The following is a 172,206-nucleotide window of genomic DNA, read 5'->3' as shown; positions in this document are numbered from 1 at the left end:
CGGCGGCCCCGAGGGCGCCTTCGAGACGGTGAAGCCGCTGTTCGAGAAGATGGGCAAGAACATCACGCTCGTCGGCGGCAATGGCGACGGCCAGACCACCAAGGTGGCCAACCAGATCATCGTCGCGCTGAACATCCTCGCCGTCTCCGAAGCCCTCCTGTTCGCCTCCAAGGCCGGTGCCGACCCGGCCAAGGTCCGCCAGGCGCTGATGGGCGGCTTCGCCAATTCGCGCATTCTGGAAGTCCATGGCGAGCGCATGGTGAAGCGCACCTTCAACCCGGGCTTCCGCATCGAGCTGCATCAGAAGGACCTGAACCTCGCGCTGACCGGCGCGCGCCAGCTCCAGATGGCTCTGCCGGCGACCGCGGTCGCGCAGCAGCTGTTCAGCGCCTGCGCGGCCAATGGCGGCGCGGCGTGGGATCACTCGGCGCTCTGCAAGGCGCTGGAGATGCTGGCGAACCACCAGATCGTCGCCGACGCCTGAGCTTTTCAGCAGGTCGAGACCAGATCGGGGGCGCAGTGCGCCCCCGATTTTTTTGGCGAACAGTAAGCATTGCTGTCCAGAAAGACGTATCGCCCGCCGCTGTAGTCTTTTGCGCCGACGGCGAGACAATTGTTCCGGCCTATACAAGGTGGACAAGCCGGCATTTGTCGACGTAACTTAGCGGGTGCGTCGCAAACACGCCCCGCGAGGCCCGCGAAGCGGCACAACATGCGCGACGTATTATCACGCCCTATACATCGCTCTTGACTAGGGCCTAAACGTCCCTAATCATGGCATACAAAATACCAATAAGACATCGTGCGCCGCGGGGGCAGCACGATCGCAGGAGGGAATCCAATGAAGGTCTGCATCTATGGTGCCGGCGCCATCGGTGGCTATGTCGGCGTTCAGCTCAAGCGCGCGGGTGTCGACGTTAGCCTCGTGGCACGCGGCGCGCATCTCGAAGCCATGAAGAAGAACGGCCTGAAGCTGCTCATCGACGGCGAGGAGCGGGTCGAGCACATCCCCTGCTCCGACAATCCGGCTGAACTCGGCCCGCAGGATTATGTCATCGTCGCGCTCAAGGCCCATTCGGTGCCGGGCGTGGTGGACGCCATGCAGCCGCTGCTCGGCAACGACACCGCCGTCGTCACCGCCGTGAACGGCGTCCCCTACTGGTACTATTACAAGCATGGCGACCACCTCGAGAATAAGACGCTCGAAAGTGTCGATCCGGGCAGCAAGCAGTGGACTGGCCTGCGCCCCGAGCGCGCCATTGGCTGCATCGTCTATCCGGCGACCGAAGTGGTCGAGCCGGGCGTCATCAAGCACGTCTATGGCGACAAGTTTCCGCTCGGCGAGCCGTCGGGCGAGATCACCGAACGCGTCACCAAGCTCTCGGAAGCCTTCGCCGCCGGCGGGATGCGCGCCCCGGTGCTGCCGAACATCCGCGACGAACTCTGGCTGAAGCTCTGGGGCAACCTCTGCTTCAACCCGATCAGCGCACTGACCCACGCCACGCTTGACGTGATCGCCTCCGATCCCGGCACCCGCGCCGTCGCCAAGGCGATGATGCTGGAAGCGCAGGAGATTGCGGTGCAGTCCGGGGTGAATTTCCGCGTCGGCGTCGAGCGCCGCATTGATGGCGCGGGTGCCGTAGGGGCACACAAGACCTCGATGCTGCAGGATCTCGAGCGTTCGCGCGCCATGGAGATCGATGCGCTGGTGACCGTGGTGCAGGAAATGGGCCGCCTTGCGGGCATCCCGACCCCGACTATCGACATCGTGCTCGCCCTGGTTCGCCAGCGCGCGCAGATCGCCGGCTGCTACAACTGAGTCTCTTGCACAATGGCACATTGGGTTCGTTACAGCCGCGCGGGCGTGACCGGTTTCGGCACGCTTGACGGCAACAGCATCACCGTCCACTCCGGCAACATGTTCAACGGTGCCCAGCCGACCGGGGAGCGCCTCGCGCTCTCCGGTGTCGCGCTGCTCGCCCCGACCGAGCCGACAAAGATCCTCGCTCTGTGGAACAATTTCCACGCGCTCGCGGCCAAGCTCAATTCGCCGGTGCCGGCCGATCCGCTCTATCTGCTGAAGGCCGGATCGAGCCTCACCTCGCCCGGCGCCACCGTGCACCGGCCGGCCTCCTATGACGGCAAGATCGTCTATGAGGGCGAGCTCGGCATCATCATCGGCAAGACGGCCACTGCCGTCTCCGAGGAAGAGGCCGGGCATTATATCTTTGGCTACACCTGCGTGAACGACATCACCGCGGCGGACATCATCAACAAGGATGCCACCTTCGCGCAGTGGGTTCGCGCCAAGAGCTTCGATGGTTTCGGCCCCTTCGGACCGGTCGTGGCCACGGATGTCGACCCGTCCAGCCTCGTTGTCCGCACCGTTCTGAACGGCCAGGAGCGGCAGAATTACCCGATCAGCGACATGATCTTCTCGGCCCATCAGCTGGTGAGCCGGATTTCCCACGACATGACGCTGAACCCCGGCGACCTCATCTGCTGCGGCACCTCGGTCGGGGTCGGGACGATGAAGGATCCCTCCAACGCGGTCGACATCGCGATCGAGGGCATCGGGACGCTCAGCAACACTTTCGTGCAGTAGCGTCTTGGCGCGTCAGCGCCTATAGGGAAATAGGATACGCCAATCGACGGGGGCGCCCGGCGCGCTCCCGGCCGCGGGGTTGTGGAGGAACGGGACTAATGAACATCCATGAGTATCAGGCCAAGGGAGTGCTCCGTGAATTCGGGGTCCCGGTGCCGAATGGCGTCGCCATTCTCAATGCCGCCGAGGCCGATGCCGCGGCGACGCAGATCCCCGGCCCCGTCTGGGTCGTGAAGAGCCAGATCCACGCCGGTGGACGCGGCAAGGGCAAGTTCGTCGAGGCCGATGCCGGCGAGAAGGGCGGCGTGCGCGTCGTCAAATCCGCCGCCGATGCCGCCGCCAACGCCAAGCAGATCCTCGGCAAGACCCTCGTGACCATTCAGACCGGCCCGGCCGGCAAGCAGGTCAACCGCGTCTATATCGAGGAAGGCTCCGAGATCGAGAAGGAGTTCTACCTCTCCGCTCTCGTCGACCGCGCCACCTCGCGCGTCGCCTTTGTCGTCTCGACCGAAGGCGGCATGGACATCGAGGAAGTCGCGCACTCCACGCCCGAGAAGATCCACACCTTCTCCGTCGACCCGGCGACCGGCGTGATGCCGCATCACGGCCGCACCGTGGCCCAGGCGCTCGGCCTCACCGGCGACCTCGCCAAGCAGGCCGGCGATCTCGTCGCCAAGCTCTATGCCGCCTTCGTCGGCAAGGACATGGCGATGCTCGAGGTCAACCCGCTGGTCGTCACCAAGGACGGCAAGCTGAAGTGCCTCGACGCGAAGATCTCCTTCGATTCGAACTCGCTCTACCGCCACCCGGACGTGATGGCGCTGCGCGACGAGTCGGAAGAGGACGCCAAGGAAATCGAGGCCTCCAAATACGACCTCGCCTATATCGCGCTCGACGGCACGATCGGCTGCATGGTCAACGGCGCGGGCCTTGCCATGGCCACGCTCGACATCATCCAGCTCTATGGCGAGAGCCCGGCGAACTTCCTCGACGTCGGCGGCGGCGCCACGGAAGAGAAGGTGACGGCGGCGTTCAAGATCATCACCGCCGACCCGAAGGTGAAGGGCATCCTCGTCAACATCTTCGGCGGCATCATGAAGTGCGACGTCATCGCGCGCGGCGTGATCGCCGCGGTGAAGACCGTCGGCCTGTCCGTCCCGCTGGTGGTGCGCCTTGAGGGCACCAATGTCGAGGAAGGCAAGGCCATCATCCGCGACAGCGGCCTGAACGTCATCCCGGCGGACGATCTCGACGACGCCGCCCAGAAGATCGTCAAGGCTGTGCAGGGAGCCGCCTGATGTCCATTCTCATCAACAAAGATACCAAGCTGATCACCCAGGGCTTCACCGGCAAGAATGGCACCTTCCATTCCGAGCAGGCGATGGCTTACGGCACCAAGGTTGTCGGCGGCACCTCGCCCGGCAAGGGCGGTTCGACGCATCTCGGTCTGCCGGTGTTCGACACCGTCGCCGAAGCCCGCGAGAAGACCGGTTGCGACGCCTCCGTGATCTATGTCCCGCCGCCGGGTGCGGCCGACGCGATCTGCGAGGCCATCGCGGCCGAGATCCCGCTCATCGTCTGCATTACCGAGGGCATTCCGGTGCTCGACATGGTGAAGGTGCGCCGGGCGCTCGACGGCTCCAAGTCCCGCCTCGTCGGCCCGAACTGCCCCGGCATCGTCACCGCCGGTGAATCGAAGATCGGCATCATGCCGGCCAACATCTTCAAGAAGGGCAATGTCGGCGTCGTCTCGCGCTCGGGCACGCTGACCTATGAGGCGGTGTTCCAGACCTCGCAGGAAGGCCTGGGCCAGACCACGGCCGTCGGCATTGGCGGCGATCCGGTCAAGGGCACCGAGTTCATCGACATTCTGGAGCTGTTCCTCGCCGACGACGCCACCGAGTCGATCATCATGATCGGCGAGATCGGCGGCTCGGCCGAGGAAGAAGCGGCCCAGTTCCTCAAGGACGAAGCCAAGCGCGGCCGCAAGAAGCCGATGGTTGGCTTCATTGCCGGCCGCACCGCTCCTCCCGGCCGTCGCATGGGCCATGCCGGCGCCATCATCTCCGGTGGCAAGGGCGGCGCCGAGGACAAGATCGCGGCAATGGAAGAGGCCGGTGTTGTGGTCTCCCCCTCCCCGGCGCGCCTCGGCAAGACGCTGGTGGATGTGCTCAACAAGCGCGTTGCCGCCTGACGCAGCGTCGTGGCTGACCTGAAATGAACCCCGCGCCGGGCTCCGGCGCGGGGTTTTTCATATCGGGCGGACCATCACGTTCATGCCGAAGCGTGCACGTCCCGCTCTCGCAGGCGCAAGCCGTCGAGGTGCTCAGACCGGGAAACACTCGGGCGGGAGCACCGCCATGTCATCGCTGTCAAGAGTCTGGAGCACCATGAAGGTCATCCAGGCATGGCACGCGATGAGCAGTGGCAGAACGGGAAACACTGACTCGAACATGGCGGCCTCCGACCCTCGATCCTGTTGCAGTGCAACCTAATCGATACCGGGAGGATCTGGTATACGTAATACCAGAAGGCGGATATGCATCCGTCGCATAGCACAAAGCGCCGCATCCGAGCGGGATGCGGCCGGCCATATCAGATGTTCAGACAGTTCCCCCGGACACGACAGTGATCCGGGAGCAGCCGCGGCAGCGGTTGGAGAACTCAGTTCGCGGTCGCGCTCGGAACCGGCAGACCCCATTTGGAGTACACCTCGCGGAACGCCTGGTCGCCCGGCACGCCCTTCTCCAGCACCAGAATAGCCCGCCGCCCATTCTCGAACACCACGGGAAGGTCGAGGAAATTGCGGGTGATGAGCAGGCTGAGATTGCGCTGGCGATCCGCATCAAGCGAGGACAGGCCGATCAGGAAGTACCCCGGCGCGACGCGGACAGGCAGGCCGATCAGCGGCACACCCTGCGCCCCCTCGGACGCCTTCGCACGCATGCCCGGCACGGTACCGGCATTGCCGAGATCGAAGTTCGGCGGAAGCTCGAACTGCACTTCGATGATGTGGGACGCCGGAATCCCCGGATCCTGATTGCGCCGCAGGCGCAGAACGACCTTCACATTGCGGTCGGGAATGGTGACGACCGCCCGGATGCCAATGTCCGGCCCGGTGCCGCCCTCGCCCTGGAACGTCTCGGCACTCCAGACGACACTGCCGACATATTGCTGCAGGCTCTGCTCGCCGCCGCCGGCACTTTCCTCGAACATCACGGCGCGCTGGGCAACACCCACGCCGGCGCCTTGGGGCGCGGCAGGCGCCGCGCGTGACGCCTCGGGCGCGGCCTGGGCGATGCGGTCGTTGGATTTGGTCACTTCCGGCGCGGAGGGCGCCGCAACGTCAGGCTCGGCAACCGGTGCAGGCCCCGACGCACTTCCCCCGTTCATCATCGCCACGATGGTCGCGCGCTGGCTGAAGCCGACGACAGCTCCGGCCACGACAAGAAGCAGAACAAGAGCAATGGCGATCAAACGCCCGCGCTTGCCCTTCCCGGTTTCCTCATCCTCGCTCGCCGGGTGCCGTTCACCCGTCATGCGGGGATCGAAGGCATCGGGACCCGCGCCATCGGAGCGAACCGAACTGAAATCATCGGTGGCGGAAAGCGCCGGGTCATCCGCGTCAGTCCCACGGCCGGGACGCCGGGCGGCGAGGGCCGTCAATTCGTCATCGTCGCTTTCCGCCGTAGCTACGGATGAGCGGCGGGGGGCAGAGAAAGCCTCGCGCGCCGCCTGGGGAACCCGCGGCGGCGTAGCATTGAGCATGGGCGCCGGCTCGGGCGTCGCGACGACGGGCTCCCCCTCGTCAGGAGCCGGGCCGGTGGATGCCGGCACCGGATCATCCGCCGCGGCGTAATCCTGCTCCAGCCGGCGGATCGCCTCTTCGAGAGAACGCTGCTCGCGGTCGATGTCCTCCTCGCGCAGCGGCGGATCCGCGTTCCGCAGCTGCGTCAGCAGCGCCCTGCGCGCACGATCGTAAACGGTCCGACGCCCCGCCTCGGAACGATCCGGGAGGCCGCCAAGGGCACGCGCGAGGAGCGGATAGTAATCGGCCATTACGCTACGGTGTCACTTCGCGTTCACGACTCGAAAGGGTTCTGCACCAGGATCGTATCATCCCGCTGAGGGCTGGTGGACAGCAACGCGACGGGGCACCCGATCAGTTCCTCGATACGGCGAACATATTTCACCGCCTCGGCCGGAAGGTCGGCCCAGGAACGCCCGCCAGCGGTGGATTCGCTCCAGCCCTCGATGCTCTCATAGATCGGCTCGACCCGAGCCTGCGCATCCTGGCCAGCGGGGAAATAGTCGATCTCCCGCCCATCAAGCCGGTAGCGCGTGCACACTTTCAGCTCGTCGAAGCCGTCCAGCACGTCGAGCTTGGTCAGCGCGATGCCGTTGATGCCGGAGGTCCGCACGGTCTGGCGCACCAGCACGGCATCGAACCAACCGCAGCGGCGCGGACGGCCGGTGACGGTGCCGAATTCATGGCCCCGCTCGCCGATCCTGCGGCCAATGTCGTCATGCAGTTCCGACGGGAACGGCCCCTCGCCGACGCGGGTCGTGTAGGCCTTGGTGATGCCCAGCACATAGCCGATCGCGTTCGGACCGAGACCCGAACCCGTCGCCGCCTGCGCCGCCACCGTGTTGGAGGAGGTCACGAAGGGATAGGTGCCGTGGTCGACATCGAGCAGCGCGCCCTGCGCGCCCTCGAACAGGATCTTTGAACCATGGCGGCGCTCGTCGTCGAGCAGCGACCAGACGCGGTCCATATAGGGCAACACCTTGGGCGCGATCTCGATCAGTTCGGCGCGCAGCTTGTCGGCGTCGACTTCCTCGATGCCCAAACCACGCCGCAGCGGATTGTGATGCGCCAGCAGCCGCTCGATCTTGGCGTCGAGGGTCGCCTCATGGGCAAGGTCCACCAGACGGATGGCGCGGCGGCCCACCTTGTCTTCATAGGCCGGGCCGATGCCGCGCTTGGTGGTGCCGATCTTGGTACCCGAGGCGGCCGCGTTCTCGCGAATCGCGTCGAGTTCGCGGTGCAGCGGGAGGATCAGGGCGACATTCTCGGCGACGCGCAGACGCTCCGGCGTCACCACGATGCCCTGACCACCGATGCGGGTGATCTCGTCGACCAGCGCCCAGGGATCGAGCACCACGCCATTGCCGATCACCGACAGGCGCGCGCCGCGCACCAGGCCGGACGGCAGCAGCGAAAGCTTATAGGTGTTCTCGCCCACGACCAGCGTATGGCCGGCGTTGTGCCCGCCCTGGAAACGGACCACCACGTCGGCCTGCTCGCTGAGCCAGTCGACAATCTTACCCTTACCCTCGTCGCCCCATTGGGATCCGACGACGACCACATTCGCCACGAGCCGAGCTCCTGCTTGCGAGGTGCGAGCGGGCGGAACGCCACGGCCCACACAGACAAAACCCCGGCGAAGCGGTCCGTCCGGGGCTGCCCCGTCTTAAGGGATGAGACCGGGCGAGGCAAGGAGATGTCAGCCGCCTTTGAAACGTCGTCCCGTCATCCCCAGCTTCGGCACCGCCGACAGGTCGGGATTGCATTCGCGCAATCGCAACCCCTTGCATCGCGCGCCCACATGGCGGCCCAATGCAGCCAGCCGCCTGACGTTTCAGAGGAACATCATGTCTCACCCGGCCCCGTCCGTTTCCTCGTTTCACCCGCTTTCACCCGCGCTCGCGATGGGAGCGGTAAGGCTGCGCGTTCGTGAAGCGGCTCGCTCCATCGCCTTTTATACCCGCACGGTCGGCCTCGCCCTGCTCGGCCATGATGGGGGACTTATCCGTCTCGGTGCCGGCGATCGGACACTGATCGAGCTGGAAGTGGCACCCGATGCCTCTCCACGTCCGCGTGGCAGCACGGGGCTGTTTCATGTGGCCATTCTCGTCCCGGACCGGCCCTCGCTCGCGGTCGTGCTGCGGCGATTGATCGCCCAGCAGATTCACATCGGCGCTTCCGATCATCTCGTCAGCGAGGCGCTCTATCTCGACGATCCTGATGGGAACGGCATCGAGATCTACCGCGACCGCGCCGCTGCCGAGTGGCGCTGGCAGGGGAATACGATCGAGATGGCGACCCATCCGCTCGACATGCGCGGCGTGCTGGCCGAACTACCCGCCGACGCCACCATCGACACAGCGACGCCGGCGGGAACCCGGATCGGCCATGTTCACCTGCAGGTGGGAGCATTGGAACCGGCCCGTCGCTTTTATGTCGAGCATTTCGGCTTCGACGTCGTGACCGATCGCTATCCCGGGGCGCTGTTCGTCAGCGCAGGGAGGTATCACCATCACCTCGGACTCAACATCTGGCAGAGCCGCGGTGGCAACGCGCCCCCGGCGGGCAGCACAGGCCTTATTCATTACGAAACGCTTCTGCCGGACCAAGCGGCGGTCGACGCTCTAGCGGACCGGCTGCGCACGCTTGGCGAGACGGTCGAAGAGCAGGAGTTTGGCTTCGCCGTAGCAGACCCGTGGGGCACTCGTGCCATCGTGAAAACGCCCTGAAGTGCACCGAGCAGACCGCACGCTGATTGGCTTCGGGGCCCGCATATCAGTTAATTTCATCGATGACGGCGCTTCATCGTGAGCGGAAATGCTCTAGAGAGACAGCCCGTATCTTCGGTGCAGCCAGCCATGTTCCGTCGCCTGCTCGACGCCCCCTATCTGCTGCTCTCCCTCGTCTCGCTGTTCTGGGCTGGCAATATTGTGCTCGGGAGGCATGTGGCCGGCCATGTTCCGCCGGTGACGCTGGCATGGCTGCGTTGGGTATTGGCCTTTCTCATTCTTCTGCCTTTTGCATGGCGCGCGATGAAGGCGGACGGACCCATCGCGCTTCGGCACTGGAAGTTGCTCGGCGTCCTCGCCTTCACCGGCATCACGCTGTTCAACACCATGGCCTATCACGCGGTGCAGTTCACGCCGGCGCTCAACGCCCTGCTGATTCAGTCCACCGGGCCGCTTCTCATCGCCTTCTGGTCCCTTGTGCTGAACGGGGATCGCCTTTCCGGCGGCCAAGCTGGCGGCATCGCCCTGTCGCTGCTCGGCGTATTGACGATCATCTGCCGCGGCGATCCGGATGTGTTGATGCGGATCGAGTTCAACCGCGGCGACCTTTGGATGATCGAGGCCATGGTGATCTACGGAATCTATTCCTCGCTGCTGGCACGGCGCCCGGCCATGTCGCAACTGGGCTTTCTGGGTTTCACCCTCGGGCCCGGCGCCCTGCTGTTGACCCCACTGTTCATTGCCGAGCGAAGCGTCGGAGCGCCCATGGTGTTCGACCTGACCTCCTTCGCCGTCATTGGTTATGTGGCGATCTTTCCCTCGGTGCTGGCCTATCTGTTCTTCAACCGTGGGGTGCAATTGGTGGGACCGAACCGCGCGGCCCCCTTCTTCCACCTGATGCCGGTGTTCGGCTCGGTGCTGGCGATCATGTTTCTTGGCGAGCGGCCGCATCTCTACCACGCCGCGGGCTATGCGCTCGTGCTCGCCGGCGTCGTCACAGCAACCGTGTTCGCACCGCGCAGGGTTGCGCCGCCGGAGCTTTAGCCCAGCTCGAAGCTGGTGACGCCGTAGAGCTGATCCAGAGCCACCGGTCGTGGGACGCCGGTATACATGCGCGCGGTCTCGAATACGGGTGAGAGCCCATGCCGGCGCGCCAGCGCCAGTGCCGCTGCGTTGGGCTCAGGCACGTCCAGCACGATCTCTCCCTCACCGACCGCCGCAGCGAGCGCATCAAAAAGCACGTCAGCAGTACCGGCCTCCTCAGCGACCAGCGGACCGATCTTGAAGCCATGGCGCGCCGGGCGGACGACGCCCCAGCCGGCAAGCCGCCCTTCCCGCATCACCGCCCTGCCGACATGACCCGGCGCGGCAAGCCAAGCGCGCAGGAAGGCCGGGCGCGGTGCTGGAAAAATCCGCGCATCGCTGGCTTCCAGCAAAGGAAAGGGGACATCGGCCAGATCGAGAACCCCGGCCGCGTGCGCCTTCATCTCCGCCATCTGCACCGCCCCGGCGAAACGGATATTGCGATAGGCGAAGCGAAAGCCCTGCGACGCATAATTGGCCTGCTGCGCCAGCACGCCGTCGAGCCCGATCACACGCGATCCCGCATGGGCAAGGCCGGCCTGCCAGATCGCCTTGCCTATGCCGCGCCCACGCAGATCCGGCCGAACGATGTAGAAGCCGAGAAAGGCGAAGCCGGCGTCATAGTTCACCACCGAAAGGGTGGCTGCCGGCTTACCGTCGAGTTCGGCTGTCAGGAAGCCCAGCGGATCAACCGCACCAAAGCAAGCGGCATCCGACAGGCCGGGATTCCAGCCTTCCGCGGCAGCCCAATCAATGGCCAACTGGATTTCGTCGGCGCGCAGGGGACGAGTATGCACAGTGCCGGCCATGGCGCTCACCGCTGATTCGGACCTTGAGAGGCATCATGCTCAGCGAACTGATCCTTGGCATAGCCATGAACATCGCAGTGATGCTGGTGCATCTCGGCGCCACCTTCCTGCTGATCGCACTGGTGCGCCCCTTTGAGAGCCGACTTTGGGGCAGCCCCTATCTGCGACTCATGCTGGCCCTGCTCACCACCAATGCGCTGCTGCTGTGCGCGCACCTCTTCGAAGTCGGCCTCTGGAGCCTGCTATATGGCGCTCTCGGTCTGGTGGCCGACCCTGCCGACGCCTATTACTCCGCCTTCGTGAACTATACGACGCTCGGCTATGGCGACGTGCTTCAGGCCACACGCACGCGTCTGCTCGGCCCGATGGCGGCCGGAAGCGGCATACTGATGTTCGGCTGGTCGACCGCGCTGCTGATCTATGTGCTGCAGGGACACCTGCCCCACCTCACAGACCACCGCTCAGCCCCGCGATGATGCCGACCAGCGCGGAAATCAGTCCTGCGTGCAGCTGGCGATCGGGGGCGCGTTCTCGCCCTTGGTCAGGTCATACAGACTGCCGGTGTTCCCCTTGGTCCACCATACGAAGCGGTCGCCCGCATAGCGCGCGCCGGAGCCCGCGAGCACATTGACCATGACCAGATATTCGTCCTTGAACGAAACGGTCGCGAGGGCAATGGGCGGAGCGTTGATATAGGTCGCCTCAAGATCCTTCATCGTGTCGCAGGTATATTTCACCTTGGTCGTGATGACCGAACTGCCTTTGGGAACCGGGATGACGATGTGGTCAGCCGCCTTGGCGGCGCCCGCTCCGATGACGAACAGGGCGGCAGTCAGGACGGGCAGGTTTTGGCGCATGGGGCTCATTCCGGTTTGTGGTGCTCGTGCCAATGGCGGGCGATGTCGATCCGGCGCGGCACCCATACGCGGTCATGGCGGGCGATATGGTCGAGAAATCGCTGAAGCGCGAGAATTCGTCCGGGCCGCCCGACGAGGCGGCAATGCAGCCCGACACTGAGCATCTTGGGCGCCTCCGCCCCTTCCGCATAGAGCGCATCGAAGCTGTCGCGCAGATAGGTGAAGAACGGATCGCCATTGCTGAACCCGGCGGGGATGGCGAAGCGCATATCATTGGTGTCGAGCGTGTAAGGGATGCTCAGATGAGGCCCGCTCGGCCCCTCGACCCAGAACGGAAGATCGTCCGAATAGATGTCGGAATCATAGAGGAAGCCGCCCTCCTCCATAACGATGCGGCGCGAATTCACGGAGGTGCGTCCCGTGTACCAGCCGAGCGGCCTCTCACCGACAAGACGCGTGTGAAGCTCCATGGCGGCGTCGAAGTCGGCCTTCTCCGCCTCATAACTATGGTTGCGGTAATCGATCCATTTGAGCCCATGGCTGGCGATTTCCCAGCCCGCCTCCTTCATCGCCGCCACCGCCTCCGGGTTGCGGGCAAGCGCCGTGGTGACGCCGTAAACCGTCACCGGCAGGTTGCGTGAGGTGAACAGGCGCCACAGCCGCCAGAAGCCGGCGCGCGAGCCATATTCGTAGATCGACTCCATGTTCATATGGCGCATGCCCGGCCAGGGCTGGGCCCCGACGATTTCCGACAGGAAGGCCTCCGAGGCCGCGTCACCATGGAGGATGCAGTTCTCACCGCCCTCCTCATAGTTGATGACGAATTGCACGGCGATCCGCGCATCACCGGGCCATTTCGGGTCGGGCGGAGTACGCCCATAGCCGATGAGATCACGGGGATAGGCAGAATCGATATGGAACATGGAGCGCTACTCGCGAACCGGGTGACCGCAACCGTCGTCCGGCTGTCAGCCTAATGGCTTATCCTCGGCGAGCAAACTGCGCCATGCCATAAGACTGCATGGCCATTTCGCAACTGCCGCATAAATCTTGCCGGCGGGCCTCGACAAGGCGATACCGCCTGGTCTTGATTGGGCCAAACAGATCAAAGGTGTCCGATGTCCCTCCCCGATCCCAGCTTCCTTCTCGCCCGCGCCCCGGTCGTCCCCGTCGTCACTGTGCCGAGCGTCGCGGCCGGGGTGAAGCTCGCGCGGGCTCTGGTGGAAGGTGGCCTGCCGCTCATCGAGGTGACGCTGCGCACGCCCGCGGCGCTGGAGGCCATCGCCGCCATCGCTGCCGAGGTACCGGACGCCATCGTTGGCGCCGGCACCGTGACACGGCCCGACCTGATCCAGAAGTGCATTGATGCTGGCGCCCGTTTCCTTGTCAGCCCCGGTTGCCCGCCGGCGCTCGCCGAAGCGTTGGCCGAAGCACCGGTGCCGGTGATGCCCGGCTGCGCCACGGCGACCGAGGCTATGGCATTGCATGCGCTGGGCTTTCCGGTGTTGAAGCTGTTCCCGGCAGAAGCGGTGGGCGGCGCCAACCTGATAAAGTCGCTGTCCGGCCCTCTTCCCGATCTGCGCTTCTGTCCGACCGGCGGTATCGGCCCGGACAATGTCGGCAAGTACCTCTCGATGTCGAATGTTCTGGCCGTGGGCGGCTCGTGGGTCTGCCCGAACGAGGCCATCAATCTCGGTGACTGGGAGCAAATCGTGGCGCTCTCCAAGGCCGCCGCGAAGCTACACCGCGCCGCGTTTCCCGGCTGAACGTGGCTCACATAACAAAGCCCGCCGGGAGGTGATCCCGGCGGGCTTTTTCATGCCTTGCGTGACGACTCAGAAGCGCAGCGAGCGAGCCTGCTTCACCGAGGGAAGCTGCTGCACTTTGTCGAGCAGTTCGGCGGGAACCTGCCCGTCGACCTCGACGAGAGCAATGGCGTCGCCGCCCTGATGGTCGCGGCCGAGCGCGAAGGTGGCGATGTTGATGCCCGCATCGCCGAGGAGACCGGCGAACCGGCCGACGAATCCCGGCTTGTCCTCATTGGTCACGTAGATCATCGAGGGCGCGAATTCGGCATCGACCTTGATGCCCTTGATGTCGATGATGCGCGGACGGCCATCCGCGAACACCGTGCCGGCGACCGAGCGTTCCATATCCTCGGTCACGACGGTGAGCGTCACCAGGCTCTCATAGTCACCGGCGACGTCGCGGGTGGTCTCTTCAACCACAATGCCACGTTCCTTGGCGACGCTTGGGGCCGACACGACATTGATGTCGGCCAGCGCAGGGCGAAGCAGGCCGGCAACAGCGGCGGAGGTCAGCGCCTTGATCTTGAGGCCGGCGACCGCGCCGTCATAGGTGATGCGCACGGTCTTGATATCGGTCTCGGTGAGCTGCCCCGCGAAGGAGCCGAGCTTCTCCGCGAGCTCGATGAAGGGCTTGAGCTTCGGCGCTTCCTCGGCCGTGATGGACGGGAAGTTCACCGCATTCGAGATGGCTCCGCGCAGCAGATAGTCGCTCATCTGCTCGGCCACCTGCAGCGCGACATTCTCCTGCGCTTCCGTGGTGGAGGCGCCGAGATGCGGGGTGCAGATCACATTAGGCAGGCCGAACAGCGGATTCTCGTTCGCCGGCTCGGTGATGAACACGTCGAAGGCCGCGCCCGCGACATGACCGGACTTCAGCGCCTCGGCCAGCGCCGCCTCATCGACAAGGCCGCCGCGCGCGCAATTGACGATGCGCACGCCCTTCTTGGTCTTGGCGATCGCCTCGGCGGAGAGGACGTTCTTGGTCTTGTCGGTCAGTGGCGTGTGCAGGGTGATGACATCGGCACGGGCGAGCAGATCGTCGAGTTCGACCTTCTCCACACCGATGTCGAGCGCCCGCTCGGGCGAGAGGAAAGGATCGAAGGCGATGACCTTCATCTTCAGGCCAAGCGCGCGGTCGGCGACAATGGAACCGATATTGCCGCAACCGATGATGCCGAGCGTCTTGGCAGTCAGCTCGACGCCCATGAAGCGGTTCTTCTCCCACTTGCCGGCCTGGGTGGAGGCGTCGGCGGCGGGGATTTCGCGGGCCAGCGCGAACATCATGGCGATGGCATGCTCGGCGGTGGTGATGGAGTTGCCGAACGGCGTGTTCATCACGATCACGCCCTTGGCCGTGGCCGCCGGGATATCGACATTGTCGACACCGATGCCAGCGCGGCCGACCACCTTGAGACGCTTGGCGTTCTCGAGGATCTTCGGCGTGACCTTGGACGCCGAGCGGATCGCGAGGCCGTCATAATTGCCGATGATCTCGGCGAGCTTGTCCTTGTCCTTGCCGAGGTTCGGCTGGAAATCGACCTCGATGCCGCGATCCTTGAAGATCTGCACGGCGGCCGGGGAGAGGGCGTCGGAAATGAGAACGCGGGGAGCCATGATTCAGGTCCATCCGATGGATTGAGGTCGCCCGCACAGCGCGGGCAGGCAAATCGTCCCGCCGCTGGCGGGAGAGGACGGCGAAGCGTTCGTCGGGCAGGGCTCGGATCATCGGCGGCGACGGGCCGGGAGAGAAAAGCCGATCGTCGCCGGGATGCGGTCCCGTCCCGTTCGCCGCCCCCTCGCGTCAGCGGCGGGAACGCGCGAGACGGATCAGGCTGCCTTTTTCAGGCCGGCCTTGGCTTCGCCATAGGCCCAGTCGAGCCAGGGAAGCAGCGCCGCAAGGTCCGACGCCTCGATGGTCGCGCCGGCCCAAATACGCAGGCCTGCCGGAGCATCGCGATAGGCACCGATGTCATAGGCGACACCCGCCTTCTCGAGCGCTGCGGCAAGCGCCTTGGCGAAAGCTTCCTGCGCGTCGGCGGGCAGAGCCTTCACCTCGGGATCGGCAACGACAAGGCAGACGGACGTGTTCGAGCGCGTCGCCGGCTCCTTGGCGAGGAAGTCGACCCAGTCGGTCCTGGCGACCCAGTCGGCGAGAACCTTGAAATTCGTGTCCGAACGCCCGACGAGACCCTTGAGCCCGCCGACCGACTTCGCCCACTCCAGCGCATCGATATAGTCCTCGACGCAGAGCATGGACGGCGTGTTGATCGTCTCGCCCTGGAAGATCCCCTCGATCAGTTTGCCGCCGGAGGTGAGACGGAAGATCTTTGGCAGCGGCCAGGCCGGGACATAGGTCTGAAGGCGTTCCACGGCGCGCGGCGAGAGGATCAGCATGCCGTGCGCGGCTTCGCCGCCCAGCACCTTCTGCCAGGAATAGGTGACGACATCGAGCTTGGCCCAGTCGAGTTCCTGGGCGAAAGCCGCTGAAGTCGCGTCGCAAATGGTCAGGCCGGTGCGGTCGGCGGCAATCCAGTCGCCATTGGCGACGCGCACGCCGGAGGTGGTGCCGTTCCAGGTGAAGACCACGTCATGGTCGAAATTCACCTCGGCAAGGTTGGGAAGCTCGCCATAGCCCGCCTTGAGGACACGGGCGTCCTTGAGCTTGAGCTGCTTGACGACGTCCGTCACCCAGCCTTCACCGAAGCTTTCCCAGGCGAGCAGATCGACCGGGCGAGCGCCGAGCAGCGACCACAGCGCCATTTCGACCGCGCCCGTGTCGGACGCCGGAACGATGCCGATGCGGTAGTCAGCGGGAATCTGCAGGACCTCGCGAGTGAGGTCGATGGCAAGCTTGAGCTTGTTCTTGCCAACCTTGGCGCGGTGGGAGCGGCCGAGCGGAGCATCGCTCAAAGCCTCCAGCGTCCAACCGGGACGCTTGGCGCAAGGACCAGACGAAAAATTGGGATTGGCCGGCTTCGCCGCCGGCAGAGCATTCATAGTCATTTTAGCCATCCTCTCAGATGGACGTCCCACGGTGGGGTGGGATAGCCCGAGCGGGGATTTACTCCCGGCCCCGGCCCTGCGCAAGCGGATTTTTGGGATACCTTCCAGGTGAGCGCCACGAACACACGCTCCGGCGCGAAGGTCGATCCGAGAAACGCGCCTCAATCGATAAGGTAGCGGGCACCGAGGCGGATCTCGTGCGCGCTTTGCTGGAAATCGGGCACGCCACCGCCCAGATCGACGCTATCGAGGCTCAGATAGCGATAGCCGACATCGACCTGCCAGTTCGGTGCCACAGCCACCACAACGCCCGCCATGAGCGCCCAGGCCACTCCCCAGCCATCGGTATCGCCGATGTCCGCGCCCAGCAACTCGACATCGGTGAGCGACACGTAGCCGGCGCCGACACCCGCACCGACATAGGGCGTGAGCCCCTTCCAACTACCGAGATCGACATAGAGATTGGCGAGCGCGGTTGCGGTGCTGAAATCGGCAGAGAAGCCCTGCGCCGACACGTCGGCCTTGCCACGGTAATCGACCGTCAGGTCCGCCCGCAGCCAGTCGGCGAGACGGACGCCGACGCCAAGCCCGATCAGCCAGGCGTCATCGATCGCTGGATCAACCGATGGCGTGAAGTCGAGTTGCGACCAGTCCGGCGTTTCGTTGACGACATAGCCAATGTCGCCACGCAGATACCAGCCGCTCTCATCCTCGATGACCGGGGCCTTGGCCAGGAGATCGTCCGCCGATGAGCCGATATCCGCCGCAGAGGCGCTGCAGACGGCAAGCATCAAGGCTCCGCCGGCTCCACAGACACCACGGGCGAGTCGCGACGACCACCATGAACAACGCATCCAACCACCCCCGAGGCGCCGGAAAATCCTCCGGCAACATTCGACGGCGGCAAGGATTGCAGCGAAACTTTAAGGACGGCTTAACCTTAACGCTTCGCCAACAGGCGTCAGCTCAACTTGGCTGAACGTGCCGCAGCCTCAAGGTGCGGCGTCAGCGCAGGATCCAGCTTCAGCGCCAGGGCCAGCCGGGCAAGGAAGGCCCGCTCGGAACTCGTATCCGCGTCAATCGCCAGAAGCGCGGTCATGTAGACTTCCGCGGCCTCTTCAGGTGTCGCCACCTCGCGGGCCAAGCTCTCCACCGTCGCCGGATTGGCGAATTCCGCCGTGAGAAAGCGTTCGGCTTCATCAAGCTGCGCGCCCTGCTCGTTCAGCTTGCCGCTGATGGCGACGCGCTCCCGCTCGTCGATGTGGCCGTCCGCCAGCGAAGCCGCGATCATGGTGCGCAAAAGAACCAGAGGCAGTTGCGTGCGGTCCGCCTGTGCCGGGTTGAAGGGCGAATCCGGCGGCGGCAATTGCGCCCCGTGGGTCGGCGAAGGGGTTGCCGCCTGCTGCGGCTGGCCGCCCTGCTGGTAATTCTGATAGGCCTTGTAGGCGAGCGTACCGACGAGGGCGAGGCCGCCCAGCGCCACGGCGCTCTTGGCGACCTTGCGTCCCGATTTGTTGCCGAGCACCAGCGAGACAAGAGCACCTGCCGCCGCGCCCGAGGCGAGCGAACCGCCATTGTTCGACAGATAGCCCTTGGCCTGGCTCAGAAGGTCGCCGCTGCCGGAGGGCTGCGCCGCGCCACTGGTCGTCCCGCCGGAGAGACCGCCAAGCAACCCGCCGAGAGAATTGGCAAGGCTGGCTCCACCGGTTGACGTCGGCAGGTTACCGGTGCTGCCGGACTGGGGCGAGAGGAACTGGTCGAGAAGGCGCTTGGCGTCGAAGTTGCCGCTATTGAACATCGCGTGAATCCCGTTCTCAAAGAGTCGAACCGGACGTAGGCACGCATCATGGCTTCCGCAGGGAAATGTGAGCGCAACCGATAACCTCCGCGTGATCGCGCATTCGTCCAGGCGAGGGGCTGTCGCATCTCATGTCGCATTTGTTCAACGGCCGCGCCGAAACAATGCTCGCCCTCGCGGCGCCGCCGCGCGAGCATGGTTCATCATCGATCAGGCACATCACTGTCGGAGGCAAAATTGCAGAAATTCTCCGGCCTTGAACTTCTCCGCCGCGCCCTTGGCGGTCACAAGAGTTGGCAGCCCCAGTGGCGCAATCCTGATCCCAAACCCGAATATGACGCTGTCATCATCGGCGCCGGCGGCCATGGACTCGCGGCGGCCTACTACCTCGCCAAGGAGCACGGCATCACCCGCGTCGCGGTGCTGGAGCGCGGCTGGCTCGGCGGCGGCAATACCGGCCGCAACACGACCATCGTGCGCTCCAACTACCTGTTCGACGAGAGCGCCGCGCTTTACGAGCATTCGGTGAAGCTGTGGGAAGGCCTGTCGCAGGACATCAATTACAACGTCATGTATTCGGCGCGCGGCGTGCTCATGCTCGCCCACAACATTCATGACGTGCAGAGCTTCAAGCGTCACGTCCACGCCAACCGGCTGAACGGCGTCGACAATGAATGGCTGACCGCCGAGCAGTGCAAGGAATTCTGCCCGCCGCTCAACATCTCCTCGATGCGCTATCCGATCCTCGGCGGTGCCTTGCAGCGGCGCGGCGGCACGGCCCGTCACGACGCGGTGGCCTGGGGCTTTGCCCGTGCCGCCGATGCGCGTGGCGTGGACATCATCCAGAACTGCGAAGTCACCGGTATCCGCCGCGGGGCGGACGGCGCGGTCGAGGGTGTCGAGACCTCGCGTGGTTTCATCCGCACGAAGAAAATTGGCGTCTCCGCCGCCGGCCACACCAGCGTGGTGATGGCGATGGCGGGCGTCCGCATGCCGCTGGAAAGCTACCCGCTTCAGGCGCTGGTGTCGGAGCCGGTGAAGCCGGCCTTCCCGACGGTCGTCATGTCCAACACCATCCACGCCTATATCTCGCAGTCCGACAAGGGCGAGATGGTCATCGGCGCCGGCACGGACGCCTATACTTCCTATTCCCAGCGCGGCGCGCTGCACATCACCACCCACACGCTCGACGCCATCTGCGAGCTCGTTCCGCAGTTCCGTCGCCTGCGCATGCTGCGCAACTGGGGCGGCATCGTCGATGTGACGCCGGACCGCTCGCCCATCATCGCCAAGACGCCGGTGCCGGGCCTTTATGTGAATTGCGGCTGGGGCACGGGCGGCTTCAAGGCGACGCCGGGGTCCGGCAATGTCTTCGCCCACACCATCGCGAAAGACGCGCCGCACCCGATCAACGCCCCCTTCACGCTGGAGCGGTTCCGCGACGGCTTCCTGATCGACGAGGCGGCCGCGGCCGCCGTTGCGCACTGAGCGAGGACGCGATGCTCATCATCACCTGTCCCTGGTGCGGCGCCCGGCCCGAGCTGGAATTCCGCTATGGCGGCGAGGCTCACATCGCCCGCCCGGCCGACCCGTCCACCCTCACGGACGAGGAATGGGCCGATTTCCTCTACAACCGCACCAACCCCAAGGGCCTGCACGCTGAACGCTGGCGGCACGTCCATGGCTGCGGCCGCTTCTTCAACGCCGTGCGCGACACGGTGAGCGACTTCTTCGTCGTTACCTACAAGGCCGGTGAAACGCGCCCGGACATCGCGGGAGATCAGGCGAAATGACCAACCGCTTCCGCACCCCGTCCGGCGGGCGCATCGATCGCTCGGCGCCTGTTTCCTTCCGCTTCGACGGCAAGACCTATAGCGGCTACAAGGGCGATACGCTGGCCTCGGCGTTGATTGCCAATGGCGTCCATCTGCTCGGCCGTTCGTTCAAATATCACCGTCCGCGCGGCATCCTGTCGGCGGGCTCCGATGAGCCGAACGCCCTCGTTGCCGTCGCCCGCGATGCCGCACGCGTGGCACCCAATCTGCGCGCCACGCAGGTCGAGCTTTATGAGGGGCTGAGCGCGGAGAGCCAGAATCGCTGGCCCTCGCTCGCCTTTGATGCCGGCGCGATCAACGACCTCGCCGCCCCCTTCCTGCCGGCGGGCTTCTACTACAAGACCTTCATGTGGCCGGCGGGAGCGTGGAAGCGATTCTACGAGCCGAAGATCCGCGCCATGGCCGGCCTCGGCAAGGCACCCACCCTGCCCGACCCGGATCGCTACACCCAGAACTATGCCTTCTGCGACGTGCTCGTCGTCGGCGCCGGCCCGGCCGGCCTCGCGGCGGCGCTGGCGGCGGCGGAGAGCGGCGCGCGGGTGATCCTGTGCGACGAGCAGGCGGAGCTTGGCGGCTCGCTGCTGGCGGAAGTCGGCGCGACCATCGAGGGCAAGCCGGCGCAAGCCTGGCTGGCCGACACGCTGGCGAGCCTGTCGAAGCATGAGAACGTTACGCTTCTGCCGCGCACCACCGCCTTCGGCTACTTCCCGCACAACATGATCGCGCTGGCCGAGCGCGTGAGCGAACACCTCGCGGCTCCCGACCACGACCTGCCGCGCGAACGGCTCTGGCAGGTGCGGGCGACCGAGGTGGTGATCGCCTCCGGTGCGCATGAGCGCCCGCTGGTGTTCCCCGACAATGACCGGCCCGGCGTGATGCTGGCCGATTCCGGACGCACCTATGTGAGCCGCTATGGCGCCAAGCCTGGCGACCGGGCGGTGATCTTCACCGCCTGCGATTCCGGCTATCGCACCGCGCTGGAACTCAAGGCCGCCGGCGTCACCATCGCCGCGATCGCGGATCTGCGCCCGCAGCTTCACGGTGAACTCCCCAGCCGCGCCCTCGCCGCTGGCATTGACGTGCGGCCGGGAACCGTCGTCACCGGCACGTCCGGTCGGCTGCGCGTCTCCTCCGCCGATCTCGCCAAAGTATCCGGCGGCGCAGTCGGCCGGTCCGAGACCATCGCGTGCGACACGGTGCTGATGTCGGGCGGCTACACGCCGAGCCTCCATCTGTTCTCCCAGTCGCGCGGCAAGCTGGTCTGGGACGCGGCCTCCGGGTCATATTTGCCGGGCACCTCGGTCGAGCGCGAGCGCTCTGCCGGCGCCTGCCGGGGCGTCTATGGGCTCAACGCCGTGCTGGAAGACGGCTATGCCGCTGGCGAGGCCGCCGCCAAGGCGGCGCGTGACACCGCCTCGCCGCAGCGCGGTGCGACGCCGGTGAACGGCGCCTCGTCCCGTTCCTTCAAGGCCGAAGCGCCGGACCTCGGCAATGACGGCTTCATCGGCGCCACCCCGCACAACCGAAACCCGGCTTTCGCCAAGGCTTTCGTGGACTGGCAGAACGATGTCACCTCCAAGGACATCAAGCTCGCCACCCGCGAGGGCATGCGCTCCATCGAGCATATGAAGCGCTACACCACGACCGGTATGGCGACCGATCAGGGTAAGACGTCCAACATGAACGCCCTCGGCATCGTGTCCGAGGCGCTCGGCACGCCGGTGCCGCAGATCGGGCTGACCACCTTCCGCCCGCCCTTCACCCCCACCACCTTCGGCATCTTCGCCGGCGAGGCGCGGGGCGATCTGTTCGATCCGGTGCGCAAGACCCCGATCCATGACTGGGCGGCCGAGCATGGCGCCGCCTTCGAGGATGTCGGCCTGTGGAAGCGCGCCTGGTACTTCCCCAAGGCCGGCGAGGATCTCCACGCCGCTGTCGCCCGTGAATGCAAGGCGGTCCGCGCTTCCGTCGGCATGTTCGACGCCTCGACGCTCGGCAAGATCGAGATCGTCGGCCCGGACGCCGCCGAGTTCATGAACCGCATGTACACCAATGCCTGGGCGAAGCTCGAGCCCGGCCGGCTGCGCTATGGCGTGATGCTGCGCGAGGATGGCTTCGTGATGGATGACGGCGTGGTCGGTCGCATGGCGCCGGACCGCTTCCATGTCACCACCACGACCGGCGGCGCGCCGCGCGTGCTCGCCCATATGGAGGATTATCTCCAGACCGAGTGGCCCGACCTCGACGTGTGGCTGACCTCCACCACCGAGCAATGGGCGGTGATCGCCGTGCAGGGCCCGAATGCCCGCGCCGTGCTGGAGCCGCTGGTCGAGGGGATCGACCTCGGCAAGGAAGCCTTCCCGCATATGAGCGTGCGCGAGGGACGCATCTGCGGTGTGCCCACGCGGCTGTTCAGCGTCTCCTTCACCGGCGAGCTGGGCTTCGAGGTGAACGTGCCGGCTGAATATGGCCGCTTCATCTGGGAGGCGATCCACGCCTCGGGTGAACGCTTCGGCATCACGCCCTACGGCACCGAAACCATGCATGTGCTGCGCGCCGAGAAGGGCTACATCATCGTCGGGCAAGAGACGGACGGCACCGCGACCCCCGATGACGTCAATCTCGGCTGGGCGGTCGGCAAGGCCAAGAAGGATTTCGTCGGCAAACGCTCACTGGCCCGCGCCTCCATGTCCGCCCCCGATCGCAAACAGTTGGTCGGCTTGCTCACCACCAACCCGGCCACCGTGCTGGAAGAAGGCGCGCAGATCGTTGCCGATCCCACGGCGCCGGTACCCGTGCCGATGCTCGGCCATGTCACCTCCGCCTATCACAGCGCGGTGCTCGGCCGCTCCATCGCTCTGGCCGTCATCAAGGGCGGGCGGGCACGCATCGGCCAGAAGCTGTCCGTGCCGATGCCCGGCAGCGTGATCGAGGTCGAGGTCGTCGAGCCGATGTTCTACGACCCCAAGGGAGAGCGCCTGAATGCTTGATACCCCCTCTTCCGCCGGGCACTCGACCATGCCGGTCTCCGCTGATCCGCTGGCAAGCCTCGCCTCGGGCTCACCCCGCCGCGCCACCGCGCGTCTGACCACGTTGGACCGGACCGCCCGCCTCGTATTTCGCGGCCGCGAGTCGGCCATCGGTCCCGCTGGCGAGGCCTTCGGCGTCGCGCTGCCGCGCGAGGCCTGCCGATTCGCCAGCAATGAAGGCCGCTCCGCCCTGTGGCTCGGGCCGGATGAGTGGATTTTGCTCGCGCCCGGCGCGCAGGCCGGTCCGATCGCGGCCGCCATCGAGGCTGCAACGGCGGGCCTTCCGCATTCGCTGGTCGATGTCTCCTCCCGCAGCGTCGGCATCGAACTGTCCGGCCCCAAAGCCGCCTTCGTGCTCAACCAGGGATGCCCGCTCGACCTCGGTCTCGGCCGCTTTCCGGTGGGCATGTGCACCCGCACGCTGTTTCACAAGGCGGAAATCGTGCTCTCGCGCACGGCGGGCGAGACCTTCCGCATTGATGTCTGGCGCTCATTCGCGCCCTATGTCTGGAGCCTGCTCGAAGAAGGGCGGCGGGAACTGGACTGACGCCCGCCGGCAACGATCCGGTCCTGAGGGCGTGATACCAAGAACAGACCGCGACAGCGGCAGGCGGGGGCGGCAGCGTCGATGATCAGTGCGTTCGAGCTCTTCAAGGTCGGCATCGGGCCTTCCTCGTCCCACACGGTGGGGCCGATGGTGGCCGCCGCGAGCTTCGCCGACGCCCTGTCGGCCTCGGATCTGCTCGCCCGCACCGTGCGCGTCGAGACCGTGCTGTTCGGTTCGCTGGCCTGGACCGGCAAGGGCCACGGCACCGACAAGGCGATCATCCTTGGCCTCGCCGGCGAACGCCCCCAGACAATCAATCCTGACCGCGCCGAGGCGCTGGTCGCCGACGTGACGGACGCCAGGCGCCTGATCGTGGCGGGCACGCAGGCAATCGCGTTCGATGCCACCGCCGACATCCTGTTCGATGGCCATACCCCCGCGCCAAAGCACCCCAACACACTCGCCTTCAGGTCTTTTGACGCCGCCGGAAGCCTGCTCGTCGAGGAACGCTGGTGCTCCATCGGCGGGGGCTTTGTGGTGCCCGAGGCAGAGGTTGGCGAGCCAACGACCGTCGCAGGCGAGCCCGACCTTCCCTACCCTTTCCGCAATGCGCGCGATCTTCTGGCGCTGGGCGCTCGCTCCGGCCTCTCCATTGCCGAGATGGTTACCGCCAATGAGCAGGCCCGCCGCCCGGCCGAGGAGGTGGACCGCCACCTCGATCTCGTGACAGACACCATGATGACCTGCATCGACCGGGGTATCTCCACCGCCGGCGAACTACCCGGCGGGCTGAAGGTGAAACGCCGCGCCAAGGCGATCCGCGACACGCTGATCGCCCGCAACTCCCGCACCCCGCATGAGGTGATGGACTGGGTCAGCCTCTACGCCATCGCGGTGAACGAGGAAAACGCCGCCGGCGGGCGGGTGGTGACGGCCCCGACCAATGGCGCCGCCGGCGTGGTGCCGGCGACCCTGCGTTACTACCGTGACCATTGTCCGGGTGCGAGCCGGGCGGGCATGCACCTGTTCCTGCTCACCGCCACCGCCATCGGGGCGCTGTTCAAGATGAACGCCTCGATCTCCGGTGCCGAGGTCGGTTGCCAGGGCGAAGTAGGGGTCGCCTGCTCCATGGCAGCCGCGGGCCTTGCCGCCGCGCTGGGCGGCAATAATGCGCAGATCGAGAACGCCGCCGAAATCGGCATGGAGCACCACCTCGGCATGACCTGCGATCCGATTGGCGGGCTGGTGCAGGTGCCCTGCATCGAACGCAATGCCTTCGGTGCCATCAGCGCGGTCAATGCGGCCTCCCTCGCCCTGCATGGCGACGGCACCCACATCGTCTCGCTCGACAAGGTAATTGTGACCATGCGCGAGACGGGGCGCGACATGGCCTCGAAATACAAGGAAACCTCGCTCGGCGGCCTTGCGGTGAATCTGCCCGAATGTTGAAGAAGCCTCCGCGCGAAGCTGAAACGGCACCGGTCTTGCTACGCCATGCGGCGAATTTGCTATGCTGTGATCCGGAGCGAGCCATGACCCAGCAACGGCCCACATCATTCGGCAGCCCGGGGGCGCAAAGTGCGGCGGCGCCGGCGCTGAATGTCGGCTTCATCCTGACCGACAATTTCACGCTTTCCGCCTTTTCGCTGATCGTCGATCAGTTGCGTCTGGCGGCCGATGAAGGTGATCGGTCGCGTCCGATCCTCGCCCGCTGGCAGGTGATGTCCTCCCGGTCCGAGCCGATCCGCGCGAGTTGCGGTGTCAGCGTCGCGCCGTCGGGACCGCTCGCCGACCCGGCTGCCTTTCACTACATCATCGTGGTCGGCGGACTGCTGCATGGCGGGAACCAGCTCGACGAGGAGAGCGTCGCCTATCTCAAGCGCGCCGCCCGCGCCGGCATCCCGCTGGTAGGGGTGTGCACCGGCAGCTTCGTTCTGGCCCGCGCCGGACTGATGACCGGACGCCGCTGCTGTGTATCCTGGTATCATTATCAGGATTTCCTCGACGAATTCCCTCACCACACCCCGGTGGCCGACCGTCTTTTCGTCATCGACGGCGATCGCATCACCTGCGCCGGCGGCGGCGGGGCGGCGGACCTTGCCACCGCCCTGGTGGAGAAGTTTCTCGGCCGCTCCGTCGCGCAGAAGAGCCGCCATGTGCTGCTGCTCGACCGCCAGCGGCCGGGCACCGAATCCCAGCCGCATCCGCCCATCGCCGATCTGGTGGCGGATGATCGCGTGCGACGGGCTCTGCTGCTGATGGAACAGCACCTCGCCGACCCCCTGCCGATCGCCGATATCGCCCGCCGGCTGCATTTGTCCACGCGGCAGTTGGAGCGGCTGTTCCAGACCATCATGGGCCAGCGCCCGGCGGAGTTCTACCGCCGGCTGCGGCTGCGCTATGCGCGCTTCCTGCTCGATACGACCGGCCGCTCGGTCACGGATATCGCGCTGGAGGCAGGCTTCTCGGACTGCGCGCATTTCTCGCGTCAGTTCAAGGCGCAGCACGGCTTCACGCCTTCCGATGCGCGAGCCCGCGTACCAGGTCCGGCCACCCAGAGCATGGCGGCGAGCCGTCTGTTCGACTGACGCGATGGGTCAAATGCCGGTCCCCGTCGGGCTGGCGTTGCCCTTCATCAGGATCGGCCCGGTGGGGCGACCGGTGGGCGAGCCGCCCGCCGGTTCCAGCGTAATCTCATAAAGCTGCTCGGCCGCCGGAAGCGGCAAGCCTTCCACCTTCAACTCGACAGTCCGCAGCGTATCCAGCAAGCCGACGGAGACCGGCCCCCGAACGCGGTCCCACAGCGTCCAGACCTGCAGCGACTTGCCCTCCGGCGCCGACAGAGCGCTCAGCGCCAGGAGTTCGGTGCGGCCATCGCGGAAGGCATTGACGACCGCGGCGGGCTGATTCTGATCGGAGAGAAGAACCGCCACCAGGACAGGGGCCTGCGCCGCCTGGCGCGAGACATGTGACAGGCCGACCGCCAGCAGCAGGCTCGCAGCGCAAGCCGTGAGACCCAAGCCGCGCCACAGCGCGAGATTTTCCCACCAGACTTTTGCCCACCCGCGACCAGCCGTCCGGCGCGGCGAAGCGATGCCCCCCAGAGGCTCCAGGGTGCCCGATCGCGCGCCCTCCGGGCTCGCCTGCCCCTCCAGAGAGACTTCGATACGCCGCCACAGGCCGGGATCGGGGGCGACCAGAGGTGCGGTCGCATCGAGTTCCGCAACCCGCTCGCGCCACTCCTCCACCAGCGCGGCAAGCCGCGCATCGACGGGGAGCAGTTCCTCGCACAGCCGTTCCTCATCCGCATCGAGCAACCCCAGCACATACTCGCTGGCAAGACGCTCACGCTCGTCGGGGCTCATGCCAGGCAGTCCTTGAGCGTGCGCAGGCTGCGCCGGATCCACGCTTTCGCCGTGCCGAGCGGCACGCCAAGCCGGCCGGCCAATTCGCCGTGGGTGAGGCCGCGCAGATAGGCCAGCAGGATAGCCCTCCTCCGCATCGGCTCCAGCCGGTCGAGGCACCGCCTGAGGGCGCTGGTCTCCGACAGGGCCACCAGCAGGCTCTCGGCATCGGTCTCCTCCGAGATCGGCTCAATGGCGTCGTAGTCTTCGACCAGTTCGATCCGCCTCTCACCCCGCAAAACATTGAGAGCGGTACGCCGCAGGATAGTGAAGACCCAGGCCGACGCCTTGCCGCGCGCAGCATCGAAACTGCCGGCCTTCTCCCAGATGCGCAGGAAGGTATCGTGGACGACCTCTTCGGCCAGATCGCGGCGACGCAACATGCGCAGCGCGACGCCTGTCATCTTCGGCGCCAGATGCTCATAGAGGCGATGCAGGCTCGCCCGTTCTCCGCGCGCGCAGCCATAGATCGCTTCGTTGAGTTCGTCATCGAGAGGCCCATGGGCGATGCGCGTCAGGCTCGGCATGGGATTTTCCGCAGGTTGCTCTCAACACGGTACGCCCGGCTGGCATCGCTGGATGCAGCGCCAAAACTTTTTTAACAGCGCCTGCGTCCATCGGGGGGCGCCGTGTGTAGCCGCTCCGTCCAGCCGACATGCTGTCGGCGTGAAACGGAGTACGCCATATGAAACGTTCGATGATCGCCCTCGTCATCGCCGGATCGGCGATGGCCGCCACCGGCGCCAGCGCCCAGTCCGTCGCAGCCCTGCTCGACGGCAACACCATCGCCATCGTCGATGTGACGACGGCGAAGGCCGGGGCACCGGTGAAAGTTTCCGGCACAGGCACGCTTGTCGGCATAGATGTGCGCCCCGCCGACGGCTTGCTGTACGGCCTGTTCAATGACGGCACGCTTGTCACCATCGATCCGAAGAGTGGGGCCACCATGGCTAAATCGAAGCTCGACATGATGCTGCCTGCCGGCTCCATGGCGACCGTGGATTTCAACCCGGTGGCTGACCGGTTGCGCATCATCGGCAGCGAGGGCACCAATCTGCGGGCCAATGTGGACGACGGGAAGGTAACCAAGGACGGCGCGCTTAAATATGCCGAGGGCGACATGCACAAGACCAAGGCACCGAAAGTCGTCGCCGGCGCCTACACCAACTCGGTAAAGGGCGCGAAAGAGACCGCGCTGTTCGACATCGACGGCGCGGCCGGTACGCTCATCAAGCAGGCCCCCCCCAATGACGGCGTGCTCAATACGATCGGCACGCTGGGCGTGAGCGCGGGCAGCTACGCCTTCGACATTCCCGCCGGCGGCAGCAACGAGGGTTGGTTGATGGCCGACGGCACGCTCTACCGCGTCGATCTCGCCAGCGGCAAGGCGGCGCCCGTTGGTATGATCGGCGGTGTGTCCGGCAAGGTGCATGACATCGCCATACTGCCGGGCATGTGAGGTCAATTTCGACAGGGGCCGCTCGACGCGGCCCCTCACGGCCCAAATGTCGCGTACAGCAAAGCGCCTGTCGCTTGCGTGAAAGTTTCTCCCGCACTTGTGTCGAACAATTCCAGACGACAAGCGGGGCGCGAACCCGCGAGGGAGAACAGACCGATGCTCGACAGCACGCAGACCCCGCTCAAATCCCTGATCCACCGCCGCAAGCCGGGCTACAGCCTGGAGGCGCCGTTCTACACCAGCCCCGAGATCTTCGAGGCGGACATGGACGTGATCTTCGGAAGCCACTGGATCTTCGTCGGTGTCGAGCCGGATGTCCCCGAGCCGGGCGACGCCATGACCCTCGACATCGGCAAGACCGCCATCGTGATCGTACGCGACGACGACAACGAGGTTCGCGCCTTCCACAATGTCTGCCGCCACCGCGGCGCCCGGCTGGTGCTGGACTACAAGACGACGGTCGGCAACCTCGTCTGCCGCTATCATTCCTGGACCTATGGCCTCGATGGCAAGCTGCTGTTTGCCGAGCATATGGGTCAGGGGTTCGACATGGGCTGCCACAGCCTGAAGCCCATCCACTGCCGCTCGCTCGAAGGACTGATCTTCGTCTGCCTGTCGGATGACCCGCCGGCCGATTTCGACGTGATGGCGGCGAAGATGGCGCCCTATCTCGCCCCGCACGACCTGAAGAACGCCAAGGTCGCCTTCGAGAAGGACATCATCGAGCCGGGCAACTGGAAGCTCACCATGGAGAACAACCGCGAGTGCTATCACTGCGCGGGCAATCACCCGGAGCTGACGGTCCCCCTCTTCGCCTATGGCTTCGGCTTCGCGCCCGAGGAACTGGACGAGCATGAGCGGCTGGAAGCCGAGAATTACGCCAACCTGCTGACGACGAGCCATCGCGAATGGGAAAGCTGCGGCTTCCCCTCCACCATGATGGAGCACCTCGACGACATGGTGACCGGCTTCCGCACCGAGCGCCTGCCGCTGGCCGGCGATGGCGAGAGCCACACCTCCGACACCAAGGCCGCCTGCAAGAAGCTGCTGGGCAAGATCAACGATCCCAAGCACGGCGCGCTGCATTTCTGGACCCAGCCGAACTCCTGGCACCATTTCATGTCGGACCATGCGGTGGTGTTCTCGGTGCTCCCGCTCGATGCCGAGCGGTCTCTGCTGCGCACCAAATGGCTGGTGCACAAGGATGCGGTCGAGGGCGTCGACTACGACATCGAGAACCTCACCGGTGTGTGGGACGCCACCAACGATCAGGATTCGACGCTGGTTGGCTACTGCCAGGAAGGGGCCCGCAGCCCGGCCTATGAGCCCGGCCCCTACTCGCCGCACACCGAGATGCTCGTAGACAAGTTCTGCAACTGGTATATCGGCCGCATGGTCGAGCATGTCGGCCGCTGAGCGATGGATGCATTGACCGCCAGCCCCTCGCCCGATCCCGCTGCCCTGCGTCTTGCCGGCAACCTGCCCGAGTGGAACCCGGAAGCGGACGATATCCTCATCGTCCGCGAGATCCGTGACGAGACGGCGGATGTGAAGACCTTCGTGCTCGCGCCGAAGGAGCCCTGCATCTTCCGCTACGCGCCGGGTCAGTTCCTCACGCTCGACCTGACCATCAACGGTGAGGCGATCAACCGCTGCTACACGATTTCCTCCGCCCCCACCCGTCCGCACACGCTCGCCATTACCGTGAAGCGCGTGCCCGGCGGGCCGGTCTCGAACTTCCTGCATGACCATGTGAAAGTCGGGGGCGAGTTGCGCGCCGTCGGGCCGATGGGAGATTTCTCCTGCTTCCAGAAGGGTACGCCCTCGCCGACGCCGCGCTATCTGTTCCTGTCCGGCGGCAGCGGCATCACCCCGCTGATGTCGATGGCGCGCACCTTCCATGACCTCGGCGAGCCGCGCGACATCGTGTTCGTGCACGCCGCGCGCTCCCCCGCCGACATCATCTTCCGGCATGAACTGGAATTGATGGCGCGCAACCAGAAGGGCAGCTTCCGTTTCGCCCCGATCTGCGAGGGGGACAGCCCCTTCGAGCCCTGGCACGGGCTGCGCGGCCGGCTCAATCTCGGCCTCGTCAACCACATCGCGCCGGACTTCAAGGAGCGCGAGATCTTCGTCTGCGGCCCGGCCCCCTTCATGGCAGCGGTGCGGGAGATGCTGAAGGGCGCGGGCTTCGACATGTCCCGCCATCACGAGGAGAGCTTCGATTTCGCCGCGCTCGCCATCGATGAGCCGGAGATCGCGGCCGACGTCATCGCGGCGGAGGGGCTACAGGCGGTCGAGCAGGCCCCTGAACCGCAGGTGGCGACCTACACCATCGAATTCGCCAAGCAGAAACGCACCATCGAGTGCCGCTCGGACATGTTCGTTCTGGATGCCGCGCGCCGGGCTGGCGTGCGCCTGCCCTCGTCCTGCTCCAAGGGGCTGTGCGGCACCTGCAAGTCGAAGCTGGTCTCGGGCACGGTCGAGATGAAGCATGGTGGCGGCATCCGCCAGCGCGAGATCGATGCCGGCATGGCGCTGCTGTGCTGCTCCAAGCCGACCAGCGACCTTGTGGTCGATCGCTGACGCGGCAAGGGTTTTGAGCTGACGCGCTGAGACCTCAGCGCGTCAGGCCCATCGCATTGCCGAGGGCGTCCTTGACCGTATCATAGGTGGCGATGGTGCCATTCTTGAGCGCGTCATAGGTGGCAGCGGTGCCCTTGACGGTGCGGTCGACGATCTCGCCCGGCCCCGGCAGGGGCGGCAGTCCCAGGAAACCCTCTTCCTGCACCACAACGGCGGGCCCGGGCGCGGGCGCCGGAGGCATGGCGGTGGTGGTCGAGGGCGACATCGACCCGACCGGGTAGGAAGTGCGCACGATCATCGGATCGCGGGTGTCGCAGTTCTCCCCGCAGGTGTCGAACCGCTCGACGCCGACGGGCAGGCTGGCGACAGCAACAGCCGGTTTGCCTGCCGGCTTCGCCGGCTCGGCCGCAACCCGCGATGGCTTGTAGACCGACTCGGGCTCGATCGCCCGCACCAGCGCCGGAATGTCGAGCCGGTCGCCCTTCTCGGTCGGTTCGGTCGTCAACTCGGCCATCGCCTCGGGCGTGACCAGTTGGGCGGCGTCCTTGGAAGCCGTCTGCTCGGCCACGCCGCGCTCATAGCCGCGATCGTTGCCGACGAGATAAAGGCTGGTCGCAACCAGGGCGGCGAACCCGACCGGCAGCAGGATGCGGCCGGGCAGCCAGGCCTGGAAAGCGGCAAGCGAAGACCAGTTGCGGCGCATGGGATATTCCCCCTGTTGTGTCGCCTTCATTTCGGCGCGAGGGCCGGACAATTTTGCGGCGGCTTTCGTTCCGGCCGATGACCATGGCAGGGTATTTCTGCGTGGTGCCTTGCTACAGTCGCGTTCGGCAACACACGGCAAACGGACATGATCGGGTGATTGACCTCTCCAGCCTCACGCGCATCGGCTTCCTTACCTTGCCGAACCACTCGATGATTGCCTGCGCCAACGCGGTGGAGGCGTTGCGCATGGCGAACTACGTTTCGGAAGGCGAGGCCTATTCCTGGCGCATCGTGACACTGGACGGCGCACCGGCGGCGGCGAGCAACGGGCTGACCCTGTCCCCCACCATGGCGCTGCACGAGGCTGGCCCCGTCGATCTGCTTCTGGTCTGTGGCGGCGTGGATGTGCGGCATGCGGCGAGCCCGGCGGTCACCGATACGCTGCGCCGACTGGCCCGCCGTGGTGTCGCGCTCGGGGCGCTCTGCACGGGCAGCTTCGTGCTGGCCGAGGCGGGATTGCTCGATTTCTACCGCTGCGCCGTTCACTGGGAAAATCTGGCCGCCATCCGCGAGGAATTCCCGGAGGTCGATTTCGTGGACGATGCCTTCGTCATCGACCGCGACCGCCTGACCTGCACCGGCGGCGTGGCGCCGCTGGAGATGATGTTGGCGCTGGTGGAGGCGCGCGGCGGGCGCGCCCTTGCCGAAAAGGTGTCGGAACAGTTCATCATCCAGCGCGGGCCACGGCGCCACGGCAAGGCGGAAGCCCGGCCGCGCCCCGCGCTGCCCGATCCGACGCTGGCGCGCGCCGTCCGCCTGATGCAGACCGCCATCGAGCAACCGCTCGGCCTCCAGTTCATCGCGCAGCGGCTCGATGTCTCGCCCCGTCACCTTGAGCGGCTTTTCCGCCGGCACCTCGGCGCAAGCCCCGCGGCCTATTATCTGGGCCTGAGGCTGACCCGGGCCCGCGAACTTCTGCGGCTTTCACCGCTGTCAGTCACCGATGTCGGCCTCGCCTGCGGTTTCCAGTCGGCCGCGCATTTCTCCACCGCCTATGGGCGGCGGTTCGGCCGCCCGCCAAGCGCCGAGCGATCCGGTACAGGAAAGGTGACCACGTCCGTCGCCGGATAAGCGTTGCTTGCTATGGCGCGGTGCAGCATCTGGCCTTAAATACATGAGCGAAGCCGAGTATTCGCTCGCATACCTTTTGTCCCGCCTGCCCATGGACGCGGAACCGAGCCGCGCTGCCGCGATGAATGCGCCTGTGAAACCAACCGGCTATCGCCATCTGGCGGCCCGCTATTCCAATCTCACGGCCGGCATGCTGGCGCCGGAACGCACGCCACTGGCCGATGCGTGGCTGGGCCTGCCCATGACCTTCATCGCCGGGGCGACCAATGCGGGCGGGCTGCTGGCGGTCGGTCAGTACACCTCGCACATGTCCGGCATCATCTCGGCAGCCGCCGACCACGCCGTTTTGGGCTCGCTGGATTTCGTGCTGGCCGGCGCGGGGGCGCTGCTTGCCTTCCTCGGCGGTGCGGCAACGTCGGCCATTCTGGTCAATTGGGGGCGTCTGCATCACACCGGCCGCGAATATTCCCTGCCGCTGACGCTTGAAGCCTTGCTGCTGCTCGCCTTCGGCCTGCTCGGCGTCTACACGCGCCATTCCGAAATCGTGCTCGGCATCGAAGTGGCGGTCCTGTGCTTCATCATGGGGCTGCAGAACGCGACGGTGACCAAGCTCTCCGGCGCTAAGATCCGCACCACCCACATGACCGGCATCGTCACCGATATCGGCATCGAGCTCGGCAAGCTGCTCTACTCCAACCACCGCCGGCGCGGCACGGAGCGCCCGCTGGTGCTGGCGGACCGCGAAAAGCTGAAGCTTCTCAGCTACTTCCTCGGCTGTTTCTTCTTTGGCGGCATCGTCGGCGCGCTTGGCTTCAACTATGTCGGCTTCGTCTTCTCGGTGCCTCTGGCGCTGCTGGTCTTCGCGCTCGCCGGCCCGTCGGCGCTGCGCATCCTCTTCCGCTGAAAATCGGTCGCAACGCTACCGATGCGATGGCGCAAATCTTCTGTTCGGCCTAGGCGGATGCGACGTATCGTGGCGTGATCGGGCCGGGACCCGTGGTCGAAGGAGCGCGCGACCCAACATGATCGCCAATGCCGAGGCATTGCTGAAACCCTTGACCATCAAGGGCCTCACCATCCGCAACCGGGTGATGTCGACCTCGCACGCCCCTGGCTATGGCAAGGATGGCAAACCGCAGGAGCGATACCAGCTCTATCACATGGAAAAAGCCAAGGGTGGCATAGGCTTGACCATGTTCGGCGGCTCCTCCTCGGTGGCCATCGACAGCCCGGCGGCGCCCTGGGCGCAGATCTCCGTCGCCGATGACAGCGTCATCCCCTATTTCCAGCAATTCGCCGACCGGGTGCATGGCCACGGCGCCAAGCTGATGATCCAGCTCACCCATATGGGCCGGCGCACCAAATGGGACACCGAGAACTGGTTCCCCACCATCTCCGCCTCCGCCCGCCGCGAGCCCGCCTCGCGGACCGTGCCGCGGGCGATGGACAAGAACGATATTCGGCGTGTTATCAATAGCTTCGCCGATGCGGCGCGGCGCTGCAAGCAGGGCGGGCTGGACGGCTGCGAGATCTCGGCGGCGCATGGCCATCTGGTCGATCAGTTCTGGTCGCCCTCGATCAATGAGCGCACCGACGAATATGGCGGCGGCCTCGAAAACCGCATGCGCTTCGGCATCGAGGTGCTCTCAGCCATGCGCGAGGCGGTGGGCGACGATTACGTCATCGGCATGCGCATGTCGGGCGACGAGCTGATCGCCGACGGGCTGAGCCATGAGGAGTGCGTCGCCATCGCCTCCGAATATGCAAAGCGCGGTCTCGTCGACTTCCTGAACATTGTCGGCGGGCAGGCGCGCGACCACATCGCCCACGCTATCTCCTTGCCGAATATGTCGTTTCCGGTCGCGCCCTTCCTCTATCTGCCGAGCGCGATCAAGCGCGAGGTCGAGGTGCCGATCTTCCACGCCCAGCGCGTGACGGACCTTGCGACCGGCGCGCGGGCGGTGGCGGAGGGCCATGTCGATATGATCGCCATGACGCGGGCGCATATCGCCGACCCGCATCTGGTGAAGAAGCTGATGGAAGGGCGGGATGATGACATCCGCCAATGCGTCGGCGCGGGCTATTGCATCGACCGGATTTATGTCGGCGGCGACGCGCTGTGCCTGCAGAATGCCGCGACCGGGCGTGAGGCAACCATGCCTCATGTCATTGAAAAGGCAAACGAATTCCGCAAGGTCGTGGTGGTCGGCGCCGGGCCCGGCGGGCTTGAGGCGGCGCGGGTCTGTGCCGAGCGGGGGCACTCCGTGGTGCTCTTTGAGAAGGATTCGGTGCCGGGCGGGCAGGTGAACATCGCCGCCAAGGCCGGCTGGCGCGAGGCGCTGTCGGGGATTCCGCGCTGGCTCTTTGCACAGGTGCAAAAGAAGGGCGTCGACATTCGCCTGGGCACCGAGGCCACCGAGGCGGCGATCCTGGCGGAAAACCCCGATGTCGTTATCATGGCCACGGGCGGTCTGCCCAATGCCGGCCATGCCAAGGGCCATGAGCATGTGGTCTCCACCTGGGACGTGCTGACCGGCAAGGTGGAGCCCACCGGGACGGTGTTACTCTACGACGAGATCGGCGGCCATAACGCTGCCTCCACCGCCGAGGCGCTGGCCAAGAAGGGCTGCCTCGTCGAGCTGGCGACGCATGATCTGCAGATCGCCCAGGAGGTCGGCACCACCAACCAACCCATTCATCTGCGTGAGCTTTACAAGCTCGGCGTGGTGATGACACCGAATATGGAGCTGATCGAAATCTACCCGGAAGGCAACCGGCTGATCGCCGCGCTGCGCAACACCATGACCGACGCGGAAGAAGAACGGGTGGTCGACCGGGTGGTGGTGGATTACGGCACGCTGCCGGTCGAGGGGCTGTTCCAGAGCCTGCGCACCCGCTCGGTGAATGATGGCGAGACCGATCTCGACGCGCTCATCGCCGGCCAGCCGCAGCGTTGGAGCGGGCAGCCGGGCTTTGCGCTCTACCGCGTGGGCGATGCCTGGACCGGGCGCAACATCCACGCCGCGCTGTATGATTCCTTGCGTCTGTGCAAAGATCTCTGACGAAAGAAGCGCGGCATGATCCCCGCCGGGACCGCCTTTTCGCTGCTGATTCTGGCCCTTGCCGCCCTGGCGGCAGGGCTTGTGGCGCGGCGCGTGCGGCTCTGGAAAAGCGGGTCTGAGGCGCGGCTTGTCAGTGCAGTCGGGCGGACGATCAGTGCAGTCAGTGCAGACAAACTGATCGCCGGGCTGAAGGCGCTGCCCCGCCGCTACCTCGTCGATGTGCACCATGTGGTCGGGCGCGACCCCTATGCGGCACGCATGCATGCGCTGGCCGCCGGCGGGCTGCTCGGCGGCTCGCTCCTCGCCCTTGCCGGCCTCATTCCGGTGCTCGGCATGTCCCGCCTGTTCTGGGCCGTCGTCGCCCTCGCCTTCGCCGCCGCGCTGGCGGGCGGCTTCATGGTCGGGCGCCGCCGCCTGCCGGAAAAGCCGGCCCGGCTCTCCGGTGGCCGGTTCCAGCGCCTGCCGCTCTATCTCGCGGCCTATACGGGCGGCGGCCTGCTGGTGGCGCTCGCCGGCGTGCTCCCACCGCTCGCCCCGCAAGCCCTACTCGCTTCTTTTGGCTGGCTCGGCCTCGCGCTGGCAGCGGGAGGCGGCATCGGTCTCGTCCTTCAGATCGACCGGGGGCCGATGCGCCATGCCTTCGCCGGCGCCGCCCATCTGGTACTGCACCCCCGTCCCGGCCGCTTCGAGGGGGAGCGGGCCACGGCGCTGGCCGCGCTCGATCTCGATGCCCCCCGGCTCGGTGCCGCCACCCCCGCCGATTTTCCGGTGAACCGGCTGATCGGCTTTGATGCCTGCATCCAGTGCGGGCGCTGCGAGACGGCGTGCCCGGCCTTTGCCGCCGGGCAGCCGCTGAACCCCAAGCGGCTCATTCAGGATCTCGCCGCCGCCATTGAGCCGAACGCGACCAATGCCGCCTATGCCGGCAGCCCTTATCCCAATGCGCGGCCGGTCGCCGGCGTCGGCGGGCCGGCGCTGCCGCTGGTCGGCGCCGGGGCGATGATCCACCCGGACACGCTGTGGTCCTGCACCACCTGCCGGGCCTGCGTCGAGGAATGCCCGATGATGATCGAGCACGTCGACGCCATCGTGGATCTGCGCCGCTACCAGACGCTGGAACTGGGCGCCCTCCCCCTCAAGGCCGCGCCGCCGCTGATGGAGCTGCGCTATGCCGATGAGACGGCGGGCCGCCCGCTCGCCGCACGCACCGATTTCGCGGCAGGGCTGACGCTGCCGCTGATCTCCGCCCGCCCGGCGGAGAAGGGCCCGGCCGAGGTGCTGCTCTGGCTCGGCGAGGGCGCTTATGAGCTGCGCTATGGCCGCACGCTGCGCGCGCTGGTGACGCTGCTGCTCAAGGCGGGCGTCGATTTCGCGGTGCTCGGCCCGGAGGAGCGCGATTGCGGCGACCTCGCGCGAAGGCTCGGGGATGAAGCCACCTTCCAGCGCCTCGCCCGCGCCAATATCGCGACGCTCGCGCGCTATTCCTTCACCCGCATCCTCACCGCCGACCCGCACGCGCTGCACGCGCTGCGCAACGAATACCGGGCCTTCGGCGGGGAGTATGAGGTGGTGCACCACACCGCCTTCCTCGACGAGCTGGCCGCCTCGGGGCGGCTGACGCTCGGCGCGCTCGGGCAGGCGCGGGTGACCTATCACGACCCCTGCTATCTCGGCCGCTATAATGGCGAGATCGACGCGCCGCGCCGGCTGCTCGACCGTCTCGGGCTGGAGCGGCTGGAAATGGAACGCTCCGGCAAACGCTCCATGTGCTGCGGCGGGGGCGGCGGGGCGCCGGTGTCGGACATCGAAGGCGAGCGGCGCATCCCGGATATCCGCATGGGCCAGGCGACGGCGACGGGCGCTGCCATTGTCGCGGTGGCCTGCCCGCAATGCTCGGCCATGCTGGAGGGTGTCACCGGCGAACGGCCGGAAGTCGCCGACATTGCCGAGCTGGTGCTGATGGCGGTGGAGGCGGCGAAGCTGCCCGCCGCGCAGGTGCTCGCATGACCCGCCAGCGCCGCGATCCGCGCGCGGAGGAACGCCAGCAACTGGTGGCCGGCACGCTGCGCCGCCGGCTCGACCGCACGCAGCGCGCGGCGGTGGCCGCGCCCGTGATTGCAGCCGCGCCCGTGACGGTCACGGAGGCGGCGCCGCGCCTGCGTGTCATCGCCGAGCCAGCCTATCTCGTGGCCGTGGTGCCGGATGCGCCGGGCGGGCGGCTCACGCCGCATGACCGGCAGGTGATCGGCGCCGCGCGTCTGCTGGCGGACGCCGGCGGCGGGGCGGTGCTGGCGCTGGTCGAGACCCCCTCGGACGAGTTCGGCGCCGCCGGCATCGACCGCGTGCTGGCTTTGCCGGTCGCCGGTTATGACCCCGAAGGCAAGGCCGAGGCGGTCGCCGCCGTGCTGGACGGCCTTTCCCTGCGCCATGCGCTGTTTCCCGACAGCGCGGATGGCGGCGATCTCGCCCGCCGTGTCGCCGCGCTCTCCGGCGAGGCGCTGTTCGCCGGGGCGGAGAACCTGAGCCCCAAGGCCGTCACCCGCGCCGCCCGCGCCCGCAAGGCCGAGCAGCGCCGCGCCCCGCCGCGGCTCATTGCGCTTGCGGCGGACGCGGTCGCGCCCCATGCCGGCACGCGGCATGAAGCCGCCATGCTCGCTTTCACCTTCCCGCCGCGTGCGCCGGGCGCCGTGCTGGCCGCCGAGTTCATCCCGGCCGATCCCGCCCGCGTCTCGCTGGCGGAAGCGGAATTCGTCGTCTCCGCGGGCAATGGCATCTCCGATTTCGACGCCTTCCGCGCCCTCGCCACCGCGCTCAATGCCACGCCCGGCGCGAGCCGTATGGTGTGCGATGCCGGGCTGATGCCGCGCGCCGCGCAGGTCGGCGCCTCCGGCACGGTGCTGACGGCGAATTGCTACTTCGCCCTCGGCATTGCCGGCGCACCGCAGCACCTGCAGGGCATCACCGGCTGCGAGCATGTGGTGGCGGTGAACACCGATCTGCACGCCGCGATGATCGAGCGGGCCGGCCTCGCCATCGTCGCCGATGCGCAGCAGGTGATGCCGGCGCTGCTGCGGCTTCTCGCGGGAGAGGACGCATGAAAATCGTCGTGCTGCTCTCCGCCGGGCGCCACCGTGTCTCCGGCCAGCCGGCGCCGGTGCCGGTCGAATTGCAGGCGCTCCGCCTCGCGGTGGAACTCGGCGGCGAGGTGACAGTGCTGCATGCCGGGCCGGAACTCGGGGCACTGGCCGATGCGCTTGGCCATGGCGTCGGGCGGCTCATCCATCGGGTGATCGCTGATGGCGACGACCCGCTGCCGAGCCTCATGGCCGCGCTCACAGACAACCCGCCGGACCTCATCCTCGCCGGGCGCAGCGGCCAGGGCGGGGAGGATGCCGGGCTGCTGCCCTATAGCCTCGCCCGCGCGCTCGGCCGGCCCATCCTCGCCGATGCGGCCGGGCTGAGTGCCGGGCCTGAGGCGGGCACGCTCGCCGTCGAGCAGGCCTTGCCGCGCGGCGCCCGCCGGCGCGTGGTGCTGCGCCTGCCGGCTATTGTCACCGTCCATCCCGCCGCGCCCGCGCCGCTGCCCTTCGCCTTCGCGGCAATGCGGCGCGGGGTGATCGAGAGCGCGCCGGGGATTTCCGCCCCGCAGGCGGTGGAGGTGGAGGAGCGCCCCTATCGCCCCCGCCCGAAGCTGATCGCCAAGGCGGCGGCGGGCGCCTCGGCCGCCGAGCGGCTGAAGGCGGCGACGCAGGCGGCGGGCGGCGGCGGCACGCTGCTGGTCGATCCCTCCCCGGAGGAGGCCGCGCGGGCGATCCTCGCGCATCTGGCCGCGCTGGGTCTGCGGCGCGACGGCTGAGGAGAAAGCCGAGGGCCGGCCCGCCCTGTCACGCCGCCGACATGTGACACCGTCATGCGTGAGGCGGATCATGCAAACGGAGCGGGCGGCATGGTGGAGCGGGCGGTTGAGACACGCGGCGGCGGGCTGGCCATTCCCGCGCGCTGGCGCCTGCCGCTGCTGGTGCTGTTCCTGCTCGCCTGCTTCCTGCCCGGCTTGTTCACCATTCCCGTGGTCGACCGCGACGAGGCGCGCTTCGCCCAGGCCTCCCGGCAGATGCTGGCGAGCGGCGATTATGTCGTCCCGCGGCTCGGCGAGGAAACGCGCTTCAAGAAGCCGATCGGCATCTACTGGCTACAGAGCGCGACCGCGCGGGCGCTCGGCTATGGCGGCGAGGCGCCGGTCTGGGTGCTGCGCCTGCCCTCGCTGGCCGGCGCTATCCTCGCCGTGCTCGGCACGCTCGCCATTGGCCGGCATCTGTTCGGCGAGGAGGCCGGCTATATCGCGGCGGCGCTGCTCGGCGCCTCGCTGATCCTCACCGTCGAGGCGCGGCTCGCCAAGACCGACGCAATGCAGCTCGCCTGCGCCGTCGGCGTCCAGCTGGTGCTGGCGCGAGCCTATCTGGCGCGCAAGGGCGAGCCTCTGGGCCTTGCCCCGGTGCTGCTGTTCTGGGGCGCGCTGGGGCTCGCCATCCTCATCAAGGGGCCGATCGTGCCGCTGCTGGCGGGGCTGACCATCGCCGCGCTGGTGATCGCCGACCGCCGCGCCGGCTGGCTGACCACGCTGCGCCCGGCGATCGGCGTGCCGGTGACGGCGCTCATCGTGCTGCCCTGGCTGATCGCCATCTATCTCCAGGCCGGCACCGACTTCTTCCACGAGGCGGTCGGCAACGACCTGCTTGGCAAGGTGGCGACCGGGCAGGAATCGCACGGCGCCCCGCCCGGCGCGCATCTCGCCGCCTTCTTCATCGCCTTCTGGCCGGGGGCGGCGCTGGCGGCGGGGGCGGCGCCCTGGGTCTGGACGCAGCGCCGGCGGCCCTCGGTGCGCTTCTGCCTCGCCTGGGCGATCCCGTTCTGGATCGTGTTCGAGCTGGTCGCCACCAAGCTGCCGCACTACACGCTGCCGGCCTATCCCGCGCTCGCCCTGCTCGCCGGGGCGGGATTGTGGGGGCTGCGTCACAGCCCCTCCCCGCTCTGGGCGCGCCTGCTGGCCGGCGGGGCGGCGCTGGGCGGGGCGATCGGCGCCTTTGCCGGGCCCGGCCTGCTCTACATGACCGAGCAGCGGCTCGACCCGGTCGCGCTGGCGCTGGCCGTGCTGATCGCCGGGCTCGGCGCGTTCGGCTTCATTCGGGCGCTGCGCGGCGGGCCGCTCAAAGCCCTTCCCGCCCTGCTGATGCAGGCGGCGGCGGTGGCGCTGATGGCCTTCGGCGTGGTCGTGCCGCAGATCGACAGCGCCTTTCTCGGGCCGCGCCTTGCCGCCGCGCTCACCCGCGCGCCCTGCCCGGCGCCGCGCGTGATGGTGGCGGGCTTTGACGAGGCGAGCGTGCTGTTCCATCTCGGCGCCGCGACCCGGCTCGGCAATGGAGCGCAGGCGGCCGATTTCCTCGCGGCCACGCCGGGCTGCCGGGCGGTGTTCGTGAGCAGCCGGCAGCAGGACACCTTCACGGCCCGCGCCGCGGAACTGGGAGCGGCGCCGGTCGCCCTCACCACCGTCACCGGCATCAATACCGCGATCATGCGGCGCCTCAGCCTCACCCTCTATGTGAGCACGGGCACCCCGCCCGATGGACCGACACCATGACCCTCGCCGCCGCCCTCGCCACGCTGAACCTCGTCAACCCGTGGGTCGTGCTGGGCTTTCTCGGCCAGGGCCTGTTCACCGCGCGCTTCCTCGCGCAATGGATCGCCAGCGAGCGGGCCCGGCGCAGCATCGTGCCGGAAGTGTTCTGGCTGTTCTCGCTGGTCGGCGGGGCGACGCTGCTGGCCTATGCGCTCTATCGCGAAGACCCGGTGTTCATCGTCGGGCAGGCGGCGGGGCTGCTGATCTACGGGCGGAACATCTATTTCATCCTGCGCGAGCGCCGGGCCCGCGCCGCCGCGCAGGCGGAGGCGGCGGAACAGGCCCGCTGAGCCGGGCCCCTGTCTTGCGCCAGCGGGCGCGACAGCCTGCCACAGGGACGCTTCGCCGGCAAAATTCTTTTCTTTGGACATTCTTCACACGACTTACATACCGCCGTGCTTTTGTATCATTCTTGCGTATATTTCTGTTCGCGGCGGGGTGAACATGAATAAGTCAGCCGACTTTAATCTGTATTATTGGTGCAAAACGCACCCGATTGCCGCCAGCGCGGGGTTCACCGTCGGTTTATCGCTTCTGTTTTTTCTCTTTCCGACAATAGATCGCTCTTTTACGTCTCTTTTTTACACGCCCGGCGAAGGCTTTGCCGCCGCCCGCATGCGCGGGCTGAACGACTTCCGCAACCTCGCCTCCAATCTCTCGGTCGCGCTACCGGTGATGCTCGGGCTGTGCCTGACGCTCAAGCTGCTCTACCCGTCGAAGCCCTGCCTCGTTTCGCCGCGCGTCTCCTGCTATTTCCTCGGCCTGTTCCTGATCGGGCCGGGCCTGCTGGTGAATGGCCTGCTCAAAAGCTTCTGGGGCCGCCCCCGGCCGGTGAGCACGCAGGACTTCGGCGGCCCCTGGCCGTTCCACGAAGCCTGGGTGATGGCCGATCACGGGCTGTTCAACCGCTCCTTCACCTCCGGCGAAGCGGCGACGGTCGCCTGCCTGCTGCCGCTCGCCCTGTTCGTGCCGCGTGAATGGCGCTGGCAGGTGACCGCGCTGGTCGCGATCTTCGTCGCCGCCACCTCGCTGAACCGCATCGCCTTCGGCGCGCATTTCCTCTCCGACGTGACGATCTCCATCGCGCTGATGCTGCTGATCGCCGCCGTGCTGCGCTATCTGATGTTCGTGCGCCATGCCGCGCACTGGAACGACGAGGTGCTGGAAGCCCGCCTCACCCGGCTGGGCGAGGACGGCGCCCGCTCGCGCGCCGCGCTGGCGCTGCGCCTGCGGGGCGCCAGCGTCGCGGCGTGGCAGAAGGCCGGCGCCCTCGCCGCCGTGTCACGCGCCAACACAAACGGACTGCTCACCCATGTGAGCACTCTGATGGCCCGCGCTGGCGCGTCGCGCCTGCCCGGCCGGCAGAGCTCGGCGGTCTCCTGAGACCCAGCGATCACGGCCCCCGGAAGCGGATTTCCGGGGCGGACTTCCGGGATTTCTGCGTTTCAGCACGTGTTTCAGGGAGTGTCGTCAGGACGGGAGCGCCGCGCTCAGCCCATCGCGCGCGCGAGCGCCCGGACGTGGGCCGGCTTCCGTGTCCGCCGCCGCTATCCTGAAAAGGTCGGGTCAGTGCGCGGGGGAGGACACGGCAGCGGCCATGCGGACGGCGGGCGCCTCGCCGAAAGCCGGCGTCTCGACATTGCTCGCCGCGCCGGCAATGCCCGCCTCCACGCCGCGCGCGGTCCGCAGGCCGAGGGCCGGGCGGCTCTCCTCGCTGACCGGGGGCAGCACGCTGCGCCGGCGCAGCCAGACCACGCCGAACAGATCATACAGCCCGACCAGCGCCCGGCCGAGATTGGTGTATTTCGACTGACCGGCAACGCGCGGACGATCGTTCACCGGCACATAGGCGACCTTGTGCCCATAGCTGAGGAACAGCGCCGGCAGATAGCGGTGCATGGTCGAGAAATAGGGCAGGTCGAGAAAGGCGGCGCGGCGGAACGCCTTGATGCCGCAGCCCGTATCCGGGCATTCATCGGCCAGCAGCGCGCCGCGCAGCCCATTGGCGAAGCGCGAGGCCAGACGGCGCGAGCCGACGGCGCGCCGCTTTGCCCGCACCCCGCCGACCAGCGCCGGCGCGCCACCTTCGGCCGACGCCAGACGCCGCACCAGCGCGGCAATGTCCGCTGGGTCGTTCTGCCCGTCGCCGTCCATGGTGACGATGACCGGGCAGGCGGCGGCGCGGATGCCGTTGCGCAGCGCCGCGCTCTGGCCGGCGCGCCGCCCATGGCGCAGAACCCGCAGCCGGGGATCGGCCAGCGCGCGCAGCTCCGCGCCCGTGCCGTCATCGCTGCAATCGTCCACCACCACGATCTCGCCGAGCAGGCTTTCAGGCAGGACGGCGAGCGTTTCGACGACGAGACGCGTTATGTTGCCGGCTTCATTATAAGCCGGAATCACCACGGAAATGCGCATGGTCCACCCTCACCGAATGGACCAGTCTTCCCCCTGTTCCATGAAGCGCGTGTGAAGCGCCTTTCGCCGGGTCTCAGCGTTGCGCGCTCTGCCAGTTCGGCGCGGTGTAGGTCGGCGCGTTGGAGGGGGCGAGCAGCGGGCGGCCGAGAATATGATCGGCGGCCTTTTCCGCCATCATGATGGTCGGCGCGTTGAGATTGGCGTTGGTGATCGAGGGCATGGTGGAGGAATCCACCACGCGCAGCCCCTCGACGCCGATCACCCGCATCTGCGGGTCGACCACCGCGAGCGGATCGGACGCCGCGCCCATCCTGGCCGAGCAGGAGGGGTGATAGGCGCTCTCCACCTTGGCGCGCACGAAGGCATCGATGGCGGCGTCGTCGGTGACATCGGCCCCCGGCTGGATCTCGCGGCCGCGATAGGGCGCGAAGGCCGGCTGGGCGAAGATCTCGCGGGTGAGGCGGATGGCGGCGCGGAACTCGGTCAGGTCGTCCGGGTGGGTGAGGTAGTTGAACTGGATGCGCGGCGGCTCGAACGGATCGGCCGAGCGCAGCCGCACCCAGCCCCGGCTCTTGGAGCGCATCGGCCCGACATGGGCCTGGAAGCCATGCTCGCTCGCCATGCCCTGCCCATCATAGGTCACGGCCAGCGGCAGGAAATGGTACTGGATGTCCGGCGACGAAATGCCGGCGCGCGAGCGGATGAAGCCGCAGGCCTCGAAATGATTGGTGGCGCCGAGGCCATCCTTGCGCAGCAGCCAGCGGGCGCCGATCAGGCCACGGGAAAACAGCCCCATCTTCGCGTAGAGGCTGACCGGCTGGGTGCAGGCCTGCTGGAAATAGACCTCCAGATGATCCTGCAGATTCTCGCCGACGCCGCGCCGATGCGCGACCATGTCGATGCCATGGCCGGTCAGCTCATCGGCGTCGCCAATGCCGGACAGCTTGAGCAGCTGCGGCGAGTTGATCGAGCCGCCGGAGAGAATGACCTCGCGGCTGGCCCGCACCCTGTGCCGCTCGCCGCCGCGCGACCATTGCACGCCCACCGCCCGGCGCCCCTCGAACAGGATGCGCTCGACGCGGGCATGGGTTTCGACGCGCAGATTGGGGCGCTTCATAGCCGGCTTCAGATAGGCATTGGCGGCGGACCAGCGCACGCCGTCCTTCACCGTCATGTCCATCCGGCCGAAGCCTTCTTGGCTGTAGCCATTCACGTCGTCGCTGGCCGGATAGCCGGCCTGCTGCGCGGCATCGAGAAAGGCGCGGTAGAGCGGGTTGGCTAGCGGACCGTAGCGGGTGGCAAGCGGGCCCTCGCTGCCGCGATATTCGTCGCCGCCGTCGCGCCGGCCTTCGGCGCGCCGGAAATAGGGGAGCACGTCAGCATAGGACCAGCCGGTGGCGCCCTCGCTTGCCCAGCGGTCGAAATCGGCCGCCGCGCCGCGCATATAGACGAGGCCGTTGATCGAGGAGGAGCCGCCCAGCACCTTGCCGCGCGGGCAATGCAGCCGCCGCCCATCGAGGCCGGGCTCGGGCTCGGTCTCGTACATCCAGTTGTATTTCTTCATGTTCATCGGGATCGACAGCGCGGTCGGCATCTGGATGAAGATGGAGCGGTCCGAGCCGCCATATTCCAGCACCAGGACGCGGTTGCTGGCATCCGCGCTCAGCCGGTCGGCCAGCACGCAGCCGGCCGAGCCGGCGCCGATGATGATGTAGTCGGCCATGTCCTCGGGCGCGGCCATCAGTAGGGCGCCTCGACGCGGCCGAGATTGACGTAGACGCTTTTCAGCTGGGTGTAATGCTCGATCGCCGCCTTGCCGTTCTCCCGGCCGAGCCCCGACTGCTTGGACCCACCGAAGGGCAGCTCGATCGGCGTGATGTTGTAGGTGTTGATCCAGCAGGTGCCCGCTTCCAATTGGGCGATGACGCGGTGGGCGCGGGCCAGATCTTTGGTGAACACGCCGGCGGCGAGGCCGAATTCGGTGTCGTTGGCGCGGGCGATCACCTCCTCTTCCTCGGTGAAGGAGAGCACCGCCATGACCGGGCCGAAGATTTCCTCGCGCACGATGCCCATGCCGTCGCCGCAGCCATCGAACACGGTGGGGGCGACGAAAGCGCCCTTGTCGAGCCCGCCCGTGGTGACGCGCGCCCCGCCGGTGAGCAGCTTCGCGCCCTCCGCCGTGCCGCGTTCGATATAACCGAGCACTTTTTCCATATGCTCGGGCGAGATCAGCGCGCCGACATGGGTGGCGGGGTCGAGCGGGTCACCGACCACCATCTTCTCGACGCGGGCGACCAGCTTCTCCAGAAAGGCGGCCCGCACGCTCTCCTGCACGAAGACGCGGGTACCATTGGAGCAGACCTCGCCAGCCGAATAGAAATTCGCCAGCAGCGCGCCGGAGACGGCGTCATCGAGATCGGCATCGTCGAAGATGATGAGCGGCGACTTTCCGCCGAGTTCCAGCGTCACATATTTCAGCGTGCCGGCGGCATCGACCATCACCTTCTTGCCGGTGCCGACCTCGCCGGTGAGCGAGACCTTGGCGATGGAAGGGTGGCGGGTGAGCAGGCGCCCGGTCTCGGCAAAGCCCTGCACCACACTGAACACGCCCTCCGGCACGCCGGCTTCCGCGTAGATTTCAGCCAACTTCAGCGCGGTGAGCGGGGTGAGTTCCGCCGGCTTGAAGATCATCGCATTGCCGCAGGCGAGCGCCGGGGCGGATTTCCAGCAAGCGATCTGCAGCGGATAGTTCCACGCGCCAATGCCGGCGCAGATGCCGAGCGGCTCGCGGCGCGTATAGCCAAAGGCGCTGGGGCCGAGATCGACATGCTCGCCCGACAGGCCGGCGGCAAGACCCGCATAGTATTCGATGCAGTCCGCGCCCGAGAGCACGTCGACCACGCTGGTTTCCTGGATCGGCTTGCCGGTGTCGAGCGTCTCCAGATGGGCGAGTTCGTCATTGCGCGCGCGCAAAAGGTCCGCGGCGCGCTTGAGCACGCGCCCGCGCTCGGCCCCGGTCATCGCCGCCCACCGCTTCTGCCCGGCGCGGGCGGCACTGACGGCGGCCTCGACCTCGGCCTCGCCGGCGATCTCGATCTCGGCGAGCAGCACGCCGGTGGCGGGGTTGCGGGTCTCGAAGGTGGCGCCGTCGGTCGGGTGGTAGCGGCCGGCAATGTGGTTGGCGTGGCGGGGGATCGGTGTCGTCATGAGCGGAGTTCCGGTGACGGGAGCGGCCGGCGTGGCGGCGGCGATCTGGGCATCGACGAAGGCGCGCGCGACCTGACGCGCGCTCACCGAATCGGTCTCGCCGGCGGCGGAGAGCGAGGAGCGCAGCCACAGGCCGTCGATCACGGCGGCGATGGTGATGGCGAGGCGGTGCACCTCATGCGGGGCGACGAGGGGGCGCAGATCGTGCCGCAGATTGGCCAGCATGCGCGCCTGATAGACCCGCTGCACCCGGCGCAGCCGCTCGGAATGCAGCACCTGGCCCCAGAAGGCGAGCCAGACGCTGGAGGTGCGCTGGTCGAATTCCTCCGGCGCGAGATTGGCGTCGATCAGCGCCTGCACGCGCTCGCGCGGCGAGCAGGCCTCGCGCAGCCGCAGCGCCGTGGCGCGGTACAGCCGCAGCGAGAGAAAGCGCAGCGTCGCTTCCAGCAGCCCGTCCTTGTCGCCGAAATAATGCGCGACGAGGCCGGGCGAGACGCCGGCCCGGCGGGCGATCTGCGCCAGCGTCGAGGCGTTGAAGCCGATCTCGGCCAGCGAATCGATGGTCGCCTCGATGAGCTGGCGGCGGCGCACATCCTCCGGCGCACGCCTGCGGTCGGGCTCCATCGCGACGCGGGACGGCGCATCCGCTTTCGCCACACACACCTCCTTTGGCCGCATCGAGTTATTGAATGATCGTACAATACATGGACCACCCATTCGCGCAACGCCCTCCCCTACCGCAGATGCGAGGGTGCGGCGCACGCGTCGCAAGACTTCAAATGCGATGACGATTCGCGTCAAAATGCTCGAAAACGGCGCATGAATACGGGATTTGCGGGCAAAAAATGCGCGTGACAAACCGAACGGGCAAGTATTGAATAGCCATTCAAAAGAAGCCTCCAGAGGCCGCGTGCCGGTACCCGGCGACGTCTTCCATCGCCGGCTCCGTGTGGGTCGATGCTATCTGGGCACCGTCCGGCTGATTGTCCGGGTGCCCTAAGCGGCGCGTTGCGCCGCGACCCCGACTGTTGAATCCGGCTCTGCGGGCCTTGGCGGCCCGCACGCCCGGTTCCATGATCCAGGCAGGCATAACGCAGGCGAAAACGGGAACAGACACGATGCGCACCTTCCACCTTCTGGCCGCCGCCGCTCTCGGCCTCGCGATCAGTGCGACGCCGGGCTTCCACGCGGCGCAGGCCGCCGAACCCGCGGCGTGCAAGACCGTGCGGTTCGCCGATGTCGGCTGGACCGACATCACCGCCACCACGGCGCTGGCCTCCGACCTTCTGGAAGGCCTCGGCTACACGCCGAAGACGCAGGTGCTCTCCGTGCCGGTGACCTACAAGTCGATGCAGACCAAGGACATCGACGTCTTCCTCGGCAACTGGATGCCGACCATGGAAGCGGACCTGAAGCCCTATCGCGACGACAAGAGCGTCGAGGTGATCGGCGTCAATCTTGAGGGCGCCAAATACACCCTCGCCGTGCCGACCTATCTCTATGACGAGGGGCTGAAGTCCTTCGCCGACATCGGCAAGTTCAAGGACAAGCTGGGCGGCAAGATCTATGGCATCGAGCCGGGCAATGACGGCAACCGGCTGATCCTCGACATGATCAAGGACGACAAGTTCGGGCTGAAGGGCTTCGATCTGGTCGAATCCAGCGAGCAGGGCATGCTGGCGCAGGTCGAGCGCGCCTCCAAGCGCAAGGAAGCCATCGTCTTCCTCGGCTGGGAGCCGCACCCGATGAATTCCAAGTACAAGATGAGCTACCTGTCGGGCGGCGATGACGTGTTCGGCCCGAACTATGGCGGCGCCACCATCTATACCAATGCCCGCGCCGGCTATATCGGCGAGTGCCCGAATGTCGGCACCTTCATCAAGAACCTGAAATTCACGCTCGACACCGAGAATGTGGTGATGGGCTACATCCTGCTCGACGGCATGGAGCCCGCCAAGGCGGCGCAGAAGTGGCTGAAGGCCAACCCGAAGACCTGGGAGCCCTGGCTCGCCGGCGTCACCACCTTCGACGGCAAGCCGGCCCTGCCGGCGGTGAAAAAGAGCCTCGGGCTCTGAGGACTTCGCCATCCGTCACGCAGACGGGGCCTGTCTGAACGTCATCCCCGGGCCTGGCCCGGGGATCCATGCCTGCCTCAGGGCGACATTCCGAAAAACGTGCCTCTCGAAAGACGTGGATGGCCGGGTCAAGCCCGGCCATGACGGGGGATGATGCGCCACAGGCTCGTCGGCCTCGATACGGCTCAATCCGCTCATCGCCGCGAGGGAAGCAATCCATGTATGACTGGCTGACCGAGCACAAGATTCCGCTGGGCCTCTGGCTGCGGGATTTCGTGGACTTCCTGACCACCCATGGTCAGGGCTTCTTCGATTTCGTCTCGCTGGTGCTGGGGGCGCTGATTGACGGCTTCACCGCCGCGCTGCTGTTCGTGCCGCCGCTGCTGCTGATCGCCCTGTTCGGCCTTGCCGCCTGGCTGGTGCATCGCTCGATCGGCCTCGTCGTGTTCATCGTCGGCGCGCTGCTGCTGGTCACCAATCTCGGCTACTGGACGGCGACGATGGAGACGCTCTCGCTCGTCATCTGCGCCACCTTCGTCTGCGTCGTGGTGGGCGTGCCGATCGGCATCGCCGCCGCGCACCGGCCCTGGCTCTACACCGCCATCCGCCCGGTGCTGGACCTGATGCAGACCATTCCGACCTTCGTGTATCTGATCCCGACGCTGGTGCTGTTCGGCCTCGGCGCGGTGCCCGGCCTGATCTCGACGGTGATCTTCTCGATCCCCGCCCCGATCCGCCTCACCCATCTCGGCATTTCCTCGGTGCCGCCGGCGCTCTATGAGGCCGGCAAGGCGTTCGGCGCCACCAAGACCCAGCTTTTGTTCAAGGTGGAACTGCCGCACGCGCTGCCGACCATCATGGCCGGCATCACCCAGTGCATCATGCTCAGCCTGTCCATGGTGGTGATCGCCGCGCTGGTCGGGGCGGACGGGCTCGGCAAGCCGGTGGTGCGGGCGCTGAACTCGGTGAACATCGCCATGGGCTTCGAGGCCGGGCTCGCCATCGTCGTGCTCGCCATCGTGCTCGACCGCGTCTGCAAGCGGCCCGAGCGCCGCTCCCGGAAAGGGTGAACCATGGCCGCCGTTGAATTCCGCAACATCGACATCGTCTTCGGCGCCGACCAGAAGCGCGCGCTGAAGCTGATCGACGAAGGCCGCACGCGCGACGAGATACTCGGCCTCACCGGCGCGGTGCTCGGCGCCGCCGGCGTCAGCCTGTCCATCGAGCGCGGCGAGATCTGCGTGCTGATGGGGCTCTCAGGCTCGGGCAAATCGACCATATTGCGCGCCATCAACCGCCTCAACGAGGTGGCGCGCGGCGCGGTGATGGTCGAGCACCGGGGGGCGATGGTCGATGTCGCCCGCTGCAATGAGGACACGCTGCGCGACATCCGCATGAACACCGTCTCCATGGTGTTCCAGCAATTCGGCCTGCTGCCCTGGCGCACGGTGCGCGACAATGTCGGCTTCGGGCTGGAACTGCGCGGCACGCCACCGGCCGAGCGTCGGCGCATCGTCGACGAGAAGCTCGCCATGGTCGGCCTCACCAACTGGGCCGAGAAATATACCAACGAACTCTCCGGAGGCATGCAGCAGCGCGTCGGCCTCGCCCGCGCCTTCGCCACCGATGCCGATATCCTGCTGATGGACGAGCCGTTTTCCGCCCTCGACCCGCTGATCCGCGACAAGCTGCAGGACGAATTGCTGGACCTCCAGCGGCGCATCCAGAAGACCATCGTCTTCGTCAGCCATGATCTCGACGAGGCGCTGAAGCTCGGCAACAAGATCGCCATCATGGAAGGCGGGCGGATCGTGCAGGCCGGCACGGCGGAAGACATCCTGCTGCGCCCGGCCAACGCCTATGTCGCCGAATTCGTGAAGCACATGAACCCGCTCAACGTGCTGCGCGGCACGGCGGTGATGCGCCCGGCCGCCAGCCTGCCGCGCGAGGGGGACCAGGTGATGCTCGACAAGGGCGGGCATGTGCGGCTGAAGGTGGATGGCGAGGGGCGGCCGCTCTCGCTCGATGTCGACGGACGCGCCGGCCTGCTCGCCACCGCCGATGGCGAGGCGGGCGTGATCGACGACAAGCTGGCCCATGAGGCCGACTGCATCGTCGCGCCGGTCGATCTCAAGCTGAAGGCGGCGATCGAGCTGAAGCGCCACACCGATCTGCCGATCCTGCTGGTCGACAATCTCGGCCGCCTCGCCGGCCTGTGCGACGATGACGAGATCTATCGCGGGCTGCTGCGCCGGCTGGATGGGTGAACGTCGGCGACCTTCGCCGCTGACGGGGAGAGGGAGAAGAAGGCCGCGCCCCGGCTACGGGTCGTCTCGGACGAACACAACCCAACGTCATCCCCGGGCTTGACCTGGGGATCCACACTTTGCTTCAGAGGCGACCTGGATGGCCGGGTCAAGCCCGGCCATGACGGCGCAGATGGGGTTGAACGGGACGGTATTGAGGAAGCGCCGCCCTCAGGCCGCCGCCAGCCCCACCGCCTCCACCACGTCGTTCACCACGGCTTCCACCAGATCACGGTCATCGCCCTCGCCCATGACGCGGATCACCGGCTCGGTGCCGGAGGGGCGGATCAGCAGGCGGCCATGGCTGTTGAGCTTCAGCTCGGCGGCGGCGATGGCCTTGATGACGCTGTCATCCTCCAGCGGCCGGCCCTTCTTGTAACGGACGTTCTTCAGGATCTGCGGCAGCGGGTCGAAGCGGTGGCAGACCTCGGACACCGGCCGCTGGCGGCGCACCACCATGGCCAGCACCTGAAGCGCCGCCACGAGGCCATCACCCGTCGTGGAGTAGTCCGACAGGATGATGTGGCCGGACTGCTCGCCGCCGACATTGAAGCCATTGGCGCGCATGTGCTCCAGCACATAGCGGTCGCCCACCGGCGTGCGGGCCAGCGTCAGGCCGAGCCCGGCGAGATGGCGCTCAAGGCCGAGATTGGACATGACGGTGGCGACGATGCCGTCGCGCGACAGGCGGCCATCTTCCTTGAAGCTCTCGGCGACCACCGCCATGAGCTGGTCGCCATCCACCAGGTGGCCCTTCTCGTCGACGATCAGCACCCGGTCGGCGTCGCCATCGAGCGCGATGCCGATATCAGCGCGGACCTCGCGCACCTTGGCGGCGAGCGCCTCGGGCGCGGTGGAGCCGACCTCGCGGTTGATGTTGAAGCCATCCGGCTTGTCGCCGATGGCGATCACCTCGCAGCCGAGCTCCCACAGGGCTTCCGGCGCAACGCGATAGGCCGCGCCATGGGCGCAGTCGACCACCACGCGCATGCCCTCGAAGGACTGGTTGCGCGGCAGGGTGCGCTTGGCGAACTCGATATAGCGGGCATGGACGCCCTCCAGCCGCTTGGCGCGGCCCATGGTGGCCGGCTGGGCCAGCCTGGTCGACATGTCGCCGGTGATCAGATCCTCGATCTGGCTCTCGATCGCGTCGGAGAGCTTGTAGCCATCCGGCCCGAACAGCTTGATGCCGTTATCGTCGAACGGGTTGTGCGAGGCGGAGATCATCACGCCGAGATCGGCGCGCATGGAATGGGTGAGCATGGCCACGGCCGGCGTGGGCATCGGGCCGAGCAGCAGCACGTCCATGCCGACCGAGGTGAAGCCGGCGACCAGCGCGTTCTCGATCATGTAGCCGGACAGGCGCGTGTCCTTGCCGATCACCACACGGTGGCGGTGATCGCCCCGATGGAAGATGAGCCCGGCCGCCATGCCGACGCGCAGCGCCAGCTCCGGGGTTATGATACCGTTGGCACGGCCGCGAATGCCGTCCGTGCCGAAGAATTTACGCGCCATGTTCTGCCTCGTGCGGCCGGGCACCCACGCGGGCGCCGCCGGCCGGAAATGCGGGAGCAAGCCGATGAACGGCGTTTCTCACCGTTCCTCTAGCACCGACAATGACGCAGCACGCTTCACAAAGTGTAAGCGTTCCTTTCCATGCAACCCAGCCGTGCCTCAGCCATGCTCGACCGCCGCCGCGGCCGCCGCCACTTCCCGCTCGGCGGCCTCGGCGCTGCGCACGCCGTTGAAGAAGGCATTGAGCGCGACCGCGACAAGAGCGGCGAGCAGGATGCCGGATTCCAGCAGCGGATGCAGGGCGTGCGGCAGGTTCTTGAAGAAATTCGGCGCCACCAGCGGGATCATGCCGAAGCCGACGGAAAGGGCGACAATGTAGAGATTGAAGCGGTTGGTGCGGAAATCGACCTGCGCGAGGATGCGCGCGCCGGTGGCTGCCACCATGCCGAACATCACCAGCCCCGCCCCGCCCAGCACCACCAGCGGCACCGCCTCGACGATCGCCGCCATCTTCGGCATCAGCCCGAGCGCCAGCATGATGAGCCCGCCCATCGCCGTGACATAGCGCGAGCGCACCCCGGTGACGCCGACCAGCCCGACATTCTGCGAGAAGGAGGTGTAGGGAAAGGTGTTGAAGATGCCGCCGATCAGCGTGCCCGCGCCATCGGCCCGCAGGCCGGCGGTAAGCGCCGCGCGGTCGATGCGGCGCCCGGTCATGTCGGCGAGCGCCAGGAACATGCCGAGCGATTCGATCATCACCACGATCATGACGAGGCACATGGTCAGCACCGGCACGAGGTGGAAGCTCGGCGTGCCGAAATGGAAGGGCAGCACCAGCCCGAACCACGGCGCCGCCGCGACCTTCTCGAAATGCATGATGCCGAGCACTGTGGCGAGCCCGCAGCCGGCGACGATGCCGAGCAGCACGGCGACATTGGCGACGAAGCCCCGGCCCCATTTGGTGAGGGCGAGAATGGCCAGCAGCACGAACAGGGCGAGGCCCAGCCCTTCGAGCTGGGCGTAATTGGGATTGGGGAAGGCGCCCGGCACGCCGTCCACCACCTTGGTGAGCGTCGGCAAGCCGCCGCCCGCCCAGTTGATGCCGACCCGCATCAGTGAGATGCCGATGACGAGGATGATGGTGCCGGTCACCACCGGAGGAAACAGCGGCAAGAGGCGAGAGACGAACGGCGCCACCACCATGCCGAAGGCGCCGGCGGCGATGACCGAGCCGTAAATGCCGAGCAGGCCGATCTCCGGCGCTGTGGCCATGGAAAGCATCGGCCCGACGGCGGCGAAGGTCACGCCCATCATCACCGGCAGGCGGATGCCGAGGCCCGGCGCGCCGAGGCTCTGGATCAGCGTGGCGATGCCGCAGGCGAACAGATCGGCGCTGATGAGGAAGGCGACATCCTCCGGCGAGAGCTTCAGCGCGCGGCCGATGATGAGCGGCACGGCCACCGCGCCGGCATACATCACCAGCACATGCTGGAGGCCGAGCGTCGCAAGGCGCGGCCAGGGAAGCATCTGATCAACCGGGTGGATCGCCTGCGTCATCTCCGAGCCCTCCGCTGCCAGTCACCGGCGCACGGCTGCGCGGTGACGTCGCGGTCGCCATTCAAGCCCCGTGCCACGGCACGCCATGGGGGGCAGATGAACGGAGGATGCCGGCGCGGCGGGTCGTCCCGGCTCAGGCCAGCGTCACGCGTGGAGGGCGGCGCCTATGCGGTAAAAGTGCCGGCGGATACGGCGCTCGCGCCGCATGCGGAAATAGGAGAGCGGGCTCTGGCGCCAGCCGGCGGGACGCAGCATCAGGCCAAGATCGCCACGCGGCTGGGGCGACATGCTGAGCATACCGAGGCCGTGACTATGGTGGAATTCGAAATGCGGGTACTCGCGGGACAGTTCGGCGAAGAGTCGGTGAACACCAAAGTTCCGACCATACTCCGCCGTGTCGTGGAAGAGCACGACGCCATTCGGGCTCATCTTCGGGCGCCACGTCTCGAAGTCGTGGCGCACCGCCTCATAGGTGTGTAGCCCGTCAATATGCAAAAGGTCGATCGAACCATCTTTGAAACGAGGGAGCGCCTCGTCGAACGTCATGCGCAGCAGAGACGAGAACGAGCGGAACTGCGTCTCGTTGATCGCGCTGACCTTCTGGTAGATATCGTCGCCGTAATTGCCCGCATGCTCATCGCCCTGCCAAGTATCGACCGCGACGGCCTGAGCGTTCAGCCCGATCTGCCGCAGAGCCAGGCAGAAAGCAAAGTAAGAGTTACCCGCATGAGTGCCCAGCTCGACAAGGAGTTTTGGGCGCACCTGCGCAACTATCCACCAGGCGAATGGGATATGCTGGACCCAAGCCGGAGTTTCCACATGAAGGTTGACCGGCTTCATATGTAAAATCGGACTATTCATCCCGAGACGATCGAGCGCCAAAGGAGGATAAACAGCCGAAAGCAAGTGACCACTATCCAGAACGGGAACGCATACTTTAGACATACTCAAAAATCCCGATCGAGAGGTATCTACATAAATCAGTTATTCCCTTGCAACAACAAGAATCAGATTGCGAATCACCCCACGGCGCGCTGCGCTGCGAGCAGCGCCCCGGCCGCTCAACGCCGAGAAGAAGAGGCCCCCGCCGGCAGGCCGCGCAAAAGAAAAGCCCCGGCACAGGGCCGGGGCTTTCGATCGTCGGGGTCGCGGGATTATCCGATCCCACTGGAGGCTCAGGCCTGCGGCTGCGGCTCCATCCCGGCATCGGGGCGCGGCGGGCGGTTCTTGCCCGCGCTGGGCACCACCGAGCCGCGCACATTGGCGGGCTCGATCGTGGTGTCGCGCACCGGCGCATTGCCGTCGAGCAGACCGATGATCTCGTCGCCCGACAGCGTCTCATATTCGAGCAGGCCACGGGCGAGGATTTCGAGCTGGTCCTTGCTCTCGGTCAGGATGCGCTTGGCCTCGGCGTAGCCTTCGTCCACCAGACGGCGCACTTCGCTGTCGATGGTCTGGGCGGTCGCCTCGGAGACGTTCTGCTGGCGCTGCATCGACATGCCCAGGAACACTTCGTCATTGTTCTCGCCATAGGCGACATTGCCGAGCTTGTCCGAGAAGCCCCAGCGCGTGACCATCATGCGGGCGAGGCGGGTGGCCTGCTCGATGTCGGAGGCGGCGCCGGACGTGACCTTGTCATGGCCGAAGATCAGTTCCTCGGCCACGCGCCCGCCCATCATGATGGCAAGGCGCGAGGTCATCTGCTCATAGCTCATGGAGAGCTTGTCGCGCTCGGGAAGCTGCATGACCATGCCCAGCGCGCGGCCGCGCGGAATGATGGTCGCCTTGTGCACCGGGTCGGTCGCCGGAACCTTGAGCGCGACGATGGCATGGCCGCCCTCGTGATAGGCGGTCAGCGCCTTCTCGTCCTCGGTCATGACGAGCGAGCGGCGTTCCGCACCCATCATCACCTTGTCCTTGGCGTCCTCGAAATCGCTCATCGTGACCATGCGCTTGTTGCGGCGCGCGGCCATCAGGGCGGCTTCGTTGCAGAGATTGGCGAGGTCGGCGCCCGAGAAGCCGGGGGTGCCACGGGCGATGACCTTGAGGTTCACGTCCGGGGCAACCGGGATCTTGCGGGCATGGACCTTGAGGATCTGCTCGCGGCCGACCACGTCCGGGTTCGGCACCACGACCTGACGGTCGAAGCGGCCGGGACGCAGCAGCGCCGGGTCGAGCACGTCCGGCCGGTTGGTCGCGGCGATGAGGATGATGCCCTCATTGGCCTCGAAGCCGTCCATCTCGACGAGAAGCTGGTTCAGGGTCTGCTCGCGCTCATCATTGCCGCCGCCGAGGCCGGCGCCGCGATGACGGCCGACCGCGTCGATTTCGTCGATGAAGATGATGCAGGGCGCGTTCTTCTTCGCCTGCTCGAACATGTCGCGCACGCGGCTGGCGCCAACGCCGACGAACATCTCGACGAAGTCGGAACCGGAAATGGTGAAGAACGGCACATTGGCTTCGCCGGCGATGGCGCGGGCCAGCAGGGTCTTACCCGTGCCGGGCGGGCCGACCAGCAGCACGCCGCGCGGGATGCGCCCGCCGAGACGCTGGAACTTCTGCGGGTCGCGCAGGAAGTCGACGATCTCGGTGAGGTCGCTCTTGGCCTCGTCGATGCCGGCGACATCCTCGAAGGTGACCCGGCCATGCGCCTCGGTGAGCAGCTTGGCGCGGCTCTTGCCGAAGCCCATCGCCTTGCCGCCCGCGCCCTGCATCTGGCGCGAGAGGAAGATCCACACGCCGATCAGCGCGATGAAGGGCAGCCAGGAGAGCAGCAGGCTCACGAACCACGGCACGCTGTCCTGCAGCGGCTTGGCGGTGATCGACACGCCCTTGCCATAGAGGCGCTGGATCAGCGAGGGGTCGTTGGGCGAATAGGTCTGGAAGGTGCGGCCATCAGTGAAGGCGCCGGAAATCTCCGGGCCCTGGATCACGACGTCGCGCACGCGGCCCTGATCGACCTCGTTGAGCAGCTGCGAGAAGCTGATGTCATTCGCCGCCTGGCGCTGCGCCGGATTCTGGAACAGCGAGAATAGCGCCAGAAGGAGCAGAACGATGATCACCCAGAGGGCGAAATTCCGTATATTGGCGTTCATCACGTTCCTTTCGGCGTCGGGTCTGACCCGGCGCGCGGGTTCCGCCGGCGCTGGCGGACCTCCCTTATGTCAGCCTAATTTAGGTTCGGCATTGAGGATTGCCAAGATGGCGGGGAGCTTGCGTTGCCCTGTCCCCGTGCAATTCCGCGTTAAAAGTAAACCGGAGGGGTCCGCCGCACCGGTGCGCGGCTGATCGACAGGCGTTTCGGCGAGACCCGAACCAGCGCCCCGGCCAGGGTCCGCGCCCCGCTCGCGGCGGGCTCAAGGGTCGTGATCCAGCCGAGCAGCGCCTCCAGCTTGGCCAGTTCGACCGGCCCCTGCCCGGTCTCGCCAATGGCGCGCTCCAGCAGCCGCAGGGCGATCTCCTCGGGCAACGCGGCAAGCCCGGCGCGGTCGATCCGCAGCGTCTCACCCTTGCTGATCAGGCGCTCGCCCGCCTCCCGCGTCGCCGCCTCCAGTGCCGCATCGGCGCGGGACAGGCGCAGGGCGAGGCGCGACAGGCGCACCGAATCCAGCCCCTCGGCGGCAAGAAGCGGCATCAGCGCGCGCAGCCGCACGCGGGCAAAGCGCGGATTCTGATTGGACGGATCCTCGGCGAAGGGGATCGCCGCGGCACGGCAGAGCGCGACCAGATCGGCCTTGGCGCAGCCGAGCAGCGGGCGCAGCAGTGCGACCTCGTGAAGCGGGCGTTCCGCGGCCATACCGGCCAGTCCCGACAGGCCCGAGCCGCGCATCAGCCGGAACAGCACCGTCTCGGCCTGGTCGTCGCGGGTATGCGCGGTGGCGATGGCGCCGGCCTTGAGGATGCGGGCATGGGCCAGAAGGGCCTCATAGCGGGCGTGGCGGGCGGCCTCCTGGAGGCGCGAGGCCGGCAGGGGGCGGGGCAGATCGAGAATGGCGTGGGGCAGCCCGAGATCGGCGGCGAGCGCGGCCACCGCTTCCGCCTCCACCCGCGCCTCAGGGCGCAGGCCATGATCGACGGTGGCGACGGCGAGTTCGGTCGAGGCGCCCGTCTCCCGCCGCCAGCGGGCGGCCAGCAGCATCAGCGCGGTCGAATCGGGTCCGCCGGAGACGGCGAGCAGCACGCCGGCATGGCGCGCGAAAGGGGCGAAAAGCGTCGCCAGCGCGCCGGCGCTCAGGCCGCCGGCCTCAAAGGTCGCGCCGGCGTCAGCAGCCGACACGCTTCTGTTCCTGCGCCACCCCCTGCTTGATGCTGGTGGAGGCCCGCGGGTACTTGTTGTTGACCGCGTTGAGCGTCGCGCAGGCCGCGTCCTTCTCGCCGATGCCGGCGAGCGACTGACCGAGCCGCAGCAGCGCGTCCGGCGCCTTCACCGCATTGGGATAATCGGTGGAGACCTTCAGGAAGCTCTGCGCCGCCTCCTTGTAGCTCTTGCGCTGGAACTGCGTCTCGCCGAGCCAGTAATAGGCGTCGGGCGCCGCCCGGTCGGTCGGGTAGAGCTTGAGGAACTGCTCGAAGCTCTGGCCGGACTGGGCGTAGTCTTGGCGCAGCATGTAGCCATAGGCGAGATCGAACAGGTCCTTGGGGCTGTTGGTCGGCGGCTGCGTCACCCCGCCGGCGGGGGCGGCACCGGCCGCCACCTGGCCGGAGAGCTGGCCGAGATCCATCGGCGCACCCGCCTGCTGGCCGGCGGCGGCGCCCGACGGGGCGGTGGTGCCGAGCGGGCGCGGCGCGCCGGGCGCACCGGCCTGCGCATTGGGATCGAACACATCGGTCCGCCGTCCCGCCGATGGATCGGCGGCGGCGGGAGCACGCGGGACGGCCGCGCCCGCCGGCGCAGCGGCGCCGCCCGGCACGCGGAAGTCGATCTCGCTCTGCATCGCCTTGATCTGCTGCTCAAGCTGCTGGTTGCGGTATTGCAGCTCCTCGATCTGGCCGGTCAGGGTGCGCATCTGGTTCTCGATGCGGTCCATGCGCGTGGTGACGCTGCCCAGATCATCCGCCGGCAGCGCCTCGGGCTGCGCGCCCTGACGCACCTGGCCCGGCGGCTTGAACAGGTTGCCGAAGAAATTGTTGTCGGCCTGGGCGCGCGCCTCGCCGAGCGGGGCAAGCGCCAGAAACGCGGCACCAGCAAGGGCCAAAAGGGCGGAGGAACGCGAAAGACGGACCATCATGGCAACAACGAAGGCTCGCAGGAAAAGGGGGGAGCGGCCCCGCCGCAGCGGCAGGGAACGAATGCGCTAGATACAAAGTCGATCACGTCCAAAGTGTGACTCGCCAAGCGTGACCGGCAAGCTGTGGCTCGACCCTGACTTAACCCGGCCAAGGCGGCAAAACCAAGAGACAAACCACCCACGCACCATGGCGCGACGGGACCGCTTGCGGAAAAGCAAAAGGCCCGGCCGCTGCCGGCCGGGCCTTGCGTCACACGATGGTGAGGCGCGTCAGGTGCCGGTAGCGTTCAGCACCGTCACCGCGCGGCGGTTCTGCGACCAGCAGGAGATGTCGTTGCAGACCGCGACCGGGCGCTCCTTGCCATAGGAGATGGTGCGCATCCGGTTGGCCGGAACGCCGCGCCCGATCAGATAGTTGCGCACGCTCTCGGCGCGGCGGGCGCCCAGCGCGATGTTGTATTCGCGGGTGCCGCGCTCGTCGGCATGGCCTTCGATGGTGAAGGTGTACTTGGCATAGTGGTTGAGCCACTGCGCCTGCTTGTCGAGGGTGGCCTGTGCCTGCGGCGTCAGGTCGGTCTGGTCGCTCTCGAAGAACACGCGATCGCCAACCGAGACGATGAATTCCTGCGGGCTGCCGGGAGGGGCCGAGCCCAGCGCCTGACCGGCGCCGTCCATGGGATTCTTGGCGCAGGCGGCGGCGAGCATCGCCAGACCGAAAATAAGGGCGATGCGCGCTCCGCCCAGCTTGCGCAACATACCGATCATACCGCGGACTCCTGAATTCCCACGCCGGGCGCGGCCCGGCCTATTCGCTGGCGTTAATGAATGGGTCCGTCATCGTTTACGGAACCTTGACGGAATGCACCGAACTTGCGGCCCGTGCATCAACCTTCTCTTATGGTTAACGGTTCCTTAATGCATCAGGAACGTAAGGGCGACCACGCCGGATCCGACGCATAGCTCGGGGTCGGGATGCGCTGCTCATTATAGCCGGTGATGTCGACCGTGTAGAGCTGCGGTCCCGCCGCCCCGCCGGGATCGCGGAAGAACATGATGACGCGGCCGTTCGGAGCGAAGGTCGGCCCCTCATTGTGATAGCCGTCGGTGAGGATGCGCTCGCCCGAACCATCCGGCCGCATCAGGCCGATGGCGAAGCGTCCCTGCGCCTGCTTGGTGAAGGCGATCACATCGCCGCGCGGCGACCAGACCGGCGTCGAATAACGCCCGTCGCCGAAGGAAATGCGGCGCTGGTTCGAGCCGTCCGGGTTCATCACATAGATCTGCGAGCCGCCGCCGCGATCGCTCTCGAAGCAGATCTGCGTGGCGTCCGGCGAATAGCAGGGCGCGGTGTCGATGGCCGGCGTGTCGGTGAGCCGCGTGGTCGCCTTGGAGCGCAGGTCCATCACGAAAATGTTCGAGTTGGCGCCCTGCTGGAGCGACAGGATGACCCGCTGCCCATCCGGGGCGAAACGCGGCGAGAAGCTCATATTCGGGAAATTGCCGACCACTTCGCGCTGGCCGGTCTCGATGTTGAGCAGATAGACGCGCGGCTCGCCGCGGCCATAGCTCATATAGGTGATTTCCTGGCTGGTCGGCGAGAAGCGTGGCGTCAGCACGAGGTCGTCGCCGCGCGTGAGATAGGTCACGTTGGCGCCGTCCTGATCCATGATGGCGAGGCGCTTGACGCGCTTTTCCTTCGGCCCGCTCTCGTCGACGAAGACGATGCGGGTGTCGAAATAGCCCTTCTCGCCGGTGAGCCGCTCATAGATCGCGTCGGCGATGATGTGGGCGACGCGGCGCCAGTTCTCCGGCTGGGTGAAATATTGCTGGCCGATCAGCTGCTGGCCGGCGAACACATCCCACAGGCGGAACTCGGCCTTCACCCGGCCATCCGGCTGGCGGGTCATGCGGCCGGTCACCAGCGCCTGCGCGTTGATCACGCGCCAGTCCTGGAAGCGCGGCGAGGCGTCCGGGTTGGTGATTTTCTCGACGAAAGCGGCCGGGTCGAGCGGGGCGAACAGGCCGGAGCGGCGCAGATCGGCCGAGATGATCTGGGTGACGCCCTTGCCGGCCTCGATATCCTGCGGGCTGCCGCCGCCGACGAATTCGGTGATGGCGATGGGCAGGGGCTGGACGGTGCCCTGCGTCACGTCGAGCTTGAGCACGGCCTGCGCCGGCCCTGTCACGAGGCCGAGACCGGCCAGCGCACCGGCACTGGTAATGAGACCGCGCCGGCCGATGGAGGGGCCCGCGAAAACCGGGCGAATAATCTGCGTCATGATCAATGTCTCGAAAAAAACAAAGGGCAGGATCGGGGGCTCAGCCCCGGACCATTTCGCGTGGATCGAACGTGACTTCGATGTCCTTCCAGGCCTCGTACTTGGCCGGATTGAGCATATTGAAGGGTTGACCACGGAAGATGGCGCGGATGGCGCTGTCGCGGGCAGTCATGAAGAAGGGGCTGGTGCCGGACGTCACCACCATCGGCGGGCCCGACAATGTGCCATCCTGATTGAGGCGGATGCGAATCGTGACGATCAGTTCCTCGGGATTGGCGGCGCCGGCGGGCGGGTTCCACAGCTGCATCAGCCGGGCGCGCAGCGCGTCGATCTCGGTCTGCGAGAGCGTTGCCGCCGTACCGACGGAAGCGCCGAGCGAGGCGGTCGAGTTGATCGTGTCGCCGATCGCGGCCTGACGCGTCGCCGTGCGCTTGTCGAGCAGCGCGGCGATCTCGTTCGGCTTGAATTCCTGCTGGTCCTTGGGCGGCTGCTGCACCACCTTCGGGGGAATGTCCTTGGGCTTGCGCGGCGGCGCGGGAGCGGGCTTGGCCTGCGCCTGCTGGTCCGGCTTGGGCGCGTCCTTCGGGGCTTCCGGCGGCTTGGCGGCGATCGATTCGGCGTCCTTGGGCGGCGCCGGCTCGGGATTGGCCTGCGCGGCGGCGGGCTTGGGTTCGGGCTTGGCCTCGGCCGGGGGCGGGGGCGCGACCGGCTCGGCCGCCGCCTTCACCTCGGGCTTTTCCGTCACCTTGGCCTCAAGCTGCTCGGCAGGCTTGGGCGTCGGCGCCACCTTCTCGACCACGGGCTTGGGCTTCTCGGTCTTCGGCGCGTCCTTCTTGCCCGCCATCATCTGGCTCAGCTCGGCATCGGAGACGATGTCGATCGGCATGGATTCCTGCATCGGCTCGAGGGGACGGGCCGAGGAGAAGGAAACCAGCATGAAGCCGATGAGGCCGGCATGAAGGGCGGAAGAGGCGACAAGACCCGCGCGCATGACCTCAGCCCCCCTGCTCGACTTCGGAGACGAGGGCGACGCGCTTGAAGCCGGCGCCGGAGAGGCGGCCCATCACCTGCATCACCGTGCCATAATCGACCGACTTGTCGCCGCGCACGAAAATGCGCTCGTCATAGCCGGCCTTGGCGATGGCCATGAGCTTGGGCACCAGTTCCGCGACGGGAATTTCGGTCTCCTGCAGGAACACCTGACCCTGATTGTTGATCGAGATCACCAGCGGCTGATGGTCCTGCGAGACCGCCTGCGCCTGCGTCTGCGGCAGATCGAGCGGCACGCCAACGGTCAGCATCGGCGCGGCCACCATGAAGATGATCAGCAGAACGAGCATCACGTCGACCATCGGGGTGACGTTGATCTCGGACATGACGGCGCTGCTGCGTCGCCGGCGCGAACGCCGCGAACTCCAGCCGCCGCTGCCTCCCGAGGACATACCCATGTCGCGTCAGCCCCGCTCGTCGATCTGGCGCGACAGGATGGCGGAGAACTCGTCCGCGAAACCCTCCAGCCGCAGCGCCTGCCGGCCCACTTGAGAGATGAACTTGTTATAGAAAATCGTCGCGGGGATGGCGGCGACAAGGCCAATTGCCGTCGCGAAAAGGGCTTCGGCGATGCCGGGCGCCACAACTGCGAGGCTGGTGTTCTTCGAGGCGGCGATCGACTGGAAGCTGGTCATGATGCCCCAGACCGTGCCGAACAGACCGATGAACGGGCCGGCCGAGCCGACCGTCGCGAGCACCAGCAGCCGGCTTTCCAGCCGCTCGACCTCGCGGGCGATGGTCACGTCCATCACCTTGTCGAGACGCTGGGTGAGACCGGTGAAGGAGCGCGCGCCGCCCTCATAGGACCGCTTCCATTCGCGCATTGCGGCCACAAAAATCGCCGCCATGGCGGTGTTGGGGCGCGAGGACAGCGAGCGGTACAGTTCTTCCAGGCTCTGGCCGGACCAGAAGGTCGCCTCGAAGCGGTCCATCTGGCTTTTCATGCGCTGGAACAGGATGGTCTTGTCGATGATGATCGCCCAGACCCAGACCGAGGCGATGATCAGGCCCGCCATCACGATCTTGACGACGAGATGCGCCTGCAGGAACAGGCCGATCAGCGACAGGTCCTGACTGGCAAGGCCCGCCCCGTCCGACGCCACGGCGGCGCCCGGCACGGTGGGGGCGGCCTGCCCCTGCACCTGCGCCGTCGGCGCGGCGTTGACCGGAGCCGTCTGGGCCTGCCCATAGGCAAATGACGCCGATGCCGCCATGAACAGCATCACCGCAACCAAAAGCTTCTTCAGCGTCATTAGGCCTAATCCTGACAGATCCACCACGGGTCGCACTGCCGCTCCGCATCGGCTGCCGGACCGCAGCGGATGCCGTGCTTGGCTGTTGAAGGGACTCATCCGTCATCAAGCGACCGAGTCTGTCCAAACTTGGGCGAGCGAGGTCGATCCGCTTCCGCAGCCACCCGACACAACACCTTATTAAGGTTAATGCCGGGTTAGCGTTGCCGCATCGCAACAGCCGCGTGACGCAAAAGCAACGCGGGTCGCGCGGCCGGGCCGGGCTTTTCGCAACCTCAGCTCGCGGGGGCCTGGTCCAGCGCCGCCTTCATGGCCGCGCGCAGCGCGTCGGGAATGCGGCGGGCGCGGCCCTGCGCGACGAAAGCGACCTTGACCTTACCCTCGACCAGCAATTCGCCGCCGCGCATCACCTTCTGCTGAAGCGTGATCGACGCGCCGGCCACCTCGACCGGGCTGGTGTGAATCTCCAGCACATCGTCGATGCGGGCGGGACGGACGAATTGCAGCTCCATCGATCGCACCACGAAGGCAAAGCCCGGCGCCTCGGCAAGCGCCTGACCGAACAATTCGCCCTGCACCACGCCGATGAGTCGCAGATGGTCGGAGCGGGCCCGCTCCATGAATTTCAGGTAGTTGGCGTGGTAGACGATGCCGGAGAAATCCGTGTCCTCGTAATAGACCCGCACGGGCAGGACATGGCCGCCCGGCACCAGCCGTCCGGCGAGGTGCAGAAAGGGGTCGGCCTTGAGGACGTCAGGCGAGAAGGGATCGGGGCGCTCATTCATGGCGCCCTCATAAACGAGACCGCGCCCCTTGTGAACAAAGGGCGCGGCACGTCTGGTCGGCGGGCCTCATCGGGGGGCGTCAAGGGCCCGGCCGACCGGAATGTCGGCCTCAGCCCTGCGCGTCGGCGGTCGGGCTGGGCGGCGGGGTGGGACGCGAGCGGCGATCGGCCATGAACTGGTCGAACTCCGCCTTGTCCTTGGCCTGGCGCAGACGCTCAAGGAAGCCCTTGAACTCCTTCTGCTCGTCCTCAAGGCGGCGCAGCGTCTCTTCGCGATATTCGTCGAAGGCGCTGTTGCCCGAGGACTGGAAGCCACGGCGACCGCCAAAGGCGTTGCGAACGGCTTCCATGCCCTCGCCGTTCCAGCGGCCGAAGCCGCACCTGCCACTACAAAACATCCGTCCACTCCCAATGGTGAAGGCCAGGATCGCCAAACCCAGCGGCCACCAGGCCATGAAGCCTAGGACCGTAAGCGCGATCCAGGCCGGCTTGCCGTAAGTGTCGAGCTTGTGAGCGAGCTCCATGGCGTCCGTTCCTGGGTTAATGTTAATCACATTTACATAGGTAGGCAGCACGACCCGCCTTGTCAAGGATCGCCCGGCCCGATCACGCATCCGCGATCACGTGGCGGGTGCAGCAAGGCCTTTCAGGTAAATGAGGAAGCCGGCTTCAAGCAGCTCTTCCGGCGCCATCGGCAGCTTGCGGCGGGCGGCATCCGGCCGGCCAAACAGCGAGGCGACGCCATGCGCCAGCGCCCAGGTGTGCAGCGCAATCATCAGCGCCGGCGGGCGGCTCGGACCCGGCATGGAGGCGACCAGCACATCCGCTGCGTCGCGGAGCACGCCAAAGGCCCGCTGGCTGGCCTGCGACAGCGCCGGATGCGCTTCAACCGGAATGCCGGCCTCGAACATGGCGACATATTCGGACGGGTTGTCGCGGGCGAAGTCGAGATAGGCCCGGCCCATGCGCTCAAAGGCTTCCTGCGGGGCCGGGCGCCCTCCGCCCCATCCCGCTTCCAGCGCCGCCGCGAAACGCTCGAAACCCAATGCGGCGACGGCCGCCAGCAATTCGTCGCGGTCGCGGAAATGGCGGTAGGGGGCGGCGGGCGATACGCCGGCGCGGCGCGCGGCCTCCGCGAAGGTGGCTCCCGAAGGCCCCTTCTCCGCGATCAGTTCCAGCGCAGCCTTGATCAGGGCCTCCCGCAGGTTGCCGTGATGATAGCCGCGGGACTCGCCGTTTTTGGACCAGTTCATGTGAAAGGGACTTACATCACCCGGAGGACGGCGTCGACGCTGTTGCGCGGGCGGGCATCACTCGCCGTCGTCGAACAGCGGCATCTGGTTGGTGGTGGAGGGGACCTGGAGACCGAGATGGCGGAAGGCATGGGCGGTCAGCACGCGCCCGCGCGGGGTGCGCTGGATGAAGCCCTGCTGCACGAGATAGGGCTCGATGATCTCCTCAATCGCGTCGCGCGGCTCGGAAAGAGCCGCCGCGATGGTCTCGACGCCCACCGGCCCGCCGCCATAATTCACTGCGACCACAGTAAGATAGCGACGATCCATCTGGTCGAGGCCGAGCCCGTCCACCTCCAGATGGCCGAGCGCGTGATCGGCGGCGGCGCGGTCGATGATCTCCTTGCCGGCGACCAATGTGAAGTCGCGCACCCGGCGCAGCAGGCGGCCGGCGATGCGCGGCGTGCCGCGCGCGCGGCGAGCGATCTCGCGGGCGCCATCCTTGGAAATCGGAATATTCATGACCCGCGCGCCACGTGTCACGACAAGTTCCAGCTCATCCACCGTGTAGAAATTCAGCCGGATCGGAATTCCGAAGCGGTCGCGCAGAGGTGTGGTGAGTAGTCCCGAGCGGGTGGTGGCGCCGACGAGCGTAAACTTCGCCAGCGAAATCTTCACCGAGCGCGCCGCCGGCCCCTCGCCGATGATCAGGTCCAGCTCATAATCTTCCATCGCCGGATAGAGGATTTCCTCCACCGCCGGATTGAGCCGGTGAATCTCGTCGATGAACAGCACGTCGCGTTCTTCGAGATTGGTCAGCAGCGCCGCCAGATCCCCCGCCTTGGCGATGACGGGGCCTGAAGTGGAGCGGAAACCGACCCCCAATTCGCGTGCAACTATCTGCGCCAGCGTGGTTTTTCCCAAGCCGGGCGGCCCCACGAACAGCACGTGGTCGAGCGCCTCGCCGCGCGCCTTGGCGGCGGTGATGAACACGTTGAGATTGGCGCGGGCCTGCTCCTGGCCGACAAATTCGGCGAGATTCTGCGGGCGCAGGGAGGCCTCGGCGAGGTCTTCCTCACGCTTGTCGGGGGTGACGAGGCGCGTGGTGGTCATCGGCGGCGCCCCGGAGCGTCGGTGCAGTGAGGTGGACGATCAGGCCGATGAGGCCGGTATGTGCGAGCCCGAGACCGGCGCGTCCTCATCGGGCGAGTTCCTTCAGCCCGAGGCGGATCAGCCGGGCCGTATCCGCGCCCTCCCCCGCCTCGCGCAGCGCGGCGGCGATGGCGGTGCTGGCCTGAAGCTGGGCGTAGCCGAGATTGACCAGCGCGGAGACGGCATCGGCCACCGGCGCGGGGGCGTTGCGGTCCTCCAGCTGCGCGGCGAGGCCCGCCACCGCCGGATCGACGGTCGAGAAGCCGGGCGCCTTGTCCTTCAGCTCGGCGACGATACGGGCGGCGACCTTGGGGCCGACCCCATTGGCGCGCGACACCATGGCCTTGTCGCCCACCGCCACCGCATTGGCGAGTTCGGAGGGCGAGAGCGTCGAGAGCACGTTGAGCGCCACCTTGGCGCCGACGCCCTGCACGTTCTGCAGCAGCAGGAACCAGCTTTTCTCCGCCGGCGAGGCGAAGCCGTAGAGACGGATCATGTCCTCGCGCACGAAGGTCTCGATGAACAGCGTCGCCGCCTCGCCCACCGGGGGCAGCGCCTGCTGGGTGCGGCCGGAGCAATGGACGAGATAGCCGACGCCCTGCACGTCGAGGATCACATGGTCCTCGCCATAGGAATCGACGATGCCCTTAAGTTTGCCGATCATCGGAATTCGCCCGTCATCGTGCCACCGCCCGCGCATCGAGGCGCGCGGCGGCCTGCGCCTTCAGTGCCGCCATGCCCCTATGCTGGGCGTGGGTGACGGCGACCGCAAGCGCGTCGGCGGCGTCGTCGGTCTTGAAATCGGCCTGCGGCAGCAGAACCTTCATCATCATGCGGATCTGCGCCTTCTCCGCCCGGCCGGCGCCGACCACGGTTTTCTTGACCAGCAGCGCGGCATATTCGGCCACCGGCACGCCGGCCAGCGCCGGGGTCACCATGACCACGCCGCGCGCCTGGCCGAGCTTGAGCGTCGAGGCCGGGTTCATGTTGACGAACGTCTCCTCCACCGCCGCCTCGTCCGGCGCATAAATGCGCAGCACGGCCGCCAGCTCGGTGTGGAGCACCGCGAGCCGGCGTGCGAGTTCGCCCTCCTCCGGCGGCATCACCGTGCCGCAGGCGATGAAGGTCAGCCGCGTGCCCATGGCCTCGATCACCCCCCAGCCGGTGCGGCGGAGGCCGGGATCAAGGCCGAGAATGCGAATCGGGGCGGTCGCCATACCCTAGCCGTAGTCGAACAAAGGACGAACGCCTAGGGGCAAGGCCGCGCGGCGGGCCTGCCGGCGCCCCCCGCCGGCCCGCATGGTTAAGCGCGCCTTAACGCCCCCCCGCCTTGACGCCCCGCCTCGGCGCACCCCGCCTAACGCCGCGCGCGCCGAACGCCCCGCTGGCCAGCGCGACGCCGACGCCGGTGGCGATGACGCCGATGATCGCCGCCAGGTCCGGGTGCTCGCCGAGCACGGGAATGGCGATCAGCGCGGCCAGCGCCGGCACCAGCCCGGTGAAGGCCGCCGCCCGCGAGGGACCGAGCTTCTCGATGGCGAGGCCGAAGCCGAGCAGCGCCACCACGCCGGCCAGCAGGCCCTGCATGAACAGCTGGAACAGGATTTCGCGGCCATAGCCGTCCGATACGGCGCTGATGACGCCGGGCAGGCCGAACGGCGTGAGGATGAGGGTCGACCACAGGCCGACCAGCCCGACCGTCTCCGTCGCCTTCAGCCCGGTGCGGCGGAAGGCCAGCGTGTAGCAGGCCCACATGGCCGCCCCGAGCAGCAGCAGCAGATGGCCGCGCCAGGCCCCATCCTCCGGGTAGAGCAGGCCGCGCCCGCCCAGCGTGAGCACGCCGAGCGCGATGCACACAAAGCCGAGCGCGCGCCAGCGGCCGAGCCGCTCGCGAAACACCAGCACCGAGACCATCGCCACGATCAGCGGCATGGTGCCGGGCAGCAACGGGCCGACATCGGCCGCCGGCACGAAGCGCATGGCATTGGCGACGACGAGGAAGAACACTCCGCCGGCGCCGAGAAAGCACAGCAGCACGGGCACGAAGCCGCGCTTGGGCCAGAATCCGACCCGCAGCCAGGCCGGCGCCAGCACCACCGCGGCCACGACAAAGCGCAGCCAGCCGACCGTCGCCGGCGACAGATGGCCGTGCACGGCATGGCGGGTGGAGACGATCCAGCCGCCCCAGATGGCGATGGCGAGCAGCGCGCCGCCATAGCCGAGAAGCTGGTCGCGAAAGCCGGTATCGGCCGCATGGCCGGCCACGGCTGTCGAGGAAGGGTTTTTCATGATGCGGTTCCGGCCGCTCCCGTGGGGCGGCGCTCGAAGGGGGCCGCGGAGCGGCGTGTCGGCGCCCAATGTGGCGTGCGCGAGGGAGCGCCGCAAATCAGTTTTCTCGATAGGCACGTTCGCGCAAACTCATGAATCGGGACCGCCTGCCGCGATTGACCCGCCCCGGCCCGGCCGATAGGTCTGGCCCGCCGCGCCGTGCGGCGCCCCGGTTTTTCCCATGACCTTCGATCTGGCCCTCGCCTGGGCCGTCTTCACCGCCCTCGTCGCGGGGGCCACGCGCGGCTTTTCGGGCTTTGGCGGGGCGCTGATCTTCGTGCCGCTGGTGAGCGCCGTGTTCGGGCCGAAAATCGCCGCGCCGACGCTGCTGGTGATCGACACCGCGCTCACCCTGCCCTTTCTGGTGACGGCGTTCCGCGCCTGCGTGTGGCGGCAGGTCGCCCCGCTCGCGATCGGCGCGGTGCTGACGGTGCCGGCCGGCGTGGCGCTGCTGCAATGGCTCGACCCGCTGGCGCTGCGCTGGGGCTTCTGCATCCTCAGCCTCGCCATGCTGGCGCTGCTGGTCTCCGGCTGGCGCCATAGCGGCCGCCAGCACCTGCCGACCACGCTCGGCGTCGGCATGCTGGCCGGGGTGCTGGGCGGCGCGGCGCAGATGTCCGGCCCGCCGGTGGTGGCCTATTGGCTCGGCAGCGGCCAGCCCTCGGCGCTGGTGCGCGCCAACCTGTTCGGCTTCTTCGCGCTGGCGACGCTGGCCAGCGGCACGGCCTATCTCGCCAATGGCATGATCACCCGCGAGGTCGGGCTGCTCTCGGCGATCCTCGGCCCGGCCTATGCGATCGGCCTCTATGCCGGCAACCGCGCCTTTCGCGGCGCCAGCGACGACCATTTCCGCCGCGTCGCCTACGCCATCATCGCGCTGGCGGCGCTCTCCAGCCTGCCGCTGTTCGACGGGCTGCTGGGGCGCTGACACCACGAAACGTCATGGCCGTCCCCGGACTTGATCCGGGGATCAGACCCGGTCCTCCACGCCTTCCGTCCCGACGCGCCCAGCCGAAGTCGTGGATCCCCGGGGCTTCAACAACGTCATGGCCGGGCTTGACCCGGCCATCCACGGCTTCCCTACCGGCGGACCCAGAATAAGACGTGGATCCCCGGGTCAAGCCCGGGGATGACGTGGTGAGGCGGAGATGACGGCGGGTGGGATGGGACACGCGGTGAGGGGTGGCGGTCCCGGATCGGCCGCTGCCGTCCGGGATGACGCTCCCGCCTCCGCGATCAGTCGCTCATCTTGGCCATGAAGGCGTCGGACAGTTCGAAATTGGCGTAGACGTTCTGCACGTCGTCATTGTCGTTCAGCGTGTCGACGAGGCGGATCAGCTTCTCGGCCATCTCGTCATCGACCGCCACGGTGTTCTGCGGGCGCCAGACCAGGCCCGACTTGCGGGGATCGCCGAACTTGGCTTCCAGCGCGCGGACGACCTCGTGCAGGTTCTCGATCGTGGTGGTCACCTCATGGCCGTTCTCGTCGGACGACACGTCGTCGGCGCCGGCGTCGATGGCGGCTTCGAGCATGGCGTCGGCCGAGGCCTTGGCGGCGTCGAACTCGACCACGCCGATGCGGTCGAACATGAAGGAGACGGCGCCCGTCTCGGCCAGAGCGCCGCCGGACTTGGTGAAGGTGGAGCGCACTTCCGAGGCGGTGCGGTTTCGGTTGTCGGTCAGCGCCTCGACGATGACGGCGACGCCGCCGGGGCCGTAGCCCTCATAACGGATCTCGTCATAGTTCTCCGCATCGCCGCCCTGCGCCTTCTTGACGGCGCGGTCGATATTGTCCTTGGGCATGTTCTCGGCGCGGGCGGCGAGGATGGCGGCGCGCAGGCGCGGGTTCATCGCCGGGTCCGGCATGCCGAGCTTGGCGGCCACGGTGATTTCACGCGCCAGCTTGGAGAACAGCTTGGAGCGCACCGCGTCCTGCTTGCCCTTGCGGTGCATGATGTTCTTGAATTGCGAATGCCCGGCCATGGCCGCCTCCACGTCGCGCCGGCGGAAGGCCCCGCGGGCGTCTCAACACTGACAGATTGGGTGCGCGGCTTATAGGCGAGAGGGCGGGCGCGCGTAAAGGCGCACCGCACAATGGCGTTGAGGTATCGGTGGCGCGGCCGGCGCTACCAGAAATCCGGCAGCGTCGGGGCCAGCGCCCCGCCGATGCGCAGGGGGGCAACCGCCACGGCGCGCCCCGCACCATCGGTCTCCACCGCCACGCCCGACAGCGTGCCCTCGCCCATCGCCGGCTCGAAGCGCGAGGAGCCGATCTTGCGGGTGAAGCGGCGCAGCGGTTCTTCCTTGTCCATGCCGATCACCCCGTCATAGCAGCCGCACATGCCGACATCGGTCATATAGGCGGTGCCGCCCGGCAGGATGCGGTGATCGGCGGTCGGCACATGGGTGTGGGTGCCGACAATGAGGCTGGCGCGCCCGTCGCACCAATGGCCGAAGGCCTGTTTCTCGCTGGTGGTCTCGGCGTGGAAGTCGACGATCACCGCATCCGAGACGAGGCCGAGCGGGCCGGCGTCGAGTTCGCGGTCGATGGCGGCGAAGGGATCGTCCATCGGGTCCATGAAGGCACGGCCCATCATGTTGACCACCAGCACCCGCGCGCCGTTCCGCGCCTCGATGAGCGCCGCCCCGCGTCCGGGCGTGCCGGGCGGGTAATTGGCGGGGCGGATCAGGCGCGGCGCGCGCTCGATGAAGACGAGCGCCTCGCGCTGGTCGAAGGCGTGGTTGCCGAGCGTGACGGCATCGGCCCCGGCCTCCAGGAATTCGTCATAGATCGCCTCGGTGATGCCGAAGCCGCCGGCGGCGTTCTCCCCGTTCACCACCACGAAATCGAGCCCGAGCCCCGCCCGCAGCCGGGGCAGGTGATCGAGCACCATCTGCCGGCCGACCCGCCCGACCACATCACCGAGAAAGAGAATGCGCAACGCTGTCAGTCCTCCGCTACCACGCGGATGATGCCGGCATCGGTGGCGATGGCGTCAAGCCGCTCGTCATGCGCCTCGGCGGGAACCTGCGGGAGCTGCTGCACCGCGAAGGCATAGCCGACCGCCTCGATCCGCTTGGCGCGGCGCAGCAGAGCGAGCGTGCGGTCATAGAAGCCGGCGCCATAGCCGAGCCGGTGGCCGCGCGAATCAAATCCCGCGAGCGGCACGATCAGCACGTCCGGCGCGACGGCGGGGGCGCTCTCGGGCGGGGCGGGAATGCGCATCCGGCCGGGGCCGGCGGTGGCGACCAGTTCGACGCCCGGTTCCCACAGGCGGAAGATCAGCGGCTTGCCGGGAGCGAGGACGACGGGGAGCGCGATCTGGGCGCCGGCGGCGCGCAGCCGGCGGATCAGCGGTTCGGTGGCGATCTCGTGGCCGATCGGCGAGAAGACGGAGACGATCTCGCCCGCGACGTCGCCGAGCCAGTCCATGGCATGGCCGGCGGCGACCTCCGAGGCGACGGCGCGCAGCTGCGGGTCCATCCCCGCCCGCCGGGCGAGCGCGAGGGAGCGAAGGCCGGCCTTGTCGGGGAGCGTGTCGGGGGAATGCGCCATGATCAGATGAGTGCGGAGCCGCAATGGCCGTTGGAGGATCGATCCCGGGAACCTACAACGTAGGTGGGCGCCGTGTGTCCGGACCCACGGGTCCGGTCAGGGACAGCTCCCTTTGAGATCGATAAGGCCCCGGGGAATATGTTCTCCTGACGAACCTTGCAGCCCCGCATGACAAATCTAGGACGCCACGGGGCGGATTGCCAGAGGCAAGCAAGGGAAGGTGAACAGCTTTCGGGGTGGCGCGGGTGCCGGGCCTCGCGCACGATCCCGGAGCGGCCGGCGGCCGTCCGGGATGACGCCTTTGTCCGCGACGGCGCGCGGGGCGCCCGTCACCCCACGCTCAGCATGATCTTGCCGATATGGGCGCTGGTTTCCATGCGGGCATGGGCGCGGCTCGCCTCTTCCAGCGGGAAGGTCTGGTCCATCACCGGGCGGACCGTGCCGGCCTCGATCAGCGGCCACACCTTCTCAACCAGCGAAGCGGCGATGGCGGCCTTCTCGGCCTTGGGGCGCGAGCGCAGGGTCGAACCCATATGCGACAGGCGCTTCAGCATCAGCCGCATATAGTCGATCTGCACCTTGGAGCCTTCCATGAAGGCGATCTGCACGATTCGCCCCAGCGGCGAGGCCGCCTCGTAATTGCGGGCGATATAGGAGCCGCCGACCATGTCGAGGATGACATGGGCGCCCTTGCCGCCGCTCTTTTCCTTCACCACGGCGACGAAGTCCTCGGTCTTGTAGTCGATCGCGACATCGGCGCCGAGCGAGCGGCAGACCTCGCACTTCCCGGCGCTGCCGGCGGTTGTGAACACCGTCGCGCCGAACGCCTTGGCGAGCTGGATCGCCGTGGTGCCGATGCCGGAGGTGCCGCCATGGACGAGGAAGTTCTCCCCCGCCTTGAGGCCGGCGAGATCGAACACATTGGTCCAGACAGTGAAGAAGGTTTCCGGCAGCGCGGCCGCTTCCACCATGGACAGGCCCTTGGGCACCGGCAGGGTCGAGCCCTCATCGGCAACGCAATACTGCGCATAGCCGCCGCCGGACACCAGCGCGCACACCTTGTCGCCGAGGGCAAAGCGGCTCACGCCCTCGCCCAGCGCCACCACTTCGCCGGAAATCTCCAGGCCGGGAATGTCCGGCGCGCCGGGCGGCGGCGGATAGAGCCCCTTGCGCTGCATCACATCCGGCCGGTTGACGCCGGCGGCAGCGACCTTGACGAGGATTTCGCCCTTGCCGGGCATGGGGACCGGCCGCTGCTCGGGAACCAGGGCCTCGGGGCCGCCGGGGGTGGGCAGGCCGATGGCGGTCATGGTGGCGGGCAGATCGGTCACGGTGCGTCCCTCGCGTGGTCGATGGTTGAGGCTACGTAGGTCAAGCCGGGCGCACTGGCAACCGGGACCGCCCTCTCCTAGATTGCCCGGCAGCAAGAGGAGACACGCCATGGCTCTCGACGACGATCCGTTCGGCATCCTGCCGAAGATCAAACCGGCCGGCCACGAGGTGGGTGGCGACCTCTCGGCACTGTCCGAGACCGAGATCGAGGAACGCATCGCCCTGCTGGAAGGCGAGATCGAGCGGCTGAAAAGCGCGCTCGCGGCCAAGCGCGCCTCCCGCATGGCGGCGGAGAACTTCTTCAAGCGGTGAGGCCCTGCATAGGGCGGGACGGGCCCTTCTTAACCGTCCATTAAGCTTTCCGATCTATTACTGTGCATGGTCCATTTCGACCGTGAGTGGCCCTGTCCACTCTGTTTGACGCATCCCTGTCTAGACTTTAGAGCCGCCTCTGGGCGGCTCTTTTTTCGCCCGGTTTTTCGCCCATCCTGTGCCATCATCGGCTGTCATTGGCCCCATCTCGCGGTATCGAGCGGGGGCCGGACGGCCACGCGGCGCAGCAAGGCAGCAGACAGGTCGGGCGTCATGGAAAGAGCAGACGGCAAGGGCGATGAGCCGATCAGGCTCGCCGAGCGTCGCATGGCCTCGCCGGCTTTCGCCGCGCTGTTCCAGCAGGGCATGAGGCTGGTCGAGGACGCCGCCGCCTATCTCGATGGCGAAGGCCGGCAGGCCAGCCGCGAACTCTCCCGCGCCGCGCTCGCCGCCTATGCCCAGCAGAGCATGCACCTGTCCACAAGGCTGATGCAGCTTGCCTCCTGGCTGCTGCTCCAGCGGGCGGTGGCGGAAGGCGAAATGTCCCAGCAGACGGCCTCGCGCGAGCGCGTCAAGATCGACCTCAAGGGCGCCGCGCCCGATGAGGCGCAGGAGGCGCTGCTGCCGGACGAACTGATCGCGCTGATCCGCCGCAGCCACGAGCTGCAACGCCAGATCGCCCAGTTCGACGCCGCCATCAGCGCCGGCGAGGAAGCCCGGCCCAACGCCGTGGCCACGCATCTGGGCCGCCTGCGCTCGGCCTTCGAGCGGCACTGAGCGGGCCGGCGCGGCGAGGGACGCAGCGACGACCGATCAAGCCCCCCGGCACCGCCGCGAAGCATGCACCGGCGCGACCCATGGACCGCGCGCAAATAGACCGCGCGAAAGCCCTTCAGCCACAGCCTTCGGACCTACGACGCGCCCCCGTGCGGACAAGCGAAAACCCCCGCCGCGGCCGTGCCGGGGCGAGGGTTTGCGGAAGATCGTCACGCCGGGGCGCCCTCGCGGGAGCCCCGTTCCATCGCGGCCAATCAGGCCTTGAGGAAGCCGGCGAACTTCTTCTGGAACTTCGACACGCGGCCCGCGCGGTCGAGCAGCTGGCCCGTACCACCGGTCCAGGCGGGATGGGACTTCGCGTCGATGTCGAGCTGGAGGACGTCGCCCTCCTTGCCCCAGGTCGTGCGCGTCGTGTACTCGGTGCCGTCCGTCATCACCACCTTCACGAAGTGGTAGTCGGGATGGATGTTGCTCTTCATCGGGTGCATCCTCGCCGCCGCACGGCCGGCCCCTTGCGGGAGCCACGCGGCGATCTCATTAAACGATCCTGCCGGAAATCCGAGCGGCTCTATAACCGAGACATGACTGTGACACAAGCCGCCCCTCGCCTGCCCGTGGAAACAGCCCAGACGCCAGAGAGTGCCGCCGCCTTGTCCGCTCCCTTGTCGACCCCCGCCCCAGCCCGCAGCCCGCGTCTCAAGCCGCTGATGGCGCTGTGGCCGCATATCTGCCGCTATCGCGGCCGGGCGGCCGCCGCGCTGGTCGCGCTCATCGTCGCCGCGCTGGCGACGCTGGTGGTGCCGATCGCCGTGCGGCGGATGATCGACTTCGGATTCGACGCTGACCATGCCGGATTCATCAACCGCTATTTCGCGGTGATGATCGGCGTCGTCGCCGTGCTCTCGCTGGCCTCGGCGGCGCGCTACTTCCTCGTCATGACGCTGGGCGAGCGGATCGTCGCCGATCTGCGCGCGCAGGTCTTCGCCCATCTGCTGACGCTGGACGGGCGCTTCTATGACGGCGCCAAATCCGGCGAGCTGATCTCCCGGCTCACCGCCGACACGACGCAGATCAAGTCGACGGTCGGCGCCTCCGCCTCCATCGCGCTGCGCAACATCGTGCTGTTCTTCGGCGCGGCGGTGATGATGGTGGTGACCAGCCCCTGGCTCTCGGCGGCGCTGCTGATCGCCATTCCGCTCATCGTCGCGGTGCTGATCGGCGCCGGGCGCGGCGTGCGCAAACGCTCGCGCGGGGCGCAGGACACGCTGGCCGAGGCTTCCGCCTATGCCGCCGAAGCAATCGGCGCGGTGCGGGCGCTACAGGCCAACACCGCCGAGCGCGCCGCCGCGGCGCGGTTCTCCGGCGAGGTGGAGCACGCCTTCGATTCGGCCCGCGATGCCGTGCGCGCCCGCGCCCTGCTCACCGGCGTCGGCATCTTCCTGGTCTTCGCCAGCGTGGTCGGCATTCTCTGGGCCGGCGCCAATGCAGTGCTCGACGGCACGATGAGCGCGGGCACGCTCGGCCAGTTTGTGCTCTACGCCGTGCTGGCGGCAAGCGGACTCGGCCAGCTCGGCGAGGTGTGGGGCGAGATCTCGCAGGCCGCCGGCGCCACCGAGCGGATCGCCGAACTGCTTCAGGAGCGCCCGGCGGTGGTGACGCCCACCGAGCCGCTCGCCCTGCCGGAACCGGCACGCGGCGAGGTGAGCTTCAGCGCGGTCGGCTTCGCCTATCCCGGCCGGCCCGACCTGCCGGCGCTCGACGCCGTGAGCTTCACCGTGCGGGCGGGCGAGCGGGTGGCCATTGTCGGCCCCTCGGGCGCCGGCAAGAGCACGCTGTTCCAGCTCCTGCTGCGCTTCTACGACCCGACCAGCGGCCATATCGCGGTCGACGGCACCGACATCGCGCAGGCCGAGCCGGAATCGGTGCGCGCGCGCATCGCGCTGGTGCCGCAGGATGTGGCGATCTTCGCCGCCTCGATCCGCGAGAACATACGCCTCGGCCGGCCGCAGGCGAGCGATGACGAGGTCGAGGAGGCCGGGCGCCTGGCGCTGGCCGACGAGTTCGTCGCCCGCCTGCCGGAGGGCTGGGACACGCCGGTCGGCGAGCGCGGGGTGACGCTCTCGGGCGGCCAGCGCCAGCGCCTCGCCATTGCCCGCGCGATCCTGCGCCGGGCGCCGATCCTGCTGCTCGACGAGGCCACCTCCGCGCTCGACGCGGAAAGCGAGACGCTGGTGCAGCAGGCGCTCGACCGCTCGATGGAGGGCCGCACCACGCTGGTCATCGCCCACCGCCTCTCCACCGTGCTGTCCGCCGACCGCATCCTGGTGATGGAGCGCGGGCGCATTGTCGAGGAAGGCACCCATGCCAGCCTGGTCGCGCGCGGCGGCCTCTATGCCCGCCTCGCGGCGCTGCAATTCGGCGAGGGCAAGGACGGGTAGAACGACCCCTCCCGGCACGTTCAGTCCGCCTTGCCCGCCTCACCGCTCCGATGCCCGCTCCATGCGCAGGGTCGGGCGGCCGGAGGTGGGGTTCACGCCATGGCCGGTGACGGCGAAGCCGGCCTTCTCGTAGAAGCGCACGGCGCGTTCGTTTTCCTCGTTCACGTCGAGGGCGAGCGGGCGCCTGGTCTGCGCGGCGGCGGCGGCGAGGAGCTGGCGGGCGATGCCGGCGCCCCAATGATCGGGATGCACGACAAGCTGGTCGACATAGCCGGTCTTCGGCTGCACGGTGATGAAGCCGAGCGGCGTCTGCGGCCCGCCGTCCGAGGCCGGGACACAGGCAACCCAGATCACCGCACCCTCGTCCACCAGCGCGCCGATGCGGTGGCACAGCCAGCCGCGCCGCGCCTCGAAATCGATCTCCGGCATCGCCTCCTGCCAGGCCTCGACCCACAGATCGGTCAGCGCCGGCATCCGCCCCCAGGCGAAACTCACCAGTTCGGGGGCGGCGGGCGGGTTCATCGCTCGGTGAGCTTCAGCTCGATGCGGCGGTTGCGGTCGCGCGCCTCGTCGGTGCCCGAGCCGTCGATCGGCTGGTACTCGCCGAAGCCGGCGGCGACGAGGTGGCGGGGCTCGATGCCCTTGCTCACCAGATACTGCACCACGGCGATGGCGCGGGCCGCCGAGAGTTCCCAGTTGGACGGGAATTGCGGGGTCTGGATCGGCCGGTCGTCAGTATGGCCGTCGACCCGCAATACCCAGGCGATATCCGACGGAATCTCGCGCTCCAGCTCGGCCACCGCGCGGGCGATATCGTCGAGCGCGGGCAGCGCATCCGGCCGCATATAGGCCGAGGCCCGGTCGAACAGGATTTCCGACTGGAAGACGAAGCGGTCGCCGACCACGCGGATCCCCGGCCGGTTGCCAAGAATGGCGCTCAGCCGGCCGAAGAATTCGGAGCGGTAGCGCGTCAGTTCCTGCACCCGCTGGGCCAGCGCCACATTGAGCCGGCGCCCGAGATCGGCGAGCCGCGACTGGCTCTCCTTGTCCTTCTGCTCGGTGATCGCCAGAGCCTCTTCCAGCGCCGCGATCTGCCGGCGCAGCGCGGAGATCTGCTGGTTGAGGATGGCGATCTGGGCGGCGGCCTGCGCGGTCGCGTCCTGCTCGCTGCCGAGCTGGCGGGCGAGTGCGGCGGCGCGCTTTTCCGCCTCGGCGATTTCCTCGGGGCTGGCGACGGCGGTCGCCGCCTCGCGCAGCACGTCGCGCTCCTGCTCGAGCTGGGCGAGGCTGGCGCGCAGCGCGCCCATCTGGCTCTCGCTGTCGGCGTCGTTGGCGCGCTCCAGCGCCAGCAGATTGGTCAGCTCGCGGATCTGCGCCTGCAGCCGCGACATGGCGTCGTCCTTCGAGCCGATCTCCTGCGTCAGCACGAATTGCGCGAGCACGAAGACGGTGAGCAGGAAGACGAAGACCAGCAGCAGGGTCGACAGCGCGTCGACGAAGCCGGGCCAATAGTCGATCGTGCGATCGCCGCGGCGGGAGCGTCCCAGAGCCATCAGGCGCTCTCGCGGTCAGCGGCGAGGCGTTCCAGCAGCTTCTTGATTTCCTTCTGCTGCTCGGCCTGCGCCTCCACCCAGTCGCGCACCATCTGCTGCTCGGAGCGCATATGCTGGACGAGGCCCTGAAGGCTCTCGGCCAGATGTGCCATGGCGGTGGTCACGCGCTGCGAGCCGGCTTCCGTCATGGTGCGGTCGAGCCGCGAGATCGCCTCGGTAAGCTGGGCGAGATCGGGCGGCGGCAGCAGGGCGCCGGGCGCCGGCAGCGGCGCGGCGGCGGGGGGCGGCACATAGGTCGCGGGCACCGGCACCGGGGCGGGCACCATCCGGGGCCGCGCGCCCGCCTCATGGCCGAGATCCTCCACCGTGGTGGAGAGCCAGTCCTCAAGATCGGTATAGAAGCGGTTCTGCGCCTGCCCGGCCTGAAGGTCGAGGAAGCCGAGCACCAGCGAGCCGGCAAGGCCGAACAGCGAGGAGGAGAAGGCGATGCCCATGCCGCCGAGCGGGGCGGCAAGGCCGGTCTTCATCGTGTCCAGCACCGAACCGGATTCCGGCCCGACATTGAGCGAGCCGATGACCCGGCTGATCGAGCCGACCGTCTCCAGAAGGCCCCAGAAGGTGCCGAGCAGGCCGAGGAAGACCAGCAGGCCGGTGAGATAGCGCAGCAGGTCGCGCGCCTCGTCCAGCCGTGTGCCGATCGATTCGAGGATGCCGCGCATCGTCGCCTGCGAGATCGACATGCGCCCGACGCGGTCCCCGAGCAGCGACGCCATCGGCGCCAGCAGGCGGGGCGTGCGCCGCACTTCGAGGCCGGGATCGACGACGCGGAAGCCGTTGACCCACTCGACCTCGGGCAGCAGGCGGATGACCTGCCGGAAGGCGAAGACGGTGCCGATGAACAGCACGCCGAAGATGACGCCGTTCAGTCCGGGATTGTTGAGGAAGGCCTGCCAGATCTGCTCATGCAGGATGGAGGCGAGCGCGACGCACAGCAGCACGAAGATGAACATCCGCACCAGAAAGATGCGGGGCGAAGAAAGTTTGTGAAAGGGGTCCGTCGCGTTCATGCCTGAGGCCGTCTCCTTCGCCGCGACACCGCCGGAAATGCCGCCCGTTTCCGGCCGGACTATGCCACAGCCCACCGGAAATGAAACGCGACCGAAAGGCTTTCTTGACCCGAGATCCGCCGCTTTGCGGACGATCTTGGATCAATCGGTGCGCGGGCGGCGCGAAGGCGCCGGGAAAGCCCTCCCGCGGACGGTCCGGCCCTCTCCTCCACCTCTCCTGCGCGGGTCTTCCGGGCGGGACGGTGAGCGGCACGGAAGCCCGGCGAGACTCACGCCGGCGGCCACACTATTCGTGCCAATCCGCAAATACTTCACGCCACAAAAAAACCTGTACTTTCATCACCGTTACGTCACCCTCCAGAATACAGCATACGTTTGTATGATTTACTCCAGATGAAATCAGCATCCTAGTGCAGGTTCCCGGCGCGCGACGGCGCCATTGCTGACCCATGGGGCCTGCGCCGGCCTGTTACGGAGGATGTCGCCAGTGGAAACGAACGAGAGTCCGGGCGCGCGCTACCGTCTGTGGCCGATCCGCCGGCGCGTTCTTGTCGGCCTGTGCGCGATCGGCGCCGTCCTCATGCCGATCGTCGGCGCCTTCGCCTATGTCGGCGGCTTCCTCTCGCCGGACCGCCTAACCCAGTCCCGTCTGGTCGATGGCTTCCAGACGGTGAACGGGGTGCACCCCGGCTTCCGGCGCAATCACGCCAAGGGCGTGTGCATTGCCGGCCGCTTCGAGAGCAACGGCAATGGTGTCGCCCTGTCGAAGGCATCGGTGTTCGAGACCGGGACGACCCCGGTGATCGGGCGTTTCGCGGTGGCCGTGGGCAAGCCCTTCATTCCCGACAATGAGACGCAGGTGCGCAGCCTGGCGCTGCTGTTCCGCCTGAAGAATGGCGAGGAATGGCGGACCGGGCTGAACGACATTCCGGTCTTTCCCGCCCGCACCCCGCAGGATTTCTATGAGCTGCTGATGGCCGGGGCGCCCGATCCGGCAACCGGAAAGCCCGACCCGGCGCGCCTGCAGGCCTTCTTCGCCGCCCATCCCGAGAGCGCGGCGGCGCTCGCGCTGATCCGGGCGCGGCCGTTCGCCACCGGCTTCGCCGATGCCAGCTACAACAGCCTCGATGCATTCCGTATGGTGAACGCGGCCGGCACCTCGACGCCGGTGCGCTGGTCGATGGCCGCGAGCGACCCCTTCGTGCCGCAGACCCCCATCGAGGGCGGGAGCGCCGGCACGAACTATCTGTTCGATGCGCTGATCGCGCGGATCGCGCAGGGGCCCGTTCAGTGGCGTCTGATGGTCACGGTCGGCGAGGCCGGCGACGTGACCGCCGACGCCACCCTGCCCTGGCCGGAGACACGCCGGCGCGTCGATGTCGGCACCCTCATCATCGACCATGTCGAGGCCGAGGGCCCCGGCAATTGCCGGGATGTGAATTTCGATCCGCTGGTGCTGCCGGACGGCATCGAACCCTCGGACGATCCGCTGCTCAGCGCCCGCTCGGCGACCTATTCGACCTCGTTCACGCGGCGTGCCGGTGAGCCGAAGACGCCCAGCGAGGTCCAGATCCCGGAAAACGTGCCGGCTGCCACGCCCGCGAAAGGCTCATGACCATGAACGCGCACAGGTTTCCGGCCGTCTCGCGCCTGCTGCACTGGCTGATGGCGGCGATGATCCTCGCCATGCTGTTCATCGGCATCGGCATGGTGGCGTCGCTGGCCGATTATCACTGGCTGCTCTCGCTCCACCGCCCGCTGGGCGTCGCGATCCTGATCCTGGTGGCGGTCCGGCTGGTCAATCGCCTGATCCATCCGGCGCCGGCGCTGCCGGCCGACATGCCGCCGATCCTGCGCCTCGCCGCCCATGGCTCGCATGTGCTGCTCTATGCGCTGATGTTCGCGGTGCCGCTGGTCGGCTGGGCCATGCTGTCGGCGGGCGGCTATCCGATCGTGCTCTATGGCGCGCTGGAACTGCCGCCGATCCTGCCGCAGAACGATATGGTCTTCGCCTGGCTCAGGACCGCCCACACGGCGCTGGCGCTGGCGCTGTTCGCGACCTTCCTGGCCCATCTGGCGGCCGCGCTGATGCACGCGCTGGTGTTCCGCGACGGGGTGTTCCAGAGCATGGCGTCAGTCGGGCGCGCGGACGACGCACCGCCGTCGCCGCGCCGCTGAAACGGCGCAGCCTCAGATCTTGTGAGCCTCGGGCCTTGTGAACCTCGGGCCTTGTGAGCCTCAGGCCTTGCGCAGCATGGCCAGCAGGTCGCGGCGGATGATCTCGTTGCCGACGATGATGTCGCCCTTGGCAAGCATCTTGTCGCCATCGTCGAGATCACTGACATAGCCGCCGGCCTCGCGGACGATGACGATGCCGGCCGCCATGTCCCACGGGCTGAGGCCGCGCTCCCAGAAGCCGTCGAAACGGCCGGCCGCCACCCAGGCGAGATCGAGCGCGGCCGCCCCGGTGCGGCGCAGGCCCGAGACGCGCGGGGCGATGGCGGCATATTCGCGGCCGAACCGGGCGAAGTCGCCGCGGCCCATATGCGGCAGGCCGCAGGAGATGACCGATTCCGAAAGGCTGCGGCGCGCCGCGACGCGGATGCGCCGATCATTCAGGAAGGCGCCGGCGCCCTTCTCGGCGATGTACATCTCGTCGGTGATCGGATTGTAGATGACGCCCGCGACCGGGACGCCGTCGCGCGCCAGCCCGACCGAGACGGCGAACAGCGGAATGCCGTGCAGGAAATTGGTGGTGCCGTCGAGCGGGTCGATGATCCAGCGATGGCTCTCATCGGCCCCGTCAATGTCGCCGCCCTCCTCCAGGATGAAGCCGAAATTCGGCCGCGCCTTGGTGAGCTCCTCCTGGAGGATGCGCTCGGCCTTGCGGTCGGCATTGGAGACGAAGTCCGCCGGCCCCTTCATCGAGACCTGAAGGTTCTCGACCTCGCCGAAATCGCGCACGAGGGAGCGGCCCGCCTTGCGGACGGCGGCGACCATCACGGTCATCAGCGGGGAGCGGATCATGGCGGGTTCTTTCGGACTGGGCGGCGCGACGGCGGGTTTGATCCGCACCTCTGCCCGCGCCCGCGCGTGGCGTCAAGTCGGCGCAACCGTCCCGGAACAGGCCGGCGGACGCCCTCAGCCCATGCCGACGCCACCGGACGGGCTGGGCCCGACTTCGCGGGCGAGGCGCTCCAGCCGCTCGGCGGCGGACAGGATGGTGCCGGCAAGCTGCGCCTCCGCCTCGCCGAGCCGGCGGGACGAGGCCTCGCGGCCGGCGCGCTCGGCAGCGGCCTCCTGCTCGGCCTCGCGCAGGCGCCGGCGTGCCTCGCTCAGCTCGTCGGCCAGCGTGATCGCCGCCATGACGCTGAGCCGCTGGTCGCCGATCTCGCCAAAGGCCTCGCGGAGCTGGTCGATGCGCTGATCGACCTCGACGCCGAGCCGGGTGAGATGGTCCTCCTGCCCGTCGTCGCAGGCCATGCGATAGGCACGCCCGCCAATGGTGACGGTCACATGGGCCATGACGGACCTCTCAACGCTGCTGCGCGGCGAGCACCGCGCGAATGGTTTCCATCGCGCTGCCGAGCCGGCGGGCGACCTCGTCATTGGCGCCTTCCAGCCGCTCGGCGCGGGCCTGCGCGCCATCGAGCGCATCGGCGAGGCGCGAGCGGTCGGCGCCGATGATATGCAGCTGCTGGGCGAGCGCGGCTTCCTGGCGCTCGACTTCCAGCCGGCGCTGGACCGCCGCCTCCAGCGCGTCGACCGCGCCGTCGAAGCGGCGCAGGGCGGCCTCAAGCGGGCCGGGCTGGGTCGGGGGCGGGTTCATCGGCATTCCGGGTTGGCGGGCGTCAAAGATTATTCCGTCGCGGCGTCGGCTTCCGGGCGGCGGGAACGGTCCCGCGCGAGGCGATCCATCATACCTTTGGCCCGACAGCCGATTTCGCAGGTGATTCCGTCAGCATTGAGCCCATGGGGCACGAGGGCGTCAACCGTTCCTGCGCCTGCCGGCTTTGACAGCGGCCGGGGCGGTGCTATCACTCCGCGCGACCGATCCCGCACCGCGGCAGGCTGCGCGCCCGCCAATGACGACGCCTGGAACATCGCAACGCATCGCCTGATCCGCTCGTCCAGCCCTTCGCCCAAACGACAACGCATTTCCCTCGGAGACATAGGTCCTCATGTCGAACCGCGAAAAGCACGACCGCATGGCCAACGCCATCCGGGCCCTCGCCATGGATGCCGTCCAGGCTGCCAATTCCGGGCATCCCGGCATGCCGATGGGCATGGCCGACGTCGCCACCGTCCTCTTCGGCAAGGTGCTGAAGTTCGATCCGACCGATCCGCACTGGGCCGATCGCGACCGCTTCATCCTCTCCGCCGGCCACGGCTCGATGCTTCTCTATTCGTTGCTCTACCTCACCGGCTATGAGGGGATGACGATCGACGACATCAAGAACTTCCGCCAGCTCGGCTCGCGCACCCCCGGCCACCCGGAATACGGCCACACGGTCGGCGTCGAGACGACCACCGGCCCGCTCGGCCAGGGCATCGCCACCTCGGTCGGCTTCGCGCTCGCCGAGCGGATGCTGGCCGCGCAGTTCGGCTCGGACCTCGTCGACCACTACACCTATGTGATCGCCGGCGACGGCTGCCTTATGGAAGGCCTCTCGGAAGAGGCGATCGAGATCGCCGGCCGGCAGAAGCTGAACAAGCTGATCGTGATGTGGGACGACAACCACATCACCATTGACGGCCCGACCTCGCTCTCGGTCGCGACCGACCAGCTCGCCCGCTTCGAGGCCTCGGGCTGGGAAGCCACCCGTATCGACGGCCATGACCCGGACGCCATCCTCGCCGCCATCGAGCGCGCCAAGGCCAGCGACAAGCCCTCGCTGATCGCCTGCCGCACCACGATCGGGTTCGGCGCCCCGAACAAGCAGGGCACCAACGGCGTGCACGGCACCCCGCTCGGCGCCGCCGAGATCGCCGCCACCCGTCAGGCGCTGGGCTGGGAATACGACCCCTTCGTCATTCCGAGCGACGTGCTCGACGCCTGGCGCCTCGCTGGCCTGCGCTCGCGCCAAGCGCACAAGGCGTGGAACGAGCGCCTGTCCGCCGCCGACATGGAGAAGCGCGGCGAGTTCGAGCGTCGCCTGCGTGGCGAACTGCCGTCGAAGTTCAGCGAGGCGGTCGCCGGCGTGATCGCCAAGGCGCGCGCCGATGGCGGCGCGGTCGCCACCCGCAAGTCGTCCGAGATCACGCTGGAGGCGATCACCGCGGCGCTGCCGGAAATGGTGGGCGGCTCGGCCGACCTCACCCATTCCAACAACACCAAGACCAAGGCCACCTCGGTCTATGTCGAGCCGCCGAAATATGACGGCCGCTATGTGAACTGGGGCATCCGCGAGCACGGCATGGCCGCGGCGATGAACGGCATCACCCTGCATGGCGGCTTCATCCCCTATGGCGGCACCTTCCTGGTGTTCTCCGACTATTGCCGCCCGGCGATCCGCATGGCGGCGCTGATGGGCATCCGCGTCGTCTATGTGTTCACGCATGATTCGATCGGCGTGGGCGAGGACGGCCCGACCCACCAGCCGGTCGAGCAGATCGCGGCGCTGCGGGCGATCCCGAACCTGCTCGTCTTCCGCCCCTGCGACACGGTGGAGACGGCCGAGGCCTGGAAGCTGGCGCTGGAGCACAAGACCGGCCCGAGCGTGCTGGCGCTGACCCGCCAGAACCTGCCGCTGCTGCGCACCGATGCCGGCACCGAGCGGTGCCTCACCGCGCGCGGCGCCTATGAGCTGGTCGCGGCCTCGGATGAGGCCAAGGTCTCGCTGTTTGCCTCCGGCTCGGAAGTCTCGATGGCGGTGGCCGCCCGCGAGCAGCTCGAATCGCAGGGCATCCCGACCCGCGTGGTCTCGGTGCCGAGCTTCGAGCTGTTCCTCAACCAGCCGGAGGAAAGCCGCCGGCAGGTGGTTGGCCAGGCGCCGGTGAAGATCGCCATCGAAGCGGCGATCCGTCAGGGCTGGGATGCCATCGTCGGTTCGGACGCGGCCTTCGTCGGCATGCACGGCTTCGGCGCCTCCGGCCCGGCGCCGGAAGTGTTCGCCCATTTCGGCATCACCGTCGAAGGCGTCGTCGCCACGGCGCTGAGCCGGCTGAAGGGCTGATCCCACCCGCTGGGTGGCAAGCTATGCGGCTGGCGCATGAAAAATGCGCCAGCTCCGCGCTCAGGTGGCAGCGGCGAAATGCGCGGCTGGTGTCGTAACGTTCGCCGCGCTAAGACCCTTTCGCGCGGTTGGTTCGACATGAAGAAGCTCACCTGGGGATAGACGCATGACGCTCAAGGTTGCCATCAACGGTTTCGGACGCATCGGCCGGAACGTTCTTCGCGCCATCATTGAATCCGGCCGCACGGACATCGAGGTGGTCGCCATCAACGATCTCGGCCCGGTCGAGACCAACGCCCACCTGTTCCGCTTCGACAGCGTCCACGGGAAGTTTCCCGGCATCGTGACCGTCGACGGCGACACCATCAATGTCGGCCGCGGCCCGATCAAGGTGACGGCGGTGCGCAACCCTGCCGAGCTGCCACATGCCGCGCTCGGCGTGGACGTGGCGCTGGAGTGCACGGGCATCTTCACCGCCCGCGACAAGGCGGCCGCCCATCTGCAGGCCGGCGCCAAGCGCGTCGTGGTCTCCGCCCCCTCCGACGGTGCCGATCTGACCGTCGTGTTCGGCGTCAACCACGACAAGCTGACCAAGGATCACCTGGTCATCTCCAACGCCTCCTGCACCACCAATTGTCTGGCGCCGGTGGCCAAGGTGCTGAACGACGCGGTCGGCATCGACCACGGCTTCATGACGACGATCCACTCCTACACGGGCGACCAGCCGACGCTGGACACCATGCACAAGGATCTCTACCGCGCCCGCGCCGCGGCGCTGTCGATGATCCCGACCACGACCGGCGCCGCCAAGGCGGTGGGCCTCGTGCTCCCGGAACTCGCCGGCAAGCTGGACGGCACCTCGATCCGCGTGCCGACCCCGAACGTCTCGGTGGTCGACTTCAAGTTCGTCGCCAAGAAGACGGTGACCAAGGACGAGATCAACGAGGCGATCAAGGCCGCCGCGACCTCCGGGCCGCTGAAGGGCGTGCTCGGCTTCACCGACCAGCCGAACGTCTCCTCCGACTTCAACCACGACCCGCATTCCTCGATCTTCCATCTCGACCAGACCAAGGTCCTGGAAGGCAATTTCGTCCGGGTGCTGTCCTGGTACGACAATGAATGGGGCTTCTCCAACCGCATGTCCGACACGGCGGTTGCCATCGGCAAGCTGATCTGAGCCATCCCGGCCGGGCCCTCCCCAGGAGGCCCGGCCGCTTCGTTTCAAGATCAACAATCCGAGGGAGAACCCCAATGAGCGAGGCTTCCGCCTTTCGTACGCTCGACGACGCCAATGTCGCGGGCAAGCGCGTGCTTGTGCGCGTGGACCTCAACGTGCCGGTCGATGCCGGCAAGGTCACCGACGACACCCGCATCCAGGCCGTGCTGCCGACCATCCGCGAGATCGCGGACAAGGGCGGCAAGGTCATCCTGCTGGCCCATTTCGGCCGCCCCAAGGGCGAGGACCCGGCGCTGACGCTGGCGCCCATCGCCGGCGAGGTCGCCTCCCGCCTCGGCACCGCCGTCGCCTTCGCCCCGGCCACCATCGGCCCGGTCGCCGAGGCCGCCGTCGCCGCGCTCAAGCCGGGCGAGGTGCTGCTGCTGGAGAACACCCGTTTCGACAAGCGGGAAGAGAAGAACGATCCCGACTTCGTCGCCGCGCTGGCCGCGCTCGGCGATCTCTATGTCAACGACGCCTTCGCCACCGCCCACCGCGCCCATGCCTCGACCGAGGGCCTCGCCCACAAGCTGCCGGCCTTTGCCGGGCGCTGCATGCAGGTCGAGATCGAGGCGCTGGCCAAGGCGCTGGAAGCCCCCGAGCGCCCGGTCATGGCGGTGGTCGGCGGCGCCAAGGTCTCCTCCAAGCTCGACCTGCTCGGCAATCTCGTCGCCAAGGTCGACATGCTGGTGATCGGCGGCGGCATGGCCAACACCTTCCTCGCCGCCCAGGGCAAGGATGTCGGCAAGTCGCTGTGCGAGCACGATCTGGCCGCCACGGCGATCGAGATCCTCGGCAAGGCCAAGGCCGCCGGCTGCGAGATCGTGCTTCCGGTGGACGCGCTGGCGGCGACCGAGTTCAAGGCGCACGCGGCCAACCGCGTCGCCTCGGTCGACGACATCAAGGCCGACGAGATGATGCTGGATGCGGGCCCCGCCTCCATCGCCAATGTCGTCGCCAAGCTCGCGACGGTGAAGACCGTCGTGTGGAACGGCCCGTTCGGCGCCTTCGAGCTGCCGCCCTTCGACACCGCGACGGTCGCGGTGGCCAAGGCGGCGGCCGAGCTGACCGATCAGGGCAAGCTGCTCTCGGTCGCCGGCGGCGGCGACACGGTGGCCGCCCTGAACCATGCCGGGGTGGCGCAGCGTTTCACCTATGTATCCACCGCCGGCGGCGCCTTCCTCGAATGGCTCGAGGGCAAGGCGCTGCCCGGTGTGGAGGCGCTGCGGCGCTGACCCCTTCATCCGGCCCGCCAAGAAGCTCGGGATACCGAGACAAGAGCGGGCCGGGTGCTATAACTCGGATCAACCCGATTTTCCCGATGAGGGCGGGTTCATCTGTTTCGCGCGGGAGAGAGAGATGACGGCAAGCCTCGAAGAGGTCGCGTTTAAACTGGCAGCGGGCGGCAAGGGAATCCTCGCCGCCGACGAGAGTTCGAGCACCATCAAGAAGCGTTTTGACGCGATCGGGGTCGAATCCACCTTCGACAACCGCCGCGACTATCGCGAGATGCTGTTCCGCTCCGAAGAGGCGATGACGAAATATGTGTCCGGCGTCATCCTGTTCGACGAGACCATCCGGCAGAAGGCCAAGGACGGCACGCCGCTGGTCGAGCTGATCACCCAGGCCGGCTCCATTCCCGGCATCAAGGTCGATGCCGGCGCGCGGCCCCAGCCCGGCTGTCCCGGCGAGACCATCACCGAGGGCCTCGACGGCCTCGGTGAGCGTTTCAAGGAATATTACGACCTCGGCGCCCGTTTTGCGAAGTGGCGCGCGGTGATCGACATCGGGCCGCACATCCCGAGCTACACCTCGATCCTCGCCAACGCCCAGGCGCTGGCCCGCTATGCCGCGCTCGCCCAGGCCGCCGGCATCGTGCCGATCGTCGAGCCGGAAGTGCTGATGGACGGCGACCACGACATCGACCGCTGCTACGAGGTCACCGAGTGGGTGCTGAAGGAAGTCTTCCAGCAGCTGTTCTATGGCCGCGTGAAGCTTGAGGCCACCGTGCTCAAGCCGAACATGGTGATCGCCGGCCGCAAGTCGCACAAACAGGCCTCGGTCGAGGAAGTCGCGGAAAAGACCGTGCGCTGCCTCAAGAACTGCGTGCCGACCGCGATCCCGAGCGTCGCCTTCCTGTCGGGCGGCCAGTCCGACGAGGAGGCCACCGCCCATCTCGACGCGATGATCCGCGCCGGCGGGCTGCCGTGGAACCTCACCTTCTCCTATGGCCGCGCCCTCCAGGCCGCGCCGCAGAAGGCGTGGTCGGGCAAGCCGGAGAACTGGGAAGCCGGCCAGGCCGCCTTCACCCACCGGGCGAAGATGAACTACCTCGCCGCGCTCGGTCAGTGGACGCCGGAAATCGAGCAGAAGAAGGCCGCCTGAGCGGTCGCCTTCACCCGCGAAGATCAAGCGCCGCCGAAAGGCGGCGCTTTTATTTTGCCGACTTATATTAAACTTCGGACAGAGTCGGCCTGTGCTTGACCTTACGCAACGCACGCCCGGCCGATTGCTCTAGACTCCTCTCTCACTATGGGAGAGATGAGCGTGCGACACGATCTCAAGGCAGATACCCCGTCCTTCGGCTTCGACGTCCAGAACCTGTCCGGCCACGCGGCCAGCGCGGCCACCGACGAGGTGAAGCTCGACATCCGCCATGTCAGCTTCCGCTTCGGCGACAAGCCGGCGCTGCACGACATTTCCCTGCCGATCCATGCCAACCGGGTGACGGCGCTGATCGGCCCCTCGGGCTGCGGCAAGTCCACCCTGCTGCGGGTGCTGAACCGGATGCAGGACCTGTATGAGGACCAGCATGTCGAGGGCGAGGTGCATCTCGACGGGGTCAACATACTGGCGCCCGAGACCGACGTGCTCACGCTGCGCCGGCGCGTCGGCATGGTGACGCAGAAGCCCGCCCCGTTCCCGATGTCGATCTATGACAATGTCGCCATCGGGCTGCGGCTCAACGAGGAACTCTCACGCACTGAGCTCGACCACCGCGTCGAGGATGCGCTGCGCCGGGCCGCGCTGTGGGAGGAAGTGAGCGATCTGCTCGACCATGATGCGCTGAGCCTTTCCGGCGGCCAGCAGCAGCGCCTGTGCCTGGCCCGCACCATGGCGGTACGGCCGGAGGTGATCCTGCTCGACGAGCCCTGCTCGGCGCTGGACCCGATCTCCACCGCCAAGGTCGAGACCACGATCGAGGAGCTGAAGCCCAGCAGCACCATCGTCATCGTCACGCATAATCTGCAGCAGGCGGCGCGGCTGTCCGACTACACGGCCTTCCTCTACCTGGGCGAGTTGATCGAGTTCGGCCGGACCGAGCATATGTTCTCCGCCCCGCGGGACGAGCGCACCGCGCGCTACATCACCGGCAAGATGGGTTAGGCGCACCCGGCTCTGAAACGATTATCCCCGGCACGAGGCCGGGGATAAGGGGGTGTCGACGCGAGTGCGATCAGGGTCAGCGGCGGAAGCCGCCGAAGCCCCCGCCCATGCCGCCATGGAAGCCGCCGAAATCACCGCCGCCGCCACGGAACCCGCCGAAGTCGCCACCGCCATAGGAGCGGGCGTAGTCGCCCCCGCCGGCCGCGAAGCCGCCGGCACGGGCGATGCTGTCGACCCGGTCATTGCCATATTGCTGGAAGGACCGCTGCTGGTTCAGCCGGTCGACCTGCGACTGGTCGATATCCGACTGCCAGCCATTGGAGGTGTTGCGCTGCCAGCCGCTCGACGGGTCATACTGGTGGATGCTGCCGTCATGGTCGGTATAGACATTGCCATTGTTCCACGCGACGCCATTGCCGGTCTTGGTATTTCCGGCGATGCCGCGGCTGTCGGCGCTGATCTGACCGTTATTGACGCTGACCCCGCTCTCCGAGGCATGGCCGAAGCCGGTGGTCGGGTTGTAGGCGGCGGACTGCCGGCCGGCGGCGAAATTGCCGCTGTCGACATTGCCGACCACGCCCGCGCGCGCCGCACCGGCGGCGCCCGTGTTCGGGTTGAAGAAGGAGCCCTCGCGGCCGGCCGCGTAATTGCCGGTCCACGGGTTGAACGAGGCCGCCGAACGGGCCTGGAAGGCCGTGCCATTGGCGCCGAGCCCGCTCATGCCGTTATAGGCGTAGTCCCGGCCGGTCCACGGGTTGTAGCCATAGGCGTGGTTGATGGTGGCGCTGCCACCCCACTGGCCGTAGATGTTGGTCTGGTTGACGTTGACGCCCGCCCAAGGGCCACCCCACGGGCCGGGGCCCCAATACGGCCCCCAGGCCGGGCCCCAGGCGCCCCAAGGATAGCCGGCGGCAAAGCCGAAGGCGAAGCCCGAGGTCCAGGCGAAGGCGGCGTTGTAGCCATAGGTGGCCGGGCAGCCATACCAGTAGGTGCCGACATAGCCGGCGCAATCATAGCCAGTGCCGTAGACCACCGTGCCGCCCGGCGCCAGCATCACCCCGAGATAGCCCGGCGTGTAGCCGACCGTCACCACATCGGGCGTCGCCGCGTAGATCTTCACATAGGTCACATAGTGCAGCGGCGAGGAGGCCGGGATGGTGTAGATCGCCGCCGGCACGGTCGCGGTGACGAACCACGGGCCGGCCGGCGCCCCGGCGACGAACCAGGCGCCCTTGAACAGCGCGTAATAGCGCGTCGGGTCGATCATGATGACCGGGGTGCGGGTGTTCTCCGCATAGGACAGGCGGGTGCCCTGGATCGGCACGAATTTCGGCGTCCCGCCGTCATACTGCACGGTGAGCTGGGTGTTGCGCGAAATGGTGGCGGTCTGCGGGACGGTGGCGGCGATGGCCGCTTCCTTGGCCTGCGGGGTGCCGGGCACGGCAACCAGCGCATTGGCCGCCGGATCGGTCGGGGCGATCTTCTTGAAATCACCCGGCAGGCTGGTGCCCGGCACGAAGCTCCACGGCCCGTTGAGGCCGGCGGCGCGGAACCAGCGGCCGGAGATCAGGATGTAATACTGGTTGCTCGACGGATCGAGGATGATGGCGTGGTCGGCATTGCCGACGCGCAGCAGCGCCGTGCCATTCACCGGCACCATCTGCGGCGCGCCGTCGGTGATGACGAGTTCGGCGGGTTTGGTCGAGACGACGACGGCCGGCGGCACCTTGGGCGGCTGGCCATCGGCCGGCAGCAGCGTCTCGGCCGCCTCGGCGTAATTGGCCATGCTGCCCGCCGCCTGCATCGACGCATCGGGACGGGCATCGAGCGCCCACGGCCCCTCGATCGCGCGCGCCGCGTACCAGGCGCCGGCCGCCTGAAGGTGGAAGCCGCCATTGGCGTCGACCAGAATCAGCGGGCGGGTGTTGATGACGCGCTGGAAGCCGGCGGCGCCGTCGATCGGGCGCAGCACCGGGGCGCCGGAGACCAGCACGAGGATGGTCGGCTTGTCGGCGAACAGAACCTGCGGCGGGGTGTTCTCGACCGGCTGCGTCATCTCCTTAGTGACTTCCTTGGAGGCGGCGTAGCTGGTGAGCAGGTGATCGAGCGCCACCGTCATGCCCTGCGGCGGCAGATGCGACTGGAGCGCGCTCATCAACGTCACGTCCTGCGCCGGGTCGGTCGGCACATCCACCTTGGTGATGGCGATGTTGCTGAGCTGGACGAGACGCGCCGGCTTGTCGATCGTCACATTGGCAGTGAAATAGGCGATGCCATAGGTCGGCGTGCCGGTCTTCGGCCCGATGGCGACGGCGGCGCGGCCGGAGAGGCTGTTGCCGTCGAACTGCTCGACCAGGGGCTGATAGAGCTGGATCATCTGGTCGCCGAGATCGAAGCTGCGCGGCCAGGCCAGCGCGGCCGGAACGGCGGAGGCGGCACCGGCCGCGTCAGGTGCCACGGCCGCCGGGGTGGCCGTGGGCTGACCGGCGGCGGGTTGAGCAGCAGACTGGGCGAGAAGCGGCGTCGCGCTCAACGCCGTCGCGGCGAGAAGAACGGCGAGGCGGGCATGGCGGATGGGCATGATTTCCTCGAATTATCGTGGCGCGGCGGAGATGCGCCGGCCCTTCAGGCCAACGTGCCGCACCCGCAAGCTTTACCACCTCCGTGACCGCCGGGTGAAGCATTCCGCTGCGCACAGCCTCGCGAGGTGGCGCGCGCGGGGGCCGAACGGGCCCGCTCACGGCCCGGCCGACACGCCGGAAGCCGCTTTTTCGCCCGCCACGGCATTTTCCGGCCACGCAGCGATTCCGTCGCGGGCCAAAGGGCACTAGACAATCTCACCCGGCGCCGCGCTTTCGCCGCCATCCTGAAACATGGCTGATCTCATGGCCCGTACCGCTTCCGAACCGACCCGCCTCGCCCCCCGCCTTTACGTGCTCGTCGATGCTCCGGCCGACGAGGCGGCCAATGCCGCTGTCGCCGCGCTGCGGCAGGCTGGCACCACGATGGACATTGCCGCCGTCCTGCTGCGTCCCGAGGCCGGGCCGGGCGACAAGCCGTCCGATCGGCTGCGCCCGCTGGTCGCCGCCAGCCAGGAGATCGGCGCGGCCTGCCTGATCGAGGCGAATGCGGTGCTGGCGATGGCGCTCGGCGCCGATGGCGCGCATCTCGACGGCGCCGTGGCGCTCAAGGGCGCGCTGCCGGTGCTGCGCCCGAACGGCATCGCCGGTGCCGGCGGCCTGCGCACCAAGCACGACGCGATGACCGCCGCCGAGGCGGGGGCCGATTATGTGATGTTCGGCGAGCCCGACGCGCAAGGGCGCCGTCCCCCCTTCGAGACCACGCTGGAGCGCACCGACTGGTGGGTTCAGCTTTTCGAGCCGCCCTGCGTCGCCTATGCGGGCTCGCTGGAGGAGGTCCGGGCGCTGGTCGAGGCCGGGGCCGACTTTATCGCCATCGAGCACACGCTGCTGGGCGAGAGCGCGGCGCTGGCCGACACGCTCGCCGGAGCCGCCGCCTGATGCGCGCGGGCCGGTTTCCCTCACGCTCGGTCTCCCGGCTCGCCGCGCTGCTCGCCATGCTGGCGGCGGGGCTGACCGCGCCGGCGTCCGTGCGCGCGCAGGACGGCCCGATCCAGCTGCCGGTCTACAACCCGCCGCCGGGCGATGGCCCGCCGGGCGTCAATGTTCCCCCGCCGGGCGGCGCGACGCCGAGCAAGGCGCCGGCCTCGATCCCGCTCACCAAGCCCGGCGCCGCCAAATCCACGACGGCGAAGACGGGCAAGTCGGCAACCCCGCCCGACCCGGCCTTTGCCGCCTATCAGCGCGGGCGCTACAAAACCGCGCTCACCCTCGCGGTGCAGCGGGCCAATGCGCAGGGCGATCCGGTCGCCATGGTGCTGGCCGGCGAGATTCTCTCGCAGGGCTATGGCGTGCGGCAGGACCAGGCCGCAGCGCAGAAATGGTACGAAGCCGCAGCCGCCAAGGGCAATGCGGATGCGCTGTTCACCCTCGGCTCGCTGACGCTGATCACCGGCGCGCCCGACCAGAAGGATGACGGCGTGACCATGCTGCGCGCCGCCGCCGCCAAGGGCAATTCCGCCGCCGCCTACAATCTCGGCCTCATCTATCTGCAGGGCGCGGTCGCCCCCAAGGAGCCGGCGACGGCGGCCGAGTGGTTCAAGCAGGCCGCCGATGCTGACCAGCCGGACGCGGTCTATGCGCTGGCCACGCTGTATCGCGACGGCAATGGCGTGCCCAAGGACCCGCTCGAATCCGCCCGGCTGCTGGCCCGCGCCGATGATCTCGGCAATGTGGTCGCCACCACCGAACTCGGCATCCTGGTGTTCAATGGCGCCGGCGTGCCGAAGGACGAGGCCCGCGCCGCCGCCCTGTTCCGCAAGGCGGCGCTCGCCGGCAACCCGATCGCCCAGAACCGCTATGCCCGCATCCTCTCGGCCGGGCGCGGCGTGCCGCAGGACAAGATCGCCGCCGCCGCCTGGCACCTCACCGCCAAGGCGAAGAAGCTCGACGATCCCGTGCTCGACAAGCTGGTGGAGAGCCTGACGCCGCAGGAGCGCGCCGCGGTCGACGCCCGGTTGAAGCTCTGGCAGTCGCCGACCGCGCTGTGACCCCGCTCTCGTCCCATCAACCGCCCCGGCCGGTATCCGCGCCGCAAATGCTTCACGATTGGGGTGGATGGTCCGCCGCCCGGCCGGCCGGCCTATACCGCAACACCCGGTCCTGCCGGCAATTGTCCGGGATGCCCGGACCCGCACGCCTTGCCCCCGCCGCGCGGCGCCGCTACTCATCGTGGCGCGTCGCCGCGGGGGAGCCGGCGACGGGCGGATTCCTTCGCGGACTTCGTCGCGGTCTTCGACACGGCTGACGCCAGAAGCAGAGGTACCCGTTTGGCCTTCCACCGTCGGTTCCCGCCGTCCCTGCCCGCCCTCGCGCGGGGCTTCGGACGGTTGGCATTCGCCCTTCTCGCGCTCGTGCTGGCGAGCGCGGTCCCGACTTCGGGCGCGATGGCGCTCGAAGCGGTGGCGATCCGTCTCGACGCGCTGGTGGTCGACCTCGCCCCCGCCATCGAGCGCCACACCAGCGACACCGACCGCATCCAGGTCTCGACCGTGCCGGGCTCGGACGGCATCGTGCGCCGCATCGAGGTGCGCTCGGTCGCGCCGGGGCCGGATGGCAGCAAATGGGCGGTGTTCGCGCTCGCCAACAACACCGACGAGCAGGTCGACCGGCTGATCGTGGCGCCGCATTACCGCATGGTCGGCTCGGGCGTGTTCTGGCCCGATCTCGGCAATCGCCGCATCCTCAACGTCACCGCGAGCCAGGGCTTCCGCCCGGAGCGGCAGAGCGCGCCGGACGCCGACGTCTACCTCATCACGCTCGACCCCGGCACGACCGTCACGCTGGTGGCGGAGCTCGCCGATTCCGGCCTGCCGCAGCTCTATCTGTGGGAGCCCGAGGCCTATAAGGACAAGGTCAACTCCTTCACCCTCTATAACGGCATCGTCATCGGCATTGCCGGCCTGCTGGCGCTGTTCCTCACCATCCTGTTCGTGGTGAAGGGCAGCGCGATGTTCCCGGCCGCCGCCGCGCTGGCTTGGGCGGTGCTCGGCTATATCGGCCTCGATTTCGGCTTCTGGTCGAAAGTGTTCGGCATCTCGCCGCTGGCGCAGCAATTCTGGCGCGCCGCGGGCGAGGCGATGCTGGCGGCGACGCTGGTGGTGTTCCTGTTCGCCTATCTCAACCTCAACCGCTGGCATGTGCGCTACGCCCACATCACCGCCGGCTGGCTGGTCTTTCTCGCCGCCCTCGTCGGCCTCGCCCTGCTCGACCCCTCGGCCGCCGCCGGCATCGCCCGGCCCTCGCTGCTGGTGGTCTCGTTCATGGGCTTCGCGGTGGTGCTGTGGCTGGCGCTGCACCGCTATGACCGCGCGGTGCTGATCATCCCGACCCTGTTCCTGCTGGTCGTGTGGGTGCTCACCGCCGGCATGGCGGTGTCCGGCCATATCGGCAACGACCTCGTGGCCCCTGCCCTGCTGGGCGGGCTCGTGCTCATCGTCATGCTGATCGGCTTCACCGTGATGCAGCACGCCTTCGCCGGCATCGGCTCGGTCGCCGGCAGCGCGCAGGAGCTGGAGCGCCGGGCGCTGGCCGTGGCCGGTTCCGGCGACATCGTCTGGGACTGGGACGTCGACACCGACCGCATCCATGTCAGCCCGGAAGCCGAGCACCTGCTCGGCCTCAAGCACGGCGCGCTGGAGACCGAGGCCGCCGGCTGGCTCGACATCATCCACCCGGCCGACCGCGACCGCTTCCGCGCCACGCTGGACGGGCTGCTCGACCAGCGGCGCGGGCGGATCGACCAGGACTTCCGCCTGCGCGCGCAGGACGGGCATTATCTGTGGTTCAACCTGCGCGCCCGCCCGGTGGTCGGCACCGATGGCGAGGTGGTGCGCTGCATCGGCACGCTCTCCGACGTCACCGACAGCCGCACCGCCGAGGAGCGGATGCTGCACGACGCGGTGCATGACAACCTAACCGGCCTGCCGAACCGCGAACTGTTCCTCGACCGGCTGTCCTCCGCGAACGGCTATGCGCGCGCCGACGAGACGCTGAAGCCGACGATCATGCTGATCGACCTCGACCGCTTCAAGCAGGTCAATGCCAGCCTCGGCATGCCGGCGGGAGACTCGATCCTGCTCACCGTGGCGCGCCGGCTGATGCGCCTCACCAAGCAGCAGGACACGCTGGCCCGGCTCGGCAGCGACCATTTCGCGCTGATCCTGCTCTCGGAGAGGGACCCCGAGCGCATCACCGCCTTCGCCGACACGCTGCGCCGCACGCTGCGCGCGCCGATCACCTTCGGCGACCGCGAGATCTTCATCACCGCCTCCATCGGTCTGCTGCTGTCCGACGGGCAGAAGCGGGCGCCGAACGAGATGCTGAAGGATGCCGAGCTGGCGATGTATTTCGCCAAGCGGGTCGGCGGCGACCGCATCGAGGTGTTCCGCCCGAGCATGCGCACGCACAAGCTCGACCGGCTGACCATGGAGGCCGATCTGCGCCAGGCGCTGGAGCGCGGCGAGATCAGCATCGTCTACCAGCCGGTGGTCGACCTCGCCTCCCGCGCCATTGCCGGCTTCGAGGCGATGGCGCGCTGGCAGCACCCCACGCTCGGCCTGCTCGGCCCGGACGATTTCTTCTCGCTCGCCGAGGATACCGGCCTCATCGTCGACATCGACCTGTTCCTGCTCGACAGCGCCGCCCGCCAGCTCGGCGGCTGGCAGCGCGGCATGCGCGGCGAGCCAGTCTTCGTCTCGGTCAACATCTCCTCGCGGCAGATGCTGCGCCACGATTTGTTGCAGGACATCAAGGCGATCCTCGCCCGCAATGTCGTAGCCCCCGGCACGCTGAAGCTGGAGCTGGCCGAATCGCTGGTGATGGAAAACCCGGAATATGCCGCGCAGATCCTGATGCGGATGCGCGAGCTGGGCGCCGGCCTGTCGCTCGACGATTTCGGCACCGGCTATTCCTCGCTGGCCTATCTCCAGCGTTTCCCCTTCGACACCATCAATGTCGACCGCACCTTCATGAAGGCGCTGGGGCGCAGCGGCAACAAGGCACAGCGCCCGGTCATCCTGCGGACCATCATCAACATGGCGCATGATCTCGGCATGGACATCGTGGCCGAGGGCATCGAAACCGAGCAGGCCGCCGCCGCGCTTGCCAAGCTCGGCTGCCGCTTCGGCCAGGGCAAGCTGTTCGGCGAGATGCTGAGCGCCGAGGAGGCCCGCAAGCGGCTTCAGCCGGACGCCGCTCCCGCCACGCTCGGCGGGCGCCTGCTGGCGCGCGGCAAGGGCAAGGACGAGAGCAGCAAGGAGGCGGGCGGCAAGGAAGCGGGCAAGGACGCGCCGGCAGCCAAGTCGGCCGCCACGCCGGCGCCGGGCGGCGATGCCGCGTCGACCGCCCAGCCCTCGCCGCCGGCCAAGGCCCAGCCGGCCCAAGCCCAGCCCGTGCAAGCCCAACCCGTGCAAGCCCAGCCTGCCCAGGCGCAGCCCGCGCGCCGCGCGGCCCCCGCGCGCGCCGCCAATGGCGCGCCGGGCGATGGCGCCAATCCCAATGGCGGGCCACGGCCGGAGCCCCGCCCTCCTGCTGCGACCGCCGCGACGACTGCTGCCGCGACCCCTGCCACGGTGCCGGTCCCCCGCGCCGCCCAGACCCCACCGGCTCGCCCGCCAGCGGCCGCGGCCCCGGTGGACGGCAAGCCCACGGTCCCCGCGGCGGCCAAGACCGCGCCGCAGGGCTGAGCCCTATCGGTTTCGTGACGAGAGAACGGCGCGCAAGCCCGCCTCAGGCGTGGCCGGCCTGCGAGGAGAGCATGCCGGGATCGATGCCGATCTTGCGCAAGGCGAGGTCGTATTTCGCCCCCGCATCGGCATCGAACACCAGCGCGCTGTCGGCCGGGCAGTGCAGCCAGCCATTCTGCTGGATCTCGTTCTCCAGCTGGCCGGGCGCCCAGCCGGCATAGCCGAGCGCCAGCACCGCATTGGCCGGCCCGCCGCCGGCGGCGATCGCCTTGAGGATGTCGAGCGTCGCGGTGAGGCAGATGCCGTCGTCGATCGGCAGCGTCGAATCCTGGATGAAGAAATCGGCGCTGTGCAGCACGAAGCCGCGCCCGGTCTCGACCGGCCCGCCCTTGAGCACCTTCACCCCGCCCGCGCCGGGCGGCAGGTGGATGCGCTCATCCTGCGGAATGACGTCGAGCTGCACCAGAAGATCGGTGAATTTGATGTTGCTGGCGGGCTGGTTGACGATGATGCCCATCGCCCCCTCGGGCGAGTGGGCGCACAGATAGATCACCGAACGAGCGAAGCGTTCGTCGCGCATGCCGGGCATGGCGACGAGCATCTGTCCCTCGAGAAATGTTCCGTTCGAACCGCCGCCGGAAACACCACGGCCTTCCCGTCCGATCCACATGTAGGGAAGCGTAAACCTCGGGCCACCATTTTCAAGCCCCGGCGGGCGCAGGCACGCCCCTGCCCGCCGCCCTCACACGAAAGTGCGGGCCGGCCGCTTTCCACCCGCCGGCCGACAGGGTATCGCCAGAATATGGTGACCTGCTTCCGCCTCTCTCTTCTGTCCGTCCTCGCCGCCGCCGTCGCTGCCGTGGCGATGGCCGTCCCGGCGCGGGCTGAACTCGCCTCGCCCTGGTCGGCGCCATCAGGCACCGCGGTGCGGATCGTCGCCGCTTCGGAGAAGGGCGCGTTGGCCGGCGGGGTCGAGATTCGCCTCGTCCCCGGCTGGAAGACCTATTGGCGTTATCCGGGCGACGCCGGCGTGCCGCCGCGCTTCGACTGGTCCGGCTCCAGCAATGTCGCCCATGTCGAGATGCTGTGGCCCGCGCCGGTGCGGTTCGACGAGGGGGGAAGCCTCTCCATCGGCTACAAGCACGATGTCATCCTGCCCTTCAAAGTGACGCCGCGCGATCCCGGCAAGCCGGTCGAACTACGGCTCACGCTCGATTTCGCCGTGTGCGAGAAGATCTGCCAGCCGGCCGATGCCCGTGTGGAACTGGATGTACCGGCGGAGGGCGCCGGGGCGTCCTCGCCGACGCTGCGCGCCGCCTTCGCCGCCGTGCCGCGCGAGACCGCCATGGGCGGGGTGACCGCCCCGGCTATCGAGAGCGCCCTGATCGAGGGCACAGGCGACCAGCGCAGCCTGCGCATCCTCGCCCGCGTCAGCGATCCCGCCAGCGCCGATCTCTTTGTCGAAGGGCCGGACGAGGCCTGGGCACTGCCCTTGCCGGCGCGCGGCCTCACCGCCGATGGACGCACTGTGTTCGAACTGCCGGTGGACGGCGTGCCGAGTGGCGCCGACATCGCCACCACGCCGCTGCGCTTCACCCTCACCGACCACGCCGGCGCGGTCGAGGTGCTGGCGCCGCTGTCGACGCCCTGAACTCTGCCGCGGCGATTTCCACACAACGACACCGCTTCCCGCGACGCGGGAAATGGCTATTCTAGGGACGTCCGGCCCCACCGGCCCGCAGCGCCGGAGGCGGCGCGCGGGGCGCGGCCGCAATGTCTGTCCCGCGCATGACTTCCCGCGCACGAAAGGAAACGCCCATGACGATCAAGGTCGGCGATCAGCTGCCTAGCGCCACCTTCCGCATCGCCACCGCCGACGGGCCGGTGCCGACCTCCACCGAGGAGTTCTTCAAGAACAAGAAAGTGGTGCTGTTCGCGGTGCCCGGCGCCTTCACCCCCACCTGCCACAAGAACCACCTGCCGAGCTTCATCGCCCGCGCCGAGGAAATCCGCGCCAAGGGCGTGGACGTGATCGCGGTGACGGCGGTGAACGACCCGTTCGTGATGGAAGCCTGGGAGAAGGCCTCCAATGCCGGCGGCAAGATCGTGTTCCTGTCCGACGGCAATGGCGAGTTCGCCAAGGCGATCGGCCTTGAGCTCGACGCCTCCGGGGCCGGCCTCGGCCTGCGCTCCAAGCGTTATTCGATGCTGGTCGATGACGGCGAGGTGCTGATCCTCAATGTCGAGAGCGTGCCCAGCAAGGCCGACGCGACCAATGCCGACGTGCTGCTCACGCAGTTCTGATCCGGCTCTCTGACAACGCCATCCCGGTCCGCCGGGATGGCGGCGCCGGGCCGGGCCCTATGGACGCTCCCTGATGGCGTCCCTGCCCCGCTCAGGCAATGATGTCGGGACAGATCTGGTCCTCGACGAAGCTGATGCGGTCCTTGAGCCCGAGCTTGCGCTTCTTGAAGCGCGCCATCTGGAGCTGGTCGCTGCCGGGCATCTGCTGCAACGCCTCGATGGCGACATCGAGATCGCGATGCTCCTGCTTCAGGCGCTCGAGGAGAGCCCTCAGCTCCCGTTCCTCATCCGCCATCATCTGTGTCAAACGCTCGACCCACAGCCCGATTCGCCCCGGTCCACGGGGGCTTGAGGCGCAGTATCACCATCCCGCGCGCGCCCTGCAACCACCTCGAAGGACGCGGACACCATGCTGCGGCGCAGCGCATCGTTTCGTCGACACGGCGCGGCATACGTGACACAGTGATGACGTTCGTTTCCGAATGACAGGGAGATGCCCATGTCTTTGCAAGCGCATGTTGCGGAGCTGGAACGGCGCCATCAGGCGCTGGAGAAAGAACTTCGAGAAGAGATGATCCGCCCGTCGTCGAACGACGCACGGGTAGCCGATCTGAAACGGCGAAAGCTGCACCTCAAGGACGAGATCACACGGCTCCGCGACGCCACGCTTCACTAGAAGCGGTGCTCGCCGACTGACGCGAATCTATCCCGCTTGCCCGACGTCAGGCACGGCATTGCCGCGACCGGCCACCGGACAGTGCGATCACAGCGACGACCATTTCGCCGCCGGCTCCGCAAGGGCCGGCGGTTCGCGTTTCAGGGCCCCGTCACGGCCACGCAACTCCCGACCGACCTCCCCGCTCGACCAAGGTCGTACGCATTAGAGCGTTCTTGCAACTCCCGCGCGCTGCCGTGAAATTGAGGAAAACAGAACAGACGCCTGCTGGGAGAACGCCGTCATGTGTGCCGCCACGAGCCGCTACAGTTCCGTCCATGCCCGCTCGATCGAGGACCCGCAGGGTTTCTGGCGCGAGGCCGCCCGCGCCATCGACTGGATGGAGCCGCCGGCCACCATTTTCGAGCCCGCCGCCGGGGTCTATGGGCGCTGGTTCGAGGGCGGCGTCACCAATGTCTGCCACAATGCGGTGGACCGCCATGTCGAGGCCGGGCGCGGCGAGCAGGCGGCGATCCTCTATGACAGCCCGGTGAGCGGGACCAAGCGCGCCATCACCTATGGCGAGCTGCAGACTGAGGTTCGCACGCTGGCCGGGATTCTGCGCGAGATGGGCGTGGAGAAGGGCGACCGCGTCGTCATCTACATGCCGATGATTCCCGAGGCGATGTTCGCCATGCTGGCCTGCGCGCGCATCGGCGCGGTGCATTCGGTGGTGTTCGGCGGCTTCGCGGCGGCGGAACTGGCCGGCCGTATCGACGATGCCCAGCCCAAGCTCGTGCTCTCCGCCTCCTGCGGCATCGAGCCGAGCCGCATCGTCCATTACAAGCCGCTGCTCGATCTCGCGCTGACCATGGCCACCCACAAGCCGGAGGCCTGCCTGATCTTCCAGCGCCCGCAGGCGCAGGCGGGTCTCGTGCCCGGCCGCGATCATGACTGGGCGACGCGCCGCGCGCAGGCGCAAGCGGCGGGCGTGAGCGCCGACTGCGCGCCGGTGAAGGCGACCGATCCGCTCTACATCCTCTACACCTCCGGCACGACCGGAAAGCCCAAGGGCGTGGTGCGCGACACCGGCGGCTATATGGTGGCGCTGCGCTGGTCGATGCAGGGGCTCTATGGCGTGGAGCCGGGCGAGGTGTTCTGGTCGGCCTCCGACATCGGCTGGGTGGTCGGCCATTCCTACATCGTCTACGCCCCGCTGCTGACCGGCTGCACCACCGTGCTCTATGAGGGCAAGCCGGTCGGCACGCCCGATGCGGGCGCTTTCTGGCGGGTGATCGAGGAGTACAAGGTCGCCGCCCTGTTCACCGCCCCGACCGCGCTGCGGGCGATCAAGAAGGAGGACCCGCAGGGCCTTCTGATGCGCGATTACGACCGCTCCTCGCTGCGCACCCTGTTCCTCGCCGGCGAGCGGGCCGATCCCGACACGGTGGACTGGGCGACGGCCATGCTCGGCGTGCCCGTGGTCGACCATTGGTGGCAGACCGAGACCGGCTGGGCGATTGCCGGCAACCCCGTCGGCCTCGGCGCGCTGGACATCAAGGTCGGCTCCACCGGCGTGCCGATGCCCGGCTATCAGGTGGACATTCTCGATGAGGGCGGCCACCCCGTCGGCGCCAACAAGATGGGCTCGATCGCCATCCGCCTGCCGCTGCCGCCCGGCTGCCTGCCGACGCTGTGGCGTCAGGACGAGCGTTTCCGCGAGAGCTACCTTCTGGAGTACCCCGGCTATTACAAGACGGCGGATGCCGGCTTCCGCGACGCCGACGGGCAGCTTTTCATCATGGGCCGCACCGACGACATCATCAATGTCGCCGGCCACCGCCTCTCCACCGGCGGCATGGAGGAAGTGCTCGCCGCCCATCCCGATGTCGCGGAATGCGCGGTGATCGGCATCCATGACGATCTCAAGGGCGAGGTGCCCTGCGGTTTTCTGGTGCTGAAATCGGGCGTCGACCGCTCGCCGACGCAGATCGAGGCGGAGATCGTCGCGCTGGTGCGCGAGCGCATCGGCCCGGTGGCGGCGTTCCGCCTCGCCATCACGGTCAACCGCCTGCCGAAGACCCGCTCCGGCAAGATTCTGCGCGGCACGATGAAGAAGATCGCCGACGCGCAGAGCTGGAACATGCCGGCGACGATCGACGATCCGGCGACGCTGGACGAGATCGCCGCGGTGCTGAGCGCGCGCGGCCTCACCAAGGTAAGCGCGGCGTAAGGGACAGCACGCTTAGGCGAGAGCGACCCAGCCGCGGAAGGTGAAGCCGGCATAGAACAGGGCGACATCGCGGAAGCCGGCGTCGCGCAGCAGCGCCTCATCCTCGGCCGGCGAGAGAACCGGCAGGCGATCGCCGATGGTGGCGCCCGCCCGTTCTGCCTGCGCCCGCGGAACGCCGGAGGACGCCGCGAAAGCGGCATAGCGGGCAAACCAGAGCGCGCGCTCCGCGTCATCGCCCGGAATGCTGTGATGGGCGGTCACGAAGGGGGCGCCCGGCTTCAGCCGCTCATGCACCGCGCGTAGCGTCGCAGCCCGCTCGGCCGGCTGGATGAAATGGAGCGTGAGCAGGCAGGCGGCCCCGTCGAACGGCCCGGCCGGCGCGGTATCGATATAGCCTTCATGCAGGCGGACGCGCCCGGCGTGCGCACCCAACGTCGCCTCAGCGAGCCGCAGCATCTCGGCCGACGGATCGACGCCGTCGAAGCGCCAGCCCGGCTGGGCTTCGGCGAAGACCTTCAGCTCCAGCCCGCCACCGGCGCCGAGCACAAGGATGCGGGCGTCGTGCGGCGCGCGCTCGGCGAGCAGAAGCAGCGCCATACGCTGAAGATCGAGGAAGCCGGGCACGAGACGGCGCGGAGCTTCGGCATAGCGCGCGACCGCTGCCGGATCGTCGAAGGAACTCATCGGAACCTCACCGGGCAGAGGCGACAGACATTGCCGCCACATGAAAGAAAAGGGGCGCCCGAGCGCCCCTGATCGTCACGTGAGAACGGTGCAGGAGCCGCCTCACTCCTCCTCGGCCGCGCCCTTGCGCGAGCCGCCAAGCTTGGCGAACACGGTCTCCAGGTCGATCGCCTCCTCGCGCGGCTTGCGCTGGGGGACGAAGGGCTCGTCCATCGCGCCCGCGCCGGTGGTGACTTCGGCCGGCAGCAGCGTGGTGCCGTCCTCGCTCGCCACGCCCGCCGGGCGGTCCTTGGAGGAACGCTGCACCTCGATATCGAGATCGATCTGCGAGCACAGGCCGAGCGTGACCGGGTCCATCGGCGTCAGGTTCTGCGCATTCCAGTGGGTGCGCTCCTTGATCGCCTCGATGGTGGTCTTGGTCGTGCCCACGAGGCGCATGATCTGCGCATCCTTGAGCTCGGGATGATTGCGCAGCAGCCAGAGAATGGCGTTGGGGCGATCCTGGCGCTTGGACACCGGCGTGTAGCGCGGCCCGCGGCGGCGCTTGGGCTCGGGCAGGCGAACCTTCGATTCCTGAAGCTTCAGCCGGTGGTTCGGGTTCTGCTCGGCCTTCTCGATCTCCTCGCGGGCGAGCTGCCCGGTATTGACCGGGTCGAGGCCCTTGATGCCCTGCGCGACCTCGCCATCGGCGATGCCCTTCACTTCCAGCACGTGGAGCTTACAGAAGTCGGCGATCTGGTCGAAGGTCAGCGCAGTATTCTCGACCAGCCACACGGCGGTGGCCTTCGGCATGAGGGGGGCGTTCGCCATGGGGACGCGTCTCCATCCAATTGGTTCATTCGGTCGCGCAGACATGCTCACGCGCTCCGCCCACCCCTCGGGGGCGGAGCCTCGGACCGTCTGACGATGACCGGGATCGCGCGAATATAGGCCGACGCGCGGTTTCCTGCAAATGATTGCGCGAGGAGGCGCCACAGCCATGCCCGGCGCCTGCCGCGGGACCCGGTGATACCAAGCCTAAGACAATGATAATAAAAGATAAATCAGGATGGAAAAAGCAAGTTTGCGCCGTGCTCCGAACTTGCCGGCGCGGAAGCGCGGGCCTAATCTTGCCGGTAAGCGACGGGGGAGAGGCCATGCGTATTCGCGTTTTCACCGCCGCGGCGGTCCTGCTGGCCGGGCTCACTGGCGCGCAGGCCCAGACAGCGGCGGCGCAGCGGCCCGGCCAGCCGGACGTCACGCGCATCACCGGCGGCCTCTATGAGGTCGACACCAATCACACGCAGGTGTCGTGGACCGTCGACCATCTCGGCTTCACCCCGCTCAGCGGCATGTTCGGGCGCATGAGCGGGACGCTGGTGCTCGACCCGAAGGCGCCGGATGAGGCCCGGCTCGACATCACCATCCCGATGAACGGGCTGGTCGCCACCGTCCCCTCCTTCGCCGAGCATCTGGCCTCGGATGCGTTCTTCGACGCCGCGAAATTCCCCACCGCCACGTTCACATCCTCGCGCGTCGCCGCCCATGGCACTAGCGCCACCATCGAGGGCGAGCTGACGCTGCACGGCGTCACCCGCCCGGTGACGCTGGAGGCGCGCTTCATTGGCGCCGGCTATAATGACCGGCACAAGGCCGAGAATATCGGCTTCACCGCCAGCGCGACGCTGATCCGCAGCGCGTTCGGCCTGGACGAAGGCGCCCCGCTGATTTCCGACGAGGTGACGCTCAGCATTGTCGGCGCGTTCCGCAAACGCCCCTGAACGCCCCCCTTGCCACGCTTGACAGCACGGGCGCGGCCACCCATGACGGAAGCCTTGTTTTCACGGGCGCCCGACGGGACGACGCAATGCACGCCGCTGAAAAACCCCCGCTGCGCGTTCTGCTCTGCGCCCCGCGCGGCTTCTGCGCCGGTGTGGTGCGCGCCATCGACGCGGTAGAGCGGGCGCTCGCCCTGTACGGCCCGCCGGTCTATGTCCGGCACGAGATCGTGCATAACAAATATGTGGTCGAGGGGCTGAAGGCGAAGGGCGCGATCTTCGTCGAGGAGTTGCACGAGGTCCCCGCCGGCACGGCGGCGCCGGTGATCTTCTCCGCCCATGGCGTGGCCAAATCGGTGCCGGAGGACGCGGCGCAGCGCAATTTCTTCGCCATCGACGCCACCTGCCCGCTGGTGACCAAGGTACACCGCGAGGCCACCGTCCATCACAAGAAGGGCCGCGAGGTGGTGCTGATCGGCCATGCCGGCCACCCGGAAGTGATCGGCACCATGGGCCAGTTGCCCGAGGGCGCGGTGTCGCTGGTCGAGACCGCCGCGCAGGCGCGAATCTTCACCCCGCGCGACCCCGACAATCTCGCCTTCACCACCCAGACCACGCTTTCGATCGACGATACGGCGGAGATCGTCGCCATCCTCAGGCAGCGTTTCCCCGCGATGGTGGCGCCGCACAAGGAAGACATCTGCTACGCCACCACCAACCGGCAGGAAGCGGTCAAGCGCGTCGCCCCGCAGGTGGATGCGATGATCGTGGTCGGCGCGCCGAACTCGTCCAACTCGCAGCGCCTGCGCGAAGCGGCCGAGCGCGAGGGCTGCCGCATCTCCGACCTTGTGCAGCGCGCGAGCGAGATCGACTGGAACCGCTTCGGCGCCATCGCCTCGCTCGGCATCACCGCCGGGGCGTCGGCGCCGGAGATATTGGTGGAGGAAATCATCGACGCCTTCGCCGAACGCTACACGGTGGCGGTCGAGACCGTGTACACGGTCAATGAAGACGTGTTCTTCCCGCTGCCCCGGCAGCTTCGCCCCGACGCCGCCGAATAGGCTGTTCCACACCCGACAGGCACCGATGGCCGTCTATACCGATGTGACCCCGGAAGAGCTCGAAGCCTTCCTTTCGACCTATGAGATCGGCCGCCTGCGGGCCTTCAAGGGCATTGCCGAGGGCGTGGAGAATTCCAACTATCTGCTCCAGACGGAAGCCGGCAGCTTCATCCTCACCCTCTATGAAAAGCGGGTGAATCCGGCGGACCTGCCTTTCTTCATCGGACTGATGGAGCATCTGGCGAGCCGGGGCATCGATTGCCCGCAGCCGGTGCGCAACCGCGCGGGCGTCGCGCTCGGCACGCTCGCCGGCCGCCCGGCGCTGATCGCGACCTTTCTCATGGGCACCTCGGTGCGCCGGCCCACGGCGGCCAATTGCGCCGCGCTCGGTACCGCGCTCGCCGGGCTGCATAAGGCGGGCGGGGACTTTTCCGCTTTTTCCCGGGTCAACGCGCTCTCCGTTCCCGGCTGGCGCCCGCTCTATGAGACGGCGGGCGAGCGCGCCGACACGGTGGCCCCAGGCCTGCGGACGCTGATCGCCAATGAGCTGGCTTTTCTGGAGGCGCGCTGGCCGGCGGGGCTTCCGGCCGGCATCATCCATGCCGACCTGTTCCCGGACAATGTGTTCTTCATCGACGGGCGGCTCACCGGGCTGATCGACTTCTATTTCGCTTGCAACGACCTGCTCGCCTATGACATCGCCATCTGCCTCAACGCCTGGTGCTTCGAGCCGGACGGCGCCTACAACCAGACCAAGGGTCGGGCGCTGATCGCCGCCTATCAGGCCGAGCGCCCGCTGAGCGAGGCCGAGATCGCGGCGCTGCCGGTGCTGGCGCGCGGGGCGGCGCTGCGCTTCCTGCTCACCCGGCTGGTGGACTGGCTCAACGTGCCGCCCGGCGCGCTGGTGCGCCCGCACGACCCGCTGGAATATCTGCGCAAGCTGCGTTTCCACCGCTCGGTCGAGAGCCCGCGCGACTATGGCCTCGCGACCGAGCACGCCGCGTGAAGACAGCACCCGGCACCGCCCGCATCTTCGGCGACGACGCCAAAGAGCCGCCCAAGGAACCGCCGAAGGGCATCGTCGCGATCTGGACCGATGGCGCCTGCTCCGGCAATCCCGGCCCCGGCGGCTGGGGCGCGATTCTGCGCTATGCGGGGACGGAGAAGGAGCTGTGCGGCGGCGATTCCCCGACCACCAATAACCGTATGGAACTGATGGCGGCGATCTCCTCGCTGGAGGCGCTGAAGCGCCCCTGCACGGTCGATCTGCACACCGACAGCGAATATCTGCGCAACGGCGTCACCAAATGGATGGCCGGCTGGAAGCGCAATGGCTGGCGCACGGCGGACAAGAAGCCGGTGAAGAATGTCGATCTGTGGGAGCGCCTCGAACTCGCCATCGCCCGCCACGAAATACGCTGGCACTGGGTCAAGGGCCATGCGGGCGACCCCATGAATGAGCGGGCGGACGAGCTGGCCCGCGCCGGCATGGCGCCCTTCAAGGCCGCGCGGGGAATGGGATAAGCGGGCGCGCCGGGCGGAAAACGCCCCTCGACCCCCGCCCGTCGATTGACAAGCCCCCCTCCCCTCCGCTATCAGCCGGGCCTCGAATTTAGGTGAAGCTGGCGGATCGGGGCGCGGCCATAGGCGCCGTCTCATGCGCAGGCGCTATCCATCCGAAGGTTAAGTGTCATGAAGATCCGCAACTCTCTCAAGTCGCTGCTCGGCCGTCACCGCGACAACCGTCTGGTGCGCCGCAAGGGCCGCGTCTACATCATCAACAAGACCCAGAAGCGCTTCAAGGCCCGTCAGGGCTGAGACGACAGGCTTCGAGCGACGTTCCGAACGCGGCCCTTGGGCCGCGTTCACGTTTTCTCGGGGTTCGCTTCTGCGTGTTGACGAGGGCGCCATCGCTCCTACACTGGAGTCATGCGCGCCCTTTTTGCTGCCCTGATCCTCGCCTCCCCGCTCGCCGGTGCCGCCCTTCCCGTATCGGCCGACACGCCGCAGGGCCGCGCGCCGCTGCTTTTCGCGCAATCGCCCGCCGCTCCCGCGCCTGACGCTCACTCCAAGGATGCGCCGCCCAAGGATGCGTTGGGCAAGGACGCGCCGGTTCAGGTCGAGATTCCCAAGGCCAAGGACCAGCCCGGCACCGCGGACGGCCGCAGCACCACCTCCCCGGTGGAGAGCGGCAATGCCGAGCCCGACCGCGCCAAGCGGCTCGACGCGCTGTTTGCCGCGCTGAAGGCGGCGCCGGACGAGGAATCGGCCAAGCAGATCGCCGCCCGCATCGACATCGCGCTCACACCTTCCGGCAGCGACACGGCCGATGTGCTGATGAGCCGCGCGGCGCTGGCCACGCAGGCCAAGGATTACGACCTCGCGATTCAGTTGCTCGACGGCGTGCTGGTCGTCTCCCCCGACCATCTGGAAGCCTGGAACAAGCGCGCCACCGTGTTCTATCTCAAGCAGGATTTCTCGGACGCGCTGGTCGATCTGCGCCAGGTGGTGGCGCGCGAGCCGCGCCATTACGGCGCCTGGGCCGGCATCGCCATCATCTGCAAGGAGATCGGCGACGAGAAGCACGCGCTGGAAGCCGCCCGCCGGGCGCTGGCGGTCTATCCCCATCTCGACGAGGTCGAGGAGATGGAAGAGGAACTCACCCTCACCGTGGAAGGCCGGCCGATCTGACGGACGGCGCGCCCCGCGTCAGGCCCGCTCGTAATCAATGAAGCTGAAGGCGTATTCGTCCTTCTCGCCCTTGATCGGCCCCTCGCGATAGGTCTCGCGCCACTCGGCAAGGTCGAAGGGCGGGAAATGCACGTCCCCTTCCGGGCGTGCATGGACCTGCGTCAGCCGCAGAAGCTGCGCCCGCGCGATCGCCTGCGCATAGATCTGCGCGCCGCCAACCACCGCCATCTCGTCGACGCCGAGCCGCGCAGCCTCCGCCGCGCCGCTCTCCAGCGCCGCCTCCAGCGAGGCAACGACGAGTACGCCTTCCGGCGCGGCAAAGCCGGCGTCGCGGGTGATGACGATGCTGGTGCGCCCCGGCAGCGGCCGGCCGATCGACTGGAAGGTGCGCCGTCCCATCAGGATCGGCTTGCCCCAGGTGATGGCGCGGAATCGCTTGAGATCGCCGGAAATGTGCCAAGGCAGTTCGTCGCCGCGCCCGATCACGCCGTTCTCGGCGACGGCGACGACGAGGGTGAGCCGCGTCGCGGGGCCGCCCGTCACGCCGCCTTGCCCGTGAGTTGGGCGAGCGTCGCCTCGGCGGCGGCAATGCCGGTGAGGTGCGCGCCATGGGCGGTGGAATAGGCATGGGCCGAGACCGCCTCGCCGGCGAAGAACACGCGATCTGCCAAGGACTGGCGCAGGCGCGCGCGCATATGGGCGAGACCCGGCAGGGCGCAGCTATAGGCGCCGCCGATCAGCGGGTCCGCCACCCAGTCGGTGGTCGCGACGCCCGTGACATGGGCGCGGATATCCGCGCCGAAGGTGTCGACAAGGGCAGCAAGGGCGAAATCTTCCATCGCCTTCGGGCCGGCGGCGACGAGGCGCGCGGCATTGTCGCCCGCCAGTTGCCCGATCGCCATCGGCGCGCCGAACGGATTGAGCGTGAAATTGATCGGGTGGCGGTGCGGATCGCGCAGGTCGAGCGTGTCGATATAGGTGGTCGGCGCTACGCCGAAGACATCGCGATCGAAATGAACCGCCACCTTCTCCGCCGCGCCCAGCGGCAGCGCCGCGAAGGCTTCCGCCAGATCAACCGGCAGATGCGGGGCGAAAGCCAGCGCGCCGCGCGCGATGACCGGGGTCGGCACGGCGACGATGACGGCACGGGCGGTCAGGCGCCCGCGCGGCGTCTCCAGCGCGACTCCTGCGCCCGACCAGTCGATGGACGAGACCGGGCAGCCGGTGAGCACCGGCAAATCCGGCGCCGCGCGCCGCGCCACCGCCTGCACCAGCGCGCCATAGCCGCTCGCGACCGGATAGTTTTCCACCGTATCGGCATAGGCGGCATAGTCGAGGGTGGAGACCCGCTCCGCCTCGGTGGCGGTCATCAGATTCAGCCAGTGGCGGGTCAGCCGCAACCAGGGCGTGGTGGTGTCGATCACCGCGCTGGCGGCAATGTCGCAGCCCTCGTCGCCGGCGTGGTGGACGGCGGTGAACAGGGCGTCGATGGCGCGCCAGATGTCCTCACGCTCCACCTCATCGGCCCAACGCTCCCCCAGATGGGTCGCTCGCGCCTGCCGCGTGCCGCGCGCCATATAGCCGATGCCGAGCTCGTCAGCCGCCTGGCGCAGCGGATTGACGGAGGCCGAATGCAGCCAGTGGCAGCCGCGATCCCAGGCGACGCCGAAGGTCGCGCTATCGGTGAAAGCCCGCCCGCCGGTGCGCGGCGCGGCTTCCAGCACCCGCACGTCGATGCCGGCCTGATGCAGGCGCGCGCCCGCGGCAAGGCCCGCAGCGCCCGCGCCGACGACGATCACCTCATGATGGCCGCTCACGATCGGGCCGCGCTATTTCTTGCGGAAGGCATCGAGGCGCACCACCTGCGCACCCTTGTTCTCGCCCTCGGCCGCGTCCGGCTCGGAGGATTTCGCCGGTGCAGGCTCGGCGTCGCCCGGCTTGGCGGCGACCGGCTTCGGATCAGCCCCTTTGCCGACCGTGCCTTTGCCGTCCGTGCCCTTGCCGTCCGCCGGTTTCGCGACGGGCGCCGGCCGGCTGGGTACGGCGCGGAGCGCCTCCGGCTTGGCTGCGTCGGCTTTTGCAGCGTCAGACTTGGTCGGTTCAGGCTTGATGGCGTCAGGCTTGGCAGCCTTCGCCAGTTCGGGCTTGGCCGACCCGGCTGCCGAAGGTGTCGCCTTGGCCGCCGGCACCGCCTTCGGCGCACCGGCGGAGGGCGCGCGCATCGACGGCACGGAGGTCGGCCGGGGGCTGGTGATCGGCGTCGGCTGGGAGGATACGGGCTCGACCTCCTCTTCCTCGTCGTCCTCCGCGCTGGTCGGCTCGAACTGGAGGCCGAACTTCACGGACGGATCGAAGAAGCCCTTCAGGCTGTCAAAGGGCACATGAAGCCGCTCGGGAATGCCGTTGAAGGACAGCCCCACCTCGAAATAGGGCTCGGTGACGATCAGGTCCCAGAACTGGTGCTGGAGAACGATGGTCATTTCCTCCGGGTACCGCTCCTTGAGGCGCGGCGAGAGCCGCACGCCCGGAGCGGTGGTGTCGAAGGAGACATACAGATGATGATCGCCCGGCAGGCCGTCGCGCGCGACGTCCGTGAGGACGCGGCGCACCACGGCGCGCAGCGCGTCCTGAACCAGCAAATCATAGCGAATAAGATCGACGCTCATGCCGGCAATGAACCCGATTCCAGCCTCGACCGCCAGCCGGTCATTGAAATGAAGTGGAGGCTTCTGTTGCCAGGTGCCTCCGAACCCCGCCTTACAGTGCTACCCGCAAGGACTTATTTCCCAGAGATCAAACCGCTCACGCGGCCTGAGCAACCGGAGCATAGTTGTCGTTGGCAACTATAAGTTTGGTCCGATGACGGCGGTACCATGCCGAGCGAAAGAAGATCCTTTACGCCCTCGTCGATCCTGTTTCGCCCCCGCCGAAACCCACCGCGTGGGATGGGCTTGGGTGGAGGCGCCGGGTACTGCCCCCGGGTCCGATGGGTTTATTACGATGTCCGTTTATCGCCATAGCCGGCTTGCACCGGCACAGGGAATATAGGCGCTCGCACGCCGGGTTGGAAGAGGGGGCGGGCCGGCATCCCCCGCTCCCCGCACCCGGCCCGCCTCACGCCTCGGTCTGGTCGCCATATTGCAGGCGCTCGATCGGCTTGTTGCCGCCCTGCGAACCGACCAGTTTCTCGTCCAGTTCGGCGATCCGGGTGCGGATGACCTCCATCAGCACCTCGCGCATCAGCTCATAATCGAGCCGCACATCGGAATGGGCGCTGCGCAGCGCCTGCCCGGCGCGCAGCACCAGCGCCGGATTCATGCGCGAGCCTTCCACCACCAGATCGATCGGGTGGGTGGCGTCCTTCTCCAGCAGGTTGAGATGCATGGCGAGACGGTGATGCTCCTTGGCGAGCGCCGTGGTGCTGTCGGTGCGCTCGATATCGGTGCCGGCCAGCGTGGCGGCCTTGTCGGCGGTGGTGGCGTTGCTGGACATGGTGTTCCTCCCTCGGTGAATGATCCGCGCCAGGGGACAAGCCGGCGGGGGGCCGACAAGTTCCCCAGATACCGCCGCACGGCGACAGCAGGGACGCGTCGGGCGTGTTTGCTGTTGGCAGCCCCGCCGCGCCCGTGTTCCGGGCGCGAACTTGCGCTATATATAGTGGGTCGATCCGCCACAGGCGGACGCTGGCGAGATGGGGCGATGCGGCAATATCACGAGCTTCTGGAACGGGTGCTGCGCGAGGGCGCGCGCAAGGATGACCGCACGGGTACCGGCACGCTCTCCGTGTTCGGCCACCAGATGCGCTTCGACCTTTCCGAGGGCTTCCCGCTCGTCACCACCAAGAAGCTGCATCTGCGCTCGATCATCCACGAGCTGCTGTGGTTCCTCGCCGGCGACACCAACATCGCCTATCTCAAGGAAAACGGCGTCTCGATCTGGGATGAATGGGCGGACGCGAAGGGCGACCTCGGCCCGGTCTACGGCCATCAGTGGCGCTCCTGGCCGGACGGCAAGGGCGGCGTCATCGACCAGATCGCGCAGCTCGTCGCCGATATCCGCCGCAACCCGGATTCGCGCCGGCTGATCGTCTCGGCCTGGAATCCGGCGGATGTGCCGCATATGGCGCTGCCGCCCTGCCATCTGCTGTTTCAGTTCTATGTCGCCGATGGCCGGCTCTCCTGCCAGCTCTACCAGCGTTCGGCCGACATCTTCCTCGGCGTGCCCTTCAACATCGCCTCCTATGCGCTATTGACCCATATGGTCGCGCAGGTGACGGGGCTGAAGGCGGGCGATTTCGTCCACACGCTGGGCGACGCGCATATCTACACCAACCATATGGAGCAGGTTCACGAGCAGCTCTCGCGCAGCCCGCGCGCCCTGCCGAGCCTCAGGCTGAACCCGGCGGTGAACGACCTGTTCGCCTTCCGCTTCGAGGATATCGCCATCGAGAATTACGATCCTCATCCCGCCATCAAGGCGCCGGTGGCGGTGTAATCAGGCAGATCCCATGAGCCTTGCGATACGCCCCGCGCGGCCGGACGACGCCGCGCAGATCCTCGCCTTCGTGCGCGAACTCGCCGAGTACGAGAAGCTGCTGCACGAGGTCGAGGCCAGCCTTGCCGACATCGAGCGCGACCTGTTCGGCCCCGATCCCAAAGTGTTCTGCGACATCGCCGAATGGGAGGGCGAGACGGCCGGCTTCGCGCTGTGGTTCTACAATTACTCGACCTTTCGCGGCCGGCACGGGCTCTATCTCGAAGATCTCTATGTCAGCCCCGCTTTTCGTGGGCGCGGCATTGCGCGGGCCATGATGCGCCGCTTGGCCCGGCGCTGCCTCGATGAGGGGCTCGGGCGCTTCGAATGGTGGGTGCTCGACTGGAACGAGCCGGCCATCCGCTTCTATCGCTCCATCGGCGCGGCACCGATGGATGAATGGACGGTGCAGCGTGTCACCGGCGAGGCGCTGACGGCGCTGGCCGCCGATTGACCGCGAACGGCGGGGCGGCGGGGCGGCGGGCTGTCGCGCAAAGCCCTTTTCACCCGGCACATGAAAAGGCCGCCGGCGAACCGGCGGCCTCTGGTGCTAACAGGACTTGCGGAGGAGACGAACCCGCTCAGAGCGGCTCGTCATCCGGCGCGCCCGGACCATCCGGGCCACCGGGCATGGGGCCGGGCGGCATGCGGTGATGGCCGGGGCCATCCGGGCCGTGACGGCCGGGGCCGAAGCCGTGCGGCCCGCGAGGGCCGTCGTGCCGGGCCATGCGCGGCCCCTCCGCCTGCTTGAACAGAATGGCGAAGCGGTGCTTCTGCTGGTCGTCGAGCGTCTTGAACAGCGGGTCGGCGGCATCCGCCACCTTCTTCAGCGCCTCGCCACGCTCCAGCATGCCGTCGGCCCGCTCACGCAGCCGCTCGATCACGTCGGGGCGATCATCGGGACCCTTTTCGGCGCGCTCCTCGCGATGTTCGAGGCGGCGGTCGATGCGCTGCTGGGACGAGTCGCGCAGCGCCGCTTCCAGCGCCGGCCAGAGCTTTTCCTGATCCGGCGTGAGCTTCAGCCCGGCCTTGAGCGCGGCGATGCGTGCATCGCTCATGGCGCCGGCATTTTCGGCCATTTGCTGCGGGGTAGGACGGGGACCGTCGCCCCTCAAATTCGGCGCGGCGACGCCAAAGGCGACGCTGGCCAGCAGGGCGGCGGCGGTTGCGGCAATGATGGTGCGTTTCATCGGCCTCATCTCCTTGTTTGATGAGGCCGATGTTGCGCGCCAAATCGAAGAATCTCAAATGAAACTTCGGTAACGAACGCATACCACCTTCAGAAACGAAGCTGAATATCCGTTCATCTGAATGAACGACAGATTAACCGGGAGAAATCATCTTATCCGGGCGCACGACTGCATCGAATTCTTCATTAGTGACATAGCCGCCGCCCACCGCTTCCTCACGCAGTGTGGTACCGTTCTTGTGCGCCGTCTTGGCGATCTTGGCAGCATTATCGTAGCCGATCTTCGGCGCCAGCGCCGTGACAAGCATCAAGGACCGCTCCAGCGCCGCCTTGATATTGTCCTCGCGGGCCTCGATGCCGACCACGCAGTTGTCGGTGAAGCTGATCGCCGCATCCGCCAGCAGGCGCACCGACTGCAAGAAATTATAGGCCATCACCGGGTTGTAGACGTTCAGCTCGAAATGGCCCTGGCTGCCGGCGAAGCTGAGCGCGGCATTGTTGCCGAACACCTGCACGCACACCTGGGTAAGGGCCTCGCACTGGGTCGGGTTCACCTTGCCGGGCATGATCGAGGAGCCCGGCTCGTTCTCCGGCAGCGCCAGTTCGCCGAGGCCCGAACGCGGGCCGGAGCCCAGCAGGCGGATGTCATTGGCGATCTTGAACAGCGACACCGCCACCGTGTTGATCGCGCCATGGGTGAACACCATCGCGTCATGGGCGGCCAGCGCCTCGAACTTGTTCGGCGCGGTGGTGAAGGGCAGACCGGTGATGGCGGCGATGCGCTCGGCCACCTTCTCGGCGAAGCCGACCGGCGCATTGAGCCCGGTGCCGACGGCCGTGCCGCCCTGCGCGAGTTCCATCAGCGCCGGCAGCGTCTGCTCGATGCGCTTGATGCCGTTGGTGACCTGCTGGGTGTAGCCGGAGAATTCCTGGCCGAGGGTGAGCGGCGTCGCATCCTGGGTGTGGGTGCGGCCGATCTTGATGATGTGCTCCCACGCCTTGGACTTGACGGCCAGCGCATCGCGCAGACGGGTGAGTGCCGGGAGAAGCGCGTGCACGACCTCAACCGCCGCCGCCACATGCATCGCGGTCGGGTAGGTGTCGTTGGACGACTGGCTCATATTGACATGGTCATTGGGGTGAACCGGCTTCTTCGAGCCCTTCTCCCCGCCCAGCATCTCGATCGCGCGGTTCGAGATCACCTCATTGGCGTTCATGTTGGTCTGGGTGCCCGAGCCGGTCTGCCACACCGAGAGCGGGAAATGCGCGTCGAGCTTGCCGTCGATCACTTCCTGCGCGGCGGCGATGATCGCATCGGCCAGCTTCGCGTCGAGATGGCCGAGATCGCGGTTAGTCTGCGCCGCCGCCTGCTTGATGACGCCGAGCGCGCGCACGATCGGCAGCGGCTGCTTCTCCCAGCCGATCTTGAAATTGCCCAGCGAACGCTGCGCCTGAGCGCCCCAATATTTGTCGCTCGCCACCTCGATGGGGCCGAACGTATCGGTCTCGATGCGGGTGCTGCTCATGCTGAGAACCTCTCGGAAGGGGCGTTTCGGAAAAAATTCGGTGTGATGGCATGCGCCGCCGCAGGCATTTATCACGCGGGCCGGTCGCGGGAAATGCGACCTGGGGAGGGGAAAGCGGAGGCATCTTCCGCAGCCCGGAACCGAACGTCAGGCAGGGCAGAAGCGTTCGGGAACGTGCAGCGGAATTGGCGGAAGCCCAGCTGCGACGACCGGGCCTCAGTTCCGCTAGAGACGGATCCCCAGCCTGCGCAGCAGGGTGCGCAACGACCGACGCTGCAATAATGTCCAGCGCGCTAGCCAGCGCATGCGGCGGTCCGCTTCCCGCTGGCCGTAGCTGCGGATTTCCCACGCATAGATGGAGAAGGCATTGGCCGATCGAGGGGCCGCGCGGCAACCGCCAAGCCAGCCCTCATGGCTGTGGCGATCCTCGCTCGTGACAGGTTCGGGCAAGCCGGCCACATAGGACGCCTTGGCCCACCAGAAGTTATACCATACCCACCCGTCGGCGGCGGGGAAGAGGCCGAGCATGTCGATCCGCTCGTCATCGAGCAGGGCGAGAAACTGGCGCCACTCCTCAAACGTGCCGCGCGTGAGCGCCTTTTCGGTGCAGCAGCGGGCCGGGATATTGCGGCTGACGCTCTTGGAATGGAAATACGCGACCCGCGCCTCCGGGCACGCACAAGCGATCTGCCAGAGACGGTGCAGAGCCCAGTATTCATAACGGTTCTCGAGATGAATGAGGATCGTCGCGCGGGGGCCGCACAGGCCCGCGACGAAGTCCGCCAGGCCCGGTGTCGCGTGCGGATCGGTGATGACGATGCTAAGATCGGCCTCCGCCAGCAGACCGTAGCGCCGCAGACTGCCAATCTGCCCCGCCATGATGGCGCGCCAGTTCGACCCGGGGTGGAGAAAGAACCCATAAACGACGTGGATCGGCCGGGAAACGCTTGGGGTGATCGGTGGCTCGCCGCGCATCTGAACTCCCCCCGGTAATAAATTACTCCTTACCGCCTCACGGTAGGGGAGGCCAGATCGAAAACGGCGGCCGGCAGCCGCGATCCGTTTCGCCCATGCCGCCTACCGCCAGCGAGTGGGCGATGCGCACCCAACCCGGCCCCAGCAGCCAAGCACCGGAATCGGTTTTCGGCGCGCTCGGGTAAGGCGCCCCGGCAAAGCGACCCAGGAAGGGAGACCGCCCGGCTCAATGAGCTGGTGATGTGTGACCCAGACGACAGAAATGCTCACAAATACGTGATCGCGACTGTCGCCCGACACATTGAATAAGTCGTTGAAAAATTTAGATTTTTTCCATTTTACATGGAACCGATTACTTCTTGCATGTATTTTGGAAATTTAACTGATATTTCTATAGCACCATAATACCGCTACAATGAGATGACTGACTGCAAATCCTCGCTTTTGCTGCAACATCGATTTTTCTGATCCACTTTATTAACAATGGATTCCACCTCAACCTATTGACGCACATCAACGACGCAGCCACATCCTCTAGGGGAGCGGGAACCGATGTCCGACATTGTGAATCTTCATCGCCACCGGAAACGAATTGCGCGGGAGGAGGCGGAACAAAATGCCGCCGCACGCCGTTTGCAGTTTGGCCGCACGAAAGCCCAGCGCGCCGCAGAGGCGGCCGCCGAGCTTAGGAAAGAAAAGTCGCTGGATGGGCACAGGCGAGTTCGAGAGGACGAGACATGAAGAGTCCCGTGGTCAAGCGATCCATCGTAATCGCAGGACACAAGACAAGCGTCAGCCTGGAAGATCAGTTCTGGGATGCGCTTAAGGAAATAGCGGCGAGCCGCCGCACGACGCTGTCGGAAATCGTGGCGTCGATCGATTCCGGACGAAATCAGGGCAATCTGTCGTCGGCCATCCGGCTGTACGTCCTTGCCTATTACCGCAATCCCCCCTCCGGGCGGGAACATGTGGAACATGCGAGCAACGGTTCGTCGATCCGTTCTCCCGTTGCGTAAGCCCGGCCCGCGCCCCATATGCGAACTTGCGAAGGCGCGTTGTAACCGGGTGTGCCGTCACCTATAACCGCCATCGTCGTGTCTCTCGTCGAGGGAACACGAGAACCTTTATGCACGGTGGCGTCTGACGGTTCTGCGTTTGCGAGCCCGGATGCATCGGGCGCGCAAATGGAGTGGCCGCGGAATGTCGTGGAAGAACCAGAGCGGTGGACCATGGGGTGGTGGTCCGCGCGGTCCCTGGGGTACTGGCCCGCAATCGTCGGGGCCCAATTCTCCTGATCTCGAAGATCTGATCCGGCGCGGCCAGGAAAAGCTCCGCACGGCTCTGCCCGGAGGCTTCGGCAGCGGCAAGGGTATTCTTGCCGTCGTTGTCATCGCTCTGGTTGCCTGGCTGCTCTCCGGCTTCTACCGCGTCGAGCCCGACGAGCAGGGCGTGGTTCTGCGCTTCGGCAAATTCGTCGGCACGACCAATCCCGGCCTGAACTATCACCTTCCCTATCCGGTCGAATCGGTGCTGACCCCGCAGGTCACGCGCGTCAACCGGATCGACATCGGCATCCGCACCGGGGACGATCCCCGCCGCGGCACCGCCGCGCGCGATGTTTCCGAAGAAAGCCTCATGCTGACCGGCGACGAGAACATCGTCGACGTCGACTTCGCCGTGTTCTGGATGGTCAAGCCCGCCGCCGCCGGTTCCACCGAGGATATCGGCGCCGCCGACTTCCTGTTCAACGTCCAGAACCCGGAAGGCACCATCAAGGCCGTGGCGGAAAGCGCCATGCGCGAGGTGGTCGGCCGCACCAACATCCAGCCCATCCTCACCGGCGCCCGTCAGAACATCGAAACGGCGGTGCATGACCTGATGCAGAAGACGCTCGACAGCTACCGCTCCGGCGTCCTCATCACCCAGGTGCAGTTGCAGAAGGTCGACCCGCCCTCGCAGGTCATCGACGCCTTCCGCGACGTGCAGGCCGCCCGCGCCGACGCCGAGCGTCTGCAGAACGAGGCGCAGGCCTATGCCAACCGCGTCGTCCCGGAAGCACGCGGCGAATCCGCCCGCATCACCCAGGGTGCGCAGGGCTACAAGGAGCGCGCGATCATCGAGGCGCGCGGTCAGGCGTCCCGCTTCCTGAGCGTGCTCGGCGCGTACCAGAAGGCTCCCGACGTGACCCGCGAGCGCCTCTATCTCGAGACCATGGAGCGCGTGTTCGACGGCATGGACAAGGTCATCATCGACCAGCCGGCCAATGGCGGCCAGGGTGTCGTGCCCTATCTGCCGCTCGGCGCCCTCGACGCCCGTCGCGCCCCGACCACTGCCGGCCAGGGAGCGGCCCAATGAAAAATAGCCTTGGTATCGTTCTCGCGGTCATCGTCGCGGTTGCCGCCATCATCCTCTACTCGGCCCTGTTCAGCGTCTATCAGACGCAGCAGGCGCTCGTGCTGCGCTTCGGCGAGCCCGTGCGCGTGATCGAGCAGCCCGGCCTCAACGCCAAGATCCCGCTGGTCGACAGCGTGATCATGATCGACAAGCGCATTCTCGACCTCGAGAACCCCTCGCAGGAAGTGATCGCGGCCGATCAGAAGCGGCTCGTGGTGGACGCCTTCGCGCGCTACCGCATCGTCAACCCGCTGCGCTTCTACCAGTCGGTGGGCAGCGTGGAGGGCGCCAATTCCCGTCTTGCCACCATCCTGAACTCCTCGCTGCGCCGCGTGCTGGGTGAATCCACCTTCACCCAGGTGGTGCGCGACGAGCGCGAGGTGCTGATGGCCCGCATCCGCGATCAGGTGAATCGCGAGGCCGGCAATTTCGGCATCACCGTGATCGATGTCCGCATCCGCCGCGCCGACCTGCCGGAAGCCAACAGCCAGGCGGTGTTCCAGCGCATGCAGACCGAGCGTCAGCGCGAGGCCTCCGAAATCCGCGCCCAGGGCGCCGAGGCCGGGCAGACCATCCGCGCCCGCGCCGACCGCGACTCCACGGTCATCGTCGCCGAGGCGACCGCGACGGCCGACCAGCTGCGCGGTGAAGGCGATGCCGAGCGCAACAACATCTTCGCGCAGGCCTACAGCCAGGATCGCGGCTTCTTCGAGTTCTACCGCTCGATGCAGGCCTATGAGGCATCGCTGAAGAAGGGCGAGACGCGCATGCTCATCTCGCCGACCTCGGACTTCTTCCGCTTCTTCAACGCGCCCAGCCCGGAGGGCAGCCCCGCTCCGAGCGTTCCGCCTGCGGCTTCTCCCGCCGCCGGCGCGCCCGCGACCCCCGCCGCTCCCGCCAACTGATCCGGCGGAGCCATGGCGGATCTCATCGTCGCGCTGGGTCTGGTCCTGGTGATCGAGGGCCTGATGCTGGCGGCGGCGCCGGGCGCGGTACGCCGCGCCGCGGAATCGATCGGCCAGCTGCCCGATCAACCGCTGCGGATTGCCGGCCTCGCTGGCGCCGTCGTCGGCGTCCTGGTGGTCTGGCTGATGCGTGGCTGACAGCCCCGCACTCTGAACCCTGCTCAGGGGCGCCCTCACCGGCGCCCCTTTGCTTTTGCGCCCCTCATCTTCCCGCACCCGCCTGTGCGGCTCGCGCGGTTTTGGCTTGCATCGGCTTTTGGCCGGGCTAGCGTCAGCACAACGAGTTCGGGAAGGCGTCGCCTCCCCCGCGGCGAAGGAGGCAGCATGAGCAACGGGATGGATGCGGCGGCGGGCACACGCGGCGCGAGAGCCCGCACGGGTATCGCCGGGCTGCTTCTGGCGGGCCTGATCGCCGCCACCTCGCTCGGCAGCTTCGGCCCGCCCGCCGGGGCGGCGGCCATGAAGGGGCCGGATTCGGTTGCCGACACCGCCGCCAACGTCATGGACGCGGTGGTCAACATCTCGACCTCGCAGACCGTGGCGCCCTCGCGTAGCGTGCCGACGCCGGAACTGCCGCCCGGCTCGCCTTTCGAGGAGTTCTTCGAGGAGTTCTTCAAGCGCCGGCAACAACAGCAGGGCGAGGACAACGCGCCGCGCCGGGTCTCCTCGCTCGGCTCCGGCTTCGTCATCGATCAGGCCGGCTTCATCGTCACCAACAACCACGTCATCGCCGACGCCGACGAGATTTACGCCAATTTCGCCGATGGCTCGAAGCTCAAGGCCGAACTGATCGGGCGGGACACCAAGATCGACATCGCCCTGCTCAAGGTGACGCCGGAGGAGGGCAAGCCGCTGAAGGCGGTGAAGTTCGGCAATTCGGACGTGCTGCGCGTCGGCGACTGGGTGATGGCGATCGGCAACCCGTTCGGGCTCGGCGGCACGCTCACCGTCGGCGTGATCTCCGCCCGCAACCGCGACATCAACAGCGGGCCCTACGACAATTTCCTGCAAACCGATGCCGCCATCAATCGCGGCAATTCCGGCGGGCCGCTGTTCAACATGGATGGCGATGTGATCGGCATCAACACCGCCATCATCTCGCCCTCGGGCGGCTCCATCGGCATCGGCTTCGCCGTGCCCGCCAACACCGCCGTGCCGATCATCGCCCAGCTCAAGGAGTTCGGCGAGGCGCGGCGTGGCTGGATCGGCGTGCGCATCCAGCAGGTGACGCCCGAGATCGCCGAAAGCCTCGCCTTGGGCCGGCCGCGCGGCGCGCTGGTCGGCGCCGTCACCGAGGACGGCCCGGCCGCCAAGGGCGGGCTGAAGGCGGGCGATGTGGTGCTCTCCTTCGACGGCAAGGAGGTGAAGGACATGCGCTCCCTGCCGATCATCGTCGCCGACACGCCGGTCGACAAGGAAGTCGAGGTGGTCGTCGTCCGCAAGGGCACGGAGGAGAAGCTCAAGCTGGTGGTCGGGCGCCTCAACGAGGCGGAGGTTGCCGCGGCCACTCCCGAGGCGCCGGAAGCCAAGCCGGACGCGCCGAAGGTGGAGACGCAGAAGCTGCTCGGGCTCGACCTTGCCGAACTCACCCCGGAACTGCGCACCCGCTTCAAGATCAAGGATGAGCTGAAGGGCGTGGTGGTCATGGCGGTGGAACCCGGTTCGGTCGCCGCCGAGCGCGGCATCGCGCCGGGTAACCTCATCGTCGAGGTCAATCAGGAAGCGACCGCGACCCCGAAGGACATCGAGAACCGCCTTGAGGCGCTGAAGAAGGACGGGCGGCGCTCGGCCCTGCTGATGGTGGCCGATCCCGAAGGCCAGATCCGCTTCACCGCCCTGCCGGTGGACTGAGCGACCGCCGACGCCGGACCCGCGATCAGGCCCGCCTCACCGGCGGGCCTTTTCATGGGGACTGTCGGACCCGACACGAGCGCGCGGCGCTGGCGGCGATCAGGGCTTCTTGGGCGGCATGGGCGGATTGGCCGGCGGGATAGCCGGGGCCGCGCCCGGCACGGCGGCGGAGCGTTGCGGCTCGGTCAGCTGCACCGTCCAGCTTTTCTGCTCCTGCGTGTCCACCTCGAAGAAGCCGGTGCGGTCGAAGCCGCGCGCCAGGCAATCGGCGATGCCGCGAATGGTGAATTCCTTCTCGCGGGTGCACATGAAGGCCTTGCCGGACCACTCCCCGCCGAGATCGTAGTCGATCGCATAGACGTAATAATAGCGGGCGACCAGATCGCCGCGCAGCAGCGTCTCGCAGCTATTGGGGCCGATATTCCACCAGCCCTCGGTCGACCAGCTATTGCCGTCCTTGTAGCCGAGCGCGATGCCGACCCGGCTGGCCGAGCGGTTGCACAGGCGGAAATCGGCAGCCGCCGGCGACGGCGCCAGCATCACGGCGAGCGCCGGCACGGCTCCGGCCAGCAGCAGGAGACGCGCATGGCCCCGCCGTCGGCGGGTCCGTGCGGGATCAGCTATCGATGAAAACGGCGCGGAAATCATTGACGTTGGTGCAGGTCGGTCCCGGCGTCAGAAGGTCGCCCAGAGGCTCGAAGAAGCCCGTCGAATCGTTATTGGCGAGAAAGGCGGCGGGATCGAGACCGGCGGCGCGGGCGCGGGCCAGCGTGTCCGGCAGGACGAAGGCACCGGCGGGGTCGGAGGCATCGCCGCCGCCGCCATCCGTGCCGTCGGTGTCGCCGGCCACCGCATAGATGCCGTTGGTCCCCTCAAGCGCGACGGCGAGCGCCAGCGCGAATTCCTGATTCGGACCGCCCCGGCCCTGGCCGCGCATGGTCACGGTGAGTTCGCCGCCCGACAGCAGCACCGCGCGCGTGCCGGCCGCCTTCAGCTCGCGCGCCTTGGCCGCTTGGGCAGCGGCGACCTCGCGGGCCTCGCCTTCCAGATTGTCGCCGAGCAGGATCGGCTCCAGCCCCGCCGCGCGCACCAGCTTCTCGGTGGCGATGAACGAATCCACCGGCCGGGCGATCAGGTGATACTCGGCATTGGCGAAGGCCGCGTCGCCGGGCTTGGGCGATTCATTGGCGCTGTCATGCAGCGCTGCGGCGATCGAGGCCGGCGGATCGATATGGTAGCGCGCCAGCACCTCGCGCGCCTCGGCCAGCGTCGAGGGATCAGGGACAGTGGGGCCGGAACCTATCACCGCCGGATCGTCGCCCGGCACATCGGAAATGGCGAGCGTCACCACCCGCGCCGGCTGCGCCAGCGCCGCGAGGCGCCCGCCCTTGATGCGCGAGAGATGCTTCCGCACCGTGTTGATCTCGGTGATGTTGGCGCCCGAGCGCAGCAAGGCGCGGGTGAGCAGGCGCTTGTCGTCGAGATCGACGCCCGCGGCCGGGGCGATCCAGTTGGCCGAGGCGCCGCCCGAGAGCAGCACCAGCACCAGATCATCCGCGGTGGCGGAGGCGGCGAGGTCGATCGACTTCTGCGCCCCGGCAAGCCCCGCCGCATCCGGCATCGGGTGGCCGGCTTCCACCATTTCCAGACGCTGCGTCGGGCGGCCATAGCCATGGCGGGCGACGCCGATGCCGGCCAGACGGGCCGGATCGAGGCCGAGCGTGTCGAGATAATGCCGCTCCGCCACTTCCAGCATCGAACCGGCGGCCTTGCCGGCGGCGAGCAGGATCAGCCGGCCCCTGGACGGGGGCGGCGGCAGCGCCGGAGGCAGACACGTGTCGGGATGGGCAGCCGCGACCGCGGCGGAAAAAAGCTGGTCCAGAAAGGCACGCGCCGCCGTGTCGCTCATCTCTAATCCCTACCCCGCCCGACCGGGCCTCTGACCGGCGGTTGGTCCGCCGTGATGCCTTATGGCGCGCAGGATCGAATCCTCATCCCCTGCGACCGTAAACGGGCGTATTCCTATGGCACTCACCGCCTCACGTCACTATCCTCTAGGCACTTAGTCGCATCGCACAGGCAATTATGCGCCGCCTCCCGACGCAAGACCTCGCCCCCGACCTCGCCCCGGAGGCTTCCCCGGCCGTGACCGCCGACGACGATTTCCCGCCCTTCGAGCGTATCCCCGGCGATCCCGCCACCGGGCTGATCCTGCTGTGCGACCACGCCTCCAATGCGCTGCCGCCCGCTTATGGCTCGCTCGGCCTGCCGCCGGAGCAGCTCGCCCGCCATATCGGCTACGACATCGGCGCCGCCGGAGTGACACGCCGCCTCGCCGCGCGTCTGGACTGCCCGGCGGTGCTGTCCTGCTTCTCCCGCCTGCTGATCGACCCCAATCGCGGCGAGGATGACCCGACGCTGGTGATGCGCCTGTCCGACGGCGCGCTCATTGCCGGCAACCGTCATGCCGACGCGGCGGAGATCGAGCGCCGCATCGCCCGCTTCCACCGGCCCTATCATCAGGCGATCGAGGCGGAGATCGAGGCGGCGCTGGCGGCCGGCATCGTGCCGGCGATCCTCTCCGTGCACAGTTTCACCCCGGTGTGGCGCGGCCTTGCCCGCCCCTGGCACGCGGCCATTCTGTGGGACGCCGATCCGCGCTTCACCCGCGAGCTGATCGCGGCGCTGGAGGCACCGGGCGACCTGATCGTCGGCGACAACGAGCCTTATGACGGGGCGCTCAAGGGCGATTGCCTCTACCGCCACGCCACACGGCGCGGTCTTGCCAGCACGCTGCTGGAGATCCGGCAGGACCTCATCGCCGACGCGGCGGGACAGGAATCATGGGCCGCGCGGCTGGCCGGCCTGTTGCCGGCCCTGCTCACGGAGCCGGCGCTGCACCGCGTGGAATGGCACGGCTCGCGCACCGGGCCGGTCGTGCCTATCTATCCGCCTGAGACGCGCGTCTAGCGCGATCCCCTGAGCGCGACGACCCGGGAGTTTCCCATGACCGAGACCACCGCTACCCCTGAACTCGACGCGACGGCTCGCACCGAGCTGGAGGCCGCCGCCTTCCGCCGGCTGGTGGCGCATCTGCGCGCGCGCACCGACGTGCAGAACATCGACCTGATGAACATGGCCGGCTTCTGCCGCAACTGCCTGTCCAACTGGTATCTCGACGCCGCCCAGGAGCGCGGCCTGCCGGTGACCAAGGACGAGAGCCGCGAAGTGGTCTACGGCATGCCCTATGAGGAGTGGAAGGCGCGGCACCAGAGCGAGGCCAGCCCGGAGCAGAAGGCCGCCTTCAAAGGCCCCGGCGGCCACTGAAGCGCAGCGTTTTTCACAGGCAAGCGGTGGATAGCGGGTGCAGTCGCGGGATGCGGGGCGTCGCCGAGCCGGCCAGCCTTGACGCCGCCTTATCCTTGGGCTCCTGTCCCGGCCAATTCACAGCCGACGACGCCGGGCGTGCCATGCCCGCGCTCGACCCGATCTCCCGGAGACGTCATGTCCGATATTCCCAACGACCAGCCGCTGTCCGATGCCGCCGCCGGCTTCGCCAAGGAACAGCTGAAATCCTTCATCGAGCGCATCGAGCGGCTCGAAGAGGAGAAGAAGACCATTGCCGAGGACATCAAGGATGTCTTCGCCGAGGCCAAGGGCACCGGCTTCGACGTCAAGGCGCTGCGCGAGATCCTCAAGATCCGCAAGCAGGACGCCGACCAGCGCGCCGAGCATGAGGCCATCGTCGACCTCTATATGCAGGCGCTGGGCATGCTGAGCTGACGCCGGGCCTCCCGCCCGGCAAGCCGCCAAACAAAAAGCCGGCCGATCATCTCGGCCGGCTTTTTCGTGTCGGGTGATGCTTGGCTTGGGAGGCGCCTCAGAGCGGCTTCTTGAGCGGCGCGGGGCCGGAGACCATCGCCACCACCGGAACCGCGACGATTGCCGCGCCGGTGAAGTGCGCGGTCGGCGGGCCGGCCGGCTGATCCTTGCTGAAGCCGGTCGCCACCACCTGACGCGGCGGGGCGACGAAGGCAGCGAAGCGGCGCAGTTCCGGCGTGCGCAGCACGACATTGCGGGCCACGGTCGGGCCGCTGAACAGACGGCGGATCTCCGCCTGCATTTCGGCCGCATGCGCCGCCGTTCCCGGACGGCTGGGCTGGGCATTGTGCGCCACGGCTGCAGGCTGAGCGGTCGGGGTTGCGGCTTTGGCCGCCGCGCTGGGCAGGCTGGGAGCGGCGCCGGCGGCCGGGGCACGGCCGGGCTGGAGACGCTCGCTCGGGAAGATGTCGCCGGCGGCCGAGGCATAGGCGAGCGCGGGAGCGCCTCCCTGCGTGCCGTTGACGATGATTTCCGGCAGGCCGCCCGTGCCGGCGCGCGCACCGGCCTCGTTCGGACGGGCCGGCGGCAGCGGCGCCAGTGGACCGGCACTGGCGACCACAACCGATGCGGCCTCAGCCGGCGCCTGATGACGCGGCGCCGGCAGCGGCACGGCGGCAGCCAGCGCCGCGAGGCTCTGCGCCCCGGCGGGCGGCGTGGGAGGGGCAATCGTCTGAGCCGTAAGGGTCTGGGCCGCGAGCGTCTGCGGAGCAGGGCTCGGCGCCGCCGCGACGACGGTGCGGCCAAGCGGATGCGGTACGGGAACCGGCACCATGGCGGGCGCGGGGGCAGCGGCCGGCGCAGCCGCCACAACGACGGGCGCCTCGTCATCATCCGCCGCAGCGGCAGGAGTCGCAGCGGGAGCCCGCGCGGCCACCGTGGTCGCCCGCGCCGGGGCGGCGGCCGGGGCCGTATCGGCCTCTTCCTCGTCGTCCTTGCCGAACAGAGCCGCGAAGATGTTCTTGCCGCCCGCGCCGGGGCGTTTGGGATCATTGCCGCCGGACAGGCCGGCAAAGGCCGCGCCGGCGCCGCCCGGCTCGGAGCCGCGCGATTCGACTTCGGCCAGCGCCAGCGCATAGCCCGCCATCGGCTTGCCATCGGCCGGCACATGCACGGTCTTGCCATCAGGGAAGACGCGGGCGAGTTCGGGCCGGGTCATGCGCGGCCAGTGGCGGATGCCACCGGTATCCATGTGCACGAAGGGCGAGCCGGAGGTCGGGTAGAAGCCGACGCCGCCGCGCTCCAGCCGCAGCCCGGCCTCGCGGATCTTCGCCAGCGGCACGCCGGGAATGTAGAAATCCATCGCCTTGCCCTGCATGTGCAGGCTGGTCTTGGCGACGCCGCGCGAACGCTGGCGCAGCATGGCGTTGGTGGCGGGCGAACGGTAGCCGCCGATCACCTGGATCGGCTGGGTGGCGCCGCTCTCGCGATAGACTTCCCAGATGATGTCGAACAGGCGCGGGTCCATATTGGTGGACTCCTTGCGCCGCCAGTCCTGCAACAGGACGTTGAGCTGCTTCAGCGCCGCCGGGTCGTAGCGGCCATTGCGCTTGAAGGTGACGGTGGCGCTCGCGCCGGAATGGACGTGATGCAGCGTCAGCGTGCGCGTATCGCCATTGGCCACCGCATTCTGCAGCATATCGGCGCTGCCGAAGGTGACGAAGGCCGCAAGGGCGGCGACCTTGACGGCGCCCCACTTGGCAACACGGTGACTGCGGAAGACCGATGAAATGCGCACGTACCCGTACCCGAAACCCGAAAGGAAACGTTTCCTTGAGACGACACGGTCGGGATCGACCGGGCCGGACATGGTCAACATAGTCTTGTCGGGTTTGGTTAAAGGGCCGTTACGCCCAAACCCCCACGCCATGGATTAGCATGGCTAGGGGGAGAGTGTGGCAAAAGAGTGCCAACGTGACAAATTCGTAATCTTGTACCGTATCGACTTCTTTTCATGGTTAACCGTGTCCAAAACAACACGATTCAACCCGCTATACTGCCGTTACGGAAGCGATAAACCACACCGCGTCACCGCGGCGCCACCATGCCGCCGCGATCCGCCAGGCGGCGCGTGTCATCGAGACCCAGCATCGCCTTGGTGGCGTCGTTGATTCCGTAGATGTCCTCGCGCGTCACAAGCTGCCCCTGCCCGTCCACATAGCTGGTGAAATAGACCAGATGGACCGGGAATCGCTGCTTCAGGTTCAGATACTTCTCATTCCCGCCGATCAGCGAATTGATTCGCTGCTGGCTCCAGGCATCGCCCGGCAGGCCGACCCCGAACAGCACCTCGGCGAATTTCAGCGGCTCGTGGACCCGCACGCAGCCATGGCTGAAGGCGCGCCGGTCGCGGGCGAACAGCGCGCGGCTCGGCGTGTCGTGCAGATAGACCGAGTGCTTGTTCGGGAACATGAACTTCATCCGGCCCAGCGCATTGCGCTCGCCCGGCGCCTGCCGGAAGGAATAGCCCTGCGAGCCGCGCCGCCAGTCCACCGTGCCGGGGTCGATGATCCGCCCGTTGCGCACCACGTCGATGCCCTGGCGGTCGAGCGCATAGGGGTCGGCCTGAAGCTTGGGCAGCATCTCGTTCTTGATGATGCCCGGCGGCACGTTCCAGGACGGGTTGAACACCGCGTACTGCATTTCCTCGGACATGATCGGCGTCTGGTTCTCGGGCTTGCCGACCACCACCCGCGTCTCATGAATGGTCTGCTCGTTGACCACGATGCGGACCATGTATTCCGGGATGTTCACCATCACATAGGTCGGCGCCACCTGATGCGGCAGCCAGCGCCAGCGTTCCATATTGGCGATCAGGTCGTCGAGGCTGTCGCCCGCGCCGCCATTCAGCGCCGCCAGCGTGCCGCGCCCGACAATGCCGTCCGGCGCGGCGCCGGACAGGCGCTGGAAGTCGCGCACCGCCTCGACCAGATAGGCGTCGTAGATCTCGTCATCGGCCGCGCCGCCAATGCCCAGCCGCTCGCGCAGCAGCGGCACGCGCGGGTCACGCTCGCCCGGCCGGATCGAGGGACCGGGCGGGATGGCGGCGTGAACCTGGCCCTGCCCTTCGGCCAGGCGGCGGCCAAGCTGCAGTTTCAGCAGCCGGTACTCGTCATAGTGGGGAGCGAAGCTGGCAAAGGCCTGCGCTGCATTCGGGGCGCTGGAGACCGTCGCCAGCACGTCGAGCGGGTCCGGCACGGTCGGGGTCGGGTCGACATCCTTGGAGATGCGCTTGGGGTCGAAGCGCCCGCTCTGCACATGGCGGGCATAGAGCAGCGTCGTGCCGGCCACGCGCAGCTCGTAATCGGCGAGCACGCCGTCACCCATCTGCGCCGGCAGCGGCGGCACGGCGTAGTCGGCCGGGTTCAGCCCTTCCGCCGCCGCGCCATTGAAGGCGCCGAGCGCGGCGATGCCGAGCGGGGTGATCGCGCCGGCGGCGGTGAATACCGGCTGGAAATTGCGCGCGGCGTAGAAGGCGGCCAGCGCCTGCTGGTCAGCCGGGCGCTGGGCGAAGTGCGCGAGCTGGCTGGAGATGAGTTCGGCCAGCCGCTCGGGCACGCCCGCGCCCGGACGCGGCGCCTGCGGAGCGCCGGCGGTGGCCGGGGTCGAGGTGCCGGAGGAGGACGGTGCGGACGGCGTGGTGGCCGTCGGCGCGCGGCTGCCGGGCGTCGCCGCCCCCGTGCCGGGAGCGCCGTTGCCGATGGCCGGCGGAGCGGCGGCGGCCGGCGCGGGGGTCGGGGTCGCCGTCTTGGTCCGGCCGGTGTCGTTAATGTCGAACGGCGCGGGATCATGGCCCAGCGCGGCGAGCAGCGCAGCGCCCTGCCCGGCGCTCTGCATGCCGGCGCGGGCCGGATCAAAGGCGGCAACCGGCTCGCCGGTGCCATGGCCGGCGGGGTCGAGGGCGATGGCGGCGCCGGTGCCGTCCTGAGCGGCGGCGCCAAGCGGCAGCAGCAGCGCCCCCGCCATCAGCAGCGCCAGGGCGGTGCCCGCCAGATGCCGACCGCGCCCCTCAGAGAAACTCACGTTACGCCCGGCCATCATTCTCTCCGCTCCGTCCCATCCAAACTCGCCGGATGGGAACGCACCATTGCGCGCTTGGGTCCGCATCGCTTCAACTCACGAAAGCGGCAATACGCCCGCCCGAGCGCCCCGCGTTACCGTTCCGCCACACCGCGCGGACAGATCGCCGACACGCAAACCCTTGCCCACACAGTGGCCGCGGCGCGGTAAAGTTCGTGTTAAGCATGATCGCACCACGCATGGACTTTTTCACGTCCGATGGCGCGGCGTGATGCCCCGCGCCTTCTCCCTTGCCCGGAGAGCCGCGATTCCTATAATCCGCGCCTTCTTTTTCGGGGGAACCGGACCAGCATGAGCGACCAGACGGCAACCGAAGCGCGCCCGATCGCCATCATCATGGGCAGCCAGTCCGACTGGGACACGATGCGGCACGCCGCCGAGACGCTGGAGGCGCTCGGCATCGGCCATGACTGCCTGATCGTCTCGGCCCACCGCACCCCGGACCGGATGTTCGCCTTCGCCAAGGGCGCGCGTGCCGCCGGCTACAAGGCGATCATCGCCGGCGCGGGCGGGGCAGCGCATCTGCCGGGCATGGTGGCGGCGCTGACCAGCCTGCCGGTGTTCGGCGTGCCGGTGGAATCCAAGGCCCTGTCCGGCCTCGACAGCCTCTATTCGATCGTGCAGATGCCCGCTGGCATTCCGGTCGGTACGCTCGCCATCGGCAAGGCGGGCGCCACCAATGCCGGCCTGCTCGCCGCCGCCGTGCTCGCCATCACCGATACCGCGCTCGCCGAGCGCCTTGACGCGTGGCGCGATGCCCGTACCGCCGCCGTCACGGAGCGCCCCGTCTGATGAACCGCATCCTCAAGCCCGGCGACACCATCGGCATTCTCGGCGGTGGCCAGCTCGCCCGCATGATCGCCCTCGCCGCGGCCCCGCTGGGGCTGAAGGCGCATATCTTCGCCCCCGAGGCCGGCAGCCCGGCCTTCCAGGTCGCCGATGCGGTCACGCAGGCCGCCTATGACGACCACGCCGCGCTGGAAGCCTTCGCCAAAGCGGTGGACGTCGTCACCTACGAATTCGAGAACGTGCCGGTGGACACCGCCGCCTTCCTCGCCGGCCATGTCCCCCTGCATCCCGGCGCCCGCGCGCTCGGCATCACGCAGGACCGGCTGGAGGAAAAGACCTTCGTCTCGCGCCTGGGCATCGAGACGGCGCCCTTCGCCGAGGTCAATGACGAGGCCGAGCTTGAGGCGGCGCTGGCCGAGATCGGCCGCCCGGCCGTGCTGAAGACCCGCCGCTTCGGCTATGACGGCAAGGGCCAGGTCATCATCCGCGAAGGCGATGACGCCGCCGCCGCCTTCGCCGCCATCGGTCGTCACCCCGCCATTCTGGAAGGCTTCGTGCCCTTCGAGCGCGAGGTGTCCGTCGTCGCCGCCCGCACCGAGGATGGCCGCTTCGCCGCCTTCGAGGTGACGGAGAACGAGCACCGCCATCACATCCTGTACCGCTCCACCGTGCCGGCCGATGTCTCGCCCGCCGTCGCCGCCGTCTCGGCCGAGATCGCCCGGCGCATCGGTGAGGCGCTCGGCTATGTCGGCGTGTTCGCGGTGGAGATGTTCCTCGTCGTGGTCGAGGGCACGCAGGGCGTGATCGTCAACGAGATTGCGCCGCGCGTGCACAATTCCGGCCACTGGACGCTGGATGGTGGCGAGACCAGCCAGTTCGAGCAGCATGTGCGGGCCATCGCCGGCTGGCCGCTGGGCGCCACCGAGCGGCGCGGACGGGTGGAGATGACCAATCTCATCGGCGACGAGGCCGATAGCTGGCACGCCGTGCTGGAGGAGCCCGGCGCGCATCTGCACCTCTATGGCAAGGCCGAGGCCCGGCCCGGCCGCAAGATGGGCCATGTGACGCGCATCTTCGCCGAAGATTGACGCCGGGCCCGCGGCGGGCTGGTGGACCGAGGACCCCGGATCGGCCTACGGCGGTCCGGGATGATGGCCGCTGCCATTCGCACGCCGACATCCCGCTCACGCCATCGTGCGGGGCGTTGTTGAAATTATGTCTCCGGTCAGGGCGTATAGGCGGGAAGACCTTCCCGCCACGGACCCCCTTTCCATGCCCTTTCTGCGTGAGCCCTCCGGCAAGCTGAGCCTTGAGAAGATCGGCGCGCTGCTGATCGTGCTGCTGCCGCTGGCGCTGCTGGCCGCGCGCGCCCTCTCCGGCGGCTTCACCCCGCCCACGCCCTTCGGCGCGCCGCCGGGGTTGGGCGGAGGCGGACTGGGAGGTGGTGCTCTGGGCGGTGGCGGATTGGGCGGAGGCGCGCTTCCGGGCGAACCGGCGCTCGGCGCCCGGCCCCTCATCGAGGTGATCCGCTTCATTGGCGACTGGACCATCCGCCTGCTGCTGATCACCCTCGCCGTCACCCCGGCGCGGCGCCTGTTCAACTGGCCGAAGCTGCTGAGCGCCCGCCGCACGCTCGGCCTTGGCGCGGCGCTGCTGCTCGCCATTCATTTCACGGTCTATCTGGTCGATCTCGGCGATCTCGGCATGGCCGCCCGCGAGATCGTGCTGCGCATCTATCTCACCATCGGCTTTGTCGCGCTGCTCGCCTTCGCCGCGATGGCCGCCACCTCCTGGGACGGCGCTGTCCGCAAGCTCGGCGGCGAGCGGTGGAAGCACCTGCACGCGCTGATTTACCCGGCCACCGCGCTCGGCATCCTGCATTTCTTCATGCAGCAGAAGCTCGACGTGACCGAGCCGACGCTGATGGCCGGCCTGTTCGTCTGGCTCATGGGCTGGCGCATCCTCCAGCGTTACGGGCGGGGCACGGGCCTGCTCAACCTTCTGGGCCTCGCGGTGATAGCGGCCCTGCTCACCGCGCTGCTGGAAGCCGGCTGGTATCTCGCCGCGACGGGGATCGACCCCGCCCGCGTGCTCGCCGCCAATCTCGCCTTCTCCTATTCGATCCGCCCGGCCTGGTGGGTGTTCGGAGCGGGCGTTGCGGTGACGCTGGCCAGCGAGGTGGCACTACGCCTGCGCCCGCTGCCCGTACGCCGCACGGCGCGAGCCTAAGGGAAAAGGGCGCGCAGCAATTCCTGCGCCTCGCCCTTCGGCAGCGCCGTCCAGCCCTCCAGCTGGTGGCGGAACCAGGTGTCCTGCCGCTTGGCGTAGCGGCGGGTGTCGAGAATGCCGCCCTCGATCGCCTCATCGAGGTCGATCTCGCCGGCGAGGTGGCGGGCGAACCACGGCACGCCATGCGCCTTGAGGATCGTGCGGTCCTCGGGGAGGCCACGCGCCAGCAGCGCCCGGGCCTCCTCCAGCGCGCCCTGCGCCATCATCCCATGGAAGCGTTCGGCGATGCGGGCCCGCAGCGCGGTGCGATCGGTGGCGAGAAAGATTTTCAGGGCCTCGCCGGCCGGCAGCACAGGGGGCGGCGCCGGCTCGGCCTGCCAGTGCGCCAGCGGACGGCCCGTCGCCTCGAACACTTCCAACGCCCGCATCAGACGCTGGGTGTCGGAAGGGCGCAGCCGCGCCGCCGTCTCCGGGTCCACCGCCATCAGCCGCGCATGCAGCTCGGGGGCCTCGTCCTCCAGCGCCCGCACGCGCGCCCGCACCTCGGCCGGAATCTCCGGCATCGGCGCGAGGCCCTGCGTCAGCGCCTTGAAATACAGGCCGGTGCCGCCGATCACGATGGGCAGAAGACCGTCCGCCCGCGCCTGCGCGAGCACCGCGCGGGCGTCCTCCAGCCAGTGCGCGACCGAATAGTCCGCCGCGCCATCCACATGGCCGTAGAGACGATGCGGCGCGCGCGCTTCCTCCTCCACGCTGGGGCGGGCCGAGAGCACGCGCAGATCGCGATAGACCTGCATCGAATCGGCGTTGATCACCACGCCGCCGACCCGCTCGGCCAGTTCCAGCGCCAGCGCCGACTTGCCGCTCGCGGTCGGCCCTGCAATAAGCACCGCGCGCGGGCGCACCGCCTGTTCCGTCACGCCCGCCTCCGCCTTGCCTGACGCGCCCTTCGGCACGTCGCTCTGTCCTGGCGCGCCAAATGGCGCGTGTCCGCTTTTTGCCCGTCGCCGGCCCGGCGGCAAGTCCCGTCTTCAATCCCGTGTTGCCCGCCCATGACCCATGCTGCCCCTCATGTCGCCGTGCTGATCTCCAACCCCGCCGCCCCGGCGGTGGATGAGGACGCGATCGCGAGCGCCCGCGCCGTGCTGCCGGGTGCGGGCGAGGTGCGCGTGCTCAATCGCGGCATCGCCGCCGAGATCGCGGTCGGGCCGGATGCCGACATCACCGCCCTGCGCGCCGCTTTGGAGGGCCGTCCGGTTGATGTCGCCCTCGTGCCGGCAGCCGAACGGCGCAAGAAGCTGTTTCTCGCCGACATGGACTCCACCATGATCGGGCAGGAATGCATCGACGAGCTGGCCGACTATGCCGGCATGAAGGCGCATGTCTCCGCCATCACCGAGCGCGCCATGCGCGGCGAGATCGCCTTCGAGCCGGCTTTGCGCGAGCGCGTGGCGCTGCTCAAGGGACTGCCGCTTGCCGTGGTCGACGACGTCATTGCCGAGCGCATCCGGCTCACTCCCGGCGGCACGGCGCTGGTGCGCACCATGAAGGCGAACGGCGCTCACACGCTGCTGGTCTCCGGCGGCTTCACTTTGTTCACCCAGCGCGTGGCGGCGATGATCGGCTTTCACGCCGACCGCGCCAATGTGCTGGTCACCGACGGCGACGCCTTTGCCGGCCTCGTCGAGGAGCCGATCCTCGGCCGCGAGGCCAAGCTCGCGGCGCTGGTCGAGATGCGGGAGGCGCTGGGCCTTGCGCCGAGCGAGACCATGGCGGTCGGCGACGGGGCTAACGACCTCGCCATGATCGGGGAAGCCGGATTCGGCGTCGCCTATCACGCCAAGCCCGCGGTCGCGGCGGCCGCCCGGTTCCGCATCGACCATGGCGACCTCACCGCCCTGCTCTATCTGCAGGGCTATGCGGCCGGCGACTTCGTCACCGACTGAGGCGTCACGGAGCCAGCGGCGGCGCCATGATCGGGCTGCGCAGCGGGTCCATCGGAATATCCACCGGCGGCGCCAGCGGCGGCGCGGCGCTGCCCGGCTGCGGATATTGCAGTCCATAGGCCGGCGCCGGCCGCACCGGCGCGGGACGCGGCGCGCTTGGGGCGGCCGCGCGCGGGGCCGGTTGCGGCGGGGCCGGTTGCGGCGGGGCTTGAGGCGCCGCCTGTGGGATCACCGGCGGCGGCGTCACCGGCGGCGGCGGCGGGGCCGCGCGGGGCATCTCGTCGGTCGGCTGCCCGCCATCGGTCAGCGGCGTGCGGCCATATTGCGCTTCGAGCCGCCGGGTCTCGCGCTCCAGCGCCCGCATGTTGATCGCGGCGATCAGCGCGGTGATGTCGAAGCGCCGCTCCGGCGCGGCAATCGGCCCGCGCCATTGCACCCCTGCGCCCGGCGGGGCTCCCCCTGCCGCACCGCTGCCACCGCCGGACAGATCCTCGATCTCCAGGGTCGTCTCGAAGCTCAGCGCCGGAATGTCGAACGCCCCGCTCAGCGCGAAACGCTGGTCGCCCAGCGCCGCCCGCGCGGTGGAGGAGCGCGCCACGCCATTGACCACGCTCAGCGCGCTCTCGATACGCGGCAGCTTGAGCGGCCCGCGCGAGAGCCCCTCATTGAGCAGTTGCACGATCCGCGCCTGCTCCGGCGGCAGGCCCCGCTCGGTGGCGAGCATCACATATTGCAGCGCGCGCGGGTCGGTATAGGCGATCTCCAGCCCGTCCAGCACCAGGCTGCCCTGTCCCTGAAGGCTGGCCGCGATGCCGCGCGGCGAGCGCCCGGAGCCGGTGAGGTCGAGCGCCAGCGTGACCTTGCCGCCCGCGCCGGGGCGCTGGACATCGGCGGCGCGCAGCAGCGGCCCGCTCTCCGCATCGGCCAGGGCGAGGTGCCCGTCGAGCTGCAGATTTTCGCCGCGCCGGCGCAGATCGAACCGCCCGGAGAGCCGCCCGCCGGCCAGCGCGCCGGACAGGTCCTCGACCGACACCACCCCCTCGGACAGTCGCGCATTGAGCTTGGCGAGGTCCAGCACCAGCCCCGCCGGCAGATCGAGCTGGCGCAGGCTGAGCTTGACCGAGGCATTGAGCCGGCCGAGCGCCGGCGGGCCGAAGCGGCCATCCGGCCACCCCGCCTGCGCCGCCCCCGCCGCTCCCCCCGTCACGCGCCCGGTGGCCAGAGCGAGCGCCGCGGGCAGGTTCCAGCGGTCGAGCGCGAGGTCGATTGTGATCGGAATGGTCTCATCAGGCAGATAGGCGGCCTGCCCGTCGACACGCTCGCCGGCGATCGCACCGCTCAGCCCGCCGAGCCGCCAGGCCGTGCCCTCGCGCGTCAGGCTGGCCGACAGTTCCGCCGGCACGCTGGCGAGGCCGCCGCTGCTGAGCATCGGGAACAGCCGGGCGAGGTCGGCGCCGCGCAGGGTGAGCGCGAGATCGGGGGCGAGGCGGCCATCGGCCTCCCAACGCACCTTGCCGCGTGCCTCCAGCGCCGCGCCGGCAAAGGCGAGCCGCCCCTCAAGGGTGCTGCCAACCGTCTCGCCAAGCGTCAGGCTGACCTGCGCCGGGCCAAGGCCGGCGCGCAGGCCGGGCACGCCGAGCTTGCCCAGCACGGCGCTGCCATCGCTCGCCTCCAGCGTGAAACGTCCCTCGGGTGGCCCACCCGCGCCGAAGCGGGCGGCGCCCTCCCCGCTCAGCAGGCCGAGGCGCCCCCGCGCGTCGAGCGACAGGCGCCCGGTGTCGGAGGCCAGACTCATCGTCACATCGAGCGGGGCGAGGCTTGGCCCCAGCGCCGCGATCAGCGGCTCGGCCTGCGGCACGCCAAGCGCGCGCGCCAGCGCCGGCAGGCCTTCCGTGCGCGCGCCGGTCAGCCGCGCCTCGAAGCGCCCGTCCGCCTCCCCCCCAATACCGCCGCCAACGCCCGGCACCGCGTCCAGCGCCGCCAGACGCCCGGAGCCGGACAGGTCCAGCCCGCCGAAATTGCGGATCGCGAGCCGCTCGATCCCGACCCCGCCGGCATCCGCCCGCAGGATCAGGTCGGCACCCGCCGCGTTCACGCCGGTGAGGCGCACATCGGTGCCGGCAAAGCTCAGCGCCACGTCGAAACGCTGCCCGCCAAAGCCGATCAGCCGGCGCAGCGGCGGGATCAGCGGGTCGAGATCGACCTTGGCGGTGGACAGCGCCGCATCCACCCGGCCGCGCGTTGCGGCGGTCGGGAAGGCATAGGCCGCCGTGCCGGCAAGGCTGAGCTGGTCGCCGACCGTCAGGGTCAGGCGATCGAGCGCCACCCGGTCCTCGCCCACCGCGATCGCCGCCTTGAGCGAGGCCGCCCCGCCCGGCAGCCCGGCGAGCAGCGCGGTGGCCTCGGGCGCCGCCCAGCCGGCAAAGGCCGGCAGGTCCTCGGCGGACAGCACCATGTCGCCGGTGAACAGCGCCGCATCGGCCGGCGGGCGAATCGGCTGGCCGGCGCCGGTCGCCTGCGGCAGACGGCCGGACAGGGCGAGGCTCGCCCGGCCCGGCAGCCGCGCCTCAAGGGTGCGGGCGCGCCAGCCGGCGGGCGACCAGTCGAGCCCCGCGCGCACGGAACGCATCGGCGCCCCGCCGAGCAGCACCGTGTCGGTGGAGAGGTCGAGCGAGCCGGAGCGGGCGAGGTCGGCCAGCGGCGCCACCGTCCGGGCGACGCGGTTGAGCGCGGCAAGCGGTGCCGCACCGCCGGTCGCGGCGCCAAGGTCGATCTGCCGGGCGGCGAGGGTGAGGTCGAGCCGCGAGCCGCCCGTGTCCGTGGTGCCGGCGGTGGCCGTGGCTGAAGCTGCGACGGCTGGCGCGGCGGCGACATAGCGCCCGCTGCCGGACAGTTCGACCGGCAGTTCGCCGCTGCCGAGCGCGAGCGCGAGATGGGTGACGTCGATTGCCTGCTGGGTCGCGTTGACCGTGCCGGAGAGGCTCCAGCCGGCCAGCGGATCACGCGCCGGCACCGAGCCATCGGCATCGCGCAGCGGTGGGCCGGCGGCACCGGGCGCGCGCATCGAGAGCGAGGCCTTGCCCTGGAAGGCCGGACGCCCGCCGACAAAGGCCAGCGTGCCGTCGGCGTCGATCGAGAAGGGCGAGCCGACATCCTGCACGCCAAGGCGCAGCCTCGCTGCGCCTTCCGCTCCCGCGGCGGCGAGGGTAAGGCGCACGGTACGCCGCACGCCGGCGGCCTCCAGCTCGCCCTCCAGACGCAGCGGCCCGGCGAGACCGCCGAGATCGCCAGCAAGATTCACCCCGCCCAGTTGGACTTCATGCCCGCCGGCGCGGTCGATCAGCTCGAAATTGCTCTGGCGGATGGCGAGATTGGCAATGGTCAGCGGCGCCGGCCGCCCCGCGCCGGTCGGCAGGGCGATCCGGCCATCGGCGCCCAGCACGAGGCGGATGCGGGCACGCTCCAGCGTCAGTTGGTCGGCGACGATCTTGCCGCTCAGCAGCGCGCCGAGCGAGAGCCGCCCGCTCAGTTCGCCCGCCACCACGCCGGTGCCGCCGGCATCGAGACCGAGCGAGACATCGCGCAGCACAAAGCTCGGGCTGGGCAGCAGCCGGGCGTCGATCGGGCCACGGATCACCACCGGCACGCCCAGCGTTCGCGCCGCCTGCGCCTCGAAGGTCGTGCGGAACTGCGTCCAGTCGAGGACGAGCGGCGCCGCAAAGGCGGCAGCGACGGCCAATATGATGGCGCTCGCGATCGTCAGCAGAAGGTTCTGCACGCCTCTCCTCCGGGTCGTCCGACGCCAACACCCCCGATTATCCGCCCGGGCGCGGCAGCCTCCGCCGGTTTACCGCTAGATTATTGATATTTTTCGCATTCCCCATGCTGCCGCGCCAAAGGCCGACACCGCAAGGGGAACCTCGCCGGTTAACGCCTGGTCGTGCGTGGCAGGGCGGCTCACGGCAGGCGGCTCACCTAATGAGGCTCACGGCAGAATCTTGCCGGGATTCATGATGCCCTGCGGGTCGAGCGCCGCCTTGATGGCGCGCATCGCGTCCAGCGTCGCCGTGCCGTGCTCGGCCTCCATATAGTTGCGCTTGCCCTGGCCGACGCCATGCTCGCCGGTTGCCGTGCCGCCCATCGCCAGCGCCCGATGGATCATGCGGGAAATGAACGACTTCGCCTTCGCCACATCCTGCGCGTCGTTCATGTCGACCAGCGTGACAGTGTGGAAATTACCGTCGCCGACATGGCCGACGATCGGGGCGATCATGCCCATTTCCTCGATGTCGCGCTTGGTCTCGTCGACGCAGTCGGCAAGGCGCGAGAGCGGCACGCAGACATCGGTCGCCAGCGCCTTGGCGCCGGGCTTCAGCGGCAGGCAGGCCCAATAGGCATCGTGCCGCGCCTGCCACAGCTTGGAGCGGTCCTCCGGGCGCGTCGCCCAGGCGAACTCGCCGCCTCCGAAATCGCGGGCGATCTCGCCGAAACGCTCGGCCTGCTCATGCACGCTCGCCTCGGTGCCGTGAAACTCGACGAACAGGGTCGGCTGTTCGGCAAGGTTCAGCTTGGAATAGGCGTTGCACGCCTTCACCTGCACCTCGTCGAGCAGTTCGATACGCGCCACCGGCAGGCCGGACTGAATAGTGAGGATCACCGCGTCGCAGGCGGCGCGGATGGTCGGGAAGGCGCACACCCCGGCCGAGATCGCCTCGGGAATGCCGGAGAGCTTCAGCGTCAGGCTGGTGATGATGCCGAGCGTGCCCTCCGCCCCGACGAACAGGCGGGTAAGGTCGTAGCCCGCCGCGGATTTGCGCGCCCGCCGCGCCGTGGTGATGATCTCGCCATTGGCCAGCACGGCGGTGAGCGCGATCACATTGTCCTTCATCGTGCCGTAGCGCACCGCATTGGTACCGGAGGCGCGGGTCGAGGCCATGCCGCCCAGCGAGGCATCCGCGCCGGGATCGATGGGAAAGAACAGGCCGGCATCGCGCAGATGGTCGTTGAGCTGCTTGCGCGTCACGCCCGGCTCGACCACGCAGTCGAGGTCTTCCGGGTGAACGGACAGCACCCGGTTCATCCGCGACAGATCGATCGAGATGCCGCCGAGCGGGGCGTTCACCTGCCCCTCCAGCGAGGAGCCGGTGCCGAAGGCGATGACCGGCACGCCCGCCTTGGCGCAGGCGCGCACGACAATTTGAACATCCTCCGCGCTTTCCGCGAACACCACCGCATCCGGCGCCTCATTGGCCAGCCAGGTCACGGTGTTGGCATGCTGCTCGCGGATCGCCCGCCCGGTGGCCAGGCGATCGCCGAAATGGCTGGCGAGACCGGCAATTACCGCCCGGACCGCCTCATCCGCCGCCGGCTCGCGGGTCCGCTCGTCCAGCATCTGTGCCATCTCGTCCTCCTGCGGCTGCCCGTGCTCGTTTTCCCGGCGCCGGTGACGGCTTATACCCCATCCACGCTCCGTGTGAGCCGCCGACGGGACGCGATTCGTCCGGGTTACGCGCAAAAACCCCGAGATCGCAAGATTTCAGTCATTCAATCGCCACGAGGGCAGGTGACGAATGCCCTGAAAGTCGGCAGAATGCTTGTCAATAAGGCAGCGCAAACGTCGCTTGCTTGTCGGGGATCGTGTCATGCTGGACGGGATCGACTTCGAACCCGTGTTTTTTGCCCCCTTCGTCTCCTCCGTCATGACGGTCGAGCCGAACTGGGTGGACCACAACGGGCATCTGCATTCGACCTATTACACCCTGCTGTTCGAGCAGGCGGTGGACGAGGCCGTGTTCCTGGTAGGCCTCGGCCCGCATCTGACCACGCGCGCGCCAGCCTCCTTCTTCACCATGGAAGCCCATCAGCGTTTCGAACGGGCGCTGCGGGTCGGCGATCAGGTCCGCATCACCCTGCGGCTGATCAATTACGACGAGAAGCGCATGCATCTGTTCCAGGAGCTGCACCATGCCGGCGAGGGCTGGACGGCGGCGACCTGCGAGCAGATCGCCCAGCATGTCGAGCCCGGCAGCCGGCGCGTCGCGCCCTTCCCGGACGAGGTACTGGAGCGCCTCGCGCTGATGAAGGCGGCGCATGGCGCCCTGCCGCAGCCGGAAGGCCTCGGCCGCCCGGTCAACATGCCGATCCGGCTTTCGTGAACCGATACCCCGCCTGAGCGGACGGGTTTCGCTCAGCGTCGGCGCGGGCGTCCCGCGCTGGCGGTGAGTTCCAGCGCCACCCAGCCCTCGATGGTCCGCTTGCGCACCAGATGCAGCCCCTGCGCGCGATAGGCGGCGAGCGCGGCATTGGCGTGCGAGGGCAGCAGCCCCGACAGCACCACCGTGCCGCCCGGCGCCACCAGCCGCGCCAGCGGGCGGGCGATCAGCTTCAGCGGCGCCAGCAAGATGTTGGCGAGGATCAGGTCATAGGGCCCGGCGCGCCGGAAGTCCCCGGCCCCGAGCCCCGGCGCGTGCAGGAAGGTGATCTCCGGCGCCGCCCGGTTGGCGCGGGCATTGGCGCGGGCGGTGGCCACCGCCACGCGGTCGATGTCGCTGGCCAGCACCGGCGCATGGAACAGCCGCGCCGCCGCCATCGCCAGAACGCCCGTGCCGGTGCCGACATCCAGCGTGCGGGCGGGCCGGCGCTTCTTGCCGAAAGCGTCGATGGCGGCAAGGCAGCCCTTGGTGGTGCCGTGATGGCCGGTGCCGAAGGCCAGCGCCGCCTCGATCTCGATGCCAATCTGGTTCGGACCGACCACGGCGCGATCATGCGAGCCGTGCACCACGAACCGCCCGATCGCCACCGGCGCCAGCCCCTCCAGCGAGGCGGCGACCCAGTCCTTCTTGTCGAGCGTGGCGAACACCGCCAGCGGGGCGAGGTCCGGCGCCACCACGGCGACCAGCTCGCGCACCATCTCCTCATCCGGCGGCTCGCCGAAATAGACCTCGACCGCCCAGCCCGAGCCTTCCGCGACATTCTCGATCTCGAAGGCGCTGGTGGCCACCTCGGCCGGGTCGAAGCTCTCGCCGAGAAATTCCGCGAGCGTCCGCGCGGTATCTTCAGGCGCGTCGAGCCGCATCACATGCGAGGCCCCGTTGGGCGGCAATCCTTCGAGCATGGCACTCCTCGCGTGGCGGGCAGAATGGCGCTCTGTAAGCGAGGGCGCGGCGGAATGCCAGAGCCCCTATTCGGCGGCCGCCACCGCTTCGGCACGGAAAGGCACCAGCGCCACCATGTGGTGGGACAGATCGTCGGCCAGCGCCGGATCGTCCCTCAGGGCGGCAAGGCTGCGGGCCGATGGCAACGCCCGTCCCTGCGCCGCCAGCGCCTCGGCAAAGGCGATCAGCGCGTCCTCGGCGTTGAGCAGCGCCGCATCCACATCCTCTCCGGCCGAAAAACAGCCTGGCAAATCGGGAAACCACACCCCGGCCGCATGGTCCGGGCCGGCGTCCTCGATAATGGCGATGTAATGAGACATGGGCCTTTCGCTCAGTCGATCATCCAGCCCGCCGCCTTGTAGATGGCGCGCACCAGCCCCTGCCCCAGATCCTTCTTGGATGAGGCAGAACGATTATCGCCCCGTTGGACGGATTGCGGAAGACGTGGTGCGAGCCCTTGGTGCGGTCAAGCAACCACCCCTCGCCTTCCAGTCGCCGCTTGATGTCCCGACTATTGGTCAGCATGGCACCCAACCGGGCCTAGCGGCTTTTCACATCATGAGCTTTGCCGCGAGGCGGCGATTGCCAGCCCCTCAGGCCGCCTGCACGAAGCTGTCCACCACCTTCTTCTCGCCGGCCTTGTCGAACTGGACGGTGAGCTTGTTGCCTTCCACCGCCACCACCTCGCCATAGCCGAACTTCTGGTGGAACACCCGCTCGCCGAGACCGAAGCGGGCCGGCGAGCCGGTGGATTTGGCGATCAGCTCGCCCTCGATGATCCGGCTGCCGCGCGCCGCGGTGTTGGCGGCAAAGCGCGCCGGCCGGTTGTCGAAGCCGCCGGCATCGCGCCCGCCCGAAAAACCGCCGCCCGAAAAACCGCCCGACGTGCCCCCACCTGACGTGCCCCCACCTGACGTGCCCCCGCTCCCGCTGGTGCGGGCGGCGTTCTGCGCGCGCTGCCAGCCGGGCGTGGAATAGGAGGAGCCGAAGCTCTGCGCCTCGTCGAAGCGGCTCGGGCCATAGCCATAGCGCCCCGAGCCCTGCCCACCGCCCCAGCCGGAGCCGCCGCGCGATTCCGTCACCTCCACATCCTTCTCCGACAATTCGTCGAGGAAGCGGCTCGGCACGGCCGATTGCCACAGGCCATGGATGCGCCGGTTGGAGGCGAAGAACACCTTGGCGCGCTTGCGCGCGCGGGTGAGGCCGACATAGGCGAGGCGGCGCTCCTCCTCCAGCCCGGCGCGGCCCTGCTCGTCGAGCGCGCGCTGGTTGGGGAACACGCCTTCTTCCCAGCCCGGCAGGAACACGGTGTCGAATTCCAGCCCCTTGGCCGAATGCAACGTCATGATGTTGACGGCATCCTGCCCGGCGGCGCCTTCCGCGTCCATCACCAGCGAGATGTGTTCGAGGAAGCCGACGAGGTTCTCGAACGCCTCCATGGAACGCACCAGTTCCTTGAGGTTGTCGAGCCGCCCGGCCGCGTCCGCCGAGCGGTCCTTCTGCCACATCTCGGTATAGCCGCTCTCATCCAGCACGATCTCGGCGAGTTCGTGCTGCGGCAGGCTCGCCATCTGCGTGCGCCAGCGATCAAACGCGCCGACCAGGTCGCGCAGCGTGAGCCGCACCTTGGGCTTCAGCTCCTCGCTGGCCACCAGTTCGCGCGCCGCCTCGATCAGCGGCAGTTGCGCGGCGCGGGCATGGTCGTGGATCTGCCGCAGCGCCGCGTCGCCCAGCCCGCGCTTGGGCACATTGACGATGCGCTCGAAGGCGAGGTCGTCGGAGGGCGAGGCGATGACCCGCAGATAGGCCAGTGCGTCGCGGATTTCCGCCCGCTCATAAAAGCGCGGGCCGCCAATGACGCGGTAGTTCAGTCCCAGCGTGACGAAGCGGTCTTCAAACTCGCGCATCTGAAACGAGGCGCGCACGAGAATGGCGACCTGGTTGAGCGCGTGGTCCTTGCGCTGGAGCTGCTCGATTTCCTCGCCAATGGCGCGGGCCTCTTCCTGGCTGTCCCAGGCGCCGGTCACCGTCACCTTCTCGCCAGACTGGCCCTCCGAGAACAGCGTCTTGCCGAGCCGGCCCTCATTATGGGCGATGAGGTGGCCGGCGGCGCCGAGAATATGCCCGTCGGAGCGGTAATTGCGCTCCAGCCGCACCACGGTGGCGCCGGGGAAATCGCTCTCGAAGCGCAGGATGTTGTCCACCTCGGCGCCGCGCCAGCCATAGATCGACTGGTCGTCATCGCCGACGCAGCACACATTGCGCGAGCCCTGCGCCAGCAGCCGCAGCCACAGATACTGGGCGACATTGGTGTCCTGATATTCGTCGACCAGAATGTAGCGGAAACGCTTGTGATACTCCGCCAGCACGTCCGGGTTCTCGCGCAGCAGGCGGATGCTCTCGAGCAGGAGATCGCCGAAATCGACCGCGTTGAGCGATTTGAGCCGCGCCTGATAGGCGGCATAGAGCTTCTGCCCGCGCCCATTGGCAAAGGCCGCGCCCTCGCCGGCCGAGACCTTGTCGGGCGACAGACCGCGATTCTTCCAGCCGTCGATGGTGTTGGCGAGCAGCCGCGCCGGCCACCGCTTCTCGTCGATGGCCTCCGCCTGAAGCAACTGCTTCAACAGCCGGATCTGGTCGTCGGTATCGAGGATGGTGAAGCCGGAGCGCAGCCCCACCAGTTCCGAATGGCGGCGCAGCATGCGCACGCCGATGGAGTGGAAGGTGCCGAGCCAGGGCATCCCCTCCACCTGCTCGCCGACCATGGCGCCGATGCGCTCCTTCATCTCGCGCGCGGCCTTGTTGGTGAAGGTCACGGCGAGGATCTGCGAGGGCCAGGCAAGGCCGAGCGAGAGGATATGGGCGATGCGGGTGGTGAGCACGCGGGTCTTGCCGGTGCCGGCGCCGGCCAGCACGAGCACCGGCCCGTCGGTCGCCTCGACCGCGGCGCGCTGCTCGGGGTTCAGCCCGTCGAGATAGACGCCGCTGCTCGCGGGTCGGCTGGGACCGGCCAGCGCCGCCGCGCGCGCGGCAATGCCGCCCGGCTTCGGCGCGGGTGCATCCACACGGGCCGGCAGGTCGAAGGGGATGTCGAACGCGTCGTCGTCCGGCGTGTTCCGGGGATCGGCCAAAGGCCCGCTCACAGTCATGGCAGATGATTCTTGGAAGAACAAAATGGCATCGCCATGCCCGTTTGGCGAGGGCGGCGACGAATCAGCCGCCATCCCCCGCTTTTTTCATCCACGCCGCGCGCCCTCTCACGGGCGGGGCAGCACCTGCGTCACCGGCGAGCCGGGCTCCGGCGGGCTGCCGAACCAGGTCTGGTGAATCCGCGCCAGCGTGCCGTTCCGCTTCAGCGCCGCGATCATGTCATCGATCGGCTGGGTCAGCGGCGAGCCCTTGGCGAGCATCAATCCATAGTTCTCCCGCGTGCCCAGGCGCGCCACCACGGCGAGGTCGTTGCGGCCGAGCAGCCGGTACAGCAGCGCCGGCATGTCGCCGATATGCGCGTCGACGCGGCGATGGGTCAGTTCATCCAGCCCCTCGTCGAGACCGCGGACATGGCGCACCTCGCCGATCCGGTAGAGCTCGCGATTGGCCGTCACCCACTGGTCGCTGGTGGTCTCGGGAATGACGCTGACGGTGCGGTGCCTGAGATCGGCCAGCGAGCGGATGGACGAGCCCCGCATCACCACCAGGGCCTGCGTCGTCAGATAATAAGGCTGGGTGAAGTCGAAGCGTTCGCGCCGTTCCGGCGTGATGCTGATGGAGGACATGGCGATGTCGATCCGCCCCTCCGTCAGCGCGGCGAGCATGTCGCTGAACTGGAAATTCTCGATCACCAGCGGCCGTCCAAGGCCGGCGGCGATCTCGCGCACCAGATCGGCCTCGAAGCCGATCACCGCGCCCTCCGGGCTGCGGAACTGCCATGGCTTGTTGGAAAGAGTCGCGCCGACCCGCAGCGGCGGGAGCTGGGCCACGGCGGGCGCCAGGGGTACCGTGCAGACGGCCAGGATGAGCCATAGCAGCATCGCCCCATAGCCGAGGCGCCACACGCCATTGCGCCACCACCGAGCTGGCATGGTCATCCCACGGCCCGCACCCCCCGCCCAAGCGCCGATTGACGCCACCGGCGTTGCCCGTGATGCTGGTGCAATCTCTCCCATCCGTCCAGCCGGTCTCCCATCCATGTCCTACGGCCTTTACCTCATGACGGCCCTCGCGGGCGCGTTTTATGTACTTATGCCCGGCCCTGCTTTCCTGGCGCTGTTCTCGCTGGCGGCGGTGCATGGGCGCCCGGCCGGCGCCCGCTTCGTCGGCGGCCATCTGATCGGCGACCTGTTCTGGACCGCGCTGGCGCTCGCCGCGATCATCGGGGTGAACCAGCTCGGGCCGGCATTGTTCGACCTGCTCGGCATCGGCTGCGGGCTTTACCTCTGCTATCTCGGGGTGAAGGCGATCCGCGCGCGCGGCGGCAGCGACGGCTCGGTCGGCTCCAGCCGGCCGCTGATCACCGGCATCCTGTTCGGCCTGACCAACCCGAAGGCCTATCCGGTCTCGGTGTCGATGTTCACCGCGCTGACCGCGAGCTATGCCTCCGGCCTCACCTGGGAAGCCGCGCCGCAGCTGCTCGGCGCCGCGCTGGTCGGCTTCATCATCGCCGACATCATCCTCATCTGGGCGGCCGGGCTCTCGCCGGTGCGCCGCCTGTTCCAGCGCCATGGCCTCGCCATCACCCGCGTGGTGGGCGTGATGTTCGTCGCCTTCGGCGCCAAGTCGCTGGTCGATGCCGGCCGGGGCATCGCCGCCCGCCAGTAGACTGCGTCCACCCGTCGCCCGCCCCTCCTCGCCCACCTGTCCCCGCCTGCCGAGTGCCCGCCATGTTCGAAGCCCGCTTCCAGTCCTTCGATGCCCCCGCCGCCCCCGCTCTGGGCACCGAGCGGCTGCGCCTGTTGCGCGCGGAGCTGGCGCGGCGCGGGCTCGACGGCTTCATCGTCCCGCGCGCCGACGCCCACCAGAACGAATATGTCCCGCCCTGCGACGAGCGCCTCGCCTTCCTGACCGGCTTCACCGGCTCGGCCGGCGTCGCGGTGGTGCTGGCGGACGCCGCCGCCATCGTGGTGGACGGGCGCTACACGCTGCAGGCCGCCCAGCAGGTCGACACCGCCTCCTACGAGGTGGTGCCGCTAGCGCAGACCACGGCGGAACGCTGGATCGAGACCCATCTGCCGGCCGGCGGGCATCTCGGCTACGATCCCTGGCTGATCACGGTGGACGGGCTGGAGAAGCTGCGCCGCGCGGTCGCCTCGGCGCAGGGCACGCTGGTCGCGGTCGACAGCAATCCGGTCGACGCCATATGGGCCGACCGCCCCGCCGCCCCCGTCGGTGCCGTCACCCTGCGCGATCCGGCGCTGGCCGGCGAGACCAGCGCCGACAAGCTCGCCCGCATCCGCGCCGCCCTCGCCGCCCAGAAGCTCGACGCCACCATCCTGTCCGATCCGCACGCGGTCGCCTGGAGCTTCAACATCCGCGGCGCCGATGTCTCCTTCACGCCGCTGCCGCTGGCCTGGGCGATCGTGCCGCGCGAGGGCCGCCCCTCGCTGTTCATCGACGGGCGCAAGCTCTCCAACGCGGTGCGCGACGCGCTCGGCGCGGAAGCCGAGATCTTCGAGCCGGCGCTGTTCGAGCGCGGCATCGAGCTGATCGCCGCCGGCGGCGCCACCCTCCGGCTCGATCAGGCGACCGCCCCGGCGCAGCTCGCCGCGCGCATCGAGGCGGCCGGCGGCAAGGTTTCCTCCGGCCCGAGCCCGGTCGCGCTGATGCAGGCGGCCAAGAACCCCGCCGAGCTGGCCGGCATGCGCGCCGCACACAAACGCGACGGCGCCGCGCTCGCCCGCTTCCTGTGCTGGTTCGACAGCGAGGCGCCCAAGGGCACGCTCACCGAGATCGACGCGGTGGCGGCGCTGGAAACCTTCCGCCGCGACACCGGCGCGCTGAAGGACGTGTCCTTCCCCTCCATTTCCGGCGCCGGCCCCAATGGCGCGATCGTGCATTACCGCGTCACCGAGGCGACCAACCGGCGCATCGGCACGGACGAACTGTTTCTCATCGATTCCGGCGCGCAATATGAGGACGGCACCACCGATGTGACCCGCACCCTCATCGTCGGCACGCCGAGCGACGAGATGCGCGACCGTTTCACCCGCGTGCTGAAGGGCCATGCCGCGATTGCCCGCGCGGTATTCCCCGCTGGCAGCTCCGGCGCCCAGCTCGACAGCTTCGCCCGGCAGTTCCTGTGGGCGGCGGGGCTGGATTTCGACCACGGCACCGGCCATGGCGTCGGCGCCTATCTCTCGGTGCATGAGGGCCCGGCCCGCATCTCCAAGGTCGGCACGGTGGCGCTCGTCCCCGGCATGGTGCTCTCCAACGAGCCCGGCTACTACAAGACCGGCGGCTATGGCATCCGGCTGGAAAATCTGGAAATCGTCACCGAGGCCCCCGCCCCGGCCGGCGCCGAGCGCGCGCTGCTCGGCTTCGAGACGCTGACCCTCGCCCCGTTCGACCGGCGGGTGATCGAGCCGGCGCTGCTCACCGCCGAGGAGCGCGCCTGGCTCGACGCCTATCACGCCCGCGTCTTCGCCGAGATCGGCCCTCTGGTCGACGCCCCCACCCGCGCCTGGCTTTACGCGGCGACCGCCCCGCTGGGCGCCTGACGGCGACTATTCAATTGATGATGGTTCAATGGAACCATCATCTCGCAGTGGCGTTACTCCCCCGACCAATGTGACGGGGCAGACGGAGACGCCGAGATGACCACCATCCTGATTGTAATTCTTATCCTGATACTTGTCGGCGCCCTGCCGAACTGGGGCTACAGCCGCTCCTGGGGCTATGGGCCGAGCGGTATCGTCACCGTTCTTCTGGTGATCCTGATCGTAATGATGCTGACCGGACGCCTCTGACCGTCGCGCGCCATCAGCAAGGGCCGTCGCGTTCCCCCCGCGGCGGCCCTCTTTTTTGCCGATTTTCCGGCCTACCCGATTTCCGCCAACCAGATTCCTGCCGACCCGATTTGCCGCCGGGCGCCGCCCGCCTGATCAGCCGCGCAGCACGGCCGCCGCATCCGCCGTCGGCACCACCTTGGCCCCGGCAAATTCCAGCGCCGCCATCAACGCCGCCTGCACGTTTGCCGCCGGCACATCGGTCCCGCCAAAGGCCAGATCGAGCGTCGCGGTCGCGTCATGCGCCAGCGTCACCTCATAGCCGAGATCGAGCGCCGCCCGGCTCGCCGCATCCACGCACATATGGCTCATGGCGCCGGCGATCACGAGGCGCGCAATGCCCCGTTCGCGCAGCAGCCGGTCGAGATCGGTGCGCAGGAAGGCGTTGACCTCCTCCTTCACCACCACCGTCTCCCCGTCCAGCGGGGCGAGACGGGGATGAATGTCGGCCCCCGCCGTGCCGCGCGCGAAGAACGGGGCGTCCTCGCCCGCCATTTCATGGCGCACATGGACGACCGGCACGCCCGCCTGCCGCGCCGTGGCGAGCAGGTCGCCGGCCTTCGCCGCCGCCGCCTCGATGCCGACCAGCGGATAGCGCCCCTCGGGGAAGTAATCGTTCTGCAAATCGATGATCAGCAGGGCCGTGTCGCTCATCTCGGGCTCCCGATGGGCTGCGTGTTGAAAATTGTCGCTCAGCCGGCACCCGCCAGCGCCAGCCACTCATCCTCGGTCAGCACGCCGACGCCAAGGTCGCGCGCCTTGGCGAGCTTGGAGCCAGCATCGGTCCCCGCCACCACATAATCGGTCTTCTTCGAGACCGAGCCGGCGACCTTCGCCCCCAGCCGCTCGGCCATGGCTTTCGCCTCGTCGCGGGTCATCTTTTCCAGCGCCCCGGTGAACACCACGGTCTTGCCGGCGACCGCGCTGGCGGCAGACACCGCCTCCATCGGCTCGGGCGTCACATATTCCAGCAGCGCGGCGAGCGCGGCCTGGTTGTTCGGCTCCTGGAAGAAATCCACCACCGCCTCGGCCACCACCGCGCCGATGCCCTCGATGCCGACGATCTCGGCCCAGGGCTCATTGCCCTTGGGATGCTCCGCGCCGGGCATGATGGCGGCGAGTGCCGTCTCGCGCAGCGCCTCGATGGTCGCGAAATGCCGCATCAGCCGCTTGGCATTGGTTTCCCCGACATGGCGAATGCCCAGCGCATAGAGAAAGCGGTTCACCGGCACGCGGCGGCGGGTCTCAATCGCGGCGAACAGATTCTTGGTGGAGGTGTCGCCCCAGCCCTCGCGATTCTTCAGCCGGGTCAGCGCGCCCGGCGCGGAATCGCGCGCTTCCAGCGTGAAGATGTCGGCGGGCTGCTTCACCAGCCCCCAGTCATGGAAAGCCTGAACCTGCTTCTCGCCCAGCCCCTCAATGTCGAAGGCATCGCGGGCGACGAAATGGCGGATGCGCTCCACCGCCTGCGCCGGGCAGATCAGCCCGCCGGTGCAGCGGCGCACCACCTCGCCCTCCTCGCGCACGGCATGCGAGCCGCAGGCCGGGCAGAGGGTCGGGAAGGCATAGGGCTTCGCCTCGGCCGGGCGGCGCTCCAGCACCACGTCCACCACCTGCGGGATCACGTCGCCAGCGCGCTGGATCGTCACCCAGTCGCCCTCGCGAATGTCGATCCCGCCGCGGATCGGCTCACCCTTGCCGCCAATGCCGCGAATATAGTCCTCATTGTGCAGCGAGGCGTTCGCCACGACGACGCCGCCAACGGTGATCGGCGTGAGCTTGGCGACCGGGGTGAGCGCGCCGGTGCGCCCGACCTGGATCTCGATCCGCTCAAGCTTTGTGACCGCCTTTTCGGCGGGGAATTTATGGGCGATGGCCCAGCGTGGGCTGCGCGAGACGAAGCCAAGCCGCTGCTGGAGCGCGAGGCTGTCCACCTTGTAGACCACGCCGTCTATGTCGTAGCCGAGGCTCGCCCGGCCCTCGCCGATGCGGCGGTAATGGGCGAGCAATTCTTCGGCAGAGGTGCACAGCACGGTGAGCGGATTGGTCGGCAGGCCCCAGCGGGCAAAGGCCTCGATGACGCCGAACTGGGTGTCGGCGGGAAGTCCCGCGTCGCTGACCTCGCCCCAGGCATAGGCGAAGAATTTCAGCGGGCGGCTTTCCGTGATCTTGGGGTCGAGCTGGCGCAGGCTGCCGGCCGCCGCGTTGCGCGGATTGGCAAAGAGCGGCTTGCCCGCCGCCTCCTGCCGCGCATTCAGCGCCGCGAAATCGGCATGGCCCATATAGACCTCGCCGCGCACCTCGAAGATGTCCGGCACGTCGTCGCCGGCGAGGCGCTGCGGGATCTCGGCGATGGTGCGCACATTGGCGGTGACGTCCTCGCCCTCGAAACCGTCGCCGCGCGTTGCCGCCTGCATGAAGACGCCGCTCTCATAGCGCAGCGAGCAGGACAGGCCGTCGATCTTCGGCTCGGCGGTCAGGGCAATCGGCTCGTCCACGGGTAGGCCGAGGAAGCGGCGGATGCGGGCGACGAACTCCTCCACATCCTCATCGGCAAAGGCATTGCCGAGCGAGAGCATCGGCACGCGGTGGCGTACCTTGGCGAATTTTGCCGAGGGCGCGGCGCCGACTTTCTGCGAGAGGCTGTCGATCCCTCTCAGCTCGGGAAACTGCGCCTCGATCGCCTCATAGCGCCGGCGCAGCGCGTCGTAATCGGCGTCCGAGACGGTGGGGGCGTCGTCCTGATAATAGCGCCGGTCATGGCCGGCGATCTCCTCGCCGAGCCGTGCATGTTCGCTCGCCGCCTCATCGGCGGTCAGCGTCTCGGTGGGGGGCAGGCTGTCACGCGATGTCATGCCGGGTTTCTAGCGGATTCGGCGGTGGAGAGCAGCCGGTCCGCCGCCGCCCGCGCTTCCGCCGTGACTTCGGCGCCGGACAGCATGCGGGCGATTTCCTCGCGGCGGTGATCGGGGGCGAGCGGGGCGACGCGGGTCGCCACCCGGTCATGCTCGGCGACCATTTCCTTGGCGATGCGGAAATGATTGCCGGCGCGCGCGGCGACCTGCGGGGCATGGGTGACGGCGACCACCTGCACCCGCCCGCCGAGCCGGGCCAGCCGCGCGCCGATGGCGTCCGCCACCGCGCCGCCGACGCCGGTGTCGATTTCGTCGAAGACGAGGGTCGGCGCCGAGCCCTTGTCGGCCAGCACCACCTTGAGCGCGAGCAGGAAGCGGGCAAGCTCGCCGCCCGAGGCGACCTTCATCATCGGGCCGGGCCGCGTGCCCGGATTGGTCTGCACCCAGAACTCGATCCGGTCGTACCCATCGGCCTGACCGTCCACCTCATCGGCCTGACACTCCGTGATGAAACGGGCCCGTTCCAGCTTCAGCGGCGGCAGTTCCGCGTTCACCGCCGCGTCGAGCGCGGTGGCCGCCACGCGCCGGCGGGCGGAGAGCTCGCGGGCGCTCGCGCGATAGGCGGCCTCCGCCTGCGTGGCGGTTTTCTCAAGCGCATCAAGGCGTTGCGCACCATGGTCGAGGGCGTCGAGCTGGTCGGCGAAACGCGCGGCGACCGCCGGCAGGTCATCGGCGATGCAGGAGAATTTCCGCGCGGCGGCGCGCAGGGCGAACAGCCGCTCCTCGATCCGCTCCAGCTCATGGGGATCGAAATCCGCCTCCCGCAGCGCCGATTCGAGGTGAGACCTGGCCATTTCCAAGGCGTTAAGCGCCGCGTCGATCGCCTCGACGGCCGGGCGCACCAGCGATTCCACCTCGCCCGCCCGCCGCTCCAGCCGGCGCACCGCCGCCGCAAGGGCGGGAATCGGCGAGTTCGGCCCGCCCACCGCGTCCTGCGCATCGGAAAGATCGGTCGCGATCTTCTCAAACCGCATCATCTCCGAACGGCGCGTGGCGAGGCGCTCCTCTTCGCCGATTTCTGCAGCAAGAACAGTGAGTTCGTCGAGCGAATGGCGGATGAAGTCGGCCTCTTTCGCCGCCTCGTCCAGCCGCGCTTTCTCTTTTTCAGCCTCCCGCCGCGCCGCGCGCCAGTGACGCCAAAGCCCGCTCACCTCCTCGGCAAGGCTCGTCAGACCGCCAAAGGCATCGAGCAGCACGCGATGCGACGCGGGGTCGATCAGCGCCCGGTCGTCATGCTGGCCATGGATCTCCACCAGCCGCCGCCCGAGCTGGCGCAGCATCTGCGCGCTCACCGACTGGTCGTTGACGAAGGCGCGCGTGCGTCCATCCGCATGCTGCACGCGGCGCAGCACCAGCGCGCCATCATCGTCGATGCCGGCCTCGGCCAGCACGGCGCGGACGGGATGATCGGGTGGAAGGTCGAATTCGGCCGTGACCTGGCCCTGCGGCACGCCCTGACGCACCAGCGAGCCATCACCGCGCCCGCCAAGAGCCAGCGTGAAGGCATCGAGCAGGATCGACTTGCCGGCGCCGGTCTCGCCCGTGAGCACGGTGAGGCCCGGCTGAAAATTCAGGTCAAGCCGCTCGATGAGGACGATATCCCTGATCGACAGGGCGGCCAGCATGCGTGAGCTCCAGAACGAATCCGCGCGGAAAGGGCGATCGACACCCGCCTTCTAGCAGGTCAGGCCGCGTCGCGCACCGGTGTTCTTATTCTGTTCGCAGCAATGCGCAGCTGTTGTGGCGCGCAGGGCTCAACCGAGACCAAGGCCCTTGAAAGCCTTGGCGATCCAGGAGTTCTGGTTCATCTGCGGGTTCACACCACGCGACTGCACAAGCTTATAGGCGTCCTTGTACCAGGAACTGTCCGGGAAATTATAGCCGAGCACGGCGGCGGAGGTCTGCGCCTCGCTCACCACGCCAAGCGCCATATAGGCTTCGGTCAGGCGGTAGAGCGCCTCCTCGACATGGCGCGTGGTCTGGTAGCGCGTGACGACCACCTTGAAGCGGTTGATCGCGCCGGCGTAGTTGCGCTGTTCGAGATAATAGCGCCCGATCATCATCTCCTTGCCGGCAAGCTGGTCGCGCGCGACCTCAAGCTTCTTCTTGGCGGAGATGGCGTATTCGGTCTCGGGATATTTGCGCACGATCTCGTCGAGCGCCTCCATGGCGCGCTCGGTGCGCTGCTGGTCGCGCGAGATGTCCGGGATCTGGTCGAAATAGGACGAGGCCAGGAGATACTGCGCATAAGGCGCATCGGCCGAGCCGGGATGCAGCGCCAGATAGCGTTTGGCAACGCCCGCGCACTCGTCGTACTGGCCCTGCGTGTAATAGATATAGGCGATCATCAGCATCGACTTGCGCGCCCAGTCGGAATAGGGGTGCTGCCGGTCGACATCCTCGAAACGCTTGATCGCCTCGCCGTAATCCTCCTTCTGCATCAGCGTGAGCGCTTCGTTGTAGCGCTGCTCCGCCGGCACGTCGGGATAGATGGTCTCTTCCTTGGTATCGAACATGCCGGCGCAGCCGGCGAGCGAGGCACCGACGAGCACCAGCCCGACCAGACGCACGGCAAACAGAGCAGAGGTCCGTCCACGCGCCGGGCGGGCATCGTTTTGAGCGAAACCGCCGGAACGGACGTGGCTGAGAAGACGCATCACAACTCTCGATCCCAATCTGGTCGCCTGCCGGCCGGGGCGCCACTGTGCGCTATAGCCGCTTTCCGTCCGGATTATGGCGAGTGGCCTGTCGGCGGCAACCGATCGACGGATGAAACGCACGTAGGGGCATAAATGCACCCGGCGGTGGCTCAGAGTTCCGGCGCGTAGGCCGGAACGGCCACATCGACGAGGCCGGCATTGCTGCGCACGCTGCGACCGGCCGGAAGCTTGGCATCCACCAGCCCGGCCTCGACGACCTCATAGGCCGAGCGATCCGACAGCAGGGCGTCGACCACGGCGAAGTTGAGCTTGTGACCGCCCTTGTAGGAACGGAACCGGGCGAGCAGGGGCAGGCCGCTGATGGCGAGATCGCCCACCGCATCCATCGCCTTGTGCCGCACGAACTCGTCGGCGAAACGCAGGCCCGTGGTGTTCAGAACACCGTCGGCATCGAGGCAGATGGTGTTGTCGAGCGAGGCACCGAGCGCATAGCCCGCCTGCCAGAGACGCTCCACATCGGCGACGAAGCCGAAGGTGCGGGCGGTAGCGAGTTCCTTGCGGAAAACACCCGGCGACAGCGTCGCGGCGTAACGCTGGCGGCCGATCGCAGCGTGGGCGAAGTCGATCTCGACCTCAAGCCGCAGGCCGGCATCATAGGGGGAAAGCTCGCCGAAACCATGCTCGGTCTCGACGCGGATCTTCTTGAGCACGCGCAGATAGCGGCGCGGGGCGGCGATATCTACCACACCGACCTGGTCGATGGCCGCCACAAATTCGCCCGCGCTGCCATCGAGGATCGGCACTTCGGGACCGTCGATCTCGACATGGGCGTTATCGATGCCGAGGCCGGCGAAGCAGGCCATCAGATGCTCGACCGTGGAGACGGCCGGGCCGCTTTCATCGCGGAGCACAGTGGCGAGATCGCTGCCACGCACGGCATGACGGGAGGCGCGGACAGACTGGGACGAATCGGTACGGTGGAAAAGAATGCCGGTATCGGCGGATGCGGGAGCCAGGCTCAACCGCGCCTCTTTGCCGGAGTGCACGCCCACGCCCGAAAGCGTGACGACGTCGCCAATGGTCGTCTGCCTTACAGCATTCATCCCAGACCCAGCGAGCGGACCACGATACACCATCCGCTCCCCCAATTCCCCAAGCCAACTTAGAAGCACCCCCGGTTCAGGATTCAGTGGCGAATCCGTGTCGGCGGCTTGTCGTTGGTGGGCAACATATCGGCGGCTCGGAGGTGAGCCAAATCACGCTTGCTTACCGTCTGTTACCGTCCCGTCGCTTCTGCAGCACATCAGAAATTTGTTTACGATCAATGAATTGCGCCCGGGCAGGAGACCCGGGCGCTGCATTGCATCATCGGCCTTGTAACAGAGGCGGCAGACCGCCTCCGTCACACTTGCCGGTCCGGTCAGCCCTGGCGGCGCAGGAAGGCCGGAATGTCGAGATGGTCATCCTCGGCCGGCCGGGCGGCCGGGCGGCCATGGGCGTCCATCGGACGAGCCGCCGGGCGCTTGGCGAACTCGGACGCTTCCGGGCGACGCTCGGCGAGCGGGCGCTGCTCCGGCTGCGGCGCGGGGGCGCGGCGGACCACCGGGCGCATTTCCGCCGGGGGATCCATCTCCTCGTCGTCGCTATGACGACCGAGGCCGACATTGGCGAGGCGCTGGAGCAGCGTCATGCGCTTCTTTTCCGCGTGATGGTGCTCCATCGGCTCGCCGCGGGCGGCGCGGATCTGGTTCTGCGCCGGCATGGGAAGCTCTTCCACGCGCGGCATGCGCGGGCTGCGCAGTTCCGGGCGCTCCGCCTGCGGCGGGATGAAGGGCTCAAGCGTCTCGTGCTCATAAGCCGCCTCGTTCATCGGCTCGGCTTCCGGCTCGGCATAGAGCTGGGGCTTGGGCGCGAGCGGGCGGATGGTCACGTCATCGATCGCGGTGGCCGGAGCCGGAGCGTGGTGGGCGTAATCGGGCTCGCCATAGACATGGTCGCTGCCCGACGAGGCCGCGAAGGTCGGCTCATAACCGTGATCGGCATAGGCCGCATGGTCCTCGGTGAGCGCGGAAGCGACCGAGCGCAGGGCGGCATCGCGGCGCGCCTCGACGGCGGCGCGGCCGGCGTTGGAGACCTTGCGGCCACCGAGATCGGCCAGCCCGTGCAGGCTGTGCGGGATCTGCTCGGGAATGACCGCCGGGTCGATCCCGGTGGCCACCACGGACACGCGGATGAGGCCTTCCAGCGTCTCGTCGAAGGTCGCGCCGAGGATGATGTTGGCGTCGGGATCGACTTCCTCGCGGATGCGGGTCGCTGCCTCGTCGACCTCGAACAGGGTGAGGTCCTTGCCGCCGGTGATCGAGATCAGCAGGCCGCGGGCGCCGCGCATCGACACTTCGTCGAGCAGCGGATTGGCGATCGCCGCCTCGGCGGCATGCAGCGCGCGCTGCTCGCCGGAAGCCTCGCCGGTGCCCATCATCGCCTTGCCCATCTCGCGCATCACGGCGCGGACATCGGCGAAGTCGAGGTTGATCAGGCCTTCCTTGACCATCAGGTCGGTGATGCAGGCAACGCCCGAATAGAGCACCTGGTCGGCCATCGCGAAGGCGTCGGCGAAGGTGGTCTTCTCATTGGCCACCCGGAACAGATTCTGGTTCGGGATGACGATGAGGGTGTCGACGCCCTTCTGCAGCTCGTTGATGCCCATCTCGCCGATGCGCATGCGGCGCTGGCCCTCGAAGTGGAAGGGCTTGGTCACGACGCCGACGGTGAGGATGCCGAGTTCGCGGGCCGCGCGGGCGATGACCGGGGCCGCACCGGTGCCGGTGCCGCCGCCCATGCCGGCGGTGATGAAGACCATGTGCGCGCCGGCGAGGTGATCGCGGATCTCGTCCAGCGCCTCCTCGGCCGCCGCGCGGCCGACTTCCGGCTGCGAGCCGGCGCCGAGACCCTCGGTGACGGCGACGCCCATCTGCACGATGCGCTCGGCCTTGGAGAGGGTGAGCGCCTGCGCGTCGGTGTTGGCGACGACGAAGTCGACACCCGACAGGCCGGCCGTGATCATGTTGTTGACGGCGTTGCCACCGGCACCGCCGACGCCGAACACGGTGATCCGGGGACGCAGTTCACGAATGTCAGGAACCTGAAGGTTGATGGTCATTTCTGTTGTCCCCAAACGCCGGCGGGCTCGAATCCCGTCTCGATCTCAGTGGTGCCGGTTCCGCCGGCGCGGATTGAATGAAGCACGTCAGAAGGCCTCCCGAAGCCAATGCCCGACGCGCGAGAAGTACCCGTCCGATTCCCCATGGGAGAGCCGACGGCGGCGGGCCTCGAAATGTTCGAGCCCCGCAACCTGCGGATAGACGAGAAGTCCGGTGGCGACCGCGAAGGGCGCGCCGCGCGCGGCCTCCGGCAGGCGCGAAATACCCAGCGGGCGGCCGATGCGCACCTGCCCGCCCATCACGCTCGCCACCATGTCGGCAAGGCCGGTGAGCTGCGCCGCGCCGCCGGTGAGGACGATGCGGCGACCGGCGCCGGCGGCATGGCCGGAGGTGATCAGCCGGTCGCGCAGCAGCTCGGTGATCTCCTCCACGCGCGGGCGGATGATCTTGAGCAGGCGCGACTTCGGAATGGCGCGCGGCAGGTCGTGATGATCGTCCGCGATCGGCGGGACAGTCAGCATTTCCCGGTCATCCGCGCCGACCACGGTCACGCCGCCATGCAGGCTTTTCAGCCGCTCGGCATCGGCCAGACGGGTGGAGAGACCGCGCGCGACGTCGTTGGTGACATGCTGGCCACCCACCGCGATGCCGTCGACATGCACGCAATGGCCGTTCTCGACCACCGCCACCGTGGTGGTGCCGGCGCCGAAATCGATCAGCGTGACGCCGAGTTCGGTCTCGTCATCGGCCAGCGTCGACAGCGCCGCGGCATAGGGTGCGGCGACCATGGCCTCGACGCCGAGATGGCAGCGTTCGATGCACAGCAGCAAATTGCGCACCGCCGCCGCCTCGGCGGTCATGACATGAAGATCGACGCCGAGCCGGCGCCCCAGCATGCCGCGCGGCTCGCCAATGCCGGACACGCCGTCAATGGCGTAGCCGACCGGCAGCGCGTGGAGAATGGTGCGCCCCTCGCCGATCGCAAAGGTCGAGGCGGCGTCGAGCACGCGGCGGATGTCGCCCTCGGCGACGGCGGGCTCGGGCAGGTCGACCTCGGCGACGAAATGGTCGGAGGCGAGGCGCCCCCCGGCCATCGAGACGACGACGGAGGCGATCTGCGCGCCGGCCATGCGCTCGGCGGCATCGACCGCGCGGCGGATCGCATGCTCGGCACGCTCCATGTCGATCACCGCACCGCCCTTGATGCCGTGCGACGAGGTGTGGCCGATGCCGAGCACATCCACCGAATGGGTGCGACGGCGCAGGCTGGTCGTGGCATCGCGCGGCTTCAGCCGGGCGATCATGCAGACGATCTTGGAGGTGCCGATCTCCAGCACGCCGACCACGCCGCTGCGGCGCGGCGCCAGCGGGCGCATCTTGGGGGCGATCTCGAAGGGAGCGCGGGGTCTCATGTGTTGCCCCCCTTCTTGGCCTTGGCCTGTGCCTTCAGCTCGGCCTGACGCGCCTCATAGGCGGCGTCGGACAGGCGCACCGACACACGGTCGGCCAGGCGCAGATCGATGATCGTGATGTCGCGGGTGAGCAACTGTTTGTCGCGGTCGAGCACCGCCAGTTCCTGAAGCGCCCCGACAACATCCTTTTCCGGCAGGCGCACGTCGATGCCACTGCGCATCTTCAGCGTCCAGCGCCGGTCGGCGACACGGATCGCCGCGCGCACCTGGTCGCGCACACCGGGAACGAGGCTGAGCGCGTCGACGATCTCGGTGACGTGGCTCTCCGCGCCATCGCCGACCACGACCGGCAGGCGGATATAGCGCGGGTCGTCGGAATAGGGCGCGATGACGGTGCCGTCGCGGGCGATGACATTGATCTTGCCGTCTTTCTGCCAGAGGGCGAAGCCCTCGCGTTCCACCACCTGAATGTCGAGGCGGTCGGGATAGAGCTTCTGCACCGTGGCGCGCTTGATCCAGGCGAGTTCCTCGAGCCGCATACGCGCGCCCTCGGCATCCAGGAACAGAAGGGAAGAGGTCGGCTTCACGCCGGCCGTGGCGAGGATGTCGCCGGGCGTGACGTGGTTCTGGCCGGAGAGGTTCACATTGGCGATTCGGAAGCCGACGAGGTTGGCCGCCGAATCGGCCATGTCGCGGGCGGTCTCGATGGCGGTCGGCATGTGGCCGCCCTGCTGGAGGCCATAGGCGCCCGTACCGGCGAACAGCAGCGCCACCAGCCAGGTGCCGGCGCCGCAGCTCAGTGCCCGCGAGGCCGACAGGCCGACGAAGAAGCGACGCCCGCCAATGATGGCGCGGTCGATGATTCGCACCCGCCCACGCTCGGCCGCGGTGGTCGCCGACAGCCGAGCGGAAGCCCGGCCATCAAAGCCGTTCCGCCTCGTATCCGCCTTGGCCGCGCTGGTCCGTCCGGCCCCGGCAGGAATCTGCCTGGGGGTCAGCGGTCGAGCGAAGCGTCCTCCACCATCCATCGTACAAGCTCACCGAACGAATGGCCCGCATGGGCAGCCAGTTCGGGCACGAGAGAGGTCTCGGTCATTCCGGGTTGGGTGTTGACCTCCAGACAGAACAGACCGGATTCGTCCCCGGTCGTGTCGTCGTAGCGGAAATCGGCCCTGCTAATGCCCCGACAGCCGAGCGCCTCATGCGCCCTAGCCGCTAGCATCCGTACCTTTTGGTAAATATTCGGTAAAATTCGGGCCGGAAGAATATGAACGGATCCGCCCGGAGCGTATTTTGCCTCGTAATCATAGAACCTTACGGCGGATTGAATTTCGATCACATCGAGCGGCTCGCCGCCCATAACGGCGCAGGTGAGCTCCAATCCGGGGATGTAGGATTCGGCCATCAGCAGTTCGCCATGCGGCCAGTCGGGGCGATTCAGTTCCTGCGGCGGGTGCTCCTGGTCTTCGTTAACGATGGAGACGCCGACCGAGGAGCCTTCCCGCACCGGCTTCAGCACATAGGGGCGCGGCAGCACATGGGCCCTGGCGGCCTCCGCCCGGGTGACGAGGCGGCCAGGGGGCACCGGCACGCCGTGGGCCGCCAGCACGATCTTGGCCTGCGCCTTGTCCATCGCCAGCGCCGAGGCGAGCACGCCGGAATGGCTGTAGGGGATGCCGAGGATTTCCAGCACGCCCTGAATGGTGCCGTCCTCGCCGAACGGGCCGTGCAGGGCGTTAAGAACGACGTCCGGCTTCAGTTCGGTGAGCACCTGCGCGATGTCGCGCCCGACATCGACGCGCGAGACGCGGTAGCCCACGCTCTCGGCCGCCTTGGCGCAGGCCTCTCCCGAGCGCAGGGACACCTCGCGCTCCGCCGACCAGCCGCCCAACAGGACCGCAACATGCTTAGACATGGTCTTCTCCTCGCGCCCGTAAGGCGTCAGTCTTTAAGGGCGTCAGTCTGGGGCGCCTCTCAGGCCGGAATGCCGATTCGCTTGATTTCCCATTCCAGCTCGACGCCGGACAGTTCCTTCACGCGGCGGCGCACGTCCTCGCCGAGCCCCTCGATGTCGGCGGCGCTGGCGCCGCCCGTATTGATCAGGAAATTGCAGTGCATCGGCGACACCTGCGCCGCCCCGCGCATCAGGCCGCGGCAGCCGGCGGCGTCGACAAGCTGCCAGGCCTTGTGGCCGGGCGGATTCTTGAAGGTGGAGCCGCCGGTCTTCTCGCGGATCGGCTGGGATGCTTCGCGCGCCTGCGTGACCCTGTCCATCTTGGCGAGGATCGCCGCGCGATCGCCGGGCCGGCCCTGATAGAGCGCGCTGGTGAAGATCAAGTCGGCCGGCACGCCGGAATGGCGGTAGCTGAAGCCGAAATCGGCGTTGGAGAGCACATGGACCGCTCCGCCGCGGTCCACCGCCCGCGCCTCGATCAGGCAATCCCGCGTCTCGCCGCCATGGGCGCCGGCATTCATCCGCAGCGCGCCGCCGAGCCCGCCGGGAATGCCGCGATAGAAGGCGAGCCCGTCAATCCCGGCATCGGCAGCGGCGCGGGCGAGCTTCACATCCGGCACCGCCGTGCCGGCGCGCAGACGATGGCCGTCCTCGACGACGATCTCGCTGAAGCCGCGCCCGAGCCGGATGACCACGCCGGCCACGCCGCCATCGCGCACGATGAGGTTCGAGCCGAGGCCGATCACCGTGACGGGGATGTCGGCGGGCAGGCGCGCGAGGAAATAGGCGAGATCGGCCTCGTCCGCGGGCGTGAACAGGATCTGCGCCGGGCCACCGACGCGAAACCAGGTCAGTTCCGCCAGAGGTTGATTGGCGATCAGCCGCCCGCGCAGCTCGGGCAGGCGGGCGGAGAGGTCGGTGGTGATATCGGGGAAGCTCACGAAGCCGGCCCCGCCTCAAGCTGGCCCGGCAGCGCATAGGCCCATTGCGTGATGTTGCCGGCGCCGAGGCAGACGACGTAGTCGCCCGGCCGCGCCAGCCCCTTCACCAGCCCGGCGAGCTTGTCCGGGGCTTCCAGGGCGACGACCGAGCGGTGCCCGCGCGCGCGCAGCGCCTCCACCAGATGATCGCGGTCGATGCCGGGAATCGGCGCCTCGCCGGCCGCATAGACATCGGCGACGATCACATGGTCGGCGTCGTTGAAGCAGGTGGCGAACTGGTCGAACAGCGATTGCAGGCGCGTGTAGCGGTGCGGCTGGACGATGGCGATGACCTGCGCCTCGGTGGACGCCCGCGCCGCGCGCAGCACGGCGGCGATCTCGACGGGATGGTGGCCATAGTCGTCGAAGATGGACACACCGTCCACCTCACCGGTCCGCGTGAAGCGCCGCTTCACCCCGCCGAAACCGGCAAGGGCCGAGCGAATCTGGTCGTCGCTCGCCCCCAATTCGCGCGCCACGGCAATGGCGGCGGTGGCGTTCAGCGCATTGTGACGACCGGGCATGGGCAGGACGAGATCGCGCAGCTCATGCACGATCGCCCCGGTGCGGTCGCGGAAGATCACACCGAAACGGCACACCCCGCCACGCAGGTCGAGCTCGATAAGTCGCGCATCGGCTTGAGGATTTTCGCCATAGGTGATGACGCGGCGGTCCTCGACATGGCCGACCAGATCCTGCACCACCGGATGGTCGGTGCACATCACCGCGAAACCGTAGAAGGGCAGATTGTCGATGAAGCTGCGGAACGCCGCCTGGACCGCCTCGAAGGTCTTGAAGTGGTCGAGATGCTCGGGGTCGATATTGGTGACGATCGCCACCTCGGCCGGCAGCTTCAAAAACGTCCCGTCACTCTCATCGGCCTCCACCACCATCCACTCCCCATCCCCCAGCCGGGCATTGGTGCCATAGGCGTTGATGATGCCGCCATTGATGACGGTGGGATCGAAGCCGCCGGCGTCGAGCAGGGTGGCGACCAGCGAGGTCGTGGTGGTCTTGCCATGGGTGCCGGCAATGGCGACGCAGCTTTTCAGCCGCATCAGCTCCGCCAGCATTTCGGCGCGACGCACCACGGGCAGTCGCTTGGCGCGCGCGGCGGCGAGTTCGGGATTGTCGCGCTTGATGGCCGAGGAGACGACCAGCACCTCCGCCCCCTCGATATTGCCGGCCGTATGGCCGATCAGCACCTTGATGCCCTTCTCGGTCAGGCGCTTCACATTGGCGCTCTCCGCCACATCGGAGCCCTGCACCGTGTAGCCGAGATTGTGCAGCACCTCGGCGATGCCGCTCATGCCGATGCCGCCAATACCGACGAAATGGATGGGGCCGAGTGAGAGCGGGAGCTTCATGCGATGTTCCTTCGGCCTGCGGGCCTCGCCCGCGCAGGCGCAACGTTCGGGCGGGCAGGAATAGACGAGGCGGGCTGCCGCGTCATCCCGACGATGGTTCCCCGCCCGGCCACGGGATCAAACCTGAATGCCGGCCGTGCGGATCACCAGATCCGCAAGGCGCGCCGCAGCGTCGGCCCGTCCCATGGCCTGCGCCTTCTGCGCCATGCCGGAGAGCTGGGCGGGCGAGCGCATCAGCGCGGTGAGGATTTCGGCAAGGCTGTCCGGCGTGAAACCGCTCTGCCGCGCCAGCATCGCGCCACCCGCCTTGGTCAGCGCCGTGGCATTGGCGAGCTGGTCCTGGTCGATGGCGCCGGGCAGCGGGACAAGCACGGACGGGCGGCCGATGACGCACAGCTCCGCCACCGTCGAAGCGCCGGAGCGGGCGATGACGAGATGGGCATGGCTCATGCGCAGCGGCAAATCGCGGAAGAAGGGGGCGACCTCCGCCCGGACGCCGAGCTTGGCATAGATCTCGCGGACCGCGCCGCTGTCCTCCGGGCGGGCCTGCTGGCTGATGCGCAGCCGCTCGCGCAGCACGGGAGGGAGAAGTGCGATGGCGGGAGGGACGATGTCGCTCATCACCCGTGCCCCCTGGCTGCCGCCGAAGACGACAAGCTGGAACGGCGCGCCCTCCTCGGAGACCTCATAGGGCGCTACCGCCTCGATCACCGCGGGGCGGACTGGGTTGCCTGTGTGATGGGCCTTGGCGGCAAGAGGCGGCTTGGCGCCGAACATGTCGGGATAGCCGGTGGCGATGGCCGTCACCCGCCCTGCCAGCATGGCATTCGCTCGCCCCATCACGGCATTGGCCTCGTGGATGAGGGTCGGACGGCCCGCCAGCGTCGCGGCCAGAAGCGGGGGCACGGTGGGATAGCCACCGAAACCGACCACCGCGGCGGGCCGCAGCTCCCGCATCAACCGGTAGCCCTTGAGCAGACCGCGCGCGAGCGCCAGACCGGTGCGCAGCAGCGCCAAAGGCGAGCGGCCGCGCACCGTATCGGCCGGCAGCACATGGAGCTGGCGCGCGGGAAAGTGCTCGGCATAGCGCGCCGCCCGCTCGTCGGTGGCGAGATCGACCTCGATCCCGCGTGCCCGCAGCGCCCCGGCCAGCGCCTCGGCGGGGAAAAGATGACCGCCGGTGCCGCCGGCGGCGAGCAGGACGAGCGGCTTGTGCGGCTTAAGGGGGGTGGCCATGGGCGCGCTCACGCCGCCCGAGGCGTAGCGGCGCCGAGGCGCGTGGCGAGCCGTTCCAGTTCCGCCAGCGTCGCCGTGCGCGGCCGCCGCCGGGTCAGCGCCAGCAACATGCCCATGCCATAGGCCAGCGACAGCAGCGAGGAACCGCCATAGGAGACGAAAGGCAGCGTCATGCCCTTGGCCGGCATCATGTGGAGATTGACCATCATGTTGATGCAGGACTGCAGGCCGAACAGCATGGTGAGCCCGGCAATGGCGAAGCGCACGAAGGGGTCCTCGTCATTCATCGCGCGCAGGAGCGAACGCAGCACGATGAAGGCGAACAGGCCGGCGATCATCATGCACAGCACCGCGCCGAACTCCTCGCCGGCAACAGCAAAGATGAAGTCGGTATGCCCGTCCGGCAGGACCTTCTTGTAGGTGCCCTCACCCGGCCCCTGGCCGAGCCAGCCGCCATTGAGGAAACTGTCGGTGGCAATGTCGATCTGGTAGGTGTCGCCCGATTCCGGGTCGAGAAAGCGGTCGATGCGCTTGGTCACATGCGGCACCATCGTATAGGCAACGAACAGGCCGAAGGCGCCGACGCCGCCGAGCCCGATCACCCAGATCATCCGCAGTCCTGCCAGGAAGAACAGCCCACCCCACACCAGCGACACCAGCATGGTCTGGCCGAAATCCGGCTGCATCACCAGCGGCGTGACCACCATGGCGAGAAGACCGATGGCGAGGAACTGACCGGGCATTTCCGGCCGGCGCACGCTCTCGGAAAACAGCCAGGCGGCGATGATGACGAAGCTCGGCTTCAGGAACTCGGACGGCTGAAGCGTGATGCTGGCGATGTTCAGCCAGCGCCGGGCGCCCTTGACCTCCGGTCCGATCACCAGTGTGGCGCAAACCAGCCCGAGAAACAGGAAGAACAGCACCAGCGACAGCCGGCGGATGTTGCGCGGCGACAGGAAGGAGGTCGCGAGCATGACGCAGAGCGCCGGCACGAGGAACATCACCTGCCGGTTCACGAAATGGAACGGATCGGCGATGCCCAGACGCGCCGCCACCGGCGGGCTCGCCGCCAGCGCCAGCACGATGCCGATGATCATCAGCGCGGCCAGCGCGCCGAGCAGCAGGCGATCAATGGTCCACCACCATTCGCCCACCACCGTCCGTTCGGCACGCGAGATCATGTAGCACTACTCCGGAGAAACGCTTCCCGGACTATCGAACGATTAAGGTTGACGTCGCCTTAATGCCGCCCCCCGGCCCGGCCGGACTTTACGAAGAAACCGCGCCCGGCAGCGCCGCCACCAGATCGCGGAAAGCATCGCCCCGCACCTCGAAATTGCGGAACTGGTCGAAGCTGGCGCAGGCCGGCGAGAGCAGCACCACCGCGTGGTCGAGCCCGGCGCTCGCGGCATCCCGCGCGGCGCTCGCCACCGCCACCTCGAGCGTACCGCTCATCTCGTGGGGAACGCCGTCCCCCAGGGTCGCCGCGAAATCCTCCGCCGCGACGCCGATGAGGTAAGCCTTTTTCACGCGGGGAAACAGCGGGGCGAGCGGGGCGATGCCGCCCTCCTTCGGCTTGCCGCCGGCGATCCAGTAGATGTTGTCGAAGGAGACTAGCGCGCGCTCGGCGGCATCCGCATTGGTCGCCTTGGAATCGTTGACGAACAGCACGCTGCCGATGGTCCGCACCTGCTCCATGCGGTGGGCAAGGCCCGGAAAGCTCTTGATGCCGACCGCGATCACCTCGGGGGCGAGGCCAAGCGCGCGGGCGCTGGCGAAAGCGGCGGCGGCGTTCTGCGCGTTGTGGCTGCCGCGCAGCGAGCCGATGCCGGAGAGAGGCAGGGTGAAGACAGTGCGCCCGCCTTCCGCCACCACGAGATCGGTGCCGTCGAGATAGATGCCGTCCTCCAGCTTTTCGAGCACGGAGATGCGCACGACATGACGCCCCCCGGCCGCCTCCACCCGGTCGGCAATGGCGCGGCACCAGGGATCGTCGACGCCGATCACCGCCGTGCCGCCGGCCTCGACCTGCGCCACCAGTCGCTCCTTGACCGCCGCGTAATGCTCCATCGTGCCGTGGCGGTCGAGATGATCGGGCGAGAGGTTGAGCAGGATGCCGACCGCCGGGTCGAGGCTGGGCGCGAGGTCGATCTGGTAGGACGAGCACTCGATGACATAGACCCGGCCCTGCTTGGGGGGTTCAAGCCCCAGAATGGCCGGGCCGAAATTGCCGCCGATCTGCGCATCGCGCCCGCCGACCGTCATCAGATGCGCCAGCAGCGCCGTGGTGGTCGACTTGCCATTGGTGCCGGTAATGGCCGCGAAGGGCGGACGGCGCACGGCGCGGCGCCGCTCGCGGCAGAACAGCTCGATGTCGCCGATGACCTCCACCCCCGCGCCCTGCGCCAGCGTCACGCTCCAATGCGGTTCGGGATGGGTCAGCGGCACGCCCGGCGCCAGCACCAGCGCGGCAACGGCGCTCCAGTCGAGCGCCCGCAGGTCGCCGGTCGCAATGCCCTCCGCCGCCGCCTTCTCCACCGAGGCCGGCGAATCGTCAAAGGCCGTCACCCGCGCCCCGCCGGCGATCAGCGCGCGGGCGGTGGCGAGGCCCGAGCCGCCGAGGCCAAACAGCGCCACGGCACGGTCTTTGAACGAACTCACGGCAATCATGGGAGAACCTCGGCTGACGCGCGCCGTCGGGGCGCGCTCCCTCGCTAGCGCATTTCACCGGCTGATGAAATGATCCCCCGCCCGCCGGCGATGCAAAGGATGACGATGACCCCGCCTGCCCCCTCCCCCGCGCTTCTTCCCCTCGGCTCGACCCTCAAGGTGCTGCGCCCCCATCCGAACCTCTTCGCCTTCTATGACGGGCGGATCGAGGGCGCGCGGGCCTTTTCGGCCGGACCGAACTGGCTGGACGACGGGGCCTATGCGCTCGGCGTGTGCGTCTACGCGATTGTCGATGGCACCGAGGCGCTGCTTTACGACACGCATATCTCGCTCACCCATGCCCGGCTGATGCGCGAGACCCTGGAGCGCGCGGGCGTGACCTCGATCCGCGTCGTGCTCAGCCACTGGCATGACGATCATGTGGCGGGCAACGCGGTGTTCGCCGATTGCGAGATCATCGCGCTGGACCGCACGCAGGCGGCGCTGGCCGAGCACCGCGCGGCGCTGGAGAGCGGCAACCCGCCGATCCGCCCGCTCATCATGCCGAACCGCATCATCACCGGCCCGACGGAGCTGTCCGTCGGCAGCCTGCGCGTGCTCCTGGAGCCGGCGGAGATTCACAGCCATGACGGGCTGATCCTGCTGCTGCCGGACGAGTTCATCATGCTGGCCGGCGACACGCTGGAGGAGCCGATCACCTATGTCTCCGAGCCCGCGCGCCTGCCCGTCCATTTGGAGGAGCTGAAGCGCGTGCGCGGCTGGGGCTACAAGCGCATCCTGCCCAATCACGGGGCGCCGGAAGTGATCGCGGCCGGCGGCTACGGGTCCTCGCTGATCGACGCAACGATCCGCTACGTGCAGAAGCTGATCCGCACACGCTCGGTCATGTCCTTCGCCGACCAGGACCTCAGCACCTTCATCGCCGAGGACATCGCCGCCGGCCACCTCTCCTATTTCGCGCCCTATGAGGAGGTGCACGCCAATAATGTGAAGCAGGTGCTGGCGCTGCCCTGACAGCCGGGTCGTGTCAGACGGCTCCCTCATGTGACGTCATCCCGGACGGCCGCAGGCCGAGCCGGGATCGCATGACGCCTCGTTCACGCGCGCCCCGCCCTCACACCGTCATCCCCACCTTCACACCGTCATCCCCGGGCTTGACCCGGGGATCCAAGACTTGGGGCTGGGCGCGGCGGGGGAAGACGTGGATGGCCGGATCAAGTCCGGCCATGACGGCGTGAGGTAATGGCGACGCCGCGCCAGAATTGGATGGCCGGGCTGACCCCGGATCACCTCCGGGGAGGGTCCTGACGGCGTGAGCGCCCACACCAAAAGCCCCGCGCCGCCTCGCGGCCGGGGGTCTGCGTCAGGCGCCGACTGCCCTTTGAAGGGCGCGCGGGGCACCGGGGCGGACGCCACCGGCGGCCGCCTGCACCTTTGTTTTAAAAGGTGGTGCAAGCCTTCACTCAGCCAACCGACACGCCGTCCCCGGCGCCCCGCACGCG

The 172,206-nt window shown here is 68.1% G+C and carries 156 protein-coding genes, 2 other RNA genes and 1 pseudogene; 74 read left to right on the top strand and 85 right to left on the bottom strand.

From position 1 onward, the window contains the following. From KIP89_RS19275 to sucD, 5 genes are all read left to right on the top strand, one after another. On the top strand, positions 1-484 hold a 484-nt coding region (locus KIP89_RS19275; RefSeq protein ID WP_213757216.1), incomplete at its 5' end, for an NAD-binding protein. 357 nt (positions 485-841) lie between these two features. After that, the gene (locus KIP89_RS19270; protein ID WP_213757215.1) at positions 842-1,819 is read left to right on the top strand and encodes a 2-dehydropantoate 2-reductase; all 978 of its coding nucleotides are present in this window, start codon (positions 842-844) and stop codon (positions 1,817-1,819) included. A 12-nt stretch (positions 1,820-1,831) separates the two neighbouring features. Then, a complete protein-coding gene (locus tag KIP89_RS19265; protein WP_213757214.1) occupies positions 1,832-2,605 on the top strand; it encodes a fumarylacetoacetate hydrolase family protein in 774 nt (257 codons plus the stop codon). Between the two features lie 98 nt (positions 2,606-2,703). Then, positions 2,704-3,903: an ADP-forming succinate--CoA ligase subunit beta gene (gene sucC / locus KIP89_RS19260; protein ID WP_213757213.1), complete on the top strand. Its 1,200-nt coding sequence runs from the start codon at positions 2,704-2,706 to the stop codon at positions 3,901-3,903. Continuing rightward, positions 3,903-4,799: a succinate--CoA ligase subunit alpha gene (gene sucD / locus KIP89_RS19255; protein WP_213757212.1), complete on the top strand. Its 897-nt coding sequence runs from the start codon at positions 3,903-3,905 to the stop codon at positions 4,797-4,799. Before sucC ends, sucD begins: the two co-directional genes overlap by 1 nt. A gap of 132 nt (positions 4,800-4,931) precedes the next feature. Here the strand turns inward: sucD and KIP89_RS20045 are convergent, their stop codons facing one another. The 3 genes from KIP89_RS20045 to KIP89_RS19245 all read right to left on the bottom strand — a co-directional run bounded on the left by KIP89_RS20045 (position 4,932) and on the right by KIP89_RS19245 (position 7,983). Then, entirely contained in the window at positions 4,932-5,060 is a 129-nt protein-coding gene (locus KIP89_RS20045) for a hypothetical protein (protein ID WP_256441467.1), read from the bottom strand. A gap of 209 nt (positions 5,061-5,269) precedes the next feature. Beyond that, positions 5,270-6,664 carry a hypothetical protein gene (locus KIP89_RS19250; RefSeq protein ID WP_213757211.1) on the bottom strand — a complete coding sequence of 465 codons (1,395 nt, stop codon included), beginning with the start codon at positions 6,662-6,664 and terminating at the stop codon, positions 5,270-5,272. Between the two features lie 23 nt (positions 6,665-6,687). Next, a complete protein-coding gene (locus KIP89_RS19245; protein ID WP_213757210.1) occupies positions 6,688-7,983 on the bottom strand; it encodes an adenylosuccinate synthase in 1,296 nt (431 codons plus the stop codon). A gap of 139 nt (positions 7,984-8,122) precedes the next feature. On the opposite strand from KIP89_RS19245, the gene KIP89_RS19240 reads away from it, so the two are divergent. Then, positions 8,123-9,142 (top strand): VOC family protein, encoded by a 1,020-nt coding sequence (locus KIP89_RS19240; protein ID WP_250152661.1) that lies wholly within the window; start codon positions 8,123-8,125, stop codon positions 9,140-9,142. Positions 9,143-9,271: 129 nt separating this feature from the next. Then, the gene (locus KIP89_RS19235; RefSeq protein WP_213757209.1) at positions 9,272-10,186 is read left to right on the top strand and encodes a DMT family transporter; all 915 of its coding nucleotides are present in this window, start codon (positions 9,272-9,274) and stop codon (positions 10,184-10,186) included. On the opposite strand, the gene KIP89_RS19230 is transcribed toward KIP89_RS19235, so the two are convergent. After that, complete coding sequence (locus KIP89_RS19230; protein ID WP_213757208.1) at positions 10,183-11,034, bottom strand: GNAT family N-acetyltransferase; 852 nt, start codon at positions 11,032-11,034, stop codon at positions 10,183-10,185. The genes KIP89_RS19235 and KIP89_RS19230 overlap by 4 nt on opposite strands. A 65-nt stretch (positions 11,035-11,099) precedes the next feature. Between KIP89_RS19230 and KIP89_RS19225 the strand changes: the two genes are divergently transcribed. Next, on the top strand, positions 11,100-11,510 hold the full coding sequence (locus tag KIP89_RS19225; RefSeq protein WP_213757207.1) for an ion channel: 411 nt from the start codon (positions 11,100-11,102) through the stop codon (positions 11,508-11,510). Between the two features lie 18 nt (positions 11,511-11,528). Here the strand turns inward: KIP89_RS19225 and KIP89_RS19220 are convergent, their stop codons facing one another. Both KIP89_RS19220 and puuE read right to left on the bottom strand, forming a co-directional pair. Then, positions 11,529-11,891 (bottom strand): MliC family protein, encoded by a 363-nt coding sequence (locus KIP89_RS19220; RefSeq protein ID WP_213757206.1) that lies wholly within the window; start codon positions 11,889-11,891, stop codon positions 11,529-11,531. A 5-nt stretch (positions 11,892-11,896) separates the two neighbouring features. Next, positions 11,897-12,814, bottom strand: coding sequence for an allantoinase PuuE (puuE, locus tag KIP89_RS19215; protein ID WP_213757205.1), 918 nt, complete (start codon positions 12,812-12,814; stop codon positions 11,897-11,899). A gap of 195 nt (positions 12,815-13,009) precedes the next feature. Between puuE and eda the strand changes: the two genes are divergently transcribed. After that, on the top strand, positions 13,010-13,657 hold the full coding sequence (gene eda, locus KIP89_RS19210) for a bifunctional 4-hydroxy-2-oxoglutarate aldolase/2-dehydro-3-deoxy-phosphogluconate aldolase (RefSeq protein ID WP_213757204.1): 648 nt from the start codon (positions 13,010-13,012) through the stop codon (positions 13,655-13,657). A 69-nt stretch (positions 13,658-13,726) separates the two neighbouring features. On the opposite strand, the gene serA is transcribed toward eda, so the two are convergent. The 4 genes from serA to KIP89_RS19190 form a co-directional block, all read right to left on the bottom strand. Next, positions 13,727-15,316, bottom strand: a complete 1,590-nt coding sequence (gene serA, locus KIP89_RS19205; protein ID WP_213757231.1) for a phosphoglycerate dehydrogenase — start codon at positions 15,314-15,316, stop codon at positions 13,727-13,729. 210 nt (positions 15,317-15,526) lie between these two features. Next, on the bottom strand, positions 15,527-16,702 hold the full coding sequence (locus KIP89_RS19200; protein ID WP_213757203.1) for a phosphoserine transaminase: 1,176 nt from the start codon (positions 16,700-16,702) through the stop codon (positions 15,527-15,529). 161 nt (positions 16,703-16,863) lie between these two features. Beyond that, positions 16,864-17,493, bottom strand: a complete 630-nt coding sequence (locus tag KIP89_RS19195) for an outer membrane protein (protein ID WP_250152659.1) — start codon at positions 17,491-17,493, stop codon at positions 16,864-16,866. Positions 17,494-17,663: 170 nt separating this feature from the next. Next, the gene (locus KIP89_RS19190) at positions 17,664-18,500 is read right to left on the bottom strand and encodes a tellurite resistance TerB family protein (RefSeq protein WP_213757201.1); all 837 of its coding nucleotides are present in this window, start codon (positions 18,498-18,500) and stop codon (positions 17,664-17,666) included. Positions 18,501-18,737: 237 nt separating this feature from the next. Here KIP89_RS19190 and KIP89_RS19185 point away from each other — a divergent pair, with 237 nt between their 5' ends. The 6 genes from KIP89_RS19185 (at position 18,738) to KIP89_RS19160 (ending at position 26,499) form a co-directional block, all read left to right on the top strand. Beyond that, positions 18,738-19,988 (top strand): sarcosine oxidase subunit beta family protein, encoded by a 1,251-nt coding sequence (locus KIP89_RS19185; RefSeq protein ID WP_213757200.1) that lies wholly within the window; start codon positions 18,738-18,740, stop codon positions 19,986-19,988. A gap of 11 nt (positions 19,989-19,999) precedes the next feature. Beyond that, on the top strand, positions 20,000-20,293 hold the full coding sequence (locus tag KIP89_RS19180) for a sarcosine oxidase subunit delta (RefSeq protein ID WP_213757199.1): 294 nt from the start codon (positions 20,000-20,002) through the stop codon (positions 20,291-20,293). Then, positions 20,290-23,325, top strand: coding sequence for a sarcosine oxidase subunit alpha (locus KIP89_RS19175; protein ID WP_213757198.1), 3,036 nt, complete (start codon positions 20,290-20,292; stop codon positions 23,323-23,325). Before KIP89_RS19180 ends, KIP89_RS19175 begins: the two co-directional genes overlap by 4 nt. After that, positions 23,318-23,911, top strand: a complete 594-nt coding sequence (locus KIP89_RS19170) for a sarcosine oxidase subunit gamma (protein WP_213757197.1) — start codon at positions 23,318-23,320, stop codon at positions 23,909-23,911. Before KIP89_RS19175 ends, KIP89_RS19170 begins: the two co-directional genes overlap by 8 nt. Positions 23,912-23,992: 81 nt before the next feature. Then, complete coding sequence (locus tag KIP89_RS19165) at positions 23,993-25,360, top strand: L-serine ammonia-lyase (protein ID WP_213757196.1); 1,368 nt, start codon at positions 23,993-23,995, stop codon at positions 25,358-25,360. Between the two features lie 83 nt (positions 25,361-25,443). Then, positions 25,444-26,499 carry a GlxA family transcriptional regulator gene (locus KIP89_RS19160; RefSeq protein ID WP_213757195.1) on the top strand — a complete coding sequence of 352 codons (1,056 nt, stop codon included), beginning with the start codon at positions 25,444-25,446 and terminating at the stop codon, positions 26,497-26,499. Positions 26,500-26,508: 9 nt separating this feature from the next. On the opposite strand, the gene KIP89_RS19155 is transcribed toward KIP89_RS19160, so the two are convergent. Beyond that, a complete protein-coding gene (locus KIP89_RS19155; protein ID WP_213757194.1) occupies positions 26,509-27,276 on the bottom strand; it encodes an anti-sigma factor in 768 nt (255 codons plus the stop codon). Then, positions 27,273-27,842, bottom strand: coding sequence for a sigma-70 family RNA polymerase sigma factor (locus KIP89_RS19150; RefSeq protein ID WP_213757193.1), 570 nt, complete (start codon positions 27,840-27,842; stop codon positions 27,273-27,275). Before KIP89_RS19150 ends, KIP89_RS19155 begins: the two co-directional genes overlap by 4 nt. A gap of 158 nt (positions 27,843-28,000) precedes the next feature. Between KIP89_RS19150 and KIP89_RS19145 the strand changes: the two genes are divergently transcribed. The 3 genes from KIP89_RS19145 (at position 28,001) to KIP89_RS19135 (ending at position 31,360) form a co-directional block, all read left to right on the top strand. Continuing rightward, entirely contained in the window at positions 28,001-28,774 is a 774-nt protein-coding gene (locus tag KIP89_RS19145; RefSeq protein WP_213757192.1) for a DUF4394 domain-containing protein, read from the top strand. A gap of 156 nt (positions 28,775-28,930) precedes the next feature. Then, the gene (locus KIP89_RS19140) at positions 28,931-30,190 is read left to right on the top strand and encodes an aromatic ring-hydroxylating oxygenase subunit alpha (RefSeq protein ID WP_213757191.1); all 1,260 of its coding nucleotides are present in this window, start codon (positions 28,931-28,933) and stop codon (positions 30,188-30,190) included. Positions 30,191-30,193: 3 nt separating this feature from the next. Beyond that, positions 30,194-31,360 carry an FAD-binding oxidoreductase gene (locus tag KIP89_RS19135; RefSeq protein WP_213757190.1) on the top strand — a complete coding sequence of 389 codons (1,167 nt, stop codon included), beginning with the start codon at positions 30,194-30,196 and terminating at the stop codon, positions 31,358-31,360. 34 nt (positions 31,361-31,394) lie between these two features. Here KIP89_RS19135 and KIP89_RS19130 read toward each other — a convergent pair whose 3' ends face one another. Beyond that, positions 31,395-32,063 (bottom strand): hypothetical protein, encoded by a 669-nt coding sequence (locus tag KIP89_RS19130; RefSeq protein ID WP_213757189.1) that lies wholly within the window; start codon positions 32,061-32,063, stop codon positions 31,395-31,397. 155 nt (positions 32,064-32,218) lie between these two features. Here KIP89_RS19130 and KIP89_RS19125 point away from each other — a divergent pair, with 155 nt between their 5' ends. The 9 genes from KIP89_RS19125 to KIP89_RS19085 all read left to right on the top strand — a co-directional run bounded on the left by KIP89_RS19125 (position 32,219) and on the right by KIP89_RS19085 (position 43,315). Beyond that, on the top strand, positions 32,219-33,196 hold the full coding sequence (locus KIP89_RS19125) for a GlxA family transcriptional regulator (protein WP_213757188.1): 978 nt from the start codon (positions 32,219-32,221) through the stop codon (positions 33,194-33,196). Positions 33,197-33,329: 133 nt separating this feature from the next. Further along, positions 33,330-34,100 carry a YoaK family protein gene (locus tag KIP89_RS19120; RefSeq protein WP_369808523.1) on the top strand — a complete coding sequence of 257 codons (771 nt, stop codon included), beginning with the start codon at positions 33,330-33,332 and terminating at the stop codon, positions 34,098-34,100. A 118-nt stretch (positions 34,101-34,218) separates the two neighbouring features. Then, positions 34,219-36,258: an NADH:flavin oxidoreductase gene (locus KIP89_RS19115; protein ID WP_213757187.1), complete on the top strand. Its 2,040-nt coding sequence runs from the start codon at positions 34,219-34,221 to the stop codon at positions 36,256-36,258. A gap of 15 nt (positions 36,259-36,273) precedes the next feature. Further along, positions 36,274-38,265, top strand: a complete 1,992-nt coding sequence (locus KIP89_RS19110) for a DUF3483 domain-containing protein (RefSeq protein WP_213757186.1) — start codon at positions 36,274-36,276, stop codon at positions 38,263-38,265. Beyond that, positions 38,262-39,356 carry an electron transfer flavoprotein subunit alpha/FixB family protein gene (locus KIP89_RS19105; protein ID WP_213757185.1) on the top strand — a complete coding sequence of 365 codons (1,095 nt, stop codon included), beginning with the start codon at positions 38,262-38,264 and terminating at the stop codon, positions 39,354-39,356. Before KIP89_RS19110 ends, KIP89_RS19105 begins: the two co-directional genes overlap by 4 nt. Next, positions 39,353-40,114, top strand: a complete 762-nt coding sequence (locus tag KIP89_RS19100; protein WP_213757184.1) for an electron transfer flavoprotein subunit beta — start codon at positions 39,353-39,355, stop codon at positions 40,112-40,114. The genes KIP89_RS19105 and KIP89_RS19100 overlap by 4 nt, the downstream gene beginning before the upstream one ends. A gap of 54 nt (positions 40,115-40,168) precedes the next feature. Beyond that, positions 40,169-41,893 carry an ArnT family glycosyltransferase gene (locus tag KIP89_RS19095; protein ID WP_213757183.1) on the top strand — a complete coding sequence of 575 codons (1,725 nt, stop codon included), beginning with the start codon at positions 40,169-40,171 and terminating at the stop codon, positions 41,891-41,893. Further along, positions 41,890-42,222 (top strand): lipid-A-disaccharide synthase N-terminal domain-containing protein, encoded by a 333-nt coding sequence (locus KIP89_RS19090; RefSeq protein WP_213757182.1) that lies wholly within the window; start codon positions 41,890-41,892, stop codon positions 42,220-42,222. Before KIP89_RS19095 ends, KIP89_RS19090 begins: the two co-directional genes overlap by 4 nt. Positions 42,223-42,547: 325 nt before the next feature. Continuing rightward, entirely contained in the window at positions 42,548-43,315 is a 768-nt protein-coding gene (locus tag KIP89_RS19085) for a phosphatase PAP2 family protein (RefSeq protein ID WP_250152658.1), read from the top strand. Positions 43,316-43,498: 183 nt separating this feature from the next. Here KIP89_RS19085 and KIP89_RS19080 read toward each other — a convergent pair whose 3' ends face one another. The 3 genes from KIP89_RS19080 to betB form a co-directional block, all read right to left on the bottom strand. Then, on the bottom strand, positions 43,499-44,347 hold the full coding sequence (locus KIP89_RS19080; RefSeq protein WP_213757180.1) for a glycosyltransferase family 2 protein: 849 nt from the start codon (positions 44,345-44,347) through the stop codon (positions 43,499-43,501). Positions 44,348-44,420: 73 nt separating this feature from the next. Then, positions 44,421-46,088 carry a choline dehydrogenase gene (gene betA / locus KIP89_RS19075; protein WP_250152657.1) on the bottom strand — a complete coding sequence of 556 codons (1,668 nt, stop codon included), beginning with the start codon at positions 46,086-46,088 and terminating at the stop codon, positions 44,421-44,423. Next, entirely contained in the window at positions 46,088-48,178 is a 2,091-nt protein-coding gene (gene betB / locus KIP89_RS19070) for a betaine-aldehyde dehydrogenase (protein ID WP_250152673.1), read from the bottom strand. Before betB ends, betA begins: the two co-directional genes overlap by 1 nt. Positions 48,179-48,672: 494 nt before the next feature. Between betB and KIP89_RS19065 the strand changes: the two genes are divergently transcribed. From KIP89_RS19065 to choV, 3 genes are all read left to right on the top strand, one after another. Further along, on the top strand, positions 48,673-49,629 hold the full coding sequence (locus KIP89_RS19065; RefSeq protein ID WP_213757178.1) for a choline ABC transporter substrate-binding protein: 957 nt from the start codon (positions 48,673-48,675) through the stop codon (positions 49,627-49,629). A gap of 218 nt (positions 49,630-49,847) precedes the next feature. Further along, positions 49,848-50,699 (top strand): choline ABC transporter permease subunit, encoded by an 852-nt coding sequence (choW, locus tag KIP89_RS19060; RefSeq protein ID WP_213757177.1) that lies wholly within the window; start codon positions 49,848-49,850, stop codon positions 50,697-50,699. A 3-nt stretch (positions 50,700-50,702) separates the two neighbouring features. After that, positions 50,703-51,896, top strand: coding sequence for a choline ABC transporter ATP-binding protein (choV, locus tag KIP89_RS19055; protein ID WP_213757176.1), 1,194 nt, complete (start codon positions 50,703-50,705; stop codon positions 51,894-51,896). A gap of 210 nt (positions 51,897-52,106) precedes the next feature. On the opposite strand, the gene glmM is transcribed toward choV, so the two are convergent. From glmM to KIP89_RS18965, 18 genes are all read right to left on the bottom strand, one after another. Then, the gene (gene glmM, locus KIP89_RS19050) at positions 52,107-53,450 is read right to left on the bottom strand and encodes a phosphoglucosamine mutase (RefSeq protein ID WP_213757175.1); all 1,344 of its coding nucleotides are present in this window, start codon (positions 53,448-53,450) and stop codon (positions 52,107-52,109) included. Positions 53,451-53,609: 159 nt separating this feature from the next. Continuing rightward, positions 53,610-55,007: a nucleobase:cation symporter-2 family protein gene (locus KIP89_RS19045; RefSeq protein ID WP_213757174.1), complete on the bottom strand. Its 1,398-nt coding sequence runs from the start codon at positions 55,005-55,007 to the stop codon at positions 53,610-53,612. Positions 55,008-55,151: 144 nt separating this feature from the next. After that, complete coding sequence (locus KIP89_RS19040; RefSeq protein ID WP_213757173.1) at positions 55,152-55,913, bottom strand: class I SAM-dependent methyltransferase; 762 nt, start codon at positions 55,911-55,913, stop codon at positions 55,152-55,154. Between the two features lie 269 nt (positions 55,914-56,182). Continuing rightward, complete coding sequence (ftsH, locus tag KIP89_RS19035; protein WP_213757172.1) at positions 56,183-58,102, bottom strand: ATP-dependent zinc metalloprotease FtsH; 1,920 nt, start codon at positions 58,100-58,102, stop codon at positions 56,183-56,185. 149 nt (positions 58,103-58,251) lie between these two features. After that, positions 58,252-59,283: a tRNA lysidine(34) synthetase TilS gene (gene tilS / locus KIP89_RS19030; protein WP_369808522.1), complete on the bottom strand. Its 1,032-nt coding sequence runs from the start codon at positions 59,281-59,283 to the stop codon at positions 58,252-58,254. Beyond that, positions 59,270-60,235 (bottom strand): tol-pal system protein YbgF, encoded by a 966-nt coding sequence (gene ybgF / locus KIP89_RS19025; protein ID WP_213757171.1) that lies wholly within the window; start codon positions 60,233-60,235, stop codon positions 59,270-59,272. The genes tilS and ybgF overlap by 14 nt, the downstream gene beginning before the upstream one ends. 270 nt (positions 60,236-60,505) lie before the next feature. Next, positions 60,506-60,991 carry a peptidoglycan-associated lipoprotein Pal gene (pal, locus tag KIP89_RS19020; RefSeq protein ID WP_369808528.1) on the bottom strand — a complete coding sequence of 162 codons (486 nt, stop codon included), beginning with the start codon at positions 60,989-60,991 and terminating at the stop codon, positions 60,506-60,508. A 164-nt stretch (positions 60,992-61,155) separates the two neighbouring features. Beyond that, a complete protein-coding gene (gene tolB, locus KIP89_RS19015) occupies positions 61,156-62,514 on the bottom strand; it encodes a Tol-Pal system beta propeller repeat protein TolB (RefSeq protein ID WP_213757169.1) in 1,359 nt (452 codons plus the stop codon). 40 nt (positions 62,515-62,554) lie between these two features. Next, the gene (gene tolA / locus KIP89_RS19010) at positions 62,555-63,505 is read right to left on the bottom strand and encodes a cell envelope integrity protein TolA (protein WP_213757168.1); all 951 of its coding nucleotides are present in this window, start codon (positions 63,503-63,505) and stop codon (positions 62,555-62,557) included. 4 nt (positions 63,506-63,509) lie between these two features. Next, the gene (gene tolR, locus KIP89_RS19005) at positions 63,510-63,962 is read right to left on the bottom strand and encodes a protein TolR (RefSeq protein WP_213757167.1); all 453 of its coding nucleotides are present in this window, start codon (positions 63,960-63,962) and stop codon (positions 63,510-63,512) included. A 6-nt stretch (positions 63,963-63,968) separates the two neighbouring features. Continuing rightward, positions 63,969-64,682 (bottom strand): protein TolQ, encoded by a 714-nt coding sequence (gene tolQ, locus KIP89_RS19000; protein ID WP_369808527.1) that lies wholly within the window; start codon positions 64,680-64,682, stop codon positions 63,969-63,971. A 410-nt stretch (positions 64,683-65,092) separates the two neighbouring features. After that, positions 65,093-65,602: a tol-pal system-associated acyl-CoA thioesterase gene (ybgC, locus tag KIP89_RS18995; protein ID WP_213757166.1), complete on the bottom strand. Its 510-nt coding sequence runs from the start codon at positions 65,600-65,602 to the stop codon at positions 65,093-65,095. A gap of 109 nt (positions 65,603-65,711) precedes the next feature. Further along, positions 65,712-66,125 (bottom strand): DUF2852 domain-containing protein, encoded by a 414-nt coding sequence (locus tag KIP89_RS18990; RefSeq protein ID WP_213757165.1) that lies wholly within the window; start codon positions 66,123-66,125, stop codon positions 65,712-65,714. Positions 66,126-66,221: 96 nt separating this feature from the next. Continuing rightward, positions 66,222-66,854: a TetR/AcrR family transcriptional regulator gene (locus KIP89_RS18985; RefSeq protein ID WP_213757164.1), complete on the bottom strand. Its 633-nt coding sequence runs from the start codon at positions 66,852-66,854 to the stop codon at positions 66,222-66,224. A gap of 57 nt (positions 66,855-66,911) precedes the next feature. Beyond that, entirely contained in the window at positions 66,912-67,946 is a 1,035-nt protein-coding gene (gene ruvB / locus KIP89_RS18980) for a Holliday junction branch migration DNA helicase RuvB (protein ID WP_213757163.1), read from the bottom strand. Between the two features lie 85 nt (positions 67,947-68,031). Beyond that, complete coding sequence (gene ruvA / locus KIP89_RS18975) at positions 68,032-68,649, bottom strand: Holliday junction branch migration protein RuvA (protein WP_213757162.1); 618 nt, start codon at positions 68,647-68,649, stop codon at positions 68,032-68,034. A 13-nt stretch (positions 68,650-68,662) separates the two neighbouring features. Further along, on the bottom strand, positions 68,663-69,202 hold the full coding sequence (gene ruvC / locus KIP89_RS18970) for a crossover junction endodeoxyribonuclease RuvC (RefSeq protein ID WP_213757161.1): 540 nt from the start codon (positions 69,200-69,202) through the stop codon (positions 68,663-68,665). Positions 69,203-69,299: 97 nt separating this feature from the next. Continuing rightward, complete coding sequence (locus KIP89_RS18965; RefSeq protein WP_213757160.1) at positions 69,300-70,274, bottom strand: DMT family transporter; 975 nt, start codon at positions 70,272-70,274, stop codon at positions 69,300-69,302. 220 nt (positions 70,275-70,494) lie between these two features. Here KIP89_RS18965 and KIP89_RS18960 point away from each other — a divergent pair, with 220 nt between their 5' ends. Continuing rightward, positions 70,495-71,241, top strand: a complete 747-nt coding sequence (locus KIP89_RS18960; RefSeq protein WP_213757159.1) for a sulfite exporter TauE/SafE family protein — start codon at positions 70,495-70,497, stop codon at positions 71,239-71,241. Between the two features lie 308 nt (positions 71,242-71,549). Here KIP89_RS18960 and KIP89_RS18955 read toward each other — a convergent pair whose 3' ends face one another. From KIP89_RS18955 to KIP89_RS18935, 5 genes are all read right to left on the bottom strand, one after another. Beyond that, positions 71,550-72,296, bottom strand: coding sequence for a YebC/PmpR family DNA-binding transcriptional regulator (locus tag KIP89_RS18955; RefSeq protein WP_213757158.1), 747 nt, complete (start codon positions 72,294-72,296; stop codon positions 71,550-71,552). 143 nt (positions 72,297-72,439) lie between these two features. Beyond that, positions 72,440-73,255 (bottom strand): TIGR00282 family metallophosphoesterase, encoded by an 816-nt coding sequence (locus KIP89_RS18950; protein WP_213757157.1) that lies wholly within the window; start codon positions 73,253-73,255, stop codon positions 72,440-72,442. 5 nt (positions 73,256-73,260) lie between these two features. Next, positions 73,261-73,869: a 5-formyltetrahydrofolate cyclo-ligase gene (locus KIP89_RS18945; RefSeq protein WP_213757156.1), complete on the bottom strand. Its 609-nt coding sequence runs from the start codon at positions 73,867-73,869 to the stop codon at positions 73,261-73,263. An 11-nt stretch (positions 73,870-73,880) separates the two neighbouring features. Further along, positions 73,881-74,037: non-coding RNA, 6S RNA (gene ssrS / locus KIP89_RS18940), on the bottom strand. Positions 74,038-74,198: 161 nt separating this feature from the next. After that, the gene (locus KIP89_RS18935) at positions 74,199-75,200 is read right to left on the bottom strand and encodes an NAD(P)H-quinone oxidoreductase (RefSeq protein ID WP_213757155.1); all 1,002 of its coding nucleotides are present in this window, start codon (positions 75,198-75,200) and stop codon (positions 74,199-74,201) included. Positions 75,201-75,309: 109 nt separating this feature from the next. Here KIP89_RS18935 and KIP89_RS18930 point away from each other — a divergent pair, with 109 nt between their 5' ends. Both KIP89_RS18930 and KIP89_RS18925 read left to right on the top strand, forming a co-directional pair. Beyond that, positions 75,310-75,513: a DUF1192 domain-containing protein gene (locus KIP89_RS18930; RefSeq protein ID WP_213757154.1), complete on the top strand. Its 204-nt coding sequence runs from the start codon at positions 75,310-75,312 to the stop codon at positions 75,511-75,513. 273 nt (positions 75,514-75,786) lie between these two features. Then, positions 75,787-76,290, top strand: coding sequence for a DUF1465 family protein (locus KIP89_RS18925; RefSeq protein WP_213757153.1), 504 nt, complete (start codon positions 75,787-75,789; stop codon positions 76,288-76,290). 254 nt (positions 76,291-76,544) lie between these two features. On the opposite strand, the gene rpmE is transcribed toward KIP89_RS18925, so the two are convergent. Further along, positions 76,545-76,769 carry a 50S ribosomal protein L31 gene (gene rpmE, locus KIP89_RS18920; RefSeq protein WP_213757152.1) on the bottom strand — a complete coding sequence of 75 codons (225 nt, stop codon included), beginning with the start codon at positions 76,767-76,769 and terminating at the stop codon, positions 76,545-76,547. Between the two features lie 102 nt (positions 76,770-76,871). Between rpmE and KIP89_RS18915 the strand changes: the two genes are divergently transcribed. Then, positions 76,872-78,728 carry an ABC transporter transmembrane domain-containing protein gene (locus KIP89_RS18915; RefSeq protein WP_213757151.1) on the top strand — a complete coding sequence of 619 codons (1,857 nt, stop codon included), beginning with the start codon at positions 76,872-76,874 and terminating at the stop codon, positions 78,726-78,728. Between the two features lie 39 nt (positions 78,729-78,767). Here KIP89_RS18915 and KIP89_RS18910 read toward each other — a convergent pair whose 3' ends face one another. Genes KIP89_RS18910 through KIP89_RS18900 form a run of 3 tightly spaced genes read right to left on the bottom strand, consistent with a single transcriptional unit; the run spans position 78,768 to position 81,348 of the window. Continuing rightward, positions 78,768-79,250: a GNAT family N-acetyltransferase gene (locus KIP89_RS18910; protein ID WP_213757150.1), complete on the bottom strand. Its 483-nt coding sequence runs from the start codon at positions 79,248-79,250 to the stop codon at positions 78,768-78,770. Next, positions 79,247-80,281 carry a peptidoglycan -binding protein gene (locus KIP89_RS18905; protein ID WP_213757149.1) on the bottom strand — a complete coding sequence of 345 codons (1,035 nt, stop codon included), beginning with the start codon at positions 80,279-80,281 and terminating at the stop codon, positions 79,247-79,249. The genes KIP89_RS18910 and KIP89_RS18905 overlap by 4 nt, the downstream gene beginning before the upstream one ends. Beyond that, positions 80,281-81,348, bottom strand: coding sequence for a flagellar motor protein MotA (locus KIP89_RS18900; RefSeq protein WP_213757148.1), 1,068 nt, complete (start codon positions 81,346-81,348; stop codon positions 80,281-80,283). The genes KIP89_RS18905 and KIP89_RS18900 overlap by 1 nt, the downstream gene beginning before the upstream one ends. Before the next feature lie 487 nt (positions 81,349-81,835). On the opposite strand from KIP89_RS18900, the gene KIP89_RS18895 reads away from it, so the two are divergent. Both KIP89_RS18895 and KIP89_RS18890 read left to right on the top strand, forming a co-directional pair. Then, positions 81,836-82,963, top strand: a complete 1,128-nt coding sequence (locus KIP89_RS18895) for a catalase family peroxidase (RefSeq protein ID WP_369808521.1) — start codon at positions 81,836-81,838, stop codon at positions 82,961-82,963. Continuing rightward, positions 82,960-83,526 carry a cytochrome b gene (locus tag KIP89_RS18890; RefSeq protein WP_213757146.1) on the top strand — a complete coding sequence of 189 codons (567 nt, stop codon included), beginning with the start codon at positions 82,960-82,962 and terminating at the stop codon, positions 83,524-83,526. The genes KIP89_RS18895 and KIP89_RS18890 overlap by 4 nt, the downstream gene beginning before the upstream one ends. 60 nt (positions 83,527-83,586) lie before the next feature. Here the strand turns inward: KIP89_RS18890 and KIP89_RS18885 are convergent, their stop codons facing one another. From KIP89_RS18885 to KIP89_RS18875, 3 genes are all read right to left on the bottom strand, one after another. Beyond that, positions 83,587-84,375 carry an inositol monophosphatase family protein gene (locus KIP89_RS18885; RefSeq protein ID WP_213757145.1) on the bottom strand — a complete coding sequence of 263 codons (789 nt, stop codon included), beginning with the start codon at positions 84,373-84,375 and terminating at the stop codon, positions 83,587-83,589. 114 nt (positions 84,376-84,489) lie between these two features. Continuing rightward, entirely contained in the window at positions 84,490-84,873 is a 384-nt protein-coding gene (locus KIP89_RS18880) for a cell division protein ZapA (RefSeq protein WP_213757144.1), read from the bottom strand. Between the two features lie 10 nt (positions 84,874-84,883). Continuing rightward, positions 84,884-85,177 (bottom strand): DUF4164 domain-containing protein, encoded by a 294-nt coding sequence (locus KIP89_RS18875; protein ID WP_213757143.1) that lies wholly within the window; start codon positions 85,175-85,177, stop codon positions 84,884-84,886. Positions 85,178-85,529: 352 nt separating this feature from the next. Between KIP89_RS18875 and tkt the strand changes: the two genes are divergently transcribed. The 5 genes from tkt (at position 85,530) to pstB (ending at position 92,127) form a co-directional block, all read left to right on the top strand. Further along, positions 85,530-87,524: a transketolase gene (tkt, locus tag KIP89_RS18870; protein ID WP_213757142.1), complete on the top strand. Its 1,995-nt coding sequence runs from the start codon at positions 85,530-85,532 to the stop codon at positions 87,522-87,524. A 166-nt stretch (positions 87,525-87,690) separates the two neighbouring features. Further along, entirely contained in the window at positions 87,691-88,701 is a 1,011-nt protein-coding gene (gene gap, locus KIP89_RS18865) for a type I glyceraldehyde-3-phosphate dehydrogenase (protein ID WP_213757141.1), read from the top strand. Positions 88,702-88,775: 74 nt separating this feature from the next. Then, positions 88,776-89,975, top strand: coding sequence for a phosphoglycerate kinase (locus KIP89_RS18860; RefSeq protein WP_213757140.1), 1,200 nt, complete (start codon positions 88,776-88,778; stop codon positions 89,973-89,975). 124 nt (positions 89,976-90,099) lie between these two features. Further along, on the top strand, positions 90,100-91,125 hold the full coding sequence (locus KIP89_RS18855; RefSeq protein WP_213757139.1) for a class I fructose-bisphosphate aldolase: 1,026 nt from the start codon (positions 90,100-90,102) through the stop codon (positions 91,123-91,125). A 252-nt stretch (positions 91,126-91,377) separates the two neighbouring features. Next, positions 91,378-92,127 (top strand): phosphate ABC transporter ATP-binding protein PstB, encoded by a 750-nt coding sequence (pstB, locus tag KIP89_RS18850; protein ID WP_369808525.1) that lies wholly within the window; start codon positions 91,378-91,380, stop codon positions 92,125-92,127. A gap of 76 nt (positions 92,128-92,203) precedes the next feature. Here pstB and KIP89_RS18845 read toward each other — a convergent pair whose 3' ends face one another. Next, complete coding sequence (locus tag KIP89_RS18845) at positions 92,204-94,708, bottom strand: carbohydrate-binding family V/XII (RefSeq protein ID WP_213757137.1); 2,505 nt, start codon at positions 94,706-94,708, stop codon at positions 92,204-92,206. Positions 94,709-95,000: 292 nt separating this feature from the next. Between KIP89_RS18845 and KIP89_RS18840 the strand changes: the two genes are divergently transcribed. The 3 genes from KIP89_RS18840 to KIP89_RS18830 all read left to right on the top strand — a co-directional run bounded on the left by KIP89_RS18840 (position 95,001) and on the right by KIP89_RS18830 (position 100,453). After that, positions 95,001-95,648 (top strand): thiamine phosphate synthase, encoded by a 648-nt coding sequence (locus KIP89_RS18840; protein ID WP_213757136.1) that lies wholly within the window; start codon positions 95,001-95,003, stop codon positions 95,646-95,648. Next, the gene (locus tag KIP89_RS18835) at positions 95,648-96,757 is read left to right on the top strand and encodes a tetratricopeptide repeat protein (RefSeq protein WP_250152655.1); all 1,110 of its coding nucleotides are present in this window, start codon (positions 95,648-95,650) and stop codon (positions 96,755-96,757) included. The genes KIP89_RS18840 and KIP89_RS18835 overlap by 1 nt, the downstream gene beginning before the upstream one ends. Before the next feature lie 339 nt (positions 96,758-97,096). Next, the gene (locus KIP89_RS18830) at positions 97,097-100,453 is read left to right on the top strand and encodes an EAL domain-containing protein (RefSeq protein ID WP_250152654.1); all 3,357 of its coding nucleotides are present in this window, start codon (positions 97,097-97,099) and stop codon (positions 100,451-100,453) included. 43 nt (positions 100,454-100,496) lie between these two features. Here the strand turns inward: KIP89_RS18830 and KIP89_RS18825 are convergent, their stop codons facing one another. Further along, positions 100,497-101,123, bottom strand: a complete 627-nt coding sequence (locus KIP89_RS18825) for a YqgE/AlgH family protein (protein ID WP_213757135.1) — start codon at positions 101,121-101,123, stop codon at positions 100,497-100,499. A 132-nt stretch (positions 101,124-101,255) separates the two neighbouring features. Here KIP89_RS18825 and KIP89_RS18820 point away from each other — a divergent pair, with 132 nt between their 5' ends. After that, entirely contained in the window at positions 101,256-102,104 is an 849-nt protein-coding gene (locus tag KIP89_RS18820) for a protein-disulfide reductase DsbD domain-containing protein (RefSeq protein WP_213757134.1), read from the top strand. Positions 102,105-102,271: 167 nt separating this feature from the next. Beyond that, positions 102,272-102,757 carry a peroxiredoxin gene (locus tag KIP89_RS18815; RefSeq protein WP_213757133.1) on the top strand — a complete coding sequence of 162 codons (486 nt, stop codon included), beginning with the start codon at positions 102,272-102,274 and terminating at the stop codon, positions 102,755-102,757. Between the two features lie 91 nt (positions 102,758-102,848). Here KIP89_RS18815 and KIP89_RS18810 read toward each other — a convergent pair whose 3' ends face one another. Next, positions 102,849-103,055: a YdcH family protein gene (locus tag KIP89_RS18810; RefSeq protein WP_213757225.1), complete on the bottom strand. Its 207-nt coding sequence runs from the start codon at positions 103,053-103,055 to the stop codon at positions 102,849-102,851. Positions 103,056-103,256: 201 nt separating this feature from the next. Between KIP89_RS18810 and KIP89_RS18805 the strand changes: the two genes are divergently transcribed. Then, positions 103,257-103,433, top strand: a complete 177-nt coding sequence (locus KIP89_RS18805) for a YdcH family protein (RefSeq protein ID WP_213757132.1) — start codon at positions 103,257-103,259, stop codon at positions 103,431-103,433. 283 nt (positions 103,434-103,716) lie between these two features. Continuing rightward, positions 103,717-105,645, top strand: coding sequence for a propionyl-CoA synthetase (locus tag KIP89_RS18800; RefSeq protein ID WP_213757131.1), 1,929 nt, complete (start codon positions 103,717-103,719; stop codon positions 105,643-105,645). A 12-nt stretch (positions 105,646-105,657) separates the two neighbouring features. Here KIP89_RS18800 and KIP89_RS18795 read toward each other — a convergent pair whose 3' ends face one another. Further along, positions 105,658-106,329 carry a class I SAM-dependent methyltransferase gene (locus KIP89_RS18795; RefSeq protein WP_213757130.1) on the bottom strand — a complete coding sequence of 224 codons (672 nt, stop codon included), beginning with the start codon at positions 106,327-106,329 and terminating at the stop codon, positions 105,658-105,660. A gap of 102 nt (positions 106,330-106,431) precedes the next feature. Next, a complete protein-coding gene (locus tag KIP89_RS18790; protein ID WP_213757129.1) occupies positions 106,432-107,139 on the bottom strand; it encodes a DUF1013 domain-containing protein in 708 nt (235 codons plus the stop codon). A 326-nt stretch (positions 107,140-107,465) separates the two neighbouring features. On the opposite strand from KIP89_RS18790, the gene KIP89_RS18785 reads away from it, so the two are divergent. The 6 genes from KIP89_RS18785 (at position 107,466) to KIP89_RS18760 (ending at position 111,838) form a co-directional block, all read left to right on the top strand. Next, the gene (locus KIP89_RS18785; protein WP_213757128.1) at positions 107,466-108,089 is read left to right on the top strand and encodes a YceI family protein; all 624 of its coding nucleotides are present in this window, start codon (positions 107,466-107,468) and stop codon (positions 108,087-108,089) included. Between the two features lie 86 nt (positions 108,090-108,175). Then, on the top strand, positions 108,176-109,147 hold the full coding sequence (gene ispH / locus KIP89_RS18780; protein WP_213757127.1) for a 4-hydroxy-3-methylbut-2-enyl diphosphate reductase: 972 nt from the start codon (positions 108,176-108,178) through the stop codon (positions 109,145-109,147). 25 nt (positions 109,148-109,172) lie between these two features. Continuing rightward, entirely contained in the window at positions 109,173-110,153 is a 981-nt protein-coding gene (locus KIP89_RS18775) for a homoserine kinase (RefSeq protein WP_213757126.1), read from the top strand. A 23-nt stretch (positions 110,154-110,176) separates the two neighbouring features. Beyond that, on the top strand, positions 110,177-110,671 hold the full coding sequence (rnhA, locus tag KIP89_RS18770; RefSeq protein WP_213757224.1) for a ribonuclease HI: 495 nt from the start codon (positions 110,177-110,179) through the stop codon (positions 110,669-110,671). 168 nt (positions 110,672-110,839) lie between these two features. After that, the gene (ykgO, locus tag KIP89_RS18765; RefSeq protein WP_013167868.1) at positions 110,840-110,965 is read left to right on the top strand and encodes a type B 50S ribosomal protein L36; all 126 of its coding nucleotides are present in this window, start codon (positions 110,840-110,842) and stop codon (positions 110,963-110,965) included. Between the two features lie 111 nt (positions 110,966-111,076). Continuing rightward, a complete protein-coding gene (locus tag KIP89_RS18760) occupies positions 111,077-111,838 on the top strand; it encodes a tetratricopeptide repeat protein (protein ID WP_213757125.1) in 762 nt (253 codons plus the stop codon). Positions 111,839-111,856: 18 nt separating this feature from the next. On the opposite strand, the gene KIP89_RS18755 is transcribed toward KIP89_RS18760, so the two are convergent. From KIP89_RS18755 to KIP89_RS18735, 5 genes and pseudogenes are all read right to left on the bottom strand, one after another. After that, positions 111,857-112,381: a dihydrofolate reductase gene (locus KIP89_RS18755; RefSeq protein WP_213757124.1), complete on the bottom strand. Its 525-nt coding sequence runs from the start codon at positions 112,379-112,381 to the stop codon at positions 111,857-111,859. Beyond that, a complete protein-coding gene (locus KIP89_RS19940; protein ID WP_369808519.1) occupies positions 112,378-113,655 on the bottom strand; it encodes a flavin monoamine oxidase family protein in 1,278 nt (425 codons plus the stop codon). The genes KIP89_RS18755 and KIP89_RS19940 overlap by 4 nt, the downstream gene beginning before the upstream one ends. A gap of 234 nt (positions 113,656-113,889) precedes the next feature. Next, a pseudogene (locus tag KIP89_RS19930) lies at positions 113,890-114,504 on the bottom strand (SspB family protein); the annotation flags it as partial. A gap of 52 nt (positions 114,505-114,556) precedes the next feature. Continuing rightward, positions 114,557-114,912: a transfer-messenger RNA gene (gene ssrA / locus KIP89_RS18740) on the bottom strand. Positions 114,913-114,952: 40 nt separating this feature from the next. Next, positions 114,953-115,330 carry a hypothetical protein gene (locus KIP89_RS18735; protein ID WP_250152653.1) on the bottom strand — a complete coding sequence of 126 codons (378 nt, stop codon included), beginning with the start codon at positions 115,328-115,330 and terminating at the stop codon, positions 114,953-114,955. Positions 115,331-115,537: 207 nt separating this feature from the next. Here KIP89_RS18735 and KIP89_RS18730 point away from each other — a divergent pair, with 207 nt between their 5' ends. Together KIP89_RS18730 and KIP89_RS18725 are read left to right on the top strand one after the other, a co-directional pair. Then, the gene (locus KIP89_RS18730) at positions 115,538-116,332 is read left to right on the top strand and encodes a thymidylate synthase (protein WP_213757122.1); all 795 of its coding nucleotides are present in this window, start codon (positions 115,538-115,540) and stop codon (positions 116,330-116,332) included. A gap of 13 nt (positions 116,333-116,345) precedes the next feature. Next, the gene (locus tag KIP89_RS18725; protein ID WP_213757121.1) at positions 116,346-116,825 is read left to right on the top strand and encodes a GNAT family N-acetyltransferase; all 480 of its coding nucleotides are present in this window, start codon (positions 116,346-116,348) and stop codon (positions 116,823-116,825) included. A gap of 127 nt (positions 116,826-116,952) precedes the next feature. Here KIP89_RS18725 and KIP89_RS18720 read toward each other — a convergent pair whose 3' ends face one another. The 3 genes from KIP89_RS18720 to KIP89_RS18710 form a co-directional block, all read right to left on the bottom strand. After that, entirely contained in the window at positions 116,953-117,561 is a 609-nt protein-coding gene (locus KIP89_RS18720; protein ID WP_213757120.1) for a Spy/CpxP family protein refolding chaperone, read from the bottom strand. Positions 117,562-117,694: 133 nt separating this feature from the next. Then, on the bottom strand, positions 117,695-119,086 hold the full coding sequence (fumC, locus tag KIP89_RS18715) for a class II fumarate hydratase (RefSeq protein WP_213757119.1): 1,392 nt from the start codon (positions 119,084-119,086) through the stop codon (positions 117,695-117,697). 225 nt (positions 119,087-119,311) lie between these two features. Then, the gene (locus KIP89_RS18710) at positions 119,312-120,061 is read right to left on the bottom strand and encodes a hypothetical protein (RefSeq protein ID WP_213757118.1); all 750 of its coding nucleotides are present in this window, start codon (positions 120,059-120,061) and stop codon (positions 119,312-119,314) included. A gap of 552 nt (positions 120,062-120,613) precedes the next feature. Here KIP89_RS18710 and KIP89_RS18705 point away from each other — a divergent pair. The 6 genes from KIP89_RS18705 to KIP89_RS18680 all read left to right on the top strand — a co-directional run bounded on the left by KIP89_RS18705 (position 120,614) and on the right by KIP89_RS18680 (position 125,271). After that, positions 120,614-120,802, top strand: a complete 189-nt coding sequence (locus KIP89_RS18705) for a DUF4169 family protein (protein ID WP_213757117.1) — start codon at positions 120,614-120,616, stop codon at positions 120,800-120,802. After that, positions 120,799-121,077: a ribbon-helix-helix domain-containing protein gene (locus tag KIP89_RS18700; RefSeq protein ID WP_213757116.1), complete on the top strand. Its 279-nt coding sequence runs from the start codon at positions 120,799-120,801 to the stop codon at positions 121,075-121,077. Before KIP89_RS18705 ends, KIP89_RS18700 begins: the two co-directional genes overlap by 4 nt. 184 nt (positions 121,078-121,261) lie before the next feature. Beyond that, positions 121,262-122,416 carry an FtsH protease activity modulator HflK gene (gene hflK / locus KIP89_RS18695; RefSeq protein WP_213757115.1) on the top strand — a complete coding sequence of 385 codons (1,155 nt, stop codon included), beginning with the start codon at positions 121,262-121,264 and terminating at the stop codon, positions 122,414-122,416. Continuing rightward, positions 122,413-123,360 carry a protease modulator HflC gene (gene hflC, locus KIP89_RS18690; RefSeq protein ID WP_213757114.1) on the top strand — a complete coding sequence of 316 codons (948 nt, stop codon included), beginning with the start codon at positions 122,413-122,415 and terminating at the stop codon, positions 123,358-123,360. Before hflK ends, hflC begins: the two co-directional genes overlap by 4 nt. A gap of 12 nt (positions 123,361-123,372) precedes the next feature. Next, positions 123,373-123,558: a DUF2065 domain-containing protein gene (locus KIP89_RS18685; protein ID WP_213757113.1), complete on the top strand. Its 186-nt coding sequence runs from the start codon at positions 123,373-123,375 to the stop codon at positions 123,556-123,558. Between the two features lie 186 nt (positions 123,559-123,744). Next, entirely contained in the window at positions 123,745-125,271 is a 1,527-nt protein-coding gene (locus tag KIP89_RS18680; RefSeq protein ID WP_250152652.1) for a Do family serine endopeptidase, read from the top strand. Positions 125,272-125,370: 99 nt separating this feature from the next. On the opposite strand, the gene KIP89_RS18675 is transcribed toward KIP89_RS18680, so the two are convergent. Together KIP89_RS18675 and KIP89_RS18670 are read right to left on the bottom strand one after the other, a co-directional pair. Continuing rightward, positions 125,371-125,811: a DUF1036 domain-containing protein gene (locus KIP89_RS18675; RefSeq protein WP_369808524.1), complete on the bottom strand. Its 441-nt coding sequence runs from the start codon at positions 125,809-125,811 to the stop codon at positions 125,371-125,373. A gap of 76 nt (positions 125,812-125,887) precedes the next feature. Further along, entirely contained in the window at positions 125,888-127,180 is a 1,293-nt protein-coding gene (locus KIP89_RS18670; RefSeq protein WP_213757111.1) for a glycerate kinase type-2 family protein, read from the bottom strand. A gap of 176 nt (positions 127,181-127,356) precedes the next feature. Here KIP89_RS18670 and KIP89_RS18665 point away from each other — a divergent pair, with 176 nt between their 5' ends. The 3 genes from KIP89_RS18665 to KIP89_RS18655 all read left to right on the top strand — a co-directional run bounded on the left by KIP89_RS18665 (position 127,357) and on the right by KIP89_RS18655 (position 129,054). Further along, a complete protein-coding gene (locus KIP89_RS18665) occupies positions 127,357-128,241 on the top strand; it encodes an N-formylglutamate amidohydrolase (protein ID WP_213757110.1) in 885 nt (294 codons plus the stop codon). 36 nt (positions 128,242-128,277) lie between these two features. Further along, on the top strand, positions 128,278-128,598 hold the full coding sequence (locus tag KIP89_RS18660; protein WP_213757109.1) for a DUF1244 domain-containing protein: 321 nt from the start codon (positions 128,278-128,280) through the stop codon (positions 128,596-128,598). A gap of 177 nt (positions 128,599-128,775) precedes the next feature. Further along, positions 128,776-129,054 (top strand): DUF2312 domain-containing protein, encoded by a 279-nt coding sequence (locus KIP89_RS18655; protein WP_213757108.1) that lies wholly within the window; start codon positions 128,776-128,778, stop codon positions 129,052-129,054. Positions 129,055-129,151: 97 nt separating this feature from the next. Here the strand turns inward: KIP89_RS18655 and KIP89_RS18650 are convergent, their stop codons facing one another. Both KIP89_RS18650 and KIP89_RS18645 read right to left on the bottom strand, forming a co-directional pair. Then, a complete protein-coding gene (locus KIP89_RS18650; RefSeq protein WP_369808517.1) occupies positions 129,152-130,888 on the bottom strand; it encodes a peptidoglycan L,D-endopeptidase MepK in 1,737 nt (578 codons plus the stop codon). Positions 130,889-131,178: 290 nt separating this feature from the next. Next, positions 131,179-133,188, bottom strand: coding sequence for a L,D-transpeptidase family protein (locus tag KIP89_RS18645; RefSeq protein WP_250152651.1), 2,010 nt, complete (start codon positions 133,186-133,188; stop codon positions 131,179-131,181). A gap of 333 nt (positions 133,189-133,521) precedes the next feature. Here KIP89_RS18645 and purE point away from each other — a divergent pair, with 333 nt between their 5' ends. The 3 genes from purE (at position 133,522) to KIP89_RS18630 (ending at position 136,248) form a co-directional block, all read left to right on the top strand. Next, positions 133,522-134,022, top strand: a complete 501-nt coding sequence (gene purE / locus KIP89_RS18640) for a 5-(carboxyamino)imidazole ribonucleotide mutase (RefSeq protein WP_213757107.1) — start codon at positions 133,522-133,524, stop codon at positions 134,020-134,022. Continuing rightward, positions 134,022-135,107 (top strand): 5-(carboxyamino)imidazole ribonucleotide synthase, encoded by a 1,086-nt coding sequence (locus KIP89_RS18635; RefSeq protein ID WP_213757106.1) that lies wholly within the window; start codon positions 134,022-134,024, stop codon positions 135,105-135,107. Before purE ends, KIP89_RS18635 begins: the two co-directional genes overlap by 1 nt. A gap of 184 nt (positions 135,108-135,291) precedes the next feature. Further along, entirely contained in the window at positions 135,292-136,248 is a 957-nt protein-coding gene (locus tag KIP89_RS18630) for a protein-methionine-sulfoxide reductase heme-binding subunit MsrQ (protein ID WP_213757105.1), read from the top strand. Here the strand turns inward: KIP89_RS18630 and miaA are convergent. Then, positions 136,245-137,204: a tRNA (adenosine(37)-N6)-dimethylallyltransferase MiaA gene (miaA, locus tag KIP89_RS18625; protein WP_369808516.1), complete on the bottom strand. Its 960-nt coding sequence runs from the start codon at positions 137,202-137,204 to the stop codon at positions 136,245-136,247. The two genes, KIP89_RS18630 and miaA, sit on opposite strands and share 4 nt — an antisense overlap. A gap of 96 nt (positions 137,205-137,300) precedes the next feature. Here miaA and serB point away from each other — a divergent pair, with 96 nt between their 5' ends. Continuing rightward, positions 137,301-138,194: a phosphoserine phosphatase SerB gene (gene serB, locus KIP89_RS18620; protein WP_213757104.1), complete on the top strand. Its 894-nt coding sequence runs from the start codon at positions 137,301-137,303 to the stop codon at positions 138,192-138,194. A 4-nt stretch (positions 138,195-138,198) separates the two neighbouring features. On the opposite strand, the gene KIP89_RS18615 is transcribed toward serB, so the two are convergent. Together KIP89_RS18615 and KIP89_RS18610 are read right to left on the bottom strand one after the other, a co-directional pair. Then, entirely contained in the window at positions 138,199-141,972 is a 3,774-nt protein-coding gene (locus KIP89_RS18615; protein ID WP_213757103.1) for an AsmA family protein, read from the bottom strand. Between the two features lie 207 nt (positions 141,973-142,179). After that, complete coding sequence (locus tag KIP89_RS18610) at positions 142,180-143,595, bottom strand: FAD-binding oxidoreductase (RefSeq protein ID WP_213757102.1); 1,416 nt, start codon at positions 143,593-143,595, stop codon at positions 142,180-142,182. A gap of 241 nt (positions 143,596-143,836) precedes the next feature. Between KIP89_RS18610 and KIP89_RS18605 the strand changes: the two genes are divergently transcribed. Then, positions 143,837-144,349, top strand: coding sequence for a thioesterase family protein (locus KIP89_RS18605; protein WP_213757101.1), 513 nt, complete (start codon positions 143,837-143,839; stop codon positions 144,347-144,349). 32 nt (positions 144,350-144,381) lie between these two features. Here KIP89_RS18605 and KIP89_RS18600 read toward each other — a convergent pair whose 3' ends face one another. From KIP89_RS18600 to KIP89_RS18580, 5 genes are all read right to left on the bottom strand, one after another. Further along, positions 144,382-145,308, bottom strand: a complete 927-nt coding sequence (locus KIP89_RS18600; protein WP_213757100.1) for a 50S ribosomal protein L11 methyltransferase — start codon at positions 145,306-145,308, stop codon at positions 144,382-144,384. A 66-nt stretch (positions 145,309-145,374) separates the two neighbouring features. Further along, on the bottom strand, positions 145,375-145,668 hold the full coding sequence (locus KIP89_RS18595) for a type II toxin-antitoxin system HicB family antitoxin (RefSeq protein WP_213757099.1): 294 nt from the start codon (positions 145,666-145,668) through the stop codon (positions 145,375-145,377). A gap of 19 nt (positions 145,669-145,687) precedes the next feature. Further along, a complete protein-coding gene (locus KIP89_RS18590; protein WP_250152650.1) occupies positions 145,688-145,873 on the bottom strand; it encodes a type II toxin-antitoxin system HicA family toxin in 186 nt (61 codons plus the stop codon). 68 nt (positions 145,874-145,941) lie between these two features. Beyond that, on the bottom strand, positions 145,942-148,479 hold the full coding sequence (locus KIP89_RS18585; protein ID WP_369808515.1) for an ATP-dependent helicase: 2,538 nt from the start codon (positions 148,477-148,479) through the stop codon (positions 145,942-145,944). Between the two features lie 126 nt (positions 148,480-148,605). Then, complete coding sequence (locus tag KIP89_RS18580) at positions 148,606-149,436, bottom strand: substrate-binding periplasmic protein (protein WP_213757097.1); 831 nt, start codon at positions 149,434-149,436, stop codon at positions 148,606-148,608. A 100-nt stretch (positions 149,437-149,536) separates the two neighbouring features. On the opposite strand from KIP89_RS18580, the gene KIP89_RS18575 reads away from it, so the two are divergent. From KIP89_RS18575 to KIP89_RS18565, 3 genes are all read left to right on the top strand, one after another. Then, entirely contained in the window at positions 149,537-150,166 is a 630-nt protein-coding gene (locus tag KIP89_RS18575) for a LysE family translocator (RefSeq protein WP_213757096.1), read from the top strand. A gap of 62 nt (positions 150,167-150,228) precedes the next feature. Beyond that, positions 150,229-152,061 (top strand): aminopeptidase P family protein, encoded by a 1,833-nt coding sequence (locus tag KIP89_RS18570; RefSeq protein ID WP_213757095.1) that lies wholly within the window; start codon positions 150,229-150,231, stop codon positions 152,059-152,061. 96 nt (positions 152,062-152,157) lie between these two features. Further along, positions 152,158-152,310 carry a DUF3309 domain-containing protein gene (locus KIP89_RS18565; RefSeq protein WP_213757094.1) on the top strand — a complete coding sequence of 51 codons (153 nt, stop codon included), beginning with the start codon at positions 152,158-152,160 and terminating at the stop codon, positions 152,308-152,310. 135 nt (positions 152,311-152,445) lie between these two features. On the opposite strand, the gene KIP89_RS18560 is transcribed toward KIP89_RS18565, so the two are convergent. The 14 genes from KIP89_RS18560 to murD all read right to left on the bottom strand — a co-directional run bounded on the left by KIP89_RS18560 (position 152,446) and on the right by murD (position 170,704). Then, positions 152,446-153,003 (bottom strand): cysteine hydrolase family protein, encoded by a 558-nt coding sequence (locus KIP89_RS18560; RefSeq protein WP_213757093.1) that lies wholly within the window; start codon positions 153,001-153,003, stop codon positions 152,446-152,448. A gap of 38 nt (positions 153,004-153,041) precedes the next feature. Further along, the gene (ligA, locus tag KIP89_RS18555; protein WP_213757092.1) at positions 153,042-155,204 is read right to left on the bottom strand and encodes an NAD-dependent DNA ligase LigA; all 2,163 of its coding nucleotides are present in this window, start codon (positions 155,202-155,204) and stop codon (positions 153,042-153,044) included. After that, on the bottom strand, positions 155,201-156,889 hold the full coding sequence (gene recN, locus KIP89_RS18550; protein ID WP_213757091.1) for a DNA repair protein RecN: 1,689 nt from the start codon (positions 156,887-156,889) through the stop codon (positions 155,201-155,203). Before recN ends, ligA begins: the two co-directional genes overlap by 4 nt. 129 nt (positions 156,890-157,018) lie before the next feature. Then, positions 157,019-157,921 carry an outer membrane protein assembly factor BamD gene (locus KIP89_RS18545; protein WP_213757090.1) on the bottom strand — a complete coding sequence of 301 codons (903 nt, stop codon included), beginning with the start codon at positions 157,919-157,921 and terminating at the stop codon, positions 157,019-157,021. A gap of 152 nt (positions 157,922-158,073) precedes the next feature. Then, positions 158,074-159,027 (bottom strand): UDP-3-O-acyl-N-acetylglucosamine deacetylase, encoded by a 954-nt coding sequence (gene lpxC, locus KIP89_RS18540; RefSeq protein ID WP_213757089.1) that lies wholly within the window; start codon positions 159,025-159,027, stop codon positions 158,074-158,076. 317 nt (positions 159,028-159,344) lie between these two features. Beyond that, entirely contained in the window at positions 159,345-161,084 is a 1,740-nt protein-coding gene (gene ftsZ, locus KIP89_RS18535) for a cell division protein FtsZ (RefSeq protein ID WP_213757088.1), read from the bottom strand. Positions 161,085-161,171: 87 nt separating this feature from the next. Next, on the bottom strand, positions 161,172-162,497 hold the full coding sequence (gene ftsA, locus KIP89_RS18530) for a cell division protein FtsA (protein WP_250152649.1): 1,326 nt from the start codon (positions 162,495-162,497) through the stop codon (positions 161,172-161,174). Beyond that, positions 162,494-163,366: a cell division protein FtsQ/DivIB gene (locus KIP89_RS18525; RefSeq protein ID WP_369807201.1), complete on the bottom strand. Its 873-nt coding sequence runs from the start codon at positions 163,364-163,366 to the stop codon at positions 162,494-162,496. Before KIP89_RS18525 ends, ftsA begins: the two co-directional genes overlap by 4 nt. Positions 163,367-163,491: 125 nt before the next feature. Continuing rightward, positions 163,492-164,412 (bottom strand): D-alanine--D-alanine ligase, encoded by a 921-nt coding sequence (locus tag KIP89_RS18520; RefSeq protein ID WP_213757086.1) that lies wholly within the window; start codon positions 164,410-164,412, stop codon positions 163,492-163,494. Positions 164,413-164,471: 59 nt separating this feature from the next. After that, a complete protein-coding gene (gene murB, locus KIP89_RS18515) occupies positions 164,472-165,392 on the bottom strand; it encodes a UDP-N-acetylmuramate dehydrogenase (protein ID WP_213757085.1) in 921 nt (306 codons plus the stop codon). Continuing rightward, complete coding sequence (murC, locus tag KIP89_RS18510; protein ID WP_213757084.1) at positions 165,389-166,798, bottom strand: UDP-N-acetylmuramate--L-alanine ligase; 1,410 nt, start codon at positions 166,796-166,798, stop codon at positions 165,389-165,391. The genes murB and murC overlap by 4 nt, the downstream gene beginning before the upstream one ends. A 117-nt stretch (positions 166,799-166,915) precedes the next feature. After that, the gene (murG, locus tag KIP89_RS18505) at positions 166,916-168,034 is read right to left on the bottom strand and encodes an undecaprenyldiphospho-muramoylpentapeptide beta-N-acetylglucosaminyltransferase (protein WP_213757083.1); all 1,119 of its coding nucleotides are present in this window, start codon (positions 168,032-168,034) and stop codon (positions 166,916-166,918) included. Positions 168,035-168,042: 8 nt separating this feature from the next. Beyond that, positions 168,043-169,215 carry a putative lipid II flippase FtsW gene (ftsW, locus tag KIP89_RS18500; protein WP_213757082.1) on the bottom strand — a complete coding sequence of 391 codons (1,173 nt, stop codon included), beginning with the start codon at positions 169,213-169,215 and terminating at the stop codon, positions 168,043-168,045. Between the two features lie 88 nt (positions 169,216-169,303). Next, positions 169,304-170,704, bottom strand: a complete 1,401-nt coding sequence (gene murD / locus KIP89_RS18495) for a UDP-N-acetylmuramoyl-L-alanine--D-glutamate ligase (protein WP_213757081.1) — start codon at positions 170,702-170,704, stop codon at positions 169,304-169,306. 105 nt (positions 170,705-170,809) lie between these two features. Here murD and KIP89_RS18490 point away from each other — a divergent pair, with 105 nt between their 5' ends. Further along, entirely contained in the window at positions 170,810-171,718 is a 909-nt protein-coding gene (locus KIP89_RS18490) for an MBL fold metallo-hydrolase (RefSeq protein ID WP_213757080.1), read from the top strand. Positions 171,719-172,206 lie beyond the last annotated feature (488 nt).

Origin of the sequence: Ancylobacter radicis, from assembly GCF_018449475.1 — a bacterium.
In the GTDB taxonomy this organism is placed as follows: domain Bacteria; phylum Pseudomonadota; class Alphaproteobacteria; order Rhizobiales; family Xanthobacteraceae; genus Ancylobacter; species Ancylobacter radicis.
This window is presented reverse-complemented; position numbering and strand designations above follow the sequence as displayed.

Excerpts from the sequence above, each read along its gene's own strand:
- ftsZ (WP_213757088.1), bottom strand. The coding sequence starts at position 161,084 with ATGACCATCAACCTTCAGGTTCCTGACATTCGTGAACTGCGTCCCCGG.
- KIP89_RS18545 (WP_213757090.1), bottom strand. The coding sequence starts at position 157,921 with ATGCGTCTTCTCAGCCACGTCCGTTCCGGCGGTTTCGCTCAAAACGAT.
- serB (WP_213757104.1), top strand. The coding sequence starts at position 137,301 with ATGACCCATGCTGCCCCTCATGTCGCCGTGCTGATCTCCAACCCCGCC.
- sucD (WP_213757212.1), top strand. The coding sequence starts at position 3,903 with ATGTCCATTCTCATCAACAAAGATACCAAGCTGATCACCCAGGGCTTC.
- purE (WP_213757107.1), top strand. The coding sequence starts at position 133,522 with ATGAGCGACCAGACGGCAACCGAAGCGCGCCCGATCGCCATCATCATG.
- tolB (WP_213757169.1), bottom strand. The coding sequence starts at position 62,514 with ATGACGCAGATTATTCGCCCGGTTTTCGCGGGCCCCTCCATCGGCCGG.
- KIP89_RS19085 (WP_250152658.1), top strand. The coding sequence starts at position 42,548 with ATGCGCGGGCTGAACGACTTCCGCAACCTCGCCTCCAATCTCTCGGTC.
- KIP89_RS19090 (WP_213757182.1), top strand. The coding sequence starts at position 41,890 with ATGACCCTCGCCGCCGCCCTCGCCACGCTGAACCTCGTCAACCCGTGG.
- KIP89_RS18930 (WP_213757154.1), top strand. The coding sequence starts at position 75,310 with ATGGCTCTCGACGACGATCCGTTCGGCATCCTGCCGAAGATCAAACCG.
- KIP89_RS19155 (WP_213757194.1), bottom strand. The coding sequence starts at position 27,276 with ATGAGCCCCGACGAGCGTGAGCGTCTTGCCAGCGAGTATGTGCTGGGG.
- KIP89_RS18825 (WP_213757135.1), bottom strand. The coding sequence starts at position 101,123 with ATGTGGATCGGACGGGAAGGCCGTGGTGTTTCCGGCGGCGGTTCGAAC.
- KIP89_RS19175 (WP_213757198.1), top strand. The coding sequence starts at position 20,290 with ATGACCAACCGCTTCCGCACCCCGTCCGGCGGGCGCATCGATCGCTCG.
- ruvB (WP_213757163.1), bottom strand. The coding sequence starts at position 67,946 with ATGACCACCACGCGCCTCGTCACCCCCGACAAGCGTGAGGAAGACCTC.
- KIP89_RS19115 (WP_213757187.1), top strand. The coding sequence starts at position 34,219 with ATGATCGCCAATGCCGAGGCATTGCTGAAACCCTTGACCATCAAGGGC.
- ftsW (WP_213757082.1), bottom strand. The coding sequence starts at position 169,215 with ATGATCTCGCGTGCCGAACGGACGGTGGTGGGCGAATGGTGGTGGACC.
- glmM (WP_213757175.1), bottom strand. The coding sequence starts at position 53,450 with ATGGCGCGTAAATTCTTCGGCACGGACGGCATTCGCGGCCGTGCCAAC.
- KIP89_RS18775 (WP_213757126.1), top strand. The coding sequence starts at position 109,173 with ATGGCCGTCTATACCGATGTGACCCCGGAAGAGCTCGAAGCCTTCCTT.
- KIP89_RS18900 (WP_213757148.1), bottom strand. The coding sequence starts at position 81,348 with ATGAACGCGACGGACCCCTTTCACAAACTTTCTTCGCCCCGCATCTTT.
- KIP89_RS18685 (WP_213757113.1), top strand. The coding sequence starts at position 123,373 with ATGGCGGATCTCATCGTCGCGCTGGGTCTGGTCCTGGTGATCGAGGGC.
- KIP89_RS18705 (WP_213757117.1), top strand. The coding sequence starts at position 120,614 with ATGTCCGACATTGTGAATCTTCATCGCCACCGGAAACGAATTGCGCGG.
- KIP89_RS18580 (WP_213757097.1), bottom strand. The coding sequence starts at position 149,436 with ATGACCATGCCAGCTCGGTGGTGGCGCAATGGCGTGTGGCGCCTCGGC.
- KIP89_RS19150 (WP_213757193.1), bottom strand. The coding sequence starts at position 27,842 with ATGCCGAGCCTGACGCGCATCGCCCATGGGCCTCTCGATGACGAACTC.
- KIP89_RS19190 (WP_213757201.1), bottom strand. The coding sequence starts at position 18,500 with ATGTTCAATAGCGGCAACTTCGACGCCAAGCGCCTTCTCGACCAGTTC.
- KIP89_RS18925 (WP_213757153.1), top strand. The coding sequence starts at position 75,787 with ATGGAAAGAGCAGACGGCAAGGGCGATGAGCCGATCAGGCTCGCCGAG.
- KIP89_RS18570 (WP_213757095.1), top strand. The coding sequence starts at position 150,229 with ATGTTCGAAGCCCGCTTCCAGTCCTTCGATGCCCCCGCCGCCCCCGCT.
- KIP89_RS18575 (WP_213757096.1), top strand. The coding sequence starts at position 149,537 with ATGTCCTACGGCCTTTACCTCATGACGGCCCTCGCGGGCGCGTTTTAT.
- KIP89_RS18860 (WP_213757140.1), top strand. The coding sequence starts at position 88,776 with ATGAGCGAGGCTTCCGCCTTTCGTACGCTCGACGACGCCAATGTCGCG.
- betB (WP_250152673.1), bottom strand. The coding sequence starts at position 48,178 with ATGGAGCCCGACCGCAGGCGTGCGCCGGAGGATGTGCGCCGCCGCCAG.
- tolA (WP_213757168.1), bottom strand. The coding sequence starts at position 63,505 with ATGCGCGCGGGTCTTGTCGCCTCTTCCGCCCTTCATGCCGGCCTCATC.
- KIP89_RS18605 (WP_213757101.1), top strand. The coding sequence starts at position 143,837 with ATGCTGGACGGGATCGACTTCGAACCCGTGTTTTTTGCCCCCTTCGTC.
- KIP89_RS18835 (WP_250152655.1), top strand. The coding sequence starts at position 95,648 with ATGCGCGCGGGCCGGTTTCCCTCACGCTCGGTCTCCCGGCTCGCCGCG.
- KIP89_RS18520 (WP_213757086.1), bottom strand. The coding sequence starts at position 164,412 with ATGTCTAAGCATGTTGCGGTCCTGTTGGGCGGCTGGTCGGCGGAGCGC.
- KIP89_RS19045 (WP_213757174.1), bottom strand. The coding sequence starts at position 55,007 with ATGACGCAGGCGATCCACCCGGTTGATCAGATGCTTCCCTGGCCGCGC.
- KIP89_RS18660 (WP_213757109.1), top strand. The coding sequence starts at position 128,278 with ATGACCGAGACCACCGCTACCCCTGAACTCGACGCGACGGCTCGCACC.
- KIP89_RS19180 (WP_213757199.1), top strand. The coding sequence starts at position 20,000 with ATGCTCATCATCACCTGTCCCTGGTGCGGCGCCCGGCCCGAGCTGGAA.
- KIP89_RS18875 (WP_213757143.1), bottom strand. The coding sequence starts at position 85,177 with ATGAACCCGCCCCCGACCCAGCCCGGCCCGCTTGAGGCCGCCCTGCGC.
- KIP89_RS18700 (WP_213757116.1), top strand. The coding sequence starts at position 120,799 with ATGAAGAGTCCCGTGGTCAAGCGATCCATCGTAATCGCAGGACACAAG.
- ispH (WP_213757127.1), top strand. The coding sequence starts at position 108,176 with ATGCACGCCGCTGAAAAACCCCCGCTGCGCGTTCTGCTCTGCGCCCCG.
- KIP89_RS19095 (WP_213757183.1), top strand. The coding sequence starts at position 40,169 with ATGCGTGAGGCGGATCATGCAAACGGAGCGGGCGGCATGGTGGAGCGG.
- ybgC (WP_213757166.1), bottom strand. The coding sequence starts at position 65,602 with ATGAATGAGCGCCCCGATCCCTTCTCGCCTGACGTCCTCAAGGCCGAC.
- betA (WP_250152657.1), bottom strand. The coding sequence starts at position 46,088 with ATGGCCGCGCCCGAGGACATGGCCGACTACATCATCATCGGCGCCGGC.
- murD (WP_213757081.1), bottom strand. The coding sequence starts at position 170,704 with ATGATTGCCGTGAGTTCGTTCAAAGACCGTGCCGTGGCGCTGTTTGGC.
- KIP89_RS18840 (WP_213757136.1), top strand. The coding sequence starts at position 95,001 with ATGGCTGATCTCATGGCCCGTACCGCTTCCGAACCGACCCGCCTCGCC.
- KIP89_RS19065 (WP_213757178.1), top strand. The coding sequence starts at position 48,673 with ATGCGCACCTTCCACCTTCTGGCCGCCGCCGCTCTCGGCCTCGCGATC.
- KIP89_RS18635 (WP_213757106.1), top strand. The coding sequence starts at position 134,022 with ATGAACCGCATCCTCAAGCCCGGCGACACCATCGGCATTCTCGGCGGT.
- KIP89_RS18955 (WP_213757158.1), bottom strand. The coding sequence starts at position 72,296 with ATGGCCGGGCATTCGCAATTCAAGAACATCATGCACCGCAAGGGCAAG.
- ftsH (WP_213757172.1), bottom strand. The coding sequence starts at position 58,102 with ATGAACGCCAATATACGGAATTTCGCCCTCTGGGTGATCATCGTTCTG.
- KIP89_RS18680 (WP_250152652.1), top strand. The coding sequence starts at position 123,745 with ATGAGCAACGGGATGGATGCGGCGGCGGGCACACGCGGCGCGAGAGCC.
- ybgF (WP_213757171.1), bottom strand. The coding sequence starts at position 60,235 with ATGATGGTCCGTCTTTCGCGTTCCTCCGCCCTTTTGGCCCTTGCTGGT.
- KIP89_RS19235 (WP_213757209.1), top strand. The coding sequence starts at position 9,272 with ATGTTCCGTCGCCTGCTCGACGCCCCCTATCTGCTGCTCTCCCTCGTC.
- KIP89_RS19170 (WP_213757197.1), top strand. The coding sequence starts at position 23,318 with ATGCTTGATACCCCCTCTTCCGCCGGGCACTCGACCATGCCGGTCTCC.
- KIP89_RS18565 (WP_213757094.1), top strand. The coding sequence starts at position 152,158 with ATGACCACCATCCTGATTGTAATTCTTATCCTGATACTTGTCGGCGCC.
- ykgO (WP_013167868.1), top strand. The coding sequence starts at position 110,840 with ATGAAGATCCGCAACTCTCTCAAGTCGCTGCTCGGCCGTCACCGCGAC.
- ruvC (WP_213757161.1), bottom strand. The coding sequence starts at position 69,202 with ATGGCGACCGCCCCGATTCGCATTCTCGGCCTTGATCCCGGCCTCCGC.
- KIP89_RS18795 (WP_213757130.1), bottom strand. The coding sequence starts at position 106,329 with ATGAGTTCCTTCGACGATCCGGCAGCGGTCGCGCGCTATGCCGAAGCT.
- KIP89_RS19110 (WP_213757186.1), top strand. The coding sequence starts at position 36,274 with ATGATCCCCGCCGGGACCGCCTTTTCGCTGCTGATTCTGGCCCTTGCC.
- murG (WP_213757083.1), bottom strand. The coding sequence starts at position 168,034 with ATGGCCACCCCCCTTAAGCCGCACAAGCCGCTCGTCCTGCTCGCCGCC.
- gap (WP_213757141.1), top strand. The coding sequence starts at position 87,691 with ATGACGCTCAAGGTTGCCATCAACGGTTTCGGACGCATCGGCCGGAAC.
- KIP89_RS18735 (WP_250152653.1), bottom strand. The coding sequence starts at position 115,330 with ATGTCCAGCAACGCCACCACCGCCGACAAGGCCGCCACGCTGGCCGGC.
- KIP89_RS18965 (WP_213757160.1), bottom strand. The coding sequence starts at position 70,274 with ATGAAAAACCCTTCCTCGACAGCCGTGGCCGGCCATGCGGCCGATACC.
- pal (WP_369808528.1), bottom strand. The coding sequence starts at position 60,991 with ATGTTGCGCAAGCTGGGCGGAGCGCGCATCGCCCTTATTTTCGGTCTG.
- sucC (WP_213757213.1), top strand. The coding sequence starts at position 2,704 with ATGAACATCCATGAGTATCAGGCCAAGGGAGTGCTCCGTGAATTCGGG.
- tkt (WP_213757142.1), top strand. The coding sequence starts at position 85,530 with ATGTCGAACCGCGAAAAGCACGACCGCATGGCCAACGCCATCCGGGCC.
- KIP89_RS19145 (WP_213757192.1), top strand. The coding sequence starts at position 28,001 with ATGAAACGTTCGATGATCGCCCTCGTCATCGCCGGATCGGCGATGGCC.
- KIP89_RS18730 (WP_213757122.1), top strand. The coding sequence starts at position 115,538 with ATGCGGCAATATCACGAGCTTCTGGAACGGGTGCTGCGCGAGGGCGCG.
- KIP89_RS19160 (WP_213757195.1), top strand. The coding sequence starts at position 25,444 with ATGACCCAGCAACGGCCCACATCATTCGGCAGCCCGGGGGCGCAAAGT.
- choV (WP_213757176.1), top strand. The coding sequence starts at position 50,703 with ATGGCCGCCGTTGAATTCCGCAACATCGACATCGTCTTCGGCGCCGAC.
- ligA (WP_213757092.1), bottom strand. The coding sequence starts at position 155,204 with ATGACATCGCGTGACAGCCTGCCCCCCACCGAGACGCTGACCGCCGAT.
- KIP89_RS19135 (WP_213757190.1), top strand. The coding sequence starts at position 30,194 with ATGGATGCATTGACCGCCAGCCCCTCGCCCGATCCCGCTGCCCTGCGT.
- KIP89_RS18675 (WP_369808524.1), bottom strand. The coding sequence starts at position 125,811 with ATGCTGGCGCCGTCGCCGGCGGCTGCCGATTTCCGCCTGTGCAACCGC.
- KIP89_RS18600 (WP_213757100.1), bottom strand. The coding sequence starts at position 145,308 with ATGCTCGAAGGATTGCCGCCCAACGGGGCCTCGCATGTGATGCGGCTC.
- KIP89_RS19265 (WP_213757214.1), top strand. The coding sequence starts at position 1,832 with ATGGCACATTGGGTTCGTTACAGCCGCGCGGGCGTGACCGGTTTCGGC.
- KIP89_RS19225 (WP_213757207.1), top strand. The coding sequence starts at position 11,100 with ATGAACATCGCAGTGATGCTGGTGCATCTCGGCGCCACCTTCCTGCTG.
- tolR (WP_213757167.1), bottom strand. The coding sequence starts at position 63,962 with ATGGGTATGTCCTCGGGAGGCAGCGGCGGCTGGAGTTCGCGGCGTTCG.
- murC (WP_213757084.1), bottom strand. The coding sequence starts at position 166,798 with ATGAAGCTCCCGCTCTCACTCGGCCCCATCCATTTCGTCGGTATTGGC.
- KIP89_RS19105 (WP_213757185.1), top strand. The coding sequence starts at position 38,262 with ATGACCCGCCAGCGCCGCGATCCGCGCGCGGAGGAACGCCAGCAACTG.
- KIP89_RS18855 (WP_213757139.1), top strand. The coding sequence starts at position 90,100 with ATGACGGCAAGCCTCGAAGAGGTCGCGTTTAAACTGGCAGCGGGCGGC.
- KIP89_RS18670 (WP_213757111.1), bottom strand. The coding sequence starts at position 127,180 with ATGAGCGACACGGCGGCGCGTGCCTTTCTGGACCAGCTTTTTTCCGCC.
- KIP89_RS18805 (WP_213757132.1), top strand. The coding sequence starts at position 103,257 with ATGTCTTTGCAAGCGCATGTTGCGGAGCTGGAACGGCGCCATCAGGCG.
- KIP89_RS18800 (WP_213757131.1), top strand. The coding sequence starts at position 103,717 with ATGTGTGCCGCCACGAGCCGCTACAGTTCCGTCCATGCCCGCTCGATC.
- ftsA (WP_250152649.1), bottom strand. The coding sequence starts at position 162,497 with ATGAGACCCCGCGCTCCCTTCGAGATCGCCCCCAAGATGCGCCCGCTG.
- KIP89_RS18985 (WP_213757164.1), bottom strand. The coding sequence starts at position 66,854 with ATGAACTGGTCCAAAAACGGCGAGTCCCGCGGCTATCATCACGGCAAC.
- fumC (WP_213757119.1), bottom strand. The coding sequence starts at position 119,086 with ATGAGCAGCACCCGCATCGAGACCGATACGTTCGGCCCCATCGAGGTG.
- KIP89_RS18845 (WP_213757137.1), bottom strand. The coding sequence starts at position 94,708 with ATGCCCATCCGCCATGCCCGCCTCGCCGTTCTTCTCGCCGCGACGGCG.
- KIP89_RS18725 (WP_213757121.1), top strand. The coding sequence starts at position 116,346 with ATGAGCCTTGCGATACGCCCCGCGCGGCCGGACGACGCCGCGCAGATC.
- KIP89_RS18810 (WP_213757225.1), bottom strand. The coding sequence starts at position 103,055 with ATGATGGCGGATGAGGAACGGGAGCTGAGGGCTCTCCTCGAGCGCCTG.
- KIP89_RS19200 (WP_213757203.1), bottom strand. The coding sequence starts at position 16,702 with ATGACTATGAATGCTCTGCCGGCGGCGAAGCCGGCCAATCCCAATTTT.
- KIP89_RS18910 (WP_213757150.1), bottom strand. The coding sequence starts at position 79,250 with ATGAACCCGCCCGCCGCCCCCGAACTGGTGAGTTTCGCCTGGGGGCGG.
- KIP89_RS18665 (WP_213757110.1), top strand. The coding sequence starts at position 127,357 with ATGCGCCGCCTCCCGACGCAAGACCTCGCCCCCGACCTCGCCCCGGAG.
- KIP89_RS19130 (WP_213757189.1), bottom strand. The coding sequence starts at position 32,063 with ATGCGCCGCAACTGGTCTTCGCTTGCCGCTTTCCAGGCCTGGCTGCCC.
- KIP89_RS19250 (WP_213757211.1), bottom strand. The coding sequence starts at position 6,664 with ATGGCCGATTACTATCCGCTCCTCGCGCGTGCCCTTGGCGGCCTCCCG.
- KIP89_RS18490 (WP_213757080.1), top strand. The coding sequence starts at position 170,810 with ATGACCCCGCCTGCCCCCTCCCCCGCGCTTCTTCCCCTCGGCTCGACC.
- hflC (WP_213757114.1), top strand. The coding sequence starts at position 122,413 with ATGAAAAATAGCCTTGGTATCGTTCTCGCGGTCATCGTCGCGGTTGCC.
- KIP89_RS19230 (WP_213757208.1), bottom strand. The coding sequence starts at position 11,034 with ATGGCCGGCACTGTGCATACTCGTCCCCTGCGCGCCGACGAAATCCAG.
- KIP89_RS18820 (WP_213757134.1), top strand. The coding sequence starts at position 101,256 with ATGGTGACCTGCTTCCGCCTCTCTCTTCTGTCCGTCCTCGCCGCCGCC.
- KIP89_RS18945 (WP_213757156.1), bottom strand. The coding sequence starts at position 73,869 with ATGGCGCATTCCCCCGACACGCTCCCCGACAAGGCCGGCCTTCGCTCC.
- ruvA (WP_213757162.1), bottom strand. The coding sequence starts at position 68,649 with ATGATCGGCAAACTTAAGGGCATCGTCGATTCCTATGGCGAGGACCAT.
- KIP89_RS19165 (WP_213757196.1), top strand. The coding sequence starts at position 23,993 with ATGATCAGTGCGTTCGAGCTCTTCAAGGTCGGCATCGGGCCTTCCTCG.
- KIP89_RS18885 (WP_213757145.1), bottom strand. The coding sequence starts at position 84,375 with ATGATCCGCTCCCCGCTGATGACCGTGATGGTCGCCGCCGTCCGCAAG.
- KIP89_RS18785 (WP_213757128.1), top strand. The coding sequence starts at position 107,466 with ATGCGTATTCGCGTTTTCACCGCCGCGGCGGTCCTGCTGGCCGGGCTC.
- KIP89_RS18890 (WP_213757146.1), top strand. The coding sequence starts at position 82,960 with ATGACCATGAACGCGCACAGGTTTCCGGCCGTCTCGCGCCTGCTGCAC.
- puuE (WP_213757205.1), bottom strand. The coding sequence starts at position 12,814 with ATGTTCCATATCGATTCTGCCTATCCCCGTGATCTCATCGGCTATGGG.
- KIP89_RS19270 (WP_213757215.1), top strand. The coding sequence starts at position 842 with ATGAAGGTCTGCATCTATGGTGCCGGCGCCATCGGTGGCTATGTCGGC.
- KIP89_RS18630 (WP_213757105.1), top strand. The coding sequence starts at position 135,292 with ATGCCCTTTCTGCGTGAGCCCTCCGGCAAGCTGAGCCTTGAGAAGATC.
- KIP89_RS19195 (WP_250152659.1), bottom strand. The coding sequence starts at position 17,493 with ATGCTTGCCGTCTGCAGCGCCTCTGCGGCGGATATCGGCTCATCGGCG.
- KIP89_RS18790 (WP_213757129.1), bottom strand. The coding sequence starts at position 107,139 with ATGGCGAACGCCCCCCTCATGCCGAAGGCCACCGCCGTGTGGCTGGTC.
- KIP89_RS18760 (WP_213757125.1), top strand. The coding sequence starts at position 111,077 with ATGCGCGCCCTTTTTGCTGCCCTGATCCTCGCCTCCCCGCTCGCCGGT.
- KIP89_RS19100 (WP_213757184.1), top strand. The coding sequence starts at position 39,353 with ATGAAAATCGTCGTGCTGCTCTCCGCCGGGCGCCACCGTGTCTCCGGC.
- KIP89_RS19220 (WP_213757206.1), bottom strand. The coding sequence starts at position 11,891 with ATGCGCCAAAACCTGCCCGTCCTGACTGCCGCCCTGTTCGTCATCGGA.
- KIP89_RS18645 (WP_250152651.1), bottom strand. The coding sequence starts at position 133,188 with ATGGCCGGGCGTAACGTGAGTTTCTCTGAGGGGCGCGGTCGGCATCTG.
- eda (WP_213757204.1), top strand. The coding sequence starts at position 13,010 with ATGTCCCTCCCCGATCCCAGCTTCCTTCTCGCCCGCGCCCCGGTCGTC.
- KIP89_RS18720 (WP_213757120.1), bottom strand. The coding sequence starts at position 117,561 with ATGAAACGCACCATCATTGCCGCAACCGCCGCCGCCCTGCTGGCCAGC.
- choW (WP_213757177.1), top strand. The coding sequence starts at position 49,848 with ATGTATGACTGGCTGACCGAGCACAAGATTCCGCTGGGCCTCTGGCTG.
- recN (WP_213757091.1), bottom strand. The coding sequence starts at position 156,889 with ATGCTGGCCGCCCTGTCGATCAGGGATATCGTCCTCATCGAGCGGCTT.
- KIP89_RS18960 (WP_213757159.1), top strand. The coding sequence starts at position 70,495 with ATGACCTTCGATCTGGCCCTCGCCTGGGCCGTCTTCACCGCCCTCGTC.
- KIP89_RS18655 (WP_213757108.1), top strand. The coding sequence starts at position 128,776 with ATGTCCGATATTCCCAACGACCAGCCGCTGTCCGATGCCGCCGCCGGC.
- hflK (WP_213757115.1), top strand. The coding sequence starts at position 121,262 with ATGTCGTGGAAGAACCAGAGCGGTGGACCATGGGGTGGTGGTCCGCGC.
- KIP89_RS18710 (WP_213757118.1), bottom strand. The coding sequence starts at position 120,061 with ATGCGCGGCGAGCCACCGATCACCCCAAGCGTTTCCCGGCCGATCCAC.
- KIP89_RS18990 (WP_213757165.1), bottom strand. The coding sequence starts at position 66,125 with ATGGAGCTCGCTCACAAGCTCGACACTTACGGCAAGCCGGCCTGGATC.
- KIP89_RS18880 (WP_213757144.1), bottom strand. The coding sequence starts at position 84,873 with ATGGCCCATGTGACCGTCACCATTGGCGGGCGTGCCTATCGCATGGCC.
- KIP89_RS19140 (WP_213757191.1), top strand. The coding sequence starts at position 28,931 with ATGCTCGACAGCACGCAGACCCCGCTCAAATCCCTGATCCACCGCCGC.
- KIP89_RS18560 (WP_213757093.1), bottom strand. The coding sequence starts at position 153,003 with ATGAGCGACACGGCCCTGCTGATCATCGATTTGCAGAACGATTACTTC.
- KIP89_RS18610 (WP_213757102.1), bottom strand. The coding sequence starts at position 143,595 with ATGGCACAGATGCTGGACGAGCGGACCCGCGAGCCGGCGGCGGATGAG.
- KIP89_RS18590 (WP_250152650.1), bottom strand. The coding sequence starts at position 145,873 with ATGCTGACCAATAGTCGGGACATCAAGCGGCGACTGGAAGGCGAGGGG.
- lpxC (WP_213757089.1), bottom strand. The coding sequence starts at position 159,027 with ATGAATGCTGTAAGGCAGACGACCATTGGCGACGTCGTCACGCTTTCG.
- KIP89_RS18815 (WP_213757133.1), top strand. The coding sequence starts at position 102,272 with ATGACGATCAAGGTCGGCGATCAGCTGCCTAGCGCCACCTTCCGCATC.
- KIP89_RS19080 (WP_213757180.1), bottom strand. The coding sequence starts at position 44,347 with ATGCGCATTTCCGTGGTGATTCCGGCTTATAATGAAGCCGGCAACATA.
- rpmE (WP_213757152.1), bottom strand. The coding sequence starts at position 76,769 with ATGAAGAGCAACATCCATCCCGACTACCACTTCGTGAAGGTGGTGATG.
- KIP89_RS18595 (WP_213757099.1), bottom strand. The coding sequence starts at position 145,668 with ATGTCTCATTACATCGCCATTATCGAGGACGCCGGCCCGGACCATGCG.
- KIP89_RS18915 (WP_213757151.1), top strand. The coding sequence starts at position 76,872 with ATGACTGTGACACAAGCCGCCCCTCGCCTGCCCGTGGAAACAGCCCAG.
- KIP89_RS18905 (WP_213757149.1), bottom strand. The coding sequence starts at position 80,281 with ATGGCTCTGGGACGCTCCCGCCGCGGCGATCGCACGATCGACTATTGG.
- KIP89_RS20045 (WP_256441467.1), bottom strand. The coding sequence starts at position 5,060 with ATGTTCGAGTCAGTGTTTCCCGTTCTGCCACTGCTCATCGCGTGCCAT.